General features: G+C 45.1%; 237 protein-coding genes, 6 tRNA genes, 3 rRNA genes and 1 other RNA gene (2 of these 247 only partly in view). 44 read left to right on the top strand and 203 right to left on the bottom strand.

The window, feature by feature from the left end:
• The 4 genes from QBE54_RS03730 to rnpB all read left to right on the top strand — a co-directional run.
• A protein-coding gene (locus QBE54_RS03730) for a Nif3-like dinuclear metal center hexameric protein (protein ID WP_369019011.1) crosses the window boundary here: on the top strand, window positions 1–45 show its end. Its footprint begins 1,080 nt before the window's first position; 45 of the gene's 1,125 nt are visible here — the last part of the coding sequence; its start codon lies off the left edge, out of view; the stop codon is at window positions 43–45.
• Window positions 38–757, top strand: coding sequence for a zinc ribbon domain-containing protein (locus QBE54_RS03725; RefSeq protein ID WP_369019010.1), 720 nt, complete (start codon window positions 38–40; stop codon window positions 755–757). Before QBE54_RS03730 ends, QBE54_RS03725 begins: the two co-directional genes overlap by 8 nt.
• Window positions 729–1,184 (top strand): ribonuclease HI family protein, encoded by a 456-nt coding sequence (locus tag QBE54_RS03720; RefSeq protein ID WP_369019009.1) that lies wholly within the window; start codon window positions 729–731, stop codon window positions 1,182–1,184. The genes QBE54_RS03725 and QBE54_RS03720 overlap by 29 nt, the downstream gene beginning before the upstream one ends.
• Window positions 1,178–1,535: RNase P RNA component class A (rnpB, locus tag QBE54_RS03715), an RNA gene on the top strand. The genes QBE54_RS03720 and rnpB overlap by 7 nt, the downstream gene beginning before the upstream one ends.
• Window positions 1,536–1,546: 11 nt before the next feature.
• Here the strand turns inward: rnpB and QBE54_RS03710 are convergent.
• From QBE54_RS03710 to QBE54_RS03690, 5 genes are all read right to left on the bottom strand, one after another.
• Window positions 1,547–2,542: an ABC transporter permease gene (locus tag QBE54_RS03710; RefSeq protein WP_369019008.1), complete on the bottom strand. Its 996-nt coding sequence runs from the start codon at window positions 2,540–2,542 to the stop codon at window positions 1,547–1,549.
• A gap of 92 nt (window positions 2,543–2,634) precedes the next feature.
• Window positions 2,635–3,465: an ATP-binding cassette domain-containing protein gene (locus QBE54_RS03705; protein ID WP_369019007.1), complete on the bottom strand. Its 831-nt coding sequence runs from the start codon at window positions 3,463–3,465 to the stop codon at window positions 2,635–2,637.
• Window positions 3,466–4,464: a substrate-binding domain-containing protein gene (locus tag QBE54_RS03700; protein WP_369019006.1), complete on the bottom strand. Its 999-nt coding sequence runs from the start codon at window positions 4,462–4,464 to the stop codon at window positions 3,466–3,468.
• A gap of 128 nt (window positions 4,465–4,592) precedes the next feature.
• Window positions 4,593–5,687, bottom strand: coding sequence for a uroporphyrinogen decarboxylase family protein (locus tag QBE54_RS03695; RefSeq protein ID WP_369019005.1), 1,095 nt, complete (start codon window positions 5,685–5,687; stop codon window positions 4,593–4,595).
• A gap of 18 nt (window positions 5,688–5,705) precedes the next feature.
• A complete protein-coding gene (locus QBE54_RS03690) occupies window positions 5,706–6,830 on the bottom strand; it encodes a substrate-binding domain-containing protein (protein WP_369019004.1) in 1,125 nt (374 codons plus the stop codon).
• A 310-nt stretch (window positions 6,831–7,140) separates the two neighbouring features.
• Between QBE54_RS03690 and QBE54_RS03685 the strand changes: the two genes are divergently transcribed.
• Window positions 7,141–8,037 carry a DMT family transporter gene (locus tag QBE54_RS03685; protein ID WP_369019003.1) on the top strand — a complete coding sequence of 299 codons (897 nt, stop codon included), beginning with the start codon at window positions 7,141–7,143 and terminating at the stop codon, window positions 8,035–8,037.
• Window positions 8,038–8,127: 90 nt separating this feature from the next.
• Here QBE54_RS03685 and QBE54_RS03680 read toward each other — a convergent pair whose 3' ends face one another.
• From QBE54_RS03680 to QBE54_RS03600, 17 genes are all read right to left on the bottom strand, one after another.
• The gene (locus tag QBE54_RS03680; protein ID WP_369019002.1) at window positions 8,128–9,339 is read right to left on the bottom strand and encodes a pyridoxal phosphate-dependent aminotransferase; all 1,212 of its coding nucleotides are present in this window, start codon (window positions 9,337–9,339) and stop codon (window positions 8,128–8,130) included.
• A gap of 93 nt (window positions 9,340–9,432) precedes the next feature.
• On the bottom strand, window positions 9,433–10,806 hold the full coding sequence (gene rlmD, locus QBE54_RS03675) for a 23S rRNA (uracil(1939)-C(5))-methyltransferase RlmD (protein WP_369019001.1): 1,374 nt from the start codon (window positions 10,804–10,806) through the stop codon (window positions 9,433–9,435).
• Window positions 10,803–11,555, bottom strand: coding sequence for a 23S rRNA (guanosine(2251)-2'-O)-methyltransferase RlmB (gene rlmB, locus QBE54_RS03670; protein ID WP_369019000.1), 753 nt, complete (start codon window positions 11,553–11,555; stop codon window positions 10,803–10,805). The genes rlmD and rlmB overlap by 4 nt, the downstream gene beginning before the upstream one ends.
• Window positions 11,555–12,994 (bottom strand): cysteine--tRNA ligase, encoded by a 1,440-nt coding sequence (gene cysS / locus QBE54_RS03665; RefSeq protein ID WP_369018999.1) that lies wholly within the window; start codon window positions 12,992–12,994, stop codon window positions 11,555–11,557. Before cysS ends, rlmB begins: the two co-directional genes overlap by 1 nt.
• Window positions 12,994–14,436 carry a glutamate--tRNA ligase gene (gene gltX / locus QBE54_RS03660; RefSeq protein ID WP_369018998.1) on the bottom strand — a complete coding sequence of 481 codons (1,443 nt, stop codon included), beginning with the start codon at window positions 14,434–14,436 and terminating at the stop codon, window positions 12,994–12,996. The genes cysS and gltX overlap by 1 nt, the downstream gene beginning before the upstream one ends.
• A complete protein-coding gene (locus tag QBE54_RS03655; protein WP_369018997.1) occupies window positions 14,421–15,182 on the bottom strand; it encodes a septal ring lytic transglycosylase RlpA family protein in 762 nt (253 codons plus the stop codon). Before QBE54_RS03655 ends, gltX begins: the two co-directional genes overlap by 16 nt.
• Window positions 15,146–15,622, bottom strand: coding sequence for a 2-C-methyl-D-erythritol 2,4-cyclodiphosphate synthase (gene ispF / locus QBE54_RS03650; protein ID WP_369019386.1), 477 nt, complete (start codon window positions 15,620–15,622; stop codon window positions 15,146–15,148). Before ispF ends, QBE54_RS03655 begins: the two co-directional genes overlap by 37 nt.
• A gap of 5 nt (window positions 15,623–15,627) precedes the next feature.
• Window positions 15,628–16,326 carry a 2-C-methyl-D-erythritol 4-phosphate cytidylyltransferase gene (ispD, locus tag QBE54_RS03645; RefSeq protein ID WP_369018996.1) on the bottom strand — a complete coding sequence of 233 codons (699 nt, stop codon included), beginning with the start codon at window positions 16,324–16,326 and terminating at the stop codon, window positions 15,628–15,630.
• Window positions 16,327–16,341: 15 nt separating this feature from the next.
• On the bottom strand, window positions 16,342–17,388 hold the full coding sequence (locus QBE54_RS03640; RefSeq protein ID WP_369018995.1) for a PIN/TRAM domain-containing protein: 1,047 nt from the start codon (window positions 17,386–17,388) through the stop codon (window positions 16,342–16,344).
• Window positions 17,389–17,494: 106 nt separating this feature from the next.
• Entirely contained in the window at window positions 17,495–18,874 is a 1,380-nt protein-coding gene (gene radA / locus QBE54_RS03635; RefSeq protein WP_369018994.1) for a DNA repair protein RadA, read from the bottom strand.
• Between the two features lie 8 nt (window positions 18,875–18,882).
• Window positions 18,883–21,339 carry an ATP-dependent Clp protease ATP-binding subunit gene (locus QBE54_RS03630; protein WP_369018993.1) on the bottom strand — a complete coding sequence of 819 codons (2,457 nt, stop codon included), beginning with the start codon at window positions 21,337–21,339 and terminating at the stop codon, window positions 18,883–18,885.
• Entirely contained in the window at window positions 21,332–22,330 is a 999-nt protein-coding gene (locus QBE54_RS03625; RefSeq protein ID WP_369018992.1) for a hypothetical protein, read from the bottom strand. Before QBE54_RS03625 ends, QBE54_RS03630 begins: the two co-directional genes overlap by 8 nt.
• A 14-nt stretch (window positions 22,331–22,344) precedes the next feature.
• On the bottom strand, window positions 22,345–22,824 hold the full coding sequence (locus QBE54_RS03620; RefSeq protein ID WP_369018991.1) for a hypothetical protein: 480 nt from the start codon (window positions 22,822–22,824) through the stop codon (window positions 22,345–22,347).
• Window positions 22,814–23,305 (bottom strand): CtsR family transcriptional regulator, encoded by a 492-nt coding sequence (locus tag QBE54_RS03615; RefSeq protein WP_369018990.1) that lies wholly within the window; start codon window positions 23,303–23,305, stop codon window positions 22,814–22,816. Before QBE54_RS03615 ends, QBE54_RS03620 begins: the two co-directional genes overlap by 11 nt.
• 77 nt (window positions 23,306–23,382) lie before the next feature.
• Window positions 23,383–24,861 carry a lysine--tRNA ligase gene (gene lysS, locus QBE54_RS03610; RefSeq protein WP_369018989.1) on the bottom strand — a complete coding sequence of 493 codons (1,479 nt, stop codon included), beginning with the start codon at window positions 24,859–24,861 and terminating at the stop codon, window positions 23,383–23,385.
• 4 nt (window positions 24,862–24,865) lie between these two features.
• On the bottom strand, window positions 24,866–25,363 hold the full coding sequence (greA, locus tag QBE54_RS03605; RefSeq protein ID WP_369018988.1) for a transcription elongation factor GreA: 498 nt from the start codon (window positions 25,361–25,363) through the stop codon (window positions 24,866–24,868).
• 78 nt (window positions 25,364–25,441) lie between these two features.
• Window positions 25,442–25,954 carry a Gx transporter family protein gene (locus QBE54_RS03600; RefSeq protein ID WP_369018987.1) on the bottom strand — a complete coding sequence of 171 codons (513 nt, stop codon included), beginning with the start codon at window positions 25,952–25,954 and terminating at the stop codon, window positions 25,442–25,444.
• Window positions 25,955–26,113: 159 nt separating this feature from the next.
• On the opposite strand from QBE54_RS03600, the gene QBE54_RS03595 reads away from it, so the two are divergent.
• From QBE54_RS03595 to QBE54_RS03575, 5 genes are read left to right on the top strand one after another with little or no spacing between them, the layout of a single operon-like run.
• Entirely contained in the window at window positions 26,114–26,917 is an 804-nt protein-coding gene (locus tag QBE54_RS03595; RefSeq protein ID WP_369018986.1) for an S-adenosyl-l-methionine hydroxide adenosyltransferase family protein, read from the top strand.
• A 12-nt stretch (window positions 26,918–26,929) separates the two neighbouring features.
• Window positions 26,930–27,424, top strand: coding sequence for a hypothetical protein (locus QBE54_RS03590; protein ID WP_369018985.1), 495 nt, complete (start codon window positions 26,930–26,932; stop codon window positions 27,422–27,424).
• Window positions 27,396–27,992: a hypothetical protein gene (locus QBE54_RS03585; protein ID WP_369018984.1), complete on the top strand. Its 597-nt coding sequence runs from the start codon at window positions 27,396–27,398 to the stop codon at window positions 27,990–27,992. The genes QBE54_RS03590 and QBE54_RS03585 overlap by 29 nt, the downstream gene beginning before the upstream one ends.
• 12 nt (window positions 27,993–28,004) lie before the next feature.
• Window positions 28,005–29,183 carry a hypothetical protein gene (locus QBE54_RS03580; RefSeq protein ID WP_369018983.1) on the top strand — a complete coding sequence of 393 codons (1,179 nt, stop codon included), beginning with the start codon at window positions 28,005–28,007 and terminating at the stop codon, window positions 29,181–29,183.
• Between the two features lie 18 nt (window positions 29,184–29,201).
• Window positions 29,202–30,140 carry a YncE family protein gene (locus QBE54_RS03575; RefSeq protein WP_369018982.1) on the top strand — a complete coding sequence of 313 codons (939 nt, stop codon included), beginning with the start codon at window positions 29,202–29,204 and terminating at the stop codon, window positions 30,138–30,140.
• Here the strand turns inward: QBE54_RS03575 and QBE54_RS03570 are convergent.
• The 3 genes from QBE54_RS03570 to QBE54_RS03560 are packed head-to-tail and all read right to left on the bottom strand — an operon-like array spanning window position 30,132 to window position 34,144.
• Entirely contained in the window at window positions 30,132–31,304 is a 1,173-nt protein-coding gene (locus QBE54_RS03570; protein WP_369018981.1) for a hypothetical protein, read from the bottom strand. The two genes, QBE54_RS03575 and QBE54_RS03570, sit on opposite strands and share 9 nt — an antisense overlap.
• Entirely contained in the window at window positions 31,294–32,835 is a 1,542-nt protein-coding gene (gene xylB, locus QBE54_RS03565) for a xylulokinase (protein WP_369018980.1), read from the bottom strand. Before xylB (QBE54_RS03565) ends, QBE54_RS03570 begins: the two co-directional genes overlap by 11 nt.
• The gene (locus tag QBE54_RS03560) at window positions 32,810–34,144 is read right to left on the bottom strand and encodes a hemolysin family protein (protein ID WP_369018979.1); all 1,335 of its coding nucleotides are present in this window, start codon (window positions 34,142–34,144) and stop codon (window positions 32,810–32,812) included. The genes xylB (QBE54_RS03565) and QBE54_RS03560 overlap by 26 nt, the downstream gene beginning before the upstream one ends.
• A gap of 207 nt (window positions 34,145–34,351) precedes the next feature.
• On the opposite strand from QBE54_RS03560, the gene QBE54_RS03555 reads away from it, so the two are divergent.
• Complete coding sequence (locus QBE54_RS03555) at window positions 34,352–35,545, top strand: IS110 family transposase (protein ID WP_369018978.1); 1,194 nt, start codon at window positions 34,352–34,354, stop codon at window positions 35,543–35,545.
• 192 nt (window positions 35,546–35,737) lie between these two features.
• On the opposite strand, the gene QBE54_RS03550 is transcribed toward QBE54_RS03555, so the two are convergent.
• Genes QBE54_RS03550 through QBE54_RS03520 form a run of 7 tightly spaced genes read right to left on the bottom strand, consistent with a single transcriptional unit; the run spans window position 35,738 to window position 42,348 of the window.
• Window positions 35,738–36,934: a M20 family metallopeptidase gene (locus tag QBE54_RS03550; protein WP_369018977.1), complete on the bottom strand. Its 1,197-nt coding sequence runs from the start codon at window positions 36,932–36,934 to the stop codon at window positions 35,738–35,740.
• A 17-nt stretch (window positions 36,935–36,951) separates the two neighbouring features.
• Window positions 36,952–37,530, bottom strand: a complete 579-nt coding sequence (gene pyrE / locus QBE54_RS03545; protein WP_369018976.1) for an orotate phosphoribosyltransferase — start codon at window positions 37,528–37,530, stop codon at window positions 36,952–36,954.
• Between the two features lie 5 nt (window positions 37,531–37,535).
• The gene (locus QBE54_RS03540; RefSeq protein ID WP_369018975.1) at window positions 37,536–38,444 is read right to left on the bottom strand and encodes a dihydroorotate dehydrogenase; all 909 of its coding nucleotides are present in this window, start codon (window positions 38,442–38,444) and stop codon (window positions 37,536–37,538) included.
• On the bottom strand, window positions 38,438–39,202 hold the full coding sequence (locus QBE54_RS03535; protein ID WP_369018974.1) for a hypothetical protein: 765 nt from the start codon (window positions 39,200–39,202) through the stop codon (window positions 38,438–38,440). The genes QBE54_RS03540 and QBE54_RS03535 overlap by 7 nt, the downstream gene beginning before the upstream one ends.
• Window positions 39,199–40,122, bottom strand: coding sequence for an orotidine-5'-phosphate decarboxylase (gene pyrF, locus QBE54_RS03530; protein WP_369018973.1), 924 nt, complete (start codon window positions 40,120–40,122; stop codon window positions 39,199–39,201). Before pyrF ends, QBE54_RS03535 begins: the two co-directional genes overlap by 4 nt.
• Window positions 40,119–41,417 (bottom strand): dihydroorotase, encoded by a 1,299-nt coding sequence (locus tag QBE54_RS03525; RefSeq protein ID WP_369018972.1) that lies wholly within the window; start codon window positions 41,415–41,417, stop codon window positions 40,119–40,121. The genes pyrF and QBE54_RS03525 overlap by 4 nt, the downstream gene beginning before the upstream one ends.
• 1 nt (window position 41,418) lies before the next feature.
• Window positions 41,419–42,348, bottom strand: a complete 930-nt coding sequence (locus tag QBE54_RS03520; protein WP_369018971.1) for an aspartate carbamoyltransferase catalytic subunit — start codon at window positions 42,346–42,348, stop codon at window positions 41,419–41,421.
• Window positions 42,349–42,846: 498 nt separating this feature from the next.
• On the opposite strand from QBE54_RS03520, the gene QBE54_RS03515 reads away from it, so the two are divergent.
• The 5 genes from QBE54_RS03515 (at window position 42,847) to xylB (QBE54_RS03495) (ending at window position 48,292) form a co-directional block, all read left to right on the top strand.
• Window positions 42,847–43,842, top strand: coding sequence for a substrate-binding domain-containing protein (locus tag QBE54_RS03515; RefSeq protein ID WP_369018970.1), 996 nt, complete (start codon window positions 42,847–42,849; stop codon window positions 43,840–43,842).
• A gap of 51 nt (window positions 43,843–43,893) precedes the next feature.
• Complete coding sequence (locus QBE54_RS03510) at window positions 43,894–44,862, top strand: ABC transporter permease (RefSeq protein WP_369018969.1); 969 nt, start codon at window positions 43,894–43,896, stop codon at window positions 44,860–44,862.
• A gap of 23 nt (window positions 44,863–44,885) precedes the next feature.
• Window positions 44,886–45,638, top strand: coding sequence for an ATP-binding cassette domain-containing protein (locus tag QBE54_RS03505; RefSeq protein ID WP_369018968.1), 753 nt, complete (start codon window positions 44,886–44,888; stop codon window positions 45,636–45,638).
• A gap of 18 nt (window positions 45,639–45,656) precedes the next feature.
• Window positions 45,657–46,664: an ABC transporter permease gene (locus tag QBE54_RS03500; RefSeq protein ID WP_369018967.1), complete on the top strand. Its 1,008-nt coding sequence runs from the start codon at window positions 45,657–45,659 to the stop codon at window positions 46,662–46,664.
• 134 nt (window positions 46,665–46,798) lie between these two features.
• A complete protein-coding gene (gene xylB / locus QBE54_RS03495) occupies window positions 46,799–48,292 on the top strand; it encodes a xylulokinase (protein WP_369018966.1) in 1,494 nt (497 codons plus the stop codon).
• Here xylB (QBE54_RS03495) and QBE54_RS03490 read toward each other — a convergent pair.
• From QBE54_RS03490 to QBE54_RS03400, 19 genes are all read right to left on the bottom strand, one after another.
• A complete protein-coding gene (locus QBE54_RS03490) occupies window positions 48,284–49,000 on the bottom strand; it encodes a class II aldolase/adducin family protein (RefSeq protein WP_369018965.1) in 717 nt (238 codons plus the stop codon). The genes xylB (QBE54_RS03495) and QBE54_RS03490 overlap by 9 nt on opposite strands.
• Window positions 48,984–49,940, bottom strand: a complete 957-nt coding sequence (locus tag QBE54_RS03485; RefSeq protein WP_369019385.1) for a shikimate dehydrogenase — start codon at window positions 49,938–49,940, stop codon at window positions 48,984–48,986. Before QBE54_RS03485 ends, QBE54_RS03490 begins: the two co-directional genes overlap by 17 nt.
• A 21-nt stretch (window positions 49,941–49,961) precedes the next feature.
• Entirely contained in the window at window positions 49,962–50,540 is a 579-nt protein-coding gene (locus QBE54_RS03480; protein ID WP_369018964.1) for a glucose-6-phosphate isomerase family protein, read from the bottom strand.
• Between the two features lie 27 nt (window positions 50,541–50,567).
• Window positions 50,568–51,587 carry an alcohol dehydrogenase catalytic domain-containing protein gene (locus QBE54_RS03475; protein WP_369018963.1) on the bottom strand — a complete coding sequence of 340 codons (1,020 nt, stop codon included), beginning with the start codon at window positions 51,585–51,587 and terminating at the stop codon, window positions 50,568–50,570.
• Between the two features lie 21 nt (window positions 51,588–51,608).
• A complete protein-coding gene (locus QBE54_RS03470; protein WP_369018962.1) occupies window positions 51,609–53,135 on the bottom strand; it encodes an FGGY-family carbohydrate kinase in 1,527 nt (508 codons plus the stop codon).
• 2 nt (window positions 53,136–53,137) lie between these two features.
• Window positions 53,138–54,163, bottom strand: coding sequence for a Gfo/Idh/MocA family oxidoreductase (locus QBE54_RS03465; protein WP_369018961.1), 1,026 nt, complete (start codon window positions 54,161–54,163; stop codon window positions 53,138–53,140).
• 125 nt (window positions 54,164–54,288) lie between these two features.
• Complete coding sequence (locus QBE54_RS03460; RefSeq protein WP_369018960.1) at window positions 54,289–55,035, bottom strand: GntR family transcriptional regulator; 747 nt, start codon at window positions 55,033–55,035, stop codon at window positions 54,289–54,291.
• 103 nt (window positions 55,036–55,138) lie between these two features.
• Window positions 55,139–56,161 carry an ABC transporter permease gene (locus QBE54_RS03455; RefSeq protein WP_369018959.1) on the bottom strand — a complete coding sequence of 341 codons (1,023 nt, stop codon included), beginning with the start codon at window positions 56,159–56,161 and terminating at the stop codon, window positions 55,139–55,141.
• 25 nt (window positions 56,162–56,186) lie between these two features.
• On the bottom strand, window positions 56,187–57,686 hold the full coding sequence (locus QBE54_RS03450) for a sugar ABC transporter ATP-binding protein (RefSeq protein ID WP_369018958.1): 1,500 nt from the start codon (window positions 57,684–57,686) through the stop codon (window positions 56,187–56,189).
• Window positions 57,680–58,447 carry an SDR family NAD(P)-dependent oxidoreductase gene (locus QBE54_RS03445; RefSeq protein WP_369018957.1) on the bottom strand — a complete coding sequence of 256 codons (768 nt, stop codon included), beginning with the start codon at window positions 58,445–58,447 and terminating at the stop codon, window positions 57,680–57,682. The genes QBE54_RS03450 and QBE54_RS03445 overlap by 7 nt, the downstream gene beginning before the upstream one ends.
• A 66-nt stretch (window positions 58,448–58,513) precedes the next feature.
• Complete coding sequence (locus QBE54_RS03440; protein ID WP_369019384.1) at window positions 58,514–59,617, bottom strand: sugar ABC transporter substrate-binding protein; 1,104 nt, start codon at window positions 59,615–59,617, stop codon at window positions 58,514–58,516.
• Window positions 59,618–60,102: 485 nt separating this feature from the next.
• Window positions 60,103–61,083 (bottom strand): sugar phosphate isomerase/epimerase family protein, encoded by a 981-nt coding sequence (locus tag QBE54_RS03435; protein WP_369018956.1) that lies wholly within the window; start codon window positions 61,081–61,083, stop codon window positions 60,103–60,105.
• Between the two features lie 86 nt (window positions 61,084–61,169).
• Complete coding sequence (locus tag QBE54_RS03430; RefSeq protein WP_369018955.1) at window positions 61,170–61,997, bottom strand: carbohydrate ABC transporter permease; 828 nt, start codon at window positions 61,995–61,997, stop codon at window positions 61,170–61,172.
• Entirely contained in the window at window positions 61,994–62,869 is an 876-nt protein-coding gene (locus QBE54_RS03425) for a carbohydrate ABC transporter permease (RefSeq protein WP_369018954.1), read from the bottom strand. Before QBE54_RS03425 ends, QBE54_RS03430 begins: the two co-directional genes overlap by 4 nt.
• 74 nt (window positions 62,870–62,943) lie before the next feature.
• Window positions 62,944–64,266 carry an extracellular solute-binding protein gene (locus tag QBE54_RS03420; protein WP_369018953.1) on the bottom strand — a complete coding sequence of 441 codons (1,323 nt, stop codon included), beginning with the start codon at window positions 64,264–64,266 and terminating at the stop codon, window positions 62,944–62,946.
• A 75-nt stretch (window positions 64,267–64,341) separates the two neighbouring features.
• Window positions 64,342–65,784: an NAD-dependent succinate-semialdehyde dehydrogenase gene (locus QBE54_RS03415; protein ID WP_369018952.1), complete on the bottom strand. Its 1,443-nt coding sequence runs from the start codon at window positions 65,782–65,784 to the stop codon at window positions 64,342–64,344.
• Complete coding sequence (locus QBE54_RS03410) at window positions 65,784–67,289, bottom strand: FGGY-family carbohydrate kinase (RefSeq protein WP_369018951.1); 1,506 nt, start codon at window positions 67,287–67,289, stop codon at window positions 65,784–65,786. The genes QBE54_RS03415 and QBE54_RS03410 overlap by 1 nt, the downstream gene beginning before the upstream one ends.
• Window position 67,290: 1 nt before the next feature.
• Window positions 67,291–67,674: a dimethylsulfonioproprionate lyase family protein gene (locus QBE54_RS03405; RefSeq protein ID WP_369018950.1), complete on the bottom strand. Its 384-nt coding sequence runs from the start codon at window positions 67,672–67,674 to the stop codon at window positions 67,291–67,293.
• Window positions 67,671–68,426: a GntR family transcriptional regulator gene (locus QBE54_RS03400; RefSeq protein WP_369018949.1), complete on the bottom strand. Its 756-nt coding sequence runs from the start codon at window positions 68,424–68,426 to the stop codon at window positions 67,671–67,673. Before QBE54_RS03400 ends, QBE54_RS03405 begins: the two co-directional genes overlap by 4 nt.
• A gap of 324 nt (window positions 68,427–68,750) precedes the next feature.
• On the opposite strand from QBE54_RS03400, the gene QBE54_RS03395 reads away from it, so the two are divergent.
• Window positions 68,751–69,512, top strand: coding sequence for a hypothetical protein (locus QBE54_RS03395; RefSeq protein ID WP_369018948.1), 762 nt, complete (start codon window positions 68,751–68,753; stop codon window positions 69,510–69,512).
• A gap of 114 nt (window positions 69,513–69,626) precedes the next feature.
• Here QBE54_RS03395 and QBE54_RS03390 read toward each other — a convergent pair.
• The 4 genes from QBE54_RS03390 to QBE54_RS03375 form a co-directional block, all read right to left on the bottom strand.
• A tRNA-Pro gene (locus QBE54_RS03390) sits at window positions 69,627–69,704 on the bottom strand.
• Window positions 69,705–69,835: 131 nt separating this feature from the next.
• A complete protein-coding gene (locus QBE54_RS03385; RefSeq protein ID WP_369018947.1) occupies window positions 69,836–70,324 on the bottom strand; it encodes an Hsp20/alpha crystallin family protein in 489 nt (162 codons plus the stop codon).
• A gap of 103 nt (window positions 70,325–70,427) precedes the next feature.
• Entirely contained in the window at window positions 70,428–71,312 is an 885-nt protein-coding gene (gene ftcD / locus QBE54_RS03380; RefSeq protein ID WP_369019383.1) for a glutamate formimidoyltransferase, read from the bottom strand.
• An 11-nt stretch (window positions 71,313–71,323) separates the two neighbouring features.
• Window positions 71,324–71,839, bottom strand: coding sequence for a cysteine hydrolase family protein (locus QBE54_RS03375; RefSeq protein ID WP_369018946.1), 516 nt, complete (start codon window positions 71,837–71,839; stop codon window positions 71,324–71,326).
• 234 nt (window positions 71,840–72,073) lie between these two features.
• On the opposite strand from QBE54_RS03375, the gene QBE54_RS03370 reads away from it, so the two are divergent.
• On the top strand, window positions 72,074–73,477 hold the full coding sequence (locus QBE54_RS03370; RefSeq protein ID WP_369018945.1) for a sodium:solute symporter family protein: 1,404 nt from the start codon (window positions 72,074–72,076) through the stop codon (window positions 73,475–73,477).
• Here the strand turns inward: QBE54_RS03370 and QBE54_RS03365 are convergent.
• The 12 genes from QBE54_RS03365 to QBE54_RS03310 all read right to left on the bottom strand — a co-directional run bounded on the left by QBE54_RS03365 (window position 73,474) and on the right by QBE54_RS03310 (window position 83,333).
• Window positions 73,474–74,142: a protein-L-isoaspartate(D-aspartate) O-methyltransferase gene (locus tag QBE54_RS03365; protein WP_369018944.1), complete on the bottom strand. Its 669-nt coding sequence runs from the start codon at window positions 74,140–74,142 to the stop codon at window positions 73,474–73,476. The two genes, QBE54_RS03370 and QBE54_RS03365, sit on opposite strands and share 4 nt — an antisense overlap.
• The gene (locus tag QBE54_RS03360; protein WP_369018943.1) at window positions 74,142–74,429 is read right to left on the bottom strand and encodes an acylphosphatase; all 288 of its coding nucleotides are present in this window, start codon (window positions 74,427–74,429) and stop codon (window positions 74,142–74,144) included. The genes QBE54_RS03365 and QBE54_RS03360 overlap by 1 nt, the downstream gene beginning before the upstream one ends.
• Complete coding sequence (surE, locus tag QBE54_RS03355) at window positions 74,422–75,204, bottom strand: 5'/3'-nucleotidase SurE (RefSeq protein ID WP_369018942.1); 783 nt, start codon at window positions 75,202–75,204, stop codon at window positions 74,422–74,424. The genes QBE54_RS03360 and surE overlap by 8 nt, the downstream gene beginning before the upstream one ends.
• 3 nt (window positions 75,205–75,207) lie before the next feature.
• Complete coding sequence (locus QBE54_RS03350; protein ID WP_369018941.1) at window positions 75,208–76,593, bottom strand: NAD(P)/FAD-dependent oxidoreductase; 1,386 nt, start codon at window positions 76,591–76,593, stop codon at window positions 75,208–75,210.
• Window positions 76,572–77,519, bottom strand: a complete 948-nt coding sequence (locus QBE54_RS03345) for a Gfo/Idh/MocA family oxidoreductase (protein WP_369019382.1) — start codon at window positions 77,517–77,519, stop codon at window positions 76,572–76,574. The genes QBE54_RS03350 and QBE54_RS03345 overlap by 22 nt, the downstream gene beginning before the upstream one ends.
• A 2-nt stretch (window positions 77,520–77,521) precedes the next feature.
• Window positions 77,522–78,658 (bottom strand): DegT/DnrJ/EryC1/StrS family aminotransferase, encoded by a 1,137-nt coding sequence (locus tag QBE54_RS03340; RefSeq protein WP_369018940.1) that lies wholly within the window; start codon window positions 78,656–78,658, stop codon window positions 77,522–77,524.
• Between the two features lie 74 nt (window positions 78,659–78,732).
• The gene (gene aroC, locus QBE54_RS03335) at window positions 78,733–79,923 is read right to left on the bottom strand and encodes a chorismate synthase (protein WP_369018939.1); all 1,191 of its coding nucleotides are present in this window, start codon (window positions 79,921–79,923) and stop codon (window positions 78,733–78,735) included.
• Between the two features lies 1 nt (window position 79,924).
• Complete coding sequence (locus QBE54_RS03330; RefSeq protein ID WP_369018938.1) at window positions 79,925–80,215, bottom strand: prephenate dehydrogenase dimerization domain-containing protein; 291 nt, start codon at window positions 80,213–80,215, stop codon at window positions 79,925–79,927.
• A gap of 32 nt (window positions 80,216–80,247) precedes the next feature.
• Window positions 80,248–80,760 (bottom strand): prephenate dehydrogenase, encoded by a 513-nt coding sequence (locus QBE54_RS03325; RefSeq protein WP_369018937.1) that lies wholly within the window; start codon window positions 80,758–80,760, stop codon window positions 80,248–80,250.
• Window position 80,761: 1 nt separating this feature from the next.
• Window positions 80,762–81,778 carry a 3-deoxy-7-phosphoheptulonate synthase gene (aroF, locus tag QBE54_RS03320; protein WP_369018936.1) on the bottom strand — a complete coding sequence of 339 codons (1,017 nt, stop codon included), beginning with the start codon at window positions 81,776–81,778 and terminating at the stop codon, window positions 80,762–80,764.
• Window positions 81,775–82,830, bottom strand: a complete 1,056-nt coding sequence (gene rlmN, locus QBE54_RS03315; RefSeq protein WP_369018935.1) for a 23S rRNA (adenine(2503)-C(2))-methyltransferase RlmN — start codon at window positions 82,828–82,830, stop codon at window positions 81,775–81,777. The genes aroF and rlmN overlap by 4 nt, the downstream gene beginning before the upstream one ends.
• Window positions 82,803–83,333: an ECF transporter S component gene (locus QBE54_RS03310; protein WP_369018934.1), complete on the bottom strand. Its 531-nt coding sequence runs from the start codon at window positions 83,331–83,333 to the stop codon at window positions 82,803–82,805. Before QBE54_RS03310 ends, rlmN begins: the two co-directional genes overlap by 28 nt.
• 238 nt (window positions 83,334–83,571) lie before the next feature.
• On the opposite strand from QBE54_RS03310, the gene QBE54_RS03305 reads away from it, so the two are divergent.
• Window positions 83,572–83,913, top strand: coding sequence for a TraR/DksA family transcriptional regulator (locus QBE54_RS03305; protein ID WP_369018933.1), 342 nt, complete (start codon window positions 83,572–83,574; stop codon window positions 83,911–83,913).
• A gap of 89 nt (window positions 83,914–84,002) precedes the next feature.
• On the opposite strand, the gene speD is transcribed toward QBE54_RS03305, so the two are convergent.
• On the bottom strand, window positions 84,003–84,449 hold the full coding sequence (gene speD, locus QBE54_RS03300; RefSeq protein WP_369018932.1) for an adenosylmethionine decarboxylase: 447 nt from the start codon (window positions 84,447–84,449) through the stop codon (window positions 84,003–84,005).
• Between the two features lie 396 nt (window positions 84,450–84,845).
• Window positions 84,846–85,982, bottom strand: a complete 1,137-nt coding sequence (locus QBE54_RS03295) for a radical SAM protein (RefSeq protein ID WP_369018931.1) — start codon at window positions 85,980–85,982, stop codon at window positions 84,846–84,848.
• Between the two features lie 110 nt (window positions 85,983–86,092).
• Here QBE54_RS03295 and QBE54_RS03290 point away from each other — a divergent pair.
• Window positions 86,093–86,168 (top strand) — tRNA-Arg (locus tag QBE54_RS03290).
• Between the two features lie 32 nt (window positions 86,169–86,200).
• On the opposite strand, the gene QBE54_RS03285 is transcribed toward QBE54_RS03290, so the two are convergent.
• Entirely contained in the window at window positions 86,201–87,460 is a 1,260-nt protein-coding gene (locus tag QBE54_RS03285; RefSeq protein ID WP_369018930.1) for an amidohydrolase family protein, read from the bottom strand.
• Window positions 87,461–87,694: 234 nt separating this feature from the next.
• On the opposite strand from QBE54_RS03285, the gene QBE54_RS03280 reads away from it, so the two are divergent.
• Window positions 87,695–87,985 carry a hypothetical protein gene (locus QBE54_RS03280; RefSeq protein WP_369018929.1) on the top strand — a complete coding sequence of 97 codons (291 nt, stop codon included), beginning with the start codon at window positions 87,695–87,697 and terminating at the stop codon, window positions 87,983–87,985.
• Between the two features lie 3 nt (window positions 87,986–87,988).
• Here QBE54_RS03280 and QBE54_RS03275 read toward each other — a convergent pair whose 3' ends face one another.
• The 6 genes from QBE54_RS03275 to QBE54_RS03250 all read right to left on the bottom strand — a co-directional run bounded on the left by QBE54_RS03275 (window position 87,989) and on the right by QBE54_RS03250 (window position 94,129).
• On the bottom strand, window positions 87,989–89,113 hold the full coding sequence (locus QBE54_RS03275) for an N-acetyltransferase family protein (protein ID WP_369018928.1): 1,125 nt from the start codon (window positions 89,111–89,113) through the stop codon (window positions 87,989–87,991).
• 94 nt (window positions 89,114–89,207) lie between these two features.
• A complete protein-coding gene (locus tag QBE54_RS03270) occupies window positions 89,208–89,717 on the bottom strand; it encodes a DUF2284 domain-containing protein (protein ID WP_369018927.1) in 510 nt (169 codons plus the stop codon).
• 36 nt (window positions 89,718–89,753) lie between these two features.
• Complete coding sequence (locus QBE54_RS03265; protein WP_369018926.1) at window positions 89,754–90,605, bottom strand: endonuclease/exonuclease/phosphatase family protein; 852 nt, start codon at window positions 90,603–90,605, stop codon at window positions 89,754–89,756.
• Between the two features lie 191 nt (window positions 90,606–90,796).
• The gene (locus QBE54_RS03260; RefSeq protein WP_369018925.1) at window positions 90,797–92,539 is read right to left on the bottom strand and encodes a heavy metal translocating P-type ATPase; all 1,743 of its coding nucleotides are present in this window, start codon (window positions 92,537–92,539) and stop codon (window positions 90,797–90,799) included.
• Window positions 92,540–92,693: 154 nt separating this feature from the next.
• Entirely contained in the window at window positions 92,694–93,065 is a 372-nt protein-coding gene (locus tag QBE54_RS03255; RefSeq protein ID WP_369018924.1) for an ArsR/SmtB family transcription factor, read from the bottom strand.
• A 116-nt stretch (window positions 93,066–93,181) separates the two neighbouring features.
• Window positions 93,182–94,129, bottom strand: a complete 948-nt coding sequence (locus QBE54_RS03250; RefSeq protein WP_369018923.1) for an AEC family transporter — start codon at window positions 94,127–94,129, stop codon at window positions 93,182–93,184.
• Window positions 94,130–94,240: 111 nt separating this feature from the next.
• Between QBE54_RS03250 and malQ the strand changes: the two genes are divergently transcribed.
• On the top strand, window positions 94,241–96,232 hold the full coding sequence (gene malQ, locus QBE54_RS03245; RefSeq protein WP_369018922.1) for a 4-alpha-glucanotransferase: 1,992 nt from the start codon (window positions 94,241–94,243) through the stop codon (window positions 96,230–96,232).
• A gap of 142 nt (window positions 96,233–96,374) precedes the next feature.
• Window positions 96,375–96,449 (top strand) — tRNA-Thr (locus QBE54_RS03240).
• 6 nt (window positions 96,450–96,455) lie between these two features.
• On the opposite strand, the gene QBE54_RS03235 is transcribed toward QBE54_RS03240, so the two are convergent.
• Window positions 96,456–96,677 carry a hypothetical protein gene (locus QBE54_RS03235; protein ID WP_369018921.1) on the bottom strand — a complete coding sequence of 74 codons (222 nt, stop codon included), beginning with the start codon at window positions 96,675–96,677 and terminating at the stop codon, window positions 96,456–96,458.
• Window positions 96,678–96,853: 176 nt separating this feature from the next.
• Here QBE54_RS03235 and QBE54_RS03230 point away from each other — a divergent pair, with 176 nt between their 5' ends.
• From QBE54_RS03230 to QBE54_RS03210, 5 genes are all read left to right on the top strand, one after another.
• Window positions 96,854–97,360, top strand: coding sequence for a TlpA family protein disulfide reductase (locus tag QBE54_RS03230; protein ID WP_369018920.1), 507 nt, complete (start codon window positions 96,854–96,856; stop codon window positions 97,358–97,360).
• A 20-nt stretch (window positions 97,361–97,380) separates the two neighbouring features.
• Window positions 97,381–97,881: a hypothetical protein gene (locus QBE54_RS03225; RefSeq protein ID WP_369018919.1), complete on the top strand. Its 501-nt coding sequence runs from the start codon at window positions 97,381–97,383 to the stop codon at window positions 97,879–97,881.
• Between the two features lie 43 nt (window positions 97,882–97,924).
• A tRNA-Leu gene (locus tag QBE54_RS03220) sits at window positions 97,925–98,013 on the top strand.
• Window positions 98,014–98,174: 161 nt separating this feature from the next.
• Window positions 98,175–98,435 (top strand): hypothetical protein, encoded by a 261-nt coding sequence (locus QBE54_RS03215; protein WP_369018918.1) that lies wholly within the window; start codon window positions 98,175–98,177, stop codon window positions 98,433–98,435.
• Between the two features lie 20 nt (window positions 98,436–98,455).
• Complete coding sequence (locus QBE54_RS03210) at window positions 98,456–99,100, top strand: bifunctional 4-hydroxy-2-oxoglutarate aldolase/2-dehydro-3-deoxy-phosphogluconate aldolase (RefSeq protein ID WP_369018917.1); 645 nt, start codon at window positions 98,456–98,458, stop codon at window positions 99,098–99,100.
• On the opposite strand, the gene QBE54_RS03205 is transcribed toward QBE54_RS03210, so the two are convergent.
• Together QBE54_RS03205 and QBE54_RS03200 are read right to left on the bottom strand one after the other, a co-directional pair.
• Window positions 99,062–99,604, bottom strand: a complete 543-nt coding sequence (locus QBE54_RS03205) for a thermonuclease family protein (protein WP_369018916.1) — start codon at window positions 99,602–99,604, stop codon at window positions 99,062–99,064. The genes QBE54_RS03210 and QBE54_RS03205 overlap by 39 nt on opposite strands.
• Complete coding sequence (locus QBE54_RS03200) at window positions 99,605–100,549, bottom strand: phosphoglycerate dehydrogenase (protein ID WP_369018915.1); 945 nt, start codon at window positions 100,547–100,549, stop codon at window positions 99,605–99,607.
• Between the two features lie 91 nt (window positions 100,550–100,640).
• On the opposite strand from QBE54_RS03200, the gene QBE54_RS03195 reads away from it, so the two are divergent.
• Genes QBE54_RS03195 through QBE54_RS03185 form a run of 3 tightly spaced genes read left to right on the top strand, consistent with a single transcriptional unit; the run spans window position 100,641 to window position 103,128 of the window.
• Window positions 100,641–101,537 carry a metal ABC transporter substrate-binding protein gene (locus QBE54_RS03195; RefSeq protein WP_369018914.1) on the top strand — a complete coding sequence of 299 codons (897 nt, stop codon included), beginning with the start codon at window positions 100,641–100,643 and terminating at the stop codon, window positions 101,535–101,537.
• A complete protein-coding gene (locus QBE54_RS03190; RefSeq protein WP_369018913.1) occupies window positions 101,512–102,324 on the top strand; it encodes a metal ABC transporter ATP-binding protein in 813 nt (270 codons plus the stop codon). The genes QBE54_RS03195 and QBE54_RS03190 overlap by 26 nt, the downstream gene beginning before the upstream one ends.
• A gap of 30 nt (window positions 102,325–102,354) precedes the next feature.
• Complete coding sequence (locus QBE54_RS03185; RefSeq protein ID WP_369018912.1) at window positions 102,355–103,128, top strand: metal ABC transporter permease; 774 nt, start codon at window positions 102,355–102,357, stop codon at window positions 103,126–103,128.
• 26 nt (window positions 103,129–103,154) lie between these two features.
• Here QBE54_RS03185 and QBE54_RS03180 read toward each other — a convergent pair whose 3' ends face one another.
• Window positions 103,155–103,844, bottom strand: coding sequence for a GAF domain-containing protein (locus QBE54_RS03180; RefSeq protein ID WP_369018911.1), 690 nt, complete (start codon window positions 103,842–103,844; stop codon window positions 103,155–103,157).
• Between the two features lie 119 nt (window positions 103,845–103,963).
• Here QBE54_RS03180 and glmM point away from each other — a divergent pair, with 119 nt between their 5' ends.
• Window positions 103,964–105,313, top strand: coding sequence for a phosphoglucosamine mutase (gene glmM / locus QBE54_RS03175; protein WP_369018910.1), 1,350 nt, complete (start codon window positions 103,964–103,966; stop codon window positions 105,311–105,313).
• Window positions 105,314–105,353: 40 nt separating this feature from the next.
• Here glmM and QBE54_RS03170 read toward each other — a convergent pair whose 3' ends face one another.
• The 74 genes from QBE54_RS03170 to QBE54_RS02805 form a co-directional block, all read right to left on the bottom strand.
• A complete protein-coding gene (locus tag QBE54_RS03170) occupies window positions 105,354–106,001 on the bottom strand; it encodes an MBL fold metallo-hydrolase (RefSeq protein ID WP_369018909.1) in 648 nt (215 codons plus the stop codon).
• The gene (gene dtd / locus QBE54_RS03165) at window positions 105,998–106,459 is read right to left on the bottom strand and encodes a D-aminoacyl-tRNA deacylase (RefSeq protein WP_369018908.1); all 462 of its coding nucleotides are present in this window, start codon (window positions 106,457–106,459) and stop codon (window positions 105,998–106,000) included. Before dtd ends, QBE54_RS03170 begins: the two co-directional genes overlap by 4 nt.
• Window positions 106,456–108,612: a bifunctional (p)ppGpp synthetase/guanosine-3',5'-bis(diphosphate) 3'-pyrophosphohydrolase gene (locus QBE54_RS03160; RefSeq protein ID WP_369019381.1), complete on the bottom strand. Its 2,157-nt coding sequence runs from the start codon at window positions 108,610–108,612 to the stop codon at window positions 106,456–106,458. The genes dtd and QBE54_RS03160 overlap by 4 nt, the downstream gene beginning before the upstream one ends.
• A 16-nt stretch (window positions 108,613–108,628) precedes the next feature.
• Complete coding sequence (locus QBE54_RS03155; RefSeq protein ID WP_369018907.1) at window positions 108,629–109,141, bottom strand: adenine phosphoribosyltransferase; 513 nt, start codon at window positions 109,139–109,141, stop codon at window positions 108,629–108,631.
• 16 nt (window positions 109,142–109,157) lie between these two features.
• Window positions 109,158–110,864, bottom strand: a complete 1,707-nt coding sequence (gene recJ, locus QBE54_RS03150; protein WP_369018906.1) for a single-stranded-DNA-specific exonuclease RecJ — start codon at window positions 110,862–110,864, stop codon at window positions 109,158–109,160.
• A gap of 8 nt (window positions 110,865–110,872) precedes the next feature.
• Complete coding sequence (gene secF / locus QBE54_RS03145) at window positions 110,873–111,754, bottom strand: protein translocase subunit SecF (RefSeq protein ID WP_369018905.1); 882 nt, start codon at window positions 111,752–111,754, stop codon at window positions 110,873–110,875.
• A 21-nt stretch (window positions 111,755–111,775) separates the two neighbouring features.
• On the bottom strand, window positions 111,776–112,984 hold the full coding sequence (secD, locus tag QBE54_RS03140) for a protein translocase subunit SecD (protein WP_369018904.1): 1,209 nt from the start codon (window positions 112,982–112,984) through the stop codon (window positions 111,776–111,778).
• Between the two features lie 38 nt (window positions 112,985–113,022).
• Entirely contained in the window at window positions 113,023–113,340 is a 318-nt protein-coding gene (yajC, locus tag QBE54_RS03135) for a preprotein translocase subunit YajC (protein ID WP_369018903.1), read from the bottom strand.
• 37 nt (window positions 113,341–113,377) lie between these two features.
• Window positions 113,378–114,496, bottom strand: a complete 1,119-nt coding sequence (tgt, locus tag QBE54_RS03130; protein WP_369018902.1) for a tRNA guanosine(34) transglycosylase Tgt — start codon at window positions 114,494–114,496, stop codon at window positions 113,378–113,380.
• A gap of 20 nt (window positions 114,497–114,516) precedes the next feature.
• Window positions 114,517–115,539, bottom strand: coding sequence for a tRNA preQ1(34) S-adenosylmethionine ribosyltransferase-isomerase QueA (queA, locus tag QBE54_RS03125; protein ID WP_369018901.1), 1,023 nt, complete (start codon window positions 115,537–115,539; stop codon window positions 114,517–114,519).
• A complete protein-coding gene (locus QBE54_RS03120; protein ID WP_369018900.1) occupies window positions 115,539–116,885 on the bottom strand; it encodes a SpoIID/LytB domain-containing protein in 1,347 nt (448 codons plus the stop codon). The genes queA and QBE54_RS03120 overlap by 1 nt, the downstream gene beginning before the upstream one ends.
• 7 nt (window positions 116,886–116,892) lie before the next feature.
• The gene (locus tag QBE54_RS03115) at window positions 116,893–117,123 is read right to left on the bottom strand and encodes a DUF2905 domain-containing protein (protein WP_369018899.1); all 231 of its coding nucleotides are present in this window, start codon (window positions 117,121–117,123) and stop codon (window positions 116,893–116,895) included.
• Window positions 117,090–117,656, bottom strand: a complete 567-nt coding sequence (locus tag QBE54_RS03110) for an epoxyqueuosine reductase QueH (protein WP_369018898.1) — start codon at window positions 117,654–117,656, stop codon at window positions 117,090–117,092. Before QBE54_RS03110 ends, QBE54_RS03115 begins: the two co-directional genes overlap by 34 nt.
• Entirely contained in the window at window positions 117,649–118,656 is a 1,008-nt protein-coding gene (ruvB, locus tag QBE54_RS03105; protein ID WP_369018897.1) for a Holliday junction branch migration DNA helicase RuvB, read from the bottom strand. The genes QBE54_RS03110 and ruvB overlap by 8 nt, the downstream gene beginning before the upstream one ends.
• Complete coding sequence (gene ruvA, locus QBE54_RS03100; RefSeq protein ID WP_369018896.1) at window positions 118,656–119,252, bottom strand: Holliday junction branch migration protein RuvA; 597 nt, start codon at window positions 119,250–119,252, stop codon at window positions 118,656–118,658. The genes ruvB and ruvA overlap by 1 nt, the downstream gene beginning before the upstream one ends.
• A complete protein-coding gene (gene ruvC / locus QBE54_RS03095) occupies window positions 119,245–119,739 on the bottom strand; it encodes a crossover junction endodeoxyribonuclease RuvC (protein WP_369018895.1) in 495 nt (164 codons plus the stop codon). The genes ruvA and ruvC overlap by 8 nt, the downstream gene beginning before the upstream one ends.
• Before the next feature lie 28 nt (window positions 119,740–119,767).
• Window positions 119,768–120,517: a YebC/PmpR family DNA-binding transcriptional regulator gene (locus QBE54_RS03090; RefSeq protein WP_369018894.1), complete on the bottom strand. Its 750-nt coding sequence runs from the start codon at window positions 120,515–120,517 to the stop codon at window positions 119,768–119,770.
• A gap of 192 nt (window positions 120,518–120,709) precedes the next feature.
• Window positions 120,710–120,826: ribosomal RNA gene (gene rrf / locus QBE54_RS03085) — 5S ribosomal RNA — on the bottom strand.
• Window positions 120,827–120,893: 67 nt separating this feature from the next.
• A 23S ribosomal RNA gene (locus QBE54_RS03080) occupies window positions 120,894–123,920 on the bottom strand.
• A 79-nt stretch (window positions 123,921–123,999) separates the two neighbouring features.
• Window positions 124,000–124,075, bottom strand: a tRNA-Ala gene (locus QBE54_RS03075).
• A gap of 15 nt (window positions 124,076–124,090) precedes the next feature.
• Window positions 124,091–124,167: transfer RNA gene (locus QBE54_RS03070), tRNA-Ile, on the bottom strand.
• A 42-nt stretch (window positions 124,168–124,209) separates the two neighbouring features.
• Window positions 124,210–125,789 (bottom strand): 16S ribosomal RNA (locus tag QBE54_RS03065).
• The 16S, 23S and 5S rRNA genes sit together here with 2 tRNA genes alongside, the layout of an rRNA operon.
• A gap of 214 nt (window positions 125,790–126,003) precedes the next feature.
• Window positions 126,004–126,822: a tRNA pseudouridine(38-40) synthase TruA gene (gene truA, locus QBE54_RS03060; RefSeq protein WP_369018893.1), complete on the bottom strand. Its 819-nt coding sequence runs from the start codon at window positions 126,820–126,822 to the stop codon at window positions 126,004–126,006.
• A 13-nt stretch (window positions 126,823–126,835) separates the two neighbouring features.
• A complete protein-coding gene (locus QBE54_RS03055; protein ID WP_369018892.1) occupies window positions 126,836–127,639 on the bottom strand; it encodes an energy-coupling factor transporter transmembrane protein EcfT in 804 nt (267 codons plus the stop codon).
• The gene (locus QBE54_RS03050; protein WP_369018891.1) at window positions 127,629–128,492 is read right to left on the bottom strand and encodes an energy-coupling factor transporter ATPase; all 864 of its coding nucleotides are present in this window, start codon (window positions 128,490–128,492) and stop codon (window positions 127,629–127,631) included. Before QBE54_RS03050 ends, QBE54_RS03055 begins: the two co-directional genes overlap by 11 nt.
• Window positions 128,477–129,313 (bottom strand): energy-coupling factor transporter ATPase, encoded by an 837-nt coding sequence (locus QBE54_RS03045; RefSeq protein ID WP_369018890.1) that lies wholly within the window; start codon window positions 129,311–129,313, stop codon window positions 128,477–128,479. Before QBE54_RS03045 ends, QBE54_RS03050 begins: the two co-directional genes overlap by 16 nt.
• Before the next feature lie 62 nt (window positions 129,314–129,375).
• Complete coding sequence (gene rplQ / locus QBE54_RS03040; RefSeq protein ID WP_369018889.1) at window positions 129,376–129,732, bottom strand: 50S ribosomal protein L17; 357 nt, start codon at window positions 129,730–129,732, stop codon at window positions 129,376–129,378.
• Entirely contained in the window at window positions 129,729–130,724 is a 996-nt protein-coding gene (locus QBE54_RS03035; RefSeq protein WP_369018888.1) for a DNA-directed RNA polymerase subunit alpha, read from the bottom strand. Before QBE54_RS03035 ends, rplQ begins: the two co-directional genes overlap by 4 nt.
• A gap of 17 nt (window positions 130,725–130,741) precedes the next feature.
• Window positions 130,742–131,368, bottom strand: a complete 627-nt coding sequence (gene rpsD, locus QBE54_RS03030) for a 30S ribosomal protein S4 (protein ID WP_369018887.1) — start codon at window positions 131,366–131,368, stop codon at window positions 130,742–130,744.
• 18 nt (window positions 131,369–131,386) lie between these two features.
• Window positions 131,387–131,773 (bottom strand): 30S ribosomal protein S11, encoded by a 387-nt coding sequence (gene rpsK, locus QBE54_RS03025; protein WP_369018886.1) that lies wholly within the window; start codon window positions 131,771–131,773, stop codon window positions 131,387–131,389.
• A 23-nt stretch (window positions 131,774–131,796) separates the two neighbouring features.
• Entirely contained in the window at window positions 131,797–132,165 is a 369-nt protein-coding gene (rpsM, locus tag QBE54_RS03020) for a 30S ribosomal protein S13 (RefSeq protein WP_369018885.1), read from the bottom strand.
• 14 nt (window positions 132,166–132,179) lie between these two features.
• Window positions 132,180–132,293: a 50S ribosomal protein L36 gene (gene rpmJ / locus QBE54_RS03015; RefSeq protein ID WP_369018884.1), complete on the bottom strand. Its 114-nt coding sequence runs from the start codon at window positions 132,291–132,293 to the stop codon at window positions 132,180–132,182.
• A 47-nt stretch (window positions 132,294–132,340) separates the two neighbouring features.
• A complete protein-coding gene (infA, locus tag QBE54_RS03010) occupies window positions 132,341–132,565 on the bottom strand; it encodes a translation initiation factor IF-1 (RefSeq protein ID WP_369018883.1) in 225 nt (74 codons plus the stop codon).
• On the bottom strand, window positions 132,565–133,332 hold the full coding sequence (gene map / locus QBE54_RS03005; protein WP_369018882.1) for a type I methionyl aminopeptidase: 768 nt from the start codon (window positions 133,330–133,332) through the stop codon (window positions 132,565–132,567). The genes infA and map overlap by 1 nt, the downstream gene beginning before the upstream one ends.
• Window positions 133,333–133,992 carry an adenylate kinase gene (locus tag QBE54_RS03000; protein WP_369018881.1) on the bottom strand — a complete coding sequence of 220 codons (660 nt, stop codon included), beginning with the start codon at window positions 133,990–133,992 and terminating at the stop codon, window positions 133,333–133,335. It lies immediately after the preceding gene.
• Between the two features lie 21 nt (window positions 133,993–134,013).
• Entirely contained in the window at window positions 134,014–135,285 is a 1,272-nt protein-coding gene (gene secY, locus QBE54_RS02995) for a preprotein translocase subunit SecY (RefSeq protein ID WP_369018880.1), read from the bottom strand.
• 2 nt (window positions 135,286–135,287) lie between these two features.
• Window positions 135,288–135,728, bottom strand: coding sequence for a 50S ribosomal protein L15 (rplO, locus tag QBE54_RS02990; RefSeq protein WP_369018879.1), 441 nt, complete (start codon window positions 135,726–135,728; stop codon window positions 135,288–135,290).
• 16 nt (window positions 135,729–135,744) lie between these two features.
• The gene (gene rpmD / locus QBE54_RS02985) at window positions 135,745–135,930 is read right to left on the bottom strand and encodes a 50S ribosomal protein L30 (protein ID WP_369018878.1); all 186 of its coding nucleotides are present in this window, start codon (window positions 135,928–135,930) and stop codon (window positions 135,745–135,747) included.
• 12 nt (window positions 135,931–135,942) lie between these two features.
• Window positions 135,943–136,458: a 30S ribosomal protein S5 gene (rpsE, locus tag QBE54_RS02980; RefSeq protein WP_369018877.1), complete on the bottom strand. Its 516-nt coding sequence runs from the start codon at window positions 136,456–136,458 to the stop codon at window positions 135,943–135,945.
• A gap of 26 nt (window positions 136,459–136,484) precedes the next feature.
• The gene (gene rplR, locus QBE54_RS02975) at window positions 136,485–136,844 is read right to left on the bottom strand and encodes a 50S ribosomal protein L18 (protein WP_369018876.1); all 360 of its coding nucleotides are present in this window, start codon (window positions 136,842–136,844) and stop codon (window positions 136,485–136,487) included.
• Window positions 136,845–136,859: 15 nt separating this feature from the next.
• Entirely contained in the window at window positions 136,860–137,399 is a 540-nt protein-coding gene (gene rplF, locus QBE54_RS02970) for a 50S ribosomal protein L6 (RefSeq protein WP_369018875.1), read from the bottom strand.
• A 14-nt stretch (window positions 137,400–137,413) separates the two neighbouring features.
• Entirely contained in the window at window positions 137,414–137,815 is a 402-nt protein-coding gene (gene rpsH / locus QBE54_RS02965) for a 30S ribosomal protein S8 (RefSeq protein ID WP_369019380.1), read from the bottom strand.
• 13 nt (window positions 137,816–137,828) lie between these two features.
• The gene (locus QBE54_RS02960) at window positions 137,829–138,014 is read right to left on the bottom strand and encodes a type Z 30S ribosomal protein S14 (protein ID WP_369018874.1); all 186 of its coding nucleotides are present in this window, start codon (window positions 138,012–138,014) and stop codon (window positions 137,829–137,831) included.
• A 13-nt stretch (window positions 138,015–138,027) separates the two neighbouring features.
• Complete coding sequence (rplE, locus tag QBE54_RS02955) at window positions 138,028–138,570, bottom strand: 50S ribosomal protein L5 (protein ID WP_369018873.1); 543 nt, start codon at window positions 138,568–138,570, stop codon at window positions 138,028–138,030.
• Window positions 138,571–138,587: 17 nt separating this feature from the next.
• Window positions 138,588–138,923 carry a 50S ribosomal protein L24 gene (gene rplX / locus QBE54_RS02950; protein ID WP_369018872.1) on the bottom strand — a complete coding sequence of 112 codons (336 nt, stop codon included), beginning with the start codon at window positions 138,921–138,923 and terminating at the stop codon, window positions 138,588–138,590.
• A gap of 12 nt (window positions 138,924–138,935) precedes the next feature.
• A complete protein-coding gene (gene rplN, locus QBE54_RS02945; RefSeq protein ID WP_369018871.1) occupies window positions 138,936–139,304 on the bottom strand; it encodes a 50S ribosomal protein L14 in 369 nt (122 codons plus the stop codon).
• Window positions 139,279–139,569 carry a 30S ribosomal protein S17 gene (rpsQ, locus tag QBE54_RS02940; protein ID WP_369018870.1) on the bottom strand — a complete coding sequence of 97 codons (291 nt, stop codon included), beginning with the start codon at window positions 139,567–139,569 and terminating at the stop codon, window positions 139,279–139,281. The genes rplN and rpsQ overlap by 26 nt, the downstream gene beginning before the upstream one ends.
• Window position 139,570: 1 nt before the next feature.
• The gene (rpmC, locus tag QBE54_RS02935) at window positions 139,571–139,783 is read right to left on the bottom strand and encodes a 50S ribosomal protein L29 (RefSeq protein ID WP_369018869.1); all 213 of its coding nucleotides are present in this window, start codon (window positions 139,781–139,783) and stop codon (window positions 139,571–139,573) included.
• A gap of 12 nt (window positions 139,784–139,795) precedes the next feature.
• Window positions 139,796–140,206 (bottom strand): 50S ribosomal protein L16, encoded by a 411-nt coding sequence (rplP, locus tag QBE54_RS02930; protein WP_369018868.1) that lies wholly within the window; start codon window positions 140,204–140,206, stop codon window positions 139,796–139,798.
• Window positions 140,184–140,903 (bottom strand): 30S ribosomal protein S3, encoded by a 720-nt coding sequence (gene rpsC, locus QBE54_RS02925; RefSeq protein WP_369018867.1) that lies wholly within the window; start codon window positions 140,901–140,903, stop codon window positions 140,184–140,186. The genes rplP and rpsC overlap by 23 nt, the downstream gene beginning before the upstream one ends.
• Before the next feature lies 1 nt (window position 140,904).
• The gene (rplV, locus tag QBE54_RS02920) at window positions 140,905–141,249 is read right to left on the bottom strand and encodes a 50S ribosomal protein L22 (protein ID WP_369018866.1); all 345 of its coding nucleotides are present in this window, start codon (window positions 141,247–141,249) and stop codon (window positions 140,905–140,907) included.
• A gap of 14 nt (window positions 141,250–141,263) precedes the next feature.
• On the bottom strand, window positions 141,264–141,548 hold the full coding sequence (gene rpsS / locus QBE54_RS02915) for a 30S ribosomal protein S19 (protein WP_369018865.1): 285 nt from the start codon (window positions 141,546–141,548) through the stop codon (window positions 141,264–141,266).
• 14 nt (window positions 141,549–141,562) lie between these two features.
• Window positions 141,563–142,390, bottom strand: a complete 828-nt coding sequence (gene rplB / locus QBE54_RS02910) for a 50S ribosomal protein L2 (RefSeq protein WP_369018864.1) — start codon at window positions 142,388–142,390, stop codon at window positions 141,563–141,565.
• Between the two features lie 23 nt (window positions 142,391–142,413).
• Window positions 142,414–142,701, bottom strand: a complete 288-nt coding sequence (locus tag QBE54_RS02905) for a 50S ribosomal protein L23 (RefSeq protein WP_369018863.1) — start codon at window positions 142,699–142,701, stop codon at window positions 142,414–142,416.
• Window positions 142,698–143,318 carry a 50S ribosomal protein L4 gene (gene rplD, locus QBE54_RS02900; protein WP_369018862.1) on the bottom strand — a complete coding sequence of 207 codons (621 nt, stop codon included), beginning with the start codon at window positions 143,316–143,318 and terminating at the stop codon, window positions 142,698–142,700. The genes QBE54_RS02905 and rplD overlap by 4 nt, the downstream gene beginning before the upstream one ends.
• A gap of 18 nt (window positions 143,319–143,336) precedes the next feature.
• Window positions 143,337–143,969, bottom strand: a complete 633-nt coding sequence (gene rplC / locus QBE54_RS02895; protein ID WP_369018861.1) for a 50S ribosomal protein L3 — start codon at window positions 143,967–143,969, stop codon at window positions 143,337–143,339.
• 25 nt (window positions 143,970–143,994) lie between these two features.
• Window positions 143,995–144,300 carry a 30S ribosomal protein S10 gene (gene rpsJ, locus QBE54_RS02890; protein WP_369018860.1) on the bottom strand — a complete coding sequence of 102 codons (306 nt, stop codon included), beginning with the start codon at window positions 144,298–144,300 and terminating at the stop codon, window positions 143,995–143,997.
• A gap of 49 nt (window positions 144,301–144,349) precedes the next feature.
• Window positions 144,350–145,552, bottom strand: coding sequence for an elongation factor Tu (gene tuf / locus QBE54_RS02885; RefSeq protein WP_369017822.1), 1,203 nt, complete (start codon window positions 145,550–145,552; stop codon window positions 144,350–144,352).
• A gap of 32 nt (window positions 145,553–145,584) precedes the next feature.
• The gene (gene fusA / locus QBE54_RS02880; protein ID WP_369019379.1) at window positions 145,585–147,606 is read right to left on the bottom strand and encodes an elongation factor G; all 2,022 of its coding nucleotides are present in this window, start codon (window positions 147,604–147,606) and stop codon (window positions 145,585–145,587) included.
• A gap of 115 nt (window positions 147,607–147,721) precedes the next feature.
• Window positions 147,722–148,195, bottom strand: a complete 474-nt coding sequence (gene rpsG, locus QBE54_RS02875) for a 30S ribosomal protein S7 (RefSeq protein ID WP_369018859.1) — start codon at window positions 148,193–148,195, stop codon at window positions 147,722–147,724.
• 17 nt (window positions 148,196–148,212) lie between these two features.
• Window positions 148,213–148,587 carry a 30S ribosomal protein S12 gene (gene rpsL / locus QBE54_RS02870; protein WP_369018858.1) on the bottom strand — a complete coding sequence of 125 codons (375 nt, stop codon included), beginning with the start codon at window positions 148,585–148,587 and terminating at the stop codon, window positions 148,213–148,215.
• Window positions 148,588–148,628: 41 nt separating this feature from the next.
• Window positions 148,629–148,874, bottom strand: a complete 246-nt coding sequence (locus tag QBE54_RS02865; protein WP_369018857.1) for a ribosomal L7Ae/L30e/S12e/Gadd45 family protein — start codon at window positions 148,872–148,874, stop codon at window positions 148,629–148,631.
• 59 nt (window positions 148,875–148,933) lie between these two features.
• A complete protein-coding gene (rpoC, locus tag QBE54_RS02860; RefSeq protein WP_369018856.1) occupies window positions 148,934–153,904 on the bottom strand; it encodes a DNA-directed RNA polymerase subunit beta' in 4,971 nt (1,656 codons plus the stop codon).
• 25 nt (window positions 153,905–153,929) lie between these two features.
• Complete coding sequence (gene rpoB / locus QBE54_RS02855) at window positions 153,930–157,655, bottom strand: DNA-directed RNA polymerase subunit beta (protein ID WP_369018855.1); 3,726 nt, start codon at window positions 157,653–157,655, stop codon at window positions 153,930–153,932.
• Between the two features lie 210 nt (window positions 157,656–157,865).
• The gene (locus QBE54_RS02850) at window positions 157,866–158,600 is read right to left on the bottom strand and encodes a metallophosphoesterase (protein ID WP_369018854.1); all 735 of its coding nucleotides are present in this window, start codon (window positions 158,598–158,600) and stop codon (window positions 157,866–157,868) included.
• Window positions 158,601–159,215, bottom strand: coding sequence for a V-type ATP synthase subunit D (locus QBE54_RS02845; protein WP_369018853.1), 615 nt, complete (start codon window positions 159,213–159,215; stop codon window positions 158,601–158,603).
• A gap of 3 nt (window positions 159,216–159,218) precedes the next feature.
• Complete coding sequence (locus QBE54_RS02840; RefSeq protein WP_369018852.1) at window positions 159,219–160,613, bottom strand: V-type ATP synthase subunit B; 1,395 nt, start codon at window positions 160,611–160,613, stop codon at window positions 159,219–159,221.
• Window positions 160,606–162,399, bottom strand: a complete 1,794-nt coding sequence (locus QBE54_RS02835) for a V-type ATP synthase subunit A (protein ID WP_369018851.1) — start codon at window positions 162,397–162,399, stop codon at window positions 160,606–160,608. Before QBE54_RS02835 ends, QBE54_RS02840 begins: the two co-directional genes overlap by 8 nt.
• On the bottom strand, window positions 162,399–162,728 hold the full coding sequence (locus tag QBE54_RS02830; protein WP_369018850.1) for a V-type ATP synthase subunit F: 330 nt from the start codon (window positions 162,726–162,728) through the stop codon (window positions 162,399–162,401). Before QBE54_RS02830 ends, QBE54_RS02835 begins: the two co-directional genes overlap by 1 nt.
• A complete protein-coding gene (locus QBE54_RS02825) occupies window positions 162,721–163,752 on the bottom strand; it encodes a V-type ATPase subunit (protein WP_369018849.1) in 1,032 nt (343 codons plus the stop codon). Before QBE54_RS02825 ends, QBE54_RS02830 begins: the two co-directional genes overlap by 8 nt.
• The gene (locus tag QBE54_RS02820) at window positions 163,749–164,339 is read right to left on the bottom strand and encodes a V-type ATP synthase subunit E (protein ID WP_369018848.1); all 591 of its coding nucleotides are present in this window, start codon (window positions 164,337–164,339) and stop codon (window positions 163,749–163,751) included. Before QBE54_RS02820 ends, QBE54_RS02825 begins: the two co-directional genes overlap by 4 nt.
• Window positions 164,340–164,353: 14 nt before the next feature.
• Window positions 164,354–164,830, bottom strand: a complete 477-nt coding sequence (locus tag QBE54_RS02815; RefSeq protein WP_369018847.1) for a V-type ATP synthase subunit K — start codon at window positions 164,828–164,830, stop codon at window positions 164,354–164,356.
• A 25-nt stretch (window positions 164,831–164,855) separates the two neighbouring features.
• Window positions 164,856–166,829, bottom strand: a complete 1,974-nt coding sequence (locus QBE54_RS02810; RefSeq protein ID WP_369018846.1) for a V-type ATP synthase subunit I — start codon at window positions 166,827–166,829, stop codon at window positions 164,856–164,858.
• The gene (locus tag QBE54_RS02805; protein WP_369018845.1) at window positions 166,816–167,142 is read right to left on the bottom strand and encodes a hypothetical protein; all 327 of its coding nucleotides are present in this window, start codon (window positions 167,140–167,142) and stop codon (window positions 166,816–166,818) included. Before QBE54_RS02805 ends, QBE54_RS02810 begins: the two co-directional genes overlap by 14 nt.
• A gap of 112 nt (window positions 167,143–167,254) precedes the next feature.
• On the opposite strand from QBE54_RS02805, the gene QBE54_RS02800 reads away from it, so the two are divergent.
• Window positions 167,255–167,737 (top strand): flavodoxin family protein, encoded by a 483-nt coding sequence (locus QBE54_RS02800; RefSeq protein WP_369018844.1) that lies wholly within the window; start codon window positions 167,255–167,257, stop codon window positions 167,735–167,737.
• On the opposite strand, the gene QBE54_RS02795 is transcribed toward QBE54_RS02800, so the two are convergent.
• The 7 genes from QBE54_RS02795 to QBE54_RS02765 are packed head-to-tail and all read right to left on the bottom strand — an operon-like array spanning window position 167,688 to window position 174,634.
• Window positions 167,688–168,422, bottom strand: coding sequence for a DUF429 domain-containing protein (locus QBE54_RS02795; RefSeq protein WP_369018843.1), 735 nt, complete (start codon window positions 168,420–168,422; stop codon window positions 167,688–167,690). The two genes, QBE54_RS02800 and QBE54_RS02795, sit on opposite strands and share 50 nt — an antisense overlap.
• On the bottom strand, window positions 168,394–169,785 hold the full coding sequence (purF, locus tag QBE54_RS02790; RefSeq protein WP_369018842.1) for an amidophosphoribosyltransferase: 1,392 nt from the start codon (window positions 169,783–169,785) through the stop codon (window positions 168,394–168,396). The genes QBE54_RS02795 and purF overlap by 29 nt, the downstream gene beginning before the upstream one ends.
• 38 nt (window positions 169,786–169,823) lie before the next feature.
• The gene (gene purL, locus QBE54_RS02785; protein WP_369018841.1) at window positions 169,824–172,040 is read right to left on the bottom strand and encodes a phosphoribosylformylglycinamidine synthase subunit PurL; all 2,217 of its coding nucleotides are present in this window, start codon (window positions 172,038–172,040) and stop codon (window positions 169,824–169,826) included.
• Window positions 171,995–172,717, bottom strand: a complete 723-nt coding sequence (gene purQ / locus QBE54_RS02780) for a phosphoribosylformylglycinamidine synthase subunit PurQ (protein ID WP_369018840.1) — start codon at window positions 172,715–172,717, stop codon at window positions 171,995–171,997. The genes purL and purQ overlap by 46 nt, the downstream gene beginning before the upstream one ends.
• A 10-nt stretch (window positions 172,718–172,727) precedes the next feature.
• Complete coding sequence (gene purS / locus QBE54_RS02775; protein WP_369018839.1) at window positions 172,728–172,982, bottom strand: phosphoribosylformylglycinamidine synthase subunit PurS; 255 nt, start codon at window positions 172,980–172,982, stop codon at window positions 172,728–172,730.
• Between the two features lie 50 nt (window positions 172,983–173,032).
• Entirely contained in the window at window positions 173,033–174,232 is a 1,200-nt protein-coding gene (locus QBE54_RS02770; protein WP_369018838.1) for a Gfo/Idh/MocA family protein, read from the bottom strand.
• A gap of 42 nt (window positions 174,233–174,274) precedes the next feature.
• On the bottom strand, window positions 174,275–174,634 hold the full coding sequence (locus QBE54_RS02765) for a hypothetical protein (RefSeq protein WP_369018837.1): 360 nt from the start codon (window positions 174,632–174,634) through the stop codon (window positions 174,275–174,277).
• Between the two features lie 56 nt (window positions 174,635–174,690).
• Between QBE54_RS02765 and QBE54_RS02760 the strand changes: the two genes are divergently transcribed.
• Both QBE54_RS02760 and hydF read left to right on the top strand, forming a co-directional pair.
• Window positions 174,691–176,184, top strand: a complete 1,494-nt coding sequence (locus QBE54_RS02760; protein ID WP_369018836.1) for an aspartate ammonia-lyase — start codon at window positions 174,691–174,693, stop codon at window positions 176,182–176,184.
• Window positions 176,181–177,440: a [FeFe] hydrogenase H-cluster maturation GTPase HydF gene (gene hydF / locus QBE54_RS02755; protein ID WP_369018835.1), complete on the top strand. Its 1,260-nt coding sequence runs from the start codon at window positions 176,181–176,183 to the stop codon at window positions 177,438–177,440. The genes QBE54_RS02760 and hydF overlap by 4 nt, the downstream gene beginning before the upstream one ends.
• On the opposite strand, the gene QBE54_RS02750 is transcribed toward hydF, so the two are convergent.
• The 7 genes from QBE54_RS02750 to QBE54_RS02720 are packed head-to-tail and all read right to left on the bottom strand — an operon-like array spanning window position 177,441 to window position 184,097.
• Window positions 177,441–178,256 (bottom strand): hypothetical protein, encoded by an 816-nt coding sequence (locus tag QBE54_RS02750; protein ID WP_369018834.1) that lies wholly within the window; start codon window positions 178,254–178,256, stop codon window positions 177,441–177,443.
• 6 nt (window positions 178,257–178,262) lie between these two features.
• The gene (locus tag QBE54_RS02745) at window positions 178,263–179,111 is read right to left on the bottom strand and encodes a hypothetical protein (protein WP_369018833.1); all 849 of its coding nucleotides are present in this window, start codon (window positions 179,109–179,111) and stop codon (window positions 178,263–178,265) included.
• Window positions 179,112–179,167: 56 nt separating this feature from the next.
• Window positions 179,168–179,971, bottom strand: a complete 804-nt coding sequence (locus tag QBE54_RS02740; RefSeq protein ID WP_369018832.1) for a methyltetrahydrofolate cobalamin methyltransferase — start codon at window positions 179,969–179,971, stop codon at window positions 179,168–179,170.
• The gene (locus tag QBE54_RS02735; protein WP_369018831.1) at window positions 179,965–181,299 is read right to left on the bottom strand and encodes a folylpolyglutamate synthase/dihydrofolate synthase family protein; all 1,335 of its coding nucleotides are present in this window, start codon (window positions 181,297–181,299) and stop codon (window positions 179,965–179,967) included. Before QBE54_RS02735 ends, QBE54_RS02740 begins: the two co-directional genes overlap by 7 nt.
• A gap of 9 nt (window positions 181,300–181,308) precedes the next feature.
• On the bottom strand, window positions 181,309–182,148 hold the full coding sequence (locus QBE54_RS02730; RefSeq protein ID WP_369018830.1) for an FAD/NAD(P)-binding protein: 840 nt from the start codon (window positions 182,146–182,148) through the stop codon (window positions 181,309–181,311).
• Window positions 182,141–183,139 carry a 4Fe-4S dicluster domain-containing protein gene (locus QBE54_RS02725; RefSeq protein WP_369018829.1) on the bottom strand — a complete coding sequence of 333 codons (999 nt, stop codon included), beginning with the start codon at window positions 183,137–183,139 and terminating at the stop codon, window positions 182,141–182,143. The genes QBE54_RS02730 and QBE54_RS02725 overlap by 8 nt, the downstream gene beginning before the upstream one ends.
• Before the next feature lie 13 nt (window positions 183,140–183,152).
• Entirely contained in the window at window positions 183,153–184,097 is a 945-nt protein-coding gene (locus tag QBE54_RS02720) for a 4Fe-4S dicluster domain-containing protein (protein WP_369018828.1), read from the bottom strand.
• A 199-nt stretch (window positions 184,098–184,296) separates the two neighbouring features.
• Here QBE54_RS02720 and QBE54_RS02715 point away from each other — a divergent pair, with 199 nt between their 5' ends.
• A complete protein-coding gene (locus QBE54_RS02715; protein WP_369017714.1) occupies window positions 184,297–185,490 on the top strand; it encodes an IS110 family transposase in 1,194 nt (397 codons plus the stop codon).
• Here QBE54_RS02715 and QBE54_RS02710 read toward each other — a convergent pair.
• The 10 genes from QBE54_RS02710 to QBE54_RS02665 form a co-directional block, all read right to left on the bottom strand.
• Complete coding sequence (locus QBE54_RS02710; protein WP_369018827.1) at window positions 185,474–185,911, bottom strand: hydrogenase iron-sulfur subunit; 438 nt, start codon at window positions 185,909–185,911, stop codon at window positions 185,474–185,476. The genes QBE54_RS02715 and QBE54_RS02710 overlap by 17 nt on opposite strands.
• Complete coding sequence (locus tag QBE54_RS02705) at window positions 185,904–190,388, bottom strand: FAD-dependent oxidoreductase (RefSeq protein ID WP_369018826.1); 4,485 nt, start codon at window positions 190,386–190,388, stop codon at window positions 185,904–185,906. Before QBE54_RS02705 ends, QBE54_RS02710 begins: the two co-directional genes overlap by 8 nt.
• The gene (locus QBE54_RS02700) at window positions 190,378–190,872 is read right to left on the bottom strand and encodes a 4Fe-4S dicluster domain-containing protein (protein ID WP_369018825.1); all 495 of its coding nucleotides are present in this window, start codon (window positions 190,870–190,872) and stop codon (window positions 190,378–190,380) included. Before QBE54_RS02700 ends, QBE54_RS02705 begins: the two co-directional genes overlap by 11 nt.
• The gene (locus tag QBE54_RS02695; protein ID WP_369018824.1) at window positions 190,865–191,791 is read right to left on the bottom strand and encodes a methylenetetrahydrofolate reductase; all 927 of its coding nucleotides are present in this window, start codon (window positions 191,789–191,791) and stop codon (window positions 190,865–190,867) included. The genes QBE54_RS02700 and QBE54_RS02695 overlap by 8 nt, the downstream gene beginning before the upstream one ends.
• Entirely contained in the window at window positions 191,788–192,438 is a 651-nt protein-coding gene (locus QBE54_RS02690) for a methylenetetrahydrofolate reductase C-terminal domain-containing protein (RefSeq protein WP_369018823.1), read from the bottom strand. Before QBE54_RS02690 ends, QBE54_RS02695 begins: the two co-directional genes overlap by 4 nt.
• Window positions 192,435–192,821 carry a hydrogenase iron-sulfur subunit gene (locus QBE54_RS02685; RefSeq protein WP_369018822.1) on the bottom strand — a complete coding sequence of 129 codons (387 nt, stop codon included), beginning with the start codon at window positions 192,819–192,821 and terminating at the stop codon, window positions 192,435–192,437. The genes QBE54_RS02690 and QBE54_RS02685 overlap by 4 nt, the downstream gene beginning before the upstream one ends.
• A 5-nt stretch (window positions 192,822–192,826) precedes the next feature.
• Window positions 192,827–194,245: a 4Fe-4S binding protein gene (locus tag QBE54_RS02680; protein ID WP_369018821.1), complete on the bottom strand. Its 1,419-nt coding sequence runs from the start codon at window positions 194,243–194,245 to the stop codon at window positions 192,827–192,829.
• A 6-nt stretch (window positions 194,246–194,251) separates the two neighbouring features.
• Window positions 194,252–195,241, bottom strand: coding sequence for an FAD-dependent oxidoreductase (locus QBE54_RS02675; protein ID WP_369018820.1), 990 nt, complete (start codon window positions 195,239–195,241; stop codon window positions 194,252–194,254).
• 60 nt (window positions 195,242–195,301) lie between these two features.
• Window positions 195,302–196,996: a formate--tetrahydrofolate ligase gene (locus QBE54_RS02670; RefSeq protein ID WP_369018819.1), complete on the bottom strand. Its 1,695-nt coding sequence runs from the start codon at window positions 196,994–196,996 to the stop codon at window positions 195,302–195,304.
• A 109-nt stretch (window positions 196,997–197,105) separates the two neighbouring features.
• Window positions 197,106–197,747 carry a corrinoid protein gene (locus tag QBE54_RS02665; RefSeq protein WP_369018818.1) on the bottom strand — a complete coding sequence of 214 codons (642 nt, stop codon included), beginning with the start codon at window positions 197,745–197,747 and terminating at the stop codon, window positions 197,106–197,108.
• Between the two features lie 154 nt (window positions 197,748–197,901).
• On the opposite strand from QBE54_RS02665, the gene QBE54_RS02660 reads away from it, so the two are divergent.
• Window positions 197,902–198,657 (top strand): formate/nitrite transporter family protein, encoded by a 756-nt coding sequence (locus QBE54_RS02660; protein ID WP_369018817.1) that lies wholly within the window; start codon window positions 197,902–197,904, stop codon window positions 198,655–198,657.
• 27 nt (window positions 198,658–198,684) lie between these two features.
• Here the strand turns inward: QBE54_RS02660 and QBE54_RS02655 are convergent, their stop codons facing one another.
• Genes QBE54_RS02655 through QBE54_RS02640 form a run of 4 tightly spaced genes read right to left on the bottom strand, consistent with a single transcriptional unit; the run spans window position 198,685 to window position 201,983 of the window.
• Window positions 198,685–198,903 carry a NifU family protein gene (locus QBE54_RS02655; RefSeq protein WP_369018816.1) on the bottom strand — a complete coding sequence of 73 codons (219 nt, stop codon included), beginning with the start codon at window positions 198,901–198,903 and terminating at the stop codon, window positions 198,685–198,687.
• Window positions 198,904–198,954: 51 nt separating this feature from the next.
• Complete coding sequence (gene glyA / locus QBE54_RS02650) at window positions 198,955–200,211, bottom strand: serine hydroxymethyltransferase (RefSeq protein WP_369018815.1); 1,257 nt, start codon at window positions 200,209–200,211, stop codon at window positions 198,955–198,957.
• A 9-nt stretch (window positions 200,212–200,220) separates the two neighbouring features.
• On the bottom strand, window positions 200,221–200,721 hold the full coding sequence (locus QBE54_RS02645) for a 3-isopropylmalate dehydratase small subunit (protein ID WP_369018814.1): 501 nt from the start codon (window positions 200,719–200,721) through the stop codon (window positions 200,221–200,223).
• Window positions 200,722–200,726: 5 nt separating this feature from the next.
• Window positions 200,727–201,983: a 3-isopropylmalate dehydratase large subunit gene (locus QBE54_RS02640; protein WP_369018813.1), complete on the bottom strand. Its 1,257-nt coding sequence runs from the start codon at window positions 201,981–201,983 to the stop codon at window positions 200,727–200,729.
• A gap of 183 nt (window positions 201,984–202,166) precedes the next feature.
• Here QBE54_RS02640 and QBE54_RS02635 point away from each other — a divergent pair, with 183 nt between their 5' ends.
• Complete coding sequence (locus QBE54_RS02635; RefSeq protein ID WP_369018812.1) at window positions 202,167–203,894, top strand: NAD+ synthase; 1,728 nt, start codon at window positions 202,167–202,169, stop codon at window positions 203,892–203,894.
• Here QBE54_RS02635 and polX read toward each other — a convergent pair whose 3' ends face one another.
• Window positions 203,895–205,646, bottom strand: a complete 1,752-nt coding sequence (gene polX, locus QBE54_RS02630; RefSeq protein WP_369018811.1) for a DNA polymerase/3'-5' exonuclease PolX — start codon at window positions 205,644–205,646, stop codon at window positions 203,895–203,897.
• Window positions 205,647–205,699: 53 nt separating this feature from the next.
• Between polX and QBE54_RS02625 the strand changes: the two genes are divergently transcribed.
• A complete protein-coding gene (locus QBE54_RS02625) occupies window positions 205,700–207,808 on the top strand; it encodes a transglycosylase SLT domain-containing protein (RefSeq protein WP_369018810.1) in 2,109 nt (702 codons plus the stop codon).
• Between the two features lies 1 nt (window position 207,809).
• Here the strand turns inward: QBE54_RS02625 and QBE54_RS02620 are convergent, their stop codons facing one another.
• From QBE54_RS02620 to QBE54_RS02610, 3 genes are read right to left on the bottom strand one after another with little or no spacing between them, the layout of a single operon-like run.
• Complete coding sequence (locus QBE54_RS02620) at window positions 207,810–208,898, bottom strand: aldose 1-epimerase family protein (protein ID WP_369018809.1); 1,089 nt, start codon at window positions 208,896–208,898, stop codon at window positions 207,810–207,812.
• 6 nt (window positions 208,899–208,904) lie between these two features.
• A complete protein-coding gene (ftsZ, locus tag QBE54_RS02615) occupies window positions 208,905–210,218 on the bottom strand; it encodes a cell division protein FtsZ (protein ID WP_369018808.1) in 1,314 nt (437 codons plus the stop codon).
• Window positions 210,175–210,993 carry a ParA family protein gene (locus QBE54_RS02610; RefSeq protein ID WP_369018807.1) on the bottom strand — a complete coding sequence of 273 codons (819 nt, stop codon included), beginning with the start codon at window positions 210,991–210,993 and terminating at the stop codon, window positions 210,175–210,177. Before QBE54_RS02610 ends, ftsZ begins: the two co-directional genes overlap by 44 nt.
• 175 nt (window positions 210,994–211,168) lie before the next feature.
• Between QBE54_RS02610 and QBE54_RS02605 the strand changes: the two genes are divergently transcribed.
• Window positions 211,169–212,152 (top strand): GTPase, encoded by a 984-nt coding sequence (locus QBE54_RS02605; protein ID WP_369018806.1) that lies wholly within the window; start codon window positions 211,169–211,171, stop codon window positions 212,150–212,152.
• 5 nt (window positions 212,153–212,157) lie between these two features.
• Here QBE54_RS02605 and QBE54_RS02600 read toward each other — a convergent pair whose 3' ends face one another.
• From QBE54_RS02600 to QBE54_RS02590, 3 genes are read right to left on the bottom strand one after another with little or no spacing between them, the layout of a single operon-like run.
• Complete coding sequence (locus QBE54_RS02600; protein WP_369018805.1) at window positions 212,158–213,162, bottom strand: radical SAM protein; 1,005 nt, start codon at window positions 213,160–213,162, stop codon at window positions 212,158–212,160.
• 11 nt (window positions 213,163–213,173) lie between these two features.
• Entirely contained in the window at window positions 213,174–214,187 is a 1,014-nt protein-coding gene (locus QBE54_RS02595; RefSeq protein WP_369018804.1) for a zinc-dependent alcohol dehydrogenase family protein, read from the bottom strand.
• 1 nt (window position 214,188) lies between these two features.
• Window positions 214,189–215,604 carry a sodium/solute symporter gene (locus QBE54_RS02590; RefSeq protein WP_369018803.1) on the bottom strand — a complete coding sequence of 472 codons (1,416 nt, stop codon included), beginning with the start codon at window positions 215,602–215,604 and terminating at the stop codon, window positions 214,189–214,191.
• Window positions 215,605–215,639: 35 nt separating this feature from the next.
• Here QBE54_RS02590 and nth point away from each other — a divergent pair, with 35 nt between their 5' ends.
• The 3 genes from nth to QBE54_RS02575 all read left to right on the top strand — a co-directional run bounded on the left by nth (window position 215,640) and on the right by QBE54_RS02575 (window position 217,652).
• On the top strand, window positions 215,640–216,284 hold the full coding sequence (gene nth / locus QBE54_RS02585) for an endonuclease III (protein ID WP_369018802.1): 645 nt from the start codon (window positions 215,640–215,642) through the stop codon (window positions 216,282–216,284).
• The gene (locus QBE54_RS02580) at window positions 216,284–216,982 is read left to right on the top strand and encodes a hypothetical protein (RefSeq protein ID WP_369018801.1); all 699 of its coding nucleotides are present in this window, start codon (window positions 216,284–216,286) and stop codon (window positions 216,980–216,982) included. The genes nth and QBE54_RS02580 overlap by 1 nt, the downstream gene beginning before the upstream one ends.
• 283 nt (window positions 216,983–217,265) lie before the next feature.
• Complete coding sequence (locus QBE54_RS02575) at window positions 217,266–217,652, top strand: hypothetical protein (RefSeq protein WP_369018800.1); 387 nt, start codon at window positions 217,266–217,268, stop codon at window positions 217,650–217,652.
• On the opposite strand, the gene QBE54_RS02570 is transcribed toward QBE54_RS02575, so the two are convergent.
• From QBE54_RS02570 to QBE54_RS02560, 3 genes are all read right to left on the bottom strand, one after another.
• A complete protein-coding gene (locus QBE54_RS02570) occupies window positions 217,642–217,977 on the bottom strand; it encodes a hypothetical protein (protein WP_369018799.1) in 336 nt (111 codons plus the stop codon). The two genes, QBE54_RS02575 and QBE54_RS02570, sit on opposite strands and share 11 nt — an antisense overlap.
• A gap of 46 nt (window positions 217,978–218,023) precedes the next feature.
• Complete coding sequence (locus QBE54_RS02565; protein ID WP_369018798.1) at window positions 218,024–218,374, bottom strand: hypothetical protein; 351 nt, start codon at window positions 218,372–218,374, stop codon at window positions 218,024–218,026.
• A 69-nt stretch (window positions 218,375–218,443) separates the two neighbouring features.
• Window positions 218,444–219,460, bottom strand: coding sequence for an L-threonylcarbamoyladenylate synthase (locus QBE54_RS02560; RefSeq protein WP_369018797.1), 1,017 nt, complete (start codon window positions 219,458–219,460; stop codon window positions 218,444–218,446).
• 44 nt (window positions 219,461–219,504) lie between these two features.
• On the opposite strand from QBE54_RS02560, the gene QBE54_RS02555 reads away from it, so the two are divergent.
• Entirely contained in the window at window positions 219,505–220,266 is a 762-nt protein-coding gene (locus tag QBE54_RS02555; RefSeq protein ID WP_369018796.1) for an undecaprenyl-diphosphate phosphatase, read from the top strand.
• Here QBE54_RS02555 and QBE54_RS02550 read toward each other — a convergent pair.
• The 11 genes from QBE54_RS02550 to QBE54_RS02500 form a co-directional block, all read right to left on the bottom strand.
• Complete coding sequence (locus QBE54_RS02550) at window positions 220,256–220,561, bottom strand: hypothetical protein (RefSeq protein WP_369018795.1); 306 nt, start codon at window positions 220,559–220,561, stop codon at window positions 220,256–220,258. The two genes, QBE54_RS02555 and QBE54_RS02550, sit on opposite strands and share 11 nt — an antisense overlap.
• 1 nt (window position 220,562) lies before the next feature.
• Entirely contained in the window at window positions 220,563–221,198 is a 636-nt protein-coding gene (locus tag QBE54_RS02545; protein ID WP_369018794.1) for a LysE family transporter, read from the bottom strand.
• Window positions 221,199–221,328: 130 nt separating this feature from the next.
• Window positions 221,329–222,237, bottom strand: a complete 909-nt coding sequence (locus QBE54_RS02540; protein ID WP_369018793.1) for a sugar phosphate isomerase/epimerase family protein — start codon at window positions 222,235–222,237, stop codon at window positions 221,329–221,331.
• Between the two features lie 17 nt (window positions 222,238–222,254).
• On the bottom strand, window positions 222,255–223,415 hold the full coding sequence (locus QBE54_RS02535) for a Gfo/Idh/MocA family protein (protein WP_369018792.1): 1,161 nt from the start codon (window positions 223,413–223,415) through the stop codon (window positions 222,255–222,257).
• Window positions 223,412–224,395 carry an ROK family protein gene (locus QBE54_RS02530; protein ID WP_369018791.1) on the bottom strand — a complete coding sequence of 328 codons (984 nt, stop codon included), beginning with the start codon at window positions 224,393–224,395 and terminating at the stop codon, window positions 223,412–223,414. The genes QBE54_RS02535 and QBE54_RS02530 overlap by 4 nt, the downstream gene beginning before the upstream one ends.
• Window positions 224,392–225,174, bottom strand: a complete 783-nt coding sequence (locus QBE54_RS02525) for a GntR family transcriptional regulator (RefSeq protein WP_369018790.1) — start codon at window positions 225,172–225,174, stop codon at window positions 224,392–224,394. Before QBE54_RS02525 ends, QBE54_RS02530 begins: the two co-directional genes overlap by 4 nt.
• 108 nt (window positions 225,175–225,282) lie before the next feature.
• On the bottom strand, window positions 225,283–227,403 hold the full coding sequence (locus tag QBE54_RS02520) for an FAD-dependent oxidoreductase (RefSeq protein ID WP_369018789.1): 2,121 nt from the start codon (window positions 227,401–227,403) through the stop codon (window positions 225,283–225,285).
• Window positions 227,404–227,419: 16 nt separating this feature from the next.
• Window positions 227,420–228,112, bottom strand: coding sequence for a deoxyribose-phosphate aldolase (deoC, locus tag QBE54_RS02515; RefSeq protein ID WP_369018788.1), 693 nt, complete (start codon window positions 228,110–228,112; stop codon window positions 227,420–227,422).
• A gap of 94 nt (window positions 228,113–228,206) precedes the next feature.
• Window positions 228,207–229,532 (bottom strand): replication-associated recombination protein A, encoded by a 1,326-nt coding sequence (locus tag QBE54_RS02510; RefSeq protein ID WP_369018787.1) that lies wholly within the window; start codon window positions 229,530–229,532, stop codon window positions 228,207–228,209.
• A 60-nt stretch (window positions 229,533–229,592) separates the two neighbouring features.
• Window positions 229,593–230,633, bottom strand: coding sequence for a low specificity L-threonine aldolase (locus QBE54_RS02505; RefSeq protein WP_369018786.1), 1,041 nt, complete (start codon window positions 230,631–230,633; stop codon window positions 229,593–229,595).
• Window positions 230,634–230,645: 12 nt separating this feature from the next.
• Window positions 230,646–230,686, bottom strand: partial view of a TetR/AcrR family transcriptional regulator gene (locus tag QBE54_RS02500; RefSeq protein WP_369018785.1) — the 3' portion only. 532 nt of this gene lie beyond the right edge of the window; 41 of the gene's 573 nt are visible here — the last part of the coding sequence; the start codon falls outside the window, past its right edge; the stop codon is at window positions 230,646–230,648.

Raw genomic sequence — 230,686 nt, 5'->3', positions numbered from 1 at the left:
TTAAAAGTAACTTTTGAAAGCGAGAACCGTTATCACGATGAATAAAGCAAACATGAATAACGTCGAAAAACTCTCTCTGTTAAGAAAGCTTGACTCTTCAATCAAGCAAGTAGAGAAAAAGATTAAACGCAAAGATCAGGAATTAAAGAGCTTGCAGCAAGAGCTTTCAAATCTCAAATCTCAAGTTGAACATAAGCAAAAAAACCTTGAAAAAGAAAAAATAGAGCTTCACCGCTGGGAACTGGAATTAAAGGAAACTGAAGAAAAACTTAAGTCTACCAGGGAAAAGCTGTACAGTGGAGAAATAACTTCTGCTAAAGAACTAACTCAATGGGAAAAATCCATGGAAAAGCTGGAAAAACAACAGTCTGAGCTGGAAGAAGAAACTCTTCAAAGAATGGAAAAAATCGAAGTACTACAAAAAGAATTTCAGAAAGAAAAAAAACTCCTTTCAGAAAAAAGTTCCGAAATCGAAGCAGCACTGGAAAAGCTGGAAAAAGAAATTGCCCACTTAAGAAGCGAAGAAGAATCTCTTTCTTCTGAGAGACAGAAAATCCTTGACCTTCTCCCCAAAGAAATCCTGTCAAGCTATCAGGAAATAATTTCCAGCTCCGTTGAACCAGTAATCGTCGAGCTGAACCAGGGTATATGCGAGGGTTGCAACCTGCAAGTACCAACCATAGTCGCCAAACAGGTTCGCAAAAAAGAAATAGTACGGTGCCCCAACTGTGGAAGACTTCTTCTACCTAAACCCTAAAGACAAAGAAGTATTTGCCTTCACGGATGGTGCATCAAAAGGCAATCCCGGCGAAAGTTCCTATGCTTTTTGCATTTGTAATCCGCAGGGGAAAATCATTTTTGAAGAAGCTGGTTATCTGGGTCGTTCTACAAACAACGCTGCCGAATACTGGGGCTTAATAAAACTCCTCGAAAGGGCAAAGGCCTTAAAGCTTTCTCGCATAACGGTCTTCTCGGATAGCTTACTCCTGGTACAGCAAATTCAGGGAAAATACAGAGTAAGCTCACCTAATCTAAAACCCCTTTACCAGAAAGCACAACGACTCATCGCATGTTTCGACAGTTTCAAAATATTTCACATACCACGGGAACAAAATAAACACACGGATTCGCTTGCCTCGGGAATAATTGCAAATAAAATAAAGTTACCACAAGTGGGGAGGTAAACCGGGCAACCGCGGGAGGAAAAACCCTCCTGAGGAAAGTCCGAGCTCCATAGAGCAGGGTACTGGGTAACGCCCAGTGGGGGTAACCCCAGGAAAGTGCCACAGAGAACATACCGCCTCCACCTGGAGGCAAGGGTGAAAAGGTGGGGTAAGAGCCCACCGGACGTCGGGTGACCGGCGTGCCTGGCAAACCCTACCCGGAGCAAGGCCAAATAGGAAGGGATGAGGCTGCTCGCTGACCTTCGGGTTGGCCGCTTGAGGAAGCGGGTAACCGCTTCCCCAGATAGATGGTTGCCATTCCTTCCCTAAGGGGAAGGAATACAGAACTCGGCTTACAGGTTTACCTTCCCATTCCTTGTTATTTACTCTCTCCTGCGGATAGCAGAATGCAAAGCGATAGAAACAACAATAATGAGACCGTAAATAAGCTGCGTCCAGAACCCCGTCATACCCATTGCAATAATTCCTGCTTCCAGCATCCCAATAACCACAGCTCCAATAAAAGTGCCAAAAACTGTACCTATTCCGCCCTCCACAGGCGTTCCCCCTAAAAACACAGCAGCGATGGTTTTTAAGAGGTAACCCTGCCCAAGAGTAGGCCAGAAATAGAGAACTTCCAAGCTGGCCAAGATACCGGCAAAAGCCGAGAAAAGACCCATTTGAGTAAAGACAATAAGCTTGACTCTCTCTACATTAACACCCATGACCCGGGCGCTATGGGGATTATCTCCAACAAAATATATATGCGCTCCCAATCTGTGACGATTCAAAACAAACCAAATAATCACGCCGATTATTACTGCCCACAAGGTTTGCATAGGAAATTTTCCCCCTACTCTGCCTACCAAAAGGTTGAAAAGAAAACTCCCTTTAGTAGGAACCAGAGTTTTGCCCAGTCCACCACTTAGAACCTGTGTAAGACCTGCCCAGAAAAACTGAGTACCAATGGTAGTAACCAGAGAGGGTAGTCCCAGCCCCACTATCAAAAGACCATTCAGAGCACCTGCTCCTAAACCCACCAGAAGAGATACCAGCAAGGCAATAATAAAGCTTTGAGAAGCATGAAAAACCATGGTAAAAACAAATCCGCAAAAGCCCATGATGGCGGGAAAAGAAAGATCCATCTCTCCACTGATGACTACCAGGGTCAAAGCAAGTGCCATAATCGCTGAAAAAGGCAGCGTAGACATAAAAGCAAGATAAATCTTTGAAGAGAGAAAAGTTTGAGGGCTGCCAATAATGAACAAAATTAGCACAGCAGCCAGGACAGCTCCTGCCCCCAATTGAGAACGATGCTCGTAAGTAAAGCTTCTATTCTTTCCTCTCGCCTCAAGCTGACGAGAAGTAGATTTTGCCATGCTCTTCCCCCCCAATCTATTATCAATCAGGAAATTACCTCGCTTAAAAGAAATGGCTCCCAAAAATGGGAGCCATTTCTTTTAAGCACTTACTAAGGCATCAAATGCTGTAAGTCATTACCCTCGGTTCTCTCAGGAGGATGGTCCTCAGTTATATCACCATTAAGTTTGCCGGTTTTTGCAACCAGGTAAAGGCGATTGACCAGTTCTTCAAGAGAGATGTCTTTCTTGAGAAATTCTCCTACTACTCTTCCCCGGTCCAGAATCACAATTCTATCTGCCACCGGGTAAACGTGGTAGATGTTGTGAGTGATGAAAATGGCTGATTTTCCTTGTTCCTTAATCTGCTGTACAAAGCCCAGCACTTTCTGGGTTTCAGAAAGAGAGAGACCAGTGGTGGGCTCATCCAGAATGATGAGATCGGCTTTGAAATAGAGGGCTCGAGCTATAGCCACACCCTGTTTTTCTCCTCCTGAAAGGGTACCAACTACCGAGTCCACACTCAACGCTGCAGAGGTAAATCCCATGTACTGACGCATAATGCGCTCAGTTTCTTCTTTTTCTTTTTTAATATCCACTACGCCAAGCTGGTTAACGATTTCTCTGCCCATGAAGATGTTTCTCCACAGGGTATGTTGTTCACAAAGAGCTCTTTCTTGAAATACGGTCTCAATTCCCAGATCTCGAGCTTTGGCTACTGAATAATTCTCCAGCTTCTGGCCCTTCCAGTAGATCTCTCCTGAATCCGGCCTGTGGACTCCAGTAAGAATTTTTATGAGGGTTGACTTACCAGCTCCGTTGTCACCAAGAAGTCCTACTATTTCATTGTAGCCCACGTGGAAGTTCACGTTACGTAAAACCTCCACGTGGCCAAAAGACTTGCAAATATTTACCATGGAAACCAGGTGAGAATTCTCAGCCAATTAACGGATTCCCTCCTCCACTAAAGGTGCAATTTCTTCAACGTTACCAGCATGAATTAAACCCGAACCGGTATCAATATGCAAACCTGAGAATTTATATTTTATACTCATGCAGAGCTGCAAAACAGGGAGATATCCTTGCAAGAACTGTTGTTGATCCAGAACCAAATCTGTATATCCACCGCGGATAGCCTCCAAAGTGGCTGGCGAAAGATCAAACCCAGCACCAACCACATCATCAGGTCCTAAGCCTGCCGCCCGGAAGAAAGTTTCCATGGTGGCAGTAAGAGCTCCGTGATCAGTCACTACCAGTTTTACGTCAGGATGCGAAGATACATAACCAGTGAACACGGGAACACCCAGCGGAGCTTCAGCATTTACTTCAGGAGAAATTTCAAGATAATCAACAACCAGTCCTTTCTCCTTCAACGCATCGATAACTCCCTTAGTCCGCAAACCTCGAGTAGGCTGCGAAAGTAATCCCCAAACCATAGCTCGATCTCCCTCTTTAAGACCAAACATTTCTACAGCACTTTTACCAAGCATATAACCAGATTCGTAAAGCTCTTGACCAACATAACCAAAACCGCGAGCCTTATACTTAGCTTCAGCCTTGGGAAGCGTGGTGTTCTGAGAAGTCACGATAATACCTTGTTCAAAGGCCTGGTCGATCAGGGGATCCAATGCATCGTCACCTGGGTGACCCATGATAGCTATACCATCTGGTTTAGAGGCAATAGCTTCTTTAAACTGATTCACCATCTTTTCGGGATCCCAATCGGAAAACACATACTCAACAGTACAACCCAGATCTTCCTCGGCTGCTTTGGCACCACGATACACAACACTTGCAAAAGGACCACCCGGAGGTCCACCACAGAAGAAACGAATTCTTATCCCTTCGAAGCGCTTTCCCTCTGCAAAAGCAGGGCTTCCTACCAACACTAAAAAGGTAACCAACAGCAGAATTCCTACTCCCAGAAGAATAACTTTTTTCATTATCTAAACCCTCCTTTCAAACTTTAACCAACTCTCAATCGAACACCAACAGACAACTCAACACCAAAACACGCTCAACATGCAGACATTGACTGTTTACCACCTTCGAAGAAATCCATCACCTCCCTTTAAACCTCAATGGGATACTTTCCCACTTTCTTAGCAGTCTCCAGAAAGGCAAAGAAATTCTCAAGTGGGGTATCCAGCTGTACATGGTGGGTAGGCGCTATGATAAAGCCCCCTCCTGGGGCCACTGTTCTCAGCCTCTCTACTACTTCGTTCCTTACCTCATCTGGAGTACCAAAAGGAAGCGTGTACTGCTCATCAATGGTTCCCCAAAAAGCAAGCCTTTTACCATATCTCCTTTTAAGATGCGCAGGGTCCATAGCCCGGGGCTGTACTGGATTGAGTACATCTATCCCAATTTCTACCAGTTCATCAATTATGGGATAAATGTTGCCGTCGCTGTGATAAGCAATTTTGAGGTTTGGATTGAGCTTCTTTAATTCCTGGCAAAGGGTTGCCATGCGAGGCTTCAGGTATTTACGCCACAGTTCTGGAGAGATCATCATTCCCTTTTGCGTACCCACATCATCTCCCAACCAGATGCCATCCACGCCTTCTTCAACCAGTTTCTTAGCCGCTACAAGGTGAAAATGGAACGGAATATCAAGGACCGCATTAGCTTTTTCTTCATCCAAAACCATGTCCATGAGTAATTTATCCATGCCCCTCAAATACCAAGCTCCTTCAAAGATAGTGCATACTGTTACTCCTAAAATGAAATACTCTTTACCAAATCTTTCCCTTATGCTGCGGAGGGGTATATAAAGTTCTTCTCGCCAGGGGTCAGGAGGCACATAGTGTCTAATTGCTGAATCTTCAGCAAGGGGATGCTCGACAATCTCTGTGTAATGACCACGTCCAAATGGTGTATCATAGGGAACACGCTTCCAGCGAATTCCCCACTCACAAACGTATTCCTCTTCATCACTTAAATAGTAAGAATTAGCTATTCCTACCGCATACTGAATGATGTCAAGCTCGAGAATTCCTTCCAGAAAATGCTCTTCTCCCCCATGGGGATTCACAGTAGAAGAAGGTTGCAATCCCAAGTATTGTTCCAACCGCAAAGCAAACTCGGGAGTAAAGCTGGCCTGAATAGGTACTCGGTCAGGTTCCTGATGAGAAAGAGCAATCAATACTCGTTCTTTGGGAAGCAAACTCATAACCTCCATTTACTAGCCTAAAGCCTCAAAAGAGGGAAATAATAAACACTCCCTGTTCCACAAAACAAGCTTAGAAAGTAACTTCTCAAAATCTTCCAGAGCAAAACCTTTCACGCTTTCCGGAAAAAGGGGAACTACTGGTAAATTGATTACCTCCACATCCAGAGAAAAATCCTCGGCAAGACATAGAGCCAAAAAAACAACTCCCAAAAACCCTTGCAAATATGGAAATTGATAAAGAGAACAGTTAATCAGATTTGCTTCCAGGAACGGTTTCCACTCTTCAGAAAGGTCATTACCGATGACCACCACTTCCTTCCTGGGTTTTACCTGTTGCAGAGCTCTACCAACTCCATAGTTACCAAAAGCAGTACTCATAAAAACACCAGCAATGCCTTCCTCATCAACCAGGTATTTACCAGTCACTTCAAAAGCTTCTTCCTCGTCTTTTACCTCAACCACCCAGGAAGCATCGTAGGGTAAGTTATTTTCATTAATGAAATCGGTGAGACCCTGCCATCTCATAACATGAGAAGGAGCCTGCTTATTAGTGGTTACAGTGCAAATTCTGCCCTTCCTGCTACCCAGAAATAACCCAAAAAGTTTCCCTGCCATTCTTCCTGCAACATAGTAATCCTGACCAACATAGAAAAGCCTTTTGCTGAAAGGAGCATCCACGTTAAAGGTAGCAACTTTGATTCCCCTTATATGGAAAGCATTTATAAAATAATCGAGTTTAGTGAGATCCGAAGGCACTATCAGCAAGGCATCAAACTTTTGTTTTTCCAAAAGATTTTCCAGAATCAGATTCTGTTCAGATAGGTTGTGGCCTTTGGTACGATATACTTCGAATTCCATACCCAATTCTTTCAAAAAAGTAATTGCATCAAAGACCCCATTCTCTACAGCACTCCAAAAATAAGCATCCTGAGGGAAAAGAACAACCATCTTCTTGTCCAGCTTACGGTTATAAGACAGCGCTCTGGGGGCAAGGTACCCCAACTCCTTTGCTTTCTCGATAATCTTTTTGCGCAAATCTTTACTGATTCTTCCCTTTCCATTGAGGGCTCTGCTAACCGTAGCCAGAGAAATTCCCAGTTCAACAGCTATATCCTTGAGAGTGACTCTTTTAGACATCCGGCAAAATCCTTTTTTCAGGATTACTTTCGACAAAAATTTTTACTTTTAATCAGTGTAAGAAAACTTTGCACTAAAGTCAACCAGCTAAACTATAAATTTTGCGCATTCAATTAGTAGCAACTTTCCAAAAGCATCAAGGATCATCAATTTTTTGGGAATAGCTTTCCACTGCCTCTAAACAGACATTTCAGATATAATTTACATAACTTGACCCATGTGCGGCGAAAAAACTGATATGCAACATCAAAGTAAACTAAAAACAAAAAAAAGAATTTTAACACTACTCTCAGATCTGAGCTTACTCAGTGTGAGCGCCATATGGGGCGTAACCTTCGTGATGATGAAAAATTTACTTGCTAATTTTCACGTTGCCGAAATACTTTTTGGAAGATTCCTTGTCGCAGCTCTTTTCACACTTCTTCTGTTTTCGAAGTTAAAGTTTGAGTTCAAAAGCTTTCAAAGAGGGCTCTTGCCAGGCATTTTTCTCTTCGCCGGCTACTCTTTTCAGTCCTGGGGATTGGTTTTCACTACTCCTGCCCGGTCTGGATTTATAACGGGTCTCAGTGTTATTCTGGTGCCTTTTATATCCTGGATAATACTAAAAAGCAAACCCTCGCTTCACGTTTACTTTGGAGTAGCCCTTTCAACTCTGGGACTATTTTTAATTCTCACTCCTCAAGAGCTGGCCACCAACCAGAGCGAACCCTGGTTGCGAGGAGATATCTTAACTCTGCTTGGAGCATCCGCTTACGCTTTACAAATAGTATTGGTCGAAAAATTTGCCAGTAAAGCAAACGGTTTTTCCATGGCGTTTGGGGAATTCAGCATCGTGACTGTCTTAAGTCTGGGCATCTTATTCAACACAACCACCGGCAGTATTACCACAATATTTCTCGCGCAACCACTTGCGGTCATATTTTTGGGAATAGTTGCTACAGCAATGGCTTTTATTGTTCAAAAGATAGCTCAGAAGCATACACCCTCAACTCACGTGGCGCTTATTTTCGCTTCTGAGCCAGTATTTGCCGCTCTTTTTGCAAGTCTTCTCTGGGGAGAAAGGTTCACACCCCGCACTATAGCGGGGTGTGTATTAATACTGGGGGGCATTCTGAGTTGTGAGATGTCCAGAACATTTATTCACCGCTTTCAATGTCTTCAACCTTCAGGTCAAACTCAAGCCCTTCAGCATAAAGGAGGTCTATAATTTTTTGCAACAACGCCTGCTCTTCTCCTTTGCTCAACAGCTGCCCTCTTCGCTTGAAATTGGTCAAAATCAACCTCATATTCCTTCCTCCTAAATACGAAGTTTCTGCAAGGCTCTATCAATGCGATCCATAGCTTCCGCAATGTTCTCAAGGGAATTGGAATAAGAAATCCTCAAATACCCTTCGCCAAAATCTCCAAAACAGGTGCCCGGAAGAAGAGCCACTCCAGCCTCTTCAAGTAGATACTGCGACATCTCCTTAGAGCTTAAGCCAAAACTACGAATATTTGGGAAAAAGTAAAATGCACCTTCAGGCCTAACAAAGCTCAAACCCTTAATATCCTGCAAACGTTCTATCAAGAAGTCTCTTCTCTGCTTAAATTCGGAAACCATAGCCTTTACTGCTTCGTCACCACGAAGCAGAGCCTCCACTCCCGCCATTTGTGTAAAGGTACAGGTGCAGGAGTAAGAATTAGTAGCCAGCAAGGTTAGATACTCCGCCCATTCCTTGGGTAAAACAGCATATCCCAATCTCCAGCCAGTCATTGCAAAGCTTTTGGAAAAGGCATCAAGCACTACGGTTCGCTCTCGCATTCCAGGAAATTCCAGAATGCTAACATGCCTTCTGCCATAAACAATCTCACTGTAGACTTCATCAGTAAAAACCAACAGATCCTCTTCTTGTGCAATTCGGGCTATAGCTCCCATTTCCTCTTCGGTTAACACAGAACCAGTAGGATTATGAGGAGAATTTAAAACAATCATTTTTGTGCGGCCAGTAATCAATTTTCTCATTTCATCGGGGTTAACCCTAAACCCGTCTTCTTCCCTTAGCTTAAGGGGAACTGCTTTGGCACCGACAAAATCGATTATCGAACGATAAGCTGGAAAACCCGGGTCTGGATAAATAACCTCGTCCCCTTCCTCAAGAAGCATCAAAAAACTCAAGAAAATCACTGGTTTTGCACCTGGCATAATAACAACTTCTTCAGGTGTTACTTCAATATTTCTGGTCCTCTTCATATACTCACATACCGCTTTTCTTAAATCTGCTATACCTGCTGAAGGTACGTAATACGTGTGCCCCTCCTGTATGGCCTGAATAGCTGTTTGCTTAACATTGTAAGGAGTATCAAAGTCTGGTTGCCCAATTTCCAGGTGAATTATTTTTTTGCCCTGTTTCTCCAGTTCGGTAACCTGAGCCAGGACTTCAAACGCTCCTTCTCCGCGAAGCTGAAAAACTCTATTAGCTATAAAAGCTTTAAGATTGCTTCCCTTTTTAATTTTTTCGATAACCTTCATTGTTATCACCTCTGCCTGTTGGTAATACTTTAATGCATTACATCTGCTTTTTGCAATATTTTTTCACTAAAAGAAACAAAATTTGTTGCCACTTCAGGCTTTGAGCAAAAGAGCCACAGTTTCAAAATGCGGGGTATGAGGGAAAAGGTCGATAAAACAAATTTTCTTAAGCTGGTAACCACCCTCTCTAAAGAAAAGCACATCGCGGGCGAAGGTACCAATATTACAGGAAACATAAACTATCAAAGGCACACCAAGTGCGACGACTTTTTTCACTGCTTTTTTATCAAGACCCGCACGAGGTGGATCCAGAACCACACAATCAAATTTCTGAGAAGAAAGGCTGCTAAGCATTTTTTCTACTCGCCCCGAAACACAGATAAAGTTATCCAGCCCATTCAACCAGGCATTGTGCTTGGCATCTTCAACTGCCTTAGGGTTTTCTTCCACTCCTAACACGCTCGATGCACTGTCGGCGAGGTAAAGACCGATTCCTCCACTTCCACAGTAAAGGTCAAGTACCTTTTGCCTGCGGTCCAGCTGGGCATATTCTTTCACCTTTTCATAAAGCAGATAACAACCAGGGGAATTAACCTGAAAAAAGCTCTCAATGGACACCTTATAGCGTATTGAGCCAATGCGTTCGTAAAAAAAATCCCTGCCAAAAAGAAGCTGCTTTTTCTCAAAGATTAAAGCACTCGCTGGCGCATTATTGATAATATGGACCAACCCCTGTACTGAAGGAACGAGAGACTTCAATTCTCGAATTAATTCCTCCGTTTTCGGAATCGCTCCCTCCCTGGATGCCAAACCAACGATAAATTCTGCTTCAGACTCAGAGCGGCGAATAAGCAAATTACGCAGAAAGCCTTCTTTTTTAACCGGATCATACCCGCTGAGCTGGTTACGAACTGCAAAGTCGCGGAAAAAGTCCAGTAATTGAGCGGTTTTCTCGTGGTCCATTAGATAACAAACTTTCAAATCGAGAACTTCCCAGTATCGTTTCTTGGGATGTAAACCCAGAGCAAGTTTTCCCTCTTGAGAAGGACCAAAGTTGAACTCCATCTTGTTCCGATAGCCAAACACTTTAGGCGAAGGGAAAAACCCTTCATAATCTATTTCTTCTCTGCTGATTTTACCTACCCGTTGCAAAGCGTCAAAAGCGCTTTTTTCCTTAAAAGCCAACTGTTGAGGGTAACTTAGAAATTGCAAACTACAGCCCCCACATCCTTCTTCGAAATGGGGACAGACAGGTTCGACTCTACCTTCAGCAGGCTCAATCAGCTCTACAAGTTCGCCAAGTGCAAAGTTGTTCTTTACCTTAACAATCTTCACGCGACATACATCACCAGGAATTACACCACCAACAAAAACCACAAACCCATCTCTTTTCAAAACCCCTTGACTCTCCGGAAGTGCAAAATCCACCACTTTTCCTTCAAATATTTCTCCTTTTGCAGGCTTCACTGTAAGCACCTCTTCTGCTTGAAAAGGTGATACATGCCTATCCCAAAGGCCACAGAAACATTGAGAGAAGCAAGTTTACCTCCTGAAGGAATGAAAGCTAAAAAATCACATTGAGAACGAACCAGCTTTCGTATACCCTTATCTTCTCCTCCCACCACCAGCGCCACCGGTACTTCCCGCACGTCAATATCCCAGAGAGGCTGACCCTCCCCCACCTCCAGTCCAACCATAAAAACCCCTGCCTCTTTAAACTCTTTGATAACTCCCGCAAAATTATTGACTTGAACCACGGGTAGAACTTCAAACCCTCCTGCCGCTGCTTTAAGCGCACTGGAATTAAGAGGAGCCGTCTGAGCTTTGCTAACAAGAACTCCTCTGGCTCCAAAAAAAGCAGCAGTGCGGACCAGAGCCCCCAGATTGCGAGGGTCTTCAATCCTATCCAGAAAAGCAACGATGGCGCCTCTGTCGCCACTGACCTGCTCCAGTATATCTCTCCAGGTAAACTGTTCTTCCAAACGAGTCAACAGGAGAACTCCCTGATGAGCAACTTTGCCCTTCCCAACCCAGCGCTCAAAAACCCTTTTATCTTCAACTACTTCAATTGCAATTCCCATTGCCTGAGCACGAGCCAGTATCTTCCCTATGGATTCACCCTGCACCCCTCGATACAAAATCAGTTTTTCAAAGCTACGATGGGGATTATTAAGAGCTTGCAGAACCGCATGACGACCATAAATAACTTTTCCCATCAGGACTCCTCCGAAGCGCTTTCATCGACACGATACCATCTTGTCCCCAGGGGTGTATCTTCAAGCACAAATCCCTTCTCTTTCAAAATCGCTCTTATTGCGTCAGCTTCCTGCCACTTCTTTTCCTTTCTCGCTTCCTCTCGTTTAGAAACCAATTCTATAACTTCTCTGTCCTCCTCATCCATTAAATTCAGAGGTATTATACCCAGTATTCTATCTACTGACTGCAGAAAAACTTCCATCGCATTGAGCACGCCAACATCCCACTTTCTCCGTGAAGGATGTAAATACTCATTGGCAAACCGCACAAACTCGCCAATAATACCCAAGGCTTGTGGAGTATTGAAATCGTCGGCAAGAGCATTAAAAAAGCGCATCTTAAAATCCTCAACCCGTAAAAGCACTTCTCTATTTTCCTCGTGAGTGATGCGATATTCATTTCTCTTGATAAAGAAGAAATTACGCAAAAAGTTCTTTATTCTACTAAGAAAACCCCTGGCATTATCAAGCGTAGTGTCATCCATGCTCAGGGGACTACGATAATGAGCCCCAAAAAGAGCTATCCTGAGCACTTGGGGAGAATGCGCTTTTAAGAGGTCACGAACTTTAATTATATTGCCCAGGGACTTGGACATTTTCTGGCTCCCAATAGTCAAATACCCATTGTGCAAGAAATAACGAGCAAAGGGTTTGCCCGTAGCCGCTTCACTCTGGGCAATTTCATTCTCATGATGTGGAAACACCAGATCAGCTCCTCCAGCGTGAATATCCAGAGTAGGACCCAGATACTTCATCGACATGGCTGAACACTCTATGTGCCACCCGGGTCTTCCTCTCCCCCAGGGGCTTTCCCAGAAGGGTTCCCCGGGTTTTGCTGCTTTCCAGAGAACAAAATCCGCTGGGTTTCTTTTCCTATAACGTGCCTCCACCCTTGCTCCCTCTATAAGCTCATCCAAGTTTTTACCAGATAATTTTCCATATTCTGGGAAGCGTGAAACATCAAAAAGCACATCTCCCTCTACAAGATAGGTAAACCCTTTTTCTTCGAGAATCCTGATTAGGTTGATAATCTCATCGATATGCTCGGTAGCTCGAGGATGATAGTCCCCTCTCTGGATTCCCAAAGCATCAGCATCTTTCCAGTATTCGTTTATAAAACGATCCGCAACTTCCATAAAAGAGACTTTCAGTTGATTGGCCTTGTTGATAATCTTGTCATCTACATCAGTAAAATTCTGCACAAAAACAACTTTATAGCCCACTTCTCGTAAAAACCGTCTCAAGGAATCGAACACCACAAAAACCCGGGCATTACCTATATGAATGTAGTCATATACAGTTGGACCACAAACATAAAATCCCACCCAGTCCTTATCGGAAAGAGTGAACTTTTCTTTGCTTCTGGAAAGGGTGTTAAAAAGACGTATCTCCAAACTCATCAAATCCTCCCCTGTCCACAGAGTTTTTCATATACCTTATCCCTACCAAGTGCAACCAATAAAGCATCCAACCCTGGACCCTCTTTGCAACCCATGAGCGCCATACGCAGGGTCTGAAAAAACCTTTTAGCCGAAAATCCGCTCTCTTTTTGAATCTTTTTCAAGAGATTGCGCATTGCTTCCTCGTTTTCCCAGCAATTTACAGGCAACCCAGGTAAGGCAGAACAAAAGAGTTTAACAATCTCCTTTTCCTCCCCATCCGCAACCGAAAACTTAAAAAACAGAATCTTCTGAATTCTTTCACCTACATCCCTTAATGTGTTTGCTTCTTCAGAGGCCAACTTCAAAATTTTAGCCATCCTAAGTGAACCACCAGCCTCTTTCTCCCAGCGCTCAATTTCCTCCGCCGAAAACAACTCCTTTAAACCAGTTTTTATTTCTTCAGCATCCATCATTCTGAGATAACTGGCATTTATCCAGATAAGCTTCTTAGAATCAAACACAGCGCTGGAGCGGGCAATTCTCTCCATAGAGAAAAGTCCCGGTAATTCCTGGTAAGGAACCAATTCGCGACCATCTGGAAAAGAATGGCCAAGCAGAAAAAGAAAGTTAAGAATCGCCTGTGGCAAGAAGCCCTGCTCACGAAGCTCACTGATATTTACACTTTTTCTCCTTTTGCTAAGCTTGGATCTGTTTTCATCCAGGATTATAGGAACATGAGCAAACTGAGGTGGTTCCCAATCCAAGAGCTGGTAAAGAAGCAACTGATAAGGGGTATTGGGCAAATGTTCTTCTCCCCGGATAACATGGGTAATCCTCATCAAAGCATCATCAACTACACAAGCAAAATTATAAGTGGGCCATCCATCAGATCTCCAAACTATAAAGTCACCAATAGCTTCACTCTGAAACCTAACCTCACCCCTTATCAAATCTTGCAAAACGATACTTTTGCCGTGTGGTATCCTGAAACGCCAGGAAGGAATTACACCAGAACGTTCCTTTTCTTTCCTTTCCTCTTCAGATAGATAAAAACATTTCCCTGAATAGCGAGGTGGTTTGCCCTGTCTAAGCAGAGACCTCCTCTCTGCTTCCAGTTCCTCCTTACTGCAGTAACAGGGATACAAGACATTCCTGGCACGAAGCAGGTCAAAATACTTCTTGTAAAGATCCATGCGCTCCGATTGTCGGTAGGGACCAAAAGAGGCGCTATTAATATCTGGACCTTCATCCCAGCTTATACCTAACCATTTCAAATCTCTGAGAATAGCTTCTTCGTAAGCTCTTTGAGAACGTTCGCGGTCGGTATCTTCGATGCGCAAAACAAAAATACCTTTGTTCCTTTTGGCAAAAGCCCAGTTAAAAGCAGCAGTCCTGGCACCGCCTATGTGGAGAAAACCAGTTGGACTGGGCGCAAAACGGGTCCTTACTGTGCTGGCCAATTGACCACCTCCACCTTCACTTTCTCAACCCCGTCTCGTAAAAGACCAATGGTCCTCGCTGCAATCATGGACAAATCAATTATCCTGTTTTTTCGTGCCGGACCACGATCGTTAACTCTTACCACAACTTGTTTGCCATTAGCAAGATTGGTAACCAGTAAGACAGTGTTAAAAGGGAACTCACGGTGCGCACAGGTAAATGCATAGGGATTAAATACTTCCCCCGACGAAGTTGTTCTGTTCTTAAAACGGGGTCCATACCATGAGGCAAAGCCAGTAATGACCTTTCCGGTTGGATTATAGTAATAGCCCCTTAGGCGATAAAACTCCATTTGAAAATTATTAAGCCAAAGTGCTGCCAAATCCAGAGGATTAGAGTTATTAAGCCGGGCATCTTCTCTTGAAACTTCAAAAAGCTCTTCACCGTTGCAAAAGGCTTTTACCGATGCATTACCAACCCGAAGATAAAAATCTGGTGGTTGGTCAAAAGTGCTTTCCAGGATATGCTCCAGCCTCAGAGCCAAATTCTGTGCTCTCTCTTCAATACTCTTATGGCTACCTGCTGAACGAACTCGCATTAGTAATCTACCATTAATCTTTATCGTAAAAAGATGCGAAGCTTTTCTTTCCCAGGCCACTGAAAAAGCATGTTGAGCGTTCGCTCTCACCACCCAGGCAAACCAAAAAAGCGAAAGTAGTGGTAATACAATTAATCCTCGCTTACCAGTAAACTTACCGCATAGCAACTTATGGCCTCCCCCTTTCCCAATTCACCAATTCCTTCGTTGGTGGTAGCTTTAACGTTAAACCTGCTTGCATCAAGACTCAGCATCTCGGCTACCTTCTCACGAATGGAAGGGATAAACCTCTGTAAACGGGGTTTTTCAGCAATTAGCACAGTATCAACATTAACAATGTGCCAACCAGCATTCTGAATTTTTCTACCCACTTCATAGAGCAACCTTAGACTATAGACATCCTTGAACTGTGGATCTCCAGGGGGAAACCAGAACCCAATATCTGGAAGACCCGCGGCGCCCAGGAGACTGTCCATAACAGCATGACAAAGAACGTCTCCGTCGGAGTGCCCAAGCAAGCCTTTTTCAAAAGGAATGTGTACTCCTCCCAAAATTAGCGCTCTCCCTTTTTCGAGGCGATGAATATCATAGCCAATCCCAACCCGCATCTGCATCAGCAAATCCTCTTTTCCCAGCGCAGTATTTCTTCTGCTCTTATGAAATCAAAAGGCGTAGTTATCTTAATGTTGTTTTCCGCACCCAGAACCAGAGCAACTTTCTTCCCCAATCTCTCAACCAGCGAAGAATCGTCGGTCCCATAAAACCCATCCTGAAAGGCCTTCTCCATAGCCTCAAGAATTAGCGAAACCCTGAACACCTGAGGCGTCTGGGCACGCCATATCTTCCTGCGGTCCAGAGTTTTCTCTATGGTATTTCCATCTTCTGAAAACTTTACAGTATCCACACAGGGAATTGCACAACACACAGCTTCGGTTTCCTGAACTCTTTCAGCACATCTTTCTATTATAGATTCAGTAACAAAAGGCCTTACCCCATCGTGGATAAATACGAAATCCTTTTTCCTCTCCCTCAACACTTCCAGCCCTCTATACACAGATTCTTGCCTGGTATCGCCGCCAAAGACATACTTTCGAAACTTCTTGAAACAAAATTGCTCCAATACCCTCTTAACAAAAATATCCTCATGGTCGGGGTGAATCACTACTACTATTTCCTGAATCAAAGGGGAACGCTCAAAAGCCTCAATGGTATGAGCAATTATCGGTTTATCAAGAAGAGGTAAATACTGCTTTGGAACGGCAACGTTCATTCTTTCTCCTTTGCCCGCTGCAACAATAACCGCAAAGAACAAGGCTTTCACTCCAAGTTAGTTTTTAGAGGATGCCTTAGGGCGAACAAAAATCATTCTTCCTGCAGGAGTTTGCAAAACACTGGTTACCACAGTGTCAACTACACTATTTATGTACCTTTTGCCTCCCTCAACAACCACCATTGTTCCATCGTCCAGGTATCCAACACCCTGATCTGCCTCCTTGCCTTCCCGAATGACCTGGACTTTTAATTCCTCGCCAGGCAAAACGTAGGGCTTCAAAGCATTAGAAAGCTCATTAATATTGAGCACTTCAACACCCTCGAGTTCAGCAATCTTATTAAGGTTATAATCATTGGTAACCACCTTGGCACCCAATACTTTAGCCAGTTTGACAAGCTTGGCGTCGACATCCCTAATTTCAGGGAAGTCCCGCTCAATAATTCTTACATTGACTCTTTTATCCTTGCGGATTTTGTTTAAAATATCCAGACCTCTTCTGCCCCGGTTTCTCTTGAGAGGGTCCTGGGAATCCGCAATTTGTTGCAATTCTCGCAACACAAAGCGAGGTATAAGAAATTCACCTTCCAGAAAACCAGTTTTACAGATATCAGCAATCCTGCCATCTACGATTACACTGGTGTCCAGAATCTTGGCAGAAGTAGCTTGACCACGCAACAGTTTCATACGAGGTATGCCGGTAAAAACGGCTACAATGTCTTCCTTGCGAGAAAAAAACAAAGAAAATCCCAGCACGCCACAAATAGCAGTTACTACAAGGGGAAGATAAGGATTCTTAAAGGGTAAAAAAGACATGGGATAAGTTAGCAACACTCCGATTACAAGACCTGCAATCAAACCTACAAAGCCCACCAGGAAATCAATGGCCTGGAGTTTACTAAAAAATCCAAACACGTTCCATCTATCCTGTTCCAAAAAGGGAGTAAATATCTTTTTTACAACCAGACTTAAAACCCCCACCGCCACAGACCATCCTAAAATTCTTCCCCAAACCAAGCCACTTTCTGTTCCTGAAATCAAAATCCCTAAAATAAAGACAGCAAAAAAAGCCACAACCACAGTAATGAAATCACCTTTTGACAAACCGCCTCACTTCCTTTCCCATTAAGAAATAATTGAAAGGCAGGTGGTTCTGGTATTCAGCAACACCTCCTCGGACAATTATAACATCTCCTCAGCATACTCCGCATCACAGCAGGCCTTCCATTTTCAAGGCTTCATAGATATTCTTATATCCACTCAACTCTAAATTACCTTTAAACTTATCACAAAGAACCCGCTCATTAACAATAGCATAGTGGGAAATAACCGCCTTTTTAATTCCTCTCCGGGCAGCTTCTCGCAAGCGGTACTCAAGGAGAGGAATTGGCCTTATCTCGCCACTTAAGCCAACTTCACCAATAAAGACAACCTCTCTGGAAACCGGTCTTTCCAGTTTAGAGGAAGCCAAGCTAAAGCAGAGAGCCAGGTCGATAGCTGTCTCATAGCTGCGAATACCTCCAACAACGCTTGCATAAACATCACATTTGCTAAAACGTATTCGAGCCACCTTTTCCAGGATAGCCACAATGAGGAACAACCTTGCTGACTCTATACCCAACGCTACCCTTCTTGGATAATCCAAATATGAATTATTTACCAGGGATTGGATCTCCACCATGAGAGGCCTCTTACCCTCTACCAGAACGGTGCGGACACTACCCAAACCCTCCAAATCTGAAGGAGCCAGAAAAAGGTGGGAAGGGTCCTCAACATCTCTCAGGCCATCCTCACCCATTTCTAAGATACCAATCTCCCAGGTAGGTCCGAAACGGTTCTTTATGCTTCTTAACAAGCGAAGAGCAAGGTGCGGGTCTCCCTCGAGATAGAGAACAACATCAACCAGGTGTTCCAAGGTTTTAGGTCCAGCTACCACACCTTCTTTAGTAACGTGTCCTACCATGAAAAAAGCTCTCTTTTCCTGTTTAGCAACATTCATAAACAGAGAACTCAGCTCCCTTAAGACACTCACACTACCCGCAGCAGACTCTTGGTCAGCAAATCCCAAATTTTGGATAGAATCAACAACCACCAAATCCGGACCAATACGTGTTATTTCAGAAAAAATATCTTCTACACAGTTTGTGGAAAGAAGAAACAAATTGTGGTGAGCATCAATTTTTAACCTGTTTATACGGAGAAAAAGTTGAGCAACAGATTCTTCGCTGCTTACATAAAGAACCCTTTTACCACGAGAAGCTATGCCGTGAGAAATTTTCAAAAGTAGCGTAGACTTCCCAATTCCTGGGTCACCGCTTAAAAGAACCAAAGAACCTTCAACAACCCCTCCCCCCAACACCCTATCAACTTCAGACAAGCCCGTTTTAAAGCGTGGAGCTCCCTCAATTACCTCATGCGAAAGTTCCGAGAGGGAAACTGCTTGAGTGTGACTACGAAAAACCTCTTTAGTATGGTTGCGAGGTCTCGTTTCCTGTTCTTTATGCAAAAAAGTATTCCACTCCCCACACTGGGGACACTTGCCCAGCCAACTGGGAGTGGAATACCCACATTGCGAACAAACATAACCCATTCCTAACCTCAGGACTGCAGGCTTAACTCCAGCGGCAAAACCTTCGTGAATCGCAGTTTATCTTCTTCACAACTAACCAGAATCCTGTCTCCTTCTTTAAATACTCCTTTAAGAATAAGGTCCGAAAGCGGATCCTCAATCAGTTTCTGAATGGCACGGCGTAATGGACGAGCTCCAAAGTTCGGATCGTAACCCTCACGAGCAATTTTAGAACGAGCTTCAGGAGTCAATTCAATCTCCATACCCTTTTCCTTCAAGCGAGCCTCGGTCTCTTTCATTAATATATCCACAATCTGCTCTATTTCATCTTGTTTCAAAGGCCTGAACACTATTACCTCGTCAAGCCTGTTAAGGAATTCTGGAGGAAAGACCCTTTTAACCTCTTCCATAACCTTATCTTTGATTTCCTGGTAGCTAAGCCCTTCCCGTTTCTCGCCAAAACCGATGCCCCTCTGCGATGCTATGAAACGAGCACCCAGATTAGAAGTCATTATTACAATGGTATTCTTAAAATCAACAGGCCTTCCTTGAGCATCGGTAAGTCTTCCTTCTTCCATGATTTGCAAAAGGATATTAAAAATCTCTGGGTTTGCCTTTTCTATCTCATCAAACAGGACAACTGAATAGGGACGACGACGTACCTTCTCAGTAAGTTGTCCTCCTTCTTCATATCCAACGTAACCTGGCGGTGAGCCAATCAACCTTGAAACGGTGAACTTTTCCATGTACTCTGACATATCAAGAGTTATCAGGGAGTCTTCCCTGCCGAAAAGGAACTCTGCTAAAGCTTTAGCCAGCTCTGTTTTGCCCACTCCCGAAGGTCCCAAGAAGAGGAAAGACCCAATAGGCCGACGAGGGTCTTTCAAGCCCGCTCGAGACCGCCGAACAGCCCTGCAAACCACCTTGACAGCCTCTTCCTGTCCTATAACCCTCTTATGAATTTCTGCTTCCATATTCACCAATCTTTCTTTTTCTTCAGTAGCAAGCCTTACCACAGGTATACCAGTCCATGCTGAAACCACTTCCGCTATGTCCTGTGCGAGAACCCGGGGTCTTAAAGCATCAATTTCTTCAAACCATTTTTCTTTACGACGATTGTATTCCTCTCTCAACCGTTCCTCCTCATCACGCAAACGAGCTGCTTCTTCAAAGTCCTGTTCACGAACCGCACATTCCTTGCTCTTGCGTACTTCATTTATTTTTTCCTCCAGTTCTTTAATGTCTTCAGGAAGCAAGGAAGTTCTTAACCGAACCCGAGAGGAAGCTTCATCCATTACATCAATCGCCTTATCTGGCAAATAACGGTCCGCAATATATCGCTTAGAGAGTTTTACTGCTGCTTCAATGGCCTCATCGGTAATTTCCACCTTGTGATGTTCTTCGTAACGATCTTTTATACCCCTGAGAATGTCCAAGGTAACCTCAACTGAAGGTTCATCAACGTAAACCGGCTGAAACCTCCGCTCCAGAGCCGAATCTTTTTCAATGTACTTTCTGTATTCAACCAGCGTGGTTGCACCAATAGCCTGAAGCTCTCCCCGAGCAAGTGCTGGTTTAAGGATATTGGCAGCATCAATGGCTCCCTCTGCGGCTCCTGCTCCTACCAAAGTATGCACTTCATCTATGAAAAGAATAACTTCTTTGCTCTGAACAATTTCAGAGATAATTTTCTTCAACCTTTTCTCAAATTCACCGCGATACTTAGTCCCTGCCACTACTGCAGCAAGATCCAGAGCAACCACTCTTTTTCCTTTTAATACTTCGGGTATTTCTCCCTTAATAAGTTTTTGAGCCAGACCTTCCACAATGGCTGTCTTACCAACTCCTGGCTCTCCAATCAGCACTGGGTTGTTTTTGGTACGGCGGCTCAAAACCTGGATAACCCTTTCAATTTCCTTTTCCCGGCCTATCACCGGGTCAAGCTTTCCTTCTTCAGCCATACGGGTAAGGTCTCTGCTAAATTCATCAAGAACTGGTGTTCTGGTCTCCCTACGCGAAGGAGCACTCGAAAAATCTCTCTCCGCAGAAGAACTTTCATTCAAAATTTCGTAGAGCTTACTCCGAACTGTGTCTATGTCAAGCCCAAACCGCTTCAGAATCTGTGCTCCTACTCCACTTCCCTCGCGAAGAATGCCCAGAAGGATATGCTCAGTACCTACATAGTTATGGCCAAGCCTCCTGGTCTCATCAAGAGCAAGTTCTAAGACTCTTTTAGCACGGGGAGTAAAAGCCACTTCCTTAGTACCCTGGGTTTCAGAACGAGGAACCCAGTTTTCCAGCTCTTTTCTGACCAGTTCTGCAGAAATATCAAAACTATCCAGAATCTTAGCTGCTATGCCTTCTCGCTCTCTAAGCAAACCGAGCAAAAGATGTTCTGTACCAATGTGGTCGTGTTTTAGACGTACTGCTTCATCCTGAGCAAGGATGATGACTTTTCTTGCTCGCTCAGTATACCTCTCAAACATACTGAATAATCCTCCCTCGTTTACTCTTCAAAAAACTCAGAATTGGCAAAAACTCCTCTCTATAGACTGCGTCAGTTTTCAATAGATTAAAACCCTCTGCTTCGACCATTATTCCTAACTGTTGCGCTAAAAAAAACAGAGAAGCATATTCCAGAAAGAAATCCGGTTTATCATCTTTAGAGCAAAGGGAATGGAGAAACCGTATCCTATCCAACAACTTTTTCTTGCGCCGGGTATCAGAAAGGAATGAAGCGCGAACCTCTCTTTCCCAACGACAAAGAGAACTGGAAAATTCCTTTATCATTTTCACCAGTTCCCCTTCACTCAATCCCAGCGTGAAATAATTGGAAATTTCAAAAACATGAGCAAGTATCTTTTCTCCACCACCAAATCCCCTAACGAGCATACCATCTTTCTCTTTTAACCATTGATACAGCTTGTCGACTCCATAAAGAAAAGAGATTGCAGGAAGATGCACCCTCACTACTACTTGCAAACCAGTCCCTGCCTGCTCGGGAAAAGCAGTCAGAAACCCAATCTTTTCATCGAAAGCAAACTCAAAATGCTTGCCAAGCAAGCTCTCCAAACGATCAACTTTAAGAAAACAGGTATGAAGGTGGACGAAATCTTCAGTTTCCGCAAACATTCTGAAATGGTCCCAATAATTGACCAGGATTCCCTGGTCTCCTTTAAAAACCAGAACTTTATTCCTTGATGTATCATGCAAGGCAGGCATCACAAAAAGACTTTTTCTCCAACGCTTGCAAGTCTTTTCGCTTTCTTTGTCCAGCCACAGCCAGCTAAAACCTTTCTTTGCAAGGTGTTTTTCAAAAATCTCCCGAAACCTGCAAACAACTTCTTCTCTCCATATGTTGCTGGCACCTGAAGCAAAAGGATAACCAGCCAAATTACGCACATATAGAACTCCTGCTTGCATGGCACAGCTTTGCCATCCAAAGCGGCTGGAATAACTCTTTTGAGAAAGTTTCAACGAAGAAAAAAAGCTCATTTTAATTTCGATTGCAAACGTTCCAAGACTTTCTTAAGGTAGTTAGCACGCTCATAATTTTCTTCAGAAACACACTTTTCAAAATCTGCCCTCAGTCTTTGAAAATTCTTCTCCAGCTTCTTTCGCCTAAGCCATAGATAGGGTTTTTTACCCACATGGTAAGAACCGCAGGCACGCAAGTACGGCTCCAACAAAGAATTGAAAGAAACATAGCAACGAGGGCAACCCAGAACACCGTTTCGCAAAAATTCCTCAAAGCTCATCTGGCAAAAATCACACCTTTGAGAGGCAATGTCAAGAGTATATCCAGAAACGGGGGCATCAGAAGATTCACGCGAGTTAGCGCTGGTAAAGTAGGCAACCGAGACCTTATAAGCACAATTCTTGCATAAGAACAGTTTTTTTCTCACTTTCTTATGGTTAACAACATAAATAGCTATGGAAGCTTCGAAACGGCCACAAAGACTACACTTCATCTTCTCTCCATCCCAAAACCCGAAGCAACATTTCTCTCAAAATATGTGACCTCAACACATTTTTTTCTGCAACCAGGTTACCATCACTTTCCCCAAAACCAGAAAGAGCATTAATTGTCGCTGCCTTCATAAGCGCTGCCTCTCGCCCTGTAATGTATCCTTCCCTTTTCAGTAATTCCACCAAGTCCTCCACTTCCGCTTCCCGCAAACCTCTGTCTCTCTCTTCCACATACCTGATGATTGGTTCCAATCGATCCAGAGTAATCCGTTTTATGCGCACATAGCCACTACCCCCACGCCTGCTCTCCACTATGAAACCACGTGCAACGCTAAAACGAGTTGCCAGTACGTAATTAATCTGAGAAGGCGCGCATTCAAACTCAATAGCAAGCTTACCCCGCTGAACAACGATTGCCTGATCGGGTGAACTCTCTATCATTTTCATTAAGTACTTCTCGATTGTGTCACAAAGAGATCTCATTCGCGATCCCTCTTAACATATTGTTTATTGACTATTCCTGACCTTCCAATACCATTATACCTAACTTCTCCAAACTGTCAACCCAAGCGCGTCCGCAAGAGCGGAAAAAGAATCACTTCACGAATAGAAGGAGAATCGGTCAGAATCATTACCAAACGGTCTATACCTATTCCAAGACCTCCAGTAGGAGGCATACCATACTCCAGCGCTTCTATATAGTCCTCATCGATGAAGTGCGCTTCCATGTCGCCAGCTTCCCTTTTTAAAAGCTGCTGCTCAAATCTCTTTCGTTGCTCAAAAGGATCATTTAGCTCACTGTAGGCATTACCCAATTCTTCTCGAGCAATGAAGAGTTCAAAACGCTCGGCAATTCTCGGATCGCTGGCTTTAGCTTTAGCAAGGGGGGAAATTTCGACCGGATAATCCAGCACAAAAGTGGGGTTAATCAACTCAGGTTGCACAACTTTTTCCAAAAACTCGTTAACAAATTTACCTCTATCCCATTTATCGTCGAAAGCAATTTGCAACTCCTGTGCTTTATTTCTCAGTTCATCAAGGGAAGCTTCAAGTACATCAATTCCCAGCTTTTTCCTCAAAAAATCAATCAAATAAACCTTTCGCCAGGGCGGAGTAAAATCAACCTTCAAGCCTTGGTAAACAATTTCATAACTTCCAGTGAGCTTTAAAACCAGAGCGGAAAGCAACTCTTCACAAAGTTCCATCATACCCTGATAATCGCTATAGGCTTCATAGAGCTCGAGCATGGTAAATTCCGGGTTATGACGAGTAGAAATACCTTCGTTACGGAAGTTACGGTTAATCTCGTAAACTTTTTCAAATCCTCCCACGACCAATCTCTTTAAAAATAACTCGGGTGCAATGCGCAAATAAAGTTCCATTTGAAGAGCGTTATGAAAAGTCTTAAAAGGACGCGCAAGCGCACCACCCGGAATAACTTGCATCATAGGGGTTTCCACTTCCAGAAAACCTTTCTGATCAAGAAAAGTCCGAATTTCTTTCAAAATTCTGGAACGGATAAAAAACACCTGGCGGGTTCTTTCGTTCATGATCAAATCCAGATATCGTTTGCGGTAACGAACCTCTACATCTTTAAGGCCATGCCACTTTTCGGGAAGAGGACGCAAGCACTTGCTCAGCAACACAAGATCCTTGGCCAAAACAGTAAGTTCCCCAGCACGGGTTTTAAATACGGGGCCTCTCACCCCAACCAGGTCTCCCACATCCAGCTTGCTGAACAACAGGTATTTTTCCTCTCCCAAAACATCCTTTTTGGCATAAATCTGAATTCTACCGCTTGAATCCTGCAGATCAAAAAATGCTGCCTTTCCATGACGCCTGAGCGCCATTATTCTCCCTGCAACGCCAACTTCTATATCTTTGTCCAGAAAATCAACTTCACGTTCCTTTATCTCAGCAACAGAGTGAGTCCGCAAAAAACGACCATTGTAAGGATCCAGACCCTTTTCTCTAAAAAAGTCGATTTTTTCAACTCTTTCAAGATATGATTGATCCTTATTTTCTCCTGCAGAAGCCAAAGAGCTATTCCCCCCTTTTCTTAATATCCAGAATCTGGTATCTGACTACACCGGCCGGCACTTTTAGTTCAACTATGTCACCCCGCTTCTTACCAAGAAGAGCCTGCGCAAGGGGTGACTCAAAAGAAATTTTTTTCTCCGAAGGGTTGGCTTCCACTGAATCAACTATGGTATAGTCAGTTTCAGTACCTCGATTAAGATTTTTCAGAAAAACCCTTACCCCAAGATGCACCTTTTCAACATCTTCCTCGGTATCCTCAACAATAATTGCCCTCTGTAACTTCTCCTCAAGAGCAAGTATTCTTCCTTCTATAAAAGCCTGCTCATTCTTTGCCTCTTCATACTCCGCGTTTTCACTCAAATCTCCAAAAGAGAGAGCGTGCTGAATCTTCTCAGCTACTTCCTTGCGTTTCACAGACTTGAGAAACTTAAGTTCTTCCTCAAGTTTTTCATAACCCTTACGGGTCAGGATGACTTTTCCATCACTGATTTTCTTTTCCATTACCTTACGCCTCCTAAAACGGCTTATCAACTTTCAGAATACCATATAGAAAGCCTCTCTCATTGTCAAGAGATAGTCTCAGTTTCCAGCAAAGCGTTGACGCCAGACACTTATGAGAAAAGCACCAGCATAGCCGCAAAAAAACCCAAAAGTCACCCCCGAAAAAACAAGAAGGGGTAAATACAGGAATATGGCTCTGCTCTCTATGTACGAAAAGGCTACCAAAAGCTGAACAAGGTTGTGGACCACCGCTGAAATCACACTGAGAACAGCAACCGAATGCATTCTCTTTGAAAGAACACAAAGAGCCAGAAAACTGCTAAGTCCTCCACTCACACTCAGAAAGAAACCAACATTTAAAAAAGTACCTCCCAAAAGATTACCCACCAGTATACGGAGCAATAAAACTAATAGGGCATCACGGGGGCCAACTATAAAAAATACGAATAAGGTAACAATATTAGCCAATCCCACTTTTGCTCCTGGTACAGGAAGCAAAGGAGAAAAGCTACCTTCCAGGATATGCAGTGCAATGGCAATACCGGTGAAGATGCCCAGATAAACTACTTTTCCGCTGTTCCAGGAACTCATTTCCAATAAAACACAAACCAAATCTACTTCGACTATTATCGCACAAAACTTTTTGAAAAACTTAAGTCGAGCTTTTAAATTCGATTTTTCCAACTCAAAGCAAGTGGTAAAATTTTTTATCCAGCAAAGAATGGATAAGTCTCCCTGAAGGAGAAAAAGATGCTCATTGCTTTCCTTTCGGACTGGGGATTAAAAAGCTATTACGTAGGAGTATGTAAAGCAGTTATACATTCCATCAACCCAGAAGCGAAGGTCATCGATCTCACCCATGAGATTGAACCTTTCTGTGTTCGAGAGGCAATGCACGTGCTTTACAGAGCATATAGAGACTTTCCACCTCGAACGGTGTTCCTGACGGTTGTTGACCATGGTGTAGGCACCGAAAGAAAAGCAATAGCTTTTTCCACCCAGAGCGGCTACTTCTTTGTAGGTCCAGATAATGGGTTATTCACCCTTGTTGCAGAAGAAGATACCATCCTTGAGATAAGGGAGCTTGCCAACGCCGACCTGTTTTACAAAAAGCAACCATCAACCAGCTTTCACGGAAGAGATATATTTGCCCCCTGCGCTGCGTTCCTAAGCAAAGGCATGCCTCTTGAAAACTTTGGACCTCTTCTTCCAGAAATTACTTTACTCGATTACCAGAAACCACGACTTGAAAAAGGTAAAATCACTGGTGAAATTGCCTTTTTTGACCGCTTTGGCAACATAGAAACCAACATTCCAGAAACCTGGCTTTTTACTCAAAAAGGACTAAAGTTTTATCAAAAATTGCCGATATATATAAGTGGTGAGATATACACAGTACACTATGCACCAACTTACGGTAGCATTCCTCAAGGTGAAATCCTGATCCATGGAGATAGTTCGGGTTTTCTGGAAATAGCCGTCAATCAAGGAAATGCTCGAGAAAGACTGAAGGCAGAAGCAGGAGCAAAAGTGCAAATTCATCTTCCTCAATAGAGGAGGAAGGGCATGTTAAATCCAAAAGAATGCTTTTCACCAGAACGGGGCTCCTCGTTAATTGAAGTTATACTTATTATCTCTATTGTAGTCTTCGCGGTAAGTGCTCTCGCTTTTCTCCTGTGGCAAACAACTTCTACCCAACATTCTGCTCAAGCACTTCTTGCGGCTACAACTGTCGCCCAGAACATTATGGATTATCTGAGAAGCAAAAGTTTCCAGGAAATAGTCGATACCTACAACCTGGAAGAAAATCCCAGTTTAGAGCTGGATTTAGCCAACTTCTGGGATGGAGACAATCCAGCGCCAGATCTCTCCTTACTACCCGGCATACTTGAAAATTCTTATCTCAGTTTTACCCGGGAAGCAGAAGACAAAATTAAACTGGTGGTTAATTTAACCTGGAAAGAACCGACAAGCCAACTTGGACAGGAGCGAAGTTTTAAGGTAGCTACTTATATTGTAAAAGGAGGACTTAATGACTACATTGTTTCGAGCTCGGAATAACAGAGAACATGGGCTCTCTATGATTGAACTACTTCTGATAATAGCTGCCTTAGGGTTGATTTTGGGAGCACTATACCAGTTTCTGTTGTTGGCTAATCGGCAAAGTCGGAGTACCACCTTTAAGCAGATTTCTGTAGACCAAGTAAATCTTTTGCTTAAAAGCATTTCACAGGAAGTTCGTAACGCCCTGTTAGTGAACATAAATTCAGAGGGAGGAGACATCAACTATTTTGACTCCCAAATTGAAGAAGAAAATCCTCAGCCTTTCCTTCTCTTCACCCTTTTTATTCCCGACCCTGAGGAGGAAAGTGAAAATCTGGAAGTGCGATACGAGATTGTGCTCAACAAAAACCTGTGGGAAGATAAAGGCGAAAAAGTATATATGCTTCAAAAAAGCATTTACCGAGAATCTTCTCTCGTCAAATCAACTGTGTTAATAGATAACATTTATTCTCTCGAAGTAGAGAGGACTTCTCAGAAAATCAGTATAGAAGTAGGAGTAGTTCTGGGAAATAGAATAAGATATTTTCACACCTCAGTAACCGTACGCAACCCTCTTCCCGCGTAAGGAGGTGAAAAGATGAGAAAAAAATTTTTGCCCAAGGAACATGGCTCAGTAATGGTGGCAGTACTTGCGCTCGTGGGAGCAGTGGCAATAATTCTTGGTGCAGCATCGACACTCACCACTTCCGGATATCGTAAAGCCCTCATTGCTGCTCGTCAGTTACAAGCTCTTTATGCCGCTGAAGCTGGCATTGAAGATTTCCTATACAAAAAAAACAATGGCATCGACATTTCAACTAACAAAGTGGGGGAAGAAGAAAGCAATTACGTTTTTCAGATAGAAGACTTTACTTTTAAGTACCCCAAAATACCCTCGGACACTATGGACTTTGTTGGTATCTCATCAGGAATTGCCAAAACTATAACCTGCAACTTTGAAGAAGAACCTTCCATGCCAGCAGTTTTTCGCAATGCATTGGCTTCAGAAACGGATTTGGAACTAACTGGAAATTCCCTCATCAGAAGCTCTGATGAAAACAAAATACATGGCAACGTATATGCCCACCACGATATCGAAGCAAAGGGCAACACATATATCTCAGGTGCAGCAATTTCAGCCTATGGTACAGTAACCATTCGAGGCAATGCAACCATTGAACAGGGAATCCTGGAAGGTGAAGCATATTATCAGGAAATACCAGAAGTCACAGAAGAAATGCGAATAACCTGGATGAACAAAGCCCAAAGTGGTACTAACTACTCTGACGACCTCACCTACTCCGGGAATAATAATCTCAACCTTAGTAATACTTTCATCGACGGGAACCTGCACCTTACCGGCAACACCCACATAACTCTTGAAAATAATGCAGTGGTATATATACGGGGCAATTTGCACATAAACGGCAATGCGTCCGTTAAAGGACAAGGGATTTTTATTGTGGAAGGGACAATTACTCTTAATGGCAACATGGAGCATGTTTTAAACCAGCCTGCTTCGGTAGCTTTTGTAAGCTTGAGCGATGGAGAATCCACAATCAACGGAAATGGAGAAGTAACCGGTGTTTTTTTTGCTCCTAACGGGACCATAAAAATAGCTGGTAACTCGCAAATATTTGGATCTGTGGTGGGTGAAGAAATCAAGTTTACAGGCAACGCAGACATAGTTTACAATGTAGACCTTCTGGATAATCCTCCACCACTTAATCCTAACGGTGTTTTCAGGCTAACCCACTGGGAAGAAAAATTTTCTTAATCAAAGGAGGTTTTTGAGGTGAACAGAAAACTTTCAGTATTGTTACTATGGATCACGATTTTCTGTTTTTTGTCCTGCGGCGTGTCATGGGGTGGAACTATTCTGGACGGTACTCCATCCAACCTTTCTTTGTCCACTGATGGAAACACTCTTTTGGTAACACTTTTTGATTCAAACGTTCTTTCCCTACTGGATGTCGACACTCTTTCCGAAAAAGCCCAAGTCGAAACCGGGATGGGTCCCCAGAGTATCGCCCTATCAAGTGACGGTTCAACCGCCTACGTCGTTAACTACAGGTCAAACAGTGTCTCGGTAATCGATCTTCTCAATTTCAGTGAAACCGCTGAAATAGCTCTGGAAGCCTTACCCCAAAATGCGGCTCTATTCGATGATCAAACTCTTTTAGTAAGTGACTGGATAAACAACAGCTTGCTGATAATAGATATAGCAAGCCAGCAGATTACCAAACAAGTCCAAGTTGGAACAGCTCCCTACGGAATAGCCGTCTCCCCTGACAAAAAATACGTTTTTGTAGCTAATTCTGGATCAGCAAGCCTCTCAGTAATTGATACCACTGCCTGGTCAGAAATCAAGAAAATACCTACCGGCCAAGCTCCCTGGGATATTAAAATAACTCCTTCTGGTAACCTTGCTGTAGTAGTCAATAGCGAATCCAACACGATAACCATTGTTGACATCCCAAACTTGAACGCAGTGGATTCAATCAGTGTGGGAGAGTGGCCCTGGTTTGTGGAAATCTCTCCAGATGGGAAATACGCTTACGTGTCAAACAATGGCTCTCGAAGTTTGAGCATAATCGACCTCGAAGAAACAACAGTTCTTCAGGAAATTAACCTTGACTTTAAACCCTGGGCCATGGCCATATCTCCAGAGGGAAATAAACTTTTTGTTATTAACAATGATGAAGCCAGTATCGAAGTCGTAAATTTACCTTGATTGGCCGGGCAGAGGGATTTCCACAGCACCCTCTGCCCTTACCAACTCTTTAATCTGACCAGCAATGCGGTCCAAAGCGCCGGGTGAACCCATTCTTTCTCGCCCAATACGGCTCATTTCGGCTCTCTTTTCGGAATCGTTAAGCAAGCACAGAAGATTTTCTTTGATAGCTTTTACCTCCGGCAGCACCACTTTTACAGCTTCTCCCAAAATTTTCTTTTGGGACTTTTTTTCCTTACCACCCACCGCCAGCACAGGGACCCCCAAACCCGCACATATCTGGTTTGCAGTACCCCCAAAACCGACTACCAGATCTGCTCCTTTCGCCACACTGGCAACCGGCCCACAAAAAATTCTTACTGGCACACCTTTCTTCCAAAAACAATCCCCGTCGCAATACCAATCAGGTGCGAAAGCAACTAGCTCTTCCAGACTCTGGTTTGGAGCTTTTACCAGAACCCATTCAACAGAAGCTTCTTGAGAAACCAGAAAAACGGCCTCAAGAAGCACGGAAAGTTTTTCAAGCTGCTGATTCCTGCTGCCAGGTAAAATAACTACCCGAAAGCCACTTTTCTTTCGCCAAAAAAAGCCCTGTTCACAGAAAGAATCTCCACCAAGGTCCATAATGGGATCGCCCACATAAACAGCTTGGGGGAGAAAACTCGAAAGAGCCCGATAGGTTTCCTCATCTTTGGTCCATATCAGTTGGGTGCACTTTTTCAAAATATTCTTTTCAAAAACGGAAAAAGGCCTCGTACGCACCGTTCTTCCCACAAGCAAAAGAAAAACTCTTCTTTTCAATCCCAAAAAAACCAGATAGGCCAGAAATACGTCTCCAACACACAAAGATAACCAAATCTTTTCCTTAATTTCGCTCAAAAGCCTTATTTGTTTTTTGAGCTGATCAACGAGCCCCGCCTTAAGATCTCTGAAGAAATTTAAAACCCCGTACTTGGCAAGTCCCTCGCTGGGCAAACTGGGGAAAGAAGCAACGATTTCTACGTTTCTTTCTAAATAGGCAATCCCCTTCCCAACCAGAGGTAAGGCCTTCACCGGGATTTCGCCTTCTAAGACTTCGCGAAGCTTATCAGAAAGAAGTGCCCCGATATTATCTTCACCATGACCGTTGGAAATAATCAACAAATGTCTTTCACTATCTTTCATCTTGACCAAGAGACGCTAAAGATTCATAAACTTCTACCAGGGAAAGATAACATTGTTTGAAAACCGGGTATAGCCTTTCATAAACCTGGGACTCTTCCTCCTTGGGAAGGAAACAATCTTTAATTTCAAGCAAATCTCTCACAGCCTCAATCCCTGGAAAAATACCTATCCCTACACCCCCAACTATAGCTGCACCCAAGGAAGTAGCTTCCTCAATCAGTGCTGGTCGCAAAACTTCCATCCCAAACATGCTGGCAAGCAACGAAGCCCAGAAATCCCCCTTCGCACCACCTCCGATAATCCGCATGCTATCTATTTGAATCCCTTGTTCCCTGAAAGCATCAAGAATAATCCTTAAGTTAAAACTCACTCCTTCAAGAACCGCTCTGACAAGGTGTGCCTTGCGATGACGAGGAGTTAGACCTATAAAAGCTCCTCGAGCATGGGGATTCCACCAGGGAGCTCGCTCACCCATAAGATACGGCAAAAAAAGCAGCTTTTCAGAACCTGGAGGTACTCGCCGAGCTTCCAGGTTCATTATTTCATAAGGGCTTATTCCCCATTCCGCAGATAATTGTTTTTCTCTATCACACAAAGTATCCCGACACCACTGGTAAGAAGCACCAGCAGCTTGCATGGTTCCAGTAGGCATGTAAAGACCAGGGATCAAATGATGAAATGTAAAAGTCCTTTTCTGGGGGTCGTAGATAGGCTCACGAGAGGCAAGTGCAATCCAGGAAGAAGAACCAAGATACGCGTAAGCCTGGCCTTCCTGAACCACACCTGCTCCACAAGCTGCGCAAGAACCATCGCCCCCACCAATGACCACCGGGGTTCCCGGCAAAAGTCCAATTTCCTGAGAAGCCTCGCTGGTTATTTCACCAATTACCTCTGTGGAAGGAAAAACCGGAGGAAGTTTTTCTATTGGCAACTCTACTGCTTCCAGAATTTCTTCTGACCAGTCTTCTTTCCTAAGGTCAAACATATTGGTCCCTGAAGCATCAGAAAAATCAGTAGCCCAGCGACCAGTAAGTTTAAAGACTACGTAATCTTTAGCCAGAAGAAATTTATGTGCCTTGCGGTAAACGTCGGGCAAATTGTTGCGTATCCACAAGATTTTAGCCAGTGAATAGTTAGGGCTTAAGCGATGCCCAGTTATCTCGTATATGGTATTTTCACTAATTCGCCTTCTAATCCATTCTACCTCGCTAACACTCCTGCGGTCTGCCCAGATAAGGATGCGATACAAAGGATTTCCATGTTCATCCACAGGCAAAGCGCCCATCATCTGGCCTGAAAAGGTGACTACCCCAATATCTTGTGGCCCAAACTTGCCTTGCGAGAGTAACTTTTGCGTAGAGCAAACAACAGCTTTCCAGTAATCACGAGGGTCCTGCTCCACAGAGAGCGAGTCAGGAAAATACGTTTCATACTGATATACGGTGCTTGCCAGACACTTCCCCTCTGCATCAAAAATACTTGCCTTGTCACCAGTTGTACCCAAATCATGGGCGAGTATCAGTTTTGACATTCTCCTCTTTTCCCTCCTCTTCGTCGCTTTCCACAATCAATCTTAAGGTAATAATCCGCTTACCCCGCATTCTTTCCACCTTAAGCAAATATCTACCAATTTTGACCACTTCCCCCTCTTCAGGTACCTTGTCCAGGAGTTCCATCACCAGGCCACCAATAGATTCGAACTCCTCGCTCTCCGGTATGTCAAGACCCAAAAGTTCGTTTAACTCCTCTATTTGAATGGAAGCATCTACCAAATACTCATTTTCACCAACTTTACGGTAGGGAGCAGCTTCTCGGTCGTGTTCATCGCGTATCTCACCAACCAGCTCTTCAAGAAGGTCCTCAATGGTAACCAGACCTGCTGTACCTCCATACTCATCAAGAACAATCGCCATATGTACTCTCCGACGTTGCATCTCACGCAGAAGTTCTATAACTTTCTTGGTAGCCGGAACAAAGTAAACCGGGCGCAATATTTCCTTAACTTTTTTGTCCAACATACCCTCTTCATAAAGCACCAGAATATCTTTAATATGAACAAATCCCACAATGTGGTCGATGTCTTCACGAAAAACCGGTATTCTCGAATAGTGATTCTTTCTAAAAACCTCCAGAACGTCTTTAACGGTAGCTTCTTCATCAACAGCAACAATGTCGGTTCGAGGGGTCATCACTTCATAAGCCATGGTGTCACCAAAGTCAAAAACCTCATTAATTAACTGCCTTTCTTCGGGTGGAAGTGCCTTTTGTTCTGAGAGAAATATTTTGAGCTCCTCCTCGGTAACCAACCCTATTTTATCCTGACTTATCCCCAAAAACTTGGAAATAGAGTCAGTAAAAAAGGAAAGAACAACAATCACCGGGCGAAAAACCAGCGAGAGAGCTTCAATGGGCCGAGCAACTAAAAAGGAAATTCGTTCCGGATTAGCAAGTGCAATTCTTTTAGGAACTAACTCTCCTAAAACCAGAGTAATAAAAGAAATAATCACCGTAACCAGAACAAAAGCTATTTCCTTGCCAGCAGTTTCCAGAAGGGGCAAACCACTTTTTTCGAGTTTTTCTCCCAAATCCTGGGCCAGAGATATCGCTCCAGTAGCACTGGCAAAAAACCCAGCCAGCGTAACACCTACCTGGATGGTTGCCAGAAACTCGCTTGGTTTTTGCAACAAGCGTTCCACAGACCTGGTAGCACCCGCTTTTTTCTCCCCTAAGGTGCGTAACATGGTCTTGCGAACCGAAATAATGGCAATTTCGGAAGCCGCAAAAAAAGCATTGATGGCGATCAAAATGAGAATAAGAAAAATCATACCCAAATATTCCATTTTTTACTCCTCAGGCCTCCTACGAATAATTATGGTATAAACTTAAAAGGGACAGAGAACCACTGCTATCCTAAGCCTTAGAGCTTCAAGAGGAGTCTGTTCCCCGTCCCTAAAGTCCCTATTGGTTGATTTGGCTAATAAGCCACTGTCAAGCGGGAGATAGGACTTGGGGCGAAAAACCAAAAATAACTTTTGCGAGGTCTGGCCATGAACAAAAACTCCTGGCAGTATTTCATAGGCATTGATGTTTCCAGGGACAGGTTCAACTATGTAATCATCGATGCTTCTTTGCAGGTGCTCAGTGAAGGTCAACTGAATATGAACTTGGAGGGATTCACTGCCCTCAGCCAGCTTATTAGCTCCTATCCCAACTCCCTGATTGGTGTGGAGTCTACTGGGAGTTACCATCTTAACCTCCTGGCCTTCCTGATTACCAACCAGTACCCGGTGGCACTCATCAACCCCGCCCTCATCAAGAAATTCTCTCAGGGCATCACCCTGCACAATACCAAAACTGACCGCATTGATGCTCTCACCATCGCCAGGTTTCTGCTCAAAAACCTGGAAGTGATTCCTCACTTCATCCCTGACAAGCTGGATGACCTGGCTGCCCTGGCCAGGGTGAGGGAAAGCCTCACTCAACAGATTGCCAGAACCAAGACCCAGCTCAAACAACATCTGGTGGTGGTCTTCCCAGAACTGGTGGCTCACTACAACATCTTCACCGATTTCCTGCTCTCGGTACTTGAAGAATTCCCCACTCCCCATTCGGTTCTCAAAACCTCCCCAGGTAGAGTGAAAGCTGTCTTCAGAAAGCTCAAAGCAAGAGGAAGAAAACCATCTCTCAGTGCTGAACAGTTCCTGGAACTTGCCAGAGATTCCATCGGTACCTCCACCACCAACTATGCCCTGATCATCAAACATGAAGTGGAGATGCTCCGGTTCCTCAACCAGAAGCTCCAGGAGATTACCAGGCAGTTCATCGAGGAAATCCAAAAGAACCAGAAAGACAACTTGGAACTCCTCAAATCCATCAAAGGAGTCAGTGATATCACCTCGGCTCATTTTCTGGCTGCAGTCAAGGATATACACAGGTTTGAGAACCGAAGGAAACTGGCTGCCTATGCAGGTATTGACCCTTCTATCAGACAGTCTGGTTCCCGGTATGCTCGAGGTGGAATCAGCAAGAAGGGCTCTAAGTCTTTGCGGAGATGTCTCTATCTCATGGCAAGTGGAGTTATGCGCTGCAATGAGTACTTCAGAGCTTATTACTTGAAAAAGAGAGGTGAGGGAATGCCCCACAGAAAAGCCATGATTGCCCTCTGTAACAAGCTGTTGAGAGTTATCTTTGCCATGCTCAGGAAAGGTGAAAAATTTGTTCCAGTTAATCATTATTTATAGTTGACTCCTCTAAAAATTAAGAACTAAACGCGTGCAAATAGAGCAAATCTTCCACACCTGGTACTTTTCTGGATAAAAATTTAAAAATCCTTGCAAAAGCCACCCTTACCAAACAAAACATTGTTAACCCTCACAAATCTTGCTATTTCCACGTCATACATTATAACAGGCATTTCCGTAAACAAGAACGTATTAATCGCCACCTAAAAATTGCAATGCCAACAGAGCATATATCATACTGGCTGTAACAATTTGCGAGGTAGAAACAAACTCATTGGCAGAATGGGCCTCAACAATTCTACCGGGACCAAAGATAACAGTGGGAATGCCTGCGTTAAACAGGAAAGACGCCTCACAAGAAGCGGGAAAGGGGGCAAAAATGGGAATCTCTCCAGGAATCTGAGAAATAGACCGGGCAAGCACCTCAACTGCTGGGAGATCCCGGGACACCTTAGCCGGAGGTAAATGAGGCACCGTTTGAGAAATCCGATACGAAAAAGGCGAATTAGAACGATTTCTGACCTCAACAACAATATCCTGAAGCAGTTTTTCCATGCTTTCTAAAGAAAAATTAGGCAGTGTTCTAACGTCTACTTCAAAGCTACATTGCTCGGGCACCACGTTGGGCGAAACCCCACCTTCAATCAAACCCACCATAAGACTCGGGCAACCCAGGTCGGGGTCAGCATGTTTTTTAAGCAACTCATTCTTGCTTTCAATGTCTTTAATTACTGAAGCAGCAATGTAAATCGCATTAACACCCTCCTCAGCTAATCCAGCATGTGAAGCCTTACCCTCCACAGTAACTCGATAGGCAGCGACACCTCTGTGACCAAGACTTATGTTTAAACCAGTTGGTTCGCCAACCACCGCAAAATCCACAACTTCGTTGCTACTGAGATAACTTTCAAGCCATCTCTTCATGCCCAGATTGTCGCGTTCTTCGTCCACTACAAAAAGTAATTTTAAGCTACCATAGAGCTGAGAAGCAAAAAGTGAAACTGTATAAGCAGCATACATCATAGCTGCAAGCGCACCTTTCATGTCACATGCACCACGCCCATAGAGTTTGTCTCCAACAATCTGCCCTCCCAAAGGAGGATAAGTCCATCCACTACCAACAGGAACGGTGTCCATATGACCGTTGAAAAGCAACGTTGGTCCCTCTCCAAGCGTCCCCTTTACCTCGGCAATAACGTTAGCGCGGTTCTTTTCTACTTCCTGCCACTCCACAGTGATTTTTCGATCTATAAAATAATTGGCAATAAACCTGGAAATCTCTTCTTCACCAGTTTCACCAGAAACACTGGGGATGCGAACCAGCTGTTGAGCAAGTTCAATAGGTTCAAAAATATCAAACTCACTGTCCAGAACAGCTTTCCAATCCAAAGTTTACAAGACCCCCACTATTGGAGATAGCGACTACCTCTTTTTTGAAGCTCTACTTTTTGCTTGCACAAGGGACATTCCTCTGCCGAATAGGTCTTAACTTCCATCTGCAAAAGCGGAAAGAAAGGATAATCAAACTGAACTTTCCCCCCGCTCCGATCAACCAGAACACTAATAGCTGCAATATTCCCCTTTGCTGCTTCTACGGCCCTCACAACTTCTTGCAGAGATCCCCCAGTGGTAACTACATCCTCCACTATTAAAACTTTTTCCCCCTCACGAATTTGAAAATCCCGTCTGAAGCACATTTTTCCCTCTTCTCGCTCCGTAAACGCCATTCGCACACCCAGCTGGCGAGCAACTTCATAAGCTAACACAATGCCCCCTACTGCAGGGCCCACTACCAGTTCAATCGTTTCTCTATTGCCAAGGCGCTGAACCATCTCCCGTGCCAGAATTTCAACATAACGGGGAAACTGCAAAAGACGAAACTTTTCTATATACACAGGGCTATGAAGTCCCGAAGTGAGCAGGAAATGTCCTTCCAAAAAAGCCCCCGCTTCCTTAAAAAGATTCAGTATTTCTCTTTCTTCCAACTTGTTCACCTCACCTTTCCAATGATAGCCTCTAATGAAGAAATCCCTTTCTGGTCCAAATATTCCTCTATGCCCTTAAGAATCCGCTGAGCAGCATCGGGATAAATCAGGTTTACAGTTCCCAGCCCAATCGCTCTTGCACCAATTAGCAGAAATTCCAAAGCATCCCTCCAGCAAACAATACCTCCCATGCCAATTACTGGCAAACGAGTCACACTAACTATATCATATACCAGTTTCAAAGCCAGGGGTTTAATGGCCGGTCCAGAAAAGCCGGCTACCTTTCTCGAAAACACGAAACGCTGTTCATCCACATTCACAGCCAGACCAGGGAAAGAATTGGTAGCACTCACAAAATCTATACCTTCCCTTTCGAGAATCTGAATGGCTTTCTCCAGGTCAAAAATTTGAGGACCAAGTTTAACGATTATCTTTCTTGTAAAAGAATGCCTGACCCTCCCCACCAGTTCTTCAAAAACTTTTTCCTGTAGAGCAAAACTTACACCCCCCTTTTCCACATTGGGACAGGAAAGATTGAGTTCAATAGCTGTAACTCGCTCTACCGCATCCAGATTTCTGGCTAAAAGCACATATTCTTTAACATTTTTACCCCAGATATTGACAAATAAAGGGGTTTCAATAGTTTCGAAAAACGGGAGATCCTCACGGAGGAAACTTTCAAGTCCTTTATTTTCAAGACCGATTGAATTGAGAATCCCTGCATACACTTCATGTATCCGAGGAGGGGGATTGCCCTGCCAGGGCTCCATACTCAACCCTTTCACAGTAATCGCTCCTACCATTTTCAGGTTAATAAATTTAGCGAGTTCCCTCCCATATCCACAGGTTCCCGAAGCCAATACCACAGGATTCTTCAAGCGCAAGTCTCCCACGCGCACCGAAAGGTCTACCATGACACTTCCTCCAGCGCTATAACCGGTCCTTCCTTACAAATATGAAAATATCCCTCCCCACTCTTTTTCCTAAGCACGCAGCTCAAACACAACCCATAACCACAACCCATAAGTGCCTCAAAAGAAGCTTCAATCGGCAGACCTGCAAACTCGGCATCCACCGCCATTGAGTGTAGCAAATCATGAGGTCCACAAACATAAATTTTGGAAAAAGAGTTCTGTCTTAGTTGCATCCTGGCAACATCGAGCACTGTTCCACAAAAAACCTTTTCATCTTTTTCTTCGCAAGCCACAGCAACGTTCCAGTTTTTCCCTTCTAAAAGTTGCAGTAAATCCAATTCCTCTTTCACCTTAAAACCAACACAGAAAACAAAGGGTAAACTCCTCTTAAAAAGAGCATGAGCCAGAAAATAAATCGGGACCAACCCTCGTCCTCCAGCAATCAGGAGAAAGGGTCCGTTATCATTCCAGGAAAAAGAATTCCCCAGAGGGCCGATTACATCCAACCAATTTCCACAGTCCAGATTCCTTAAAATACCAGTACCTCTTCCTACCACCTTAAAAAGCAGGGCAAAATGCTCATCCTCTGCCCAGAGTATGCCCAAAGGCCTGCGCAATAGCGGATCCCAACCCTCACCTGCTTTTACCATAACAAACTGCCCCGGCGAAGCCAGCGAAGCAATGACAGGTTCTCGCAAAACGAAATAAATATAATCCTCACCCAATTTTCTTTTCTCCACAATCCTGGCTTCGCTCATCGCTGAAGTTCCCTAAGCCTCTCCTGGTAATCAATGCTCTTTGCTCTGGCCAATCTCTCGAAGCCTCTGCCATCCGAGTTTCCACTCTCACGATAGGCAAAAAGCACTCCTCGAGAAACATTGACCAGTGCACCCATCCCATCATCGCGAAAAGCAAACCGTAATGGCTCCAGCCCACCACCCTGGGCACCCACCCCAGGGATCAGAAAGAGCAAAGAAGGAAATTCTGTCCTCAGCATTCTCAAATCCTCCGGATAGGTAGCACCCACCACTATGCCTGCCGAACTGAAGCCTGAATCCCCAATCGTTTTTTCGCCCATGCGCTCTACTAAGCGGGCAACTTTAAAATAAACCTTTTCTTCTCTCCCTTCATCCTGTAGGAAAGGAGCCGAAGGATTGGTGGTACGACACACTACAAACAGCCCCTTGTTAACCTTTTTGGCTTCTTCAAAAAAAGGCGTAAGTCCATCTTCACCAAAGTAAGGATTGACAGTCAAAGCATCTACATCCCAGAAAGAAGGAATACTTCTTTCCAGAGGATATTCTATCCCCGAAAGATATGCTCTGGCATAGCAGGCAGCCGTGCTGGCAATATCGTTCCGTTTGCCATCGAGTATTACCGTAAGCCCTTTTTCTCTGGCACGATCAACCAGATTTTTCAGAACCATCAAACCAGGAACTCCAAGCAATTCATAAAAAGCCATTTGAAACTTCACAAATCCAACGATATCATGTATAGCTTCAATAATTAGTTCTCCAAACTCCATGACGCAATAAGCAAGCGCCTGCAAATTATTGCCTCTTTCTCGCAACCACTTCTCGAGAAGATAAGGAGGCAACAACTCAAGATGGGGATCCATGCCCACTACCAGAGGTCCCTTCATTTCGACAACTTTGCAAACTTGGTCAGCAAAATTCATGGCTCTAAAATGCTCCTCTCTCTCATAAGAATTTTACCACCTACAATAGTGTACACTGGCCATCCACGGAGAGACCAGCCATTAAAAGGACAATTTCTGCCCTGAGATTCAAAGTTTTCAATATTGACTTCCCATTCCGTTTCCGGATCGACAACAGTCACATCGGCTTCGGCTCCTTCAGCAAGAAAACCTTTTTCCGGCATACCCAAAACTTGCATAGGATTCAAGCTCATCCTTTTCCACAAACCAACCCAATCCAAAACACCTTCATCAACCAGAGCTTTAACGTAAAGCGGAAAGGCTATCTCCAGGTTTGAAATACCAAATGCTGCCTCAGAAAAAACCATCTCTTTACTTTTCCCTTTATGAGGAGCATGATCAGAAGCAAGAACCGTTATCACACCGTCTCGAATGCCTTCTTTAAGAGCTTCAACATCACGCTTTTCACGCAAAGGTGGTTTTACCTTGGCAAAAACTCCCTCTCGGTCCACAGCTTCTTCAGTCAACAAGAGATGATGAGGAGTCACATCAGCACTTATCAATGCTTTATCCCTAAACCAGCGCAGTAACTCGACAGCAAAATAAGTTGACACATGGGTGAAGTGGACTCTGGCCCCAGTATAATAGCCAATCACGAGATCTCTGGCTATCAAAGAATCTTCAGCAACCCGGGGAATGCCCTTCAAACCCCTGCGGAAAGCAACTGCTCCTTCGTGAATTTGTCCTTCCCCGCTTACCGAGATGTCTTCCTCGTGGAGGATGAAAGGAACATCAAAATATTTCGCGTACATCAAGGCTAAATACAGAAGATGAGAATCCATCACGCTTTTACCATCATCGCTGAACGCAACAGCACCTGCTTGCTTCAAAAGCCCTATTTCACTCATCTTTTGTCCCTCAAGCCCTCTGGTTATTGCACCAGCAGGATAAACATTTACGAGTCCTATTTCTCGACACCGGTAACCAAGATAGCGCACGACTAAAGGCTCATCGAGAGGGGGATTGGTATTAGGCATAACCACAATAGTTGTAAAGCCACCCTTTAAAGCAGCGCGCATCTCAGCAAGTAAACCATCTCCCCCAGCACTGTTTTCAAGCTCCCGAAAATGGACATGCATATTGACCAATCCCGGTCCAACCAAAAAACCAGAAGCATCGATAACGTATGCCTGTGGATCCTGAATTCCCCGATCTATTCGCACAATGCGGTTGCCTTCAATTAACAGGTCTCTGTCAGCCAAAACACCCTTATCCACCAGAACCAGAGTTCCTCTTTTAATAAGAATCCGCTTCATCTCAGTCACTCCCTATCAAAGTATCCAGAACAGCCATCCTTACAGCAAGACCACAGGTAACCTGTTCTTGAATAAGAGAGAACGGTGCTTCAACAAGTTCAGAAGCAATTTCCACTCCTCGGTTGACTGGACCGGGATGCATAAGCACAAAACTCTTTCTCACCAATTGCATGACTTTGCTATCGAAACCGTAAAAAATCGAATACTCTTTGAGACTTGGGAAATAACCTGCTTCCTGCCGTTCACGCTGGATGCGTAAAAGATATACAATATCCACGTCTTGAACTGCTCGTTCCACAGGGAAAACGATTTCGGCTCCCACTTCTTCAATGCTCCGAGGAACCAATGTAATAGGACCTGATACCACCACCGAATTGCCCAATTTAACAAGACCTACACACAGAGAACGAGCAACCCTGCTATGTGTTATATCTCCCACAATAGCTACTCTGAGGCCAGAAACTTTTCCAAATTGTCTTTTGATGGTCAACAAATCAAGAAGCGCTTGGGTAGGATGTTCTCTAATTCCATCTCCAGCATTTACAATGTGAAAGGGTAAAAAACCGGCAAAATAAAGTGGTAAACCACTTTCCCGATGGCGAACTACCAGAATGTCCACTTTCATCTGAGAAAGCGTCAATACCGTGTCTCTCAGGTTCTCACCTTTTTGAACACTGCTGAGCGAAGTGGAAAAATTTATAACCTCCATTCCTAAAAGTTTTGCAGCTATCTCAAAAGAGACCCGGGTTCTGGTGCTCGGCTCGAAAAAAAGATTGACCAAAAAATAACCCTTAAGATTGGCCAAACGCTTGGGAGACTTTTCCAAAAAATTTCTGAAATCATTTGCTTTCTCCAGGAGATAAAATATTTCCTCTTTTGAAAGATCACTAATTCCTAAAAGGTGTCTGTGGGCCCATTTCAAGTCATTCACCCCCAAAACTATAAAAAAAGTCCATTTTCCCTCGCCTCAGGAAAATGGACTTTCGAATAAATCCGTATGTAAAAAAATCTACCACCCTTTAACCCCTCAGGTAAAATAACCATAAAAAGCTCTGGATGTCAATGGCAAATCAAAAAGTGGATTTTCACCGGAAAATGTGCTGCAACAGCAACCCTTACCAGAACCAAGCCAACAAAAACGAAAGACACCAACAAACTTATTGACGCAACAAAATTGCTGATATACTATTTTAAGGGAGCAAAGTTTAAGGAGGGTTTTGATGAATTTGCTTTTCCCAAAGTTTTCGCTGCGTTCTTTACCAATAGGTGGCTTCACGCCAAAATCCCCAAGGGTGAACCCAAATGCACTCTCATCCAAACTATCCAAGTAGCCCCAAAACCATAAATATAGAAAGGGAGGTGAAAAAGGGGAATATTTTATCCTCTGTTTAATAGTATTCATAAAAACCAAAAAGGAGGGAGCTAAACCGTGAAACGAGTGTGGAGAAACGGATTGCCAGTTGTTATAGTGGTGTTGTTTCTGTTTGTAACCTTCTGGGCATTCGCCCAGGAAGGTAAGCCTGCAGAAGGTATGTACTTCAGGTTTGTCACCCATGGTGGGGATGACCCATTCTGGGCAGTAGTGCAGAAAGGAGCTGCTGACGCAGCAAAAGAGTTGGGTTGTAAAGTTGATTTTGACCTCTGTGGCGGAGATTTGGCCTTACAGCAAAAAAGATTTCAGGAAGCAGTTGCCCTGAAACCAGACGGTATCGCCCTGGTTATCAACGACGATACTGCCTGGGATAAACCTGTAGAAGAAGCACTGGCCCAGGGCATCCCTGTAATTGGCATCAACAATGATGACTCTGAAGGAGCCAGAGGGAACAAAAGGCTCTGTTATATAGGACAAAGCGAAAAGGCGGCTGCTTACCGCTTGGCAGTAAAGCTCTTTGAAGAAGCAAAGGCAAAAGGTATAGACCTTTCCAAAGCGCACGTGGCAATGGCAGCCGAAGTGCCGGGAGCTAATTACGCTAAAATCCGCGCAAGCGGAGTTCTGGAAGCCATGAAAGAGTACGGTATCACCTCTTACGAAATCATAGATGCTGGGGGATTGGAAATGACCACCGTAGAATCAAGAGAAACATCCTACCTCCTGGCACACCCTGAAACCACTTTCCTTATTGGATTGGGCGGCATTTGTACAGACCGCTTAACTGCCTCCTTAAAAGCAGCGGGCCTTGAACCTGGCGAGATAATTGCTGGAGGCTTTGATACCACACCAGACACCCTGAACGGGATTCGTGAAGGTTACATAACTGCCACCATAGACCAGCAGCAGTACCTGCAGGGGTATTTTGGAGTGTATGTACTGTACCTCTACAACAAATACGGTTTCACTCCCAACATCGATACCGGAGGTTATCTGGTAGATTCTCCCGAAAAAATATCCTTGATTGAAAAACTTTCGCCACTTCATATTCGGTAAAAAAACACAGGGGGGTGGTTTGGGAACCACCCCCCAAAAGAGGCACAGGACATGAAAATGACAGCTAACTTATTCAGACAGAAAGCGTTAAATACCTTTTTGGTTCTCGCAGGATTAATTATTATTTTTGCCCTCTTCAGTCCAAGGCACGTCTTCCTTCACCCACGGAACATCGCTGCTTTAGGAAAGCTTTTTCCTGATTTAGGAATTGTGGCTCTGGGTGTAGGCATGTTGATGATTTGCGGAGAGTTTGACCTCTCCATAGGATCGGTACTCCCCTTTTGCGCTTACATTTTTGCCAGGTCTCTATACGCAGGTTTCACTCCGTTTGTAGGTTTTGTTTTTGCCGTACTCACTGGTGCTGCCATGGGATGGCTCAATGGTTTCATTACGGTTAAAACCCGCATGCCCTCTTTCATAACTACTCTGGGAACCCTGATGTTCTGGCGAGGGGTACTTTATGTATGGTCAAAAATGATGCCTCTGGGAATCCGCCAATACGTACCGCCAGAATCATCATTTGGGAAAATACTCACAGCAAGTCTTCCCGGACGCTTGCCAGTACAGTCACTGTGGTTTTCTCTTTTTGCCGTTGTTCTGGGCATCATTCTCCACTATCATCGCTTTGGCAACTGGGTCTATGCTACTGGCGACAACAAGGATGCAGCAAGAGCTATGGGTATTAACACAGACATGGTTAAAGTAATTTGTTTTATCATTGTGGGGATTTTGTGCGGATTTTCCGCTTGTATGCAATCAGTGCGCATCGGTTCATTTGCAGCCACCCAGGGCATTGGTTTTGAACTGCGTGCCATCACTGCCTGTGTGGTAGGTGGTACCTCATTGCGAGGCGGCATAGGGAGCATGCCTGGAATTATTCTTGGCTCGCTGGCCATACCGATAATTGACAACGGACTGGTCTTGCTTCGCGTCCCGGTATTTGGTATCACCGCCTTCATTGGAATGGCGACTATCCTTTTTGTGTTACTCAACTCTTACATAGAGAGAAAAATGCGTTAATTTATGGAAAGAGGTCCTCAAAGATGGAAAAACGCGATGATATTCTGGTCAGAATGGTCAACATCCATAAGTGGTTTGGAAGAGTTTACGCATTGCGTGGAGTCGACTTTGAAGTACGCAGAGGAGAAACCGTGGGCTTGATTGGCGATAATGGAGCAGGAAAGTCAACACTTATTAAAATCCTCTCTGGATATCATCAGGCCGATCAGGGGGAAATCTATTTCGAGGGTCAAAAAGTCCGCATTCGCTCTCCTAAAGATGCTCGAATTCTGGGTATCGAAACTGTCTACCAGGAACAGGCTCTGGCTCCCAACCTGAGCATCTCCCGAAACATATTCATGGGTAGAGAACCGGTTAGAAAGCTTGGAATCATCGACAAAAAAGTTATGGACAAAGAAAGTATGCAAGCTCTGGCTAATCTGGGCTTAAAACTTCGTTCTCCCGACTTACCCGTTATAACCCTCTCAGGTGGTGAACGTCAGGGAGTGGCCATTGCCAGAGCACTACATTTTAAGGCCAAACTTGTAATTCTTGACGAACCCACCGTAGCGCTATCGGTTAAAGAAGTGGGAGAGGTGCTCGAATTTATACGTCGCCTTCAAAAAGAAAAGGTCTCGGTAATTTTCATAACCCATAATATTTACCACGCCTTCGATATTGCTGAACGTTTCGTAGTAATGGCGAGAGGCAGAAAAATGGCCGATGTAAGAAAAGAAGAAACCTCAATACAGGATCTTTCTGACCTGGTTCTAAAGAGCGCGTTTGTGACGGATTAGAAAGGAGTATCACCTAAAATGAGCAGAGAGAGTCAGACCAGAACATGGCAGAGACTTCTCTTATCTCGCTCCAGCGGAGTGTTGAGTGCTTTAATCCTGGTGCTTATTATTTTTTCTTTTTTCTCCCCAGAACACCGCTTCGTAGACCCTGATAATTTGAAAGTTTTACTCTCCCTGGGAGCTGAATTCAGCATTATTGCGCTGGGCGTGGGAATGTTAATGGTTTGTGGAGAGTTTGACCTCTCCATAGGGTCGGTGTTGGTTTTTTGCTCCTTCATATTTTTGAAGCTTTTCGAATTACAATGGAATCCTTTCGCTATAACAGCAGTAACCATCGCAGTAGGAGGACTTCTGGGCCTTATAAATGGCCTAATAACTGTTCGTGGTCAAATTCCCTCTTTTGTCACCACCCTGGGAACCATGATGTTTTGGAGAGGCTTGACCATCCTCCTTTCGGGAGGCGAACAGGTAGCCTGTGATGTGTCCACCATGGAAACGCCTGCAGCAAACTACTTTCTATCCGTCTTTACGGGGAAGATAAACAACTTTATGCCAGCTCAGTTCCTGTGGTTTTCTCTCTTTGCCGTTGTTCTGGGTATTATTCTCCATTACCATCGCTTTGGCAACTGGGTCTATGCCACTGGTGACAACAAAGATGCAGCAAGAGCTATGGGTATTAACACCGACATGGTTAAAGTAATTTGTTTTATCATTGTGGGGATTTTATGCGGATTTGTTGCCTGTGCCCAGATAGGTCGCCTGGCCTGTTTTACTTCCCGAACCGGGGATGGCTGGGAACTAAAAGCAGTGGCAGCCTGTGTGATAGGCGGCACTTCTCTGCGAGGCGGCATAGGGAGTATGACTGGCATCTTTCTGGGTGCAGTGATAATCTCGGTAATCGAAAACGGTCTGGTAGTCCTGCGAATTCCTTATTTCTGGACTTACGTGGTTTTTGGACTGGTAATCCTGTTCTCAGTTCTATCCAGTATGTACATCGAAAAAAAACTCATGGAAATCCATCAATAAAAGGAGTGATTGTAAAAATTACGCTGCTTACGCCGGTTCTCCACCACCGGTTTCCCGCCTACGTTTGTCTGAACAAAGGTTAATCAGTTAAAACCCGGTCAGAAATCTAAAATATTCAAGGAGGCAATAACACAGTGAGCCATTTTTTAGGAATCGATTTAGGCACCCAAAGCGTAAAAGTTATCGCTTACAACGAAAAGGGTGAACTCAAGGCTCTGAGTACACGTGAGTACCCCATTATCAGTAAACAACCTGGTTTTGCAGAACAGGAACCAGAAACCTGGTGGGAAAAAACAACTGAGGCAATCAGAGAAGTTCTGCTGCATTTGCCCTCCCGGGAAATAAAGGGTATTGGGTTTTCAGGGCAAATGCATGGAGCTGTTTTTCTGGACGAAAACCTCAAACCGATTTATCCAGCAATAATCTGGGCAGACCAAAGGAGTAAAAAACAAGTCGCTCTTATCCGTGAAACTCTGAAAAAGGATTTAGCTGAAATCTCTGGAAGCACGATAGCAACTGGATTTATGGCTGCATCGGTACTCTGGCTTAAAGAAAACCTGCCTCAAATTTACGATAAAATACGATGGATCATTCTGCCCAAAGACTACTTGAAAGTCAAAATGGGACTGCCCCCTTCCACTGATGTAGCTGATGCTTCGGCTACTCTCCTTTTCAACATAAAAAGGAGAAAATGGTCAGAAAAAATACTCGATGTCCTGGATATCAATCCCGACCTGCTTCCTCCCGTATACAATTCTTCAGAAGTTATTGGAGAAATGGCCCACACTGTTAAAGAAAACCTGGGGCTCAAAGGAGAAGGCATTCTGGTTGCAGGTGCAGGAGATCAACACTGTGCAGCACTGGGAAACGGCATAATCCATGAAAGGGAAACATTGCTTACCATTGGAACTGGTGGGCAGATTTTTACTCCCCTTACACGCCCTCGTATCGACCCAAAACTGCGAATCCATACTTTTTGCCATGCTGTACCAGGATACTGGCATCTTTTAGGAGCCACCCTTTGTGCTGGCCTCTCTTTAAGCTGGTTTAAAAAATCTCTGCTTGATTCTCCTTCTTTTTCCTTTGACTTTAAAGAAATGGATGAAGAAGCAAGAAAAATTCCACCAGGATGCAATGAACTGCTCTTCCTACCTTATTTATTAGGAGAAAGAACACCCTACATGGACCCCTCTGCTCGAGGAGCATTTGTTAATCTCCACCTCACTCACCAGAGAGCTCACTTCACAAGGGCCATTATGGAGGGAGTAGCGCTAAGCCTCAAAAATGCCTGGGAAGTTTTTGAAGAACTGGGGGTAGAAAGCGAGCGTTTTGTATTTTCGGGCGGCGGTTCGAAAAGCTCTCTATGGAGAAAAATACTTGCTTCGGTATTCCGAGAACCCTTATTCACAACCACTACCCGTGAAGAAGCAGCAACCGGTGCCTGCATACTGGCAATGGTGGGCACCGGTTGCTTTTCAAACTTTGAAGAAGCAGTCAATGCAATGATTACATATCACACTCCGACCCTTCCAGAACCAGAATGGTCGGAAAAATACGGCTTGCTTTTTGAAAAATTCAAAAGACTTTATGACTCTCTAAAAGAACACTTTCCCAAAGAATCAGGATAGGTTTTTCAAAAGACCAATGCGGTACTTCTCGGCATCCAGTTCCCTTATGGAGCGGCATTCTCTCTCAGTAAGGATACGAGGCGAACCCACAATACTGGCTATGAAATAAACCCGAGCTGCTTCTTCAACTACGACACTTCGATAAAAGGCCTCTTTAAGGGTACTCCCCACGGTTAAAAGACCGTGGTTAACCATGCAAACCGCTGAAGAAGAAGATAATGCTCCAAGTACTGCTTCAGCAAGCTCCTGAGTGCAGGGAGTACAATAATCTATCATCGCCACCTTTCCCACATAGGCAACAAAATCAGGGAACATGGGGGGAATCGTTTTGCCTGCAGAAACAACCCCTATTGTATAGGTAGGATGAGTGTGGACCACCGCTCCAACGTCTTTTCTCTCGCGATAGCAAAACCAGTGCATCAGGATTTCCGACGAGGGCTTGCCTCCTCCAACAACTTCACCATTATCAAGGTTGACTTTAACAAAATCCTCTGGCTTCAACTCATCAAAAGCAAGACCACTCGGTGAAATCAGCATAAAATTGCCAAAACGAGCACTGATATTACCACCTGAAGCAACCACAAGGCCCAGGTCTACCAGCTTATTACCATAAAAAACCAGATCTTCTCGCAATTTATCTTCCTGCAACTCAAACACTCCTTCTTTTAGGCTAAGTCCATTATAGCTCATCTTATTTTTTCTGGGCATTCCTGTATTCTCGCGATATTCTCTCAATCTCAGAAAACTGCTGTTCGCTGATAGTAATGTGAAATACCTGGGCAATAACCTGCGTCCAGCCGTGAATAAAATAAATCCAGCCGTCCTCAACGTGGAGGTTCTTTGCATCCTTTTGCCGTAAAGCCTGATGCATAAAAAGAAGATCTCCACGATAGTTCAGTTCCCACACCAAACTATGGGGTGGAAACTGAGCGGCATCAGTCAAGGGGGAACCAGGACGGTCTTTGCCAAGTCCGGTAGCATTGACGATCAGGGAGTAAGGTTTTACCCGAGCAAGTATTTGGTCGTTAATGGAGGGTTCTGGAGAATGGATGTATTCAGCATTGATATCCGGGTTTATTTTCTGCATTATTTCTTGCATTGCATAAAGACGAGGTGTACTGCGATTAGAAACGTAGAGTTTAGAAGGCATGTTGTCTTTCTTCTGGGGATCAAAAAGATAGGCTGCTATCGCCCGGGCACTGCCTCCTGCTCCCATAATGAAAACCTCTCCACCATGTTCCCTCCAGAAACCAGGTGGAATAAAAGCCTCCATAGCCAAACCACTCGAAATAGGGTCCTTGGCATGTCCTTCCAGTTTCCCTTGATTTTTAGAGATGGACGATAATTCGCCAAAGAGCTGAGCATAGGGGTCAAGATAATCAAAAAGGTCTTTAGCGGCCTCGTAAAGATCTATCTTATGAGTGGTAACCAAAGCGCCAAGTGATAAGGGGTCTTCTTTGATAAACTGGACCACTTCTCGATAAACTCCTTTCGGCGCATGAATTTCAATATCGATGCCCTTCAACACCGCATCTTTAATATCCAGAATTTTAGCCCATAAAGGAAAGAGCTTCATAATTGAAGATTGAGACGTGGTTACTCCTATGAAGTACATAGTTGGTCGAGTAGCCTTTTCGGGAAGAGTGATCAATCAAAACACCCCCTGAACTCAAGCCTTTTTCCAGTTAGGATTATTTTCTACAACCACTTCTCCATTTCTTTCCAGAACCACCTTTGGAAAACCGGTTTTGTCAATGGTAGCATAGTCGTGTCCGGCATCAGCGAAAAATATGCAGTAAAAAATAAGAGGTTCACCACCCACGTTGACTGAGCGATGTGACCAGGAAGGAGGAATATAAGAAGCAGACCCTGGAAACATTTCCAAAACTTCACATTCCTCTCCATCAGGAGATGCCATAATAAGCCGACCCTGACCCTTTAGTGTGAAGTATATTTCAGCAGTTTCCAGTTTTTCATGCAAATGCCCCTTGGTAAAGAAGAATTCATTACCAACCTTGCCTGGATAAATTATGGTGGTGCAATGAGCAAGGTGTCCCGGCTCTTCTGGCACTTCTGCATAGATGACCTCGTACACTAAAGGATTTTCCTTAGCGAGCACCGCTTTAACCTTCTCTTTATCCAGAAAAAAATGTTGAATGTCACTCAGGTAACGTGTTATCTTTTTTCCAGGAGTCAGGTTTCCAGTCTCAAAGTCAACTACGACGTTAAAAGGTCTGAAAAGCTTCATAAATGAATCAACTCCTTTTCTATCGATTTAGGGTACTATAACCACTTTTAAGGCTCCTTGTGTTTCCATCAAAGAAAGACCTTGCTCGATATCTTCAAGCGGCAAAACATGGGTCACCAGGTAAGAAAGGTCGAGCTGCCCCTCCAGAAGAAGGTCCAGAGCAATCCTGAAATAAAAGTTGTTAGAGCGAGTGGTACCAGTAACCACCAGCTCTTTATAATGAATCAAATTAGTAGCAATGGGCACTTCTCTGACCTGGGGAGGCAAGCCTCCGAAAAAGTTGATGCGACCAAACAGCGAGGCTACTTCTATGGCCTCCATCTGAGCCCGAGGTGCTGGAGCAGCGACAACTACAACATCAGGACTATCTACTTTTCCCTTTACCCCTTCCTCAGCAAGAATACCCACCGCACCATGCTCCTCGGCAATTTTGAGTCTCTCCTCACTCAAATCTACCATCCATACTTTCTTGGCCCCACTTAATTTGCTTAACTCAAGGAACATCAAACCTATAGCTCCAGCCCCGTAAATCAAAACCTTATCTCGAAAACTTACTCGAAGCGGCAAAAATCCATGTACCACGCAGGCCAGAGCTTCCACAAAAGAGAGTTTGACCGGGTCAGCCCCTTCGGGAAGCGGAAAAACGTTACCCTGCCTCACCGCATTTTCTGGAACCAAAAGATACTCAGCAAACCCTCCATCAAAAGTTATTCCCAGAGCTTTGCTTTCCGGACAGTGGTGAGTAAGTCCCTGCGCACACATAACACATTTTCCACATCCAAAATTAGGAGCCACCGCAACCAGCATACCCTCTTTAAGACCAACAACGCCTTCACCCAGCTCAACAACTTCACCTACCACTTCATGTCCCAGAATGCGCTTTTCATCCTGGGCAATCACGCTGTGCCCACGACGCGCAATGCGTAAATCAGTACCACACAAAGCCGCAGCTTTGACCTTTACCAGAACCTCGCCTTTCGCAGGACGAGGGCTCTCAACTTCGTTTACTTCAACGTGAGGGGGATAAGAAAAAACAGCCGCTTTCAAGGCAACTCCGCTCCTTTGCTTTCAAATGAAAAATTCCTTAAACTTCTCAAAAACACCGTTCATGGTTTCCAAGGTTTCCAGGTAGTAAGGCAAATACTTTTTATAAATTCTGTGTAATTTTTCATCTGGATGAAACACGTTGACTACCCTAACTGAAGCCTTTGCCTTTGCAGGTAAATCTGCAAAAACGCCCACCCCAAAGGCCGCACACAGCGCAGCCCCCCATATAGCGAACTCTCCTCTATCCAGTGTAAGATAAGGAATACCCAGAATGCTGGCTTTGATTCTGTTCCAGAAAGCCGATTTAGCACCTCCACCTATCACTCTGACTTCATTAAAAACCAAATCGGGAATGAGTTCCCGAATAACCTTGAGGTAAAAAGCATACTCAAAAGCAATACCTTCCAAAATCGCTCTGAAAAGGTGTTCCCTTTTATGCTCCCAGCTGAAACCTGCAAAAACTCCCCTCAAATAAGGCTGGGTAGGACAATTACGACCCCGCAAATGAGGTATGAAAACGACCCCCGAGGGATGGGTAGCGACCTTTTCCACCTTTTCAGTAATCAGAGAAAAGGCATTGTCATGCCTGGAAAACTCGCGGAAAAGCTCCTCCCTGGCCCATTCAAGGTCCATACCGCCACCATTTATGTAAGCCATTGGATAGTAATATCCATCCAGCACTGAACGAGGAAAAAGGAGTGTCTTGTAACGAACATCCGGGAAATAGCCATCTACAAAAAGACTGAAGCAAGAAGCAGTACCCGCTACGTCAAAGGCTGTACCAACTTCAACGACTCCAGCACCCAGGCTGTTGGCAGCCTGGTCGCCACAACCGGCAACAACAGGAACCCCTGAAGGTAAACCCATTTGCTGAGCCCATTCTTTTTGAAGCTTACCAACCACATCCCAAGGATTAACAATACGGGGCATCTTCGCTTTCTCAACCTCGAAAATTCCCAATAATTCATCATCCCAGACCTTCTTCTCAAGGTCACAGAAACAAGAAAAGTGGAGGTAAGTGTAATCCATAAAGGTTTCTTCACCAGACAAGCCACAGAGCTTCTGGGCGACCCAGCAAGCGGGAACGGTAAACTTGCAAATCTTTTTATATACTTCCGGTTGTTCGTATTTCCACCAGAGAATCTTGGGTCCATGATTAATGCTGGGGCTCATGCCAGAGCGTTTAATAATCAACTCTTCGGCCTCTTCCTTCATTTTCTGTGCATAAGGAGCGGCACGAAAGTCCAGCCAGGAATCATAAGGAGTAACCGCCTCACCATCCTTCCCTACCCCCATGATGCCAGCCATTTGACCGTCAAGAGCAAGAGCTGCTACGTCTTCAGGTTTAACTCCGCTTTTTGCTACAACCTCTCTTACTGTATCCAACACAGACTGAAGCATCTCTTCTGACTTCTGAATAACACTTCCATTTTCGCCATAAATAATATTGGAGGGAACTCGAGCCACCGCAAGAAGTTTGCCTTCTTCATCAAAAATACCCGTTTTGGTTGCTGTGGTTCCCAGATCAACTCCTATAAAAAAGGGCATGCTTACCACTCCCCAGAAAAGTTAATCGGCCTGCCTTCCTCAAGCGAAAGGTGTGCTGTTTCCACCACCTTGACTACTCTCCAGCCGTCAAGCGCAGAAGGAGAAGGCTCTTTATCCTCTAAAATACAGCGAATAAACGCCTTCATCTCTTCAAGGTAACCATCTTTGAAACGAAGTGACCAGCTCGAGTGATTATCACATACGGCTTTCTTATCAAGGTTATAAAGAACCGGTCCTCTGCCTTCAGTGGTTCCAATGCGGATCATACCTTCAGTACCCAAAATTTCCATTCGGGCATCATAGGCATAACCCACCGGACATCCCCCGTCAATAATCCCTAAAGGACCTTCCTCAAAAACCATGGTTACTGCATAATGGTCGTAGAAATCAGGAAAGTTTTTCCTTGCCTCAGGAAGTTTAAAATTATTGGCCTCCATAAAAATTCGTTGAGGTTTTTTGCCAGCAAACCACAAAACAGCGTCTACATCGTGAGAAGAAACCTCGGCAAGCATACCACCACTTTTGGAACGGTCAAAAATCCAGGCTGGCGGCAAACCAGGACCCCGACCAGTGGATTTAATCATAACCAGTTCTCCAATAAGACCATCACGTACCATCTCAAAAGCCTGGCGGATTTCTGGATCATAACGGCGCATAAAACCTATCTGGAATTTAATACCTGCATTCTCAACTATCTCCCTTATTTTCGACGCTTCATCGAGATTCTGTGCAAGCGGCTTTTCACAAAAAACGTGTTTTTTCAAAGCAGCAGCCTTTTCAATAATCTCGCGGTGGGTGAAAGTCAAAGAGCCAATGCACACTGCATCAACCTCTTCCTGCTCAAGCGCTTCTTCAACATTTTTATAGAAAGAAGGGACACCCAGCTCCTGCGCTCTCTCCTTCGCTCTTTCCAAGTCAACATCTACCACCGCTTTAAGTTCCGCCTCAGGAATGTAATACCTGAGGTTGCGAGCATGTACCATCCCCGCTCTTCCAGCTCCGACCAGAATAAAACGAACCTTTTCCACTGCAGAATCCTCCCTTTAAGTAAGCTATTTGACCACCATTACTTTATTGCTAACCAGGGCAAAGACCTAAGATGAGCTCTATCTTCTAAACCAAGCGCAAGTAAATAATAAGAAAAGCCAGGTCTTTACCTGAAAACTCTTACCCTAACTCTTCCCTTATCGCCACGGAAACGAGAAATAAAAAAGTCCATGGGTTTTTCCTTTTCGCTATAGGTAACGTTTTCCATAAGGAACATGGGAGCTCCAACGTCTATTTGCAAAAGGCGTGCATCAAGCTCATCTGCAAGAGTGGGTTCAAGAGCTATTTCAGCCCATTTAGGCACCAGGTTATATTTTTCGGCAAGAAGTTGATAAAGAGAGCGGTCGGTGAGGTCCTCTTCGAGCAAACTTGGGCAAAGTGCGTAGGGAATGTGATTGCGAACCCAGACTACAGGCTCTCCTTCAATAGAGCGAAGCCTCTCAATATAGATAAAATCTTCGCCTTCCTTGATTTGCAAAAGCTGAGCCAATTTTTTCGAGGCTTTGCGTACCTCTTTTTTAAGAACCTGAGTTTTGAGAACATAACCTTTCTCTTCCATTTCCTCGTAAAAGGTGGTGAAGTGTTGTATGAAACTATAGTCAATTTTGGGACGGGCAACAAAGGTGCCTCTTCCTTTTTCCCGGGTCAGATATCCTTCATACACCAGTTCTTTTAAGGCCTGCCTCACCGTAGGACGACTAATGCCGTACTTTTCTGAAAGTTCTCGTTCCGAGGGCAGAAGATCTCCCGGTGCAAGCACTCCTTCTTCAATTTGCTGTCTTATATACTCCTTTAGCTGATAATAAAGTGGAATGGGAACTTTTCGATTTAAATCCATCTCTTTTTTGTCCATGAATACCATCACCTGACATTCTGTTATATTTACCACTTTCAGGTTATCCTACAACAAGACCAAAAACCATGTCAATTTTGTACAAAACAATGCAGGACTTTATTTACCTTATCAAACGTCTCCTCCACTGATCAAAGACCACTATAGCGACGATAAGGAGACCATTAACAACTCTTTGCCAGAAAGGTTCCACGTTAAGGAGGTTTAAACCGTTGGCCAGAACACCCATCAAGATGGCACCGATAAGGGTTCCTACAACAGAGCCTCGACCGCCAAACAAATTGGTTCCTCCGATAACCACTGCTGCAATGGTCTGGAGTTCCAAGCCTTCCGCCATTAAAGCATTAGCTGAATTCATCCTTCCAACCAGCACTAACCCACCAAGCCCACAGTAAAGTCCTGAAAGACCATACACCATAATTTTCACTCTGTCCACATCGATACCCGAAGCCCTTGCCGCCTCCCGATTGCCACCAACTGCATATATGGATCTTCCCAAGGTGGTTCTTGAGAGAATAAACCAGGTTAATAGAACAATCAGCAAAGCTACAATAATAGGAACTGGTATGTTGCCAATATGTCCACTACCCAACCAGATAAGGGCTGGAGGAAGATAACCCGCTAATTCTGTAGCCGTAAAATGCGAAGGCACAGGCAAACCACCTGTTATAAGAAGAGCCACACCCCTCACTGCTCCCAGCATGCCCAGGGTAGCGATAAAGTCCGGTATCCTGCCCTTAGCTATAATGGATCCATTAGCTAAACCAACCATCCAGGCTACAAAGATTCCCAATAAAGCACCGCTAAGAAAAGGCCAACCCCAATAACTCATGGCCACAGCAGCAAGACAACCACCAAGGGCAAGAAGGGAACCCACTGACAAATCTATGCCCGAAGTAATGATTACCATTGTCTGGGCTGAAGCAACAATGATAACCACCGAAACCTGCCTTAAAATATTAAGCCAGTTGCTCAGGGTAAAAAAGTACTCCGACATTACCGCGAAAGCTATGCTTAAAGCCACCAAACCAACCAGAGAGCCACCCTTCAACAGGAGGTTAATCAGATTTCTGGTCAAAGAAGCTTCTTCCAGCTCAGCGATATCCCGAACACGATTGGCAGACAATTCCCGCACCTCCAGTCTAAAAACCTTAATTCACACCACTTGCAAAAGCCAGGAGCGTGGTTTTATCCAAGCCCTCAATTTCATCAAAAACTTTGACAATCCTACCATCTCTCATAACTGCTATTCTATCTGCAACCTCTAATGCCTCTACTGGTTCTGAAGTAATGTACAAAACCGTGAAGCCTTCACTAACCAGCCTTCTAACCATCGAACGTATTTCAAATTTCGCACCTACGTCTATACCTCGAGTGGGTTCATCCATAATCAGAACCTTAGGTTTTCGAGCCAGCCAGCGTGCCAAAAGGACTTTTTGCTGGTTACCACCGCTCAAATACAAAACTTCTCGAGTTAGATCCGGAGTTTTAATCTGCAAAGTATTCACATATTCTTCGGCTATTTCCCGTTCCGTTCTTAAATCTAAAATGCCCCTTCGCGAAAGCAGTGAGAGAATAGCTAAAGTAATATTGGCAAAAACCGGCAATTCATAAACCAATGCAAAACGGCGATCTTCCGGCAAATATCCAAAACCAAGCTTTATCGCTTCTTTAGGACTACGAGGGCGCACCTCCTGCCCATCCAGAAAAATTTTGCCCTCCGTTTTACTCAAACCAAAAAGGCCTCGAGCAAGGGTACTCCTCCCAGAGCCAATAAGGCCAAATATAACAAACACTTCTCCCTGGCGAATTCCAAGATTTACCCCTTTTACAAAAGTATCTGAAGAGAAATTTTCGAGCCTCAAAATTACATTTTCCTCTTCGGGTTTTGCCTTATGAGCGCTCTCAAGTACATCTACTTTCTTACCTGTAAGATAGTAAAACAGAGACCTTTCATCGAGCTCCCTGGCATTGGCGGTTATCACCTTTTGGCCATCTCTCAAAACGGTTATTCTGTCTGCTATACGCAAAGCTTCGCCAAGTTTATGGGAAATGAAAACGATGCCAATTCCCGTTTTTTTAATCTCCTGAATTAAAGCAAAAAGGCGCTGGACTTCCTCATCACTCAAAGCAGAAGTCGGCTCGTCAAGAAGAAGTATTCTCAAATTGGGCCTACTAACAGCTTTTAAAATTTCAATTATTTGCTGTTCGGCAACGCTAAGTTTCTCGACCAGAGTATCAGGGTCCTCTTTGACTCCAAAGCGAGCCATTAAATCTCTGGCCTCGCTGAAAATGCGTTCCCAATCCACTTGTACTCCTTTACGGGGCCATCTCCCCAAAAAAATATTTTCTCCAATGCTCAAATAGGGAACAAGAGAGAGTTCTTGCTGAACAAGAGCAACACCTGCTTCCAAGGCCTCCCGGGGAGAATGAAAATGGACTTCATTACCATCTATCAATATCCGGCCACTGTCACTGGGAACCAAACCACTAATAATCTTCATCAGGGTACTTTTACCAGCTCCGTTTTCTCCTAAAAGAGCGTGGACCTCACCAGGTAAAACATCCATACTAACCTGTTTTAATGCCTGTACACCTGGAAAGTGTTTACTAACTTCTCGCACTTCCAAAACAGGTTGCACAATTACCATACTGTGTATCCTCCGTCAACGCTTAGCACAGCACCCGTGGCATACCCCATCTTCGGAGACGCCAAAAACAATATGGCAGTCGCAATTTCTGTCGGGTCTCCAAGTCTGTTTAAGGGTCTGCTTTCTTCAAGTTTTTTCCTTACTGCCACGGGGTCTTGCTCTTTACTCAAGGCATTCTCAACAAGCGGAGTGTAGGTAGTACCAGGACAAACACAGTTCACTCTAACCCCGTACGGCGCAAGATCCACAGCACAAGATTTGGTAATGGAAATTACTGCAGCTTTAGTGAGATTATAAAGCATCTGGTTAGCTATGGCTACCAACCCAGCCTCAGAAGCTACATTAACAATAACTCCATTTTTGTGCTTAACCATTTCTTCAGCCGCTCTCTTAGAACAGAGTAAAACTCCTTTCACGTTGACACTCATTATCTTCTGGTAGGTTTCTTCTTCAAAAGAAAGAATGTCCCCCTTGGCATAAATACCGGCATTATTGACCAGAATATCAACCTTGCCAAAATGACTCACTACTTCATTAAACAGATTGTTTACACTTTCCAGCGAAGAAACATCGGTTTCAACGAAAAGAGCGTCTCCGTTCTTTTCTCGAATTTCTTTTACAACCCTCTCACCCCTCACGGGATCCACGTCTGCTACGATTACCTTAGCTCCTTCTTCCGAAAATTTACGTGCTGTCTCAGCACCAATTCCTGCACCAGCGCCTGTGACAACAACCACTTTACCTACAAATCCCAACTCCATCTTTATCCCTCCTGCAAAAAGCAGGGGAACAGGTACCTGTTCCCCTGCTTTTTAAAGCTTTGTCCTTTATTTCTCGAGATAGGCTTTCTTTATAGCTTCCCAGTCAATGGGTTCAAGCTTGGGATTTGGATAGAACATGTCGGCATTGCCTTGCCATTCAGTACGAGGTCTAATGTCTACAAACTGGGGAACCTGGTCTTTAAGTCCCAAGGCAAGCATCACTGCATATTTTGTACCATACCAACCCCATTCTGGAAAGCCGTGCCAGGTCTCAGCTATAAGCCTTCCTTCTCTTATCCTCTGCACCGACTCCGGAGTACCGTCATTGGTGAAAACTTTTACCTCGGTTCTTTCCATTCTCTCACAAGTAAGCATCGCACCAAGTCCCATTTCGTTAGAAGCAGCCCATATGAAATCCAGAGTCCCCTTGGGATTTGCAGAAAGTATATCTTCGGTCACTTTGATTGCCTTTTCGCGGTTCCAATCAGCAGGCAAGGTGGTTACTATTTCAATACCTGGAAACTGATCTACAACTGCGTGAAAACCTCTTAATCTTGCTGTAGAAAAGAATCCTCCAGCAATTCCTTCGATAATCGCACCTCGTGCTTTTATCTTATCCTTAAGATTTTCAATGACTTCGGGCGTATAAAGGTTCTCCCAGAAAGCAAGGTCCAGGAAAGTTTCTGGGGAAACTTCTACTTTTTCTCCTTCACCAAGCACACCAGGACCACCAAAATAGTCTATTACCGCGTAAGCAGATATAGTTCCAGCAACCGTGTTGTCAAAACCAATGTAGCAATCTACATCCACACCTTCAATCGGTTCCAGCAAATTAACCACTATAACTGGTATCCCTGCTTCTTTCGCTTCACGAAGAGCAGGTTTAACCACTTCTACCTCAATAGGCGAAATAGCAATCACATCCACTCTTCTTTGGATAAAATCTTCCAAAATAGCAATCTGGTCTGCAAAAGCGGTATGAGCAGCAGGAGCACGAGTTATTACTTCCACCTCGATACCATGTTTTTTGGCGTCCTCAGCAGCCATGTTGAAAAAGTCAGTAGCTGTCTTAAAAACTCCAGTAATATCCGGTGGCGTCCATCCTATGGTAATTTTGGGAATTTCCTGAGCAAAAGAGAGAGATAACCCACCTAACACCACAACCAACACACAGAGAAGTACCAACCCCTTCCTCACGCTCTCCAACCTCCTTTGGAAGCAATTTTTAACAATACCTGCCAAAATACTGACTTTGTGACCAATCGCTTTAATCCGCTCCAAGCTGTTTACTAATCACCCCCTCTCAAATGGAAAATCCATATTCAGGAATTTTGCCTTCAAAAACCAGTAATTCCTAACCTCACTTGCCCCATTTAAGAGTGTAATCTATTTACATGAATAAGTAAAGATGTATTAACCACGTGTAGATAAAAATACCATAAAACCAGCCTTGATGACAATATCATTCACGAAAATTGACCGATTAAAACTTGGAGGAAACTCTAAAACCGGGAAAAAGCCCAAACGTCGTCCGTTGTCAGGCCAGAACAATCTTATACGCTCAAAAATTACCAAAAGCGCAAAACAAAAAACAAATTACAAAACTCTAACTAAAAATCATGGTTCATCTTTTTGCCTAAACAAAACTTTCCGTTTTACCTCAACAACTCCTCATCGCTTGCCTGAAGGACTTCCTTTTCTCGCTCATAAAAATAAGTCGCAGTTTGTCTGACCAGCTCATCCAGCATTTTTGGATCGTGTTTACCCCACATTGCAGGATAAGGGTCTGCCCCAGGACCAAGAGGTTCCGCAGTAACAAAACAGTCAGGACGATTATAACCAATCACATAAAGAGCCATGATCACCAAATCGATATCCATAAAGCCTTTACCAAGAGCCCTGCGGTTGGAATCCGCAAGATGCAGGTTAGTTAGATACTTGCCATATTCAATCAGGGTAGTGGAAATGTGTTCCTCTTCCACCCACATATGGTAAAGATCTCCTCCGATATGCTGAACACCAGGATGGTTTACATAGTTAATAAGCTCTAAAGCCTCACGAAAGGTGTGGCAAAAGCTAACTTCTGCCGAGCGTACCGGCTCAATAGCTGCTCGAACACCATTTTGTAAGAAATAATCACCCAAGATTCGCAGGGCATCACCTGCACGATAGAATTCGCTATCATCGTATTTTTGAGGACGCCCTACTGCAGCAGGGGAGAAAAGCACATACGTCCCACCAAGTTCAGCGCACATATCGATCTGCCTGCGGAAATAGTCGATAGAGCGCTGTATCACATGGGGTTTATTACTGGACAGCTCACTGTCCGCATTGACCATACCACATACTCCAGATACCTTTATTCCGTAATCGTCAAGGATCTTTTTAACTTCCTGAGTTTTGTAGCCCAAATCTGGACCATAACGATTACCATGCAGTTCGATATAGCGAACCCCAAACTTACTCAAGCGAGCACAGGAAACTTCCAAAGGCTCCAAACCAAAACCCCAGTTACTCCAGGAAAGACGTATCTTCTCTCCCCCCTCAATTCTCTCCTTAAAGTCCGGTTTTTTTCTAACTTCAATGAATTGCCTGATAACCAGATCATCTTTTAATTGAAAATTTTGTTTCTTCAAAGAGATCACCCCTTAATTCAACTTTATTCACAAACCCACGATACTACTCCCGCGAACTCACGGAAAGCTCTTGATAGTGGACTCAATTACTTGATGGCCCCCATGGTTAATCCTTTCACCAAGTTTTTCTGGACAAGAGCCGTAAAAACTACCATGGGCACCATTGCCAGCACCCCGGCTGCTGCCATGTGGCTCCACATAATTCCCGTCTCCCTTATAAAACCAGTAAGGGCGACAGGAACCGTTTGAGCGCGAGAACCAGTCAAAATAAGAGCAAAAAGAAACTCATTCCAGGAAAAAATAAAGGTGAAAATCCCTGTAGCAGCTATACCAGGCGCTATTAACGGAATAGAAATTTTCCAGAAAGCAGCAAATGGAGAACAGCCATCAACCATAGCACTTTCTTCTATCTCACGAGGTATTTCTTGAAAAAACCCCCGCAATAGCCATACTGAAAAGGGAATGTTAAAAGTACAATAAGCAAGGATCAAGGCCAAATAAGTATCAAGAAGATGTAAAGTCCTCATTATAATAAAAATAGGAATCGCAGCTGCAACAGGAGGTGTCATTCTAATAGACAAAATCCAGAAAGAAAGATCCTTCGACCTCTTAAAGCGGAAACGAGCTAAACCATAAGCTGCCAAAGAACCTACTGAAAGCGCTATAAATGTGCTGACCAAAGCAACTATCAAACTATTAAATAAATAATGACCAAAGGGGATGAGCCTAAAAATTTCTCTATAATTCGAAGCTACCGGACGGAAAATCCAAACCGGAGGGTATTTCAAAGCATCGACATTGGTTTTAATCGAAGTCAAAAAAAGCATGAACGGAGGAAAAAGCACAACCAAAAACACAATTCCTATACCTACCCAAACCAAGACATCAAGAACCCTCTTTCGGCCTGCTATCATCTTTCTTCTCCTTCCCTGATGAATCTTAAAAGCAACTGAGTAATAGCAATAACAATAATCAGAAGAACGTAGGAATACGCAGAAGCTCGACCAATGTGGAAAAATTTGAACCCATATCTATAAGTGTAATAGCTCAATACCTCTGTACTCATTCCAGGTCCTCCTTTGGTCAGGACGAAAATCAAATCAAAGGTCTTAAAAGCGTCCATTGTTCTAAGCAACACGGCAACAATCAGGGTAGGAAGAAGCAGAGGAAAAGTTACATAACGGAAAATTTGAAAAGAACTTGCACCGTCAACAAGTGCAGCTTCGAAGGGATCGTGAGGTAAAGACTGTAATCCAGCAAGAAGAATAAGAGCCATAAAGGGTGTCCATTCCCAAACGTCGGCCACTATGACACTTGGCAAAGCAGTAGAAGGATCCCCTAACCAGTTAAGAGGCTGAAACCCAAACAATTCTAAAAAGTAATTCAAAGTACCCAATTCCGGATTATAAAGAAGCCTCCAAATAATCCCTACCACCACCGGAGTCATCGTGGTAGGTAATACCAAAGCAGTTCTTAATAGACCTATTTTTCGCATAGGCCTATTAAGAAGCATTGCTACAATAAGTCCCAAAATGGTTTCAAGAGCAACAACGGATATAACATAAATCAAAGTTACTTTTAGGGAAGTCCTGAAATAAGGGTCTTTTAAGAAAATATAGGCATAGTTACCCAACCCTACAAACTTCCATTTGCCACCCCTCACTATGTTCCAGTTAGTGAAACTCACTCCCAAAGAATAAACCAGCGGGAAAATTACCAATAAAAGGAGTATGATAACCGCAGGAGCTATAAAAAAGAAAGGAGCCCACTTTTTCTTTTTGAACACCAATCAACTCTCCTCTCCAGAGCCCCCGGAAAAACATTCCGGGGGCTAAGATTAGCTCTGACAATTGCTTTTTGTTATTCCAAATAGCCCCAGAGTCTTAAAATCTCCTCAAAGCGGGCATTTGCCTCATTTAAAGCAGTTTGCGGATCCTTGACCCCCGTCATAGCCTCAGAAAGTGCAACTTCTAAAGCATCAGCCAATTCTGAATAAGCAGGTATTCTCGGACGACCTTTAGCAAGAGGCAAAGACTTAAGCATTCCTTCGTATTCTACAAATTTAGCTCGAAGTTCAGGGTCATTAAGTGAAGAATAGCGTGCTCCTGGCTGAGCATAAGCCAGTTTCTTCTCCATTTCAGGTGTGGTAGCCCAAACGATGAATTCCCAGGCAGCTTCTTTGTTTTTGGAATCTTTGGGAATCATCAGACCCCATCCACCAAAAGTGGGTGTACGTTTGATACTGCCATCCGGCTGCTCCTTACCAGGAATCAAGGTAAAATTGAATTTGCCAACTATAACCGACCTGGAAGGATCTTGACACAATGGAGCCGAGTTCTGCCATTGGAGATTCATAGCCGCTTTCCCTTGAGCAAAAGCATTAGCGCATTCGTCCCAGTCATAAGTCAAAACACCAGAAGGTGCATAAGGAATCAAGCTCTTGAAGTATTCAAGAGCTGCTACTGCTTCCGGGCTGTTTATAGTAGGATTGTAATTCTCGTCATACCATTCCCCGCCAAACGACCAGAGCATGTTATCGTAAGTGCATTGAAGTTGTACTCCCCGACGCCCCATAAAAGTAAGTCCTGTCATACCCCTATCTTTGAGTTTTTCGGTCAACATTGCCGCTGTATCTCTGAATTCTTCCCAAGTGTTGGGAGGAGTAAGGCCAAACTCTTCAAAAATGTCAGTCCTATAGTGAAGGCCAAAAACTGCTTGTATAAAAGGCAAACCATAAAGTTTTCCTTCCCACATGCCCTGCTCACTCAAAACCGAGGGAATGAAATCATCAAGAGCAAGTACTTGGGGATCGGTTCTTTTAACAAAATCTTCAACCGGTATCACCAATCCCTGTCCAGCGTATTGACCAATCCAAACGCAATCAACATGCACCACATCGTATGCTCCTGTGCCCTGTGTAACAGCTACTGCCTGTTTTTCTTGAAGTGTTGGATAGGGAAGAATTTCGAGGTTAACCTTAATACCCGTCAATTGCTCAAATTCTGGAAGCAACTTTTTCAAAGCATCAGAGCGAGGTTCTGCCACCATCGATACGTTTATTGTCGTTCCCTCAAACGGTTTTTCTGTATAGGTACCAAACACATATTCCGCCGCCCAGCTCACCGCCATTACAAAACAAAGCACCACTACAGCTAATCCCACAATCCAAGCTTTGTTTTTCATCCGACTTACCTCCTTCTAAAATAATGTTTAAAAGGTTCCAAAAAATATGAAACTTTGAAATAATTTTTTTCTTTTTCACATCACCTCCAGTTTAATGTGTTTCCACTCCAGGTACTCTTCCAAACCATAGTGGCCGAGTTCAAGGCCGATGCCACTTTCTTTCCATCCCGGATAGGGTGCAAATAAGCTATCCGGATTGATATTATTAACCGCTACCGAACCCCATTCCAGGGCTTCTGCGACTTGGAAAGCCCTCCCCATATCTCTGGTATAAAGATAGGCTACCAGCCCGTAACGGACTGAATTAGCTTTTTCAACCGCTTCTTCTACGGTCTTAAAAGAATCTATCGCCACCAGAGGCCCAAACGGTTCTTCCTGCATTATTTTCATATCGGGAGAAACATTAACCAAAACAGTGGGTTCGAAGTAAAAGCCCTGCTGCAAGCGCTGCTCTGTAGGTCGTTTGCCTCCACATAATACCTGAGCTCCTTTTTTCACAGCATCTTCAACAAATTCCTCCATCCTCCTTACACCAGCTTCGTTCACCATAGGACCAAGATCGGGAGGTGGCTCATCAAACGCCCCTCCAAGGCGCAGTTTTTGAGTTTGCTCGACAAAACTTTTTATAAAAGCGTCTTTTATGCTTTCCTCAACAAAAATGCGATTTACTGAGTTACAGATCTGGCCAGCATTCCGAAAAGCCCTCTTCACCCCATCTTTCACCGCTTTATCAAAATCTGCATCAGCAAACACAATGAAAGGCGAATGACCACCGAGCTCAAGAATTAAGCGCTTTACATTTCGAGCGGAAGCCTCTATAAATTTTTTGCCAGTATCAGTAGAACCAGTAAGTGCTATCAGCCGAACCCTGGGGTTAACGAAAACCTCTTCGCTGATAACTTCATTATCGCCGTTTATAACGTGCAAAACATTTTCGGGCAACCCGGAATCTACACAAGCACGTATAAACTCTATTGTAGAAAGCGGAGTTTCTCGAGAAGGCTTAACAACCACCGTGCAACCTGCCGCAAGTGCCGGAGCAACTTTCCAGGAAATAAGGCTAACCGGATAATTCCAGGCAGCAACCGCGAAAACTACACCCACAGGTTGACGAATAGCAATGCTACGCAAATTCAAAGCATTAGGGGGAGGTACTTCTCCCAAAATGTTGACCGCAAGATACCCATAATATTCGAGGCAATCCGCAGCACCAAGCACTTCTTTGCGAGCATCCACAAAACTTTTCCCCTGTTCCTGAGCAAGAAGCTTTCCTATTTCTTCCGAACGCTCCCTAACTTTAACTGCACATTTGAGAAGCGCCCTACTTCGCTCAAGGGCCGGAGTACGCGACCACTCTTTAAATCCTTGATGAGCTCTTTCAATAGCTTCAGCAACCTGCCCTCTACCAAGCTTAGAAACAGTAGCAAAAACCTTTCCACAGGAAGGATCGATAACATTTATTACTCCCTCGCTACCCTTTACCCACTCCCCACTAACCAAAGAATGATATTCCAGCATTAAGAAACCTCCTCTCCAAATCTCTCGAAAACAGGTTGTAATAAATCGTGCATCTCCTTAAAGCGTTTATAGGTCTTCTCATATTCTCCTGTGTCTGAAGGATGAAATCGTTTTTTCTCTTTAACCCAAGTTCGGGCAACTTCCTGGGGGGCAATTCCTGAAAAACCGGAGAAAGCTAGAATACCAGCTCCCAGGATACCACCTTCACTTTCTACCAGAGTAAAAACTTCCTTTTGATAAATATCAGCTTTAATCTGACTCCACAAATCGCTTCTGGCTCCACCACCGATGCAGGACATTTCCTTTATTTCACCTGGAAAAAGACGCTCAATCTCATCAAGGCTCATCTTTAAGTCAAAACAAACTCCTTCCAGAACAGCCCTCGCAAAATGAGCACGACGATGATGAGGTAAAATACCCAGAAAAACACCTCTTGCGTTTGGAGAACCAAGTAATCGTTCACCAAGTAGATAGGGGAAAAACATTAGCCCTTCAGCCCCTGGGGGCACCTGAGCAGCTTCCTCATCGATGAGCTGGTAAGAAGCTGATCCATTGTTACTTCCTAATCTATACAGAGCATCTCTTAACCAGCGCACACTACCTCCGCCACTGTCAAGAATGCCAAAACTTATCCAGCCCGGGATAGCATGATGCAAATTCATGAGCTTTTGCGACAAAAGGGGAGAAGGTGTAAATACCGAAACATCCGAAGCTGTTCCTCCCACATCACAGGAACGACCTTCCTCAAACATTCCTCCTCCAAGAAGTAAACAGAGCATATCTCCCGCACCACAAACTACGGGCACTGAATTCTTGAGGCCAAGAAGCTCGTTAATATCCTCTTTGGTAGTACCTATCACCTTAAAAGAAGGAATGATTTGGGGAAACTTTTCCTTATCTAACCCGAAAAGCTCAAAAAGATCGTCATCCCAGGTTTTCTTCTCCCACGAAAAGAGAAAGGTCCCAGAAGCTTCCGAAAAATCAGTAGCAATCTCTCCAGTCAGCAAATAATTAAGGTAGTCTTTGGCAGTAAGAAAATAAGCTGCGTGTCTATAAACTTCAGGGAGGTTTTCTTTTATCCAGGCTACTTTGGGGCCAATCCAGTTGGGTATTATCAAATTAGCAGTCTTTTCAATCTGTTTTTCTGGACTCAGCAACGAAGCCACTCGCTTACATACACTCAAAGAGCGCTTGTCACACCAGATAGGAACCAGTTGCAGGAGTAAATTGCCATGAGAATCCACAGGGCATACAGCATGCATCTGTGCACTTACACCAATAGCAAGAACTTCAAAATCGGGAAAACGCTCCAAAAGCTCCCTCATGCAAGCTACCGAGAGTTCCCACCATTCCCGAGGACTTTGCTCAGCCCAGGACGGGCGTGGGGAAGAAAAGGAAGGATTTCTGCCTGCAAGTGCCAGGATTTTACCCTCTCTATCAATAAGAGCACTGCGCACCGTTTCGGTTCCGATGTCTACCACCAAAACTCCCTGAAGCTCAGACATTTTAACCCTCTTTTTTCACAGTAACCCAAACGTAAGAAAGAGCATGTGAGTGAGGATTTTCAGCACGGTGAAACTTTCCAAAAGGTATGTACACAACGTCTCCCGCTTTAATCTCAAATCTATCCTGGTCTATCTCCATGATTCCTTGACCAGAAAGCACAAAGTACACTTCTTCAAGTGGAGGATGTTGGTGACCCCGGGTAGAACAACCTGGGTAGACTACCGTATAACCTACCTGAATCTTTTGCGACTCGGAATCACTTTCTCGAAGCAACATCCAGGTATCTCGCACTACATTACTCCCAATTTTGCTCAGAACTTCCTCAAAAGTGTTGCTTCCTTTTTCAGGTTGAACCTCTGACAAATTTTTTTTGTAATAACTCATTTTAAAGACCTCCTGTTTTCTTTTGGCCTTCCCTCAAGAAAAACCTTATATTCATACTTGTCGGCTCTGATAACTGAGATATCCACTTCAAAAGGAATCCCATCCTCAAGGTAAACAACTCTTACCGTATGAAATAAAGGCATTTTTTCAGGAATATGCAAAAGGTCCGCCTCCAGGGGGCCACTCAGGTAAGCCTCGATAGTTTCAACCGCCCTATGCAACCTAAGGCCATACTCCTCCTCAAGCAACTGATATAAACCTTTGGTACGAAGAGCTTCTTTTTTCTTTTCTAAATCGGGAACCATGCGGGGAAGAAGATAGTTGGTAATAAAGGCAATGGGCAAGCCTCCAGCAATTCGAGTACGTTGCACCAGGTAAACAAGCTCTCCTCGCTCAAGATCCAGCGCCCCAGCTACTTTGGGAGGAGCAGGAACCAGTTCAACAGTAAGCGTACCAGTGGCAACTTCTACACCTTTAGAACGCAGGGTTTCAGTGAAGGAGCTAATGTAGTTTAGATTTTGGGCAGTCTTGGGTTCTTGAACTATGGTGCCTTTTCCCCTTTTCCTGAAAATGAAGTTATCTTTTTCTAATTCCTGAAGTGCATTGCGAATGGTGGTTCTACTCGCCTGAAAGGTCTCTGCCAGTTCTTCTTCAGAGGGCAAAAGATCACCAACTCTGTATTTGCCACTTTCAATTTCTTCACGGAGCTGATGGTAAATTTTAAGATAAAGGGGTAAATCGTTATGAGCCAAGGTGTTTTCCCCTTCTTATTAATTACTACTTTTTCAAAAACTTGTTACTACCATTAGTTTAGATGAGTCTGTAGAGGATGTCAATGCCTCCCATTTTAGATAGAATAAAAATTAAACAAAAAGCTTTCAATCTGGGTTTTTTCCGATTTTTGTAGACGATCTCACAGTTTTATCCAAATTTGTAATTACATACATCTAAAAAGGTATCTAAGATTCCTTTTCTAAAAACATGCTAAAATAAAAAAGGGGTTGAAATCTCGACAAAAGACTCCGCTAAAAGATTTCGAAACCCGAGTAAATCATTCGAATAAAGGAGGGGAACCCTTGGAAAGGCTCCGATTGCTAAAATCGAACCTGGTTACGGCCTTAATCGCCCTTGTAGTATTATTCACTACCGTGAATGCTTTTTCAGAAGAAACCGCTCCAGCAACGCTGGAAATAAAAGAACTGGTTGTCGAAGAATTAGTCATAAAAGATAGGGAAGGTAGGGCCCGGATAAGAATGGGAGTAGATTCCGCAAACTCCCCCGTTATTTTCTTCTACGACCAGACAGGAAAAAAGCAGCTTTCACTTTCTACTGGACCAGCAGAAAAAGGAATAGCGCAAATTATTCTGTATAGCGAAGAAAAACCTGTTCTGGCGCTGGAATCCAGAGAGGGCACAGGGAAACTCTCTTTAGCCGAAGTAGGGCAACCTGAAATTACTGCAACAGTTGATTCTTTCAAAATAAAGGTGCTCGAATTCAATCTACGTCAAAATTCAATAACTACCATAACCAGCAAATTAATCCAGTGGTCCCTCTATGCAACTCCTGCCGAAGATGCCGATACCGAGGGACTCGCAGTGTACGTTGAAACCAGGCCTACTCCTTCCTGGAAAGTAAACTTTGAAGAGGGAAGGCCTTCAACGAGTGCAGAGGAAATAAAAAATGTCTATCAGGAAGCAGGAGAGTACCTATACAGAGAAATTTTGCGCCCAAACTTTCCAGCCTTGAGTCCGGAAAAACTCACAATCCATTTCTCAATGTATGGCTACAAAGTAGGAACCTGGAAAAACGGGACAATAAAGCTTGTTGGAGAGGAATAACCAGGAAGCCAGAAAGTTTTACGTGAAAACCGGGTTTTTTAGCCGCTACAAAAAGTAACGTTAAAGGAAAGAACTGTGAAGCCCAGAAAGAAATTTCTGAACATACTTTGGAAATGGTCGGGGCGAGCCGATTTGAACGGCCGACCTCTTGAACCCGAGTCAAGCGCGCTAACCAGGCTGCGCTACGCCCCGACAAAACTAAATATAACACACCAAAAAACACTCTGCAACAAACACACCCAAAATAACACATTGTTTCTATAACTAAAAAGCCTCCAGGGAGGCACAACACTCACCTGGAGGCTACGAGTAAAAGCTACTTTTTATTTCTCTACTTCAATTTCCACTTTCCTTGCTTTAGGTTTGCTGGGTTCAACTTTGGGTAAGGAAATGGTCAATATTCCATCTTTGTAACTGGCCTTTACTTCATCTTGTTTCACCTTAACAGGAAGAGTAATGCTCCTTTCGAAGGTGCCACAATAGCGTTCTTTGCGGCAATAGCCAACGTCCTTTTCTTCCCACTCATCCTTAATTTCACCTTTTATCTCCAAGGTATCTTCAGTAACATTGACTTCGACATTCTTGGGATCAATACCTGGTATTTCAGCTTTAACTACGACCTCGTTCTCAGTTTCTGCCACATCTACAGCTGGAAAACCAGCACTCCAAAGAGATCTGGTTATGAATGGTGCTTCCATCAGCTCATCAAAAATTTCGTCAAGATCGCTGCGCAGATCGAAAAGATCCCAAAGCCTCCTTATTGGGCTCCAAACCCGGTCTTCTCTCCGAGCAGGAACACTTCTTCTGGCCATCACCCATCCCTCCTTTCACATTTTCTTTTCCTTAAGTTCGCCTTTATTATAATCAGTAAAGGTCAAAATGTCAATAGCTTAGTCAAAAAAGGTCAAAAAAATTTTAGGTCAAATGATTCTCCAGAACCTGTTGCATTGAAAAAGTGGGTTGCTTCAGATAATACGAAAAAGTACCAACTATAGCCTCAAGGGGTACCAGGCCTATAATCTCCGTTTCTTTGACAGAAACACCGTATTTCTGTGCTTCAAGCTGTATCATTTCAAAAACCTGATATATCGGGTTCTTGCGATAATCAAGAATATTACAGGAAACCTGTACCATACCTCTTGAGCGAAGATTTACTCCAATCGCCTTCACAAAACCCAGCCCACCCATTTCCTTTCTGATACGGCTGGCAATAGCCCTAGCCACGTTGATCTCTTTACAGTCCAGGTTAACATTGAAAGCAACCAGTGGCCCCCTCGCCCCTATTACCGTTGCCCCCATAGTAGGGTGCAACCTTGGAGACCCGATGTCAGGCAATAACCTGGGGTCTTCTTTTATAGCCTTTTCCAAGCGTTCCCATCCCCCTCTTCTCAAGAAAGAAAGATCTTTATGCCAGGGTACACGGGCTGCTTCTCCATAAAAATATACTGGTACCTCAAACCTTTCAAAAACCTTTTTACCAAGCTCCCAGGCTAAAAAACAGCACTCCTGCATCGTAGAACCCTTCCAGGGGGTAAAGGGAACAACGTCGACTGCACCAAGACGAGGATGCTCACCTCGATGCTTCTTAATGTTGATATGGCAGAAAGCTATCTCGTAAATTTTCAAAATAGCTCTTTGGAGCGCTTTTCCTTCTCCAAGAAGCGTGAAAACAGACCGGTTATGGTCAACATCAAAAGAATAATCAGCAAGCTTTATCCCTTCCACACAAGTAATATTCGAAACCATTTTCCGTACCACGTCTTCAGAGGATGTACTTACATTCACCGCACTTTGAATCACCTGTTGCAAGTTCAAATCACCTCCGCCCCAAGAGTATCATGCATTTCTTTAAGTGCGAAACGATGAGCATCCAGATCGAAGGAGGTTACTCCTTGTTCGTAAACGGTAACCTGATATCCAAGCATCCTTGCCGAAGCCACAGTATATAGAACACAAATGTTAGTGCAAACTCCTACCACTTCCAGCTCTTCAACTTTCATCTCTCTCAAAAACATATCCAAGGGAGTACCAAAAAAGGCGTTGAAACGCCTTTTGGGTATTACGTAATCGTCTTTTTGAGGTTGAAGCCCCTCCAAAACTTGGTTACCCCACTCACCTTCGATACAATGAGGTGGGAACATTTTAAACTCCACATCATCCTTGCGATGCGTATCGCATATGAAGAACAATGGGCTACCTTCGCCCCTCTTTCTCTCAACCAGCTTTTTGCAAAAGTCGATAACCCCCCTAACCTGCTCTCCTACGTAAAGCACACCCTGGGGATGCACAAAATCATTAAGCATATCAATCACCAGCAAAGCTTTCATTAAGGAAACACCCCCCTTAGCTACTCGTTGACTTTTGTCTTTCAACTTAATACAATCGAAATACCATGTGCCGAGTCTTGTATTTTCTATATTTTACACTGATATTTTTAGCGTATTTGGTTCCTTATCTTTTCCTTTCCCGCGTTCACCACATATATGGTGCCTTCGCCTTCTGGATAATTTTCGCTATTCTCTGCATAATACTGCTTAAAAGCATAACTGACCGATGGACGGATGAAAACTGAACTCCTGATTCTGGTTCTGGGTATTTACATATTTTGGGGCACGCTGATTGCCATCCTCTCCTCTCGAGGAAGAAGTAGAAGTCTCTTTGATTACTTTCTCGGTAGTCGCAAAATTTCACCACTGGTTAATACCCTTTCTTACAGTGCCACTACCTACAGTGCCTTTATGATGTTGGGTCTCGCCGGGTTAACTTATCGCGCCGGGGTAGGGGCTCTGGGTTTTGAGTTAATCTACCTCTCAGGATTAATACTTGCTGTAATATTTGGACCAAAGTTTTTAAAGTTCAGCAAGGAAAGTGGATGCATAACTCCTGCGGAGCTGCTTTCTTTAAAATATAATCATCCGCTGGTGGGAATCGTTTTTGCCTTTACTTCAATGGTATTTCTCATCCCTTACGCGGCCTCGCAATTAATGGGTATTGGGTATTTACTGGAAATGCTTTCCGGGGGCGCAATAAGTTTTGCATCTGGACTTGTCATTGCAACCTTACTTGCCTTTCTCTGGACAGAAATCGCTGGCCTTCGTTCAGTGGCCACCACGGATTCCCTTCAAGCTATGATAATGCTTTCAAGCTCGGTAATACTGGTTTTAATCGTTGTGTACAAATACCTTGGGGGCTTTGGGACAATGATGAACAAACTGGTTATTGATTATCCCCAATGGCTATCAGTGCCAGGAAACGGCTTTTTTTCTTTTCAAACCTTTCTGGGACTTTCCCTGCCCTGGTTTTTCTTTTCCATATCCAATCCCCAGGTATCACAAAGACTCTTTGTTCCTCAAGGACTGAAACAACTTCGTCAAATGATTCTTGGCTTCTCAATATACGGTTTCATCTATACGCTGATCACTATTTTGATAGGCTTTTCAGCTCGCTGTCTTTTTCCCCAGCTTGAAAATCCAGATCTGGCCACACCAGCCATCTTGTCTCGTCTTAACATCTCACCCTGGATAAGCCTTCTGGTAACCGTGGGTATATTTTCCGCGGCGATCTCAACCATTGATTCAATTTTCCTAACTCTTTCCTCAATGTTCGTCAGGGATATTTTGAAAAGGCATAACCTGCCTGAAAAAGGCCAGCTTATCATAACCAGAAGTTTTATACCCATTCTATGTCTTTTTACTTTTCTATTCGCGATACAAAGAGTTAACCTTATAGCACTGCTTTCAGTAGCTTCTTCGGCAGGGTTGATTGCTTCGGTACCCGCAACCATAGGAGCCTTTTACGGAAAGAGGAGAAGATGGCAGGCTGCTTTCTTCAGCATACTTTCTGGAGCCAGTACTTCCCTTATCCTGCAAATAACCGGCCTGAAACCCTTTGGAATGTGGCCCGGGGTATGGACACTAATAGCTTCAGCCACCGTCCTCTGGATCTTGAATACCAAAGAAGGCTAAGTATGAGGAGCATCCTTGTCTTCAATCAAAGGGACAAAAACGCAACCCCCGAAATACTCAAGCCGCAGAGTTCCATCCTTTCCCTTGGAAGCCCTGACCAGCTCCTGAGAAGCGTAGCTCTTTCCCAGAGGTAAAACTATATACCCTCCTTCACGCAGTTCTTCAACCCAAGCGGGATATATTCTGTCTGAACAGGCACTGACGATTATCTTATCATAAGGAGCAAGTTCTGGAACGCCTTTGCTCCCATCTCCGATCACAAAATGAACATTCTTATACCCGAGTCTACGAAGCACCTGTAGAGCTCGTTGGGTAAGAGCAGGTATCCTTTCCACACTAACTACCAAAGCAGCAAGTTCGGCAAGAATCGCGGTTTGATATCCAGAACCCGTGCCAATTTCCAGTACTTTATCAGATGGAGAGATTTCCAGCAATTCCACCATTAAAGCTACGATATAGGGTTGAGAAATGGTTTGCCCCTCTCCAATAGGCAAGGGGGAATCTTGATACGCTACAGATACATATTCTTCAGGGACAAAAAGATGACGAGGAACTTTCCTAAAAGCTTCCAGCACACGCTCATTCTTTATACCTCGCGCTACAAGCTGCTCGACCACCATTCGCTCACGTTGTTCAAGAGTCAGGGGAGTATCCCACGCGTTCATTAATAACGAACCCTGAAATCCCAGTAAGCCCCAGTGGGGGGTAGCCACTCTTCCCGGGCTTCCCTCACGTAAGCACTGGCTGGTCCTTTTTTCACCTCTTCAAAAAATCTTTTTACTTCCGGTTCTGCCCCTTCGGCAACGACCTCGACGCTTCCATCGGGGAGATTACGCACAAAACCCACCACGTCAAAATCACCAGCTTTTCTCAAAACAAAATACCGATAACCAACACCCTGAACCCGTCCTTTTAAAACCAGACGTCCTTGAACCGTTTTTCCCTTATTCATCTTCAATCACGCCAACCTTACTGGCAAGTTCCTCGCAAAGTCTATAGTCCGTCAAATAAGGACGCAAGGGAGTAATCGAAACCCAAGAATGATAAACAGCGAAAAAGTCCGTATTTTTTTGCAAAGTACGCTCCTTTTTATCTTCCTCAAAAACAAATTCTTTCCATCCTGGCTCAGAGGTGTTTCTTTCTTTGACCACTGTAAAGTAGAAACGATCTCCCAACTCCGTAACAGCAACACCTCTGACCGAAGACAAATCAGGAAGATCAGGAACATTAACGTTGAGCACCAAATTTCTCTCGCGCTCCAGTATCTCCGAAAAATCTTCCCAAATCTTCACCGCAAAATGCGCGGCCAGCTCATAGTTGTTCCAGGAAGAAACTGCGAGTGAAACAGCCAGAGAAGGAACACCTGAAATAGCACCTTCCAGAGCTGCTGCAACCGTACCCGAGTAAAAAACATCAAAACCAAGATTGGGCCCCCGATTAATGCCCGAAACCAAGAAATCAACACCATCGTTACAAAAAACGTTCAAACCCAGTATAACTGCATCAACAGGCGTGCCATCGATAGCGAACCCTCTAACACCAGCAATTTCAACCTCTCTGGCACGGAGAGGTTTGTGAGCAGTTATGCTATGACTGGAACAGGAACGTTCACTAAGTGGTGCTACCACTACGACCTCTGCAATTTTGGAAAAAGCCCGAATCAACGCCTCTATGCCTTCGCTCTGGTATCCATCGTCATTGGTGATTAAAATCCGTCGTCTGGACATCGGTTATCCTCCTAATCTACTTGCTATTTCCCTGGCCACCACCACTCCAGAAGCAGAAGCCTGAACCAGTCCTCTGGTTATACCAGCACCATCACCAACCAGAAAGAGGTTCTCAATATCACTTTCTAAATGCCGGTTAAGCTTCACTCGAGAAGAGTAAAACTTAACTTCTACCCCATAAAGCAAGTTATGGGGGGAATTAATGCCTGGGATGAATTTATCCATTGCGTAAATCATTTCGAGGATATCTTGAAGAAAGCGATACGGCAATACAAAGCTAAGGTCGCCGGGGCTCGCACCACGAAGTGTAGGGTTCACCATTGACTTGCGTATGCGATCTTCTGTAGAGCGTCTGCCCATCTGAAGGTCACGCAAACGCTGAATAATGACTCCGCCACTTACTATGTTAGCGAGTTGAGCAACATACCTTCCATAGGCGATGGGCTCGTGAAAAGGAGCAGTAAAATTCGTACTTACCAGAATAGCAAAATTCGTGTTTTGAGTTTTTCTGTTTTCATAGCTGTGTCCGTTCACCGTGATGATACCGTCGTTATATTCAGTAACTACTTCTCCATAAGGACACATACAAAAAGTGCGTACCTTGTCATCAAAGGTTCGTGAATAATAAACCAGCTTCAACTCATACATAATGCGAGTGTAACTTTCCATGACCGAAGCAGGCACCTCAAAGCGTACTCCCAAATCCACAGGGTTGTTTTCAAGCTTAATACCCAGCTTGATGCATTCCCTGCGCAACCAATCAGCACCCACTCTTCCTGGAGCCACTACCACAAACTGACTTTTTATTTCTTCACCGTTTTGAAGTTTAATACCTCTCACTCTGCCATTGCTGGCAAGTATCTCTTCAGCTGGCATACCACTGAGAATATCTACCTTCCCACGCAGATATTCCTGCATATTCTTCAAAATCTCTCTACAACGGTCAGTACCCAGATGCCTTACCCGAGAAGGCACCAGAATCAACTCAGCCATCTCAGCCCTGCGACGGAGTTCTTCAACCTTATCTTGGTCATCACCGTAAACCTTCGAAGTTCCGCCAAAACGTTGGTAGATTGAGTCAACATAATTGACAACTTCTCTGAAAAAAGCCGCATCAAGATAAGAATTTAGTTGCCCACCAACCTGATCTGAAAAGGTCAACTTGCCATCACTAAAAGCTCCAGCCCCACCCCACCCACACAGTAATGAACAGGGTGAACATTTCTGGCATATCCCGCTGTTTAAACGAGCAGGGCAAACCCTTTTTTCAATTTCTTTTCCCCGGTCGACAAGCAACACCTTCAGTTTGCCACGCTCGGAAAGCTCAAGCGCGGTAAATATGCCTGCAGGTCCAGCACCTACAATAACTACATCATAGCCTTTTTCCATTTTTGCCCACCCGATTTTTTGATTTCTTCTAAAATACTCAAAGCGACTTCAAGGGCATTCTTGCCCTCCTCAAGACCAACCAGAGGACGCTCTCCATTACGCACACAACGAATAAAATGCTCCAGTTCCAATCGGAGTGGTTCACCCTTCTGCATAATGGGTTTTTCAATCAGTTGAGGGAAACCCGAAGAAGCTTTTTTATAAACAGCCAGTTCCTGCTCGAGGTAATCGATGGATATGAAAGAATCAATCTGGGTTATTTCCATACGTCTGATTTTTTTACGAGTCACCCGACTAGCGGTAAGGTTAACGATACAGCCATTATCAAAAAGAATCTGGGCACTGGCAATATCTTCCTGTGAAGAGAAAACCGGATAACCAAAAGCCCTTATCTCTACCACTTTCCCACTAACAATGCTCATAACTATATCAATATCATGAATCATGAGATCCAGCACGACGCCAACATCGGTGTTGCGATTTGGATAGGGACCCATACGAGCACACTCAATAAAAATAGGTCGGGTGATAAGTTTAACAAGTTCCATAACGGCAGAGTTAAAACGTTCAATATGGCCAACCTGCAAAACCACCTTCTTGGCGTTGGCCATTTCCATAAGTTCTTTGGCCTCTTCAAGGGTAGTAGTAACCGGTTTCTCAATAAGAATATTGATGCCTGCTTCAATAAAATGACCAGCAATGCTCCTATGCAAAACTGTAGGTACTACTATGCTCACAGCATCTACAAGACCAAACAGATCGCGATAATCATAAAAAGCACGAGTAAAATAACGTCGAGCGACTTCCTGAGCTCTTGCACGATCAATATCAACAACGCCCACTAATTCTACTCCAGGAAGCTCTGAATAAACCCGCGCATGGTGCTGGCCGAGATAGCCAACACCAACCACACCTACCCTGACCACTTTCAAAAATTTTCCTCCTTTACCAGCTCAACAAATTTATGCTCGTTACCCGCCAGGAAATTACGAATCGATTCAACAACTTCCCATCGCTCTTCATCACTGAGGAGTGGATGTACTGGGATTGAAAGCACTTCTTTGCATAGCTTCTCTGCCACTGGAAGATGGTAGGTTTTTCCAATCTTCTGCAAAAAAGGTTGCTGGTGGAGAGGAAGGGGATAATAAACTTCGCAGCCAATGCCTTGAGCAAGCAGAAAATCGCGCAAACCATTCCGTTTCTCTTTGACCCTTAAAGTATACTGGTGATATACATGAAAATACCCTTCGGGAACAAAAGGGGTTTCTATCCCAGGTGTACCGGAAAGATGCCGGTCATAAAAACGAGCATTCTCGCGCCGTCTCTGATTGTTTTTATCCAGCTTCCGCAACTGCACCCTACCGATGGCTGCTCCTATGTCGGTCAACCTGAAATTATAGCCGAGCATCTCGTGAATGTATCGCTTCTTGCTTCCGTGATTGATGAGCATTCTGCACGTCCTGGCAAGTTCCTCGGAATTGGTAACAATCATACCACCTTCGCCGGCAGTCATGTTTTTAGTAGGATAAAAACTGAAAACACCGGCCTCACCAAAACCACCCACTTTCTTCCCACAATAAAGAGCCCCATGAGCCTGGGCACAATCTTCGACCAGGAAAACACCGTATTTTCTGGCCAGAAATCCAACTTCCTCAACAGCACACGGCAAACCAAAAAGATGCACTACAACAATCCCCCGTACATCCGAATCTTGCTTAAGTATATCTTCCAGTCGAGTAGGGTCAATATTAAACGTTTTTTCATCAACATCACAAAAAACAGGTACGCCACCACACTGAAGAATGGCACTGGCTGTAGCCACAAATGTAAAGGGAGTGGTCACCACTTTTGTGCCCTTTGAAACCCCCAGAGCCTTCAAAGCAACAAACAAAGCAGCCGTACCATTAATAGTAGCCACAGCATTAGATACTCCCAAATACTCTGCAAACTCGCTTTCGAAAGCTGCAACTTCTTCACCCTGAGCCAGATGCCCGGAAGCAAGAACTTTCTGAACAGCTTCCTGCTCTTCTTCTCCTATATCTGGTTTGCAAATTGGTATTCTCATCATCAAACCTTCCTCAACGCCAAAATTATTTAATCCGTTCTTTAAACTTTAGTTCCCTAATACAATAACAATAGTCAACCCCGTCCTTTTTGTCTACCAGCAAATTTTGAAATGTACTGTTGGTAATTTTGGTAGGCCTCGAGGGTTTCTTCAATGGCATCGCCACCGAATTTTCGGTAATAGCTTTGAGCCAAAACAAAGGCTAATACGGATTCTGCAACGACCAGTGCTCTTGGAACAGCACAAACATCTGAACGCTCAAAACGAGCTGGAACTTCTTCGAGCGTTGACAAATCGACGCTTGGTAATCCCTTTCTCAGAGTTGGTATCGGCTTCATGGCACAGCGTACCCATAAGAAATCCCCCCAGGTTACTCCACCTTCCAGCCCACCCGAATAACAACTCCTGCGTACAAAAGGAAATCCCTCTTGAAGGGAATCATAAAATATAGCGTCATGAACTTCACTACCTCTTTTTTGTGCAGAAAGAAAGCCTTCTCCGATTTCTACTCCCTTGATGCCAGGAATACTCATTAAGGCACCAGCAATCTGGGAATCTAACCTGAGTTCAGCCTCCGTATAACTACCCAAACCTGGAATAAGCCCGCTGGCACCAACCACAAAAGTGCCCCCCAGCGTATCTCCTTCTTCTTTTGCTTTTTCAATTAAACTAATCATTTTCTCCTCTTGTTTCTTATCAAAAGTACGAAGCAAAGAATTAGAAGCCCGGGCAACTTTTTCCGAAAATGTCAAGTCGCCCTCCGCACGCACACCACCTATTGATTCCACAAATCCTCCTACTGAAACCCCAAAATATCTGAGAAAAATTTTAGCAAAAGCGCCGGCAACAACTCTACCCACAGTCTCTCGAGCACTGGCTCGTTCAATGACGTTACGAATATCTTTAAATCGATACTTAATCAAACCAGCCAGGTCAGCATGACCTGGCCTGGGTATGGTCACTGGATTATAATCTGGAGGGGGCGATCCTTCGGGGGTCATAATGTCAAGCCAATTCTGGTAGTCTTTGTTTTCAACCAGAATCGCAATTGGACTGCCTATAGTCTTACAAAAACGAATCCCGCTCAAAACTTCCACGCGATCTTTCTCCATATCCATGCGAGGGCCAGAACCAAAACCTCTTTGTCTGCGCGCCAGTTCTTCGTTTATAAAATCCAGATCTACCTCCATATTGGAGGGAAAGCCACGAATTACTACCACTATGCCTTTGCCATGGGACTCTCCTGCAGTGACATACTGAAGCATTTCAAAGCTCCTTCCGTCCGTCCTCCAAGGTTTTCAAAAATTTTAGAAGTTTCTGGATGTCTTCACTTTCAAGGATTTCACGTAATTCCATAAGACACTCTTCAAACTTCCAGATTCTCTCAAGTACTTCCTCTCGATTCGTCCAGAAGATATCTGCCCACACTTCTGGATTGGAACCCGCAACCCGAATAAAATCTCTAAAATAAGGTCCTGCAAAAGGATACACTTTCTTTTTCTCTCTAAGGATACTCCAGAGGTATGCGTTTGCGATAAAATGTGGCAGGTGGCTCACCAAACAACACACTGCATCATGTTCCTCAGGAGTTAAAAAAAAACCTTGCCACCCAGAAAGTTTACTATTTCGTCAATCAGAACAATTTTCTCCCCCAGTGGGGAAAATGGGGTTATCAGAACCGGTGCTCCCTTAAAAAGACCGGCTCTGGCCTCATCAAATCCCCCCTTTTCGCTACCCGCCATAGGATGGAAACCGGCATAAAGGCAATTTTCCAGAAAAGGTTTTATCTGCTTATAGATCCAGTTTCGAGTACTCCCCATGTCTAAAACCAACGTCTCTCTGGAAAGAGCCTCTCTTATTTCAAAAAAAATGCCTGGCACACTCCGCACAGGAGTTGCTATAAAAACCAGGTCCACATCTTTAGCTGCTTCAGCAGCCGACGAAGCCTGGTAGTGGATAAGTCCTTTCTGTTTCGCTTTCTCAAGAACAGAACGGTTAATATCAAAACCCTTCACAAAACTGCAGTGGGGCCATTTCAGGAAATCCCAGGCCAGAGAAGCCCCCATTAAACCCAAGCCAACAATCCCCACTGAAACAGTCATTTCAAAGCTCCTTCCCCAGGACGGGTAGGATCCTGCGCAAGTGGTTTACAAGCTCAGCAAACATTTCAGGAGTGATGGATTGTGGGCCGTCAGAAAGTGCCTCTATGGGATTGGGGTGAACTTCCACCAGCAAGCCATCAGCCCCAGCAACAATAGCAGCAAGACTCATTGGTATCACCAGGTCGCTCCTGCCTGTTCCATGGCTGGGATCAACAACCACCGGAAGATGGCTCTGTTTTTTAATAATAGGTACACTGCTCAAATCAAGAGTATTGCGGGTAGACGGCTCAAAAGTCCTTATGCCTCGCTCACACAGAATTACCTGATAATTACCCTGAGCCAAAATATATTCCGCAGACATGAGAAGTTCCTCAATGGTGCTCATCATTCCCCTCTTAAGAAGCACTGGTTTCCTAAGTTTACCTACAGCCTCGAGCAACCTGAAATTTTGCATGTTGCGAGCACCGATTTGAATAATATCTGCGTACTCCGCTACCAGTTCGAGTTCTTCTATACCCAGAGCCTCGGTAACAACAGGAAGACCCGTTTCTTCGCGCGCCTTGGCCAAAAGTTTCAAGCCTTCTTTCCCTAACCCCTGGAAGCTATAAGGAGAAGTACGCGGCTTGAAAGCTCCTCCTCGCAGGATATGTCCGCCTGCCTCTTTGACTTTTTGGGCAGTATACACGATCTGTTCCTCGGATTCTACAGCACAGGGACCAGCCATAATGGTTATTTTACCACCACCGATTCTTACGCCCCCAACCTCTATAACTGTGTCCTGACCTCTGAACTCTCTACTGGAAAGCTTATAGGGCGTAAGAATAGGAACAACTTTTTCTACAAAAGGTAAAACTCCAATTTTTTCTTCAATGTTTGCCTTGCGCTCATCACCTATAGCACCAATAATGGTACGTTCAACTCCCCGAGATATGTGCACCCCAAAACCCATTATCCTGAGTCGGCGTGCTACCTCTTCAATCTCCTGTTCGCTTGCGCCACTACGCAAAACAATAATCATGGTCTACCTAAACCCCTTTCCAACCCATGAATCCTGTATAGATTGCCACAGGCAGCTTCTATGTCCTGCCCACGAGAAAGCCTTATCGAAACTTCCATGCCATTCTCTTTTAAAATATTATAAAACTTTTTAACTCTGGCGGGTGATGGCGGTAAAAAAGGCAATCCATCTACCCGATTGCCAGGAATGAGGTTCACAAAAACGTTGAGCCCTCTCAAAAGTTTGACCAGTTCATAAGCATCTTTAATACGGTCGTTTACGCCCTCCCAAAGAGTATATTCGATAGTCACCCGATGACGTACGCGTGTGATGTAAATTTTAAGAGCGTCCAGTAAGGATCTTAAAGAGTAAACCCGATTCAGTGGTACCAGATAGTCTCGAACCTCTGGAAAAGGGGACTGCAAAGAAACTGCCAAGCGCAATTCGGGCCAATCTTCGGCAAGCTTCAAAATAACAGGAGGAACTCCTACTGTAGAAATAGTGATACGTCTCGCTCCTATGCCCATCCCCCAAGGAGCGTTCAAAGTGAGCAAAGCCTGACAAAGGTTGTCATAGTTCAGCAGTGGTTCACCCATGCCCATGAAAACCAAGTTATCAACTCTTCTATCAAGTTGTTTCGCAACTAACCAAACCTGACCTACAATCTCCGAAGGCTCCAGATTTCTTTTAAAGCCTGCCTGTCCCGTCGCACAAAAGGGACAGCCTACTGGACATCCTACCTGAGAAGATACGCAAACCGTTAATCTATCCCGGTGAGGAATGGCAACAGTTTCAACGCTCATACCGTCAGCTAAAGCTATCAAAAATTTACGGCTTCCATCGCTCGAACTAACGGTTTCTACAACGTGCAGAGAATTCACAACAAATTCCTGGGCCAACTTCTTACGCAAATCTTGAGGAAGATTGGTCATTGTTTCGAAAGAATCAGCTCTCTTCTGATAAACCCACTCAAATATCTGTTGGGCTCTGTAGGTAGGTTCCCCCCAATCTTCAAGAAGAGCAGCGAGGTCTTTGGGTGTAAAATTCATGATGGCGGTTCTTTTGGCTTCCATTCTCGCCTCCGTAAAAGAATTAGTCTGGGAAATCGCAAACATAAAATTCTATAAATAAAACAAGCAATCAAAAAGCCAGAAAGACATTGCAATACATCAACCGGAACCTCCACCAGTAAAGCTGGCCAACCAAAGAGAACGAAAGCACTCACTCCATAACCCCCTACCATTACCGAAGCTCCCCAAAAGAAGGTATACCAATCAAGTCTTTCCCTACGAGCTACCAGTTCTCCAATAATGTACCCCTCACCAGCTTTTACCAGAAGAGTAAAAGGAACCCATATCAAATACCCCATTTGAAGATCAGCGAGTACCGAACCCAGCGAAGCAGTAATCGCACCCACGAAAGGGCCCAGAATAGCAGACACAAGAAAAATCACTGCTTCACCAAGATGAAAACCAAAACGGTGTGAAGCGAGAGGTACATGTAAAAGAGTGGCTAAGAAAACCACGACTACACCCAGTGCACTTACCGCAAGCAACAAAGTTTCCTTTCGAATCATAGGAAGGACACGACTTTTTTAGATATTTTACAACAAGCGTCGCCATTTTAAAATACGAGCTTTATTCAGCAGGGCATTACCAGATAGAAATTCCCTATGGAGTTCTAATTTTATCTCTGATTTTTCGAAAAATAAGCATGGCCCTCCAAAAAGTAAAGCACTGTACTTCCTACCATAATGCATGAAATTGATATAGAATTTAAAAGAAAGCGAGTAAAAAGAGAAAGGAATGGTTAAATTGAATAAAAAAGATGTCGAACAGCTTAAAACCAAGCTGATAAAACTGCGAGAGCACCTGCTGAGCACAGTTGAAAGGGAACAAAACTTTACCAAAACCAGTAATCCCCTCAAAGAATCTCGAGATGAAGGAGACTTTGGACAGGGCACCTTGGATATGGAAATCGAAGTAAGTTCTCTGGAGAGTTTGCAAAACATTTTACAACTGGTGGAAAGAGCTCTTAGAAAGATTGAGAAAGGTACTTACGGCATTTGTGAGCAATGTCGACGCCCCATTAACAAAGCACGCCTTGAAGCTTTACCCTACGCTACCCTGTGCATGGAGTGCCAAAAAAGCAGTTAAAAGAGAGATAGCTGAAGTGTAAGCGAAAATAAAAAAGGGCAATGCCTTGAAAAGGAAAGGCATTGCCCTGCCTAAGCAAAAGAAGTGAGTCAAGTGTGTACCATTTTCTCGAGAACACCCAACCTTTCCTCGAGCACCAAGGGCATTCCAAAACCGAGGTTCTTGGGATACTCCACTCCTCGGTCCAGAACCTGATGCTGGTAATCGGAAATTTTGAAATAGTCAACAATGTAACGCTTTGCTTCTTCAATATCAAAAGGCTTGCAAGAAAATACATCCACGTTTAGGTAGCGCTGCTTTGGGAAAGTGTGAATGCTAATATGGCTTTCTGCTATGATCACTATTCCAGATATGCCTGCTTTTTCTCCTTCTTCTCCATACCTGAAAACATAAGGTGGAAGAACTTTGGTCATGTTCATCCTGTCTGGGCACTCATCCAAAAACCTACGCACCAGCTCCACATTACCAAGGAGCTCGGGGTCTTCGCTGTACCCGTCAATCACCAGATGAGTACCCACTTCCAGGATTTTCTTCATGGCTATCCCTCCCTTCCCGTCAATTTTTGAGAAAAATTTCAAAAAAAACAAAAAATTATCTGTTCTTGTTTAGTAAGAACAGATAATTAATTTTACAATAAAAATGGTCACAACCTATTTTTCGAAAAATAGGTTGTGACCATTTTGTCTATATCCGTAAAACAAGTTTTATCGCCTGGCGTAACCTTTTCAAAATGCCGTGCCTCCTTTCGGGGGTTTAACCCGAAATTTAGTTTTTAGAGAGGCACTTCTCCCTTAACAATAGGGAGAGGGCGACTATCACACCTCTTTGGTGCTAAAGTCGAATCCCCATTTCACCTCCTGAATAAACAAAACAAGCAAAGCTAATTATAAATCTTTTCAAAAACTTGTCAAGAAATATAAGAATAATTTAGCTTAACAAAAAAGAAATAGCTGCTTCCTCCCAGAATCACAAGGCTTTTTACCATCAATCAATAAAAACGGCAAAGCTTTTTTAACACGGATTCCCATTTTTTTTAAAGAGGAAATATCCGCAATTTTCCCTTTTTTTCTGGCTTCGACAATTCGCCTTGCAGAAAGCGGACCTATGCCAGGCACCTTCAGTAAATCACCAAGAGAAGCTTTGTTAACCTCAACCGGGAAAAACTCTGGATGCCTTAAAGCCCAGAGAGTTTTGGGGTCCTGATCCAGGGGAAGATTGCCGTCTTCAGAAAAGTAAATTTCATCCAGAGAAAACTGATATCTTCGCAAAAGATAATCTACTTGATACAGGCGCACTTCTCGCCAGGAGCTAACTGCTGGTCTGCCGGAGAAAGGAGTCCCCCAAACAGGTTGAAACGCACTGTAATAAACTCTGGCCAGGCAGAATTTTCTATAGAGCAAAAAAGCCGTGCCCAAAATCTCTCTATCTTTTTCTGTGCTTCCTCCGACTACAAACTGTGTGGTAATCCCAGCTGGAGCACACAAGCCCTTTCTTCGCAAATCAGAAAGCAGTGAAAAAAGGCCCATAATCCTGGAAAAACTCTTCTGAGGAGCTATTGCAGACAAGTAATGAGGACTGGGAGCCTCAAGGTTCACTGACACGCGAGTAGCAAGACGCACCGCTTCCTCTATGTAATCTCGCGTGGCTTCAGGCAAAATTTTTAAGTGAATATAGCCCCTGAAATGAAACTTTTTACGGAGCATCTCGACAGTTTTCAACATTTCGTTCATCGTCCAGGTGGGGTCCCGGGAAACCGCAGAACTGAGGAAAAGGCCCTTAACCAGACCTTTCTGCCACAAACGGAGAAACAACGCAACCAGCTCTTCTGCTTTCAACGAAGTCCTGCGAAATGGCGAACCAGCACGATTTGCACAATAAAAACAATCATGCACACAATCATTGGAAAGTAAAATTTTGAGAACTTTAACTACCCTTCCATCAGGGAGAGATACCGGATAAATCCACCCTCCCTGTGGATTGCTCTTTCGTGAAGGCTGTCCAAAGCAAGAGCCACAAAGATCAAAGCGTGCGCTATCTGCAAGCAACCTGACTTTGCCATCCAGATCCAAAAAACACCACCCCGTATTTCGGCACGCAAATTGAGTCCATTCAAATTATAACTCACCTTCACAAACAAATTTGACAGCGCAAATGAAGCTATATAAAATTAAATCGAGGTGCGCCCGTAGCTCAAAGGATAGAGCGGCGGTCTCCTAAACCGCAGGTTGAGGGTTCGACTCCCTCTGGGCGCACCAGAAGACCAAGCTGTAATATTTCCTTAAATTTTTTATGCTCTCACTCTTGCCCCAAAGAATTCCAGGGGGTTATCCCAGAGAATCCTTTTTCCTATTTCATAGGCCTGGTTCTTTGAAATATATCTCCTGGTAACCATCCTTCCAAGGACTCGGGCAATTGACGCCAGGCTGAAAAGAAAAGCTCCCACCACTCCCTCTACGTTCCAGGAATCACCACCCACCATGATGCGCGTACCCCCCGTAACTTCAAGCCACTGAGTGAGAGCCAAATCAGAAAAAGTTGGCGAAAGAATTGGCAACCAGGTCAAATCAAGATAGAGATTGGGGTAAAAGTAAGCCATGGCACCTGGTTCCCCCACCCATGGGAATCCTCCATGAAGAAGGGAAACCTTAAGCGATGAATAGCGTTCAAAGAGTGGGGCAAGACGAAAAGGTGCTCCCCGGAAATACTTCCCCGGTCCAGTATGAATTTGTACTGGCAAGTCATAGTCTACAGCTTTTTGCAGAAAATAATGAAAAACAAAGTTCTGGAAGTCAAGAATTTCTTCAGGCGATTCCTGACCATCTTCTCTCTCAAAAGCTACCCGAGCTCGTTCCAGAGAAACACACGGAAAATCAAGACCCCGATCATAAGCAATGGCACACTTAAGGGCTACTACACCCTGCTTTATGCCCTCCTCCATCCGTTTATCAATAAGTTTCAAATAGTCCTCGAAAGTGACAATTTCTTTTCCCTTTTGTTCTTTTTCGGTATAAGGACTCTGGTCATCATGATCCCGAGCTAATGCGGAAAAACCGTAAAAATAGGGATCGATGCGCAGAACCGGTACAAACAGCTTTCGTTCAAGGTTATAGTCATTCACTACCCAGTAGCGGTCAAGAATCACCCTTTTAATGTGAAATCTCTCCTCAAGCCACTCGGCGACCAGGTCCTTTCTGTCATAAGCTTGACGGACGATTTCCCGAAGAGCCTGCCAATCCTCTTCCCTGCAGAGATCTCCAGAAAAGTCATATATAAACTCAAAGGCATGTTGAAGATACTTCAAAAAAGCGCTGGCAGGAATTTTCCGCATTGTTTCAACGAGTAAAGATTTATTCCAGTTGAATTTTTTAAGATCCCGAACTCCAAAGCATATCCAGGGAAGGTAACTTTCTTGAAGTATGCTCAAAAGAACGTCCGGGTTCTGCCGAAAGGTTTGCTGGGGTAGAAGATGCTCATGTGCGTCAACCTTGGGAAATTCAATTAATGCTTCCCATATTTGGTGTTCAATATCACCTTCAACAAAGAACATAGAACAACCCTCCTTTTTCCAACCAGCAAAGATGGAAAACTGGACTCAAGCAAAAGTCGTCCGATCAAGGGTTACCCTCCCAGTATACACTGAATCGGGTTAATAATTCTGTCAAAATAGCGCAAAGCATCTCTCCTCATCTCCTAAAACTTCGACGAGCTCGCTATGAAGAGCTTGTTTTTCCGGTAAAATATCTTTAGTCAATCCTAAAATGATTAAAAAGGTAAAAGAACAATGCCAACACAAATATTCCGCAACGAAGACGTCCAAAAAATTATTGTGGAAATACCTGAAAACCACAAACACATTCGCACCACAATAGTCCTGAGCAATGGAATAGAACTGGTCTTTCAAGAAGCAACCATAGCTAACCTGGTTAGAGCCTTTCTAACCCTGAAAACCCATCCCTTTTCTACAAAAATAACGCTCGTTGGTAGAAAAGTCAGTGGTCAAAAAGAAGGTTACGCAGGATGGCAACTCCTCGAAATAGATCAATCCCCAGAAGGTGAGAAACAAAAACCTTAAAAGTCATTCCTTTAACCTCTTTCTGTAAAGAGCAAATTTTTTATAAGGAACGCCCCCCAGAGATTCTGCTTCTCTGCACATTTTCACATTTTTAGCATTTATGGAAGAACCTTCAGCAAATACATAACCTCTTTTGCGTACTTCTTTAAAAATCTCCCATAAAAGTGCCGCAGGAACACCTTTCCCCTGGTATTGCGGGATTACAAAGAGGAGAAAAGCCCTACCCCGATTAATTTGGTGTCTACCCAGGAGAAAAGTTAACCAACCCAGAGGAAGAAGTTTCCCTTTCATTTTCTTGAGAACCTGGTTGTAATCAGGGATAGCCACTGCAAAGCCCACTGGCTCTTCCCCAGCCCAGGCAATTTGAGCAAAATTGGGAGGAATAAACTTCTTGAATTCTTTTGCCATACGGCTGAGCTCCTCTACGGCAGGCGGAACAAGATAATCATATTCAAGGGAAATAAGGGATTGTGCCAAAATGCTTTGAATGGCTCTAACTTCTCTATCAAACTCGGCATAATTAATGGGCCTGACCTTGAAATTAAATTTGCTTTTAGCATACTCTATAGCACGCTGGCAACTATCAAAGGGCATTCGCTCAAGGTCATAACGATAAGCTACAAAGGTATGATACTTTTCAAAACCGTATTCCTCGAAAAAACTCACATACCAGGGAGGATTAAAGGGAGTGAAAATGAGGGGAGGATCCTCAAAATTCTCGATGAGCAAACCCCTGAAATCATCACCGTTGGTAGGTGAGAGCGGACCTATAAAAGCATCCACTTTGCGTTTTTTGAGCCAATCCTCAGCAACGACAAAAAGCGCATTGGCTACCTCTTTACTATTGATGCACTCAAAAAGGGTGATATAACCTTCTTTTTTCTTCCTGAAATGATTGAATTTCTCGTCAATGCCCACTGCAATTCTTCCCACAACCTCCCTGCCTTCCAAAGCGAGGTAGAAAGCATGTGGGCCACTTTGAAAAAGAGGACTCTCTGCGTTTTGAATTATCCTTCTCATTTCACTTAAAAGAGGGGGAACCCACAGTGGATTGTTCTCATAAAGCAGGAAGGGAAATTTAATAAATGCCTGCTTCTCCTTTCTGGTTTTTGCTTCTTTTATTTCCACAAATCGACAACTCCCGATAAAACTTTGAATATCTTAAAGATAATACCTTTATCATGGAACAATGACAATATCAACCGTTTACCCTGAAGTCGATTTACTCGATAAGGCAAAGTGCATAGTAATTGGCTTTACAGTCTCTGGAACGTACTACTTCAATGGGGAAACCAAATTTGCTAACCGTAGCATAAACGTCAATACCACAGGCTTCCATAGAAGGACGAGCTTTTTCGGGGTAACGACAGGGATACTCACAAGAGCACTCACCACATAACTCGCAAGGCCCTGAAGGCATGGCAAAAGCTTTGTAGTATCCTTCGAGGAATAGAGTTCTCTCCAAATCTGCACAAATTTTTCTCAACTCTTGGTAATCTTCCGGCTTCCACAATAGCACAGCTGAAGAGAAGCACTCAAGAATTCGCCGCGTCTTCTCAGGCTCGGGAGCATAAGGAGGACAGGTAAGACACTGGGCATACCCATCACAACCATACTGACATTTCAATCTAACCCACTCTCCCACAACCACTTCTTTGGGGTCTATTAGTCGATATTTTTTGACCTTATCACCGAGAAATTCTCTCAAAATGAAGTCCAGAGACTTATGCATATCCAAAGCCTCCTTCAAAGAGCAGCTTTGCTATCTCTATTTAAGATCAAGTATACAAGGCAAATGATCGGAAGCCTCAAGCACATAGGAGAATTCCTCAGGATAAATATGGTCAACTCTTTTAAACCTGGAATACGTTTTCTGGCTAAGCAAAAAATAATCCAGAAGAGCTGGAGGATAATCTGTGCTCTTTTCACTCCAGAGCTTACCACTGGTGTCCCTATCCGGATGCAAAAGAGTAACATTGTACAGCCTGGTCTTAGTTCCGTTCACTTCAAAATCACGCTGAAGCAACTCTATAAGGTCTGGGACACCAGCTGCTTTTTCCTGTTTGCTTAAACCAGGAACATCGTTAAAATCACCAAAAATCACCAATTCAGCATCGGGATTTTGGGAAAGTTCCTCTCGAACAAGCTCAAGAAGTCTTCTTCCCTGCGCGTCCCTTTTCCGAGCAGAATCGCCGGCATTATCCTCAACTTGAGACTTAAAATGAACCAGGAAAAAGGTAATTTCGTCATCTCCCCGCGATATTCTGGCTTTTAGAACACCCCTACTGCTGAAAGTACGAGGCTCCAAAAGCTCCATGGACTCCACTTTCCAATCTTTCCTGACCAGAAAACCCAGGGGTATACCTGCAGTTCTTGAATCCGTAGCTCGAAAACTGAAACACCGGTAACGATTTCCCAGGAATCTTTCGTTTAAAAAAATAAGTTCAGCAAGTCCTGCACTTTCTAAAATACCCACCACATCTGGATTAAATCTGTTTATCACAAAGGACGCATCGGCAATTCTTGTTAAATCTTTAAAAGAAAGGGAAGCGCCTTCTTCAAAATATATTTCCGGTTCACCATCAAAGGACAACCAGAAATTCTTAAGATTGTAGTTCATTATACGAACATCAGCAAAAAGCGAAGGGACAGAACCCACAATAAACAAAAGTAAAAATATGCAAATAAACGAATGAATTATAATCTTCCCACTCATCACACCGCAATAAAATAACAAACCTTTTATCAGAATTTTAAAGCAGTTCGCAAATATTTTCTACCAAGACAAAAAGCACCCTTAGGGGTAAAGCATCAAGTGGAAAGCTTCTTTCTCAAACTCCAGATTTTCAGCGTATTCAGAACCGAAAGAAGAGCCACTCCCACATCAGCAAAAACGGCTTCCCAGATGCTTGTACCACCAGCGATACCTAATACCATAAAAATAGCTTTGATTCCCAAAACAAGCACAATATTCTCAAGCGTTACCCGCCTTACCAATTTCGCAATCTTTATGGCCTCATACACTCGCCAGGGGTTACCATCAACAATCACTACGTCCGCTGTTTCTATGGCTGCATGACTGCTTGAATTACCAATCGCTATACCCACATCAGCCTGTGCTATTGCCGGAGCATCGTTTATGCCATCTCCAATAAAAGCCGTCAAACCCTTTGCCATCACTTCCTCACGCAAAATCCTAAACTTATCTTCAGGCAACAAACCAGCATAAAAGTGCTTAATGCCCAACTCGCCGGCAATTTTTGCAGCTTCTTCCGCAGAGTCTCCAGTCAAAAGATAGATTTGAATACCCATTTTATTAAGCTCCTTAACAGTGTCTATAGCCTGGTGCTTCAACGCATCGCCTAACTCGATGTAGCCTGCGTATTTCTCATCAACCGCTACATGTACTACTCCAGGAAGTTTACAAACCTCATTGCGGTGCCTTATACCCATTTTATGCAGTAAATCATCATTCCCTACATGTACTGCTCGCTTTCCAACTACCCCCCGAATACCCATTCCTGGTATTTCCTGAACCTGGACGACCGAATATTTAGCTTCAGGCTTATACGCTTCTACAATTGAACGTGCAATGGGATGATTTGAAAAAGACTCTAGATGGATCACATATTCAAGCAATTCCTCTCTATCAAAAGGGGGCTCCTCTTTAATCTCTCTTACCCTAAAAGATCCCTCGGTGAGCGTTCCCGTTTTATCAAAAACTACGTTTTTTATTCCAGCCAGAGCATCCAAGCTCTGAGAACCCTTAAAAAGCAACCCTCTTTTGGCGGCAAAACCAATACCAATAAAATAACTGAGCGGAATACTTAAAACTAACGCACAGGGACAGGAAATAACTAAAAGTATCAGTGCCTTATAAAACCAGAGGGAAAAACTCCCCCACCCAGCAAGCGGCGGAAATACAGCCAGAAAAACTGCCAGCAATACCACAGAAGGAGTATAGATTCTGGCAAAAGCAGTAATGAAACGTTCAACTCTTGCTTTGCGCTCTGAAGCCCTTTCAACAAGTTCCATAATGCGCGAGATTGAGGTATCTTTATACTTTTCTGTAGCCTGTATTTTCAGCACTCCTTCTCTGTTCAGGAAACCAGCCAGCACTTTTACACCCGGACGCACCATAACCGGTTTTGGCTCTCCGGTGAGCGGAGAAGCATCAACTAAAGATTCCCCCTCAAGAACAATTCCATCCACAGGAATTGCTTCACCCGCTCTAACCAAGAGGAGGTCACCAACCTCCACCTCCTGAGGGGGAACCACTCGCAAAATTCCATCTTTCAAAACGTTGGCAAATCTGGGTTGAGCTTCCAGAAGAGACCTCACCGTGCTGCGAGCACGGTCTACTGAAAGATCCTGAAGGTATTCACCAATCGAGTAAAACAGCATAACGCCCACGGCTTCCGTCAAAGCCCCTATATAAAGAGCCCCCAGAGTAGCTATACTCATCAGAAAGTTTTCGTCAAACCATTGCCTCCTCCATAACCCCCTAACTGCCTTGTAAAGCACTGGATATCCCGCAATAAAATAAGCACCCAAAAGAAACAACTTTCCTAAAAGAAATGGATTTCCCCTCCAGAGCAAACCAGACAACAAAAAAATTCCCGAGATAAACAAGCGTAAAAAATCTCGTTTGTCAGAAAAGAAAAACACCCAAAAACTCCTTCCCTCGCTTTTTGGAGTGCAACATTTTTCACCCATTTCCAGTCTTCTCCTCTTTAAAATGAAGAATGGCAAGCTCGAGAATAGAATACACATGCTGGTCATCAAGGGCATAAAAAACCTTGCGCCCCTTTCTACGAAATCTTACCAAACGCATACTACGCAAAAGCCTCAACTGATGTGATACCGCCGACGGAGTGGCACCTATTATTTTTGCAATATCAAAATTACACAGCTCTCTTTCCATAAGGGCGAGAACTATCTTTAAACGAGTTGGGTCTGAAAAAGCCGCGTAAAACGCAGCCAGATCCTGGAGCTTTCTTTCGTCCGGCAGTCGAGATCTAATTTCTTCGATTTCCCCCTCAGTGGAAACTTTTTCCGTTGAACAATCATTGCTTTTCATTAATAATCACTCCAACAATTGAACAATAGTTCAACAATAATTATACTGCTCTCCTCTCTCTAAAATCAAGAGGAAAATCGCTTTCAATTAATATAATATCCGCACCCGGTGACCATTCACCAATAGGCAATGATGATACGCATCAAGGGAGCGATAATTATACTCAGCAAAGTGGAATATGCCACCATGCTGGTTGCATATTCAAAGTCGGCTTCGTAAAACCTGGCTACAACTGAAGACTGCATCATGACTGGCATCGCAGCAACAACCACAAAAACATCTTTCATTAGCTCGGGAATCCCAAGAACAATCGAAACCAACCAGGTAATGAGTGGAGTAAACAGAAAACGCCCCAGAAGTGCCAGTGCAGAGTTTGAATCAAAAATAATCCTTCTAAAACCCATAAAACGGATATTCATCCCTACACAGAAAAGGGCAAGGGGGGTGGTCAAGCCGCCAACCATTTTGAGGCTTTTTAGAGCGAATTCGGGAAGCTTTAGTTCAAAAAACATTGCTCCAACACCGATAAAAAAGGCAATGAGAGGAGGATTTAAAACCCGCTTTAGGAGATCTATGTTCCAGAAAGGAAGTCTTTCTGTAGTAGCATCCGAAATAATACCCCATACACCCAGCGTCCAGAACAAAGTAGTATTCCCAAAATAATAAAGAAGAACATACGGCAAGGCTTCCTCCCCAAGGAGAACCTGAGTCAGGGGAAGCCCCACAAAAATGGTGTTGGACATCGCAAAGGTCACTCGAAACAAGCCAGCTCGTTTCTCAGGAACACGCGCAATTTTACCTAACCCAAAGGCCAAAAAATAAGCAAATAGAATACTTATAAAGGGTACTAAAACACCCTGTTTTGCAGTCAAAAGCCCTTTCAATTCAAAGTCAGATGCGAAATTGTAAACCATATAGCAAGGAAGGGCAATGTTTATGACTAATTTACTAAAAAGATTAAACTCTCTTTCTCCAAACCACTTCAAGTAGGCAAGCCAATAACCCAACAAAACTAAAACTACAATGACCAAAATCCCCTGAATAGCATCGATAAAAATCATCATAATACAACCCTCGACTCAGAAATCTCCTTCAGCAACTCTGCCATATATTTCAGAATTGTACCATTCAACTAAAATGGATATAAACGTAATACAAAGCGCTGGAGGCAAAAAATGAATTTTAGAGAAAAAGTAATTGCTTTAGCAAAACGTCTTGGCGTAGAAACTGACTATCTGGATTCTTTTGGAAAACGCGTAGAACCACCCTTGGAAACCTTTTTGCTCTTTACAAAAGCCATGGGCTTTGAAATCGGCTCTGAGAAAGACATCGAAGAAGTAGAAAACGTTCTGAATCAAACCTCTACAAGAGAAGCATCGGTGTTGCTGGTCAAAGAAGGCAAAGTGGAGCTGCCTTGCCAGGATTCTGAAGAAATAATACTCACCAGCGATGATGAAAAAGTAATTCCGCTCACCTGCAGGAATAAGTTCCTCGAGTTCCCACCTGACCTTCCTTTCGGATACTATTTTCTTAATCTGTTTTGTAAAAACAGTCCTCGAAGTAAAAAGATCCTGGTCATTCACAGCCCTATGAAAGCATTTCTCCCGCGACAAAAGCACTGGGGACTACACCTTGGTCTTTATAGTGTGCAGAGCCCTAATAATCAGGGTATTGGAGACCTTGCCGACCTTGCAAGGCTTCAAGAAGCTGTTATTAAGTTCGGCGCTTCATATTTGGGGCTTTTGCCTCTACACTTGATGGACAAAGAAAACCCTCTTCAAACCAGCCCTTACTTTCCCTTGGATCGCTTTGCTTTTGACCCTGTTTATCTCCCTTTAAGTCAGCCCCAAGAAACCTATCCAAATCAAGATTTCGAGGTATTTCGAAACGCTCCTTTGGTCGATTATCAAAAGATCTGGAAAGCGAAAGAAAAAGTTTTCAGAGCAAACTTCAAAAAATTGTTTTCCTCACCCCTTTTTAAAGAAGATATGGAAAAATTTATAAAACTGCGAGGGGAAAGATTTGCCTTAAGCATTCTATACCAATCCATTGCTGCAAAAAAAGGAAATAACTGGCGCAACTGGCCAAGAGAAATGCAAAAACCAACTCTGAAGCTCCTCGAGCACTTTCGGGCAACAAACGAAGAAGAGTATATGTTTCACGTATTCCTGCAGTGGCTATGGAACCAGCATCTTGAAAAGTTAACTTTGCAGAACAAAGTGCTCGCCTTTGACCTACCCCTCGGATTTGCTCCTCAGGGGGCGGAAGAATGGGTTGAACAGGAATCCATGGTTTCAGAATTCTCAGTAGGAGCGCCACCCGATCCTTTTTCTCCTCAGGGTCAGAACTGGGGATTTCATCCTTTCAATCCCCACAAAATGCGCGAAAACCATTATCAGCATTTTATATCTCTTTTGAAATTCAATATGCAATATGCAAAATTTCTACGTTTTGACCACATACTTTCCCTGAAAAGACTTTTCTGGATACCCAAAGGTGCAGAAGCCAGTGAAGGTCTTTATGTAAAATATCCCACGCAAGAGTTACTGAGTATTTTGACTCTGGAAAGCAAACGTGCCAGCACCGTGATTATTGGGGAAGATCTGGGAACTATTCCTCCAGGATTCAGAGAGCTTCTACAGCAACATGATATCTTATCGACACGGGTCTTCTATTTTGAAACCGATGACCAAGGATTTCCTCTTGCACCCAGGCAATATCCTGTAAAAAGCATTTTCCTGCTTAACACCCACGACATGCCTCCTCTGCGAGGATTCATTAAGGGCTGCGATTTAAAACTGCGCCGTAAGTTAAAAATACTTGGAGAGGAAGCTTTTGCAAGGAGCTTCTTGGAACGTAAAAACTTCATCGCTAAAATGTTAAAAATGCTCAAGAACGAAGGGTTTCTGCTTGAAAGCACTTCAGAAAAAGATTTTAAAGAAATTTTCCAGGCGCTTGTTGTGTTTGCAATGCATACCCCTTCTGTGGTGAAAGCGCTGAGCCTTGAAGACCTCCTGGAAAAAGTGTTTCAACCCAACCTTCCTGGAACTACCATAAAACAATATCCTAACTGGAGAAAAAAGCACCAAATCCAGTGGGAAAAGCTGCAAAAGAAAATTGCCCAAATAGCCTTTTACTGGAATGAACCTAATAACCAAAAGCTATAAACAATTTCAATAAAAAGCAGACATTCAATTTTTAGCTCAGTGACGATGAATTTTTTGTTTTTGGGAGAAAAGAGGGATTAAAGGAAAAGCAGGGTAGGTTCCTTGACGCCTCCCAATTTGCTTTGCTACAATTTCTCAGGGAGCCGGTGTAGCTCAATGGTAGAGCAGCGGAATCGTAATCCGCAGGTTGTCCGTTCGAGTCGGATCGCCGGCTCCAGAATTTTTATCTGGTTATCTCCTTCAGCCCCTGGTCAGTAACTAATACCCTGCCAAAAGTCGAATATTTCAAAAAGCCCTTCTCGACCAAAGAGTGAACTATTTTTCTCGCCTGTTCTTGACTAAGCCCGAGTTTTTCTCCTACGTCTTCAGGATATACGGAAACATCAGTAGCACGACCTGCTTCTTCCCAAAGCATTTTCAAAACAAGTAAATCTTTCTGGTCCACTTTTACCCTTCCCCTTTCAAGGACAAAAATAGAATTAGCCAAAAGGAACCTAACCAGTTTACGAAAAATATCTAAAATAGTATACTTCTTGAAAATTAAGAAGTTCCAGTTGCTCCAAAATAAAAGTAGAAACTAAGAAACGTGATACAGTTAAAATTAAAAAGAGGTGAACAACAATGGAAAAACAATCGGTTTCTGCAAGTGGGTTTGAACGTAACTGGTTCGCAGCAATTCTGGTAATCGCAGGCCTGGTTATAGGCTTTTCTCTCCTCTTCTCAAACACCAGCCTCGAAAAAAGTTTTGCTTTGCCTGATACTTCAGGAAAACTTGTATTCTTGGAAAACTTCGCTGGGAAACCCATAGTGGTTATTTTCTTTTCTCCTCGTTGTGGAGAATGCGTGGAAGAAGTCCCTATTTTGAAGGAACTCTACCAGCAATACCACGATAAGGTGAACTTCATAGCGGTGGGGATAAAATACGAAAACGAAATACGTCACTTTGTTAAAGAACATGAAATTCCTTTTCCGGTGGTAATTGATACTTCCCTGCTGGTAAGTAAGCGTTTTAAGGTGCATTGGTTACCGAGAATCGTTATTTTCGACAGTAATGGCAAAATAATTTTTGAGCACGAAAGCAAGCTTGAAAAAGATGCTTTTGAAGAAGCCATCCAAAAAGCGCTTTAAAGCGAAAAGGAGGTTTTGGTATGAATCAGGGTTGTTGCTCAAATCAAACCGAAAGAAGCCAATACAAACCCTGTCCATCCTGTGGTCAAAAGGGCCAAACCGTTAAGAAGATAACCGTGCAAAGTATATTAAAACCAGAAAAACGCAAACAGCTTGAAGAAAACGATTTTTGGGTTTGCGAAAATCCTGACTGCTCAGTGCTCTATTATTCCTCCAGTGGGCAAACATACCTGGTTGAAGACGCTCAGGTGAGAGTGGGCTTCAAGGTCAAAGAAGACCCCATACCAGTCTGCTATTGCCACGGGGTAACGAAAAAGGACATCCTGGCCAATTGGGAAAAAACACGTAGTTTTAGCGAACTATTAAACATATTAGGCATCACTGGAGAATGTCAGTGTGAAATCAAAAATCCTAAGGGTCGCTGCTGTGTAGATGATATTCGGAAAATAGTCCTTGAAGAACTTGATGCAAACCCCCGGCAAATACAAGCTTCCTGTTGTAGCACGAATTGTTGCAGCTAAAAGTACCACTGCTTGGTAAATCGTGGTATAATTTTCGAAAAATGCCGGAGTGGCGGAACAGGCAGACGCAACGGACTTAAAATCCGTTGGAGCGCAAGCTCCGTGCCGGTTCGATTCCGGCCTCCGGCACCAGTTGTTTTAAGTACTTTTCAACTCATCTGATCCGCTTCTAAACTCTTTACTTCCTTAAATTCTCTGTACAAAAAGTTTCTCAACACTTCTGGTCCAGGATTTTCTTCCCAGAGAAACCTTTGTATGCTAATCTTTTAACAGAGACTAAAGGAGGAAAAAAGATGGGCAAAGCGTTTCTGAAATGGCGGGGAGTTGTGGCTTTGATAACGCTCTGCGGGATAGTCTTTCAAGGCCTCACCGGGATACTTCTCTGGCTTATTGTTCAGGGCATCCTATCGAGCGCCACTCTTTACAACTGGTTAAACCAGAGCCATCCCGTGGTAGGCATTCTTTTGCTGATAATTGCTTTTGTGCACCTGGCAATGAACAGGAAACTTTTTGCAAACGACCTTCGTTTGCTCTGGGACAAAGAACGAAATTAAAACCAAAGGAGGTTGTTCGAATGTCTTTTAAAGACCGCTTGCAAGTCGCTCAATTCCTTGAAGAAAAAAAAATCATAGCCATCATACGCACTGATCAGGCTCAATCTTTAATTGAGGCAGTAAAAGCCTTGAGAGAAGGAGGAATTCATTGCATAGAGGTAACCATGACCACCCCCGGAGCGCTAAAACTTCTTGAGGAAGTGCGAAATAAGGTGGAAAATGTCCTGTTCGGCGCAGGTACAGTGTTAGACCCGGAAACAGCTCGAGCCTGTATTTTATCTGGAGCACAGTTTATTGTTACTCCCTCATTAAACTTACGAGTCATCGAAGTAGCCCATCGTTACGATGTACCAATTATCCCCGGAGCTTTCACACCAACCGAAATCCTCACTGCTTGGGAGAATGGAGCTGAGGTGGTAAAGGTGTTTCCTGCCTCAGGAGTTGGCCCGGGTTATATTCGCGAACTAAAAGGTCCCTTTCCCCAAATAAAGCTCTGTCCTACCGGGGGTGTGAATTTGGAAAACATACAAGCCTTTATAAAAGCCGGTGCAAGTTGTGTCGGAGTTGGTGGAGCACTGGTAAAAAAACAGCTGATTGTAGAAAAAAACTGGGAAGAATTGAAAAATTTAGCCCAAAGCTTTTACCAGGCAGTAACCAGCATTTAACCAGAAAGCGCTCTGCACTGCAGAGCGCTTTCTGGTTAAATCACGCCAGATGCCCAAACCAAGCCTTTGAGCTTCAAGTTCGAGCTTTTTAAAGTTGTCCTCATACCTTACATTAGGCGGAAACGTATATACCCTGGCATAACCGTTGGCAACAAGCCATTCGTTCACCATCAAGCCGTCCACATAAACGTAAGCCAGGAGCCTTCCGTATCGATCTCGCCTCTCAACATCGAATTCAAGCCTTACCCTCTTACCTTCAACAAGCTTGCGATTCGCTTCCTTTGCCTCCCAGGCGTAAAACTCGGGCCTCCCATTCTCGCCGCTTAGTTCTGGGGTATCAATGCCTATATAGCGGACTCGCTCTCCACTTTTGAGCTTTATAGTATCTCCATCAATGACTTCCTCTACCACATACTCCCCACTGCGCTGCGACAAGCCATAAAAAACAATTATCATTAAGAAAATGAGCAAATAGCCAAAATTGCGAATATCTTTTTCACGCACCTAAACCACCCTGAAAAGGGGTTCTTCCCCAGCAAGCACTTTCACAATATTTAAAGCAGCAATAGTACCCATCTTTATATTTGCTTCTCTGGTATGAGCAGCTACATGAGGGGTTACAATGACGTTGGGCAGACCAAAAAGTGGACTTGCAAAAGGAGGTTCTGTTGATAAAACATCCAGCGCCGCCCCCTTTATCTTTCCCTCCTTAAGAATGTTGTAAAGGGCTTTTTCATCAACCAATTCTCCCCGAGCTGTATTAACAAAAACGGCGCTTTTTTTCATGCGGGAGAGCAACTCTGAATTAATCATCCCCCTGGTCTCATCCGTGAGAGGAGCGTGCAAACTAATGACATCGGCCTTTTCAAAAAGCTCTTCCAGCGTTACTTTAGAACAGCCTTCTCCCCCATCCTCTACCAGAGGATCGTAAAAAATCACTTTCATTCCAAAACCAAGAGCCCTCTTCGCTACCCCTCTTCCAATCCTACCCATACCAACTATGCCGATGGTTTTCTCAGCAAGTTCCTCTCCAAGTACCGGGCTACCCCATTCTTTGTTCTTCACCCGCTCTATAAGCAACGGCAAATGCCTGAAAAATGCCAGAATTAGAGCAAAAGTCATATCAGCAACCGATTCAGAATTAGCTCCCGGCGTATTGGTGACCACCACGCCATGCTTTCTGGCGGCTTCAAGATCGATATTATCCACGCCAACCCCGTGCTTTGAAACTACTTTAAGGTTAGGGCAACGGGAAAAAACCACCTCTCCTACTCTGTCTACACCCACCAGTACAGCCGAAGCATTTCCTATCAGTTCAGCCACCAGCTCTTCGTTTTCTGGTTCTGGATTATGTTTCTTCTCAACTGCCAAGCCAGCCTTCTCAAGAATCTCCCACGGTTCTTTGGAAGCCTTGGCAAAAGAGCGAGCCAAAATTACCACTTGTTCCATTGACTTTTCACCACCCTCTCTCGATTCGCGACACTTCGTTCGACACCCCTGGTATAATAAAAAAAAAGGAGCTTATCGGCAAGAAAGACAAATGAAAAAACACTTTTCATGGATGTTGTTTACAAGCTTAATCTGGGCAATGATTCTCTGCTTCCCTCATCCTGCCTTACCCAAGGAAAACACGCTATCTGTAGCAACATCTATAGCACCCCTGGCTAGCTTAATCAAGGAAATAGCTGGCAACGAAGCAGAGGTAATTTGCATAATCCCTCCAGGAAGTGAACCACACACCTTTGAACTTAAACCCAAAGATATGGTCCGTCTGGAAAAAGCAAAGCTTTTGTTTGCAGTCGGATGGAATTTTGAGAACTTTATCAAACAGCTTTTAATCCATCTTAGTGAAAAAGTAGACATTGTGGAAGTCAACAAAGGAATAGAACCCATCTATTATGCCAGTAAAGAACCCAATCCCCATATCTGGCTTTCAGCGAATAACATAATCACTATAACCCATACCATAGCAGAATACCTCTCGCAAATCGATCCTTCCAACCGGGAATATTATTTCAAAAATGCGCAGTCTCTGATAACCAAAATTCAGGAATTACACCACCGATTTTCCCAAAAATTTCGGAGTCTCAAAAACCGTTCTTTCATTGCTTCGCACCCTTCCTGGTCCTACTTAGCCAGAGATTACGACCTCCAGGAAATAGGCGTACTTGAAGAAGGTCCTCATCAGATACCCTCTCCTCGCGCAATAAAGGACTTGATCCAAAAAGCTCGAGAAAAAGGCACTAAGCTGGTGCTTGCGGATAGGCTCCATAATCCCCAGCTCGCTGAAATGATAGCCCGAGAAATAGGAGGAAAGGTGCTATATCTTGATGTGCTGGGCTCACCGGATACTTCTTGCTGGGAACTACTTGAGAGAAACTTGGAACCCATCTATCAGGCTTTGAGTGAACATGAACAACCAGATAACAGTAATTGAACTTGAACACGTTTTTTTTGCCTACCAGAAGCATCTCATACTGGAAGACGTGTCTCTTAAAGTACAAAAGGGGGAATTTCTGGCCATTATTGGGCCAAATGGAGCGGGGAAAACCACCCTCCTCAAGCTGATGTTGGGACTACTCAAGCCCCAAAAAGGTAACATATATCTCTTTGGTAAACCTGTCGCTATGTGGGACAAAATCAAAAACCGGATAGGCTACGTTCCCCAAACTGCCACCATAGATGCTTCTTTCCCCATCAATGTCGAAGAATTCGTGATGACGGGAAGATACGGCATACTGAGAGGAACTATGCGTCCCCAAAAAAAAGATTGGCAAATAGTCGCAAAAGTGCTCGAGGAAGTGGGAATTGCTGAAATAAAGCATCGCCAGATTGGCGAACTATCCGGGGGCCAGAGACAAAAAATGCTTATCGCCAGAGCTCTGGCGGGTGAACCGGAAGTTCTGGTCCTCGACGAACCAATGACTGCCATTGACCCAGAAAGCATGGAAGGGATTTACGAACTCCTGAAGAGACTCCATCAGCAAAATCTTACCATCATTACCGTATCCCACGATGTAGGGGTAGTAGCCCAGTACTCTGACAACATTGCATGCGTTAATAGAAAAGTAGTAAAACACGGCCGTCCCGAAGAAGTGTTGCGAGAAGAAGTTTTAACCGCTATGTACGGAAAAGAAGCGGCTTTCTTCCACCACGGTCCCATACCGCACATAGTGGTACAGGCAGAATCAGAACCCTGCTTTCCAAGAAAAAAGGAAGATTAAAATATTATGGAATTTCTACAGTTTTCCTTTATGCAAAAAGCGCTGCTGGCTGGAATTATCGTGGGAAGTCTAAGCGCTTTTCTTGGCGTTTTTGTAGTTCTGCAGAATCTGGCCTTCCTGGGCACAGGTATTGCCCACGCAGCATTTGCTGGAATAGCAATTGGTTACCTGCTGGGCGTAAACCCAATAGCCTTCACTTATTTCTTCTGTGTAATTGCAGGCCTGGGTATAGCCATCCTTGCTCAATCTCAAAAAATAAGAGAAGATACGGCAGTAGGAATTATGTTTTCTTCCAGTATGGCGCTTGGTATATTTGTAGTTTCTTTTTTTAAGGTCAGTAACACAGACCTTTTCGGTTATCTTTTTGGCAACATCCTTGCCGTAACCAGGCAAGACTTAATATTTTCAACAATAGTCGCAATTTTTTCTATTTTTACAGTCCTTTTCTACCTTAAAGAAATAACCGCTTCCATCCTTGACTTTGAAATGGCTACAGTGATAGGTATACCAGCCGTGGGTTATAAATATTTTCTTGTAGCGTTAATCTCCCTATGCATAGCTATATCCATAAGAATCGCGGGAATCATACTGGTATCAGCATTGCTGGTTATACCGGGAGCAACGGCACTCCAGGTAAGCAAAACTCTCAAAAGAGCCCTAACCCTTTCAACAATAATAGGAGCTGGTACATCTCTGGCTGGTCTTTCTATTTCTTACTACCTCAACAGCCCTCCAGGCTCAACAATAGTTTTGTTCGCAGGATGCCTGTTCCTCCTGATACGTTTAATGAGGTTCAACCAATAGCATGAACAGAAAGCGTACACGGAGGCTTAATGTTTTTGCCTCAGTTCCCAAGTTGTTATTATGGCTTCAGCAACCTCTTTCATGGGTTTTTGTTTGTCCATGCTATAGCGCTGAATTCTACGGTATGCTTCGTCTTCATCTATGCCAAATTCCTTCATCAATATACCCTTGGCTCTTTCAATTTTCTTTCTTTTTTCAAGCTCCTCTCTAATGAGCTCACTTTCCACAAGTAAGCGGTAGTTCTCGACCACAACCGCTGCCTGATTGGCAATAGCAGTAAGAACCCGAACCTCTTCTTCGCTGAAGTCCCGAGGAGTTGAAGTATAGAGATTTAAAACGCCGACAATCTTCCCTTTCACCTGGAGTGGTAAACTGATTAGCGAGGAAAGACCTTCCTTAACTGCTATATCCTTATTAACATAACGAGGGTCTTTCTTTACGTCCTTCACAATGATGGGCTTCCCCTCAAGAGCTACTCTCCCCGCAATGCCTTCGCCGAGCCTCAGTGGAGGCTTGCTATTATAAGCCTCAGATATCGATTGAGTAGCTTTGACCTCGAGAACCTTTTTCTCTTCATCAAGCAACATCAAAGAACAGATGTTAGACTGCATGACCTGGGCAGTAATGGTAACAATCAATTTCAAAACATCCTCAAAATACATGTTGGAAGTGATCAATTCACTAATACGAGTTATGGCTTCCAGCTTTTCTCTCACTTTTTTACTGCCCTCCGTTTATGTTTTAGCCAACGTGTTAAAATAGATTATGGATATTCAAGCAGAAAGTATATCGCACAATTCCATTCTAAACAAGACCAGCAAAAGGGGGGTCAGAAATGGGCAAGCTTTTTGGAACTTTTGGAATAAGAAGAGTCGCCAATGAAGTGCTTACTCCTGAGATGGCCACAGAACTTGCTATGAGTTTCGGGACATTCATTGGTGGAGAACCAGTAGTAATAGGCAAAGACCCGAGAAAGCATGGTGAGATGTTATACAGCGCCCTGAAGGCTGGTTTCCTCTCGGTGGGTTGTCCGGTTATCGAACTGAACACCACAGCAACTCCGGCCCTGCAGTGGGCTTGCAGGCAGTGGAACTTTTGGGGAGCGATGGTTACTGCAAGTCACAATCCACCGGAATGGAATGGCATAAAATTCATGGAAAAAAGTGGCAAGGGGTTGGACAGAGAAAAAGAAGAGAAAGTAGAAGACATTTTCTTTGCCAAAAGTTTTAAAAGGGTAGGCTGGCAAGCGATACCTCAAAACACCACAAAAAGGGATATTACTCAGGATTACATAAAAGCTATCATAAACAGGGTAAACGCTTCAGCAATTAAGGAAAGCCGCTTCCGGGTCCTCATTGATTGCGCCAATGGAGCACCAAGCTTAATTACCCCGTACCTTTTAAGTGAACTGGGATGCAGGGTGGTGAGCCTCAATGCCCATCCAGACGGCAATTTCCCGGGTAGAAACCCCGAACCAACACCTGAAAACTTAGGAGACCTCACCATCCTCATGAAAAACGGCAGTTTTGACATTGGATTCGCCCAAGATGGTGACGGTGATCGGCTTATAGTCATCAAGGAGAACGGAGAATTCATTCCAGGAGACCTCAGTGTGAGCGTGGTAGCTCGAGAACTGGCAAGAAGCGAGAAAAAAGGACCCATTGTGACCACAGTAGCCACCACTCACCTCCTTCAGGAAATTGCAAAAGAAAACAACCGCGAATGCATCATTACGGCAGTAGGAGACCTGGTAGTGGCCAAAGTTTTGCAAGAAAAAGATGGCATATTTGGTTGTGAAGAAAACGGAGGAATGATATTCCCTGATTTTGTTTGGGGACGAGACGGTGCTATGGCCTGTGCTTGGATACTGCACATCATGGCTACCAAGCAAAAAACAATCAGCGAGTTGCTTGCGGAACTTCCCCCTTACTACCAGGTAAAAACCAAAATCAAGGTAGACCCGGAGAAAAAAGAAAAAATCCTTAACAAAATTGATGAAATAACTTCGCGGGAACAAAACCGAATCACCATCGATGGGTTCAAGGTAATTTTCGATGATGGAAGCTGGGTTTTGATTAGACCTTCGGGAACTGAACCACTTATCAGGGTTTTTGCCGAATCCAGAGACAAAGAGAAGGCAGAAAAGCTGGTCAAACAATATCTGGAAATTATCCAGAATGTCTAATTCTGAAAAAGAACAGGCACAGGTCTGTGCCTGTTCTTTTTCAGAGGTTTAAATACTCAAGCACGAAAGGATTGGTTGCCCTTTCCTTGGCAAGCGTTGAAAAAGGGCCATGTCCGGGGAAAATCTCAGTATCAGGGTCAAAGTCCCTGAAAAGCCTCTCCAGAGATTCCAAAAGGTCTCGCATCGACCCTCCAGGAAGATCAGTACGACCTATAGAACCGGCAAACAAAGCATCACCGCTAAAAAGCCATTTACGGGCAGCAAAATAAAAACAGACACTTCCTGGGGTGTGACCAGGGGTGAAGTAAACCTTGATTTCTTCCTCTTTCAATTTTAGAGTCGACACCTCTTCGTTGAAGAGCAGGTCAGGGAAAGGTGAGCGATAAGGCCTGCCCAACTCGGAAGAAAGGTTCAACTCAGGCTTGTCCAGATAAACCAAGTCTTGTTCAGATACCACCAGCTTAGCCTCAGGAAAAAGCCGTTTAAAAAAGTCATTTCCCCCAATATGATCGATATGACCATGGGTGTTGGCTATAAACCGCAAATGCAATCCTCTTTTATTGATAAAATCAGCTATTTCCTGAGCTGGAACAGCAGGATCAATCAATATAACCTCTTCGTCCACTCCCACCAAAAAACTGTTGGTCATCAGCTCTCCAAGGACAAAATGCTCCATCCAAACCTTCACTGTTCGCCTTTTCTCCTTTCCTTACTATCCAGAATAATGGTAACTGGCCCATCATTACAAAGAGAAACCTGCATATGAGCTCCAAAAACACCGTTTTGAACCTTCACGCCTTGCTCACGGAGCATTTTCAACAATAACTCGTAAAGCTGGTTAGCCTGTTCAGGCGAGGCAGCTTTCTCAAAACTGGGACGCAAGCCTTTCCGGCAGTTTCCATAAAGAGTAAACTGAGATATCAAAAGAAGTTCTCCACCAATCTCCATTAAGCTCCGGTTCATCTTACCTTCTTCGTCTTCGAAGATACGCAAGTTGGGTATCTTGCGCAACATGAACTCCACATCTTTTTCATTATCCTCTTTGCCCACACCAAGTAAAACCAGTAAGCCCCTGCCAATTTGAGCTACCACTTTTCCATCAACAACAACCTGTGACCAGCTAACACGCTGAATAACCGCTCTCACTTAGCGCTTATCACACCTCCTCTGCGCACTACTTTGACACTTTTCACTTCTTTCAAGGCTCCCAATAAACGCAACAACTCCTCACGGTCGTGAACTTCCACTACAAAATGAATTCGGGCCTCTACTCCCGAACTATGTGCTTTGACTGCCTTAATTTCCAGCTGGCAGTTCGAAACCACCCCAGAAACATCAGCAAGAAGCTTGGGCCGATCTACTGCTTCTACAACTACACCTACCGGGAACAAAGCCTCCACGGACCTGTCCCATTCGGCCTCCAGCACTCTATCCTTACTGAAAGAATTTCTTCTCAAATTGGGGCAATTGCCACGGTGCACGGTTATGCCTTTGCCCCTGGTTACAAAACCACATATAGGATCTCCAGGAAGAGGCGCACAACAACGAGCAAGCTTTACCTCAAGACCTGAAGCCCCCTGAATGATAACCGCTTCCTCTCCTCTGCGAAATATACCGGGTGAACTCTTTCTGCGGTCCAGAAAATGCTTGCGTATTGAATAGGGGATTATTCTGTTAATTACTCGCCTTGCACTGTATCTGCCTTCTCCAATGGCTATGTAAAGGTCTTCCAGGGTTTTAAGGCTATTGTCTTCCAAAAACTTTTTCAGGTTTGCGCTAACCAGGCTTTCCTGAGCCGGGCTCAATGTGTATTTGGACATCTCTTTGTCAAAGGCCTTTTTGCCTTTCTCCAGATTAATTTCTCGATTCTTCTTGCGGAGAAAAGCGCGAATCCGGTTACGAGCACCTGGAGTTTTACACATCGAAAGCCAGTCTGGACTGGGACCCGAGGAAGAACGGGAAGTTAAAATCTCTACAATGTCTCCGCTCCTCAGTTGATAATCAAGGGGCACAATTTTGTTGTTAACTTTAGCTCCAATACAGCTATTACCGACTTCAGTGTGGATGAGATAAGCAAAATCAATGGGAGTAGAACCGCGGGGGAGTTTTTTCAGGTCTCCTTTTGGCGTGAACACATAAACTTCATCATCAAAAAGACTTATTTTCAAGTCATCCATAAACTCTCGAGTGCTTTTCAGGTCCTGCTGCCATTCCAAAATCTGACGCAACCAGTTAATTCGTTCATCAAACACATCTTTCTCGCCAAGCTTTTTGCCCTCTTTATACTTCCAGTGTGCCGCTATACCATACTCAGCTGTGCGATGCATATCCCAGGTGCGTATTTGAATCTCCATGGGCTTCCCTGCTGGCCCTATAACTGTGGTATGTAGCGACTGATACATATTAGACTTGGGTACAGCAATGTAATCTTTAAATCTCCCTTCCACAGGGCTCCAGAGTTCGTGAACTATCCCCAAAACAGCGTAACACTCAGAGACGGCATTGGTGATAACCCTCATGGCTACCAAATCGTGCAATTCTTCAACTCTAACATTCTGGCGACTTATTTTGCGATAAATGCTATATATGTGCTTAAAGCGACTCTGGATTTCAGCAGAAATGCCAGCAGCCCGCAAGCGCTCTCTAAGAATTTCTTCGGCTACCTTAATTTGCTGCTCCCTTTCCTTCTTAATCCTCTCAACTTTGCGCTGAAGGTTTAAATAGGTCTCGGGTTCCAGAAAAAAGAGGCTCAGGTTTTCCAGTTCAACCTGAATCGCAGCCATTCCCAGACGATGCGCAAGGGGGGCGTATATTTCCAGGGTTTCACGGGCAATTTCCTCTTTCTTATCACGATACTGATACTTTAAAGTCCTCATGTTATGGAGACGGTCTGCAAGCTTAAGAATGACTACTCTAATATCTCTGGCAACTGCAATGAAAAAGCGCCGATAATTTTCAATTTGCACTTCCTCACGAGAAGCCGGGTTAAAATCGAGTTTGAGCTTGGTAATGCCTTCCACAAGTTGAACCACTTCCTCGCCAAAGAGAGAAACGAGTTCCTCTCTGGCAACAGAAGAATCCTCAAGCACGTCGTGAAGCAAAGCAGCACAGATTGTAGCATCATCCATTTTCAGGTCAGCACATATGTGAGCTACAGCAAGAGGATGGACAATAAAAGGCTCACCAGACAAGCGACTCTGTCCCTCGTGAGCCTTTAAAGCGAATTGATAAGCCTTATTGATTAATTCCCAATCAGCAGAAGGGTTATAACTTTTAACCTTTTCAATAAGAATATCGATGCTTTCTACCCCATCATCAAAGCTTCACCAGAGAATAAATCTGATACGGCTGAAGTTTCTCCCTGCCTTTCAAAAATTCAAGCTCTATAACAAAACCTATACCCACTATATTCCCACCCAGCTCTTCAACCAGTTCGCAAACTGCCTTGGTGGTACCACCGGTAGCTAGCAAATCATCTACTATCAGAACCTTTTGACCGGGTTCGATAGCATCTTTATGCACCTCAAGCACTGATACACCGTATTCAAGCTGATAACTTTTAGAAACCGTCTCCGCAGGTAATTTACCCTTCTTCCTGACCGGCACAAAACCACATCCTAAAAGATAAGCCAAAGGAGCTCCTATTATAAAACCTCTTGCCTCAATTCCAACCACAATATCTGCTTGCTTTGGTTCAAGTAAAGTAGCGAGAGAATCCATTGCGTAGCGGAAAGCTTCTTTGTTTTTCAATAAAGTAGTAATGTCTTTAAACTGCACTCCCTTGCGTGGAAAATCGGGAATATTTCTGATGTAACTTGCCAGATCCACTTTGATCCCATCCTCCTCATTTTTTGATTCGCCAATCGTGAACTTTCAGGTAAGGATAGTGTCCAAAATTGTCTTTTTGTACTTCAAAAACGAAATCAGCCAGGATACTGGAAGCAAGCTCTGAAGAATTTTCTACTCCGTTAATGACCACTGCTTCCTGAGCTTCTCTGCCCTGTTTAACCAAAAGGCGTAAATGCCGGTTGCTTCTTCCCCAAACCCAGCTCTTTACAATCGAAACATTCAAAGAAGCAAAAAGCGGGTTGGGATTTTTCTCGCCAAAAGGCCTCATCTTTTGCAACCACTGCAACATTTCAACGTCAACGTCCCTAAGGTTAACTATAGCGTCAACGATGAGCCCCCTATTCTTACGTATTTTTGCCACTTCCCCGCTAAAAAGGTCGTTCAGGGATTCGCGGAAACGAACAATGTTTTGCACCGGTAATCTTAATCCGGCAGCCATCTCATGCCCCCCAAAGCGAACCAAAAGCGAAGAACAAGCAGACAATGCGTCAACCAGGTTAAAACCCGCTATGCTGCGCCCTGAACCTATAGCGTCTTCACCATTACAAGAAAGAACGATAACTGGCTTATTCAGTTTCTCACTCACCCGGGAAGCTACAATGCCTAAAACACCAGGATTCCATCCCTCGCCAGACAGAACCACTATTTCTTCCTCGAAACGTTCCTGATTTTCAGGATTATCAAAGATAGCACGAATAACCTTTTCCTCTTCTCTCTGTCTTTTGGAATTAAGAGAATTGAGATAATTGGCTCGCTTCAGCGCATCCTTATACTCTCGACTCAAGAATAACGAAAGAGCCAGATAGGGGTCCTCAATTCTTCCTGCTGCATTGATTCGTGGAGCAATTACAAAGCTTATCTCCTCAGACCCAATAGGCCTTCCTAAAACGCCGGAAACCTCGAGCAAAGCCTGTAAACCACAGCAAGGCTCTTTATTAATCCTTTCGAGACCATACCTAACGATAACCCTATTTTCTTCAAGAAGCGGCACCACATCACCCACTGTGCCTATACAAGCAAGTCCAACGTGGTCATCCAGTGGATCCATCTCGAGATTGACCAGGTCAGCATAAGAGCGAATCAAAGCAAGTGCAATTCCTGCCCCAGAAAGAGGGAAAAGGAGGTCACCCGATTCCCAATCCCAGGTACTTACCACTACATCCGCTTCGGGAACACGACCCACTTCAGGAACGTGATGATCAGTAACAACTACTTTTGCTCCCAATTCTTTGAGACGACGTACTCCATGAAAATCCTTAATGCCACAATCCACAGTAATTACCAGGTTTGGCTTGATACCTCTGGCAATTATAGATCGGATTGCGTTTTCAGAAAGACCATATCCCTCACTAAAACGATTAGGGAGATAAGGAAACACCTGGTCTGAAAATTTACGCAGAAAACGAGTAAGAATTGCACAGCCAGTTACACCATCGGCGTCGTAATCACCAAAAACTAAGATTCTCTCTTTTCTGCGCAATGATTGGTCCAGTAACACCGAAGCTTTACGAAGGCCAGGGATTTCCAGCAAATTATCAAGTGCTGAAACGCTTGGTTCGAAGAACTCTTGAATCTGCTTTACGGTAAATAAACCACGGTTCACAAGAACTCGGGCTATAGGAAGGGGCATAGAAAGACTTTTGGCAAGAGAATAAAGGTAATTCTTGTTAATCTTTCTGATCTGCCACTTCCGGTCGCCCATCAGGCTAATTACCTCCTGCGGGGGCTGCGAGCTTCCCAGTCAACCAGCAAGGAACTGGCAATAAAAATGGAGGAATAAGTACCAACTACAATGCCGGCAAAAAGCGTAAAAGCAAAGTCCTGTAGCATTTTCCCCCCAAAAAAGAGCAGGGCAATAACCGGCAAAAGAGTCGTGAGCGAGGTATTAATAGTACGAGAGAGCATCTCGTTAATACTCCTGTTAACAAGCCCGGTGAAACTTTCTTCCTTCTTCCGTAACTTCAGGTTTTCTCTCACCCTGTCCATCAAAACTATGGAGTCATTAATAGAATAACCCAGAACGGTTAAAATTGCTGCCAACACTGGAGCCGTAAACTCACGCTGGAAAAGAGAGAGCAAACCTAAAACCACTATCCCGTCGTGAATCAAGGCAATAACCGATGTGACAGCAGGGCGGAATTCGAAACGCAAGCTAACATAAACCAGAATACCGGCTATAGCGCCCAAAAAAGCTATAAAACCTGCCCTGCGCAAGTCTAAACTTATAGCCGGACCCACTTCTTCTATTCTGACCAGCTGTACTTCGCCCAACTTCTCCCCAAGAGAAGTTTCGAGTGCTTTCTTTTCCTCTTCTCCAAGCTTCACGGTACGAATCACAAACTCTTGGGGAGAAAACCGCTGAATGACACTTTTGGCAAGTCCCTGCTCTGCAAGCACATCACGTATTTCCTCAATAGAGACCTCACGTGAAAATCTGTATTGCAAAAGAGTACCACCGGCAAAGTCGACGCCGTAATTCAGTTTTTGAATTCCCAAGCTCAGAACAGAGATAACAATAAGAAAAATAGATATACCGTAAGCCACTTTACGGTGTCCAATAAAGTCTATGCTTTGGAGTTTTAAGAACTTCATACCTAATCGCCCCCGATTCACTCAAACATCAGCTTTTTCTGTTTTTACATTCGAACCAACCCAACCAGCAAGCGCCTCAACCAATGTCCTGGTAACCCAGATGCCAGTGAACATACTGCAGAGAATACCGAGGCTCAAAGTAACTCCAAACCCCTTAACTGGACCAGAACCCAGAGAGAAAAGCAGAACAGCTGCAATCAAAGTTGTCAGGTTAGAGTCAAGAATGGTACGAAAAGCTTTTCGAAACCCAGCTTCTACGGAGGCACGCCAGGTTTTACCAAGCCGAAACTCTTCCTTAATACGCTCAAATATTAATACATTGGCATCAACCGCCATACCCAGGGTTAAAATTAACCCCGCGATGCCGGGAAGGGTTAGCGTGGCCTTAAGGGCAATAAAGAGGGCCAGAAGAAAAATTCCATAGCAAAGCAAGGCCAAATCGGCTATCACACCCAAACGACCATAATAAATGGGCATAAAAATAAGAACCAAAATTGCGCCGATGATGGCAGCTCTCACACCGTAGTTTATAGAATCTCTGCCCAGGGTAGGACCAACGGAACGATTTTCAATAACCTCCACTTTTACCGGGAGAGCACCTGCTCGAAGCAAAATAGCAAGATTCTGTGCTTCTTCGAGGGTAAAACGACCAGAAATTTGCGCCTCTCCCCGGAGAATTGGTTCCTGTACAACTGGGTTAGAAATAAGCTTCCCATCAAGATAGATGCCAATATGACGCCCTACATTAGCAGTAGTGGCCTTGGCAAAGGCTTTAGCTCCCTCAGAATCAAAGGTAATTGCCACTACAGGCCTACCTATTCGGTCATACTGGACCTGTGCATTCTTCAAATTGGCTCCCGTCAATATCACATTGCCTTCTTCGTCTTTAAACTCAAGGAGTGCAGTTTTACCAATAATTTCCACTGCACGGGCAGGGTCAGTAATTCCTGGCAGCTGAACCAGAATTCTGTCCTGACCCTGGCGCACAATAACTGGTTCGGAAACGCCGAGCTGGTCAACACGGTTTCTTATGATTTCCAGCACTCTGCGCACCGAATCTTCATCAACAGGAGCCTCAGGCGTGTCTACACACTGTAAAACTATGTGAGAGCCCCCTTTCAGATCAAGACCCAGACGGATTTTATTATCGAGAGGAAAAACCACCAAAAGAGCTATCACAACTAAGGCAAGCGTAACAATCAGCTTCCAGGGAAGATTTTTTCGCTTCAAAGTACTCGCCCCCTAAACTTCAACCAAAGAATTGTATATTATTTCTTAGACGCTATAGCCGTTTTCGAAAAGGTCATCCTAACGTCCTTGGCCACTTCCAAAACCACTTCGTTGTCTTTAACTTGAACTACTGTCCCGTGTATACCTCCTGCGGTTACTACCTGATCACCCTTTTTCAAGCTGTTCCACAACTCCTGCTGGCTCTTCTGTCGCTGCTGTTGAGGGCGAATGAGTAAAAAATAAAAAATGATAATGATAAAAAACAAAGGTAACAGTTGAGCAAAAATCCCAGGAGCGGCAGGTTGGGCAGCGGGTTGGGCTTCCTGGGCGAAAGCAATGGGTATCCAAAAACTCATTTCAAAATCACTCCTTTATCTTAAATTAACAAATTGTTTAGAAACCACTGTTGTAAGTGGCAAGAAAATCCTGTTTAAAATCTTGAAAATAACCACCTTCAAGGGCCTCTCGAATTTTTCTCATTAACTCTAACATAAAAAAAAGGTTATGTATAGTAGCTAACTCTGCTGCCAAGATTTCTCCAGCTTTAAAGAGATGGCGCAGATAGGCCCTCGAAAATTTTGAACAGGTATAACAAGAACAGTCCGAATCCGGTGGCTGAAAATCCCGGGCGAATTCGCTTCTGGTAATGTTTAGCTTTCCCCTTCTGGTAAGTAAGCAACCATTACGAGCATTCCTGGTCGGCAAAACACAATCAAACATATCTATACCCCGAGCAACGGCCTCCAGAATATCATCAGGAGCACCTACCCCCATCAAGTAACGGGGCTTTTCTTCTGGTAAATATGGTTCAACCACCTCGATCATCTCATACATCAGAGGTTTAGGCTCTCCAACACTCAAACCACCCAGCGCATAACCATCAAACCCCATCGCCACTATTTCACGAGCACAAAACTCCCGTAACTCTTTCTGGGTTCCCCCTTGTACGATGCCAAAAAGCTGCTGCCAGGAAGAAGAAAATGTTTCTTTGCACTTTTTTGCCCACAACAAAGTCCGTTGGGCAGCCACCTTCTCTTCTTGAACCGAAGCAGGAAATCCGACACACTGATCAAAGGCCATGATAATATCTGCACCCAGTTTTTGCTGGATTTCCATCGACAGCTCAGGCGTAATATGGTGCAGGGAGCCGTCCAGGTGCGACTTAAAAGTAACCCCTTCATCGCTCACCCCAACCAAGCTGGTTAAACTAAACACCTGATACCCACCACTATCAGTCAACAACGACTTTTTCCAAGAAATAAATTCGTGCAAACCCCCTGCTTCTGCAATCAGGTCCTCACCAGGGCGCAGGTGCAAATGATACGAGTTACAAAGGAAAATTTCCACCCCAAGTGATTCCAAGCGGTCCTGAGCAACAGCCTTAACCGTGCCCTGGGTCCCAACCGGCATAAAAACGGGCGTCTTAATTGCACCATGCGCCGTATATAGAGTCCCCAAACGAGCTTTACTGGTTGAATCCAATTTGTGCAACACAAAATTCTGCCTGGCCAAAGCTCAATCCTCACCAGAATTCATAAAATCAGCATTGCGTCACCAAAGCTGTAAAATCGATATCTCTGGGCAATGGCTTCCTGATAGGCCTTTTGCATTAATTCCTTGCCCCCAAAAGCACAAACCAGAACAAAAAGCGTAGAACGGGGTAAGTGAAAGTTGGTAATCATAGCGTTAACTACCTTGAACTGGAAACCCGGGTAAATGAACAAATCCGTTTCCTCCTGACAACCACGAATTTCACCAAATTTCAAATGAGTTGCCTCAAGAGCCCTGACCACAGTGGTACCACAGGCTATTATTCTCTGGCCTCTCTTCCTGGCCGTTTCTATTTTTAGGGCTTCTTCTGGAGCAATGGAATAGGTTTCACTATGCATTCTGTGCTCAAGGATATTTTTGCTTTTTATGGGCTTGAAAGTCCCTAAACCCACATGCAGGGTAATATACGCTATTTCTACACCTTTTGAACGAAGCGCATCAAGCAGTTCAGGGGTAAAATGCAAGCCAGCTGTAGGTGCAGCCACCGAACCTGGAACACGAGCATAGACTGTTTGATAACTGGAAAGAGGAACATCGCCAGCCTTGATGTAGGGAGGTAAAGGAGTTTTGCCAAATTTCTCGAAAACTCCCTCTTCGGCAAGAGAAAAAAGAGGTTCCAACCACCAGGTTCCCTCGGCATCTCTTTTTATAACCCTAAAACCGTTTTCTCTTCTTTCATCAAGGAATAGAAGCTGTCCTTCCCTTACTCTCCGTGAAGGGTTCAAAAGTACTTTCCAAAACAAGTTCTCCTTCCCTAAAAAGAGAATCTCCACTTTACCCCCGGTTTCCTTCTTGGCATAAAAACGAGCTGGAACAACTTTGGTATCATTTATAACCAGTACGTCCCCCACACTCACATACTCAACAAGATTTTTAAAGAGGCAATGCTCAAAAACACCCTCTTTTCTCTTAACAACCATTAACCGACAAGTATCGCGAGGCTGAACTGGCTGCTGAGCAATCAATTCCTGGGGAAGTACAAAATCAAACTCTTCAAGCCTCATCAACGGAACACTGCCCTCCTGATTTCGCAACCCGGGAAATAATGCTGGAGTATCTGAAAGCAATCGTAACCCTGAAGAGCCATTCCCCTGGCACCCCACTGAGACAAACCTACTCCATGACCGTAACCACTACCTTCAAAAACGCACCATACTTCTTCGCTTACATCTTGAGTCAAGGAAATTCCAGCCACCTCAGCATCTTGCACAGAAAGATTGCTTTTTCTCAATTGTTCTCTTTCTTGAAGGTAAGCAATAATCTCGTCGAGAGTCCAATCTTTTTGGAGTAGCTCTTCAATGTCCTTTTTTCTCTGGCTTCCCCTGGAGCTTTTCGGATTTTCACGAGGCCCAACAGAGGGGATAGTTTTGCTTTGACGTTCGATGTTAACCCTGAAAAGGGTACTGGGCAATTTATCGAAACCCATTGCTTCTCTAAAGCGGTGAGCTGTAAAGGTAAAAACACCCTGAGTGGTCAGAGCTTTGACTTCTCTGGCACGTCCGTTTTCACCAAACTCGAAAGATAAATTCTGCAATTTACCCTTGATCAAACCTTTCTCGAGCAGTTTTTTCTCAATCTGGGACAGAGAAAAAGACACTTTCCATTTAGCATGAGGGGCCTCTTCTTCCCAAGGAGAAACAACGCTGACTAAATAAGGCACCTGCTTACCCCATACCGCAGAAGCTGATTCGGTCACTCCACCACTCTCTGAATGAAAGAAAACCTGAGCAGGCTTTCCTTGATAGGTAACGATAAGGCCTCTACTTTTCTCTACCAGTGAATTGGTTATCTCGCTTTCTGCATTAACACCACCATAACACAAACAATGAGAAGAAGCACAGAAATCAAAACCTTCATCACGATGCCTGCCTAAATTAGCCAGAGCATAGGTTCTGACCACTATGATATAGGCGAGAACTGCTTCCTGAGGCCACCGAGGACTAATTTCAAGTTTAACAGTACCCTTAATGTAATCTTCCAGGCTAACCAGATTAACTACTTTTATATCAGAACCAACAGCGTAAAGCATGAAGCGCCCTCGATAAGGCCGACCATTAACCCTGGCAATGCCTCCCCGAGGTGTGACCAGTATTGAAAAAGCATGGCTGGAAGTGCCATTAATGTTGATGGTCCCATCTTTAGCAATCGAGAAATGAACCGAGTTTTTGGCCAGATTTTTTCCATCGGATAAGCTAATCTTCAACCCCTGAGAAGCCTCCAAGTGTACTTCCTGGAAGAGCCCAATGCCTACTCTAACCCAGGGTTCATCCGCAAAAGCGCGATTCAGCGCAAACAAAGTTCCCAGAACAACAAGCAATGCGAAAGTTCTCAGCAATTTCTTGTAGATCATCGGCCCTCTATCTTCTCAAGAAAAGCGTGAAAATAAGGGTAAGAAGCACACTGATAATGATACAGGTAGTCAGAGGGAAATAAAAAACAAAATTGCCCCGGTGCACCACAATATCACCAGGCAAACGGCCGAGGCGGTTTATACCCGGGATTTTGGGAAGAAGAAAGAACAACAAGCCAATAACGATAAAAATAATCCCTAAGGTCAGGAAGAACTTGGCCCAGTAAGAGATTTCCATATCCTTCGTTTCACTCCTTCCCATTTGCTAAAAATGCATCCGCAATAATTCTGTCGATAAAGACCCAGTTCTCTGGATATTTTAACACTTTCTGTAAATCCCGAGCGGAAATTCTTTTTTAGAAAAACCACCCGCTCTCTTTTCTCTACCTTTTCTCCAACCTTAAAAATGTTTTCGAGATCCTGATAGGGACTTATGGTGAGGGTTGTTGTAAAAAAAGGATATCCCTGTTCTCTCGCCCACCGCGCTGTACGACTAAGACGCATCTCGTAGCAACGAACACAGCGCTCTTCTGGTTCTTTGATCCACTCAAAAAACTCCAACGGGTTGTATGCAAAAGGTGTTTCTACTTTCAATCCCTTATACCGCGCATACTCCACAAAAGACTCATACCTTTTTACATATTCGTCAAAAGGGTGAATGTTCGGATTATAAAAAAAGAGAACAACCTCAAAGCCCTCTTTCATAAGAGCATTCGCTACATGGGTGGCACAAGGACCGCAACAGGTGTGCAGAAGAACCGTATTATCCATTTTGGTCAAACCTCTGCAGATATTGTTCTCCTTGTGAAGTAAGCACCCTACCCCGAGCTGTGCGCGCCAGAAAACCAAGTTTAATCAGGTAGGGTTCATAAAAATTTTCTAACGTCAAAACATCCTCGTTCATTGCAGTAGCCAGGCTATTTAAGCCCGTTGGACCACCTCCAAACTTCTCTTTAAGCACTCGGAGCAAATTTCTATCCGCCCAACTCAAACCCAATTCATCCACATCCAGAGCCCGAAAAACTTTTCTCACGAAGGATCCATCTATTTCTTTTTTCCGGTAGTAATCGGCAAAATCTCGTACCCTACGCAACAGGCGCTTAGCGATTCTCGGTGTGCCACGAGAACGACTGGCTATTTCAGCAACTGCTTCTTCTCGAAGATTCATTCCAAACTGGGTAGCAGTGTTTTTGATAATTTCTTGCAGTTCAGATTGACTGTAAAAATCCAGCTTTTCAGTAATGCCAAAACGATTGCGCAAGGGAGCACTTACCAGGCTAAGCCTGGTGGTTGCTCCAACCAGAGTAAAAGGTGGCAAACTAAGCCTTATGCTTCTCGTTCCAGGCCCTTTGCCCACCAGAACATCGATTGCAAAATCTTCCATGGCAGTATAAAGAACTTCTTCGCAAGGCCGAGGAAGCCGGTGTATTTCATCTATAAAGACGACATCTCCCTCGCCTATAGAAGTAAGAACCGAGGCAATATCTCCGGCACGAGAAAAGGTGGGTCCAGAAAAACAACGTATTTCCCGACCAAGCTCTTCAGCAATAATGAAAGCCAGAGTGGTTTTCCCCAAACCAGGGGGCCCATAAAACAAAACGTGATCTAAAGGCTCCTTGCGCAACAGGGAAGCACTTATGAACACCTTTAGATTTCGCTTCAGTCTTTCCTGCCCCACAAACTCATCAAGCGAGCGAGGCCTGAGGGCAAAATCATCTCTTTCTCTTTTTAAAATCTCTTTAAGAAAGCGTCCACCTGCAATTTCTGACATTATCCCTGACCACCCAAAAACCGGAGAGCTTCTTTCACCAGTTCTTCAGTAGTAAGACCGCCACCAGTTTTTACAAGTAGCTGGTCCAAAACCTCTTTAACTTCGCCGGAAGAATAACCAAGAGCTGCCAGGGCTTCTCGAGCTTCCAGATAAGAAGGAAGCATACTACTGCTCCCTTCTCCAAGGCAAAGCCCTGCCTCAACAAAACGAGGTTTTAATTCCAGAATAAGCCTACTTACCGTCGTGGAAGCCAAATTAGTTCTTGCTTCAAGTTCAGAGCGATTTTCTTCAAGAACCAACCTTACTAAGTCTTTCCAACATACCCTGGAAAGCAGTTTAAAGGCCTTGCGATGGTTGATACCTCGAAGAGTACAGAGTAAATCGAAACAAAGTCGTTCTTTTCTATCTAAAAACCCATAAAAAATAAAAACGCCGTTTTCCTTCATAAAGGAACGAATGTAAAGAAGGACCTCTGCACCTGTTTGCAAAGAAGCCGAAAAAGGAGTAATGTTAATCTCCAGAGCAAAACACCCTACTTCGACAATCCAACTCAAGGGATTGCGCTCCACCAGTTTTCCTCTTATGTATTCAAACATTGCTACTCCCTAACAGTAACCTAAAACCATGACATACACACAAAGCCAGGGCATCAGCAGCATCATCAGGAGTTATCTCTTCGCTAATGCCCAAAATTTGACGAACCATATAGATGACCTGCTGCTTGGAAGCTCTGCCATAACCAACCACTGCTTGTTTAACCTCAAGAGGTGTGTATTCAAAGACAGGAACACCAATCAAAGCTGCACAGAGAAGCACAACACCTCGCGCTTCACCAACTGAGAGAGCAGTCTTCACGTTGCGATTAAAAAAAAGTTCTTCCACAACCATTTGGTGCGGAGAAAAAACCTGGATAAAGTGGTTTACTGCTTCAAATATCTCCCGCAAACGCAAAGCAGCAGAAAGGCTCTTGCTGGTAGTAATTACATCATAAAAAAGGGGCTTAAAACTTTTGGTTTTGATTTCAAAAGCGACCACCCCAACTCCTGTGGTCGCAGTACCAGGATCAACGCCTAAAAAAATCAACTCATCGGGAAACATTAATTCACTTGACTTAGTCCTTTAAAGATTCGAGAACTTCATCAGCGATATCAAAGTTGGCGTAAACTTCCTGCACATCGTCATGATCTTCAAGAGCTTCAATAAGATTTAACAACTGCTGCGCTTGCTTGCCTTCCAGCGAAACGGTAGTTTTTGGAATCATGGTAATTTGGGCAACGACGTATTCCAGACCAGTCTGGTCAAAAGCTTCCTTAACCTTTTCAAAATCATCTGGAGCAGTCAGCACATCCAGGGTGGTTTCCGTAGTCCTGACATCTTCTGCTCCAGCCTCGATGGCAACCGTCATTACTTCATCTTCATCAACCTTACCTTTTTCAAAACTTAACAAGCCTTTCCTTTCAAAGATCCAGGATACACAACCCGTCTCGCCAAGACTACCACCGTGTTTGCTAAATATGTGACGTATTTCCGCCGTGGTGCGATTGCGGTTATCAGTCGTAGCTTCAACCATAACCGCAACGCCACCAGGACCATAGCCTTCATAGGTCACTTCTTCGTAAGAAACCCCTTCCAGTTCACCCGTGCCCTTTTTGATTGCTCGCTCGATATTTTCCTGAGGCATGTTCATTTCCCGTGCCTTCTGAATAACCAGCCTCAAGCGCGGGTTATTCTCGGGATTTCCTCCTCCCTGACGAGCCGCAACGGTAATGAGTCGAATAAGCTTGCTGAAAGCCTTGCCCTTAGCAAGATCGGTTTTAGCTTTTTTATGTTTAATTTGTGCCCACTTTGAATGTCCAGACATGCTTCCGACACCCCTTAATCAGAATTCGCTGGTTTATTGTAGCACATTTTTTGTAAACACTGAAAGCCAATTCATGGGGACAAATACTTACTCAATGTAACGGAATTCCCAAGCTTTCTACCCATCTCCACTTCTACTCAAGATACAAAAAAAGACCTGAGATTTCCTCTCAGGTCTTTCCTGGCTTTTTAATCCCGGCAGCGTCCTACTTTCCCACCCCGTTGCCAGGGCAGTATCATCGGCGCTGGAGGGCTTAGCTTCCGGGTTCGGAATGGGACCGGGCGTTTCCCCTCCGCCATGGCCACCGGGAAATCTGGTGTTTTTGCATCTATCAATAAGGCTCTGTAATACTTCCCGTTTTCTCAATGAAGCCTTTGCGGTCAAGCCCTCGACCGATTAGTACCCCTCGGCTCAAGGTGTTACCACCCTTACACCTGGGGCCTATCAACCGGGTCATCTTCCCGGGGTCTTACCTGGTTAACCCAGTGGGATACCTTATCTTGGGGTGGGCTTCGCGCTTAGATGCTTTCAGCGCTTATCCCATCCGGACACGGCTACCCAGCACTGCCCCTGGCAGGACAACTGGAACACCGGAGGTCCGTCCATCCCGGTCCTCTCGTACTAGGGACAGCTCCCCTCAAGTATCCTGCGCCCGCGACAGATAGGGACCGAACTGTCTCACGACGTTCTAAACCCAGCTCGCGTACCGCTTTAATGGGCGAACAGCCCAACCCTTGGGACCTGCTCCAGCCCCAGGATGCGACGAGCCGACATCGAGGTGCCGATCCTCCCCGTCGATATGGACTCTTGGGGGAGACCAGCCTGTTATCCCCGGAGTACCTTTTATCCGATGAGCGATGGCCCTTCCACACGGAACCACCGGATCACTAGGCCCGACTTTCGTCTCTGCTCGAGGTGTCCCTCTCGCAGTCAGGCTCCCTTATGCCCTTACACTCATAGCACGATTTCCAAACGTGCCGAGGGAACCTTAGGGCGCCTCCGTTACCTTTTAGGAGGCGACCGCCCCAGTCAAACTGCCCGCCTGACACTGTCCCTCGCAAGGATGCACTTGCGCAGGTTAGAATCTGGATATATCAAGGGTGGTATCTCAAGGGCGGCTCCATGAGGGCTGGCGCCCCCACTTCTCAGCCTCCCACCTATCCTGCACAGGACATACCCGGATTCAATGTCAGGTTGCAGTAAAGGTTCACGGGGTCTTTCCGTCTTGTCGCGGGTAGCAAGCATCTGCACTTGCATTGAAACTTCGCCGAGCCCCCCGTTGAGACAGCGCTCCAGTCGTTACGCCATTCATGCGGGTCGGAACTTACCCGACAAGGAATTTCGCTACCTTAGGACCGTTATAGTTACGGCCGCCGTTTGCTGGGGCTTCAGTTTGGAGCTTCGCCTGGAAGAAATTCCAGGCTAACCCCTCCCCTTAACCTTCCAGCACTGGGCAGGCGTCAGACCCTATACATCGCCTTACGGCTTAGCAGAGTCCTGTGTTTTTAGTAAACAGTCGCCAGAGCCACTTTCCTGCGACCCTCTCGAGCTCGGAGAGCAAGTCTCCTCACTCTAACAGGGCACCCCTTCTCCCGAAGTTACGGGGCTAAATTGCCGAGTTCCTTAACGGGGGATCACTCGCGCGCCTTAGAATACTCATCCTGCCTACCTGTGTCGGTTTGCGGTACGGATACCTCTTTCCTGGCTAGGGGCTTTTCTTGGCAGCATGGGATCAGCCAGTTCGCTCCCGTAGGAGCTCCCCATCACCTCTCGGCGTTTACGAGGGCAGGGATTTGCCTCCGCCCTCCGCCTACCGGCTTGGACAGCCTATTCCTCCAGGCTGATGGCCTACCCTTCTGCGTCCCCCCATCGCTCATAGCGGAAAGAGGTAGCGCCGGAATATCAACCGGCTGCCCATCACCTACGCCTTTCGGCCTCGGCTTAGGATCCGGCTAACCCTGAGAGGACGAACCTTGCTCAGGAAACCTTAGGCTTACGGCGAGAGGGATTCTCACCCTCTTTATCGCTACTCATGCCGGCATTCTCACTTGGGGTACCTCCACGAGTCCTCACGGTCTCGCTTCAACGGCCTACCCAACGCTCCCCTACCAACCAGAGAAGCCATAGCTCCTCTGATTCCGCAGCTTCGGCAGCAGGCTTGAGCCCCGAGAATTTTTCGGCGCAGCGCCGCTAGACCAGTAAGCTGTTACGCACTTTTTAAAGGATGGCTGCTTCTAAGCCAACCTCCTGGCTGTCTCAGCAGCACCACTTCCTTTACCACTTAGCCTGCATTTAGGGGCCTTAGCTGGCGGTCTGGGCTGTTCCCCTCTCGACCACGAAGCTTATCCCCCGCGGTCTGACTCCCCGGCTTTGAGGAGAGGTATTCGGAGTTTGGTTGGGTTTGGTAGGCGGGTAAGCCCCCTAGCCCATCCAGTGCTCTACCCCCTCTCCTGACCACCGGAGGCTAGCCCTAAAGCTATTTCGGGGAGAACCAGCTATCTCCAGGTTTGATTGGCCTTTCACCCCTACCCACAGCTCATCCGAGCAGTTTTCAACCTACACCGGTTCGGGCCTCCACGAGGTTTTATCCTCGCTTCACCCTGGCCATGGGTAGATCACCTGGCTTCGGGTCTACGGCAACTGACTCAGCGCCCTGTTCGGACTCGGTTTCCCTGCGGCTCCGCACCAGAGGTGCTTAACCTATGCCAGTTACCGTAACTCGCCGGCTCATTCTCCAAAAGGCACGCAGTCAGGCTGGAAGAAACTAAGTTTCTCCCATAGCCCTTCCACGTATTGTAGGCACATGGTTTCAGGTTCTATTTCACTCCCCTCCCGGGGTTCTTTTCACCTTTCCCTCACGGTACTGGTTCACTATCGGTCGCCAGGGAGTATTTAGCCTTAGGAGGTGGTCCTCCCAGATTCCCACGGAATTCCTCGTGGACCGTGGTACTTGGGAACATAAGGCAGAGAGAAAGGTCTCTTTTCGCCTACGGGGCTATCACCCTCTATGGCGAGGCATTCCAGTCCTCTTCGGCTAAGAGCCTTTTTGGTAACTCTCCGGCCTTGCCCTGGCTTGGCCCCCTTATGTCCCGCTACCCTCAGAGGGCAACGCCCAGGGGCTTTGACACCCTCTGAGTTTGGGCTGTTCCCCGTTCGCTCGCCGCTACTTGGGGAATCGCATTTTGCTTTCTTTTCCTCGGGGTACTGAGATGTTTCAGTTCCCCCGGTTCGCCTCCTCTCCTTGAAGAGAGGATACTGGAGGTTTGCTCCAGTGGGTTGCCCCATTCGGGAATCCCCGGATCAACGCTTGCTTACAGCTACCCGGGGCTTATCGCAGTTAGCCACGCCCTTCATCGCCTCCTGGCGCCAAGGCATCCACCACGTGCCCTTTCTTAACTTGACCGCAAACCTTTGCGCTTCTACGCAAGAAGAAGTATTACAGAGCCTTATTTACTTTTCAAGGTGCGAATGGATCGCTCTCCTGGTGGAGATGACGGGACTTGAACCCGCGCCCTCCTCGTTGCGAACGAGGCGCTCTCCCGGCTGAGCTACATCCCCTAAAATCTTTCAACATGGTGGGCCTATCTGGATTTGAACCAGAGACCTCACGCTTATCAGGCGTGCGCTCTAACCAACTGAGCTATAGGCCCGAGAAGAAAATATTCCGCCTACTTCCCCTTTATACTCCTTAGAAAGGAGGTGATCCAGCCGCAGGTTCCCCTACGGCTACCTTGTTACGACTTCACCCCAATCATCAACCCCACCTTAGGCGCCTGCCTCCCCTTGCGGGGTTAGCCCAGCGACTTCAGGTGGAATTGACTTTCGTGGTGTGACGGGCGGTGTGTACAAGGCCCGGGAACGTATTCACCGCGCCGTGGCTGATGCGCGATTACTAGCGATTCCGCGTTCATGCAGGCGAGTTGCAGCCTGCAATCCCAACTGGGGCCGGTTTTTTGGGATTAGCTCCCCCTCGCAGGTTCGCAACCCTTTGTACCGGCCATTGTAGCACGTGTGTAGCCCAGGGCATAAAGGCCATGAGGATTTGACGTCATCCCCACCTTCCTCCGGCTTGTCGCCGGCAGTCCCCTTAGAGTGCCCGGCTTACCCGGTAGCAACTAAGGGCAAGGGTTGCGCTCGTTGCGGGACTTAACCCAACATCTCACGACACGAGCTGACGACAACCATGCAGCACCTGTGCTGGCTCCTCCACCGAAGTGGAGGTCGTTACCCTTTCGGGCTCCTACCACCAGCATGTCAAGCCCTGGTAAGGTTCCTCGCGTTGCATCGAATTAAACCACATGCTCCACCGCTTGTGCGGGCCCCCGTCAATTCCTTTGAGTTTCAACCTTGCGGCCGTACTCCCCAGGCGGGGTACTTAATGCGTTAGCTTCGGCACGGAAGGGGTCGAACCTCCCACACCTAGTACCCATCGTTTACGGCCAGGACTACCCGGGTATCTAATCCGGTTTGCTCCCCTGGCTTTCGCTCCTCAGCGTCAGGGACAGGCCAGAGAGCCGCCTTCGCCACTGGTGTTCCTCCCGATATCTACGCATTTCACCGCTACACCGGGAATTCCACTCTCCTCTCCTGCCCTCAAGCTTCCCAGTTTCCCACGACCCTCCCCAGTTGAGCCGGGGGCTTTCACGTGAGACTTGAGAAGCCGCCTACGAGCTCTTTACGCCCAGTAAATCCGGACAACGCTCGCTCCTTACGTATTACCGCGGCTGCTGGCACGTAATTAGCCGGAACTTTCTCCTGGGGTACCGTCAGCACAGGAAGCTATTCACCTCCTGTGTTTTCTTCCCCCAGAACAGGGGTTTACGACCCGAAGGCCTTCGTCCCCCACGCGGCGTCGCTGGGTCAGGCTTGCGCCCATTGCCCAAGATTCCTCACTGCTGCCTCCCGTAGGAGTCTGGGCCGTGTCTCAGTCCCAGTGTGGCCGGACACCCTCTCAGGCCGGCTACCCGTCGTCGCCTTGGTAGGCCATTACCCCACCAACTAGCTGATGGGCCGCGAGCCCCTCTCCAGGCGCCAGCTTGCAGAGCAGAGGCCAGCTTTCCTCAATACCCCTGCGGGTACTGAGTGTATGGGGTATTAGCCACCCTTTCGAGTGGTTATCCCCCTCCTGAAGGCAGGTTACTCACGTGTTACTCACCCGTTCGCCACTCAGCCTTTCCTCCTTTCATAAGAAAGGAAGAAAGCTGCGTACGACTTGCATGTGTTAGGCGCGCCGCCAGCGTTCGTCCTGAGCCAGGATCAAACCCTCCATGACAAATCTATGCCTTCTCCTCGCAAAGGAGGAGAAGAGATTCTCACTGAGAGAGTTTAACCTTGGCTGATTGGTTTCTCATACTCAAGGAAGTAGGCGGAATATTCACTTTTCAAGGTGCGCTTCACTTTTTGCCCCTGAAGGGCAAGAGATAATTTAACACAGGAGTTGGAGGTTGTCAACACGAAAAACCTAAATTTGTTAAAAATTATTGCAGTTAATGCTCTTCAACCCAGAGGGGAAAGGGTGCAAGTCCTTCCCTGAGAACTAATCCCTGATAAGGATTAAAAGCTTCATAACCAACTTCTACCAGATAAAGTCCCTGCGGAGGCATGCAGAATCGGTGATAAACCCTCGAAGGTTTATTAAGCATCTCCTGCAAAGCGGCTAAGCTTTTTTCGCCTGTTCCTACTCTCCAAATTTCACCTACCATAATCCTGACCATTTTATAAAGAAAACCATCTCCTACCACGTCAAAACGAAGCAGGCCTTTGCTTTTTTCTTCTACCTTGAAGGAAAAAATGGTTCGCCAACAAAAATAGTCATCACCGCCAGCCGCCGAAAAAGAAGTGAAATCATGATAGCCAACCAGTAAGTTCGCTGCTTCCTGTAACAGTGCTAAATCAAAAACCCTCTTTCTCACACAAAAAACAAAGTCATTCCAAAAGGGAGGAACGCTGTGCACCAAAGCAAGGAGATACACATAGTGCTTATACTTAACTCCGCGGCGGGGGTGGAAATCTTGAGGAGCTTCCAGCAAATTACGAATTCTTATTTCTTGGGGCAAACAAGCGTTAAGAGCCCTTTTAAGAACACTAAGCGATAATTGTGATGACACAGAAAAAGCCACAACCTGGCCTACAGCATGCACACCTGCATCCGTGCGGCTTGAGGCTTCAATTGTAACCCTATCGCCAGTAATTCTGGAAAGCGTTCTTTCCAGAATTTCCTGAAACGTGGAACCCGTGTTCTTCTGGCGTTGCCAGCCGTTATAACCCGTACCTTTATATTCAACTACACAAACTACTCTACGCATAGCCAAAACAGCTTTACCAAAAATAAGAACCCGCCGTAACCACAGTAAAAAGACTCAATGAAGTAACCAAAAACAAATAATCGTAGAAGACCATTTTCAAAACTCGCAAGCGCGTTCTGCCCTCTCCCCCCCTATAACAGCGAGACTCCATAGCAATAGCCAGCTCATCAGCTCTTTTAAAAGAATTGATAAACAAAGGCACCAGAAGAGGTATAAGGTTTTTAGCGCGCTGTATAAAATTACCCGATTCAAAATCCATACCTCGTGCTTTCTGAGCCTTCATAATGCGATCTGCTTCTTCAAGTAAAGTTGGAATGAAGCGCATGGCAATAGTCATCATCATGGCCAGTTCATGAGCCGGGAACCCCCACCGCTTAAAAGGAGAAAGGAGATATTCTATCCCATCCGTCAACTCTACTGGAGAAGTAGTCAAAGTCAAAAGAGAAGTAATCATGATAAGCAAACATAATCTCACCACAATAAAAATACCCCTCTGTAATCCTGTCATGGATATATGAATAAAACCATGCTCATAAACATACTCACCAGGAGTGAAGAAAACATGTAATATCAGGGTCAGCACCAGTAAAAATAAGATGGGCCTCAAACTGCGAAGTAAATACCCGAAGGGAACACGTGCCAGCACAACCAAAAAACTAACCATCACACCGATTAGCAAAAAAGCAAGCCAACCTTTGATTAAAAAGAGTTCAACAATGGCCACACCTGCAAAGATGATTTTTGTCCGTGGGTCAAGCCGATGTAGAGGAGAATCAACCGGTATGTACTGTCCCACTACCAAGCTTTTACCAAACATTTCTTTTCTCCAAAACTTCTTTTAAAATAGCCTCAGCAAGCTCCTGAGGAGTTAACAGAGAAGGCTCAATATTGAAACCTCTCTCCCGAAGCATAAAGGCTGTTTGAACAGTTATTGGTGGTTTGATGCCGTATTGTTCGAGGGAAAACTGAGTAAACACCTCGCGAGGAGCACCATCAATTACTATCTGTCCATCATGCATGACCAGGATGCGTTCACAAACAATGACTAAATCTTCCATACTATGGGAAACCAAAACCAAGGTTAACCCTTCTTTCTCGCGAAGCTCCTTCAGCTTCAAAAGAATACTTTTCTTCCCCTGGGGGTCCAGACCAGCAGTGGGTTCATCCAGAACCAAAACTTCAGGACGCATTGACAATATACTGGCAATTGCTACTCTGCGCATTTGACCTCCACTTAGCTCAAACGGAGTGCGATCTTTTACCTCTTCGTAATCAAGCCCTACCATAGCAATAGCCCAACGGACAGTTTCTTCAAGAGCCTCTCCAGTAACACCCATATTCCTGGGACCAAAAGCCACCTCTTTAAAAACGGTTTCTTCGAACATTTGATGCTCAGGATACTGAAAAACCAGACCCACTTTTTTCCGGATTTCTTTAAGATTCACTCCCCTGGTTTTGGTATTGGTACCATCAACCCAAACTTCGCCCTGTTGGGGCAACAAAAGAGCGTTAAAATGCTGCACCAGAGTAGACTTGCCACATCCCGTTCTACCCACTATACCTATGCTTTCACCCCGGTTAATAACCAGATTAATGTCTCGAAGTACTCTGGTTTCAAAAGGCGTATCCGGAAAATAAGTAAAATAGACGTGCTCTAAACGAATGAACATAGTTCATCTACCAGTTCTTCTTTTTTAAGTGGAATTTTTTTAAAGAGTCGAGGCACTTTCTGCTTTATAAGCAACGCAGTTTCAGTAATCTGGGGGGCTTCCAAACCCCACTTCCTGAGATTTGCAATTTGGGCAAAAACTTCACGCGGGGTCCCCGAAGCAACAATGGTACCCTCATCCATAACCAAAACTCTGTCCGCTTCTACGGCTTCTTCCACATAATGAGTGATGTGAAAAATTGTGAACGAATGTTTGAGTTTTAAAAGCAAATTTAAAAGATCCTCTCTGGCTTCGGGATCCAGCATAGAAGTAGCCTCGTCAAGCACCAAATATCGGGGAGACATCGCCAGAACACCTGCAATTGCCACTTTTTGCTTCTGTCCGCCAGAAAGAAGATGAGGCTCTCTTTTCTTAAAATCCGACATGCCAACCATCTCTAAGGCTTCATCCACTCTTTTGCGTATTTCATGAGGCGGTAAACCCAGGTTTTCTGGCCCAAAAGCAACGTCTTCTTCAACCGTAGTAGCAATAAGCTGGTTGTCAGGATTCTGAAAGACCAGACCTACTTTTTGTCTGACTTCCCAAATAAGCTCTGTATCTTTAGTATTAATCCCTTCCACCAAAACATCTCCACGCTTGGGAATCAAGAGACCGTTGCAGTGTCTGGCAAGAGTCGATTTTCCAGAACCATTCCTCCCCAGAAGCACTACAAATTCTCCATCCTTGATGGTCAGGTTCACATCCTTTAAAACTTCTCGAACGTTGTCAAAAACCTGGTCTTCTTCAGCGTACCAGAAACTTACTTCGCGAAACTCTATCATGGCTACTGTCCATAAAAAAAGGCCAGCTCCTGCTGGCCTTCAAAGATGTGATACGCAAGGCTCTATTCACTGATGATCTCCACGACAGCCAGAGGAGCACCGTCTCCTCTTCGAAAGCCAGCCTTGATAACCCGGCAATAACCACCTTTCCTATCTCTCATTCTGGGAACAATACTCCGCATAAGCAGTTTAAAGGCTTCTTTGTCTCGAACCCAGGATACTACCTGTCTCATGGAAGCATTGTCACCCTTGATAGCCAGAGAAACTACTCGTTCAAAATACCTCTTTAAAACTTTGCCTTTCCTTTCGGTAGTTTCGATTTTCCCAGACTTAATCAGAGAAACAATCATATTCGCCAGCATACTTTCTTTATGCGAGGTGGTTCTGCCAAGTTTTTCAGTTCTTTTCCTATGCCTCATTCTCCAACACCTCTTTTCTCAGTGTTGCCCGAAGAAAGAAACCGCTGCTGTACTTTCTCAAGGATTTCCTCATAAGTTTTCTGGCCCAAGTTCTTAATCTTTTTCAAATCTTCAGGTCGATTGCGAACAACATCCAAGAGTTCTCTCAGAGTATTTATCTTGGCCCTCTTGAGACAATTAATGGCTCGAACTGACAAATCAAGGTCTTCAATCGGAATTTCTTCTTCAACCTCTTCTGAAGTTTCCTCAGGAGTATCTGCTTTGACTCCCGTCTCGCCAATTCTCTCTCTCAAAAGTTCTAAAAGGTAAGCAAAATTATCTCTCAAAAGCTCGAGAGCTTTTTCCATAGCTTCCTGGGGAGTAATGGCTCCATTGGTCCAAACTTCCACCACCAATTTGTCGTAGTTAGTAAACTGCCCAACTCGTGTGTCCAATACCTGATAGTTTACTTTTCTTACTGGTGTAAAAATAGAATCGACCGGGATAATATCCAGTTCTCGGTATCTGGTCTCGTCTGCTTCCTGGTACCCCTTACCACGAGCAACATAAATCCTGGCTGCCAGATGACCCTCTTCGTTAATTTCAGCGATGTAATGATCAGGATTAATTATTTCCACATTACTATTTTTTTGTATATCAGCACCAGTAACCACTTTTACGCGGCCCGGTTCACCCTTAACATCAAGGTATAGAATCTCCTGGTCAGAATGGCTCTTCAGCACTAAACCTTTGAGATTCAAAACAATGTCTGAAACGTCTTCCCGTACCCCAGGAAGAACAGAGAATTCGTGCATAACTCCTTCTATCTGCACAGCCGTTACTGCGCTTCCCTCTATGGAAGAGAGAAGAACTCTGCGTAAAGCATTACCAATGGTGATACCCCACCCAGCCTCAAGGGGTTCAATTAAAAATTTACCATACAAATTGGGAGGCCGGATGTCTTCTCTAACTTCCACAATTTCACACTTCATTAGCTCCTTCAAGTCATACATTTACCAACACCTCAAAACTATTTGGAATAAAACTCTACTATCAACTGCTCTTGCACGGGGTATTCGATATCTTCCCTATTTGGTTCTCGTAAAATGGTGGCCTTAAGGTTGGCCATATCCACGTCCATCCATTGAGGAGGAGTAATGCCCATTTCTCTATCGAGTGCAGATTTTATTCTCTCGTTGTTTCTTCCTCTTGGAGAAACTTCCACCACATCACCTTTTTCCACCAAGTAAGAAGGTATATTAACTTTTCTGCCGTTAACCAAAAAGTGGCCATGCAAAACCATTTGCCGAGCTTCGGAACGAGAACTGGCTAAACCCATTCTAAACACTACATTATCAAGCCTTCTCTCCAGCAAACTCAGAAGATTTTCACCGGTTACTCCCGGCATCTTGGAAGCCCTGGCAAAATAGCCCTTGAACTGGGTTTCAGAAATCCCATAAATGAAACGCACTTTTTGCTTTTCCCTTAACTGAACTCCATAACCAGAAAGTCTTCTCCGAGCACCTTTGTGGACACCAGGAGGGAATGGTCTTTTTTCAAAGGCACATTTGTCGGTATAACAACGTTCTCCCTTCAGAAAAAGCTTCATACCCTGCCTTCTGCACAGCCTGCACTTGGAACCTGTATATCGAGACATGTTTATCAAAACCTCCTACTACACTCTTCTTTGTTTGGGAGGTCGGCATCCATTGTGAGGAATAGGCGTCACGTCCTTAATGGAATTGATTACCAACCCCGCCGCTTGCAAAGCACGTATAGCAGTTTCACGGCCAGACCCCGGACCCTTAACGAGCACCTCAACCTCTCGCAGACCTTGATCCATAGCTTTTCGAGCTGCCTGCTCAGCAGCTAACTGTGCTGCAAAAGGAGTACCCTTTTTAGTCCCCTTAAACCCTACGGTACCGGCGCTGGCCCAAGCAATAACATTGCCCTCTTTATCGCTTATCGAAATAATTGTATTATTGAAGGTTGACTTTATATGGGCAATACCTTCCCTGATTAACCTTTTTTCTTTCTTTTTTCTCCGAGGTCTACGAGCCAATTTCAAACAACCTCCCTTATAGTTTACTTACCGCGCTTTACTCCCACTGTTCTACGAGGACCCTTTCTGGTTCGGGCGTTGGTTCTTGTTCTCTGTCCCCTAACAGGCATCCCACGACGATGCCGCAGTCCCCTATAGCACCCAATAGCCATAAGCCGTTTAATGTTCTGAGAAATCTGAGCTCTAAGTTCACCTTCAACAGGATACTTCTCAACTTCCTTTTGGATCCTACTAACCTCCTCATCGGTAAGGTCTTTGACCTTGATCTCAGGACTTACCCCCGCGTCATTTAGGATCTTTTTTGACAAACTCTTACCTATTCCAAATATGTAAGTCAAAGCTATATCAATTCTCTTATTAGCTGGTAAATCAACCCCTGCTATTCGGGCCATTTTCGCTGTACCTCCTAACCTTGACGCTGCTTATGCCTTGGATTAGAACACACCACCAGGACTCTGTTTTTTCGCCTGATTACTTTACACTTCTCACACCTTGGCTTTACAGATGAACGAACCTTCATTTTAATACCTCCCAACATCAATTGCAAGTTTTATCAAGCTAATTTACTTATTTATGACGATATACTATCCTTCCCCTTGTGGGGTCGTACTTGGAAATTTGTACAGTAACTTTATCCCCGGGAAGGATGCGAATATAATGCATGCGCATTTTCCCAGAAATATGGGCCAGAATCTTCCTACCGTTTTCAAGTTCCACCCGAAACATTGCATTCGGTAAAGGCTCAACAACCGTACCAACTACTTCAATGACATCGTCTTTGGACTTAGCCATTATCTCGCTTCATCCCCTCTCTTTATCACCGTCAAAACCTCCGGACCGTCTTTGGTTACCATAATTGTATGTTCGAAATGGGCCGATAAACCTCCGTCAAGAGTAACCACTGTCCATCCATCCTCAAGAACCCTCACTTTATAATCCTTCTCGTTAACCATGGGTTCAATGGCCAAAACCATACCTTCTTCGATAACCGGCCCTTCCTTTCTTTTGCCAAAATTAGGTATTTGGGGTTCCTCATGTAAAGCAGTACCCACACCGTGACCTACAAAATCACGAACCACCGAAAAGCCTGCTTTTTCGACCGTTTTTTGAATACTCCAGGAAATATCTCCAATCCTTTTGCCAGGCAGCGCATTGCTTATCCCCGCAAAAAGAGCCTTGCGGGCTATCTCAACTAATCTTAAAGCTCGTGGGTTACTGTTTCCCACCACAACACTAAACGCTGCATCCGTATAAAACCCTTCATATACCACTCCGATATCTATACTCACCAAATCTCCTTTTTCAATCACTCTTTCTCCGGGTATGCCATGCACAACCTGGTCGTTAATGGAAACACATATTGAGGCTGGGTATCCTCTATAACCCTTGAAAGCGGGCTGGGCTCCCCGTTCCCTAATGAGGTTCTCTGCCACTTCATCGAGAAAACGGGTTTTTATGCCTGGAGCAATCAAAGTACGAAGCTTTTCTATTACCGAAGCCAGTATTTGCCCACTTCTTTTTATCTTCTTAACATCTTCAGGCGAAGTTATCCTACTCATCTATTGTTTTTGTCTGATTTCCTCTAATAAGGATTTAACACTCTGGTAAACGGCCTCTATTCCGCCTCTGGAAACCACTTCTTTTAAAATCCCCTTAGAGCGGTAAAAATCAATCAAGGGTTGCGTTTGTTCCTCGTAAGTTTTAAGACGCTGAGCAATTACTTCTTCTTTGTCGTCTGGACGCTGAATCAGCCTTCCTCCACACACGTCACATACCTGGTCACGCTTGGGAGGCTTGGAAATCAAATTGTAAGGCGTCTGACACTTCTCACAGATTCTACGTGCAGAAAGTCTCCTAATAACTTCCTGGGGATCCACATTAAAGTATATAACAATGTCCAATGGAGAGCTGGCTTTTTCCAGGATTTTATCAAGTGCCTTTGCCTGAGCAAGAGTGCGTGGAAATCCGTCAAGTATAAAACCTCGTTTCACTTCATCTTGAAGTAACTTTTCCTCCATAATGCCAATTACTACTTCATCGGGAACCAAAAGGCCCGCCTTAACATACTCTTCTGCCTTTTTTCCCCAATCCGTTTGGTTTTTAATGGCCTCTCTTATAATATCTCCAGTAGCAATATGAACAAGACCAAAATCTCTCTCCACCATTTTTGCCTGTGTTCCTTTACCTGCCCCAGGAGGGCCCAAAAAGACAATTCTCATTCAAATTCCTCCTCTGCTTCTTCAGGATTTGCGGATAAAACCTTCATAGTGGCGCATAAGAAGTTGTGCTTCAAGTTGACGAACAGTTTCAATAGCCACACCAACCATTATCAAAATTGCTGTTCCCCCAAAATAAAAAGTAGTAATATTGGTAACCCTGACCAGAATGTTAGGGATTATGGCGATAAAAGCCAGGAAAATAGCTCCCCATAAGGTAATTCGGGAAAGACAACGGTCCAGATATTCTACAGTAGACCTTCCTGGCCGTATTCCCGGGATAAACCCACCATACTTTTTCATGTTGTCCGCAAGTTCAGCCGGGTTGAAAGTAACCGCGGTATAAAAATAAGTGAAGAAAATTATCAAAGCAGCGTAAAGAGAGAGATAGAGAGCAGAATTGGGAGAAAGCATATCGGCAACGGACTTCATAAAGCTTGAACCCTGGAAAAACTGGGCAATGGTAGCTGGAAAAAGGAGGATAGATGAAGCAAAAATGATGGGAATGACTCCTCCCTGGATTACTCGAATGGGTATATGAGTGCTCTGGCCGCCATAAACCCTTCTTCCTACCACTCTCTTGGCATACTGTACCGGGATGCGTCGTTGTGCTTCCTGAAACTCGACCACCATTGCAATAATCAAAATCCAGACAATAAGGTTAATTGCAAATAAAAAGGGATTGATTTCCCCAACTCTAATCATGGAAGTAGTACGAACTATTTGAGGTGCTATACGAGCCACGATACCACCAAAGATGATGAGAGAAACTCCATTTCCCACACCAAAATCAGAAATCATGTCGCCAAGCCACATCAAAAAAATACTCCCTGCAGTAAGGGTCAATATTATGGTTGCCCGATAACCCCATCCAACAGCAGGTAAGACCCCTAGGTTTTCCATCCAAACAGTTATACCAAAACCTTGAATCATGGCCAGCAAAATGGTTCCCCAGCGAGTATACTGGGTTATCTTATCTCTTCCCTCTTCACCGCTTTTGGCCAATTCTTCCAGTTTGGGAACAACTGCTGTCAAAAGCTGCATAATAATTGAAGAATTGATATAGGGCATGATTCCCAAAGCGAGAATGGAAAAATTACTCAGGGCACCACCGGCGAACATGTCCAAAAAGCCAAGCAATCCTCCCTGCGAAAAAACGTTGGCTAAGGCTTTTGGATCAATGCCGGGCACGGGGATATGAGCACCTATTCTAAAAACAACCAGCATGAGCAATGTAAAAACGACCTTCCTTTTCAGGTCGGGTATCTTGAATAGCTTGACCAGAGAATCCCACATTTTCAAAGCACCTCGGCCTTTCCGCCATTCTCTTCTATAAGGGCCTTTGCTTTTTCTGAAAAAGCGTGGGCTTTAACTACCAGATTTGGCGGGCAGTTTCCTTTGGCGAGTATCTTTATTTTGCTCTCTTTGGACTCGATAAGACCAGCTTCATAAAGAACCTCAGGAGTTATTTCCCTAACATCTTTAAGCCGAGAAAGGGCGGCAAGATTAACAATTTCCCATTCTTCGCACCCCAGAGAACGGAAACCGCGCTTGGGGATACGGCGTACCAAGGGCATTTGACCACCTTCGAAACGAGGATGAATCTGTCCACCAGAACGAGCTTTTTGACCTTTCATGCCTCTGCAGGCGGTTTTACCATGACCAGAACCTATGCCCCTACCAACTCTCTTTGGTCTATGAAAAGCACCCTCTGACGGTTTCAAATCCACCAATTTCATAGCAGCTCTTCTCCTTTCACTCAACATTTTCTACTTTCAAAAGATAATCTACCTTTTGAATCATGCCTCTTAAAGAAGGATTGTCTTCCTTAACTACTGTCTGGTTAAGACGCCTAAGACCCAAGGCCTTAAGAGTTCTTTTGTGAGACTCCGGTCTGCCAATGGGACTTTTCAACAGGGTGATCTTTAACTTGTTTCCCATATCCTCTCCTCCTCAGCGTACAAAAAACTCTTTAACGCTTTTCCCTCTTAGTTTCGCAACTTCCCGCGGGTCCTTAAGGTTGCAAAGACCATTCATAGTAGCTCGAGCTACATTAATAGGGTTGTTGCTACCTAGAGATTTAGTTAAAACGTCTTTCACGCCAGCAACCTCAAGAATAGCTCGTACCGCACCACCCGCAATGACTCCGGTACCAGGTGCGGCTGGCTTCAAAACCACCATGCTAGCCCCAAACTCTCCAAGCACTTCGTGAGTTATGGTAGATCCTCGCATTGGAAACTTTATTAAGGATTTCTTGGCCTTTTCTATAGCTTTGCGCACCGCATCGGGTACTTCCTTAGCCTTACCAATCCCAATTCCCGCTACGCCTTCTCCATTACCAACGGCAACCAAAGCCCGAAAACCAAATCTTTTACCACCTTTCACCACTTTGCTGACTCGGTTAACCGCGATTAACTTTTCAGTTAACTCCAGCCCTTCAGGCTTAACTCTTCTGCCTGCTATGTCCATAGCACTTACCTCCTGTAATCTTCCACTCAAAATTGAAGCCCAGCTTCTCTTGCTCCATCAGCCAGAGCCTTTACTCTTCCATGATACTTGTAACCACCACGGTCAAATACTACCTTATTAATGCCAGCATCCAAAGCCTTTTTGCCAATAAGCAGGCCAACTTCTCTCGCCATTTGAGTTTTGGTTCCCTTGAAACCTCTGATTTCTGGAGAAAGGCTCGAAGCAGCAACCAGCGTTCTTCCTTCGTCATCGTTAATAATTTGAGCATATATGTGTCTCAAGCTTCTAAAAACACAAAGCCGGGGTCGCTCCGCAGTGCCATATACTTTTTTTCTAACCCTACGATGTCTGCGCAATCTTTTCTCTTTGCGTTCTTCAACACGCATGCTCTTCTTCCTCCTCTATTTCGCCATAGCTTTACCTTGCTTGCGCCGAATGACTTCACCCACGTACTTTATACCAGTACCTTTGTACGGTTCAGGTTTTCTGAGCTTCCTTATGTCAGCAGCGACCTGCCCTACCTTTTCCTTATCAATTCCCTTAACTTTTATAATTTGCTGGCCTTCAACCTCGAAAGAAATCCCCTCTGGTGGTTCTATCTCTACAGGATGGGAAAACCCAAGGCTCAAAACCAGGGTGTCACCCTTCTTCTGGGCACGATAACCCAAACCACTGAGCTCCAGGGATTTTTCAAAACCTTTAGATACACCCTCAACCATGTTGGCTATCAAAGTACGTGTCAAGCCAAACAGCGACTTATCGAGCTTGCTATCCCCCTGAGGAACTACGACCACCACATTATCTCTTTTCTCTATACGCATTCTGGGGTGAAATTCCTTCTCAAGAACCCCCTTTGGGCCCCTAACTCTCACGAGGTTTCCTTCTATTTCAACCTCAACTCCCTGGGGTATGTTTATTGGTTTCTTACCAATACGAGACATGCTCCAATCCTCCCTCACCAAATATAACAGATAACTTCTCCTCCAACTCCAAGTCTCCTTGCCTCTTTGCCAGTTAATACACCCTTGGAAGTGGAAACCACTACAGTACCCATCCCACCAAGCAAAATGGGAATCTCATCCTTTCCAACGTAAACTCTTAAACCAGGCTTACTGATTCTTCGTAAACCATTGATTACCCGTTCCCGATTAGGGCCATACTTCAAAAAAATAATCAAATCTCTCTTAGGACCATCGGAATCAGTTACTTTGTAATCCTCAATGTAACCCTCCTGCTTCATAATTCGCGCAATTTCTATTTTAAGCTTTGAAGCAGGAATAGACACGCTTCCCTTACGAGCCTTTAGAGCATTCCTAATTCTCGTCAACATATCAGCAATAGGGTCTGTATGCGCCATAGTACTCCCCTTCCTACCAACTGGATTTCGTAACACCAGGTATTTCTCCTCTACCAGCAAGGGTTCTGAAACAAATTCGGCATATTCCAAAATCTCTCAAATAACCCCGAGGACGACCACACAAGCTACAACGGTTACGATAGCGAACCTTGAATTTATAACCTCTCTTATTTCTCTCTATCTTTGCCTTACGAGCCATTGCTCATCCTCCCTTACGATTTGCGAAAAGGTAAGCCAAGCAACTCGAGTAAAGCCCTGGCTTCTTCATCGTTTTTTGCAGTGGTAACAAACGATATATTCATACCCCTTACTCGCTCCACTTTATCGTAGCTTATTTCGGGAAAAATTAGCTGCTCTTCAATGCCTATGGTGCAATTACCTCTCCCGTCAAAACAACTATCCGGAAAACCCCGAAAATCTCTGATACGTGCAATCGCAATGTTGAAAAAGCGATCCAGGAACTCGTACATCCTATCTCCTCTTAAGGTCACTTTGCAACCAATGGCCATCCCTTTCCGCAACTTAAAATTCGATATAGATTTTCTTGCTCGAGTAACAAGTGGTTTTTGCCCGGTAATAAGGGACAATTCCTCTATTGCCAAATCAAGATACCGGGAGTTTTGCGTTGCATCGCCAACACCCATATTGATAACCACTTTCTCAAGTTTAGGAACCTGCATCGGATTTTTATATCCAAAACGTTTCAATAGTGCAGGAACCACTTCATTTTTATATTTTTCCTTAACAACCGACACGGTAGCTCCTCCTCAAACTATACTTTGTCAATAATTTCTCCGCACTTTTTGCATATTCTGACTCTGAAATCGGAACCAGAAACACGTTCTCTCCTGATGCGTGTGAGTTGATTACATCTGCTACAAACCAGACGCAGATTGGAAATCCGCAAGGGATTTTCTTTTTCGATAATCCCTCCCTGTGGATTATCCTGGGTAGGACGGGTGTGCTTTTTGACCATATTCACACCTTCCACAATTGCTTTACCATCTTGAGGAAAAATACTTAAAATTTTTCCTCTTTTGCCTTTATCCTTGCCTCTAATGACTTCAACAAGGTCACCCTTTTTCAAAGGCACTTTTACCTGGTTCATGCTATACACCTCTCAAACAACTTCCGGGGCTAAAGAAACTATCCGCATAAACTGCCTATCTCGCAATTCGCGACCAACAGGCCCAAAAATACGTGTACCCCGAGGCACATTTTGATTGTTGATTAACACGGCAGCATTATCGTCAAAGCGAATAACCGTACCATCTTCTCTGGCAACTTCTTTCCTGGTACGAACCACAACTGCTCGTACCACTTCTCCCTTTTTAACATTGGAGTTAGGTTCAGCTTCTTTCACCGAAGCAATAATTATATCACCAATACTTGCATAACGACGATTCGAACCACCCATAACCCTTATGCACATTATTTTTTTGGCTCCAGTATTATCAGCAACCTCAAGCATTGTAGTTGGTTGAATCAATTTCCTCTCCTCCCTCTTCTACACTTCTTTCCAGAACAGTCACTACTCTCCAGCGCTTGGTTTTGCTGAGTGGTCGAGTTTCTTCAATAAGCACCTTATCGCCAAGTTTACAGGTATTAGCTTCATCATGAGCCTTAAATTTGCGTTTTCTTTTGACTTTCTTGCCATAGAGAGGATGCTCGCTTAAGCGAATCACTTCCACCACCACTGTTTTATCCATAGCGTCACTTATCACTGTGCCAACCAATCTCTTGGGACCTGGCATGTTATTGAACCTCCCGCTGTTTAGCCGCTAATTCTCGTTCTCGCTGAATAGTTTTAATCCTTGCAATATCCCGTTTTACCAATCTTATCCGACGAGGATTCCTGAGTTGCCCAGTAATAGCTTGAAAACGTAAGTTAAAAAGCTCTGTACGTAAATCTTTTAATTTTTGATTGAGTTCCTCATCGGTCATGTTACGCAGTTCGGAAGCCTTCATCACAATCACCACCTATTCCGTCTGTCGTTCAACTATACGGGTTTTAACAGGCAACTTAAATGAGGCAACCCTTAAAGCTTCAAATGCTGTTTCACGATCCACTCCAGCAATTTCGAAAAGAATTCTTCCTGGCTTCACCACTGCAACCCAACCCTCTACGGGGCCTTTACCCTTACCCATTCTTGATTCAGTGGGCTTTTTGGTGTATGGCTTATCAGGGAAAATGCGAATCCAGATTTTTCCTTTCTTAATATGCCTTGATATCGCGACTCGTGCAGCCTCTATTTGGGGATTGGTAATCCAAGCTGGCTGTAAAGCCTGCAAACCAAAATCTCCAAAGTCAACTTCACACCCTCTATAAGCAACTCCGGTCATTCTACCACGATGCTGTTTTCTATACTTAACTCTCTTCGGTATCAACATAGTCCTCAAGCTCCTCCTCGTAAATTTCCTCCTGGGGCATAGTAATTTCTCCTTCCAGGGTTTCGCCAGGAGAGATTACCTCACCCTTAAAGATCCATACCTTAACGCCAATTTTTCCATAAGTAGTAAGAGCTTCAGCAAATCCGTAATCAATATCAGCTCTGAGTGTATGCAAAGGCAAACGACCTTCTCGATACCATTCTTCTCGAGCTATTTCTGCTCCTCCCAGTCGCCCTGAACAAGAAATCTTAATGCCTTTAGCCCCCATTCTCAAAGCACGAGCAATAGCCTGTTTCATAGCTCTACGGTAAGAGATACGTCGCTCAATCTGAAAAGCAATGTTCTCTGCAACCAACTGGGCATCAATCTCAGGCACGGGAACTTCCTCAACTGAAATCTGGATGTTTTTGTTGCCTACCATATCCTGTATTTCTTGCCTGAGCTTTTCCACCTCAGAACCTTTTCTCCCAATTACTATTCCCGGGCGAGCTGTTTTGATCACTATCTTTAGCTGGTTCGCCAAGCGCTCGATATTGATTTGCGAAACACCAGCGCGGTATAGTTTTTCTTTAATGTAACGACGAATTTTTAAGTCCTCAAGAAGGAAATCACGATATTTATCTTCCGAAAACCAGCGCGACTGCCAATCCTTGACTATGCCCAATCTAAGACCAATAGGATTTACTTTTTGTCCCAAGTTAACGTCCCTCCTCCGCTTCGGCAACATAGACAGTAATATGCGATGTTCTCTTGCGAATGATATCAGCACGACCCATAGCTCTTGGTCTCACTCGTTTCATGGTGGGACCAGTATCAACGTAAGCTCTGGAAACGATAAGCTTTTCGACGTCAAGGTTCCAGTTATTTTCGGCATTAGCAATAGCAGACTGTAACACCTTTTTCACCAGGCGAGCCGATTTTTTAGGAATAAAGCTCAAGATACTCAACGCTTCCTGAGCACTTTTGCCCTTTATAAGGTTTACCGCTTGTCTAGCTTTTCTGGGTGAAATACGAACATGCCGAGCTACTGCTCTAACTTCCATTATCAATACCTCCCCTACTTAAGCGCGGTAGAGCGCTCTGTGGGATTACCATGGCCTCTAAAAGTTCGTGTTGGAGCAAATTCTCCCAATCTGTGACCAACCATCTGCTCAGTTATGTATACAGGAACATGCTTGCGACCATTGTAAACCGCAATGGTATGTCCTACCATTTCAGGAATAATCACACATGCTCTGCACCAAGTCTTGATCACTCTTTTCTCGCCTCTTTTATTAAGCTCTTCTATTCTCTTCCTGAGTTTTGGATCGACAAAAGGTCCTTTCTTGGTTGACCTACCCACCTGTTATTCGCCCCCTACTTTCTTCTTTTAACAATCCACTTATCGGTTTGTTTATTCTTTCTGGTTTTAAATCCTTTCGTCAGAAGGCCCCAGGGGCTAACCGGTTGCCGTCCTCCGTGAGCCCGCCCTTCACCACCACCGTGAGGATGATCAATGGGGTTCATAGCAACACCACGAACTGTGGGCCGTATCCCCAACCAGCGTTTCCTCCCCGCTTTACCAATGGTAATGTTTTCATGATCGACGTTGCCCACCTGTCCTACCGTGGCAAAACAATCCAAGTGCACCAGTCTAATTTCTCCCGAAGCCAGACGAACTTGAGCATAATCGCCTTCTTTCGCCATCAGTTGAGCATAAGCTCCAGCTGCCCTGGCTAACTGTCCTCCTTTTCCCCTGCGAAGCTCAATGTTGTGGATGATGGTACCCACCGGGATGTTCCTGAGCGGTAAAGCATTTCCAGGTCTAATATCAACGTTCTCACCGCTCATCAATACATCTCCAACCTTCACACCCAAAGGAGCCAAAATATAACGCTTCTCACCATCAGCATATTTGAGAAGAGCAATCCGTGCTGAGCGATTAGGATCATACTCTATGCTCTCCACAGTAGCTGGAATGTTAAATTTATCTCTTTTAAAATCAATTAAGCGATACTTTCTTTTGTGACCGCCACCGCGATGCCTTACTGAAATTCTCCCCTGATTATCACGTCCAGCTTTCCGCTTCAAGGACACCAAGAGGGATTTCTGGGGTTCAGCTCCCGGCGTAAGTTCTTCAAAGGTATACCCGGTCATCTGTCTTCTACCAGGTGTTACTGGTTTATATTCTTTAATGCTCGCCATCCTACTCGCTCCTTTTGCTCCGCTTAACTTATATCAAAGGCTTTAATTCTTTCACCAGGTTTCACATAGACAATAGCTTTTTTCCAGGAAGCAGTTCTACCCTCAAACCTACCTAACCTTTTCTTCTTGCCTGGAACATTCACGGTATTAACCTTCAAAACAGTAACTCCAAACATCTCCTGAACGGCTTTTTTAATTTCACTCTTGGTAGCTTTAGGGTTAACCTTGAAAACATATTTATTCTCTTCCTGGAGCTTTACTGCCTTCTCGGTAATTATTGGGTGTATGATGATCTCTCTATCCACACTCATTTATTTAACACCTCCCACAAAGAGAGGAAAGCCGGCTTCTCAAAAACCACATTTTCAAATTTCAAAAGATGATAGGTAGATACAGAGTTAACAGGTAGCACGTCAACATTTTCGAGATTAGAAAAAGACCGTAAAACATTTTCGTTCTTGGAGACAGTTACCACCAGTGTGCTTCCTTTTAAACCCAAATTAGTTAAAAGCTTGACTGCTTCTTTGGTTTTCGGTTGTTCCAGCAAAAGATTCTCCACTACACGTAAGCTTCCCTCTTTTATTTTTGCAAGCAGCGATTGTAGCATTGCCTGACGCTTCTCTTTTTTGTTAAGAGAAAAGTAATAAGAGCGAGGACGAGGCCCAAAAACCACTCCTCCGCCACGCCATATAGGGGAACGTATACTTCCATGTCTTGCTCTTCCGGTGCCTTTTTGACGCCAGGGTTTTCTCCCTCCACCACTGACTTCTCCCCGAGTCTTGGTTTTTACCGTTCCTCTTCTTTGGTTATCAAGATAGGATTTAACAGCGAGAAATAAGAGATGGGTATTCATTCCTTCATCAACCATCTCTTCAATAACCAGCTGGTCCACCGTTTTACCTTCTCTATCGAACACCGCTATTTCCATCCTATTTCTCCTCCCATGCTAAGAAGCACATTTTTTGATGAGAACAGTGCCTCCTGTGGGACCAGGGACTGCTCCCTTCACCAAGAGCAAGTTTCTTTCTTCGTTCACAGCCACCACTTCTAAGTTGCGAACAGTAACTCTCTCTCCACCCATGCGACCAGGCAAACCTTTACCTTTGAACACTCGTTCTGGGTCCGTCGCGCCAATAGAACCAGGGCGACGATAGAACATCGAACCGTGAGAAGCAGGTCCACCTCCATAGCCAAAGCGCTTGACAACTCCAGCAAAACCCTTGCCTTTAGATTGTCCAGTAACGTTTACCCGATCACCAACCTTAAAACCACTTACTTTGAGTTCCTGTCCTACTTGATAATTTTCTGTATCCTTAAATCTAAACTCTCTGAAAATTCGCAGAGGTGGGAGGTTGGCCTTTTTCAAAATTCCAAGCAACGGTTTATTAAGCTTCTTTTCTCTGGTCTCTCCATAACTAAGCTTCAGGGCTTCGTAACCATCTACTTCCCTGGTTTTTTTCTGAACCACGAAACAGGGGCCACATTTGATAACTGTAACCGGAATAACTCGGCCAGCCTGGTCAAACACCCTCGTCATGCCTATTTTTTCACCAATCATGCCATACTCAACCACTTTCATCTCTCTCTCTCCTTCCACCCCAGTGCTACAGCTTTATCTCTATATCCACACCAGCAGGCAAATCCAGATGCATCAATGCATCGACAGTCTTAGGGTTAGGGTCAATGATATCTATCATTCTTTTGTGAGTCCTTATTTCAAACTGTTCCCGAGACTTTTTGTCGACGTGAGGAGAACGCAAAACAGTATATCTCACGATCTCTGTAGGCAGAGGTATAGGCCCTGCTACCCGAGCACCTGTTCTTTCCGCTGTATGAACAATCTTCAAAGCCGACTGATCCAGGATTTTATGATCGTAAGCCTTTAACTTTATCCTTATTCTCTGGGCCACTTTCCATGCCTCCCCAAAAATTCAAATATGAACACAGCAACCTCCACAGTTACTCTATAATCTCAGTTACTACACCTGCTCCAACCGTTCTACCACCTTCACGAATAGCAAAGCGCAATCCTTTCTCCATGGCAATGGGGTAGATGAGCTTTACTTCCAGGTTGGCATTGTCTCCAGGCATGACCATTTCCACACCTTCAGGGAGCTTGATTTCTCCAGTAACGTCAGTGGTGCGGAAATAGAACTGGGGACGATAACCGTTGAAGAAGGGAGTGTGTCGTCCACCTTCTTCTTTGGTGAGCACATAGACTTCAGCTTTGAAGTGGGTATGTGGAGTGATAGAACCAGGTGCAGCCAGAACCTGTCCTCGCTCTACTTCTTTCTTCTCAATACCTCGAAGCAGGACACCAATGTTGTCTCCAGCTTGGGCTTCATCAAGGATTTTGCGGAACATCTCAATGCCAGTGACCACAGTCTTTTTGATCTCATGGGAAAGTCCCACGATTTCCACCTGGTCACCAAGGTGCAGGACTCCACGCTCCACTCTTCCGGTAACCACAGTACCACGACCGGTGATGGAGAAAACGTCCTCAATAGGCATCAGGAAGGGTTTGTCCAGTTCACGCTGGGGAAGAGGAATGTACTCATCCATGGCATCCAGGAGTTCCCAGATTTTACCACACCACTCACACTCTCGCTTACCACAGCCACACTCCAAGGCTTTGAGAGCACTGCCTACCACTACCGGCACATCGTCTCCTGGGAACTCATAGCGGTTGAGCAGATCCCGCACTTCCATTTCCACCAGCTCTATGAGCTCTGGGTCATCCACCATGTCAGCTTTATTCATGAAGACTACAATGTAGGGCACCTCTACCTGACGGGAGAGGAGAATGTGCTCCCGGGTCTGAGGCATAGGACCATCAGCAGCAGAGACCACCAAGATGGCACCATCCATCTGGGCAGCTCCAGTAATCATGTTCTTGACGTAGTCAGCATGCCCAGGGCAGTCGATGTGGGCATAGTGCCTTTTTTCAGTCTCATACTCCACGTGGGCAATGGCAATGGTGATACCTCGCTCCCTTTCTTCAGGAGCTTTGTCAATCTGCTCGAAAGGTGTGTAGTTTGCCAGTCCCGCCTTGGAAAGCACCATAGTTATTGCCGCAGTGAGCGTGGTCTTTCCATGGTCGACATGTCCAATGGTTCCCACATTGACATGGGGCTTTTTCCGTTCAAACTTTTGCTTGGCCATAGGAATCCTCCTCGTTTCAAGTCTTTTCTAATTTATTTGAACTTGCTAATTATTTCCTTAGCAATGTTAGGAGGCACTTCTTGATAATGAGAAAATTGCATGGTGTAGTTTGCTCGACCCTGGGTGATAGAACGAAGCGCCGTTGCATAACCAAAAAGTTCGGCCAAGGGTACCTTGGCGTTAACAATCTGTAACTCACCCTTGGGTTCCACACCATCTACCCGACCCCTTCGGGCGCTTAAATCACCGATTACATCACCCAGGTACTCCTTAGGCGTAACCACCTGAACCCTCATAATCGGTTCCAACAAAACTGGCTCTGCTTTCTTAATGGCCTCCTTAACGCCAATCGCACCAGCTATCTTAAAAGCAATGTCTGAAGAATCAACCGGGTGATAGGAACCGTCAACCAGTCTTACCTTTATGTTAATAACCGGGAAGCCGGCAAGAACACCGTTATCGAGGGCTTCGCGAACACCAGACTCCACAGCTGGTATGTATTCCCTGGGAATTGCTCCCCCAACGATACGGTCCTCAAAAACAAAGTTCTCCTCACAGGGCTCGACCTCCAGCACCACATGACCATACTGGCCACGACCACCAGTCTGGCGAACAAACCTTCCCTCAGCGCGCGCAGAAGAGCGTATGGTTTCTTTATAGGCAACCTGAGGCTGACCTATGTTAGCCTGAACCTTAAACTCTCTAAGCAATCTATCAACAATTATCTCAAGATGTAGTTCTCCCATGCCAGAAATTATGGTCTGCGCCGTTTCTTCGTCGGTTCTAACTTTAAAAGTGGGATCCTCCTCTGCCAGTTTTGCAAGTGCAATGCTCAGCTTATCCTGGTCTTGGCGCGTCTTGGGCTCGATGGCCACCGAGATAACCGGCTCAGGAAAGGCAAGAGACTCAAGAACTACAGGATGTTCCTCATCACACAAAGTGTCACCAGTAGTAGCACTCCTCATTCCCACTACACCACACAAATCTCCTGCTTTCGCTTCTGCAACATCCTCCCGGTGGTTAGCATGAATAACCAGTAAACGACTAACTCTTTCTTTCACGCCTTTAGAAGCATTAAACACGTAACTACCACTCTTTATAGTGCCCGAATAAATTCGAATGAAAGAGATCTTGCCAGCATGGGGATCCATGAGAATCTTAAATACTAAAGCCGCAAAAGGTTCTTCAGGTAAAGGACGACGTTCCACTTTTTCCCCAGTAACGGGATTCTTACCAACGACTGGTGGCAAATCAAGAGGTGAAGGTAAATACCAGGTTACTGCATCCAGCAACGGTTGAATACATTTATTCTTGAGCGCAGAACCTCCAAGGACCGGAACGAATTCACCCGAAATGACTTTAGCTCTGATTACCTGACGAATATCCTCAGGAGTGATGGTATCCTCAAAATACCTCTCCATGAACTGTTCATCGAGTTCCGAAAGAGCTTCCAGTAAAGCCTCTCTCCATTTTCTTGCTTCTTCTATATACTCTGAAGGGATATCAGAAACTCTATATTGTATGCCTTCCTCATCCACGTCATACAAATAAGCTCGCATTTCAATAAGGTCAACAACCCCCACGAAATCAGCCTCTCTGCCTATGGGAATCTGGACTGGATGAGCGTTGGCGCTAAGCTTTTTACGCATAGCATCGACAACGGCATAGAAATCAGCACCAATCCGATCAAGCTTGTTAACAAAAGCAATGCGAGGCACCTTGTAGCGGTCTGCCTGATGCCAAACCGTCTCCGACTGAGGCTCCACACCTCCAACCCCGCAAAAAACAGCTATTGCTCCATCCAGAACTCTCAAACTTCTTTCGACTTCTACCGTAAAGTCCACATGCCCAGGCGTATCGATGATATTAATCCTACAATCTCTCCAAAAGCAAGTAGTTACCGCAGAACTTATAGTAATGCCTCGTTCTTGTTCCTGAGGCAAGAAATCCATGGTAGCTGTCCCTTCGTGGACCTCTCCAATGCGGTGTATTTTCCCAGTGTAATACAGTATACGTTCAGTAACTGTAGTCTTACCAGCATCAATATGTGCCATAATTCCAATGTTTCTTACTTTAGCAATATCAAAGTCTTCGAACTTTTCAGCTTTATTGTTTGCAATCACTTTACTCAAATCGCCTCATCCCCACTCCAACGTTGGTATTCAGTTTTTAAAACCATCTATAATGAGCAAAAGCCTTGTTGGCTTCAGCCATGCGGTGAGTATCTTCCCGCTTCTTACAAGCACCGCCAGTACCGTTGGCTGCATCAATAATTTCATTCGCCAGCTTTTCAATCATATTTCTCCCTGCTCGTTCTCTGCTTGCATTTACCAGCCAGCGAATACCAAGACTTTTGCTTCTTTCAGGACGTACCTCAATAGGTACTTGATAGTTAGCGCCACCAACCCTACGAGGACGAACCTCCACAAGTGGCATAACATTCTCCAGTGCCTGGTAGTATACTTCCAAGGGGTCGCGTTTTGTCTTTTCTCTAATAATTTCAAAAGCTCCATAAACTATTTTTTCCGCTATGCTTTTCTTCCCATCCTTCATTACCTTGTTAATAAGACGCGCCACATCCACACTGTTGTAAACTGGATCAGGCGGTATTTCTCTTTTAGGAACAGGTCCTTTCCGTGGCAAACCCACTCACTCCTTCTTCAGGATTTAGGTCTTTTGGCACCGTATTTGGAACGTGCCTGTTTTCTATTTTCAACTCCCGCAGCATCAAGAGCCCCTCGAATAATGTGATAGCGTACTCCGGGAAGGTCTTTAACTCTTCCACCGCGAATAAGTACAATGGAATGCTCCTGTAGGTTGTGGCCTATACCAGGTATGTAGGCAGTTACCTCAATACCATTGGTCAATCGAACCCTGGCAACCTTACGCAATGCCGAATTAGGTTTTTTAGGGGTAATAGTCCAAACTCGAGTGCATACTCCCCTTTTCTGGGGAGAACCCTTAAGAGCCGGAGCACTGCTTTTCTTTTTAGGTTTTTTTCTTCCTACTCTCACCAATTGATTAATGGTAGGCATCTCCATCCTCCCTTATCTTAGATACTTTTGGCTCTACATTTTTATCTCAAAATGGCGGCACAAGAAGCGCCAACCTCAATACCACAAGCCTTGCCTAACTCTTCTGCACTATCAACATACTCCAAAGGTATGTCTTTTTCTCTCGCCAAAGATATAACTTCCTCCAGGATTTCACTATCTACGTCACTGGCAACAAAAACTTTCGACACTTTATCCCTTTGAAGAGCCTTCAAAGTTTGCCGCATTCCAACCACTTTATCTGAACTCCAGAGTTCCTGCAGAGCCATTTAAACTCTCCTCCAGAGCAACGGAGCAATTTTAACAACATTTATTCAGCCTGTCAATATTATTCAGCATCTTCTTCCTCATCAGCATCGAAAATTCCTTCTTCCAGAGAATCTTCTTCATCCATCTCTTCCATCGCTCTTTCTTCTGCTCCCATAAGTTCTTTCCAGTCAATCAACTCTTCACTCTCTGGCAAAACCGACTGCTCTTTGGAAACATCTTCTGTGGAGAGTCTCAACTTTCGGTACTTCTCAAAACCAGTACCCGCTGGAATGATTTTGCCGATGATTACATTTTCTTTCAGGCCCACCAACTCGTCTACTTTTCCTTTTATGGCAGAATCAGCCAGAACATGAGTAGTTTGCTGGAAAGAAGCTGCTGACAGGAAACTTTCCACGGCTAACGAAGCTTTCGTTATGCCCAGAACCACAGGACCTCCAGTAGCAACTTGTTTTAAAGAGGGAAGATATATAAACTCCTGAATAAGCGCCCGGGTTTCCTTCTCCCCTTCCACTTCTCGAAGGAAAATCACTTCCACGTTATCTTCAGCAATACGGAGCGCCGTTTCCCTGTCTATAACCTGCCCTGCTTTAACCAGAACTTCACCGTTGCTACCCATGATAATATCCTGAGCTGCTACTTTCCCAGCCACTTCTTTTTCAAGCAATTCGCTGAGTCTTCCTTCGATGGAGAAGAACTTACCATCAACTAGAGGTATTTCCTTCACGCCCTCAGCTACCAATCTACGCGCAATGCTACGACTTATGGTTTGTCCAGCCTGAACAATTAATTCTCCAGTTCTGGGGCTGACTATATCTTGAGCCACTTCCTGACCAAGGATTTCGTCTCTGACAATCCGAATCAGATTATCCTTAATTGGGAAAAAGCGAACGTTCTTCCACACCACTACTTTTTCAATTTCATGATCCTGCAACAAATCGAGATGGTGATCTTCCAATTTGGTATCAGCAGGGATAAGCACCTCTCCAGACTGGGGATCTTTAACATCTTCAGCAAGAATTGCGCCACGCAAACGTTTCCATATTTCCTTTTCCCTTATTTTCAGAAAAACAGGCCCCATTTCAGCGATTTTATCAATTATTGCTTCGTTAATCTCTTCACCAGCCTTGACAACGGTTTTTCCCTCTCGGTCTTTAAGCTCTTCAAAGCAAACTTTACCTCTTAACTCTGCTCTAAGGCTGCGATAGCCTCTGATGACCTTTGCCAGAGTCCCATCTTTCGTCTCGACCGAAAAGGGTTTGCATTCCACAGAAAGTATTTTTTCAAGAGCATCTCCGTTAAGTTCTTGATCTTTTTTCACCACAAGCTGATCGGAAAAATCGAAAACATCCTCGTGCAAAGTTAAGTCTTCAAAAAGCCGTTCCGCTTCTTCAAGAAGCAAACGGTTCTCCTCTCGAATTCGGTTATTCTCTCTCTCAAAATCCTCAATATGCACCAATTCTCCAGAAAGGAGCTCAGTATCACCTGCGTCCTCAACCTTGACCTTGTTAAGGCGAGCTATCTGACGTACTATGACCTCAATATGTTTATCGTTAATATTGACTCCTTGGGAAAGGTAAACTGACTGGATTTCCTCTACCAGATACCTCTGTACCTCACGAATACCTTTTATCCTGAGAATATCTCGGGGATTAATGGGTCCAAAAGTGAGTCGATCCCCAGCCTTTACTTCATCACCCTCAGTCACACATACTCTTACATCGTGAGGTACCAGGTAAGTCCTAATCGTTTGGTCTTCTTCGTCTTCAAGGGGTTTCACGTATATTTTCTTTCTGTTGCCTACGATCTCGATCTTTTCAACCACTCCATCCACATCAGAGAGTACTGCCGCCTTTTTGGGTTTACGAACTTCAAAAAGCTGTTCCACTCTTGGCAAACCCTGTGTAATATCTTCTCCAGCTATTCGCACACCACCAGTGTGGAAGGTACGCATAGTGAGCTGAGTACCTGGTTCTCCAATCGACTGTGCCGCAACAATACCCACCGCTTCACCCAGGTCCACCAGCTTACCGGTAGCCAAATTACGGCCATAACACTTAGCGCAAACGCCATAGCGAGTTTTACAGGTAAGAACCGAACGTACCCAAGCTTCTCTGATGCCCTTCTCTTTCATTCTGGCAATGGCATCTTCATTGATTTCTTCACCAGCTCTGACAATGATCTCTCCGTTCTCAGGGTCTTGAATATCTCGCAATGCTGTTCTTCCCAGAACGCGCTCTTCAAAAGACTCAACCACGTTTTTATTTTCATCCAACAGATCTGTGACCAGGATACCATCATCCACACCACAGTCGTACTCTCTGACGATAACATCTTGAGCTACATCGACCAAGCGACGGGTTAAGTAACCAGATTTTGCAGTTCTCAAGGCAGTATCAGCAAGTCCTTTCCTTGCGCCATGGGTGGAAATAAAGTACTCGAGAACACTCAAGCCTTCCCGGAAGTTAGCCTTGATGGGATAGTCAATAATTCTACCAGAGGGATCTGCCATGAGACCTCGCATTCCCGCAAGCTGACTAACCTGGCGGATGCTGCCTCTGGCTCCTGAGGTAGCCATCATGTTAACAGGGTTGAAATCATCCAGATTGCGAAGTATGGCATCGGCAATCTTGTTTGAAGCTTCAGTCCAAACATCAATAACCTTCTGCTCTCTTTCTTCTGAAGTAATTAAACCCTCACTATAGTGTTCGTTGATTTCTGCTACTTTTCTCGTTGCCTCTTCGATAATCTCGGCTTTCTGAGAAGGTACTTCAAGGTCCAGCACTCCAATAGTTGAACCAGAACGAGTGGCATAGTGAAAGCCGGTTTCCTTAATGCGGTCTAACATTTCTACCGTAACCTGATTGCCAAATTTCCGGTAACAAAGACTAATTATCTCTAAAAGCTTCTTTTTGGTTACTGGTTCATTATAGTAAGGCATCCCTTCGGGTAATAACTGATTAAAAATGACTCTACCTACAGTGGTAAACTCTACCTCCGGATGCTTCTGGGTGACTTCTTTAATCCTGATGGGTTCATGAAGGTCCACTTTCCCAAAATCATAAGCAAGTAAGGCATCGTCAATGGTTAAAAACGCTTTTTTCTTCTCATAGTTCTTTGAACTCAACAAAGTCATGTAGTAACAACCCAGAACCATATCCTGCCCAGGTACCGCTACCGGATTACCGTTAGCAGGTGAAAGGATATTATGCGAAGAAAGCATAATTATCTGGGCCTCAGCCTGAGCCTCAAGAGAAAGAGGTACATGGACCGCCATCTGGTCTCCGTCAAAGTCTGCATTAAAGGGAGGACAAACCAAAGGATGCAATTGAATAGCATTGCCCTCCACCAGGACTGGCTGGAAGGCCTGAATACTCAAACGATGCAAAGTAGGAGCACGGTTAAGCAGTACCGGGTGTTCTGCGATAACCTCTTCCAGAGCTTCCCAAACTTCATCCCTGGCTTTGTCAACCATGCGCTTGGCACTCTTTATATTATGAGCATAACCCTTGTCCACCAGTTTTTTCATCACAAAGGGCTTGAAAAGTTCCAGGGCCATCTTCTTGGGAAGACCGCACTGGTCAAATCGCAAACGCGGTCCAGAAACAATTACTGAGCGTCCGGAATAGTCCACACGCTTACCCAGAAGGTTTTGGCGAAAACGACCTTTTTTACCCCTAAGCATATCGCTTAAGGATTTAAGCGGTCGATTCCCTGTGCCCAGAACCGCTCTCCCTCGGCGTCCATTATCAAAAAGAGCGTCAACTGCTTCCTGGAGCATTCTCTTTTCGTTTTTGATAATGATCTCTGGAGCCCCCAACTGCAGTAATCGCTTTAAGCGATTATTGCGGTTAATCACCCGACGATAAAGGTCATTGAGGTCCGAAGTGGCAAAGCGACCACCATCAAGCTGTACCATGGGCCGGAGATCTGGAGGTAGAACGGGTATAACTTCGAGAATCATCCATTCTGGCTTGTTACCCGACTTACAGAAAGCCTCAACAACTTCCAGTCTCTTAATGATTTTCTTGGCTTTCTGCCCTGAAGCTTCTTTAAGTTCCTTGCGCAGTTCTCTCGCCAATTGATGAACATCTATGCTCTTCAAAATTTCTCGGACTGCTTCAGCTCCCACTCCAGCTTTAAAATCAGGGTCATATTTCGAAAGCAACTTAGCTTCAGTTTCCAAAATCATTTGAGCCTTTTTGAGACCCGTTTTACCTGGGTCAATGATGATATAACAGGGTTCCTCAACTGTATCAGTAAGGGGTGTCTCTTCAAAAAGATTACCAAAGGTTTCCCTGAGCTTTTGCACTTCGGATTCAGAAAGGACTTCATCTCTTTGGTAAGGAAAAGCTCTTACGTCAACTACTTCAAAATGCTCTTCATCTATCTCCTCTACCGAAAAACTATTCTTATACTTGGAACGGTAACGAGTGTACTCTTTAAGGTTGAGGCGGTCGCCTACTGAAAATGGCAATTCGTGAACCTCGGTGATTCTGTAAGCAGGCTCAGCAACAAAATCAAAATCGTACTTGCGGTAAATGTCGTACTCGGTCTTGCGAATAATCTGCTCCTCTTTCAAGTCGGTAGAACCGGGATTGATAACTTTATAGCAATCCTCCGTCTTTCTGCCTGAGGCAAAGTAAAGTACCTTTTCCAGGTTTTTGGGCAAAATACCCAGAAGCAAAGCCATTTTACTGGGAATACTCTTAAAATACCAGATGTGTGAAACCGGAGCCGCCAGTTCAATGTGCCCCAGGCGTTCCCTGCGCACCACTGAACGAGTAATTTCAACACCACAGCGATCACAGACTACACCTTTGTTGCGAATTCTTTTGTATTTACCGCAATAGCATTCCCAGTCCTTGGTGGGTCCAAAAATTTTTTCACAGAAAAGACCATCTTTTTCTGGCTTAAGAGTTCGATAGTTTATGGTTTCCGGTTTTTTAACCTCTCCATGAGACCACTTACGGATTTGCTCTGGAGAAGCCAGAGCAATTTTCACCGCACCCAGGTCATTAACGTCTATCAAGAAAGTTTCCTCCTTTGTTCACTTTTTACTTAGATTTTAGATTTGCCCCCAGAGCAGGGGCATCCTCATCAGAATTTTCTATTTCTTCAAGAGAGATTTCTCTTTTTTTGGAATCATAAACTCGCACGTCCAGAGCCAGACTTTGCAGTTCTTTGACCAAAACCTTAAATGATTCAGGCACCGAAGGCTTGAGCACGTTCTGCCCCTTCACAATAGCCTCGTAGGCTTTGACTCTTCCCATGATATCGTCAGACTTAACGGTAAGCATCTCTTGAAGGGTATAAGCAGCTCCATAACCCTCAAGAGCCCACACCTCCATTTCTCCAAAGCGCTGTCCTCCAAACTGCGCTTTCCCACCCAGCGGTTGCTGGGTAACCAGCGAATAAGGACCCGTAGAACGAGCATGAATTTTGGTTTCCACTAAATGAGCAAGTTTCATCATATATATATATCCAACGGTAACTTCGTTATCAAAGGGTTCTCCAGTTCTGCCATCAAAAAGGGTAATTTTAGCATAAGGAAGGATTTCCAGATCGGGAGAAATTCTGGTATCAAACAAATGCTCCTGAGGTGTATTGGTCACAGCCTTGCTTTGATTCAGGGCTTCCAGAATTTCCCACTCCTTGGCCCCATCAAAAGGAGGACTGGCAACAAACTTTCTCTCCCGATTGGCAATCCAGCCCAGATGGGTCTCCAGAATTTGACCAATATTCATTCGCGAAGGCACACCAAGCGGATTTAACACTATATCCACCGGCGTCCCGTCAGGTAAGAAGGGCATGTCCTCTTCAGGAAGAATGCGAGCAATGACCCCTTTGTTGCCGTGTCTTCCAGCCATTTTATCTCCCACAGTGATTTTTCGCTTTTGAGCAACATAAACCTTAACCAGTTTATTGACCCCAGGAGCCAGCTCGTCTCCCGCTTCCCGAGAGAACACCTTAACATCTATCACCTTGCCATATTCTCCATGCGGAACCCTCAAAGAAGTGTCGCGAACTTCACGTGCTTTCTCGCCAAAAATAGCTCGCAACAAACGCTCTTCGGGAGTTAGTTCTGTCTCTCCTTTGGGCGTAACTTTACCAACCAGAATATCGCCCGGCTTGACATTAGCTCCAATGCGGATAATTCCCTCTTCATCAAGATCTTTTAACGCTTCTTCTCCCAAGTTAGGTATATCCCTGGTGATTTCCTCAGGACCCAGTTTGGTGTCACGTGCTTCCACTTCATACTCTTCAATGTGAATAGAAGTAAAAATGTCTTCCTTAACCAAGCGTTCACTAATCAATATCGCGTCTTCAAAGTTTTCTCCTTCCCAGGGCATAAAAGCCACCAAAACATTTCTGCCCAGGGAAATTTCACCCATTGAAGTACATGGACCATCAGCAATTATCTGACCTACCTCCACCCGGTCACCAACTCGAACCAAAGGCTTGTGATTAATGCAGGTGCTTTGATTGGAACGTTGAAATTTATCCAACCAGTAAACGTCCATCAAACCTGAATCTGTTTCTATTTCTATCTTTGAAGCATCCACTTTTCTAACTATGCCGCTGTTGCGAGCCACAACTGTAGCACCTGAATCCTGGGCAACTTTGTACTCCATACCAGTACCAACATAAGGAGGCTGAGTTCTGAGAAGAGGAACTGCCTGACGCTGCATGTTAGTGCCCATTAAGGCTCGGTTTGCATCGTTGTGTTCCAGAAAAGGAATCAAGGAGGCTGAAGCACTAATAATCTGCTGCGGCGAAACATCCATAAACTCAACCTTCTCACGAGGAACTTCTACAATTTTACCCCGAAAGCGAACCACAGCTTTTTCCCCAACAATACGACCCTCAGCATCGACTTCCACATCACAAGGCGCAATATGATACCTGTCTTCCTCGTCGGCAGAAAGATATACCACTTCATCAGTAACCTTACCATTGACCACACGTCGATAAGGAGTTTCCAGAAAACCGAATTCGTTGACCTTAGCATAAACACAAAGAGAAGAAATCAACCCAATGTTGGGTCCTTCAGGAGTTTCAATGGGACACATTCTGCCATAGTGAGTATAATGCACGTCTCTAACTTCAAAGCCCGCACGGTCTCGCTGTAATCCACCCGGTCCAAGCGCGCTCAATCTCCTTTTATGAGTTAGCTCGGAAAGTGGGTTTACCTGGTCCATAAACTGGGATAAGGGGTTACTACCAAAGAATTCCCGGATGGCAGCAACCACAGGGCGAATGTTGATAAGGCTTTGAGGAGTGATTGATTCAGAATCAGTCTGTATAGTCATTCTCTCCCGAATAACCTTTTCAACCCTCAACAAGCCAGTGCGGAACTGGTTTTGTAAAAGCTCTCCCACTGGACGGGCTCGCCGGTTGCCCAGATGGTCAATGTCATCGTCGTATCCTATGCCGTCTATAAGGTTAAGCAGATATCTTAAGCCACCTACTACGTCCTGAGGAGTAAGTGTCCTACCTTTCTTCACTACAACCTTTTCCACTCCAGCTCGCATAAGATAATGAATGCTTTCTATGGTGAGTTCCTCTCCGGCTTTTAAGAAGACTTCCCCCGTTTCCATATCAATGACGTCTTTGCTAAGTATTCTGCCTTCAAGCTCTTCAGAAAGCGTTTCTTCAGTAAAATCCCGCTCTATATAGACTTTAACTGGCAAACCTTCTTCGTTGAAAATTTTTACATACTCAATGGGGTATTCAAGGTTAAGCTTCTCCAGCTTCTGGGCGAGCTCCCGATCTACACGGTCACCCACCCGAGCTACGACTTGAAAACGCTCCTTATCATAAGCGTCAGCAATGAGATTAAAATCCCGAATAACCTTGTGTTCCTCAAGGTCCAGAATTACATCTTCCGCCACTGCTAACTCTTCAACTCCAACCAGTCGTTCTTCAAGTTTCAGCTTATTATTGATTTTGTATCTTCCTACTTCTCCCAAATCATAGTGACGAGGATCAAAAAACAGATATTTTATAAAGTTGCGCGTATTTTCCTCAGTAGGTGGCTCACTGGGCCGCAATCTCCTGAAAATATCTACAACTGCTTCTTTGGTATTTTCGGTGCTATCCCTCTCCAGAGTTCTGCGAATAAAAGGATGATAGTCAAAAAGAGCGAGAATTTCTTCGTCATCACTAAAGCCAAGTGCCCGCACCAAGGTAACAGCGTTTATCTTTCGGCGTTTATCAACCCTGACAAAAATTATGTCTCCAGGGTCAACACCAAACTCTAACCAAGCACCACGGTTAGGGATAATTTTAAAACCATATTCTACCTTGCCAGTTTGGGTTATCTCCTTAGAGAAAAACATGCCCGGGGAACGTATCAACTGAGTTACCACAACTCTTTCAGCCCCGTTAACAACAAAAGTTCCCCGTTCTGTCATGATGGGAAGGTCTCCCATGTATACGTCTTGCTCTTTGATTTCGCCAGTCCTACGGTCAATAAGGCGAATTCTCACATACAAAGGAGAAGCATAAGTCCTACCTCGTTCCTTACACTCCCTTACTGAATAAGGGGGCTCCTCCACACGGTAACCCAGGTATTCAAGAACCAGATTACCTGTGAAGTCCTGGACTGGAAAAATTTCCATAAAGACCTCGTGTAAACCCTGCTTTTTCCTTTGCTCTGGGGGCACGTCTTTTTGCAAAAACCACCGAAAAGATTCCTTCTGAATCTCTACAAAGTCAGGCAAAGGAAAAGAAGAGGGAAGCTTGGCAAAGCTTTGCCTATCGATATATTTTGTGCTCACCCATTACACCACCTTTGAGGGATTAGGCTTAAATCGGGTATACGCCATGCAAGATTAAAATAAGAACTTAACGGAATCTTTTAAAGAAGAAAATCCCAACACTCCCCATTTTTCACAGCACCAGAACAAGCAAGGGCTTATTATAGAAGATTTGTCAATGAGTGTCAACAAATTTTTAAAAATTTTTTGGAACTAAAAAATACCAAATATTTATCTTCCCTGAAAAAGACGCATAGCAAGAACAGCAGGAAGCCCAGCCTCCAGAATTTTTGAAGCGGTTTCCTCGACAGGATAATCCACTCGCCTTACGTAAATTTTCCCTTCTTGAGTATCAAGTACTGCAAAGCAGGCTCTGGGATTGCCATCACGTGGTTGTCCCACGCTACCACAATTCACAAAGTACCTCTTGTCTTTTTCCAGAACGATTACCCCTCCTTCCTTCATGGAAAACTTACGAACTACTCCTTGCTCTCCACTCCAAATATAACCTTCGGCAACGTGGGTGTGAGCAAAAAAGCAGACCTTGAACGAGAAACGTTTGAAATCTCTCAATGCCTGCCGATAATCGGTGAGGTATTCTTCAAGCGGGTCACTGAGTGTGCCATGAACCCCCAGGACTGCTTCTGTCAGAACTTCACGAAGTGGGAAGGATTGTATCAATTCCAAAGCCTTAGTGGGCAGAACTTTTCTGGTCCAGAGGAGTGCTTCATACGCAACAGGGTTAAACCACTCAAGAGAAAGAACACCCGTGCAGGCGGCTTCGTGGTTGCCCATCAGTATTTTTGCTTTTCTTTCCACAAGCCAATTTAAACACTCAGCAGGTTGTGGGCCATAGCCAATAACATCTCCTAGAACATATACCGCATCAACATCTTCAAAAAACCTGGCTATGGCCAGCAGCGCATCAAAATTTCCATGAATATCAGCAAGTATCGCTATGCGCAACTAACGCAACGACCCTTTTATCCTCATAATACTGGTCAGGGAGGAGCGAGCCAGCTCATCAAGCTTGAGAGTTATATACTTAATCGTTTCCTCCAAATTGGGAATTAACACATATTCCAGAGCGTTAACTCGCCTCCGGGTTTTCTCTATTTCAACAGCCAGGAGCTCAATAGCCTTTTCAGCTTCCGCAAGGCGAATCATCAAAGGCAGAACCTTGAAGAAGGAACCAAAGGCTTCATCAACCTCGGCTGGAGTGTGAATCACGCTGTAAGTGTAGGGGTCGCCCTCCACACGCACCTCAAAATGCGGAACTCTCACTCCAGTTATAAAGCGCACTTCCATCTCCAGCTCCAGTCTCTGCTGGGGAAAAACAGTGATGAGCTCCTTATCCTCAGAACGAAGCATCAAAGCAGCTTTGTTTTGTGCCTCGAAAGCTTTCACAATCTCTGCTTCAATCTGTTGGCGGAGGGTGCTGTTTTCCCTAACTATTTTCACAAAATCCTGAATCAAGGCTTCCAGTTTATCTTTCAACAGCTTATGGCCCCTGCGCGCCATGGAAAGTCTATTTCTCAACTTCATCAATTCCATGCGGTTCGGATTTACATTCAAGCGCATCGATTATGCACCTTCGCTCTCAGAAACTTTCTTTCCATAAAACTTGTCAAGATAGGCATCTCTGATACGCTTCAATTCCTCCCTTGGAAGCATCCGCAGGAGATCCCATCCAATCTCAAGAGTCTGTTCTATGCTTCTGTTCTCGTATTCCCCCTGTCGAACAAAACGGTCCTCAAAAGCATCCGCAAATTTCATATACAAACGGTCCAAGTCGGTAAGCGAGCTTTCTCCAAGAATCGCTGCCAATTCCGCAGCCTCTCTACCTCTGGCATAGGCAGCAAACAACTGGTTGGCCACATCCGCATGGTCTTCCCGGGTCTTACCAACACCGATGCCTTTGTCTCGCAAGCGAGAAAGAGAGGGTAAAACATCAATGGGCGGATAAATACCCCTACGGTGAAGTTGCCTGCTAAGAATGATTTGCCCTTCGGTAATGTATCCAGTAAGGTCAGGTATAGGATGCGTTTTATCATCTTCGGGCATGGTCAAAATCGGAATTTGGGTAATAGAACCCTTTTTACCCCTTATTCTTCCAGCCCGTTCATACATGGTAGCAAGGTCGGTGTAAAGATAGCCTGGATAGCCTCTACGGCCAGGTACCTCTCTTCGTGCTGCCGAAACTTCGCGCAATGCTTCACAATAGTTAGTCATGTCAGTAAGCACAACCAAAACCTGCATGTCCATTTCAAAGGCCAGAAACTCGGCAGCAGTCAAAGCCATTCGGGGGGTGATTATCCTTTCTATAGCGGGGTCGTTAGCCAGGTTTACAAAAAGCACCGAGCGTTCTATGGCACCCGTGTTTCTCAGCTCAGATATGAAATAATTCGCCTCCTCAAAGGTGATACCCAAAGCTCCAAATACCACGGCAAACTTTTCTTCTTCTCCCAGCACTTTTGCCTGTCGAGCTATCTGTGCCGCAAGACGAGCATGAGGTAGCCCTGACCCAGAAAATATTGGTAGTTTCTGGCCCCTGACCAGGGTATTAAGACCATCAATGGCAGAAATACCAGTCTGGATAAAATCGATGGGATAATCGCGCGCTACTGGATTGATGGGATTACCATTAATGTCCATCCGGGCATCGGGAACTATCGGAGGACCACCATCTATAGGAACACCAGAACCGCTGAATATTCTACCCAAAATATCCCCGGAAACTGGTAACTCCATAATCCTCCCCAGGAAACGTACCCTGGTTTGGCCAACCCCAATGCCCTCCGTTCCCTCAAAAACCTGCACCAGCGCTCTACCCGCACTGGTCATTAAAACCTGACCTCTCTTGAGGGAACCATCTTGAAGCTCTATCTCCACAATTTCCATGTAACGAGCATCCTGAACTTCCTCAACCACCAGCAAAGGCCCATGAATTTCGGAAACAGTGGTAAACTCTTTATACATTGCTTTCAACCTCGCCCCGCAGTTTTTCTCGAATTTGATTCCGGATTTCCTCGGCAAGTTGTTCTATTTTTTCCAGCTCCTCTTCAGGAACATATTTCATTCTTCCAATTCTCTCACGAGCTGGGATAGCCAGCAGTTCTTTCAATGGCAGTCCCTGCTCAATTGCCTGCATCCCTTCTTGATAATAAACTAAAATGGTACTCAACATGAGGTACTGCTTCTTCAACGAAGTATAGGTATCGATTTCCTGAAAAGCATTTTGCTGGAGAAAGTCCTCGCGAATGGAGCGTGCTATTTCAAGAATAAATCTTTCCCGCGAGGACAGCGATTCCACACCAACCAGACGCACGATTTCTTCCAGCTCGGCTTCCTGCTGCAAAATCCGCATGGCTTCCGCCCGCTTGCTCGAAAAGTCAGCAGCTACTTCTCTTTTCCAGTACTCTTCAAGGTGCTGCAAATAAAGAGAATAACTAATCAACCAGTTAATGGCCGGGAAATGACGACGATACGCCAGACGGTCTTCAAGTCCCCAGAAGACCTGCACCACTCGCAAAGTATTTTGGGTAACCGGCTCAGAAAGGTCTCCTCCCGGAGGAGAAACGGCACCAATAACGCTTAAAGAGCCAGAACGGCCCTCGCTACCCAAACATTGAACTTTACCTGCCCGCTCATAAAAGCTGGCGATTCTTGTACCTAAATAGGCCGGGAAACCTTCTTCACCAGGCATTTCCTCGAGGCGGCCGGAAATCTCACGCATTGCTTCAGCCCAACGTGACGTGGAGTCAGCCATCAGAGCAACGCTATACCCCATATCCCGATAGTATTCAGCAATGGTTATCCCTGTATACACTGAAGCCTCTCGCGCTGCAACCGGCATGTTAGAAGTATTAGCTATTAAAACTGTTCTTTTCATAAGGGGTTCGCCGGTGTAGGGGTCAATGAGTTCGGGAAACTCCATCAGAACGTCTGTCATTTCGTTACCCCGTTCGCCGCAACCTATAAAAACGACCAGGTCAGCGTTAGACCACTTGGCAAGCTGATGCTGCACCACCGTCTTACCACTACCGAAGGGCCCCGGAATGCAGGCTACTCCTCCCTTCGCGATGGGAAAGAAAGTATCTATAACCCGCTGGCCAGTCAACAGAGGCTCATCAAGTGGCAACTTTTTGCGGTAAGGGCGAGGAGTCCTAACTGGCCACCTCTGCAGCATCTTAATTTCTCGACTTTTGCCGTCTTTATCCTCAACAACTGCAATAACTTCTTCAACGGTAAACGCCCCTTCTTTTATTTCTACAACTCTCCCTTCGATGCCAGGAGGAACCATAATACGATGCTTAATGGTCGTAGTTTCCTGTACTTCCCCAAGAATATCTCCAGGTTGCACTTCGCTACCCTCTTTAACCAGCGGTTTAAATTCCCACTTTCTATCCCGTCTGAGAGCAGGAAGTTCTACACCTCGAGCAATAAAGTCTCCAGAGCTTTCTCGTATCAGCTCCAGAGGGCGTTGTGTTCCATCAAAGATACACCCCACGAGTCCCGGACCAAGTTCAACACTTAGTGGCTCATAAGTGCTCACCACCGGCTCTCCAGGCCGGATACCTGCAGTTTCCTCATAGACCTGAATGGTTACCCTATTCCCTTCAACTCCGATAATTTCTCCAAAAAGGCCCTTTTCGCCAACTTTGACCATGTCGTACATTTTAGCTCCATGAAGGTCTTCAGCAATCACCACTGGCCCATTAACACTAAATACACGTCCCGCTTTTTGATTTTTCAACTCCATCATCATTCCTCTCCCTGAAGCAGAATATTGCTTCCAATAGCAAGTTCTACCAGTTTTCTAATAGTATCCCCGCCTTTTCCAATCTCCGCCTTTTTAGTAGGAATGGGGCAAATTACTGGCAAGGCTTCAGAACGCAAATCTTCAAAAAAAGCTTTCAAAACTGGATAAAAACGCCACTCAGTAAAAATAACAGCGTAATTAGCACTTCGTATCTCTTGAAGCATCTCTCGCAACTCTGCATCTTCCTTCACTGCAAAAACATCAAAACCCATGCCTCGAAAACAGAGGGTATTTTCTTCTCCACCCACAAAAGCAAGCTTTACCTTACTCATAGTAGCACTCCCGAATCTTTTGACGTAATACATTCTCGGGCAGTCCAAAGTACTTCCCTTGTAAAACAATACGTAAATTTTTGATATCCAGAGCTTTAGCAAAGAGAAACCCGAGAATGGGTTCAGGCCCAGTAGCAACAATACGGTATGGCTTTAAATGTTGCAAAAGATAGTTATCTATGTTCCTTTCTATGTCTGCTAAAAACGCGGGATCCTCGCGGTATGAACCCTCTTCAGGTAGGAGAAAAGCTAAACCCAAAGAAGCAAAAACTTCCAGAACTTTTTCAGCAGAACCAGTTATCAGTATCGTGAAATCAGAACTTTTCAAAAATGGGTTCTCCAGAAAAATTTTCATCGCCAAATCAAGCTTTCTCTGTTGGAGGCGCAACCGTAAGGCAGCCTGCAGAAGGCTCAACACCACGTAAGCCAGATACCAGTTACGAATAGCCCGACTGCTGGATTCGCTGTACAGCTTCAACAATTCAGCCAGGTAAAATCTATCCATAACCAGCTCGACAGCCTGGATGTTAGAATGCTCTTCATAGGCAGCCATCGCTTCCTGAATGGCTAAACGGTAAGGTTCTGGAACAAACTCTCCGCTTTCACCACTCATAAAACGCAGAATCCTTGACCATTGGAGTGTACCTATTGGAGGTTTTTCCAGGTTTTTTCTGGCCAAAAAAGCCTTGAGCTGCAACTTCAAACCCAGAAAATTGAATTGCATCACGAAAAACTGTGCCAGGTCTTTACCAAGCTTGTGAGATGCTATTTCGTTCACTACCCAAAGATGATGCTCATTAAGTGCTTGATTGAGATCCTCCAATTTATAGCTCAATGCCTGGAATTTTTCCCCAAGATAAGGTACTTCCTGAACTGCTCTGATTGCTTGTTCCAAAGATTCTGCCTTAAGCATAGAATCCAGCACTCTGTAGTTCAAAAGGCTCCTTTCAAGAACCCGAACTCTACCTATCAAATATCCATACTTGCTACTTCTTTCAGGATGCACTTGCAGAAAGGTCTTCATTGAGCAACACCTTGAGCCAGCAATTGAGCAACCAATTGTTCATTGCGACGCAAAAAATCCTCGATAATACTCTCAAAACTTAAATTTACAAAACAACCACCACGTCGAATTAGAAAACCTCTTTCCACCTTTTCCGTTGTGCCACCAAAACTCAGCTTCAAAGATTTTTCAGTGCTCAATGCTTCAACAAAGTCACGACCAAGCCGATTAGCTTCTTCGGGTGCCATGAAAATCTCATCGCCTTCCTGAACATTCTCAAGTAAAAGCTTCTTGCACCATTGAGAGTATACTTCTTCGATTTTCTCAAAAAAGGCCTTTTTCAAAGCCTTCCTTAATTCTTCCAATAATCTATATTTAGCTTCACTAAGCAAGGTTTTGCCTTGCAAACGGGCTTCAGCAAGATAGCGCTGGCTTTCAAGCTCGATCTTTGATTTTGCCTCCTCACGGAGCAATTGCATTCTCTTCCTGACTTCCCTTTCAGCATTCTCTACTCTACGTTCCGCCTCAAGATGCGCTTCCTCAATAATAGATTTTTTTCTTATCTCTGCATCTTCCTCTATTTTACGTAGGATATCCTCAATAGGCATGAAAAAACACGCTCCTAAACCTGAATAGAGTTGAGAAGCAAAATGGTAGCGAGAAGCGAAAGCACAGCGTAGGTCTCTACCATAGCAGGCAAAATGATTGCCTTACCAGTTTCCTCAGGTCTTCTGGCAATTAGACCAATACAGGCAGCCGAAGTTTTTCCCTGATATATACCAGAAAGTAGACCCACAATGGCTATTGGAAGGCAGGCGAACATAATTTGCATACCCTGCGCTGCATTAACGGCAACTGGCGAACCACCAAAAAGTCCCAGTTTAATAAGCACCCAGAATCCTGCCAATAAACCGTAAATGCCCTGGGTACCTGGAAGCGCCTGCAAAAGAAGAACTTGTCCAAACTTGCCAGGATCTTCAGTCATAACTCCAGCACCAACTTCTCCGGCGATGCCTACACCTACTGCAGAACCTATGCCAGCCAACCCTATGGCCATAGCAGAACCCAACAGTGCGAATACCAGTCCGTCTACAAGCATGGATTTCAAACCTCCTTCGTGCTAATTAAATTATCTTTATGTATTTAGTCCTGTACCCAAAAGGCTTAAATTCTTTGCCCCCATTTTCATAAAACTTGGTAAAAAATTCCACGTACTGCAACCTTGCTGAGTGGACAAAAGCACCCAAACCACTCATGGCCAGGTTAAAGAGATGGAAAATCAACGCAATTGCCAGACCTATCAACCAGCCTATGTAGGGAGAACTTCCAAAAAGAGTAGAAAGGGTACGGGCAAGGATTGCAATAATAGTCGTGGAAAGACCCAGAGCAAAAAGTCGGGAATAAGAAAGCACATCACCCAGGTAGGAAACCAGCCCGTAAAGACTCAGTATGCCAGAGAGGACCTTCATTACTGGGTTCCTCTGATGTCTTCCCTGAGTCGCTACCAGAAAAAGAGCTGCTCCAACAACCACCGGTAAAACTACTGAAGCATAGGAGGAAGCAACCGAAAAAACCACCAAATAAACAACTATCGATGAGATAAATACAAACCATCCCAGTTCATCCATCACCGCCTTGGCATAATTTCTCCTCCGCCATTCTTTGACAAAACCCACCATAACCCCCACCAGAACCTGAACTATACCCAAAAACAGGGAAAAGATAAGCATAGGCAGGGGGTTGTTTATGGGGTCGATCAAAGTAAGTCTCCGCTTCAAAAGGCCCAGAAAAGCAAGGGTGGATGGCAAATAGTCAAAAAGGTCTCCCAGCCAGGAACCCGTTAAAACACCAACAACCAGGGAAGCCACGCCACCCCAGGCAAGCATCCTGAAAAATTGCTTTGTTGATTCGGGAACTTTCAAAGTAGAAGCCCCCAAAAAACCCAAAAGGGCAAGTATCAACCCGTAAATTGTGTCTCCAAGACAAATCCCGAAAAAGAGGAAGAAAAAACCTGCAACCAGAGGTGTGGGGTCTATTTCCCGATAGTTGGGAAGACCATACAATCGGGTCAACACTTCAAAATTTTGAACCCAGCGATTATTCTCTATAAAAACCGGCACCTCTTCATCCAAGTTAGGTTCACGATGAAATAAGGCCCATTCTTTACCTTTATCCTTGAGGGCTTTCTCCAAGAGGGGAATATCGGATTTACGAATCCATCCGCTGAGAATGGCGGTTTCACTGGTCTGCAAAATAGTCGATTCCTTCTCCTTGCGTTCTAATTCCGTCAAGTAATAGTCATGAGCAATTTTTAACTCTCTCTCAAACTTGGAATAAAGAGCAGCCTTGCGAAGCAACTCTTTCTGGCGGTCAAGCAATGCTTCTATGCGCTGCTCAATTTGTTTTCTGGCCTCAACAGGAGTTCCTTCAAAAGCCTGAGGCAGAGCAAGCAATGAAATAGACATGCTTTGGATTATCTTTTCAAAAGCTTCAAAAAACTCCTTATGAATAACCAGAAAAACTATCAAATTTTTTCCCGAACCCGGAAAGACCTCCATTTCCCAAAGAGTACCAGCTTCTGAAAGCCTTTGTCTTAGAACTTCTCTTTTCTCAGCAGGTACCTCTATCAAAAAACTCTGGGTGTAGCGCGTGGAACCCACATCTTCAAGGAAAACATCCACTTTTTCGATTCGAGAAAGAAATTCCCGCAACGCAAGCAACCGGTTAAGGCGGGACCTTAAGGACTGCACCTGTTCCTCAATAGAACGACAGGCTTTATACAACGAGGTATGATCAAAACATGGTTTTCTAAATTCCTCCATCTGCACTTCGAGGGGCTGAGGGAAAAAGTTACTCAAACCAGAAGCAGGTTTTGAAGAATACTTGCCGATAAAATCCAGGCAGAAGTTAACTTCCAACAAGGCATTTTCCAGTTCTTTTACTCTGCCATCACCACCAACCCTGGCTATCAAATCTTCAGGTAAAGACCTCTCCTCTTCCAGGGAAACAACGCCTAGTTCCTGCAAAAGGCCCAGACAGGTATCACGAAAAGATCGGTGCACTACCAGATGCATTCGGCGCATTTCACTGATAGCCATATTCCGTCCACACCTTCTCCAGTAAAAAGTTAACCATCTCTGGAAGCCGCCCCGCAAAATGACGCTCAAAATTCATTGCCTGCTCCTCATACTCCTTCCGTATACGAGCTGCTTCTTTCTGAATATCTTCGATTCGGCTTTTTCTCATCAATTCTATTTCTTCCTGAGTTTCCTGGATAAGCTTTTCTTCCATTTCCCGAATCCTGACTTCGGCTTCCTGGAGAATCCTTGCAGCTTCTCTCTCTGCTTCTCGAATTTCCTGCTCTTTCTTTCTTTCAAGCTCCCTTATTCTCCCAACCACATCGACAACCATGTAAGTTAACCCTCCGACTTATTGATAACCGTCGTAATCTTATCAAATCCCCGTTTCAATTGCAATAAATCGTGATAAAATTATCAAAAAAATGGGTTAGGAGGTGGCAAGTATGAAAGCGCTCGTACTTTACTACACAAGGACTGGTACAACTCAAAAAATGGCTGAAACCATTAGTCAAACACTTGAGCAAGAAGGCATTGTAACCGATCTTGTGGAAGCAAATAATTTCTCAGTTGATAAATTGCCTGAATACCAAATCATCGTAATAGGCTCACCCACCTATTACGGAACCATGGCAGCAGAGATAAAACAAATCCTTGATGAAAGTGTTCGTCTGCATGGAAAACTCGATGGAAAAATCGGCGGTGCATTCACGTCATCAGGGAACGTAGCAGGAGGTAACGAAACCACCATCTGGTCAATACTCTCTGCGCTATTAATCCATGGAATGATTATAAAAGGAGTCCATTCGGGAAACCACTATGGCCCTGTTGCCGTAGATTCATTTGGAGAGGAAGCTCGAAGAGAATGCGTGGAGTACGCTAAGGAATTAGCCAGGTTGGGGAAAACTTTGATAAAGGAACAACAATAAACCCCTCTTCAGGATTGCCAAAAATTCTTATCCGCTCGGGACACACTGTTGCAACCCAGGCAGTATAAAGACACAAAAGTGCATCCACCACGTCCCTGCCTTTCTGTCTTTCCAAAAGCAGGGGCCGCATATATGTTTCCAGGTTTTTCGCAAAAAAAGAACCAGTTTCTTCTTTGAGACAGGGAAGTAATTCTTCTATAAACACCTCACCTCTTTGGCGAACAATTTTTAGGTCAGCGCACAAAGCTATAGCGCTCAAGGACGCAAAAACTTCTATCACTACCCGCGCTTTAGAAGGCTCCGGAACGGGCACCACCTGAAAGCCATGTTTTTCCAAAAGTTTATGAAACTCAAAAAGCAAAGGAAACCTACTAAGGATAAAAGAACGACTAATGGGCAGGATACCCCATCCTGCTTTCCTTAAAAGCGGGGCAAGTTCTCTTTCCGGTTTTCGATTGCCATCGGAATTAGGAATACGCAACGGGGCATCAATAGCCAAAAGTAAAGAAGGGTGAGCAGCAAAAAAGCGCTCAAAGTCCAGAAAGTCCTTTAGGGCAAAAAGATCGCAAAACTCATAAAGAAAGCCTTTTCGCTTTGCAAGGGCAACCCAGGAATCCTTCCTGAAGCTCCAGGAAAGGTCTACACCCGCAATAAATTCATACTTTTTCCAGAGCGTTCTTTGCAAACTCCTTCTCTATGCGAACCGGATAATCGCCGTTAAAACAAGCGAAACAAAAATCTTTACCTGCGTTTCCAACTATCTCTTTCAAATCCTCAATATCGAGATATTGCAAACTATCAAGATCCAGATACTGCCTTATCTCTTCAACACTTTTTCCAAAAGCAACGAGTTCGGAAGAACTTGGAAAATCCACTCCATAAAAACATGGAAAACGATGAGGAGGGGAACTAACCCGCATGTGAACCTCTTTGACTCCTGCCCTCTTCAGGGTAGTTATCCTTCTCCTTGAGGTATTCCCCCTGACAATCGAGTCTTCAATTACAATCACCCGCTTGTTCTGTAGCAGACTCTTGAGAGGGTTCAACTTTATATCTATCGCCAGTTCCCTTTCATCCTGACGAGGACGAATAAAAGTGCGACCGACATAGGGATTACGGATAAAACCCAGCTCCAAAGGTATGCCAGAAAATTCTGCAAAGCCCAGAGCTGCACACATCCCAGAGTCAGGTACGGGAATTACCATATCAGCAACAGCAAACTCTCTGGCAGCCAGCTTCTGCCCCATCTTTTTGCGTGCCTCGTAAACACTGTTTCCAAAAACCAGGCTGTCTGGACGAGCAAAATATATTAACTCAAAAACACAAAAGGCTTTTCTTGAGGAATAAGCATAGAAAAACGAGCGAACTCCATTTTGATCAATAACCACCATTTCCCCCGGAGCGATTTCTCTTAGGAACTCAGCTCCCAGCACATCAAAAGCGCAGCTCTCCGAACTTATCACATAACCTCCATCCAATTTGCCCAAAGCGAGCGGCCTGAAACCCCAGGGATCCCTAACCGCAATTAGGCGGTCAGGAGCAATGATTCCCAACGAAAAGGCACCCCTCATCTGCCACAAAGCTTCTTTAATGGAGTCCTCGAGATTGTCGAACTGGCTGCGAGCAATGAGATGCAAAATCAACTCAGTATCCATGGAAGACCGGAATACAGAACCCAGACGAGTAAGTTGCTTACGAAGCTGCAAAGTATTGGTCAAGTTACCGTTGTGAGCTATGCCCAGCTCTCCAAAACGACAATCCCCCAAAAAGGGTTGCGCATTCTTAAGGGAAGAAGAGCCAGTAGTCGAATAACGGACGTGGCCTAGAGCAACGTGGCCTTTAAGTCTTTCAAAGTCTGAAGGATGAAAGACCTCACTAACCAGCCCCATGCCCTTCTTTTCCTGCAGGCTCTTCCCGTCCCAAACAACAATGCCTGCACTCTCCTGGCCACGGTGCTGGAGCGAGAAAAGCCCTAAATAAGTTAGCTCTACAGCATTAGGCAAACCAAACACTCCAAAAACGCCACAGCTCTCTTTTAAACCCAGCAAAGACTTCGCCTACCTTTCTGAAAAAATTATGTCAGAAATTAAAACGTCATTTCCCAGTGTTTTCTGGCAACCTCTACGCTAACTCTAATCAGTTCTCTTTTTCCCTTACGGAAAACCAGATGCTTACCCCCACTTCTCCCCAGAACTTGGAAAGGAAAACCCCTTTCAAGAAGAATCTTTTCAAATTTTGGAAAGTCTTTCTCCTCAACTGTAACCACTGCTCTGCCCCCTGCTTCTCCAAACAGAATTACATCTTCTCTCAAATCACCACAATTACCGATATCAATGTCGAATCCCACTGCCGCTTCTGCGCTCAACGAAGCTTCGGCAAGGGCTATAGCCAGACCACCCTCGCTAACGTCAATCGCTGAGCAAAGGCATCTTTCTTTGACAAGCTCGATTAAAACTTCCTGAAGGCGCTTTTCTGCCTCCATATCAAAATGGGGAAGAGGGCCAACCTCCAGATTATGAATTACTCTTAAATACTCACTACCACCGAGCCCATCACCACATTCGCCAAGTAACACAATCAGCAAGTTTTCTTGACTGAAACAGGAAGGAATAACTCTGGAAATATCCTCTACAATCCCTATCATCCCGACGGTAGGCGTAGGATAGATCGAACCCTCTGGGCTTTCGTTGTAAAAAGATACATTGCCACTCACCACGGGAACATTGAAATATTGAGCAGCCTCACTCAGGCCTCTCACGGCTTCCACAAACTGCCAGTAACGGTCCGGTTTGTCAGGATTACCAAAATTCAGGCAATCAGTAATACCAGCAGGAGTGGCTCCACAACAGGCAAGATTCCTTGCAGCTTCAGCAACCGCCATCTGAGCACCCTGGTAAGGATTCAAGAAGCAATAAAGGGGGTTGCAGTCAGTGGTCACCGCTATACCCCAGTTTTTACCTTTTACCCGAAGTACCACAGTTCCCGAACCCGGGTAAATTACTGTGTTGGTTTGAACCATGTGGTCGTACTGCTCGTAAACAAAGCGACGAGAGCACAGGTTTGGTGAGGCAAGCAGGGATAGAAAAGTTTGATTAAGGTCTTCAGGAACAGGCAACGTGTCAAAAGCAAAGCTGTTGAGCTCCTTAAAGTAAGGGGGTTCGTGAAACGGTGGCACACAAGAAGGTGGAGCAGTTAAGGCTTTGGCTGGAACATCGGCCACAATTTCACCTCGGTAACGTATGGTGACCCTTCCTGAGTCAACAACCCGACCAATAACTTCTGCCTCAAGACCCCACTTTCTGAAAATACTGCATATTGTTTCTTCATAGCCCTTTTCAACACAGAGAAGCATGCGCTCCTGCGATTCAGACATCATAATCTCCCAGGCTTCCATGCCTTCCTCGCGCACCGGCACCCGATCCAAGTCAACTTCCATCCCGGAATCACCAGCTGCAGCCATTTCGCTCGTGGAACAGGTAAGACCTGCTGCACCCATGTCTTTTATTCCAACCACTCTACCAGTTTCTATGGCTTCCAGGGTAGCTTCGATAAGGCACTTTTCAGTGAAAGGATCACCAATCTGAACACTGGGCCTCTTTTCCTCATTCTCTGCAAACTCCTGAGAGGCCAGAATACTACAGCCACCTATACCATCTCTTCCTGTCTTGTTACCTACATAGATTATGGCATTGCCTTCACCCCTGGCTACAGCTCGCATTAAACCATTCTCGGGCACCAGGCCAATACACATCACGTTCACCAAACAGTTGCCTCGAAAGGAAGGATGGAAGTAAAGCTCCCCTGCAACCGTTGGCACACCAACACAATTCCCATAAAAAGCAATCCCGTCAACAACGCCCCGAAAAATATACCTGGAACGATTTTCATCAGGAGGAGCAAAGCAGAGGGAATCCAGACATGCAATGGGGCGAGCCCCACTACCCAGGATATCACGGATTATGCCTCCCACACCTGTTGCTGCACCCTGCTTTGGCTCCACCTGGGAAGGATGATTATGGCTTTCCATTTTGAAAACCAGAGCTAATCCATCATAGACTATGCCTCCAGCATCTTCTCCAACCAGAGCTTGGAACCTTCCCCGGCGGGGCAAAAGCCGGAACCAACTTCTGGAATGGGTGTAACCACAATGTTCTGACCACTCCACAGAGAACATAGCTATCTCAGTAGAAGTCGGAACTCTACCCAAAATTTCCAGAATCCTGTTGTAGTCTTCCTCTCGTAAGCCAAGACTCAAAGCTATTTCTTTATTACCACTTTGCTGCACTTTCTCTCCTCCAACCATTGAATAATAGATTGAAAAAGTCTTTTTCCGTCTTCTGAACCCAAAATTGATTCTGCACAGCGCTCAGGATGTGGCATCATGCCCAGAACATTCCCCGAAGGCGAAACTATTCCGGCAACATTCCCCACCGAACCATTAGGATTGGCATCCGTGCTAATTCTACCCTGCGCATCACAGTATCTGAAGGCAATCAAATTGTTCCTTTCTAGTTCCTCAAATACTGAAGGGGGAACAAAAAAATTGCCCTGTTGATGCGCAATAGGCATTTTAACCACTTCTCCCTGAGCGTATCGCATGGTAAAAGGCGTATCGCTGTTCTCCACCCTGAGATATACCCAGCGACATATGAAATGACCACCAATGTTGGGCAAAAGCACTCCAGGCAGTAAACCAGCCTCAACAAGGATTTGAAAGCCGTTGCAGATACCTAAAACCAGCCCCCCTTTCTCAGCGAATTCCCGAATACTGAGCATAATAGGAGCATACGCAGCTATGGCTCCGGCTCGCAAATAATCACCATAGCTAAATCCGCCTGGCAACACAATACAATCACAATCTTTCAAATCTCTTGCTGCATGCCAGAGATATACAGTCTCCACACCCAGCACATCGTGCAAAACATGGAAACAGTCTCGATCACAGTTAGAACCAGGAAAAACAACGATTCCAAAACGCATGGTCCACTCCTCATTTTACTTTTTCTAAGGAGAAATCGAAATCCTCAATAATGGGGTTAGCCAGAAGCTGATGACACATTGCTTCAAGCAGCTTTTCGGCTTCCGCGTCATTTTCAGCATCAAACAAAACCTCAAAAAATTTACCCGTCTTGACTTCTTCTACACTTTCAAAGGAAAGTGAATGCAAAGCATTTTTAATGGTAACTCCCTGAGGATCAAAAACACCACTTTTTAAAGTAACGACCACTTTACCACGGTATTGCATGCTATTCCTCCTTCAAAAGGCACGGAGAAAAACCCCGTGCCTTTCGGTTTCTAATACTGTATCAACTCTTTTTTCCCAGTCTCTGCAGATTTCAAAATAGTATCACAAACCAAAGCACAGCGGTACCCATCTTCGAAAGTAGCTCCATAAGGAGCAATAGAGCGGTTGTTCACTACAGCATCCAGAAAATGTGCTATGGCATGTACAAAAGTGTGTTCCCAACCAATAATATGACCATGGGGCCACCACTTATCATAAAAAGGATGATAGCTTTCGGTAACCAGCACATCGTGAAAGCCACGCAAAACCTTTGGTTCTTCATCAGTTAGATACACCTCAAGCTCGTTCAATCTTTCCAAGTTGAAACGCAAGCTCCCTTTAGAGCCATTAATCTCGATTACCTGATAATTCTTGCGTCCACCGCAAAACCGAGAAGCTTCCAGGGTGCCAATAGCACCTCCCTCAAACTCTACGATGGCAACGAACGCATCGTCCACATCGACAGGAACTTTTTTCTGAGGGTCTTCGAGAGAGGGGCGTTCCTTAATAAAGGTACGAGTTAAAGCACTCACGGAAGTAATTTCTCCCACCAGAAAACGCGCTAAATCGACAATGTGGGAACCAAGGTCTCCAAGGGCTCCAGAACCAGAAACTCCCTTTTGCAATCTCCATACAGCTGGAAAGTTGGGGTCCATAATCCACTCTTGCAAATATTGAGCGCGAAAGTGGTATATTTCTCCCAATTTTCCTTCTTCTATTAACTCTTTAGCCAGACGTAACGCGGGAACGAAACGATAGTTAAAACAAACCATCGCCTTAGCTGGGGAAGCCTTCGCCGCTTCCCACATTTTCCAAGCTTCCTCAGAAGTAGCAGCAAGTGGTTTTTCGCAGAAAACATGTTTTCCCAGTTTTAGAGCTTCAATACAGGGCTCAGCGTGTAGGTTATTAGGACCACTATTATCAAATATTTGTACTTCACTATCTTGAAGCATTGTCTTCCAGTCAGTATAGTACTTTTCATACCCATAGCGAACTTTTGCTTCCTTAACGGCTTCCTCATTGCGCCCACATATTGCAACCAGGCGAGGAAAAGCAACCGGAGGCCAGAAAATATAGGGATACTTTTTGTAAGCGTTGGTATGCGCTTTGCCCATAAAAGCATAACCCAGCATACCGATACCCAGCTCCGGTATGTCCTTCGCTACACCTTTTTTCTCGCCCATAGTCACAAATCCAACCTTTTCAGCCATTCAAAACGCCCCCTTTTAGAATATAATTGCCCCCAGCCCCAACTAATAAGGATTGACTTCCTGCAACAAGCTCATTACTTTTCTCGCCAGAGCAAAAATTTCTTCTTTTTCCATCCCTTCCAGATTCACCACTATCGATACCGTGAAAAAATCCAAATCCTTACCTACTCCCGCAACTGCTACTTTTGAAAGTCCTTCCTCTTTGATTCTTTGCATCAAATACCTAGCCATATCCAGGGTTTGTTTTTGAAGAAGTGGCCACCTGGAGATGTCCTCTTCGGCAAGCACAAAGCCAACTTCTGCTCTGTCTCCACGAACCCTGACAAGGGCAAACTCGCCAAAAGAGTAATTTTCTTCCACATAATTACGGAATATTCTTCCTCTGGGAATTTCCTCTGTCAAAGCACTCCCCTCCCTGGAATATTATAATATTTTCGCTTTCTTATACCAGGCCTGAAATGAAAAGAAGCCTGGATGGTTTTCCTAAAATAGAAGTGAATACACAGAGAAAAGAGGGTAAAGCATTGAAAAAGGAATTTTTCCGGAAAGAAAGGGATCTTCTGGGCGAAGAAGCAATACCTGAAAATGCTTACTGGGGTGTGCATTCCAAAAGAGCCAGAGATAATTTCCCTTTCTCAAAAAAAGTCCCCCCATCTCTGGTCAAAGCCTATTTTGCCGTAAAATGGGCCTGTGCCAGAGCAAACCTGGAAGTGGGCCTTCTGGAAGCAAAGATAGGCAACGCCATACTGAAAGCCTGCGAAGAAGGCATGGAGGGCAAATTTAATGAGGAAGTCATCGTACCCATTTTTCAGGGCGGGGCTGGAACCTCTCTCAATATGAATATTAACGAAATAATTGCCAACCGAGCCCTGGAAATACTCGGCTATTCTAAAGGCAACTATCAAAAAATCAACCCCTTTGATCATGTAAACCTGAGCCAATCTACCAATGATACCTTCATGACCGCAGTTAAGGTAGCCACACTCTGGCAACTCGACGAGCTGGAAAAAGAAATCATTAACCTTCAGGAAACGCTGCAGCAAAAAGAGAAAGAGTTTGCTTCTGTGCTAAAGGTAGGAAGGACCGAGCTTCAGGACGCCGTTCCTATAACTCTGGGAATGGAATTTGGTGCCTTTGCTGAAGCCATCGCCCGCGACCGTTGGAGACTCTGGAAAAGCAGGGAACGAATAAAAGAAGTTAACCTTGGCGGAACTGCAGTAGGAACAGGTTTAAATGCTCACCCTGAATACATTGCCAGAGCAATCGTCCACTTGAACGAGATAACTGGTTTGCCGCTGGCCAAAGCCATGAATCTTTTCGAAAATACTCAGAATCTGGATGTTTTCTCTGAAGTATCGGGTCTTTTGCGTTCATTAGCCGTGAACCTGCGCAAAATAGCCAACGACCTGCGTCTACTCTCTATGGGGCCACGAGCTGGTATTAGCGAAATCAGCCTGCCTGCCCTGCAAGAGGGTTCCTCGATAATGCCTGGGAAAGTCAATCCCGTCATGTGCGAATACATAGAAGGCATCGCTATTGACGTAATGGGTAAAGACCAGGCTATAGCTTTTTCCTGCTCCAGTGGACAGCTGGAATTGAATCATCTCGGACCTTTTATTGCCGCTCACATACTGGAAATGATAGAAGAACTCAAATTAGGCATTAACGCTTTCACAGAAAAATGCTTGCGGGGAATAAGGGCCAACCAGGAACGCTGCAACGAATTACTGGAAAAAAGCTTCGCTCTGGCAACCTGTATAGTTCCCTATCTGGGTCATGAACGTACTTCAGAATTAGTTCAGGAGTGCCTCCGGGAAGGCAAAAACTTTAGGGACTTTCTCATCGAGCAAAAAATCTTTTCTGAGGAAGAATTAAAAAACATCTTGAACCCCCTGGAAATCTCGAGGCCCGGTATTCCAGGTTTCGGAAAAGTAGAGGTGAAAAGGCCGTGAAGCAAACAACACCACGTGGCCTGAGACCCCACATAGGCATTTTTGGTAGAAGAAACGCCGGTAAGTCTTCACTGATTAACGCTCTTACTCATCAGGAAGTAGCTATTGTATCAGAAATTCCCGGTACCACTACCGACCCGGTATTTAAGGCTGTTGAATTGCTTCCCTTTGGACCCGTGACGCTTATCGACACAGCAGGCCTGGATGATGAAGGCTTTCTGGGAGAATTGCGCAAGAAAAAAACCTTGGAAATACTCAGACGCTGTGACCTGGCGCTTGTGGTGTGGGACCACAACTCAGACTTGACCTTTGAAAAGCAACTAATCGAGCTTTTGCGAGAAAACGGTATAACCACCATTGGAGTACAGAATAAAATCGACTTGGTCGCAACCACCAACACCCTGGCTGACCACCAGATACCCACTTTCAGGGTAAGCGCCAGAACTGGAGAAGGTATAGAAGAGCTGAAGAAAGCCCTTATATCAATACTACAACGCTCCTACCAGGAGAAACCGCTAATTAAAGACCTCGTCACCATTGGGGACACCGTAGTGCTGGTGGTCCCCATAGACCTCGGCGCACCTAAGGGCAGGTTAATTCTTCCCCAGGTACAAACCATTCGAGAACTGCTCGATGCAGAAGCAGTAGTGGTAATTACTAAAGAAAGAGAATTGGTTGAAACTTTGCAAGGACTGAAAAATCCACCGCGAATGGTGATTACCGATTCTCAGGTGTTTCATAAAGTAGCAGGAGCAGTACCTCCTGGAATACCTCTTACCAGTTTTTCAATCCTCTTTGCTCGCTACAAAGGAGACCTCCTGACCTTCGTGGAAGGCGTGGAAGCTATTGAAAAGCTCAAACCTGGAGACAAAGTCTTAATTTCGGAAGCTTGTACCCACCATCCCATGCCTGATGATATCGGACGAATAAAAATACCACGCTGGCTCAGGCAAAGACTGGGTTTTGAAGTAGATATCGATGTTAATGTGGGAGCCAGCTTCCCAGAAAATCTTTCTCAGTACCAGCTGATAATCCACTGTGGAGCCTGCATGTTAAACCCTAAGGAAATGTATTACCGCATACTTACTGCAAAAAGAGAGAGCGTGCCCATTACCAATTACGGGATAACCATTGCCTATTTACAGGGACTCTTCCCCCGGGTGCTTGAAGTTTTTCCTGAAATGCAAGCCAAGCTGCAAGCCAGAACTTTTTCAGCCAGTCTCTTTCATCGCATCGGTGGGAAATGGTCACTGTAATCAGTTTTGCAGAAAGCGAAATATATCATACTTTCTAAAGTGGAGATAACGGTCAGTCATAACGTTGAGAGGCTTCTTGACTGCTTCAAAGTGGGTAGCAAGAAAGTCGAGTATGGTATCCAGACGGTTTTCCTGGGCAACTTTGCTCTGCCCAGCAAGGCGGTAAACTTCTTTGCCCTTTCTTTCCAGCTCTTCACTGCTGCTCACCGAAACAGGCAAAAAGGGTTTACGACGAACGTTAAAAGGACTACCAAACACCTGCTCTGGAAAAACCCCACTCAGGAAGAGTGCTATATCTCCAGCTCTTTTCAGAAAGACAAAGCGATAAGGCTCTTCCACTCTCTCGCTTATCTCAAGCATCAGGTCAAAGTCCATATCGCTTATAGACTTTTTAAGGTATATGCCTCTCCCTTTACGAATATAAAGAGTGATGTTGTTCACCTTCACAAAAGAGACAAGTAGTTCAACCAGGTAGTCCCTCACGTCTTCCCTCGAAACAGCTTCTATGACCTTGGGTCCATCAAATACGGGTACCCGCTCCCTATAGCCTATACGCTCCAGAGTATAATTCTCCCGTTTGATATCCCTTATTGCCTGCCTCAGAAGAAGCTCAAAGTAAAAATAGGGACTTACTTTCAAAAAGAGATGCTCATCGAGGACTAGCTTTTTAAAGACATTTTCATCGTCTAAAACTACGTCCAGTACCCGGTAATCGTCTCTGACCAGCTCTGCAAAGTGGGACGTTCCCTGTTCGGCAAAAGCCCTTGCCAGGTATTGAAAGTCTTCAGGAATAAACCTTTTAAAAACCTGGCGCATAAGGTATCAATACACCACTCCAAACTTTTCAAAGTAAAAACGAGAAACATCTTCAATCTCTTTCTTTTCTCTAATATTATAAACGTAACGGATTACTTTTTTCTTCCAAAATTCATCCTTGCTCAGTTTACCTTCACGCCACAGCAAAAAATCAAGAGCTCTAACCTGAAAACTCAAGGCATATTCCCCATCTAAGACGAGCTGAACCAGAAACCAGGAAGCTCCCGGAAAAAGGCGACGCAAACTCTCAAAACCAAAACCAATTTGATTCCATACCGCCTGGGAAAGGTCTTTACTCACCATTTGCATCTGGACGAAAGCCTGGTTATCCTCTGAAAGCCCGATATTCAAAACCTTGTAACCAAATTCCTCGAGAAGAGCAAGGGTCCGCTGAATCGCTTCATCAATGTCCTTACTACCCAACACATTGCTCTCAATCAGCACAAAGCTATTTTCGAAAACCAGATGGTCATTGACATAAAACCTGACCTTCCATTCCCCAGGAACAATTTTCGAAGCGTTCGATAAAAGATCCAGTATGCCCTGTGCACCTACGTACTTTTTAGTTTCCTCAATTATTAGAATACTTTCAAAAACCGCTCCCTCTGGAGAAATGAACTCCCAGCGAAGCGTTTCACCCTCCAAAACCTCTTCCAGGAAAACCCAACAGATTATTTTTCCATCCTCTGTGGAAAATTGTTCAATACGTTCCAGGGGAAGACCGTCCTGGTCAAGCCCTCTACAGAGCGCATAATCCAAAACTCTTGAAACAGAGGGTAACTCGGCAGCTCTGACCAGAGGAAGAAACATGCCAAACACAACCATTAATGTTACATAAAACCAAATCTTGCGCATCAAGCGATACACCGAAAGCCCCTTTTTCGTTTTCTCTATAATAACATAGTACTTCTTTAAGTGTTAAGTCTGCCTTCCCTAAAAGCGGAAAGATACTTCATACAAAATTCGTCAATTCCCAAAAGTGCCTCTGCCGCATAGATGGAAGCCATCAGTTCTCTGTCCAGAGGGTCAATAATTGCTGCGTCCAGGCCAAATCCGAGACAGAGCACCACAAAAGTCCGGTTCAAAAGCCTTCTGTTTGGCAAACCAAAAGAAACGTTTGACAAGCCACAAACTGTCTTCACCTTGGGAAACTTATCTTTAATACTTCTTAAGGTTTCCAGAAAAACTTTTCCCTGAGTAGAATCCGTACCCACGGGAATAACCAGAGGATCAATAAAAAGTCGTTCTTCAGGGATGTCATAGCGGTGCACAGCTTCCAGCAATCTATCCACCAGTTTCATGCGCTCCTGACCAGTCTGAGGTATTCCGGCTTCACCCATAGCCAGACCAACTATGGAAGCGTTCCACTCTTTAGCCAAAGGAAGCAACGCTTTTATTTTTGCTTCCTCAGCCGTAAAGGAATTAATGATTAACTCTTTCTTTTTGTAAACCTTCAAAGCTCTTTCCAGCGCCTTTTCATTAGCAGAATCAAAACAAAGAGGCACGCTCACCTCATCCTGAATAATTTCCACCAACCAAGGAAGGTTTTCCATCTCCGATTTAGCATCAGTGCCTGCATTCACATCGATGAAATGCGCTCCTGCCTGCTCCTGTTTTCTAGCTTCTTCAATAAAAAACTGAGCGTCTCTTCTTTCCAGAGCCTCTCGTATAGGTTTACGTGTGGCATTAATCCGTTCTCCAATAATAATCAACACAGCTCGACCTCCTCGCTAATATTAAAAATACGATTAATTTCTCCCTCAAAAAGACGGGCCAGATAAAAGGAACCAGCAACCACCAGAGGCAATCCGTTCTTTACCGCTAAATCTTTTGCAAAAGTGTAGGCCATCGCCGGGTCTTTGACAACCAGGGTGGGTGCAACTCTCTCAAACAGGGAAATCAGATTACCAGGCATTAAGGCCCGAGGGGTGTAAGGTTGGGTAACGACTATCGAATCCGCAAAGCCACCCAGAACTTCCGCAATAGAGTTGACATCCTTTCCCTTCACAAAACCCAAAAGGAAAGTGCTTTTTTCAATACCCAGATAATTACGGAGAGTGTTACGCAAAGCCAGAAAGGAATCACGATTATGGGCCACATCAAAGATTATCAAAGGGCGATTCGAAATTACTTGAATCCTTCCTGGCCAGCTTACTCTTGTAAGCGCGGCTTCTATCGCGTGTTCTCGAAAGTCCAAACCCCATTCCCGCAATATAAGTAAAGCCATCAAAAAATTAGCAACCTGATGGTCGCCAAGAAGGGGGAATAATGATGCGCTCCTGCCCCAGCTTTTCACCTCCCACTGCAGTTGAGACCCCAAAGAATCTCTGGACAGAATTTCAAAAAAACACTCTTCTTCAAACCGGGTTACTGGAGCACTTTTCAGGCGGGCAACTTCCAAAATCACTTTCTCAGCTTCCGGACATTGAGAAGCCAGAACGAGAGGAATCCCAGAACGAATGATGCCAGCCTTTTCTTTGGCGATCTCCCCTACAGAATTCCCCAAAACATCCATGTGGTCCATTCCAACAGGAGTTATCGCTGTCAAATCCGGACAGGAAACATTGGTCGCATCAAGGCGCCCACCCAAACCAACCTCAAAAACAGCCAGATCAACCTTTCTTTCGAGAAAATAAAGAAAAGCAAGAGCCACCGAAACCTCAAAATAAGTAGGCTTGCCCAAAGGAGAACTGCGACCCATTTCCTCAACAACGGGCCGAATACGCCGTACCAGCAATCCCAGCTCATCTCCACCGATGAAAGTATCGTTAATCCGTATCCGCTCTCGATAAGTTACAAGATGGGGCTTGGAATAAAGGCCGCAACTGAAACCGTAAGCCATCAAAAACCTATGCAAAAGGTAAGAAGTGGAACCCTTGCCTTTGGTGCCAGCAATCAAGATAGTGGGTACTCTGAACTGGGGATTACCCAAGCGGTCCATCAACTCCTGCATACGCTCCAGTTTTAAATCCGAATACGAAAAACCAATCTTCTCGTAGTTAATCAAACCGTAAAGGTAGCGCAAGGCTTCTTGATACAACATGACTCGACCTCAATATTCCTCCGGAAGGTTACGCAAAAAGTCATATCTGAAAACCGGTCCTTCTTTACATACATAATAAGGACCAATGTTACAGCGACCACATTTCCCCAGACCACATTTCATCTTCATCTCCAAAGTAGTTATGATATCTTGAGGACGACATCCCATCTCAAGCAACGTCTTAATGGTAAATTTAATCATTATCGGAGGACCACAAACAATAGCAGTAGGTGGTCTATTCCTATCCAGCGGGACAGATGCCTGCAATATCTGAGGCACCAAACCTACTCTTCCTCCCCAGGATTCGTCTCCTTTATCCACCGTGACGATGAGTTCCACATCCTCTCTCTCCGACCACCTCTTAAGCTCCCACTTAAAAACCAGGTCTTGAGGGGTTCTGGCTCCATAGAGAATGGTAATCACGCCAAAACGAGAGCGATATTCAGGGTCAAGAACATAGTTTATAAGTGACCTCAAAGGGGCCAAACCAATGCCGCCTCCAATAAAAAGCAGATTTTTCCCTTCCAACTCATTCACGGGGAAACCATTCCCATAAGGACCCCGGATACCTATCTGACTCCCCGGAACCTGCTGGTGAAGAGCCTCGGTAACCAACCCGATTCTCTTAATACTAAACTCGATGACCCCCTTTTGAGTGGGGGAAGAAGTTATCGAAAAGGGTGCCTCACCTTTGCCAGGAAGAAAAACCTCTGCAAACTGACCCGGGAGGTATTCAAAGTGAAAATCATCTGGAATCTCCACTCGAAAGGTTTTAATATCAGGAGTTTCTGGAATAACCTCCCGTATAACACAGAGCCGAGGAAGATAAATATTTTGAAGTTTACTCACGCTTTTTGTCACCCACCTCTTGCAACATTCCCCTAACCACTTCTCTGATGTCCCAGTTAACCGGACAAGCGGTCACACAAACCCCACAACCAACACACCCAAAACTACCCTCACGCATTGGAAAATAGGAAAACTTATGGAGAACCCTCTGGCGCACTCTCTCGGTATAACCGGGACGTGGATTATGACCCGAAGCATGCAAGGTAAATTTAGGAAACATACAGCTGTCCCAGCTACAAAGCTGATAACCCTTCAGCGCCCCATCCATCACAAGATCAAAACAATAACAGGTAGGGCATAGAAAAGTACAAGCTCCGCAGTTAAAGCACTTCCGAGCCAGTTTTTCCCATTTTTCGCTGTAAAAATTATCGTAAAGTCTCTCTGGAAAGTCCTCATTTATAACAAAAGGCTCTAAAAAAGATTCACTTCTTTTTCTTAACTTCTCAACCTCTTTCGATAACCCAGCACTTATCCCTTCATAAGTGAGTGGGAAAACATCAGCAGGATCCTCCAAATATAACCCTTCCTCCAGAGGCACCAGAAAGGGAGAATCATCAGTATGCCAAAAGGGTCCACCACCCACCCAGTTACAGAAACAGGTTACCTCGGGAGCAAGACAGGCCACAATCACCAAACGAAGAGAACGACGATGTGAAAAATAGAGACCATCTGGAGGTTCTTTTCCAATAAAAATTCTGTCCAGAACATCCAAAACCGCTTTTGCCTCGCAAGGCAAGGCAAAAACCAAAGAGGGTAGCGATTCCTCCTCAACCGGCAAATCCTCCACAGACCATCCTTTTCTATTCCATAAGAAGCGACAAACTTTGCGCCATTGAGGATAAAAGGCTTCCTTCACAGTACGTATTTCTCTGTCCAGGCTTTTAAAGAGATCCGGATATTTGTTTTTCAGCCGCTGGGTAACCCATACCCTGTCCCTTTCATTCACAATCCATTCTCGAAACTTTTCCTGGTTCCAGTAACCCTTTCTCATTATCCCTAACCCCTCACTTTATAAATTCGTTAGGGTCATTTTCTTTGTAAGTAAGCAAGGGTGCTTTTTCTTCAAGGCTTAACCCTGCTTCAAAACCAAAATACTCCTTAACAATGCTCTCCACCTTAATAGTGAGAAGCGCAATGGGGATTCCTACCGGACAGGCTCGCTCGCAAGCTCCACACTCTACGCAACGACCAGCAAGGTGCATGGCACGGCCCATGTGGAAAACAAAATTGTCAGAGAAAGTTGGACAGGGAGTTGTCCAGCGAGGGTGGGTGCTTTCCACAAAACATTCGTTGCAGTAGCAAAGAGGGCAGGCTTCACGACAAGCATAGCAGCGAATACAGGAGCTAAGCTCTCTGTAAAGCTCGTCAAAACGCTTTTCAGGACTTTTTGAATCCATTTCTTGCACATAATCCAAACCAAATTTCTCCCAATTACTCTTGTCAAGAGGCTCGCCGACCAAGAAATCATAAAGAGGAGGGTTGGGATATCGGCAACGAAGACAGGTGTTTTCCATAAAATCCTGATAGTGATATTCCTTTCCCTCGATAACAAAACCCTCTTCCTTCCAAAAAACTGCATCATGGGAAAAGTTTCCCAGAGAATCCCACATCTTTCTCCAGTCCAAAATACCTCTGCATGGGACGCCAATGATTTTCAAGCGCTCACGCTCAAATTGCTCTTCCTGAAGAAGAACTATTAGCGACCGTGCATCACAGCCCTTAGCAACGATGCCCAGTCTTTTATCACTTTTTTTATAACGCTGAAGATACCTGGAAAGGTTGACCGAACACAACGGATTAAAAATCATTTTTTCAACATCCTGCAGCTCTTCAGCAAACAAAGGCGAAGTTCGGAAAGGAAGAGAACCCCACTGGTAACCGATAATCATATCCACTTCTTTCTCCGCAAGCAACCTGCGGGCAATTTCCCTTACCTCTTCAGAAAACATTGCTCAAAACTCCTACGAATAATTATGGTATAAACTTAAAAGGGACAGAGGACCATGTTCCCCTAAGCCTTAGAGCTTCAAAAGGAGTCTGTCCCCCGTCCCTAAAGTCCCTATTGGTTGATTTGGCTACCAAGCCACTGTCAAGCGGGAGATAGGACTTGGGACGAAAAACCAAAAATAACTTTTGCGAGGTCTGGCCATGAACAAAAACTCCTGGCAGTATTTCATAGGCATTGATGTTTCCAGGGACAGGTTCACCTATGCAATCATCGATGCTTCTTTGCAGGTGCTCAGTGAAGGTCAACTGCATATGAACTTGGAGGGATTCACTGCCCTCAGCCAGCTTATTAGCTCCTATCCCAACTCCCTGATTGGTGTGGAGTCTACTGGGAGTTACCACCTCAACCTCCTGGCCTTCCTGATTACCAACCAGTACCCGGTGGCACTCATCAACCCCGCCCTCATCAAAAAGTTCTCTCAGAGCATCACCCTGCGCAATACCAAAACTGACCGCATTGATGCCCTCACCATCGCCAGGTTTCTGCTCAAAAACCTGGAAGTGATTCCTCACTTCATCCCTGACAAGCTGGATGACCTGGCTGCCCTGGCCAGGGTGAGGGAAAGCCTCACTCAACAGATTGCCAGAACCAAGACCCAGCTCAAACAACACCTGGTGGTGGTCTTCCCGGAACTGGTGGCTCACCGCAACATCTTCACCGATTTCCTGCTCTCGGTACTTGAAGAATTTCCCACTCCCCATTCGGTTCTCAAAGCCTCCCCAGGCAGAGTGAAGGCTGTCTTCAGAAAGCTCAAAGCAAGAGGAAGAAAACCATCTCTCAGTGCTGAACAGTTCTTGGAACTTGCCAGAGATTCCATCGGTATCTCCACCACCAACTATGCCCTGATCATCAAACATGAAGTGGAGATGCTCCGGTTCCTCAACCAGAAGCTCCAGGAGATTACCAAACAGTTCATCGAGGAAATCCAAAAGAACCAGAAAGACAACTTGGAACTCCTCAAATCCATCAAAGGAGTCAGTGATATCACCTCGGCTCATTTTCTGGCTGCAGTCAAGGATATACACAGGTTTGAAAACCGAAGGAAACTGGCTGCCTATGCAGGTATTGACCCTTCTATCAAACAGTCTGGTTCCCGGTATGCTCGAGGTGGAATCAGCAAGAGGGGCTCTAAGTCTTTGCGGAGATGTCTCTACCTCATGGCAAGTGGAGTTATGCGCTGCAATGAGTACTTTAGAGCTTATTACTTGAAAAAGAGAGGTGAGGGAATGCCCCACAGAAAAGCAATGATTGCCCTCTGTAACAAGCTGTTGAGGGTTATCTTTGCTATGCTCAGGAAAGGTGAAAAATTTGTTCCAGTTACACATTATTTATAGTTGACTCCTTTACCAATCGGGATGCAGGACCAACCTTCTTAACGCTTTCCACCACTTCCTCTACCACCTTAGAGAATTTCTGACCTTCAGAGGCTGAAACCCAGGAAAATTGCACTCTTTCCTCCTCGATGCCAAACCATTTGAGCATCTCCTTAAGAACCAGAAATTTCCTGCGTGCAAAATAATTGCCCCCAATATAGTGACAATCTCCTGGATGACAACCAGAAACCAGCACCCCATCTGCTCCTTCTCGTAAAGCCTTAAGAATATAAAGTGGATTAACTGCCCCCGAACAGGGAACTCTGATAACTCTAATATTGGGAGGATACTGAAAACGACTCACTCCCGCTAAATCAGCACCTGCATAGCTACACCAGTGGCAGAGAAAGGCCACTATTTTGGGTTCCCATCCTTCACTCATAAAGATATTCCACCTCCGCCATGACCTGCTCAGGAGCAAAGCCCTGAACTTTAATCGCACTGCTTTTGCAGGAAGCACTGCACAAACCACAACCTTTACAAAGAGCCAGGTTAACTTCGGCAACTTTTTTCTCAGGATTTACTTTTACAGCACCAAACTGGCACAGCTTCTCACAGTCACCACAACCAGTACATTTCCGCTCCTCTACAAAAGCCACCTCAGCTTCAGAAGTAATTTGTTCTTTGCTCAACACAGTCATCATGCGAGAAACGGCTGCTTTAGCTTGCAGAACACATTCATGAGCAAACTTCGGGCTATGAGCCAGGCCACAAACAAAGATACCATCAGTAGCGAAATCAACCGGTCGCAATTTCACATGGGCTTCCAGGAAAAACCCATCTTGGTTTAAAGGCACTTTCAGTTTTTTGGCAAGTTCCTGGTTTCCAACCTGGGGAACAACACCATTGGAGAGCACCACCAGGTCCGGAGCGAAAAGTACCTCCTCACCCAAAAGCGGAAGAAAAGCCTTAACAACAATTTTTTCTCCATCTACCAAAACCTGAGGAGGCTTATCGTCCTCAAAACGAGCAAAAACAATGCCCATTTCACGGGCTCTGCGGTAAAGCTCTTCCAGAAAACCAAAAGTCCGGATGTCCCGGTAAAGAATGAAAATCTCTATCTCGGGGTTCATTTCTTTCAATCGCAAAGCATTGCGAATAGCCCTCGAACAGCAGGTTCGGCTACACCAGGGGTGATCTGCGTTTCTGGAACCCACGCACTGGATCATCACTACCCTTGCAGGAGAGAAAGAACCCTTTTCAAGACTCTGCTCAAGTTCGGATTGAAGTATAACCCGCGGGCTCAAGCCATAGCCAAATTCACCTTCTTGAGGAAGATACTCAAGACCCCCTGTGGCAACTATCACGGCACCATGCTTGATCCTTCTCTCGGTATCCTTGACCATAACCAGAGATTCAAAATTACCCACAAAACCATTCACTTCTACAACCCGGGTGTTTAGCAGCACTTCTATCTCTGGATCTTCCAAAACCTTATTTTTGAGCTCATGAATCCTCTCAGTAATTTCTTCACCAAAGGGCGTCAACCAGCGTTCAAACCGGGCAACATAACCACCCAGTTCCGGCTCTTTTTCCACCAGAAAAACTTTTATTCCCTGCTTACGAGCCTCTAAAGCCGCAGTCATCCCGCTCAAGCCACCACCTATAATCAAAACCGCTTTTTCAACCGGAAGCAGAGCTGGTTGTAGGGGCCGTTTCAGAGAAACTTTGGCCACTGCCATAGAAACCAGTTCCTTGGCTTTCTCAGTAGCCATTTGAGGTGTCCTCTGATGCACCCAGGAACACTGGTCCCGAATGTTAGCCATTTCAAAAAGATAGGGGTTAAGACCTGCTTCTCGTAAGGTTTCCCTGAAAAGAGATTCGTGTGTTCTCGGAGAGCAGGAAGCTACCACTACTCGATTGATACCCAGTTCCATAATTTTTTGCTTCATTCGTTCCTGGGTATCCTGCGAGCATGTGTATAGGTTCTCTTCAGCATAAACCACTCCGGGTAAATCTTTAGCCCAGTCAACCACTTCTTTTACGTTCACTACACCTCCAATATTAATGCCACAATGGCAAACGAAAACTCCTATTCTCAGCGGCTCAATCTCTACGTTGCGCTCCGGGGGATATTGCTTGTAAGTAATTTCCGAAAAACGTGCTTCACTTAACAAAGAAGAAACATTACAACTTGCCGCACTTGCCTCAACCACAGTTTCAGGTATATCCTTAGGGCCTCCTGCTGTACCACAAACGAAAATGCCATCTCGCGCAGTTAGCGTTTTATCAAGTGGGTCAGTATATGGAAACCCGTTCTCTTGCAACGCTATCCCTGCTCTACGAAACATTTCCTGATTTAAAGGTGAGGCCTCAAAACCCACCGAAAGAATTACCAAGTTAAAGATTTCCTCCTGAAGATGACCACTTTCGTCAACAAAGTAAACCCTCAAATCCCCGTTGTCGAGCTCCTCTACCTTGCCCACTTTGCTCCTTACAAAACGGATGCCTTCCTCTTTGGCACGTTCAAAGTAACGTTCAAAATCTTTTCCCGGCGAACGCATATCAATCATAAAAATGGTTACATCCAGCTGTGAACCCTCAGCATCAGGTCTCTTTTCGGAGCCATGGACAACGGTGTTTACTCCACACCCACACACTGCTGCTTCTTCTCTTGCTTCAATAAGCAGGTGTTCTCTGGCCACCAAAGCTTCCTTAATGGCATACATACAGCAAACAGCAGAGCAATAAGGTTTACCACGCTCCACGTCTCTCGAACCCACGCACTGCACAAAAGCAATCTTGCGAGGTACCTTACCGTCTGAAGGACGAACCACCTTGCCCTGAGTGGGACCAGAAGCACTCAATATCCGCTCAAAGTCTAAACTGGTGATGACGTTAGCGAATTTTCGATATCCAAGCTCTCTATAGCGCTTTACAGGATCAAAAACCGAAGCACCGCTTGCGAAAACAACTGCACCAACCGGAATCTCTAAAAGCTCTTCAGAGTCTTCATGTATAATTGCTTCCCGCTGGCAGGCAGCGACACATTGCATACACTCTGAACAACCACCGCAGGAAAGACAGCGTCGAGCTTCTTCTTTGGCCTCTTCTTCGGTGTAACCCTTGACCACTTCATAAAATCCCCGGATTCTCTCCTGGGGACTCAGCTTTCTCATCCTGACTCGAGGCTTCTTCGGCTCCCGCCAGGGTATGGTAATGGGAGCTTTGCGTTTTTCAAAACTTTGAAGTCCCCTTCCCTGAAGATAAGCATCAATGGCCTGAGCAGCTCTTTTTCCATGAGCAATGGCTTCAACCAGCGTAGCTGGACCAAGCACTGCATCACCTCCGGCAAAAACACCTTCAACGGAGGTTTGCATAGTTTCATCAACTTTGATAGTCCCCCAATTGGTGCGCTCTAAGCTCTTCTCGGGTATATCTACTCGCTGGCCAATGGCTACCAGGAAAAGGTCTGCTGTCACCTCATATACTACATCGGGCATGATTTCTGGTTTTCTTCTTCCTGAAGCGTCGGGAGCACACAAACGAACTGCATTGAACTCCAGCACCACTTTCCCGTTTCGTTTCACAAATCTCTTGGGTGCTGCGCAGAAGTAAAACTCTATTCCCTCTTCTATCGCTTCCTCTATTTCCTCCGCCCTCGCTGGCATTTCTTCTCGGGAACGTCGGTAATAAATGGAAACTTTCTTAGCACCCTTACGCAAAGCAGAACGTGCGCAATCGATAGCCACGTTACCCCCACCAATAACCACGACCTCCTCAACCAAAGGCACTTTTTGAGTGCTGTTGACTCTAACCAGATAATCAAGACCATCCATGACCTCAGGATAGTCTTCTCCATCGATACCCAGCTTCATAGTTTGCCAGGCTCCGCAGGCAATGTACAGGGCAGCATAATCCTCTTTGAAAAGGTCTTCAATCGTAAAATCTCTACCCCAGGCCTTGCCAAAAATAAACTGGACTCCCAAGTCTTTTAAGATTTCAATTTCATATTGCACAACTTCGCGTGGTAAGCGATAGGGAGGTATACCGTAATGCATCATCCCCCCAGGCTGCTCTTTAGCTTCGTAAACACAGACTTGATAGCCCTCTCTGGCCAAAAAGTAAGCACAGCTGAGCCCGCTGGGACCAGCTCCAACAATCGCTACCTTTTTACCTTTGTTCTCTTTTTGGTTCGAAACAGGCTTTAAACCATTTTTAACCTCATAATCTGCTAAAAATCTCTTTAAGTAAGGAATGCCAATTGCTTCATCAAGCACGCTACGCTGGCAGTCCTCCATACAGGGGTGATGGCAAGCTCGTCCGCAAATTCCAGGAAAAGGATTATCCATTCGCACTGTTTGCAAGGCATCTTCAAACCTTCCTTCTCGAATCAGTGCTACATAACCCTGGGCTTTCTGTTCCAGAGGACAAGCTGCCTGACAGTTGGGCAAACCTCGTTTTTCAATTGCAAAAGCACTGGGAAAAGCCTGAGGGAAAAGACGGTAAATGGCTTTTTTCTCACTCAAACCACCCTCAAATTCGTTCGGCAAATTCACCGGACAAACTCTTGCACAATCACCACATCCAGTGCACTTTAAAGGGTCAATATAGCGAGGCTTGCGCCTGACCTTGACCCGAAAATCACCGGGTACCCCTTCAACGGACTCAAGGTTGGCACAGGAAATAACCTCTATGTTCAGGTGCCTACCGCAGTCAACGAGCTTTGGGGAGAGAATGCACATTGCACAGTCATTGGTTGGAAAGGTTTTATCTAACCTTGCCATAAGGCCTCCAATAGCGGTTGAATCCTCGACCAGATAAACCTTAAAGCCTGCATTAGCCAGGTCCAGTGCACTCTGAATGCCTGCTATGCCTCCTCCAACCACCATCACACTGCCTCGGCTTTTACCGTGCATTGCTACCCTCTCCTTCAACCCAACCCAGCTTGGCAATTTCTTCTCGATAAAACCTCTCGAACTCTTCCAGAGAATTGATGCCTTTGTTCCACAGATATTTGATAAGCGCTCGTCGCAGCTCTTGAGTCCTGCGGTCGACCTCGTCAACCACTTTTTTCCATTCTGCAGAAACGGTGCCCTCCTCTACAGCAAGCTCCCGCAGAACCTTCAAAAGATTGGTAAATTCAACATCCTGCGGGCAGTGGGCAGTGCAACGATAACAGCCTACACACAGCCATATGTATTCCGACTGCAAAAGCTCTTCCTGTTCACCAAGCAAAATCTGATGAATGATGCGGCGCGGATTGAAATCCCCCTCAACCTCGCTCACCGGACAACCCGCTGTACAAACTCCACAGGCAAAACAGGAAAGCAAACCTTCGCCCCCAGGGCGAGAAGCAACCCGATACTTGAACTGATAATCAAAAACTTTTGCCTCACTCATTTTCTCTTACCTCTCTTGGGGGTCTTGGATAGAGACCACACCTTTTTACAATTTCAGGAACAATGCTTTCCCAGGCAATAGCCATAATATGCACACCACTTACTCCCTCTATCTTTCGTACTTCGTTGATGATTTCCACACAAATCTTTATGCCTTCCTCCTTGGGGTCTCTGGCCTGGCGCATTCTTTCCAGGTAATAATCGGGTATTTCAAGCCCAGGTACTTCCTTTTTCATGTATTCCAGAGCCCGAACAGACTTAACGGGAATCACCCCAGCCATAATAAAAGCCTTCTCATGTAAGCCCCACTCCCTCACTTCCTCCATCCATTTTGCAAACCTTTCCAGGTCAAAAATCGCTTGTGTTTGGATAAACTGAGCTCCAGCCTGAATCTTTTTGGCCAAACGCAACACCCTCAACTCAAGAGGGTCAGCGAAGGGGTTTGCCCCTGCTCCCAGAAAAGCTCTGATTTCTCCTTTGATAGGTTCACCATTTTGAAAAACTTTCTGGTCACGCATGTTTTTCAAAATTTGCAAAAGCTGTATTGAATCCACATCAAAAACGTTTTTCGCTTGAGGGTGATTTCCCATGCTCTGATGGTCTCCGCTTAAACAGAGAAAATTCTCTATCCCCAGCGCACAAGCCCCCAGGAAATCACTTTGTAAAGCAATCCGGTTCCTGTCTCGACACACCATCTGCATGACCGGCTCCACTTTCTGGCGGGAAACAATCAGGCAACTGGCAAAGCTTGACATCCGCACAATGGCAGTTTGATTATCAGTTACATTCACCGCGTCAACAAAGTCCCTTACCTGTTCACATTTCCTGGTAATTACCGAGGAATCATTGCTTTTGGGCGGTCCAATTTCACAGGTAACCGCAAAATGACCCTCCTGAAGCACTCTCTGTAACCAGCTCACAGTCTGACATCCTCTCTTACCATTTTGCGATGTCCACCATACCTCGAATATGACCAATCCTTGGGGAGCTCAATCCGCAAAAGCTCTTCCACCCTGCCCAAAGACTTAAATTTCTCAAAAATAAGCTGCCAGGCACAATCGCGTTCCGGTCTTACTTCGCACTTTCCACCCTTGGAACCACCACAGGGACCATTTAAAAGGCTTTTTGCACAGCGCGTCACCGGACAGATACCTCCAAAAAGGTGGAGCAGACAATCACCACAACCGGCACAACGTTCCTCCCACAAACCTTGTTCGACGGGCAAACCCATGAATGTGGTGTTCAAAGCAGGATAAACCGGTTTTCGAAAATAAAGCTCTGCCAGAGCTTGTACTCCCACTCCACAGGCCAGAGAAAGAACTGCTTCTGCCTTTTCGACTTCCTCTCCAACCAGTCTGTTGAACTCTACCTCGCACTGTCTCTCCACCGTAGCACTCCAGGCCTCAAAGCCTTTAAGTCTCAGCAGGGCAGCAAGTTCTTTAGCCTCTTTTTCGCCACCCGACATACAAACAGCGACACAGGTCCCACAGCCCAGAATCAGGACTTTCTTAAAGCCATCTAAAAGCTTCAATATCTCAGGAAGGGGTTTTCTTTCACCAACAATCATTGTTTGTCTGAACCTCCAAAAAAGGTAAACATCTCGGTAAGCGCTCGCTCCACTTCACCAGTTTTATCAGGAGTGACTAAGGCCAAAACCACCTTTTTGTGAATCTGCGCTTCTTCAAGCAGGGCATTGGCTCTTAATGTCCTACGCAAGCCTATATCACTGCCTCGTATGTTCTTACAAGCATCCAGTGGACAACCAGCGAGCAACAAAGCATCGACGTCCTCTCCCAAGACAGTAAAAAGCATCTCCTCCTTAATAAAACCCAGACAGGGAATTGCGGAAAGCCTTTTCAACTCCCAGCCTGATGGTAAGGAAGCGTTCTCAAAATAACGCAAAAGCGCTGGATACCCGTTCCTTTCGCAACCAAGAGCTACCAGCCTCATATCAATCAACCTCGCCAGCGAGGACCAAAAATATACTGGCCGTTTTTGCAATCCAGGATTTCTATAGCACCAGCAGGACACAGAGAAGCACAAACACCGCATCCCTGACAGAGAGTCCAATCTATCATGGCTTTTTTGCGCTTACTTCTCCCTTCTATTTTCACAGCTCCAAACGGGCAGGAACGCAAACAGGTTAAACAAAGCACACATTTCTCTTCATCAACAGAACCACGTTCTTTGAGTTTCAGTTGTGCTTTCTCCAGATATTGAGCCACCGAATGCGCCAGATATCTCCATTCTTTGCCAGTCTCTTCCAGAGGAGCACAAAAAACCCCCCTCCAGTAAGTGGAATACTTGTCGACTACCGGGTTAGGAGGCGAAACAACCCTTAAGCTCGCATAGTCAGTGATAAAATATTCATCTAATGCCACAGGCTGAACCTCAAAAGAAGGCACAACAATAAGCCAGTCCACCAGGTAAGAAACTTCACGTCGGTCCTTTTCTGCAATAAAGTTCAGAATAATTTGTTGCATGCTCTCGGTAGCCCGACAGGAAAGGTTCTCAAATCGAGCTTTTTCAAAGCGGATTCCACTTTGCCTCGCTTCCCGATAAGCAAGCTCTGAATTCTCCAGTGCAACACCAACCTGTTCGCACAGAAAGAGCACTTCCGAACAAAAATCCCGGCGAATGCGAGTAGCCCAGGAAAAAGCCTCCCTCCACTGCCGCGGAGAAGCAAGTTTGTGCACCAAAAAGGCAACGCTCTTTTTCCAAAAGTTACGATGGCTATACTTTTTCGATAACTCTTCCAAGAAGAACGCTCTTCCCGTATCCTCTACCTCTTGGGGAAATGCAAAGGAAAGCGTTTTCCTTTCCGGCAAAAAAATTACCGCTCCGAAGCACGTCTCGCCATACGGAGAGTGAAGAAGCTTAAAATTAATTCCCTCCCGATAAAGAGTTACCTTTTCTCTGCTCACAAAAAAGGGTATCCCTTTTTCGCGAAGGGCTTTTTCCACTCCTTCTGTGTTCTTATTCCCTTCAGCAACAATTAAAACTTTTTTCTCTGGCTTCAAAAGAACAGCCTTAACTGGGAAGGGGTATTTCAAAACCAGTTCCTCCTGAAAATAATCTTTCCACCGGGCAACCAACTGAGGTGAAGCCGCATCTTTCGGAATTCCAAAAATCCTAAACTGGCTAAGGTCCTCCGTTATCTCACAAAATTCAGACAATAGCTCAAGGTTGGATTCAATGTCGTCAACCAGCAAAAACACTTTTTCAAAGTTTTTAACATCAATCTTCCTCCCGGTTGACCACTCCGTCCAGGAAGAAATCCGTAAATCTAACTCCTCTGAGAAAACACCGATAGCGTCCAGCAAAGGCTTCACGCGCTCGTATTCAGGACGAAATAATACAAGTATCTTTTTCAATTCCCATCATCCCGCTATCTCAAGTATATTTTCCGCCACCTGACAAGCTTCAAAAATGGTAGTTTCCACATCTTTGGGGCCTCCCGCAGTGCCACATACAAAAACACCCGGGTTGCTGGTTCTACCTCCTCCAAAATTTCTAATAAATCCCCATTCATCGAGTTCAAGACCAAAAATCCGCGCCAAATTTTTGGTTGAACTCCCCGGAGATAGACCTATGGAAAGGACCACCCGGTCAAATTCTTCCTTAATTACCTGAGCATGCTCGTTTTCATAGAAAACCTCCAAACTCCCATTTTCACCTTCCACCCTGAAAGGTATGGAGCGTATCAACGACACCTTATTACGTGCTACTTCCCAGAGATAATCACTTTTGGCGCCAAAAATCTGGAGGTCCATATAAAACATTGTGAACTCAAGGCCTGGCAAAAAGTAACGCAAAAAATCAAGGGCCCTCAGAGCATAACGGCAACAAATCTGCGAACAGTAACCTCGTTTTTCTTTAAAACTGCGCGAACCAACACACTGTATAAAGGCCACTCTACCCTGTGGTGGAAAGAGTTCAAATACCCTGCCATCATTCATACTGCGTTCAACATCCAGACCGGAAAGAACACCTTCCAACCTACCATAACCCAGGTTGGGTACCTTTCGGGCATCAAAAGGTTCCGCCCCCGAAGCGATAACGACATATTTAGCCCTTATCTCTTCGCAATTGGTGGCGACCTGAAACCCTGCATCAAAACGGGTCACTTTTAAGATATCCCTGGGGTAGAACACCAGAGACCGCAAATCTCCAATCTGTCTGCTCAAATCTACATTCCTGCAAATACCACAGTAAAGACATTGCTGGTGCGCTTTGCATCCCAGAGTAGCAGCCAGGCCTCCCACCGTGTCGTTTTTTTCAAGAAGCAGCACCCTGCCATAAGCACTGAGTTTTTTTCCTATAGCAAGACCTGCTGGTCCAGCGCCAACTATTAAAAAATCACACTCCAAGTTCTCCTACCACCCATCCCCAAATAGTGAAATTTGGTTGCTTCACAAAATATAACATCGCTAAAATAAACCGACAACTCTGCCTTCAGAATCAATGTCTACATTCATGCCTGCTGGTCGAGAAGGCAGTCCGGGCATGGTACGCATCTCACCACAAAGAGGATAAAGAAAACCTGCTCCAATGGAAGGCCGGATATCCTTGATGGGAAGTTTAAAACCACGCGGACGACCTTTAAGCTTTGGATCATGCGAGAGAGAAAGATGGGTCTTGGCCATGCAGATAGGCAGTTTATCCCAACCCAACTCCGTATACCGAGCTATCTTTTTCTCGGCTTCCGGTTCGTAAACCACACCATCTGCGCCGTATATCTTGGTAGCTATGATTTCAATTTTATCTTTGATTGGTATATCCAGAGGATAAAGAAAATTGAAGTTATTCGGTACATCACAGGCTTCTACTACTGCCTCAGCAAGTTCCTTGCCCCCTTCTCCACCCTTGGCCCAAACCTCGGAAACACAGGCTCTGAAAGCTCCGTTATCAAGGGCTATCTTCTTAACCGTCTCTATCTCGCGTTCAGTATCTGTTGAAAAGACGTTGATGGCCACTACAACCGGGACACCAAATAGCCTTGCATTTTCAATTTGTTTGATAAGGTTCTCCGATCCTTTCACCAGAGCATCGATATCTTCTTCCAGAATTCCTGGATCCAGAGGTTTTCCAGGAATCACTTTGTATTTGCCGCTGTGCATCTTGAGGGCACGAATGGAACACACCATAACTACGCAATCAGGGCGCAGACCACTGTAGCGACACTTGATATTCATGAACTTTTCCATTCCACAATCCGCACCAAAGCCACTCTCGGTAACTACGTAATCAGCAAGACGCAGAGCAATCTGATCAGCAACGATAGAGCTGTTGCCATGGGCTATGTTGGCAAAAGGCCCTGCATGGACAAAACAGGGAGTATTTTCCAGAGTTTGCAAAAGATTTGGCTTGATAGCGTCTCTCATCAAGACCGTCATAGCACCAGCACATCTGAGATCTTCAGCAGTAACTGGCTCCTTGCGTTCGTTATAGGCTACTACAATCCTTCCCAGGCGCTTGCGCAAATCAAAAATATCAGTAGTCAGGGCCAGAACGGCCATTACCTCAGAAGCCACTGCAATATCAAAGCTACTTTCTCGCGGTATCCCATTCGTTTTGCCACCCAAACCTACAATAATTTTACGAAGCGCCCGATCGCTTATATCCACTACCCGGGGCCAGCTTATAGTGAAAGGATCAATGTTCAGCTCATTCCCGTGAAGCAAATGATTGTCGATAAAAGCAGCCAGCAAATTGTGTGCCGCGGCAACGGCGTGGGTATCTCCAGTTAGATGAAGGTTGAAATCCTCCATAGGTACAACCTGGGAATAACCACCGCCAGCAGCGCCTCCCTTGATGCCAAAGACTGGACCCAGTGAAGGTTGCCGGATGCAGACGATGCTTTTTTTGCCAATTTTATTCAGGGCCATGGAAAGGCCTATGGTGGTAACGGTTTTTCCCTCACCGAGAGGTGTGGGTGTTATGGCAGTTACATCAATATATTTGCCAAGCGGCCTATCCTTAAGTTTTTTAAGCACTTCCAGAGATACCTTTGCTTTGTATTTGCCATAAAGCTCAATGTCATCCTCCTCAATCCCCGCTTCCCTGGCAATTTCAACGATGGGTTTCATCGAAGCCTGCTGGGCAATTTCCAGATCACTTAACATCTTTTACCCTCCCTTACATAAATTATTAAAGATAGCCTTTAATAAATCACTTAATTATTGCGTGACAAAAGGAAAGGGAGAGAACATGCTCTCCCTCTTTGTTGGCAATTCAGTTTAAACCTAAAAGTTCCTTCGCTTTGTCAACTGCTGATGCAGCATCCGGTGCATACCCATCAGCACCAACTTCGTCAGCAAATTTCTGGGTAACCGGTGCACCACCAACCATAACCTTAACCTGGTCCCTTACTCCGGCTTCCTGAAAGGCTTTCAGATTTTCTCGAATTTGAATCATAGTGGTGGTGAGTAGAGCTGACATACCAACCAGTTGAGGTTGGTGCTCTTTGATAGCCTGGATGAACTTTTCAGCGGGAACATCGATGCCCAGATCGATAACCTCAAATCCTGCACCTTCCATCATCATAGCTACCAGGTTCTTACCGATATCATGTAAGTCTCCTTTGACGGTGCCAATCACAAATCTGGCTACTGGTTCTACGCCGGTCTCTGCAAGTTTGGGCTTCAAAACTTCCATGCCTGCTTTCATGGCTCGAGCAGCAATTAACACTTCTGGAACATAAATCTCGTTGGCTTTGAACTTTTCTCCTACCTGGTTCATACCCTTTATTAAACCACCATTGAGAACCTCTTGAGGAGAAAAACCTTCATCAAGCGCTTTCTGAGTTAGTTCGCTCACTGCCTTCGCATTACCTGCAAACAATTCCTTGGCAATTTGGTCAAGAATGTCACTCATCCTCTTTTGCCCTCCCTCTCTAAAATGTTAGCCCTCTGGGTTTAATTGTAACAAATTACCGATTAAAAAACCATAATTTTTTGGATTTTATAAAAAAATTATATTATCATTTTAATAAATTATAACCAGAATCAACAGTAAGGAGGTTTGAGTAATGGATGTTCTCCACAGTTGGTGTGAAAACAAACTTCAGAAAAACTACCTGTCTCTTCTCGTTGGAGCTATTCTGGCAGGCGCCTACATAGGTTTTGCCTCCCAACTATTCACCCTGGTTACTACCGCTGAACTTGCAAACGGGGTCAAACAGCTTTTAGGAGGGATAGTTTTTTCGATAGGACTGATTTTGGTTGTACTGGGAAGAGCAGAGCTGTTTACCGGACATTGCTTGCTGAGCTATTCTTGCTTTACCTTCAAGAATTACGTCATACAAACCCTTAAAATCTGGGGACTGGTATATCTGGGCAATTTTGTGGGATCCATCTTTCTGGCTAGTCTTTATGCTTCAACCGGCCTCTTCAACACAGGTGGAGGAGTGATAGCGCAGCGTGCATACCAAATAGCACTCACTAAAACCCAGATTCCCTTCACCCAGGCTTTCGCAAGAGGTATACTCTGTAACTGGCTGGTATGTCTTGCAGTATTGTTATGCATTTATGCAGAAAACAATCTTACCCGTTTACTGGTTATTCCTGGACCCATTGCCACCTTCGTAGCGCTCGGCTATGAACACAGCGTGGCCAACATGTATTTTCTCTCAGCAGGTGCGTTTGCCCAGAACTATTTGCACAAAAGCAGTGTACCAGTTACTCTTTCAGGTATCGCACATAATTTGGTACCAGTAACCCTGGGCAACATAGTGGGCGGAGTGGTAATGGTAGGCCTTTTGTATTGGCTTAAAGAAAGGGGCTGACCATTTCAGCCCCTTTCTTTAAAGACTTTAAACCGCTTCAACCGATTTTACTTCGGGAACTTCTTCTTTCACAATCCGTTCAATACCATCCTTCAAGGTTATATAGGACATGGGGCAGGAGCTGCACATTCCCTTAAGGCGCACCTTTACTACGCCATCTTCAATATCCACCAATTCCACGTCTCCACCTTCAAAGCGAAGATACTGCCTCACCTTTTCCAGTGCTTTCTCAACACGTTCTTTCATGAAACGAACCCCCTTTTACATTCTGTCAAGTAAAACCAGAAGCCTCAATTTCTATTCCTCAACACTTAGCTCCGGATAAAGTGGAAAACGACTACACAAGTTAAGCACTTCTTTCCTCACTTTCTGCAGGGTTGTCTCGGAACTCCTTCCTCGTAGCGCCCGGTCTATAAGCTCAGCAATAAGCTGCATCTCCTCCTCTTTCATACCCCGAGAAGTACAAGCAGGAGTGCCCAACCTGATGCCGCTGGTCACCGTAGGTTTCTGGGGATCAAAGGGAATAGCATTTTTATTTACTGTAATGCCCACCTGGTCCAGGATAATTTCCGCCTCTCTACCGGTAAGACCAATATTTCTCAAGTCCACCAGCAAAAGATGATTATCGGTGCCTCCAGAAACCAAACGATAACCCTTCTCTTGAAGAGCTTGAGCAAGTGATTTTGCATTTTTAACAACCTGAGCCTGATAGGCCACAAATTCAGGCGTTGCTGCTTCTTTAAGCGCCACCGCCTTGGCAGCAATAACATGCATTAAAGGTCCACCCTGAGTCCCGGGAAACACAGCCTTGTCAACTGCTCTCGCAAATTCTTCTTTGCAGAGTATCATACCTCCTCGGGGACCACGAAGCGTCTTGTGAGTAGTGGTGGTAACCAGATGAGCATGCGGACAGGGATTAGGGTGGAAAGAAGCAGCTACCAGGCCCGCGATATGGGCCATGTCTACCATCAAAAGAGCGCCCACCTCATCACAAATGGAACGCAAACGCTCAAAGTCTATAAAGCGTGGATAAGCACTTGCCCCAGCTACTATCATTCGAGGTTTTACTTCTCTTGCTTGCTCTTCCAGCTGGTCATAATCTATGGTCTCGGTGTCAGGAGAAACCCCGTAAGGAACAAAGCGATACCACTTTCCAGAAAAGTTAACCGGGCTACCATGAGTGAGATGTCCTCCATGAGCGAGATCCATGCCCATAACCACATCGCCATACTTGAGAGTAGCCAAGTAAACCGCCATATTGGCCTGCGATCCGGAGTGAGGTTGGACGTTGACATGCTCGGCTTTAAAGAGAGCCTTAGCCCGGTCTATAGCCAATTGCTCAATCTGGTCTACAAACTCACAACCTCCATAGTAACGTCTCGCTGGATAGCCTTCGGCATACTTGTTGGTTAACACACTTCCTTGAGCCTCCAGGACTGCAATGCTGGTAAAGTTCTCAGAAGCTATGAGCTCCAGTTTGTTGCGTTGCCTCTCCAGTTCCTTAACGACCCACCCGTACACCTCGGGATCTGTAGTCTTGAGCTTTGTCCACATAAGTCGTTCTTAAACCCCCTGAAAAGAGCCGTACTTCTTAAAATAGGGCACCAATCCGCCTTCCTCCAGAATTTGAATCATAACTTCCGGAAGGGGTTGTGCTCTTACCTCCAGATTGCGACTGAGGTCCACCACCAGACCTTGTTTTAAATCTACCTCTAATTCATCCCCGCTTTCGATAGGAGAAGTATCGCACTCTAAGACCAGCAAACCGCAGTTAATAGCGTTACGGAAAAATATACGAGCAAACGATTTAGCCAGCACCCCTTTTATGCCACTGGCCAGAAGAGCTCGGGGCGCCTGCTCTCGGGAAGAACCACAACCAAAATTCTTGCCCGCAACGATAAAATCCCCGGGAGAAACTTTCTTGTAAAAATCCGGGTCGATGTCCTCCATAACATGCTTGGCCAGTTCCTGCATATCCAGGGTTTTAAACTTGTATTTCCCAGAAATAATATAGTCAGTATTGATATCGTCTCCAAATTTATGAGCCTTACCTCTTAACTTCATTGCAATCACCTCAAATACTTTCTGGGGTCAGTAATTTTACCTTCAATTGCCGAAGCCGCACAAGTAGCAGGAGAAGCCAGGTAAATAAACGCCTTGTTATTACCCATCCTGCCCTTAAAGTTCCTGTTTGCCGTGGAGATAACATTCCAGCCATCACCAGGTACTCCCTGATGCGTTCCTACACAAGGCCCGCAACCTGGAGTAACCAGGGTGCCTCCAGCCTCAACTATAGTTTCGGCCCATCCTTCACGAATCGCCTGCATCAGGATTTCCCTTGAAGCAGGTGCCACAATAAGCCGAACCTCAGGATGCACCTTTCGTCCTTTTAAAATGGAAGCAGCAACCTGAATATCCACCGCTCGCCCATTGGTGCAGGTACCAATAAATACTTCTTGAACAGGTAAACCTTCCACCTCATTCACTGGTTTCACGTTGTCTACTCTGTGTGGCAATGCCACTTGGGGAACGAGCTGTGAGCAATCAATTTCAATAGTTTCAGCGTACTTAGCTGAATCATCCGGGTACACAGGCTCAAAGGGCCTCTGTGCTCGTTGCTTAACCCAGGCCAAAGCTTTTTCATCGGGTGGCATAAGACCGGCTTTGGCGCCCACTTCCACTGCCATGTTGGATATGGTAAAGCGTTCTTCCACCTCGAGCTGCTCAATTACTGGACCATGGAATTCAAGAGCCTTATAGGTTGCACCATCAGCTCCCATCTTTCCAGCCAGACAAAGAATCAGGTCCTTGGAATAAACACCTTTCGGTAAGTGACCGGTGAAAGTCACCTTAATGGTCTCGGGAACCTTAAACCAGAGCTTTCCTGAAATCATTACCGCAGCCAGTTCTGTACTGCCAATTCCAGTGGAAAAGGCCCCTATGGCACCATAGGTGCAAGTGTGAGAATCGGCACCCACCACCAGGTCGCCAGGTACTACCAGTCCCTGTGCAACCATAAGTTCGTGACAAACCCCCCAACCCACGTCAAAAACTCGAATACCAAAAGTACGGGCAAATTCACGCATCAAATCATGAAGACGTGATACAGACTCCAGAGGGCTGGGAGCATTGTGGTCTATAACGAAAGCGATTCTTTGCGGATCAAAAACTTTTTTGCCCTCCATTTCCTGAAAGGAACGAATTGCCAGCGGAGTAGTGCCATCCTGCCCCATTGCAAAATCAATTGACGCAATGACCAGGTCTCCAGCCTGCACCGCTTTGCCACTCTTTAATTCAAAAATTTTTTCAGCCATCGTTTTGCCCATTTTCATCGCTCCTTGCTTCCAATCCTCCACTCAACGTTTCCCAAATAATACCCCAAGCCTGAGAAGAAAGTCAATTTCAAAACAGCAACCTCTATCAACTCCGAAAATTGCTAACCTCAAATTGCCAGAAACACAAAATGGTGTATAATTTCTTGAAGTAAAGCAACAAAGGGGTTATGAAGCTTGAAAAAACTACGAGTAACTCTCGCACAGCTAAACCCAACTCTGGGGGACTTTAGGGGTAACCTTGAAAAAGCCAGGGAGGCTTTGGAAATAGCAGAACAAAGGGAGAGCGACCTTTTGCTTTTTCCCGAACTTTTCCTATCAGGATATCCGCCCGAAGACCTCATGCTCAAGCTCTCTTTCCTCAAGGAAAATCAGGCTACACTGGAAAAGCTTGTTTCTTATAGCGAGGGCAAGCAAGTAGCTATGGTAGTCGGTTTTATAGATTGTCGGGAAGACGCCCATAATTCGGCAGCCGTAATCCAAAATGGCAAAGTTCTGGGTATTTACCATAAGATTTCCCTTCCCAATTACGGCGTTTTTGACGAACATCGATATTTTAAACCCGGCCAGGAAATGCTGGTCCTGAAGATGGGAGAAATTAAAATAGGTGTCACCATCTGTGAAGACATATGGAATCCTGTGGAGCCACTGGCTTCATTGACTCTGGGTTGTGGTGTACACCTTGTAGCCAACATTTCGGCTTCACCTTACTACGTTGGTAAACCCTTGCTCAGGGAAAAATACCTTTCCATGAAAGCTTACGACTATCATGTAGCCATTGCTTATTGTAACATGGTAGGGGGGCAGGACGAACTACTCTTTGACGGAACCAGCCTGGTGAGCAACCCTAATGGCAAAGTGGTGCTTAAGGGGGGCACTTTTGAGGAAGAGATAACCACTATTGACATTGACCTCGATGAAAACCTCAGAATAAATCTTCTGGACCCCCGACGAAGGTACATGTCGACTCAGAATCTGCCCTTCAAGTTTCTGGAATTGCCACCACCAAAACCCAAAAAAGAGAGATATCCGGAAAAGCCTGGTTCCCATATGGAAAGAGAAGAAGAAATCTTTAAGGCTCTGGTTACTGGAGTTCGGGATTACGTGAAGAAAAACGGCTTTAAAAAAGTGGTGGTGGGATTGAGCGGAGGAATGGATTCCTCTTTAGTAGCCACTATAGCCACGGAGGCCCTGGGCAGCGAAAACGTTAAGGGAGTCCTTATGCCTTCCCCTTATACGTCGCGAGAAAGCCTTGAAGATGCTTACCAGTTAGCACAAAACCTGAACATAGAGGCGCTAACTATTTCCATAAACAAAGTTTTCGAATCCTACCTGAAGGCTCTGGAAGAAGTTTTCCGGCAGACAAATCCCGATATCACAGAAGAAAACCTGCAAGCCAGAATCAGGGGTAATTATCTGATGGCCCTATCCAACAAGTTTGGGTGGCTGGTGCTGACCACTGGCAACAAAAGCGAAATGGCAACCGGGTATGCAACCCTCTACGGCGATATGGCAGGAGGACTCGCTGTTATCAAAGATGTTTACAAAACAGATGTTTACCGTATAGGCAGATGGTACAACCAGAAAAAAGGAGCCCCAATTATCCCTCAAAGAGTATTTGAAAAAGCGCCCTCAGCCGAACTAAGGCCAAACCAGACTGACCAGGAAAAACTTCCTCCTTACGAAGTCCTCGATGAAATTTTGAGATACTATATCGAAGAGAATCTCGACCCCGGAGAAATAGCAGACAAAGGCTTTGCAATGGAAACCATATTACAAACCATCGACATGCTTAGAAAAAACGAATACAAAAGAAAACAAGCCCCAGTGGGCATAAAAATATCGACTCGCGCTTTCGGTAAAGATTGGAGAATGCCTATAACCAACCGCTTCAGAGAACCCTGATTAATCAGGAATGCTTCCTGCCCTGGTTTTCCTCTTTCGAGATAGATAGTCCAAGAGTTTCTCCAGGTCATAGGTGTTTAAAACATCGCAAGCGGTAAGCCAGGCTCTCCTGGCTTGCGCTACTCCAAGACGCATGTAATCAAGAGATTTAGGCTCATGAGCATCAGTAGAGATAATCACCTTCAAACCAAAACTTTCTTTGGCCTTGCGAGCATCAATGTCGCGCAAATCCAGACGCTCCGGTTGGGCGTTGATTTCCAGAAAGGTGCCTGTCCGAGATGCCAGTTCCAGCAAGCTGTCCAGCTCCACGCTGTAGGCTTCCCTCTTGTTGATAAGTCTCCCCGTAGGATGGCTGATTGCCTGGACATAAGGATTGTGCATAGCTTTTTCAAGACGCATCATAATTTTTTCTCTCGATTGGTTCAAACCTGAATGCAAGCCTCCTATCACTACATCGAGTTTTGCCAGATCTTCATCTGCAAGGTCCAGAGAGCCGTCGCTCAATATGTTTACTTCCACACCTGAAAGCAGCAACAACCCTTTTCTTCTACTGTTCCACTCTCGAATCTCTTTATCTCGCTCTTTCAGGTCTTCGGGACCAAGCCCAGAAGCCACTGCAAGGGATTGAGTGTGATCACAGATAGCCAGATACTGATACCCTCTCTTCAGAGCTGCTTCAGCCATTTCTTCGATAGAACTCAACCCATCACTCCAGCGGGAATGCACATGCAAGTCTCCCTTGATGTCTGCAAGCTCTATCAAAACAGGAAGTCTCTTTTCAAGCGCAGCCTCGATTTCCCCCTGATCTTCACGCAACTCAGGAGGAATCCACTCCATACCCAGAACCTCGTAAATTTCCTCTTCTCTTTCGCCACCCACCCGCTGGCCACTATCTATCCTGAAAATTCCGTATTCATTGACTTTCAACCCTTTCCTGATTGCAATCTCTCGCAGTCTAATATTATGGGCCTTCGAACCAGTAAAATACTGGAGCGCCGCCCCAAAAGAAACTGGTTCTACCACCCTCAAGTCAACTTGCAAACCATCATGAAGCACAACGCTTGATTTGGTAGCCCCTTTGGCAAGAACCTCTCTCACCATAGGTAAAGTAACGAACACATCCATTATTTTCTCTGCTTGAGAACTGGCCACCAGAATGTCTATGTCTCCTATGGTTTCTTTCATGCGGCGCACGCTTCCTGCAGGACTTATTTGTTCAACACCGGTCTTTTCTTGAAGTAGGGCCACAATTTCTTCAACTACTGGTAATACCTGCCCAAGGAGCATTCTCCCTTTCTGGCGCTTCAACATCTCAAGGCCTTTTTTAATCTTTTCTTCACTCTTGACACCCAAGCGAGGAAGATTGCGAAGCTTTTTTTCAGCGATTGCTTTCTCAAGCTCTTCCAAGCTCTTTATACCCAGTTCCTCATACAGTAACTTGGCAAGCTTGGGGCCAACTCCTGGAACTCTGGTAAGCTCGATGAGTTCAGGAGGAACTTCCCGGGTTAATTCCTCAAGGTATTGCATCTTTCCTGTCTGCAGGTATTCTGAAATCTTTGCAGCAATACTCGCTCCAATACCCGGTATTTTGGTAAGTTCGCCTCTTTGCCACACTTCCTCAATTGGCTCCGGCCAGGATTCTATACGTCGCGCAGCTTCTTCATGAGCAACCACCCTGAAGCGATTTTCGCCTTTAATCTCGAGCAAAGTAGCGATGTCCCGAAGTATCTTGGCCACTTCCTGGTTCCTCATGACCCTCCATCCCCTTTGCAACCTTTACCTAACAATGGTATCATAACCCACAAATGGAAAGCAAAAAGAGAACGAAAACGCTCTCGCTGTATTTATCTCCGCGAAAAACCGCCAGTATTGCCTTCTCACTCTTAATTTTAATGGTTCTTTTCTCTTTCTGGAAACCATCCTGTGAAGCAGAGAACCAGGAAAACTTCTTGCAAATCGCTGCTTTAGTCGAAAGGGGAAAAATGGACGAGGCCGAAATACGAATCCTGCAAAGCCTTGGAGAAAGCGAATTATTTTGCATCGACCACGCCTTATACCTTTGGCTTTCTGCTCTTTCCGACGCCTCGTTCCTACAAAAAGCTCCTCTTTGGTTATCGCTTGCTGAAAAGCTTTTCCCAGACTCCCCTCTTCTCTTTTCAATTTACCACCAGAGCGCAGAACGCTACCTCAAAAACGGTTATTCTCAACAAGCCTTGACCTATACCATAAAAGCCCTGCAACATGCCTTTCTGGCTGAGCAGCGCCAGCAATCCCTGGCCTTGATGGTGAAAACGCTTGCTCAAAAGGGCAAATATAACGAAGCAGGGCTGCTTTTAAAAACGGTCTTCAAGCAATACTCCACCCAGAAATATCTTCCAACCAGGGAATTGTTTTCACAAATCTTTCCCGAGCTAAAGTTGGAAAGCTTTTCTGTAGGTTCACTTCTGGACCTGGCTTCGTTTGCACTTTCTCTGAATCTTTTTGAGGAAACCAAAAGCATACTCCAAGAAGTGGAAAAACGTTCTCTCAACCCCTTACAAAAAGAAAATCTTCTCAGCTTGCAAATACGATACCTGCTTACTGTTAACGACCTACCCCAACTACAAAAACTCCTTGAAAAGTACAGTAAAGAAACTTATCTCCAGGAAACGTTACTCTTTTACCAGGGGGTCCTAAGCCAGCGCTCCGCAAATTACCCCGAAGCCATAAATCACTATCAGAAATTGCTCCAGGCCTATCCCCATTCTCCATATCTTTTCAGTGTTTACCTCAATCTTCTTACCTGTTACCAGAGTCTGGGAGATGATACAAACTATTCACTCGTTCTCCATAAGGCGCTGGAGCTTTTCCCCCAGAGAGATACCTTCTATCTTGTATGGTTCCAAAAAGCATTGAGAGAGAACAACCCCGAACAAATCCAAGCAGCTCTGGAAGGTTTGCAAAAGTTCCCTCAGCACAAAAACCGGGCTCTTTTCTGGTCTTATAAACTGGGTAAAAACAGCGAACCAGAACTCTTATGGGAAATTCTCAAAGACGAAAACATCGACTACTATTTCGTGCGTAGCTGGCAGGAGCTAATCCAAAAAGGCTATAATCCGCAGGAACACTTTCACATCGAGGACCGACCACTTCCGGTGATAGAAAACTATCCGCAAAACTTATCAACCCAGCTTGAAAAAGCCAGAGAACACTGGAAGAGCTATCTTTTTTTGAAAGAAAAGGGGTTTTACCAAAACGCAGAGATAGAGCTACTCTTTCTTTACCACAAAAACCCCTCTGCAAAGTTATTACACCTTGAGTTCGTAAGGCTTTACATCAGTATGGGTGAATATCGCAAGGCTATTCTCCATACCCTCTACTTACAACAAAACTTCTCCCAAACCAACCATAATTTATTTCTACTCCGAAACCTTTATCCCCTCTTTTTTAAGCAAGAAGTTGAAAAGGCTACCCGTCTCTTTCCGGAAGTAGACCCTTACTTAGTGTTTTCAGTGATTCGTGCTGAAAGCCTTTTCGAGGTTGCCAGTCAATCCCGGGCAGGAGCTCTGGGGCTTGCACAGCTCATGCCCCAAACAGCACAGTGGATGCTGGAAACCGGCAAGATAAAACTTAAGCTCGAAACCATTGATGAAGAAACCCTATTGCAACCCGAAATTAACATCCACATCGGTGTTGCCTATCTCGATTACCTTTTAAAGCAGTTTGAAGGAAAACTAATTCCTACCATCTGCTCTTACAATGCCGGACCAGGCAGGGTAAAACAATGGCTGCAAAGTTATTCAGAAAATCCCGACCTCTTTTTCGAGAGTATCCCCTTTCCCGAAACCAAAGGATACCTTGAAAAAGTGCTTGTCAACTACCTCTATTACTCTCTGATATGGAAAGGCTCTTTTTCAATTGAAAAGCTTTTTTAGGTTAAACCCCCAGATACTCACAAAATCTCTTTATCTGGTCTGCAGTATCAAGCACACCTATCTCAAGAGTAATGCGCTTTTCCTCACCAGGTTTTAGGAATTGGAGTCTTCCTTCACTGCGCTCTTTACTCCTTCCCAGTGGAAAGGCATTTCCAGGTTCCATACCCAGCACATATTCTCCCTCGCCCAGCATCTTCCACTCTGTAAAGTAAGGTAAAGCCTGAACATCAAACTTAAGATAAATTCCAAGTTGTATTTTTTCGTTCAAAAGGAGAGAGGCCGATTTGCCGTCCTCAAGAGTTTTCGGATAATGAAGATACACCTTTTCAAAGTACCCTTTCTGAGGAACCGTGAATCGGTCCCATTCATCCTTGCCTGCTTCAGCATGTTTATCCCGGGGGACAGTTTTGGTCACTGGCAAAAGCAAACGACTACCTTCGTCAAGAACCGGATAACCAACATTAACGTGATACAGAATCATAAAGGGACTATCCTGGGAACCCTCGTTGCGTACTCTATCCTCAATGTAAATAACGTTTTCTCCCAAGCGGCCCCAGATTTTGCGGTGCAAGACCAGCTTGTCGCCGAATACAATGGCTTCGCGAACTTTGCCTTGAACCCAGAAAATATACTGGTCCCCCTGCCATTCTCCATCAGCCCAAACACAGCTTGCAGGAGTAAAGGAAGCTCTTCCGTGAAGGCCCAGTTCCTCTTCCTCGAGAAAGGGGTGAGTACTTTCATCTTTGCAGGGAGCTCCGTGATAGGTAAGACCACAAGTATTCATCAATCCCCCGTGGAAACCACGCAACCAACCCAAACCTTCCGGTTCGAAGAAAAAGGGTGAAAGATTGCCGGTTGCTGAGCGCCAGGCTATGCTTATTCCTTTATAAGAAGTCCAGGCAATGTCCATACCTCGGTCCAGCAAGACGGTATAGTAGAGTCCACCTCCGGTATTTACCTCCGCTATACGAACTCCCCGCTCCACACCATCAGCAAGGCAGGCTAATCTCACTCCACCTATCTGAGAAATATCACCTACTCTTTTCAGTATTTCTTCTCTGGTTAACTCTTTACCAAAAAGAAAAGCCATAGCTGCTTATTCCCTCCTTGATCGCTTAAAAATCCCCAGCACTTCATCAAGACGTGCTTTTCCTTCTGAACCTTTCTTTTGTTCTTCCCTCAAAAAAGCAGGAACATCAAGGTCGTCTTCAATGATGAGCTTGTCATCAATATCTTGCTCAAGCGCATCAACGGCAATATTCTCAACCAGGGGAGGAACTTCTTCTGTTTTTTCCTCAAGTGCAGATTCAAAACGGGTTGCTACCAGCGTCACCAGTATTTCGTTGCTGAACTCAGGATCTATCTTATTGCCAAAAAGAAGGTCAGTTTCTGTACCTGCAGCCTTATTAATAATGTCAACAATTTGCTTGACTTCGTGAATCCCTGTATCTGGACCACCAGTAATGCTTAAAAGGATAGACCGGGCGCCTCTAATGGAAACTTCCAGCAAAGGACTGGAAATAGCCATCTCTGCAGCTTGCTTGGCTTTGTCTTTACCCCGACCATGACCGATACCGATAAGAACCGTTCCCGCTCCAGTAAGTACTGTTCGCAAATCGGCAAGGTCCAGGTTGATATCCTGAGGCGAAGTAATGAGGTCAGCAATGCCTCTCACTGCCTGGTAGAGAACAAAATCTGCCTTTTTAAACGCTTCTCTCAATGAAGTGTCCCGGTCCGCTATCTCCATCAAGCGGTCATTGGGAATCACGATAAGTGCATCGACCACTTTGCGCAAGTTTTCAATACCTTCTGAGGCTTGCCTTGCTCGACGCGCTCCTTCAAAACTGAAAGGTTTGGTTACTACTCCTATGGTCAAAGCTCCCGCCTCACGGGCTAACTCTGCTATTACCGGAGAAGCACCAGTACCAGTACCACCTCCCATGCAGGCAGTCACAAAAACCAGGTCTGCTCCTTCAACAAGCTGGGCAATTTTTTCCTTGTCCATCCGAGCGGCATCTTCTCCCAATTTGGGATTGCCACCGGTTCCCAAGCCTCTGGTGAGCGAAGCTCCAATCTGGATTTTTTGAGGTGCCAGAGAACATTGCAAAGACTGAATGTCCGTGTTAACCACTATCAGGTCAACGCTTTCTATCCCCGCCTCTATCATCTGGTTTACAGCGTTAGTGCCCCCTCCTCCGACACCAATAACCTTAATGGTAGCTACTTTCTCTGCGGCCTCTTTCTTTTTAGCGCGAGGAACCGTTTTCTTGGCCGTCGACTTTTTAGGGGTTGACAAAGTTTCTTCTCGCACTGTTTCTTCCGAATCAAGACCACGTGTCGTATCTCGAATAAGCTCTCGTTTAAAGTCAATTCTTTCTGAGAAGCCGCGCTTTAGGCTTTTCTTTTTCAAAACGAATCACCTCCTTTGCCAAAGATAAGTAGTTTTGAGCACCACTTGAGGTGGGTTCATACTCAATAACCGGCATTCCGTGACTGGTCGCTTCCGCAAGAGCAATATTCTTATGAATGATGGTTTTAAACATTCGATCGCCAAAATACCTTTTGATCTCTCCAATTACTTCCTTGTAAAGATTGGTTCTCACATCGGCAATGGTTATCAATACAAACACTTCTGGTTCATGCCTCAGATTTTCACGCATTAACTCAATAGTTTCCATAAACTCTTCAATGCCTCGCAGGGCAAAATAGTGAGGTTGTATGGTAACAATGACCTCACGGGCTGCTTTTAAAGCATTAATGGTCAGTATACCCAGCGAGGGGGGACAATCAATAAGGATGTAGTCAAAGTCGAGATTACTCTTCTGGATGCTGGAGTTGAGAAAATCTTCTCTCCCCAGCTTGTCAATTAACCGATACTCAGCACCTGCAAGGTCAATATTGGCAGGAACAAGATAAAGATTGGCAGTTCTGGTGGGCACAATAACCTCACGCAGGGGAAGCTTGTAGGGGCTGCGCGGGGGTTCCAGAACATTCAGGATAGTTTTCTCAAATTCGTTGGGTTCAAAACCCAAACCCAGTGTAGAGTGAGCCTGAGGATCCATATCGATAATTAAAACCTTACGAGCATGGTATGCTAAGGAAGCACCAAGGTTGATGGTGGTTGTGGTCTTTGCCACCCCTCCCTTCTGGTTAGCCACAGCAATAATGCGCATCGCATCCCCCACTATCCGAATAACCCTTTCTTCAAAAATAAGAAAAGGCGTGGTAGAATAAAAACCGCCCGCTTATGTTAATGTTAGCCGTATATTTCTGAAGCGTCAAGTGGGCAGTAATTTTTTGTTTACGTTTTACTAAACATTTAGAATCTGAAGAAATAGGAAGTTAAAAAGAGGTTTGAGAATGCCTGCTAACTTACCTCCCCAGTATTTCGAAGTGGAAAGAAGATACCGAGAAGCTAAAAGCGAAGCCGAAAAACTCCAGGCTCTCGAAGAAATGTTACGCACCATACCTAAACATAAAGGCACTGAAAAATTGCAAGCAGAAATCAAGCAAAAGATCTCCCGCATGCGAAAAAGTCTTCAGAAAGAAAAATCCAGGAAAGGAAGCACTTTTAACCCTTTCTACATTGAGAAAGCAGGGGCTACCCAGATAGCCATAATTGGCCCACCGAACAGTGGAAAATCGACACTTCTTGCAACTCTCACCAACGCCTCACCCCAAATTGCAGATTATCCTTTCACCACTTATCGACCCTTACCAGGAATGATGGAATACGAAAACATCCAGATTCAACTCATCGATTTTCCACCCATCGCTGAAAAGGAGTTGGAAGGCAACTTTGCTTCTGCCCTGCAACGGGTGCGTGCCTGCTTGCTGGTCGTAGACGCGAAAAGCGCCACCTTGCTTGAGGAAATAGAGAACATTCGGAATAAACTGGAAAAGTACCGTATTTCCTTGAATAAAGAAATACCAGAGTGGCACACTCTGCGAACCCTGCTTCTCTGTAACAAGGTAGAGCGTCCGGAAGACCAGGAAATCTTTTCCCTGGTTGAAGAACTATGGAAAGAAGAGTTTCCGGTTTGGGCAATATCCCTGAAAAACATTGACGAGAAAGGAAAAGCAGAACTCAAAAAACGCATCTTTGAAATAGCTGGAATTATTAGGGTGTATAGTAAACCTCCCAACCGACCACCAGACATGTCTCGCCCCTTTGTGCTCTTCAAGGGACAAACGGTAATGGACCTTGCGGAACTCATTCACAAAGAAGTTGCCAGCTCTACTCGAGGAGCAAGGGTGTGGGGTTCGGTCAAGTTCGAAGGTCAGTTCGTTCCCGTTGATTACCAGCTTGAAGACGGGGATGTGGTGGAAATCCACACCCATTGAACACTTCAGGACTCACTTAGAAAACACTGGACATCCTCTGCAAAGGCATCTCCCGAGAGTGCATAAGCAAGAGCACGACAACCCACACAAGATTTGAAAGCACAACTTCCACACTGACCGCTCATTTTAGATTTGTCCTTGAGGTTAGAAAGCAAGGTGCTACCACTCAGAATATCCATGAAGTCGTCTCTGTCCAGATAACCAAGCACCAGAGGTAAACGACGGCACGGAAAAAGGGCGGCATCTGGCATAATACAGAAAGAACGTCCCAGCTCACAGAGCGCTCCCAAAAGTGAACGCTCGGCCATCGAAACCATAAAAGCCTTGTAGGGTAAAAGTTGTAAAGGTTCCACTTCTTCCAGTCGACAGAAAGCAATGAGTGCCTGAATTAACGTCTTCCACATCGACCTATCAAGAACCAGTTCTCTCATTAGCTTACCCTTTCCCTCCGGGACAAAGCGCTCCAGAATTAAACCTTTAACACCCAGCTCAAACAGTAAGGGGAGAAGAGACTGCCACTCCAAGAAATTACCTCGATGCAGAGTATACATGACGTACACATCAAACCGCTTCTGGCGACAAATCATCTTCAAGCTCTCAACCACTTTCTCGAGGTTACCTCTGCCGCGAATGAAGTCATTGCTTTTGGGGTCCGCTCCTTCTAAGGAAATCTTAAAGGAAACCAGCTTCCTGAAACGGGAAAGCATATCAAGCAGTCCTTGATTGAAAAGAGTAGCATTGGTGATAATGCTGATTTCTTCTGCCGAAGGATGAGTTTCCAGAAGCTCGAGGATGGCAAAGAGCGTGTCCCGTACCAGTAGCGGTTCTCCCCCAGTAAGCGCAAAAGTAGCCTTTAGACCATGCTTAGCAAGGCTTGCAAGTAACCTCTTCCCAACCAAAACCGGGTCAGTCCAGGAAGGGACATCCCGAAAAAAATCCTGATAACAATGCCTGCAGCGGAGATTGCAGCGATTGGTAAAGTGCCACTGGAAATTTAGTGCCTCTGGCATGTTGAAAACGACTAAGGAAAGACAATTTGTACCTTGAGGTGATCAGGATTATCCAAAACCTCAGAAAGGGCCAGGCCAAAGTCGTTCAGCGTAAAAGAAGCTGAAATCAACCTATTAACAGGGATAGCACCGCTGGCCAGCAAATTGAGCGAATATTGCATGGTCTTTTTGACTGCAAAAGAACCTACAATGCGCAGGTCGTTCTTAAAAATGGAGTAAGGCTCCACTTTCATTAATGCACCTCGGGGGGCTACTCCGAAAAGCAGATAGGTACCATCTGGCTGAACAAATTGCAAGGCTTTTTCTTGCACTGCAGGGATACCAGTGGCATCGACCACCACCTCAAAGCCCAGAGGAGCCATCTCACGCAATCTGGAACCCTCGCGCCCATCTGCAACCACCACTGCATGTGCTCCCAGTTCCTGAGCCAGATTGAGCTTCTTCTCGCTAACATCGACCATAGTAACCAGAGAGGCGCCACTTTTCTGAAAAGCGCAGAGCAACAAAAGCCCTATGGGTCCTGCACCAAAAATGAGCACCCTTTCTCCAGGGCGTAGATTACTTCTCTGAATCCCATAAATAACGCAAGCCAGAGGTTCAGCCATGGCCGCTTCTTGAAAGCTTAACCCCTCCGGTATAGGGAAAAGACACTTTTCCGGAACTGCAACCAACTCAGCAAAAGCACCACTTCTGGTAACCCCCACTGCCTCAAGGTTAAGGCAGTGATTGTTTTTGTTAATTTTGCAATAATAGCAACGATCACAAAATATGTTGGGATCTGCTGTCACCCGATCACCCGGCTTAAACTGGGTAACCTTTTCTCCAACCCGCTCCACAACCCCTGAAAATTCGTGTCCTGCAATAATGGGGAAATCCGAAAAGTACTCTGCTTGCAAAATGTGTAGGTCTGTGCCGCAAATGCCACAGGCTTTTACCCTGACTATCACTTCATCAGGTCCACATTCAGGTTCTGCCACTTCCTCAACAGCCCACTGGTTCTTAGCTTTGAAAACACAGGCTAACATTTTACCGCTCACCTCCTGTAAATAAAGATACCACTGGGAAAACCCCCAGAGGTATCAGCATAGCCAGAGAACCTACCAGAGGCACCAGTTGAGAACGAAAGCCAAAATACCAGGAAAACCCAACCGCAATTACCAACCCAGAAAGCATCGATGCCCAGGCCGCCTGGCGAGTGCCTCTTTTCCAGTAAAGACCATAAACATAGGGCGCCAGAAAACTTCCTGCTGTTGCGCCCCAGGAAATGGACATCAGGTTAACGATGAAAGTGCTCCTTTTGAAGGCAATGAGCAGAGATAGAAAAACGAACAGACCACAGAGAAAGCGCATCCAGAGAAGAGACTTTTTCTTCCAGGACTGAGGAAAAAGGTCCACTACAATAGCTGAAGAAGAAACCAGCACCAGAGAAGAAAGAGTGGACATGGAAGCAGAAAAAACGAGTAACAAGAAAATTAGGGTGAAAGCCTGAGGCATGACTTTCACAATAAGGTTGGGCATCAGCAAATCGGCATTGGGCACACCGCCCATTTGGGGAAGCTCGGTGAAAAAAAGTCGAGTAAGTGAGCCAGAAAAGTAAGCGCTGAAAACACAAACCAGAGAAAATACTGTGCTGACTATGGTAGCCGCAACAACAATTCTCTCACTCTTCAAAGAGTAAAACTTCTGAACCATCTGGGGAAGTCCCCAGGGACCAAGACTGGTTAATACCACCAGCCCAAAAAGGGGCCAGAAGCCTGGAGGCCCAACCACACCTACCAGAGAAGGGTTTATAGCCCGTAAATTACTTATTGCACCACTTAATCCGCCGACCTGAGGGTGAGCCAAAAGATAAAAAACCATGAAGATGGCTCCAAAGAACATAATGCTTCCCTGCACAAAGTCAGTTAATGCAACCGCAAAATAACCCCCCATCACCAAATACAAACCGGTTAATACCGCTATCAAAAGCAGAGCCAGAACATAGGGAATACCCATCACCACATCAAAAAGGTAACTCAAGCCCATGTAAACCGAGGCCGAATAAGGAATCAAAAAGACGAAAACCAAAATCGCTGAAAATGCTTTCAGGTAAGGGTCACTATAGCGAGCACCCAAAAACTCCGGCATGGTCATCACGTTGAGCTTTTCAGTAACCTGGCGGGTTTTCTTAGCAAGCAGCAGCCAGGCAAGCAGGGAACCAACCAGGGTATTGCCCACCACAATCCATAAACTGGAAAGACCAAAGTTCCAGCCTATGCGACCTGCATACCCTATAAAAAGCACGGCGCTGAAATAGGTTGTGCCGTAAGCAAAAGCGGAAACCCAGGGACCCAAGCTTCGATTGGCAAGAAAAAAATCACTGAGAGATTTCGTTTTACGCATGCTGTAATATCCGATAAGCAGCATACAGGCTACATACAGAACCAGAATCAACGCTTTCACTTGCTTTTGGCCTCCCTCCTCGTTATTATAGACATATGCTTGATGCCACCACGATAGAAAAAGTTTTAGTCATTTTACAGGATAAAAAACGGGAATGGCAAGATTACACCCTTTCTTCTCAGGAAAAAGACCCCCTGCGTGTACTTTTGGGATGTATCCTGAGTCAGCGCACCAAAGACGTAGTCACCCAGAAAGTGGCCGAAAGACTCTTCCGGGTTGCTCCTTCAGCAGAAGCCATTGCCAAGCTTTCTGAAGAGGAGTTGAGTCGGATAATCTATCCAGTGGGCTTTTACCGCAGGAAAGCCAAAACCCTGAGAGAAGTTTCAAAAATTCTTCTCGAAAAACACGGAGGCAAAGTTCCTTCTTCGCTGGAAGAACTATTACAGCTTCCCGGAGTGGGAAGAAAAACGGCCAACCTGGTACTCAGCGTTTCCTTTCAGAAAGGAGCCATCGCTGTGGATACCCATGTCCATCGCATTGCTAACCGTATGGGCATGGTGGCTACAAAAACTCCCGAAGAAACCGAAAAAGAACTGCATAGAATAGTACCTAAAAAATGGTGGAGAGAGCTTAACCACACTCTGGTTTTGTTTGGGCAAAACATCTGTCTTCCCCGCCGACCCCGTTGCAGGATATGCCCAGTTGAAAAGTACTGTGAAAAGATAGGAGTGTCAAAGTAATGGGCTATGCAGTTTTTCTGGTTTCCGCCTTCTTTTTCCCCGTTTTCCTGCTCTTTTTTCTAAAGAAAATCCCGGCAGGCTTTTATCGGCTTTATCTTTCTGGCTTACTTGCTTCTCTGATTATACCCCTGCCCCAGATAGAGCGGTTACTCCTTTCCCTTCTTGCCGGTTTTGAGGGGACCTTTGTTTCCCTCCTTGCCAGAAGCTATGCAGAGCTTGTAGTCATCGTTTTTGTGCTCAGGATATCTGGCTCTTCCGAAGACCAACCGCTTCTCCTCCCAGCGCTTCTCTCAGGATGGGCCTTCGGAATGGGCAAGCTGGTTCGAGACATTCTGCTGGTACTCTTCCATCCCCTTCATCGCTTCTACGGTTATAGCCAGTTTGCAAGCTTTCTGACCCCTCTTTTTGTAATCAGGGGTATCCTGGAAGCGCAGGTCGAAATGGCAGCTTTTGGTCTTCTGGCCTTGTGGCTTCACTCTAAAAAACAGAAGGGCCGAACACGGTCTTCACTTTCTCTGATTGCAGCACTCTGCATAAAAACTCTTCACGCCCTGATTTTGAGCCTTGCCCAGAGCACACCCCAGGGAGTTCTGGTTTCTATCCTTTATACTTCAAGTATTCTGCCGCTTCTTTCTGTCCTGGGATACGCAACGCTCTTTGTAAGTTATCGCAAAGCAAAGGGGGCGAGCACCAATTAACCTGCAGCATCTTGCAAAAAGGGTAACTGCATTTTTTGTCATTCTGGCTTTCTTTACAGCTAACAGTGCCTTTTCCCAGCAACCACCCTATCCAAGTTCGCTTCGCTACACAGTTCAGACCCTCAAAGGCCAGCAGGAACTGGGTACTTTCACTTACACCTTTCAGGAAGAAGGAAACACCCTGCATATTCTGGTTACCCTGAGTCAGGAAACAGAAAATCGCAAAGAAGCTGAGCTATGGCTCACCAAGCAAAACAACCTCCCCATTCGCTCTCGAAAATGGGTGTACACACCTCGGGGAACACTTTTTATTGAAAGTAACTACTGCGATGACCACATCGAAGTTTTTCTCTCCGGAGAGGCAGGAAAGAAAAGGGCTTTTCTACCTTTAAAGGAGCTGGCCTTCGACCTGGAACAGTTACCCTTTTTAATCGGCAAAGAGCAACCAGAAAGCGTCCAGTCGCTTTTAGTGCTCATTCCCATCTCCGGCATGATATGGAAAGCCAGAGTGAAAAAACTCCAGAAAAGCCCTAACGGGAGCCTGTTTTTGTTGCAGGTTGCCGGAGAAAAACTGTATCTCAGTTACAAGAACAATCAGTTTTATCCCGAAGAAATAGAAGCTCCCCAAAGGGGATACCGGCTGGTGCTTACCGAGGTCCTCAGTGAGTAACGCTCAGCTCAAGAGTTTCTCCTGCGTGAAAGGGAGGCTCAAAAACCCAGGTGTGCACTTCTCCACAGAACCCACAGTGTAAGTCCACCTGGTGTGGGAAATCCAGGGTGGTAACCTCAGAGATAACTCCAAAGGGCTCAAGCCATCCTGCACGGCTTCCGTCGAGGTAGAGTTCCCCATAAGTAGTAGCATCAGAAGAAGCAAAATAAATCACTCCCAGGCGGACCTCAGCCACCACGCCAAGACCCACCCGGCATCCGGAAAGCAAAACAACAAGAGTTAAGAGAACCCATATTGTCAAAATTCTGAAAAGTAAAGTTCTCATTTAGAAACCCAGAATTTAAAACTAACCAAACCTTTCCAAAAATTTTTTATTGCAAAGTAATGGTTTGACCACTAAAGGTAGGAGTGAAAACTCCAAAGTAGGTTGTTCCCGAGGTAGAATCCCAAAGTTCTATAGTGTGATTTTGGTTTAAGGTTAAAGTAATCCAACCTGTACAATACGGACCCCACCAGCCCGAACCATCAATGTAATAACCCTGGTACACATTATCAATCCACACTTCCCCATAATAATTTCCATTATAGGTACAAATTTTAACCTGACCTGTGGTTATTACTGGACCCCCACCGGGCGTGACAGTTACCCCACAACCAGACACCACAAGTAGCGATAACCCTACTAAAGCAAACAAAAGCAAAACCAAAACATTTTTTCTCATCCGGCTCTCCTCCTCTTTCTAAGAATTCGTTAAACCACAATTTTAGTCTAATTTAGTTCAAAGCATCTGTCAACGAACTTTCTCAACAAACACAAGTTTTCCATCCACCACTCTCGCCACTCCTCGAGAAGCTTTCCTCAGGCGGTCCATTATGGCCCTTCCCAATCCAGCTTCCGGAACAGGGATTGCCAAAGCTTTTTTGGCTCTCCTTCGTTCAAGCTCCCGCAATGCCGCAAAAAGTCGAAAGGCAACCTCCCTCAGGTCCTCTTTCTCGCTCAAAACAAAAACCTTATCCCCGAAAAAAGAAAGAGGAAAAGGGCTCAAAACGAAAACGCCCTCGAGGTTCACCTTGCCAAGCTCTTCCACAGCCCCCTCAAAGATGTAAAGCGGAACCCGGGGAGCATAGTGCGTCTTAAGCATTCCTGGAGCCAGCGCTGGGCCAGCGAACCCCTTGCGCAGTATTATTTTCCTACCCAGGAGCTCTTCAATCAGCTCCACCGCCACTCCTCCCGGACGCAAAAGATAAAAATCCCCCTCTTTAAAAAGGAGAATAGTTGATTCCACTCCAACCGAAGTGACTCCACCATCCAGAATCAGGTCCACCTCGTCACCAAGGTCTTCTTTAACATCTTCTGCTCGGGTAGGACTCACATGACCAAAGAGATTGGCACTGGGAGCCGCTACAGGAAAGCCACAGTACTTAATCAACTTTAAGGCCACTGGATGGGCAGGCATTCTCACCGCCACCGTATCCAGCCCAGCGGTAACAATATCAGGTACGGTTTCTTTTCTGGGTAAAACCAGGGTAAGCGGACCAGGCCAGAAGTGCGAAAGAAGTACCTCCACTTCATGAGGCACTTCTCGCCAGAGAAGGGAAACCTTTTCTTTTGAGGCCACGTGCACAATAAGGGGGTCGAAAAAGGGTCTTTTTTTGGCTTCAAAAATTCTCGCCACTGCTCGCTCTAAGCAAAAAACTGCCCCTAAGCCGTACACAGTCTCGGTGGGGAAAGCCACCAGCTTGCCCTCTGCAAGCAACTTCGCTCCCAGCTTGATGTTTTCCTCTGTTGCAGGAATCACTTTTCCCATTTCTCAATTGACCTTTCCACGTTCAGTGTATAGAATAGTTCACTATGAATATCTGGCAAGCAAGTACCTTAGGTATTATACAGGGATTAACCGAGTTTTTTCCAATTTCCTCGAGCGCCCATTTGATTCTTCTCCGCCCGGTGTTATCTCTGGGAGAAGAAAGCTTATTGTTTGATGTGCTTTTGCATGGCGGAACCCTGTTCGCAGTTTTAATATACCTTCTCCCTCGATACAGAAAACTCATCAAAGACCCCTTATACATTCTTAAAGTCCTCCTGGCCACCATACCCGCAGGAGTGTTTGGCTTGCTTTTTGAAAAAACCATCGAGGACTCTCTCCGCCAAAAATACCTGCTGATAATACTGCTTTTGATTGCAGTAGGAGTTATTTTTCTTTTTATTAAAGAAAAAAAGGGGCAACCCCTGGAAAGTCCGGGATTTAAAGAAGCGCTCTTCATCGGCCTTTTTCAAGTCTTTGCACTTTTTCCCGGTGTTTCCCGCTCTGGAGCCACCATCCTTGCCGGTCTCCTGGTTGGCCTCAAACGAGAAGAAGCGGTTCTTTTCTCTTTCTTTCTGTCGCTGACCACCATAGGAGGAGCCTTTGCAAGGGGAATTCTTCAACTATCCCCGGGCAGTTTTTTCGCAAGCACTCCAATTCTCGCAGGATTTTTGGCTGCGCTTCTATCCGGGTTTTTGGCTTGCTTTTTCCTTTTCAAGATAGTCAAAAACCGTGGATTGCGACCCTTCGGGTTCTATCGAATTGCGATGGGAATTTTTTTCCTTCTCTGGTTGGCGTTCAGAACATAGCCTCTTCAAAAAACATTCGCAGTCTCTCAAAGAGCGCTTTCTCAATGCGCCTGAAAAGGTCATCAGAGAAAAAGTGGTCTGGCAACCAGATTTTAATGCGGCCGTCTTCAAAAACCAGACCTAACTCCGAGGGAAGTTCTTCAACTTCGTTTTCCACCGCTTCAAGCAAAAAGGAGTTCAAAGCACCAAAGGGAATGAAGCAGAGCTGATATGGACTATCCAGCTCGTACTCCCAGTACACAAAAACTATTTCACCATGTCGATGAGGAACTGGCTCCAGCTTTAAACGAAGCATCTCAAACAACTCCTATTGCAAAATACCCACCAAAAAAAACCAGCAAAGCACCACACACGCCCACCATCCCCCTGTAAAAACGGGGAGAAAAGAAATTACGACCCCGGTCTATGGTAAAAGACACCAAACTGTACCACACCAAATCAGAAAGAATATGCCCCAGAAAGAAAACCACCGGACCCCAGATTGGAAAACGGCTGGCCGAAATCACCAGCGCCATTCCCACCGTGGCCCACCACATCACCCAATAAGGGTTGGAAAGACTGGCCACAATTCCTTTCCATATCAGGCTACCTGAAGAAAAAGGCTTTGAAGAGCCATGCAAAATGTCACCTTGAAGGCGACGTAAAGATAAGAGCATATCCAACCCCAGATAGGCCAGTACACCCCCACCGGCAAGACCAATGACCTTTATTACCCAGCCATTTTTAAAAAACACTCCCAAGCCTGAGACCAGGGCAACAACCATGCCCGTCTCAAGCAGGGCATGTCCCAAAACCACCAGAGGACCAGCCCGGAAACCCTCTTTTGAGCTCCCTGAAAGCACCACCGCAAGCAAAGGACCAGGCATTAGAGCCCCCGAAAACCCTATCAGGAAAGCACTTGCAAAAATGGAAAGCAACGTCCAGGTCTCCATGGTGCAACCTTCTTCCATTAGTACTCCAGTTTTTTATATTATAACCGAAAACCACCAGTTGAAAGGACGGGGAGATAAAAAAAGCACCCGGACTGTGTAAGCCGGGTGCTTTCCAAGAAAACCAATGCATTCAGACCAGATAGGGCTTCAAAAGCTGTTTAGCAAGGAGGATGCCTTTCAGCTTGCTCTCAGCATCTTTCTCAAAGCTGCGATCTTCGTGTTCTACACTCACCACATAATCATAACCCACGTCATACAGGGCACGGATAAAGGATTTCCAATCAATGTCCCCAGTGCCAGCAACTTTATCCACATACCATCCGAAACCAAAGATGCCTACCTGGTTCAAGCGGTCTTTGAGAATTTTGGTATCTTTGGCATGGGTATGGAAGATTTTTTCCCGAAAGTCATAGACAGCTTTAACGTAATCTATCTGTTGCCAGATAAGGTGTGAAGGGTCAAGATTCAAGCCCAAATAATCGGAAGGAATAATTTCAAACATACGTTCCCAAATTTCTGGTGTGGTAGCCAGATTGGTCCCTCCTGGCCAGCGGTCAATAGTGTAGAGCATGGGACAATTTTCTATAGCCAACTTAACTCCATGATCTTCGGCAAACTTCACAAGCTCTGGAAAGACTTTACCATATTCTTCTAAAGCTTCTTCAACGTTCATGCGAGGGTCTCTTCCGACAAAAGTGCCCACTACACCCACACCAAGAAGCGAAGCCGCCTTGATAACTTTTTTTAGATGCTCATGATAAAATTTGCGTCGTTCAAGGTCTGGATCCAGATTGTTGGGATAATAACCGAGAGAAGAAATTTCCAGCTTATATTTCTTGAGCATTTCCCGTATCTGGGCAGCACTTTCTGAATTCAAGTTTTCAACATCTATATGCTGCGTTCCCGCATAGCGCCTCTTTTCGTAAGTTTTGGGCCAGCAGGCAACCTCCAGCATTTCAAAACCGTTTTGGGAAGCCCAACTCGCTATTTCTTCCAGAGTGAGCTCCGGAAGACAAGCAGTCATAAAACCTATCTTCATCAGTCTCTCCTCCTTCTTCATTCAACCTTCACCCAGCGCCCGCTACGGGCACTTTCCAGAATGGCCTCACACAAAATCACCTCACGCAGCCCATCCCGGAAAGTTGGGAAAGAAGGAGCGGTTCCCCGCTTGTTCTCAGCATCCAGAATGAAGCGATACACTTCTTTAAACATCTGCTTGGAAGTATCAGGAAAGCCTTCGTTATGTCCTCCAGGGAAGGAAACAATCCCCCGGGTCTCTTCAGAAAGCAGCGAAGGATCTTTCATCAACACTTCGTTAGCCTTGTCTCTCCTTCCAATCCACAACTCATTGGGCCGCTCAGAATCCCAGCTTAAAGCGCATTCAGAACCATGAATTTCAAAGAACAGGCGATTCTTCCTTCCTGCTGCCACTTGATTAACAGTCATAACACCGTGGGCACCATTTTTGAAGTGCAAAAGCACACTGGCATAGTCTTCGGTATTTATGGGAATATCCTGGTAGTCTTCAGGACGCAGAATTTTTCCTGCATAGGTTTCCACAGGCTTTAAGGGCTTTTTGCGAATCTTGTGGAAGGTAGCAAAATCAGCAAAAACTTCTACTACCCGGTCCCCACTTATGTACTCGATAAGGTCCAACCAGTGAGAACCAATATCGGCAACAGCCCGGGAATCTCCACTCAACTCAGGCTCCAAGCGCCAGTTATAGTCAGTATCGTAGAAAAGCCAGTCCTGAAGATAAGAGCCGTGTATAGCGAAGATTTTGCCTACTTTGCCATTTTTCACCATGAAGTGAGCTTCACGTGCCAGGGGGTAATATCGGATGTTAAAGTGAACGGCATTGACCAGATTTTTCTTTTCGGCGAGTTCCACCAGCTCTTCTGCTTCTCTGCGGTTCATGGCCAGTGGTTTTTCACAAACCACGTGCTTTCCAGCAAGCAGTGCCTCTTTGCTCATTTTGTAGTGCAAAAAGTTGGGAGTACAAATGTGAACCACTTCCACCTCGTCATTTTTAAGCAGTTCTCGATAGTCACCATACCACTTTGGAATGGCCAGTTCCTGAGCTTTCTTTTGAGCCACTTCGTCGTTCACATCAGCTACTGCTACCACTTCAGCCAGGGCAGTGCGTCTTGCAGCCTCAACATGTGCTGGTCCTATAAAACCAGTACCAATAACTCCCATTTTAAGAGTTCTGCTCATCCTATAACCCCCTTTGTCCATTGTTCTTTTGCCCAGGTCGCTGTACCAACTACACCAGCATCCATTCCCAGCAAAGCAGGAGAAAATTTAATGGTATCAACCGGAGCCATAAAGAGCCGCTCTTTTAAACCTCGCCAGATGCTTTCAAAAAGCAGGTCTCCAGCTTGAGCAACTCCGCCCCCTATCACGATCATCTCCGGATTAACAACCACGCAGATATTGGAAAGAGCCTGACCAATGTAAAAGCCTGCCCTGGTGATTATTTCTTTTGCTATTTCATCTCCTTTGCCTGCAGCTTCAGCAATAACTCGGGGTGTTACTCTGTTGAGGTCTCCTTCCACCATATCCCGAATTAAAGTGTCATTTTGCTGGACTAAAGCCCTCAGGGCGGAAGCCACCATGGCAGGACCCGAAGCATAGGCTTCAAGACAACCCCTGTTGCCACACCCACATCTTACACCCTGCGGCTCAACGGTGATATGGCCAAACTCTCCAGCACTCCCATCTTTTCCTATGTAAAGCTCCCCATTGATAACCACACCACCACCGATACCAGTACCAATAGCCACCATGGCCATACTGGTAACTTCTCGCCCCGCGCCAAAGCGCTTCTCAGCAAGCGTAATCGCTCTAACGTCGTTGATAACCGCTACCGGCAAGGAAGTTCTCTCTTCCAGGAGCCTTTTAATGGGTACCCCTTTCCACTTGTTGGGAAAGTTGGGGAGAAGAATTCCAACCCCTTCCTTCCAGTCAATAAGGCCGGGAATGCCTATACCCAGAGCCTCCACACTCACCCCAGCAGTAACGCTTTCTTTAAGACGTACCGCTTCTTGAGCGATATCCTCTATAACTTCTTCAGCCTTGCGCATTGCTCTGGTAGGTATGGTCGAGCGTTGCAATACCTTTCCATCTTCGTCGACTACGGCAATTTTGGTATTGGTCCCTCCAAGGTCCACTCCCAGAAACGCCCTTTCACTCATTTTCGATCCCCCTCAAAATCTATTCTTCGACGGATTTGTGCCTGATCAGCAACCAGGTGTACAGTAAAACGCAGGCGATCTCCCCGGGCCACGGAGCGCGTAAGTTCGACTGGGACATCGTTTTTCAGAAAAGCAACCCTCTCTATCAGGAAGGCCGGCAACCCTCGACGACAGCCCAGAATTTCTGCTTCCCTTTTCCTTATGCTGCCCACTTCATAAGTTTCAAAAGCATGCACCAGAACCAGGCCGTATTTATCCCTCAAAACGGCATAGAGAGACCCCTGACCCAGGTCCTCCTGGACCAGGTCCGGACAGAGAAAATAGGGAATGTAGGTATGCTCAACCAGGATGGGGTCTCCATTGGCAAGGCGCACCCTCACAATTTCGTTTACCTTTTTGTTTTCACCTGAAAGGTGCAGGAGCTCCGCAACGTCTTCTTCAGCCTCGACCACCCTCTGGGTGATTACTCGAGAGCTGGGTCTTAATCCCAACTCCAGCATGTCTTCACTGAAACTGTAGAGCCTGGGCAACCTTCTTCGGAGCTTGAGCGAGGCAACAAAGGTACCCCTGCCTTGCTGGCGGTAAACCAAACCCTCCTGAACTAAAGCATTGATGGCCTGGCGCACTGTGATCCTGCTCACTTTGTAAACCTGCCCCAGTTCGTTTTCAGAAGGAAGACGGTCCCCTGGTTTAAGTGCGCCACTAAGTATCTGGTTTTTCAATATGTTTTTAAGCTGAACATAGAGTGGAACATCTCGATTGGAGTAAATTTCTTCCATAACCCCTCTGTTTCACCAGCCTGCCCGAAGTGTTTTTGCAGCTTATTATACCCCAATTTTGCAGCTTCCCAAACGTTTCCGTTTGGGAAGCTGCAAAATCACACCAGATTAAAGCTCGATTTCGGTGGGCAGGTTAGAAATAATTTCCAAGTTAGCATTGAGCAAAATGCCCTCGTCAAGCGTCAGGGCTATATTTGCTCCATCAGTGACTGCACCACGCAGGTTACGTACTGTTTTGGCATCACCAATTTTGGTCACGTTCAAACCTGCTGCAAGTAGTTCCTGGTACAGGCTGTCATCCGGCACCACGTTGGCGAGCACTACATTATCCACTTTTATCGTCTTGCGGTTAAATTCGTTATCCTGAACTACCACACTACCATCTTCTCGAATTTCAAGCACCGTGGAAGAAGCCAGGATGGTCACCGGGTGAGCAAAAGTGCGTCCCTTAAGCCCTTCGCCATTGCTGCCGGCAAATCTCTTCATCATCACGTCCCGGTGGCAGGGTTCCATCCAGGAAGCAAACTCTTTTTTTTCGGTAACTATGTAAACCTTTTTGCCTTCCACACCGAGCTTTTCAACTGCATCAGCTGCACCGAAATGATCTCCCCAGACCAGTACCACTTCTCCAACTTCTACCGGCTCTGGCTTATCACCAGGATAGTACTCGCAACCTTTGGTTTTGCAACGGAGGATATCCTGGAAGTTTACAACCAGCGGAAGGTCGATGCCGGGAATATCCGGTTTCTGTACTTTGCTCCCCGTGGCCACAACAACTGCATCAAAAGCCTTGAGGTCCTCAATAGTAGGAACTGTTCGATAGCGCACTTCAACTCCCAGCTTCTTCATCTGCCGTCTCTGCCAGTCAGCATACCAGCGCATCTTGTTTTTGCCAGCCACCGTGCAGCAGTAAAGAATGGCTCCACCAAGTTCTCCTGTCTTTTCAAAAATGGTTACCTGGTGTCCTCGCAAGGTAGCAATGCGAGCAGTTTCCATTCCACCCGGTCCACCACCAACCACAGCCACTTTCAGACTCTTCTTGGCCCTGGGAAGGTTTATGAACCGCTCATCGCCGATAGCCGGGTTAATAGCACAACGCATCTCTCGCTTAATCATTAAAGATTCCTGCCAGCAGCCAACCAGACAGGAAATGCACTTGCGAATTTCGTCTACCTTTCCGTACTTTGCCTTGTTGGCCCAGTAGGGGTCAGCAATGAGCTGCCTGGAAAGGCCTACCATATCAGTCTTACCCTCAGCCAGAATACGCTCACAATATGCTGGGTCACGCAAGGTATGACTGGTGATGACTGGAATTTTAACGTGTTTCTTGATTTCTTCAGCAGTGTAAGTGTTCCAACCCTGAGGATAGTACATGGGATCCATGGTCGGACCCGGAACTTCAAATATGCCTGCGCTGATGTCCAGGAAAGCTACACCAGCTTCTTCCATAAGCTTGGCAATCTTAATGCTTTCATCAAGGGTTCTACCGCCTTCAATCCACTCTTCGCCAGAATAACGAATGCCGATGGGGAATTTCTTGCCACACTTAAGCTTTATGCGGTCAACTATTTCCAGCACGAAACGCATGCGATTGATAAAGCTCCCGCCAAAACGGTCATTACGCTTGTTGACATAAGGACTCATAAACTGGGCAATAAGGTAGCCATGTGCACCGTGGAGTTCGACGGCGTCAAACCCAGCTTGTTGAATCCGCCAGGCTGCCTCAGCGAATTTTTCGATTAAATCGTAAATTTCTTCAATGGTCATGGCACGAATGGATTTACCAGATTTTCCAAGGTCCTCTGCGTAAACTATTTCATGGCCTGCAGAACCGGGAAGGGAAACTACCATGTCGGTAGCTGAAAAGAGGTCTTTGCGGGGCCAGGCAGCTTGACGGCCAGGGTGCTGAATCTGTACTGCACATTTTGCACCGTGGCGATGCATCGCTTCAGCCAGGCGAGCAAGCCCGGGTATCATCGGGTCTTCATCTGCAGCCAGACAGGTCACCGTAGGCCGGCCCGTAGCCTTATCAGGAGTTGTTGCACCCACGATTATAAAGCCGGTACCACCCTTGGCAATTTCTTCATGGTAGGTTATAACCCGCTCATTCACCGAACCATCCGCATTGGCAGAGCTTATATCGGTGGGAACATGCACAATACGGTTGGGAACCACAAAATTACCGATTTCAATTGGAGAAAAAAGATGAGGAAAATTTTGATTAGCCAAAAGAAACTACCTCCCTTCAACAACAACCTTGCTTTTTTCTTCGATAACATTCTTCCATTATCTCGGCTGTCTTTGTGGCACCAAAACGAGTAACTCCCACCTCCCTAACCTTCAAAGCAGCATCAAGTGTGCGCACACCACCAGCAGCCTTAACCTGCACCCTTGGAGAAACGCTCTCCCGCATCAGCTTGAGGTCCTCAATAGTTGCACCACCCGGAGCGAAGCCAGTCGAAGTCTTTACAAAGTCGGCACCAGCTTCTTCAGCAAGCTTGCAACCTATCCTTTTCAACTCATCATCAAGGTAACAGTTTTCAAGTATGACCTTCACAATAACTCCATGGCGGTGCGCAACATCGCAAACTGCCTTAATGTCTTCCCGAACATAGTCAAAATCTCTGCTTCTCAGCTTACCAATGTGAATAACCATGTCCAGCTCTTCGGCTCCGTCCTTTATCGCTTGTTCCGCTTCAAAAACTTTGGTCTCCGTTTTGTGTGAACCATGGGGAAACCCCACCACTGCTCCCACCTTAACCTCACTTCCTGCAAGAAGTTTTTTGGCAAGCGCTACATCAGAGGGCCGACAGCAAACGGAAGCAACATTGTATTTTTTGGCAATTTCACAACCCTCAACAATATCCTGGTCAGTGAGCTCTGGGCGAAGCAGAGAGTGGTCTATCATCTTGGCAATCTCTTCACAGGTGTACTCCATAACAAAGCCTCCTCTCTTTCGGTGAATTGTTATAACAATATGTTTTCATATCATACTTTGAAGAGTAAGTCAATAGAAGCAAAACGCCAGAAAATCAGCTTCTCTCTTTACCCCAGAAGTTTTTGAGGTTTTGCTGTAGTTTTTTCTCGTATCCCCGGTCGGTAGGCCGATAGTAAACTCTACCTTTAAGCTCTGGGGGAAGATAATCCTGTTTTACAAACCCATTAGGGAAATCATGAGCATAGAGGTAGCCTTTGCCATAGTCCAGGTCCTTCATTAGCGAAGTAACCGGATTACGAAGGTGTAAAGGTACAGGCAAAGACCCTTTGCGGCGCACGTCAGCAGTAGCCTCCTGGAGTGCACGGTAAGAGGCATTGCTCTTAGGAGCACAGGCTACATAAATGGTTGCCTGTGCCAGCGCTAACCTTCCCTCCGGTTCTCCCAGAAAATTATACGCTTCCCAGGCAGCAGTGGCCAAAAGCAAGGCATAAGGGTCGGCGTTGCCAACATCTTCTGAGGCACAGGCTATCAACCGGCGTGCAATAGCACTGGGTGCTTCTCCAGCCTCAAGCATGCGACACATCCAGTAAAGTGCCGCATCAGGGTCGCTCCCTCTTAAACTCTTGTGGTATGCAGAAAGCAGGTCGTAATGGGCTTCACCAGATTTATCGTAAAGGAAAGTATGGCGTCCAAAGAGTTTTTGCGCAAAGGCAAGGTCCAGCTTTTTCTTCTCTTTCCGGGCAGTTACATATGCAAATTCCAAAAAATTCAACGCCCGTCGAGCATCACCATCGGAAAGTTCGCAAATGAATTGTAAAGCTTCATTGGTTACTTCTAAAGCTTTGCCATCAAGCCCCCGCGGATCTGACAGTGCTCTTTTAAGCAGGGCAAGCAGTTCTTCAGGGGATATTTTATTGAAAATCAACACCTGAACCCGGGAAAGAAGTGGGGCAATCACTTCAAAAGAAGGATTTTCGGTAGTTGAACCAATTAAGGTTACTACTCCCTCCTCCACATAGGGCAAAAGGACACTTTGCTGACCCTTGTGAAAGCGGTGAATTTCATCGATAAAAAAAACGGTCTTTTTGCCATAAAGAGAAAAATTGTTCTCCGCTTCCTTTATGGCTTCTTTAATCTCCTTAATCCCAGAAGACACCGCACTTATAGCAAGAAATGCATAATGCAAGAGATCAGCCAGAATGAAAGCTGCCGACGTTTTGCCACTGCCAGGAGGTCCCCAAAAGATTAAAGAAGGCAAATAACCAGTCTCTACTATCCGGCGCAAAGCACCCTCAGGTCCAGTAAGATGCGCCTGTCCAACCAGCTCATCAAGTGTTCTGGGCCGCATTCGAGCAGCAAGAGGTTGCCGAACTTTCTCTGGAGGAGCAAAAAGCTCCGGTTCTTTAGAATTCCTGGCCATCACCAAAAACCTTCTTCAAACTTCTGTTTTATTATACATCTTCCCTGAAAAAAATAAAACCTAATCAGCGGTTTCTTTCATCACCTCTTCCACGGCACAAATGGCATAACGAATCCCATTTTCATCCACCTGGCGCGAGGTAACAAACCTTACTCTTTTTGCATCAACTCTGGTAGCAAGAACACCCTTTTCCTTTAACCTTGCAAGGAAGGTCTCCGAAGACACGTCTCCCTCCAGCTCAGCAACCACAAAGTTGGTATGCACCTTAGCAAGGTCAACCTTTATCCCTGGAACTCGAGAAATACCTATAGCCAGTTCCTTTGCGTTGCGATGATCCTTTGCAAGACGAGCGATGTTTTCTGGAGAAAGCGCTTCAAGACCACAAGCACACAACCACCCAGTTTGACGCATACCACCACCGAGCATTTTGCGAAAGCGCTTTGCTCTTGCGATAAACTCCCGAGAGCCAGCAAGAACAGAACCAATTGGTGCAGCAAGTCCTTTGGAAAGGGATATCATAACCGAGTCTGCACAGGCAGCAAGTTCGCGCACTTCAACGCCCAGATATAGAGCCGAGTTGAAAAGTCGTGCCCCGTCAAGATGCACCGAAAGATTACGCCGTTCAGCGAGAACCTTTACGGCTCTCATTTTCTCAAGAGGTGGTACAATCCCTCCATAACGGTAATGGGAGCTTTCCATGCAGATAAGAGAAGTTCGGGGATAGTGGATGTTATCAGGCCGAATAGCATTTTCTATCGCTTGAGGTTCAGGAAGACCATCTTCCCCTCTCAGCGTTCGCACCATAAGACCAGCCACGCAGGCAATACCACCAGTTTCGGATGTCCTGATGTGGGCATTTTCTTCGAGTATAACCTCCTCACCCCTCTGGGTATGCGTAAGAAGGGCAACCAGGTTACCCATGGTTCCGCTGGGCAAAAATATAGAAGCTTCCTTACCCAGAAGGTGAGCAGCGTACTCCTCAAGCTGGTTTTGCAGAGGGTCTTCACCGTAAACTGAATCTCCAAGAGGAGCTGCAAAAGCTCGCTCCCGCATCTTCTCGGTGGGAAGAGTTATGGTGTCCCGTCTCAAATCTACCAGCACCGTTTTCCTCCTCTATTCACTTAAAGAAACCGCAAAGACTTCTCTAAAAAGCT

This window comes from Thermatribacter velox, from assembly GCF_038396615.1.
Lineage (GTDB): Bacteria > Atribacterota > Atribacteria > Atribacterales > Thermatribacteraceae > Thermatribacter > Thermatribacter velox.
Note: the sequence above shows the minus strand (reverse complement) of the source record. Positions and strands in the feature narration are given on the sequence as shown.

What these genes read in the sequence shown, in the direction of transcription:
- QBE54_RS03725 (WP_369019010.1), top strand. Translation starts at nt 38, where the DNA reads ATGAATAAAGCAAACATGAATAACGTCGAAAAACTCTCTCTGTTAAGA.
- QBE54_RS03710 (WP_369019008.1), bottom strand. Translation starts at nt 2,542, where the DNA reads ATGGCAAAATCTACTTCTCGTCAGCTTGAGGCGAGAGGAAAGAATAGA.
- QBE54_RS03700 (WP_369019006.1), bottom strand. Translation starts at nt 4,464, where the DNA reads ATGAAAAAAGTTATTCTTCTGGGAGTAGGAATTCTGCTGTTGGTTACC.
- QBE54_RS03690 (WP_369019004.1), bottom strand. Translation starts at nt 6,830, where the DNA reads ATGTCTAAAAGAGTCACTCTCAAGGATATAGCTGTTGAACTGGGAATT.
- QBE54_RS03680 (WP_369019002.1), bottom strand. Translation starts at nt 9,339, where the DNA reads ATGAAGGTTATCGAAAAAATTAAAAAGGGAAGCAATCTTAAAGCTTTT.
- rlmB (WP_369019000.1), bottom strand. Translation starts at nt 11,555, where the DNA reads ATGGGAAAAGTTATTTATGGTCGTCATGCGGTTCTGCAAGCTCTTAAT.
- cysS (WP_369018999.1), bottom strand. Translation starts at nt 12,994, where the DNA reads ATGAGTTTGGAGATACGTCTTTTTAACACCCTTTCCAGAAGCAAAGAA.
- ispF (WP_369019386.1), bottom strand. Translation starts at nt 15,622, where the DNA reads ATGCGGGTTGGGATTGGCTATGATATTCATCGCCTCGAAAAAGGGAGA.
- radA (WP_369018994.1), bottom strand. Translation starts at nt 18,874, where the DNA reads ATGGGTTATGTTTGTTCGCAATGTGGGTATTCCACTCCCAGTTGGCTG.
- QBE54_RS03630 (WP_369018993.1), bottom strand. Translation starts at nt 21,339, where the DNA reads ATGTTTGAGAGGTATACTGAGCGAGCAAGAAAAGTCATCATCCTTGCT.
- QBE54_RS03620 (WP_369018991.1), bottom strand. Translation starts at nt 22,824, where the DNA reads ATGAAGTGTAGTCTTTGTGGCCGTTTCGAAGCTTCCATAGCTATTTAT.
- QBE54_RS03615 (WP_369018990.1), bottom strand. Translation starts at nt 23,305, where the DNA reads ATGAGATCTCTTTGTGACACAATCGAGAAGTACTTAATGAAAATGATA.
- greA (WP_369018988.1), bottom strand. Translation starts at nt 25,363, where the DNA reads ATGGAAAAGAAAATCAGTGATGGAAAAGTCATCCTGACCCGTAAGGGT.
- QBE54_RS03600 (WP_369018987.1), bottom strand. Translation starts at nt 25,954, where the DNA reads ATGAGTTCCTGGAACAGCGGAAAAGTAGTTTATCTGGGCATCTTCACC.
- QBE54_RS03595 (WP_369018986.1), top strand. Translation starts at nt 26,114, where the DNA reads ATGCTCATTGCTTTCCTTTCGGACTGGGGATTAAAAAGCTATTACGTA.
- QBE54_RS03590 (WP_369018985.1), top strand. Translation starts at nt 26,930, where the DNA reads ATGTTAAATCCAAAAGAATGCTTTTCACCAGAACGGGGCTCCTCGTTA.
- QBE54_RS03585 (WP_369018984.1), top strand. Translation starts at nt 27,396, where the DNA reads ATGACTACATTGTTTCGAGCTCGGAATAACAGAGAACATGGGCTCTCT.
- QBE54_RS03580 (WP_369018983.1), top strand. Translation starts at nt 28,005, where the DNA reads ATGAGAAAAAAATTTTTGCCCAAGGAACATGGCTCAGTAATGGTGGCA.
- QBE54_RS03570 (WP_369018981.1), bottom strand. Translation starts at nt 31,304, where the DNA reads ATGAAAGATAGTGAAAGACATTTGTTGATTATTTCCAACGGTCATGGT.
- xylB (WP_369018980.1), bottom strand. Translation starts at nt 32,835, where the DNA reads ATGTCAAAACTGATACTCGCCCATGATTTGGGTACAACTGGTGACAAG.
- QBE54_RS03560 (WP_369018979.1), bottom strand. Translation starts at nt 34,144, where the DNA reads ATGGAATATTTGGGTATGATTTTTCTTATTCTCATTTTGATCGCCATC.
- QBE54_RS03555 (WP_369018978.1), top strand. Translation starts at nt 34,352, where the DNA reads ATGAACAAAAACTCCTGGCAGTATTTCATAGGCATTGATGTTTCCAGG.
- QBE54_RS03540 (WP_369018975.1), bottom strand. Translation starts at nt 38,444, where the DNA reads ATGGTAGACCTTTCGGTGCGCGTGGGAGACTTGCGCTTGAAGAATCCT.
- QBE54_RS03535 (WP_369018974.1), bottom strand. Translation starts at nt 39,202, where the DNA reads ATGAGCGAAGCCAGGATTGTGGAGAAAAGAAAATTGGGTGAGGATTAT.
- pyrF (WP_369018973.1), bottom strand. Translation starts at nt 40,122, where the DNA reads ATGAATTTTGCTGACCAAGTTTGCAAAGTTGTCGAAATGAAGGGACCT.
- QBE54_RS03525 (WP_369018972.1), bottom strand. Translation starts at nt 41,417, where the DNA reads ATGAAGCGGATTCTTATTAAAAGAGGAACTCTGGTTCTGGTGGATAAG.
- QBE54_RS03510 (WP_369018969.1), top strand. Translation starts at nt 43,894, where the DNA reads ATGAAAATGACAGCTAACTTATTCAGACAGAAAGCGTTAAATACCTTT.
- QBE54_RS03505 (WP_369018968.1), top strand. Translation starts at nt 44,886, where the DNA reads ATGGAAAAACGCGATGATATTCTGGTCAGAATGGTCAACATCCATAAG.
- QBE54_RS03500 (WP_369018967.1), top strand. Translation starts at nt 45,657, where the DNA reads ATGAGCAGAGAGAGTCAGACCAGAACATGGCAGAGACTTCTCTTATCT.
- QBE54_RS03490 (WP_369018965.1), bottom strand. Translation starts at nt 49,000, where the DNA reads ATGCCCAGAAAAAATAAGATGAGCTATAATGGACTTAGCCTAAAAGAA.
- QBE54_RS03480 (WP_369018964.1), bottom strand. Translation starts at nt 50,540, where the DNA reads ATGAAGCTTTTCAGACCTTTTAACGTCGTAGTTGACTTTGAGACTGGA.
- QBE54_RS03470 (WP_369018962.1), bottom strand. Translation starts at nt 53,135, where the DNA reads ATGCCCTTTTTTATAGGAGTTGATCTGGGAACCACAGCAACCAAAACG.
- QBE54_RS03460 (WP_369018960.1), bottom strand. Translation starts at nt 55,035, where the DNA reads ATGGACAAAAAAGAGATGGATTTAAATCGAAAAGTTCCCATTCCACTT.
- QBE54_RS03450 (WP_369018958.1), bottom strand. Translation starts at nt 57,686, where the DNA reads ATGGTAATTGTGCAACCTGTTTTGGAAGTGCGAGAAGTTAGTAAACAC.
- QBE54_RS03445 (WP_369018957.1), bottom strand. Translation starts at nt 58,447, where the DNA reads ATGGAGTTGGGATTTGTAGGTAAAGTGGTTGTTGTCACAGGCGCTGGT.
- QBE54_RS03430 (WP_369018955.1), bottom strand. Translation starts at nt 61,997, where the DNA reads ATGATAGCAGGCCGAAAGAGGGTTCTTGATGTCTTGGTTTGGGTAGGT.
- QBE54_RS03420 (WP_369018953.1), bottom strand. Translation starts at nt 64,266, where the DNA reads ATGAAAAACAAAGCTTGGATTGTGGGATTAGCTGTAGTGGTGCTTTGT.
- QBE54_RS03415 (WP_369018952.1), bottom strand. Translation starts at nt 65,784, where the DNA reads ATGCTGGAATATCATTCTTTGGTTAGTGGGGAGTGGGTAAAGGGTAGC.
- QBE54_RS03410 (WP_369018951.1), bottom strand. Translation starts at nt 67,289, where the DNA reads ATGTCTGAGCTTCAGGGAGTTTTGGTGGTAGACATCGGAACCGAAACG.
- QBE54_RS03405 (WP_369018950.1), bottom strand. Translation starts at nt 67,674, where the DNA reads ATGAGTTATTACAAAAAAAATTTGTCAGAGGTTCAACCTGAAAAAGGA.
- QBE54_RS03385 (WP_369018947.1), bottom strand. Translation starts at nt 70,324, where the DNA reads ATGGCCAGAAGAAGTGTTCCTGCTCGGAGAGAAGACCGGGTTTGGAGC.
- QBE54_RS03375 (WP_369018946.1), bottom strand. Translation starts at nt 71,839, where the DNA reads ATGAAAGCTTTGCTGGTGATTGATATGCTTAATGATTTTGTGCATCCC.
- QBE54_RS03370 (WP_369018945.1), top strand. Translation starts at nt 72,074, where the DNA reads ATGAAAACTGAACTCCTGATTCTGGTTCTGGGTATTTACATATTTTGG.
- QBE54_RS03365 (WP_369018944.1), bottom strand. Translation starts at nt 74,142, where the DNA reads ATGAACGCGTGGGATACTCCCCTGACTCTTGAACAACGTGAGCGAATG.
- QBE54_RS03360 (WP_369018943.1), bottom strand. Translation starts at nt 74,429, where the DNA reads ATGAATAAGGGAAAAACGGTTCAAGGACGTCTGGTTTTAAAAGGACGG.
- surE (WP_369018942.1), bottom strand. Translation starts at nt 75,204, where the DNA reads ATGTCCAGACGACGGATTTTAATCACCAATGACGATGGATACCAGAGC.
- QBE54_RS03350 (WP_369018941.1), bottom strand. Translation starts at nt 76,593, where the DNA reads ATGGAAAAAGGCTATGATGTAGTTATTGTAGGTGCTGGACCTGCAGGC.
- QBE54_RS03340 (WP_369018940.1), bottom strand. Translation starts at nt 78,658, where the DNA reads ATGAGAATACCAATTTGCAAACCAGATATAGGAGAAGAAGAGCAGGAA.
- aroC (WP_369018939.1), bottom strand. Translation starts at nt 79,923, where the DNA reads ATGCTTCAGTATGTCACTGCAGGAGAGTCCCATGGCAAAGGCATAGTG.
- QBE54_RS03325 (WP_369018937.1), bottom strand. Translation starts at nt 80,760, where the DNA reads ATGACTGTTTCAGTGGGGATTGTTGGCTTGGGTTTAATGGGGGCTTCT.
- aroF (WP_369018936.1), bottom strand. Translation starts at nt 81,778, where the DNA reads ATGATTATTGTTTTGCGTAGTGGCGCAAGCGAACAGGAGATTGAAGAG.
- rlmN (WP_369018935.1), bottom strand. Translation starts at nt 82,830, where the DNA reads ATGGAAGCCAAAAGAACCGCCATCATGAATTTTACACCCAAAGACCTC.
- QBE54_RS03310 (WP_369018934.1), bottom strand. Translation starts at nt 83,333, where the DNA reads ATGATTCGAAAGGAAACTTTGTTGCTTGCGGTAAGTGCACTGGGTGTA.
- speD (WP_369018932.1), bottom strand. Translation starts at nt 84,449, where the DNA reads ATGAAGAAAATCCTGGAAGTGGGTACTCATCTGGTGATTGACGGGTAC.
- QBE54_RS03285 (WP_369018930.1), bottom strand. Translation starts at nt 87,460, where the DNA reads ATGTTCTTTGTTGAAGGTGATATTGAACACCAAATATGGGAAGCATTA.
- QBE54_RS03280 (WP_369018929.1), top strand. Translation starts at nt 87,695, where the DNA reads ATGCCAACACAAATATTCCGCAACGAAGACGTCCAAAAAATTATTGTG.
- QBE54_RS03270 (WP_369018927.1), bottom strand. Translation starts at nt 89,717, where the DNA reads ATGCATAAGTCTCTGGACTTCATTTTGAGAGAATTTCTCGGTGATAAG.
- QBE54_RS03265 (WP_369018926.1), bottom strand. Translation starts at nt 90,605, where the DNA reads ATGAACTACAATCTTAAGAATTTCTGGTTGTCCTTTGATGGTGAACCG.
- QBE54_RS03255 (WP_369018924.1), bottom strand. Translation starts at nt 93,065, where the DNA reads ATGAAAAGCAATGATTGTTCAACGGAAAAAGTTTCCACTGAGGGGGAA.
- QBE54_RS03250 (WP_369018923.1), bottom strand. Translation starts at nt 94,129, where the DNA reads ATGATGATTTTTATCGATGCTATTCAGGGGATTTTGGTCATTGTAGTT.
- malQ (WP_369018922.1), top strand. Translation starts at nt 94,241, where the DNA reads ATGAATTTTAGAGAAAAAGTAATTGCTTTAGCAAAACGTCTTGGCGTA.
- QBE54_RS03230 (WP_369018920.1), top strand. Translation starts at nt 96,854, where the DNA reads ATGGAAAAACAATCGGTTTCTGCAAGTGGGTTTGAACGTAACTGGTTC.
- QBE54_RS03225 (WP_369018919.1), top strand. Translation starts at nt 97,381, where the DNA reads ATGAATCAGGGTTGTTGCTCAAATCAAACCGAAAGAAGCCAATACAAA.
- QBE54_RS03215 (WP_369018918.1), top strand. Translation starts at nt 98,175, where the DNA reads ATGGGCAAAGCGTTTCTGAAATGGCGGGGAGTTGTGGCTTTGATAACG.
- QBE54_RS03210 (WP_369018917.1), top strand. Translation starts at nt 98,456, where the DNA reads ATGTCTTTTAAAGACCGCTTGCAAGTCGCTCAATTCCTTGAAGAAAAA.
- QBE54_RS03200 (WP_369018915.1), bottom strand. Translation starts at nt 100,549, where the DNA reads ATGGAACAAGTGGTAATTTTGGCTCGCTCTTTTGCCAAGGCTTCCAAA.
- QBE54_RS03195 (WP_369018914.1), top strand. Translation starts at nt 100,641, where the DNA reads ATGAAAAAACACTTTTCATGGATGTTGTTTACAAGCTTAATCTGGGCA.
- QBE54_RS03190 (WP_369018913.1), top strand. Translation starts at nt 101,512, where the DNA reads ATGAACAACCAGATAACAGTAATTGAACTTGAACACGTTTTTTTTGCC.
- QBE54_RS03185 (WP_369018912.1), top strand. Translation starts at nt 102,355, where the DNA reads ATGCAAAAAGCGCTGCTGGCTGGAATTATCGTGGGAAGTCTAAGCGCT.
- glmM (WP_369018910.1), top strand. Translation starts at nt 103,964, where the DNA reads ATGGGCAAGCTTTTTGGAACTTTTGGAATAAGAAGAGTCGCCAATGAA.
- recJ (WP_369018906.1), bottom strand. Translation starts at nt 110,864, where the DNA reads ATGGGCGACCGGAAGTGGCAGATCAGAAAGATTAACAAGAATTACCTT.
- secF (WP_369018905.1), bottom strand. Translation starts at nt 111,754, where the DNA reads ATGAAGTTCTTAAAACTCCAAAGCATAGACTTTATTGGACACCGTAAA.
- yajC (WP_369018903.1), bottom strand. Translation starts at nt 113,340, where the DNA reads ATGAGTTTTTGGATACCCATTGCTTTCGCCCAGGAAGCCCAACCCGCT.
- queA (WP_369018901.1), bottom strand. Translation starts at nt 115,539, where the DNA reads ATGAGGCTTGAAGAGTTTGATTTTGTACTTCCCCAGGAATTGATTGCT.
- QBE54_RS03120 (WP_369018900.1), bottom strand. Translation starts at nt 116,885, where the DNA reads ATGATCTACAAGAAATTGCTGAGAACTTTCGCATTGCTTGTTGTTCTG.
- QBE54_RS03115 (WP_369018899.1), bottom strand. Translation starts at nt 117,123, where the DNA reads ATGGAAATCTCTTACTGGGCCAAGTTCTTCCTGACCTTAGGGATTATT.
- QBE54_RS03110 (WP_369018898.1), bottom strand. Translation starts at nt 117,656, where the DNA reads ATGGATAATACGGTTCTTCTGCACACCTGTTGCGGTCCTTGTGCCACC.
- ruvB (WP_369018897.1), bottom strand. Translation starts at nt 118,656, where the DNA reads ATGTCAGAAATTGCAGGTGGACGCTTTCTTAAAGAGATTTTAAAAAGA.
- ruvA (WP_369018896.1), bottom strand. Translation starts at nt 119,252, where the DNA reads ATGTTTGAATACATAAGAGGAAAACTGGTGGAGCGCAATCCCTTGAGT.
- QBE54_RS03090 (WP_369018894.1), bottom strand. Translation starts at nt 120,517, where the DNA reads ATGTCTGGACATTCAAAGTGGGCACAAATTAAACATAAAAAAGCTAAA.
- truA (WP_369018893.1), bottom strand. Translation starts at nt 126,822, where the DNA reads ATGCGTAGAGTAGTTTGTGTAGTTGAATATAAAGGTACGGGTTATAAC.
- QBE54_RS03055 (WP_369018892.1), bottom strand. Translation starts at nt 127,639, where the DNA reads ATGTTTGGTAAAAGCTTGGTAGTGGGACAGTACATACCGGTTGATTCT.
- QBE54_RS03050 (WP_369018891.1), bottom strand. Translation starts at nt 128,492, where the DNA reads ATGTTCATTCGTTTAGAGCACGTCTATTTTACTTATTTTCCGGATACG.
- QBE54_RS03045 (WP_369018890.1), bottom strand. Translation starts at nt 129,313, where the DNA reads ATGATAGAGTTTCGCGAAGTAAGTTTCTGGTACGCTGAAGAAGACCAG.
- rplQ (WP_369018889.1), bottom strand. Translation starts at nt 129,732, where the DNA reads ATGAGGCATAGGAAAAGAACTGAAAAACTTGGCAGAACCACCTCGCAT.
- QBE54_RS03035 (WP_369018888.1), bottom strand. Translation starts at nt 130,724, where the DNA reads ATGTATGACTTGAAGGAGCTAATGAAGTGTGAAATTGTGGAAGTTAGA.
- rpsD (WP_369018887.1), bottom strand. Translation starts at nt 131,368, where the DNA reads ATGTCTCGATATACAGGTTCCAAGTGCAGGCTGTGCAGAAGGCAGGGT.
- rpsM (WP_369018885.1), bottom strand. Translation starts at nt 132,165, where the DNA reads ATGGCCCGAATAGCAGGGGTTGATTTACCAGCTAATAAGAGAATTGAT.
- rpmJ (WP_369018884.1), bottom strand. Translation starts at nt 132,293, where the DNA reads ATGAAGGTTCGTTCATCTGTAAAGCCAAGGTGTGAGAAGTGTAAAGTA.
- infA (WP_369018883.1), bottom strand. Translation starts at nt 132,565, where the DNA reads ATGGCTAAGTCCAAAGACGATGTCATTGAAGTAGTTGGTACGGTTGTT.
- map (WP_369018882.1), bottom strand. Translation starts at nt 133,332, where the DNA reads ATGAGTAGGATAACTTCGCCTGAAGATGTTAAGAAGATAAAAAGAAGT.
- QBE54_RS03000 (WP_369018881.1), bottom strand. Translation starts at nt 133,992, where the DNA reads ATGAGAATTGTCTTTTTGGGCCCTCCTGGGGCAGGTAAAGGAACACAG.
- secY (WP_369018880.1), bottom strand. Translation starts at nt 135,285, where the DNA reads ATGTGGGATTCTCTGGTCAAGCTATTCAAGATACCCGACCTGAAAAGG.
- rplO (WP_369018879.1), bottom strand. Translation starts at nt 135,728, where the DNA reads ATGAAATTGGTGGATTTGAAACCGTCAGAGGGTGCTTTTCATAGACCA.
- rpmD (WP_369018878.1), bottom strand. Translation starts at nt 135,930, where the DNA reads ATGGGAAACAAGTTAAAGATCACCCTGTTGAAAAGTCCCATTGGCAGA.
- rpsE (WP_369018877.1), bottom strand. Translation starts at nt 136,458, where the DNA reads ATGGACATAGCAGGCAGAAGAGTTAAGCCTGAAGGGCTGGAGTTAACT.
- rplR (WP_369018876.1), bottom strand. Translation starts at nt 136,844, where the DNA reads ATGCGTGTTGAAGAACGCAAAGAGAAAAGATTGCGCAGACATCGTAGG.
- rplF (WP_369018875.1), bottom strand. Translation starts at nt 137,399, where the DNA reads ATGTCTCGTATTGGTAAGAAACCAATAAACATACCCCAGGGAGTTGAG.
- rpsH (WP_369019380.1), bottom strand. Translation starts at nt 137,815, where the DNA reads ATGGCGCATACAGACCCTATTGCTGATATGTTGACGAGAATTAGGAAT.
- QBE54_RS02960 (WP_369018874.1), bottom strand. Translation starts at nt 138,014, where the DNA reads ATGGCTCGTAAGGCAAAGATAGAGAGAAATAAGAGAGGTTATAAATTC.
- rplX (WP_369018872.1), bottom strand. Translation starts at nt 138,923, where the DNA reads ATGAACCAGGTAAAAGTGCCTTTGAAAAAGGGTGACCTTGTTGAAGTC.
- rpsQ (WP_369018870.1), bottom strand. Translation starts at nt 139,569, where the DNA reads ATGCCAGGTCCCAAGAGATTGGTTGGCACAGTGATAAGTGACGCTATG.
- rpmC (WP_369018869.1), bottom strand. Translation starts at nt 139,783, where the DNA reads ATGAAGGCTTCCGAACTGCGTAACATGACCGATGAGGAACTCAATCAA.
- rplP (WP_369018868.1), bottom strand. Translation starts at nt 140,206, where the DNA reads ATGTTGATACCGAAGAGAGTTAAGTATAGAAAACAGCATCGTGGTAGA.
- rplV (WP_369018866.1), bottom strand. Translation starts at nt 141,249, where the DNA reads ATGGAAGTTAGAGCAGTAGCTCGGCATGTTCGTATTTCACCCAGAAAA.
- rplB (WP_369018864.1), bottom strand. Translation starts at nt 142,390, where the DNA reads ATGGCGAGCATTAAAGAATATAAACCAGTAACACCTGGTAGAAGACAG.
- QBE54_RS02905 (WP_369018863.1), bottom strand. Translation starts at nt 142,701, where the DNA reads ATGAGTGTGGATAGAGAGATCATCATACACCCAATAATTACCGAGAAG.
- rplD (WP_369018862.1), bottom strand. Translation starts at nt 143,318, where the DNA reads ATGGAAATAGCGGTGTTCGATAGAGAAGGTAAAACGGTGGACCAGCTG.
- rplC (WP_369018861.1), bottom strand. Translation starts at nt 143,969, where the DNA reads ATGAAAGTGGTTGAGTATGGCATGATTGGTGAAAAAATAGGCATGACG.
- tuf (WP_369017822.1), bottom strand. Translation starts at nt 145,552, where the DNA reads ATGGCCAAGCAAAAGTTTGAACGGAAAAAGCCCCATGTCAATGTGGGA.
- fusA (WP_369019379.1), bottom strand. Translation starts at nt 147,606, where the DNA reads ATGGCACATATTGATGCTGGTAAGACTACAGTTACTGAACGTATACTG.
- rpsL (WP_369018858.1), bottom strand. Translation starts at nt 148,587, where the DNA reads ATGCCTACCATTAATCAATTGGTGAGAGTAGGAAGAAAAAAACCTAAA.
- QBE54_RS02865 (WP_369018857.1), bottom strand. Translation starts at nt 148,874, where the DNA reads ATGGCTCTGCAGGAACTCTGGAGTTCAGATAAAGTGGTTGGAATGCGG.
- QBE54_RS02845 (WP_369018853.1), bottom strand. Translation starts at nt 159,215, where the DNA reads ATGCGCTTGAATGTAAATCCGAACCGCATGGAATTGATGAAGTTGAGA.
- QBE54_RS02840 (WP_369018852.1), bottom strand. Translation starts at nt 160,613, where the DNA reads ATGTATAAAGAGTTTACCACTGTTTCCGAAATTCATGGGCCTTTGCTG.
- QBE54_RS02835 (WP_369018851.1), bottom strand. Translation starts at nt 162,399, where the DNA reads ATGATGGAGTTGAAAAATCAAAAAGCGGGACGTGTATTTAGTGTTAAT.
- QBE54_RS02830 (WP_369018850.1), bottom strand. Translation starts at nt 162,728, where the DNA reads ATGAGTAAGGTAAAGCTTGCTTTTGTGGGTGGAGAAGAAAATACCCTC.
- QBE54_RS02825 (WP_369018849.1), bottom strand. Translation starts at nt 163,752, where the DNA reads ATGAAGACCTTTCTGCAAGTGCATCCTGAAAGAAGTAGCAAGTATGGA.
- QBE54_RS02820 (WP_369018848.1), bottom strand. Translation starts at nt 164,339, where the DNA reads ATGCCTATTGAGGATATCCTACGTAAAATAGAGGAAGATGCAGAGATA.
- QBE54_RS02815 (WP_369018847.1), bottom strand. Translation starts at nt 164,830, where the DNA reads ATGCTTGTAGACGGACTGGTATTCGCACTGTTGGGTTCTGCTATGGCC.
- QBE54_RS02810 (WP_369018846.1), bottom strand. Translation starts at nt 166,829, where the DNA reads ATGGCTATCAGTGAAATGCGCCGAATGCATCTGGTAGTGCACCGATCT.
- QBE54_RS02805 (WP_369018845.1), bottom strand. Translation starts at nt 167,142, where the DNA reads ATGGTTGTCGATGTGGTTGGGAGAATAAGGGAGCTTGAAAGAAAGAAA.
- QBE54_RS02800 (WP_369018844.1), top strand. Translation starts at nt 167,255, where the DNA reads ATGAAAGCGCTCGTACTTTACTACACAAGGACTGGTACAACTCAAAAA.
- purL (WP_369018841.1), bottom strand. Translation starts at nt 172,040, where the DNA reads ATGGTTGGAGGAGAGAAAGTGCAGCAAAGTGGTAATAAAGAAATAGCT.
- purQ (WP_369018840.1), bottom strand. Translation starts at nt 172,717, where the DNA reads ATGCGTTTTGGAATCGTTGTTTTTCCTGGTTCTAACTGTGATCGAGAC.
- purS (WP_369018839.1), bottom strand. Translation starts at nt 172,982, where the DNA reads ATGCAATACCGTGGTAAAGTGGTCGTTACTTTAAAAAGTGGTGTTTTT.
- QBE54_RS02770 (WP_369018838.1), bottom strand. Translation starts at nt 174,232, where the DNA reads ATGGCTGAAAAGGTTGGATTTGTGACTATGGGCGAGAAAAAAGGTGTA.
- QBE54_RS02760 (WP_369018836.1), top strand. Translation starts at nt 174,691, where the DNA reads ATGAAAAGAAGCCTGGATGGTTTTCCTAAAATAGAAGTGAATACACAG.
- QBE54_RS02750 (WP_369018834.1), bottom strand. Translation starts at nt 178,256, where the DNA reads ATGCGCCAGGTTTTTAAAAGGTTTATTCCTGAAGACTTTCAATACCTG.
- QBE54_RS02745 (WP_369018833.1), bottom strand. Translation starts at nt 179,111, where the DNA reads ATGCGCAAGATTTGGTTTTATGTAACATTAATGGTTGTGTTTGGCATG.
- QBE54_RS02735 (WP_369018831.1), bottom strand. Translation starts at nt 181,299, where the DNA reads ATGTTGTATCAAGAAGCCTTGCGCTACCTTTACGGTTTGATTAACTAC.
- QBE54_RS02725 (WP_369018829.1), bottom strand. Translation starts at nt 183,139, where the DNA reads ATGAGAAAGGGTTACTGGAACCAGGAAAAGTTTCGAGAATGGATTGTG.
- QBE54_RS02720 (WP_369018828.1), bottom strand. Translation starts at nt 184,097, where the DNA reads ATGTTTTCTGAAGAGGTAAGGGAAATTGCCCGCAGGTTGCTTGCGGAG.
- QBE54_RS02715 (WP_369017714.1), top strand. Translation starts at nt 184,297, where the DNA reads ATGAACAAAAACTCCTGGCAGTATTTCATAGGCATTGATGTTTCCAGG.
- QBE54_RS02710 (WP_369018827.1), bottom strand. Translation starts at nt 185,911, where the DNA reads ATGAGTGAAGGATGGGAACCCAAAATAGTGGCCTTTCTCTGCCACTGG.
- QBE54_RS02705 (WP_369018826.1), bottom strand. Translation starts at nt 190,388, where the DNA reads ATGCACGGTAAAAGCCGAGGCAGTGTGATGGTGGTTGGAGGAGGCATA.
- QBE54_RS02700 (WP_369018825.1), bottom strand. Translation starts at nt 190,872, where the DNA reads ATGAGTGAGGCAAAAGTTTTTGATTATCAGTTCAAGTATCGGGTTGCT.
- QBE54_RS02690 (WP_369018823.1), bottom strand. Translation starts at nt 192,438, where the DNA reads ATGATTGTTGGTGAAAGAAAACCCCTTCCTGAGATATTGAAGCTTTTA.
- QBE54_RS02685 (WP_369018822.1), bottom strand. Translation starts at nt 192,821, where the DNA reads ATGAGGCTGGTAGCTCTTGGTTGCGAAAGGAACGGGTATCCAGCGCTT.
- QBE54_RS02670 (WP_369018819.1), bottom strand. Translation starts at nt 196,996, where the DNA reads ATGTTAAGTGATCTGGAAATTGCCCAGCAGGCTTCGATGAAACCCATC.
- QBE54_RS02665 (WP_369018818.1), bottom strand. Translation starts at nt 197,747, where the DNA reads ATGAGTGACATTCTTGACCAAATTGCCAAGGAATTGTTTGCAGGTAAT.
- QBE54_RS02660 (WP_369018817.1), top strand. Translation starts at nt 197,902, where the DNA reads ATGGATGTTCTCCACAGTTGGTGTGAAAACAAACTTCAGAAAAACTAC.
- QBE54_RS02655 (WP_369018816.1), bottom strand. Translation starts at nt 198,903, where the DNA reads ATGAAAGAACGTGTTGAGAAAGCACTGGAAAAGGTGAGGCAGTATCTT.
- glyA (WP_369018815.1), bottom strand. Translation starts at nt 200,211, where the DNA reads ATGTGGACAAAGCTCAAGACTACAGATCCCGAGGTGTACGGGTGGGTC.
- QBE54_RS02645 (WP_369018814.1), bottom strand. Translation starts at nt 200,721, where the DNA reads ATGAAGTTAAGAGGTAAGGCTCATAAATTTGGAGACGATATCAATACT.
- QBE54_RS02640 (WP_369018813.1), bottom strand. Translation starts at nt 201,983, where the DNA reads ATGGGCAAAACGATGGCTGAAAAAATTTTTGAATTAAAGAGTGGCAAA.
- polX (WP_369018811.1), bottom strand. Translation starts at nt 205,646, where the DNA reads ATGAGGAACCAGGAAGTGGCCAAGATACTTCGGGACATCGCTACTTTG.
- QBE54_RS02625 (WP_369018810.1), top strand. Translation starts at nt 205,700, where the DNA reads ATGGAAAGCAAAAAGAGAACGAAAACGCTCTCGCTGTATTTATCTCCG.
- QBE54_RS02620 (WP_369018809.1), bottom strand. Translation starts at nt 208,898, where the DNA reads ATGGCTTTTCTTTTTGGTAAAGAGTTAACCAGAGAAGAAATACTGAAA.
- QBE54_RS02605 (WP_369018806.1), top strand. Translation starts at nt 211,169, where the DNA reads ATGCCTGCTAACTTACCTCCCCAGTATTTCGAAGTGGAAAGAAGATAC.
- QBE54_RS02600 (WP_369018805.1), bottom strand. Translation starts at nt 213,162, where the DNA reads ATGCCAGAGGCACTAAATTTCCAGTGGCACTTTACCAATCGCTGCAAT.
- QBE54_RS02595 (WP_369018804.1), bottom strand. Translation starts at nt 214,187, where the DNA reads ATGTTAGCCTGTGTTTTCAAAGCTAAGAACCAGTGGGCTGTTGAGGAA.
- nth (WP_369018802.1), top strand. Translation starts at nt 215,640, where the DNA reads ATGCTTGATGCCACCACGATAGAAAAAGTTTTAGTCATTTTACAGGAT.
- QBE54_RS02580 (WP_369018801.1), top strand. Translation starts at nt 216,284, where the DNA reads ATGGGCTATGCAGTTTTTCTGGTTTCCGCCTTCTTTTTCCCCGTTTTC.
- QBE54_RS02570 (WP_369018799.1), bottom strand. Translation starts at nt 217,977, where the DNA reads ATGAGAACTTTACTTTTCAGAATTTTGACAATATGGGTTCTCTTAACT.
- QBE54_RS02565 (WP_369018798.1), bottom strand. Translation starts at nt 218,374, where the DNA reads ATGAGAAAAAATGTTTTGGTTTTGCTTTTGTTTGCTTTAGTAGGGTTA.
- QBE54_RS02560 (WP_369018797.1), bottom strand. Translation starts at nt 219,460, where the DNA reads ATGGGAAAAGTGATTCCTGCAACAGAGGAAAACATCAAGCTGGGAGCG.
- QBE54_RS02555 (WP_369018796.1), top strand. Translation starts at nt 219,505, where the DNA reads ATGAATATCTGGCAAGCAAGTACCTTAGGTATTATACAGGGATTAACC.
- QBE54_RS02550 (WP_369018795.1), bottom strand. Translation starts at nt 220,561, where the DNA reads ATGCTTCGTTTAAAGCTGGAGCCAGTTCCTCATCGACATGGTGAAATA.
- QBE54_RS02545 (WP_369018794.1), bottom strand. Translation starts at nt 221,198, where the DNA reads ATGGAGACCTGGACGTTGCTTTCCATTTTTGCAAGTGCTTTCCTGATA.
- QBE54_RS02540 (WP_369018793.1), bottom strand. Translation starts at nt 222,237, where the DNA reads ATGAAGATAGGTTTTATGACTGCTTGTCTTCCGGAGCTCACTCTGGAA.
- QBE54_RS02535 (WP_369018792.1), bottom strand. Translation starts at nt 223,415, where the DNA reads ATGAGCAGAACTCTTAAAATGGGAGTTATTGGTACTGGTTTTATAGGA.
- QBE54_RS02530 (WP_369018791.1), bottom strand. Translation starts at nt 224,395, where the DNA reads ATGAGTGAAAGGGCGTTTCTGGGAGTGGACCTTGGAGGGACCAATACC.
- QBE54_RS02525 (WP_369018790.1), bottom strand. Translation starts at nt 225,174, where the DNA reads ATGGAAGAAATTTACTCCAATCGAGATGTTCCACTCTATGTTCAGCTT.
- deoC (WP_369018788.1), bottom strand. Translation starts at nt 228,112, where the DNA reads ATGGAGTACACCTGTGAAGAGATTGCCAAGATGATAGACCACTCTCTG.
- QBE54_RS02510 (WP_369018787.1), bottom strand. Translation starts at nt 229,532, where the DNA reads ATGGCCAGGAATTCTAAAGAACCGGAGCTTTTTGCTCCTCCAGAGAAA.